Below are 219,922 nucleotides of genomic sequence, written 5' to 3'. Positions count from 1 at the left end.
CCGGGGTCGGCGGTGTGGTGGACGACGGCGGCCTTGATGGTGCTGGCGTAGGAGGCGGAGGACTTGCGCAGGGTCTCGTCGGCGCCCCAGGCCGCGCGGGAGCGGATCCCCGGCTGCGCCACCGCGCTGAGCGCCTCGGCCTCCAGCAGCTCCCGGGTCTCCAGCGACTGCGCGCCGACGGCGCTGCTCAGCCGCCGCGCCCCCGCCGCGGCCGCCGCGTCGCCCTCCCAGCGCCCCGGGTCCACGACCTCCAGCCGGGCGCCGGCCGCGTCGGCGGCGCGCAGGCGCACCTGCACCTGCGCGGCGTCCAGCTCTCCGGTCCACAGCGGTTCGGTGGCCACGACCGCGGCCTCGTCCGTGCCGGGGTCGGGAGCGCTGTCGACCAGCGTCAGCTCGTTCCACGCCCCCCACTCGCCGCCGGCGCGCCGCACCCGCACGGACACCGGCCCCTGCGCCCCGGCAGGCAGGACCACGCCGAGCAGGCTGCCGCCGCTGACGTCCAGCGTGACCTCGGCGGCCTCCGCGTCCAGCGCGCCGCCGCCGTCGGGCAGCGCCGTGGCCGCGCCCCCTCCGGGGGCCGTGCGCAGCAGCGGCGCCGGGGCGCGCAGCCCCGCGGCCAGCGGCAGCGAACGGGTGGAACCCGACGCCGGCAGCGGCAGCGCCGAGGCGCTCGTCAGACCCGAACCACCCGCCGCGGCCGGGGCGGCCTGCGCCCCGGGAGCCGTCAGCAGGGCCAGCAGGCCGGCACCGGTCCCGGCGAGCGCCGCCCGGCGGCTCACCGGCGCGGCTGCGCGGCGCGATGCGTGCGGGGTTCGTCGTCGCTGCGGGTCAGGGGTCATCGCCGGGGCGCTCCGTCCGTCGTCACCAGGGGCCGCCGGTCGGCGACGCTCCACCAGGGACGAAAGCTAGACGACCGTGGAGGCGATGTGAACGACGCGGGGGGAACCGGTGGGGCGCGCCGGTCGCCGTGCGCCGCCGCCGGGGCCGGCGGTGGCGGCGGCGGTCACGTTCCCGGCGCGGCCTCGAGCACGGCTCCCGGACCGTCCTGGGCGACGTACAGGCGCACCCCGAACGCCCGCAGGTGCCGCTCGTGCGCGAGGCGGTAGTCCTCCTGCAGCAGCCGCACCGTCTCGCGGTCCTGCTCGCCGGCGGTGACCAGCGGGCCGGCGCCGCCGACCACCCAGATCCGCCGGGTCCCCTCCAGGGCACCCGCCAGCTCACCCGTCGGCACCACCGTTCCGACCAGCGTCGCCGACTCCGCGGCCGGCTCGGCCAGGGCGAGGTCGCGCAGCCCCTCGAACGCGTCCGGGTACAGCTGGGTCAGCACCCGGTAGCGGTACTCGCCGTCCGGCACGAACAGCAGCCCGTCACCGGGGCGGGCGTGCTCGGCGATGTGCTCGGCGGTGCCGCGCAGGTCCTCGGCGTGGCCGAGCTCCGCGTCGCGGAACACCAGCTGCATCCGCAGCCCCGCCACCGCCGTCACGGCCACCAGCACCAGCGCCACCACCGCCGGCAGCACCGCCGGCAGCACCCGCGAGCGCGCCCGCCACCGCCGCGGCGCCGCCACGGTCACCGCCGCCGCCAGCAGCAGGCAGGTCCCCGGCGTCACCACCACGAGGTAGCGGGTCGTCCACAGCGGGTGCGCCTGCGACAGCAGCCACAGCGCCGGCACGGGCACCGCACCCCACAGCAGCCCCACCTCCAGCAGCGCGCGGGCCCTGGCCCACCGCACCGCCAGCACCACCGCGACCGCCGCCAGCGCCACGGTCACCGGCGAGCCCAGCGCGAACACCACGTGCTCGCCCAGCTGCCGCAGCGGCGGCGGGCGCAGGAACGCCACCTGACCCTGCTGGGTGCTCTGCGCCACCAGCAGCGGCAGCGCCAGCAGCACGCCCGCCCCGCCGGCCAGCGCGCCCCGGCGCCGAGCACCCGCGCCCCGCAGCAGCAGCCACCCGGCGTGCGCGGGCAGCACCATCAGCGCCAGCGTGTTCAGCGCCGCCAGCAGCGGCAGGCTCACCGCGTACCCCGCCCACCAGCCCCACCGGGCCGAGCCGCTGCCGCGCACCAGCAGGTACGCGGAGGCCGTCGCCACCAGCGTCGCGAGCGCGTACGGGCGGGCCTCCTGCGCGTAGCGGCTCACCAGCGGCGTCGCCACCCACAGCGCCGCCGCCGTCACGCCGGCCAGCCGCGCCGTGCGCGGGCCCACCGCCGGCAGCGCCAGCCGCCGGGCCAGGCCGTGCAGCAGCGGAGCCGTCGCGGCCGCCGCCAGCACGGACGGCCAGCGCGCCTGCACCACCGTCGTCGAGGGCCCGAACAGGGAGTGCACCAGGAAGTAGAACGGCGCGTGCACCAGGTCCACGTGCTGCACCAGGCGCCAGATCTCCTCGGCGCTGCGGCGCGCGACGGCCACCGTCACGGCCTCGTCGCGCCACGGGCTCGGCACGCCCACGCGCCAGCTGAACACCGCCAGCGCCACCAGCGCCGACACCGCACCGACCAGCGCGTCCGGCCACCACGGCCCGCCCCGCCCGTCGCGCCGCGTCGCGGCCGGCCGCTGCGGGAGCGCACCAGCCCGCTCACGCGCCAGCGGGACCCGCGGCCCCGCCCGCTCCGTGCGTGCCTGAGTGCTCAGATCGACCTCGCTCGTCACCGTCCGCGCTGCTGCCCCACCCGCGGCGCCGTCACAGCGGCAGCCTGCGGAACACCGGCGCCGGGACGTGGCGCAGGGCCGACATCACCCAGCGCATCGGCTCCGGAGCCCACACGGTCTCCTTGCCGGTGCGCACGGCGTCGACGGCCACCTCCGCCACCTGCTCCGCGGATACGGACAGCGGGGCCGCCTTCAGCCCCTCGGTCATCTTCGTGGTGACGAAGCCCGGGCGCACCACGACGACCCGCACACCCGCCGGGCGCAGCGCCTCGCGCAACCCGGTGAAGAACGCGTCGAAGCCCGCCTTGGAGGAGCCGTAGACGAAGTTGGAGCGGCGCGCCCGCTCGCCCGCCACCGACGACAGCGCCACCAGGACGCCGTGGCCCTGCGCGCGCAGCCGCTGCGACAGCAGGACCCCCAGGCGCACCGGGGCGGTGTAGTTCACCGTCGCGACCAGCTCGGCGGCGTCCGGGTCCTGCCAGGACTCCTCGTTGTCGCCCAGCACGCCGAAGGCCAGCACGGTCACGTCCACGTCCCCGGCGGCGAACGCCTCGGCGACGACCCGCTCGTGCGAGGCGGTGTCGGTGGCCTCGAAGTCGACGGTGCGGACCGCGTGACCGCGCCGGTGCAGGCGGTCGACGGCCGCGTCGCGGCGCTCGCCCGGACGGGCCGCCAGCGTGACCTCCAGCGAGCGCTGCGGGCTGAGCCGCTCCACGACGGCGAGGCCGATGTCCGAGGTGCCTCCGAGCAGCAGCACGGAGCGGGGGTTGCCGAGGGCGTCGATCACGGAGCGTCTCCAGGACGGTCGGGAGGGCGGGCGCGGCGGACCGGCCGACCTCGCCGGCCCGCCGGGGTCCGGGACACCCGGACGAGTCGTCCGACCCTAGCAACGCCACCGCTCGCCCCCGTCGCCGTGGACGCGCACCCGTCGCCCGTCGCGAGCCGCACCGGGGAGGGGGATGATCCGGGGGTGAGCGCAACCCTGCACGGGCGCGTCGTCGTCACCGGAGCCGGCCGGCGCGCCGCCATCGGCGCTGCCGTCGCCCGCCGCGTCGTCGCCGACGGCGCGGCGGTCCTGCTGCACTCCTGGTCGACCCACGACACCGAACAGCCCTGGGGAGCCGACCCCGGCGGCCCGGAGGCCCTGGTCGACGAGCTGCGGCGGGCGGGGGGTCGCGTCGAGCACCTCAGCGCCGACCTGGCCGTCCCCGACGCGCCCACGGCCGTGCTCGCCGCCGCCCACGACGTCTTCGGCCACGTCGACGCCCTCGTCGCCAACCACGCCCGCAGCAGCACGCAGGACCTCGAGCACCTGACCGCGGCTGAGCTGGACCTCAGCCACGCGGTCGACACCCGTGCCAGTCCGCTGCTCGTCCAGGCCTTCGCCGCCCAGCACGACGACATCCGCCCCGGGGGCGGGTGCTGCTGTTCACCTCCGGGCAGTACCACGGGGCCATGCCCGCCGAGCTGCCGTACACCGCCTCCAGGGCGGCTCTGCAAGGACTCACCCGCAGCCTCGCGGTCCACCTGATGCCGCGCGGCACCACGGTGAACTGCATCGACCCCGGACCCAACGACACCGGTTACGCCGACGAGCGGTCGCGTGCCGCGGTGGCCGAGGCGAATCCCGGAGCTCGGTGGAGCACCCCACCGACACCGCCCGCTTCGTCGCCTGGCTGCTCGGCGACGAAGCGGAGTGGGTCACGGGGCAGACCATCGCCTCCGACGGCGGCTGGTCCTCGCGGTGAGCGGCCACCGTCCCCGCCCCGACGATCTGCCGCTCACCGGCTGGAGCCTTCCTGCCGGCGGTCTCCTGCGGCACCGTGTTCGCGCCGGCAGCACCACCGTGATCACCTTCGGGTGCGCTCCAGGGGCTCAGGCGTGCTCAGCGGTGGGCGCGGCCGGACCCTGCGCCGTCGCCACCGGGGTTGCCGGTGCCACGGGTGCCGGGGCTGCCAGGGTCACCGAGGCCTCCGGCGCTGGTGCTCTCGCTGGTGGTGCTTCCGCTGGTGTCAGTGGCATCGGTCGCACGCTGCCCGCGCCCGGCGAGCAGCATGACCGCCACGCCGATGACGGCAGCCAGCAGCGAGCCGGTGAAGATGCCCACCTTGGCCGTGGCCACCAGCGCGGCGTCGGCGTAGGCCAGTTCGGCGATGAACAACGAGACGGTGAAGCCGATGCCGGCCACCGCCGCCACCCCCAGCACGTGCAGCGCGCGCACCCCCTCGGGCAGGCGGCCCGAGCCGGTGCGCACGCACAACCACACCGCCGCGCTGATGCCGACGACCTTGCCGACCACCAGGCCCAGCGCGATCGCCCAGGTCAGCGAGGCGCCCATCGCCTGCCCCAGGAGCCCGCCGCGGAAGTCCACCCCGGCGTTGGCCAGCGCGAACAGCGGCACGACGACGAAGGCGGTGACCGGGTGCAGGCGGTGCTCCAGGGTGTGCAGCACATCGCGCCCGCCGACCTGCCCGGTGGGGGTCAGCAGTCCCAGCGCCACCCCGGCGATGGTGGCGTGCACCCCGGACTCGAGGGTGCACACCCACACCACCACGCCGACCAGGACGTAGGGCCAGATGGCGTGCACGCCGAGGCGGCGCAGCAGCACCACCGCGACCAGCCCGGCCACCGCCCCGGCCAGCCACGCGAAGGAGACGCTGTCGGTGTAGAAGATCGCGATGACGGCGATGGCGATGATGTCGTCGACGATCGCGGCGGTCAGCAGCAGCAGCTTGGCCCCGGCAGGTACCCGCTTGCCCAGCAGGGCCAGCACGCCCACGGCGAAGGCGATGTCGGTGGCCATCGGGATGCCCCACCCGGCCCGCTCCGGGCCGCTGGCCAGCGCCAGGAAGATCAGCGCCGGCACGACGACGCCGCCGACCGCGCCGATCGCGGGCAGGGCGGCCGCGCGTGGATCGCGCAGCTCCCCGACGACCAGCTCGCGCTTGATCTCCAGGCCGACGACGAAGAAGAAGATCGCCATGAGCCCGTCGTTGACCCAGTGCTGCAGGTCCTCGGTGATCGCTGCCTGCCCCCACCCCAGGGTCAGCTCGTGGTGCCAGAAGGTGCCGTAGGCATCGGAGGAGGCGCTGTTGGCCCACACCACGGCCACCACCGCCGCAGCCACCAGGGCGATCCCGCCGGCGGCCTCGTCGTGCAGGAAGTCCTGCAACGGGCTGAGGATGCGACGGGGCGAGGACCGCTGCGCTCTGGTCATGCAGTTCCTCTACCCGCGATGGACCGCCCCTTACCCGGTGCAGGGACCGGGGGGTCACCGGCGTGCTCCGCAGCTCGGAGGACCAGGCTCAGCGGGCGGGCTCAGGAAACGCGATCAGATGACGGCCGCCTGCACGGCGTCGCCGGTCAGGCGGGCGTCGTCCAGGCCCATCAGGTAGTGCTCGGCGTCCAGGGCCGCGGCGCAGCCGGTCCCGGCGGCGGTGATGGCCTGCCGGTAGCGCGAATCGACCAGGTCACCGCAGGCGAAGACACCGGGCAGGTCGGTGTGCGTGGTGGGTGAGTCCACCAGCACGTAGCCCTCGGAGTCGGTGCGCACCTGGCCCGTCAGCAGTTCGCTGCGCGGGTCGTGGCCGATGGCGATGAACACCCCGGCGGTCTCCACGCGGCGCTGCTCGCCGGTGACGGTGTCGGCCAGCGTCACGGCCTCGACCTTGTCCTCGCCGAGGACCTCCACGACCCGGCTGTTCCAGGCGGAGGTGATCCTCGGGTCCGCCGCCGCCCGCTCGGCCATGATCTTCGAGGCGCGCAGAGTGTCGCGGCGGTGCACCAGCGTCACGGAGTCCGCGAAGCGGGTCAGGAAGGTGGCCTCCTCCACCGCGGAGTCCCCGCCGACGACGACGACGTCCTTGCCGCGGAAGGAGAACCCGTCGCAGGTGGCGCACCAGGACACCCCGTGCCCGGTCAGGCGCTCCTCGCCGGGCACGTCCAGGCGCCGGTAGCCCGAGCCGGTGGCCAGGACCACCGCGCGGGAGCGGTAGGTGCGCCCGGTGCGGTCGCGCACGACCTTCACGGGTCCGGTCAGGTCGAGCTCGACGGCGTCGTCGAAGACGAGCTCGGCGCCGAAGCGCTCGGCCTGGCGCTGCATGGAGTCCATCAGGTCCGGGCCCATGACGCCGTCGGCGAAGCCGGGGAAGTTCTCCACCTCGGTGGTGCCCACCAGCGCACCGCCGGCGCTGACCGCACCGGCGATGACGACGGGCTTGAGGGCGGCGCGGGCGGTGTAGATCGCCGCGGTGCAGCCGGAGGGGCCGGAGCCGACGATGACGACCTCGCGCACCGCGTCCTCACCGCCGTCCTGCTCGTCGGCGCCGGCGAAGGCCTGCGCCTCCAGCTCCTCGGTGCTCGCGCCCAGCGTCTGACCCAGGGTGATGAGCCCGGCGGTGGGGATCACGCCCGACCCGCCCGGGTCGCAGTGCCCGACGGCAGCAGGTCGGCCAGCAGGGCCTGCACCCGGCCGCGGATCTCGTCGCGCACCGCCCGGACGGTCTCGAGGCCCTGCCCGGCGGGGTCGGTCAGCTCCCAGTCCTCGTAGCGCTTGCCCGGGTAGAAGGGGCAGGTGTCCCCGCAGCCCATGGTGATGACGGCGTCGGAGGCCTGCACCGCCTCGGGGGTGAGGATCTTCGGCTGCTCGCCGGTGATGTCGATGCCGACCTCGGCCATCGCCTCCACGGCGACGGGGTTGATCTGATCAGCGGGCACGGAGCCGGCCGAGCGGACCTCGACGGCACCGCCCGAGAGGGCGGTCATGAACCCGGCGGCCATCTGCGAACGCCCGGCGTTGTGCACGCAGACGAAGATCGCACTGGGCTTGTCACTCACGAGGATCTCCTTGATCGGTTACTGGTCGCTCACTGGTCGGGCAGTGGTCAGTGGCTGGCGGGTTGCGACTGCTGCGGGATGGAGCGGTGGGCGCCGTGGGTCTTGGTCCACGTCTGCGCCGCCATCTGCACCGCGTCCCAGGGCGAGCCCAGCGGCGGGGTGCAGGCCAGGTCCAGATCGGCCAGGCCCTCGACGGTCATGGCGTGGAAGAGGGCGGTGGCGTAGGTGTCGACCCGCTTGGCCACCTCGCTGCCGTAGCGGCCCACCAGCTGAGCACCCAGCAGGCGACCGGTGTCGGCATCGCCGGTCAGGTGGATGGGGGTCGCCTGCGCCCCCGGGTAGTACGCCTTGTGATCGTCCGGGGACGTCTGGCTCGTCAACGGGGTGAACCCTGCAGCGATCGCTTCGTGCTCGCGCAGGCAACGTCCTGCTCCTGCGCTAGGCGGGCTGCTCCCGCCGCCACCGCCCCGCGCACCCCGCCGGCGCGTCACACTGTTCGCCATGGCGAGGCAACCCTGGTGGCGGGCGACGAAGACGCTGGAGCAGTCCAAGCGGGCGGGGATGCTCTACGCGGCCCTCGCGGCGTTGTCGTGGACCCTGTGGCACGACGACAGCAGCCCCCTCATGTGGCTCGTCAAGATCACCTTCACGGTCGTGGGGCTCTACTTCCTCGCCGCCTGGTACGTCAGGCGCTCCCGCGAGGAGGAGGCCGGCTAGTCACGCCGCCGCTGCCGGCCCGGCGGTGACGTGCGGCGCCAGCCGCGCTCGCGACGGCGACGCACCGCGGACCAGCCCCCGGTGGTGGTCCGGGACGTGCCCGGCACGCCCTAACCTCGGGGCGTGCCGCCACCCCCGCCCGTCCCCGCCGGCCGGCGAGCGTGAGCGGTGTCCTGACCGGCTTCGTCGTCGTGGCGAGCGTCGTGGCCGTCGGCTACCTGCTGGGCCGCACCGGCGCGCTCGGGCCGGGCGCGCAGGCGGTGATCTCACGGCTGGTGTTCTTCGTGGGCACCCCCGCGCTGCTGGTGCGCACGCTCGCCGGCACCGACCCGCGCGAGCTGCTGTCCGAGCAGGTGGTCCTCACCGGCGCGGGGGTCACCGTCTGCGCGGTGCTGTGGTGGGTCCTGGCCCGCCGGCGCCTGCACCTGGGCGTGCGCGAGACCGTGATCGGCGCCCTGTCCTCCTGCTACGTCAACGCCGTCAACATCGGGCTGCCGGTGGCCGCGTACGTGCTGGGCGACCTGACGGCCGTGCTGCCGGCGCTGCTGCTGCAGATGGTGGTGCTCTCCCCGGTGGCGCTGGCGGTGCTGGACGTCACCGGGGAGCGCGCACGGCCACCGGGACGCGCCGCCCGCGCGCGCCGCCTCGTGGCGCCCCTGCTGAACCCCGTCCTGCTGGCCGGGGCCGCCGGGCTCGCCCTGAGCGCCACCGGGGCGTCCCTGCCCACCGCGCTGGACCGCCCCCTGGAGCTGCTGGGCGGGCTCGCGGTGCCCGGGGCGCTGCTGGCGTTCGGCATGTCCCTGCACGGGCGGGTCTCGTCGAGCTGGCGGCGCACCGACGTCCTGCTGGCCACCACGCTGAAGGCGGTCGTGCAGCCCGCGGTGACGTACGCGGCGGCCCGGTGGGGGCTGGGGGTCGGCCCCGCGGGCACGTACGCCGCGACCGTGGTCGCCGCCCTGCCCACGGCGCAGAACGTCTTCACCTTCGCGGTCCGCTACGGCGCCGGGGTCGAGCTGGCCCGCGACACGGTGCTGCTGACCACGGTGCTGTGCGTGCCCGTGCTGCTGCTCGTCAGCGTCGCGGTGCCCGGCGGCTGAGCGGGCCCGTGCCCGCCCGGCTCAGCGGGCCGCCCGCCACGCCTCCCACGCCGAGGCGACGGTGTCGCGCAGGTCCTTCGAGGCCGTCCAGCCGAGCTCCCCGCGGATGCGCGAGACGTCCGCGACCAGCTGCGGCGGGTCACCGGCGCGGCGCGCGCGCACCTCCGGCTCCACGTCGACCCCCGTGACCTCCCGCACCACGCGCAGCACCTCGAACACCGAGGCCCCCGCACCGGTGCCGACGTTGAAGACGTCGTGGCCCTCCTCGGCGGTGTCGCCCGCGAGGTGGTCCAGGGCGGCCAGGTGCGCCTCCGCCAGGTCCAGCACGTGCACGTAGTCGCGCACGCAGCTGCCGTCGGGGGTGGGGTAGTCGTCGCCGAAGACGACCGGGGCCCGGCCGGCGTCCAGCGCGGTGAACACGATGGGGATCAGGTTCATGACGACCGAGTCGCCCAGGTCGGGCCAGCCGGCCCCGGCCACGTTGAAGTAGCGCAGGTTCGCCGAGCGGAGCCCCCACGCCACCCCCGCGGCGCGGTTCATCCACTCGCCCACGAGCTTGGTCTGCCCGTACGGGTTGATGGGCTCGGCGGGGCCGTCCTCGCGCACCACGGCCACCGGCGGGGCGCCGTACGTGGCGGCGGACGAGGAGAACACCAGCCGGCCCACGCCCGCGTCCTGCATGGCCTGCAGCAGGTTCGCCTGGCCGCCGACGTTCTGCTGCCAGTACCAGGCGGGCCTCTCGACGGACTCGCCGACCTGCTTGCGGGCGGCGAAGTGGACCACGGCGTCCACGGAGTGCTCCGCGAAGGCGCCCCGCAGCACGTCCTGGGCGCCCTCGGCGGCCAGGTCCACCTGCAGCAGGGGGGAGTCGCCCACGCGCTCGGCGCGCCCGTTGGACAGGTCGTCGACCACCACGACGTCGTCGCCGCGCTCCTGCAGCAACCGCACCACGTGGGAGCCGATGAAGCCGGCACCGCCCGTCACCAGAACGCTCATGCCCGTGATCGTAGTCACGGGCGGTGGCCCCCGGGGCGTCCCTGGACGCTCGTTCACCCCCACGGGCGCGTTCCGTTCCCTAAGGTGCCGGAGGTGTTCGTCCTCGAGAACCGCGTCCAGCCCTACGCCTGGGGTTCCGCGCACGCGATCCCCGACCTGCTGGGCACCGAACCCGACGGCCGGCCGCAGGCGGAGCTGTGGATCGGCGCCCACCCCGCGGCCCCGTCCACGGCCGTGCCCGCCGGCGGCGAGCCGCGGCCGCTGGACGAGGTCGTCGCCGCCGACCCGGCGGGCGTGCTGGGCCCGCAGCGGCACCGCGACCGGCTCGGGTTCCTGCTGAAGGTCCTGTCGGCCGCCGCGCCCCTGTCCCTGCAGGCGCACCCCGACCGGGCCACCGCGCAGCGCCGCTTCGCGCAGGAGGAGGCCGCCGGCGTCCCGCTGGACGCCGCGCACCGGCTCTACCGCGACGACGAGCACAAGCCGGAGCTGCTGTACGCGCTGGAGCCGTTCGCGGCGATGGCCGGGTTCCGCCCGCCCGCCGCGGCCCGCGAGCTGCTCGCCGGCCTCGAGCTGCCCGAGCTGCCGGGTCCCGCCGCGGAGCTGCTGGACGGGCTGATCGCCGACCTCGCCGGCGCGGACGAGGGCGCCGCGCTGCGCGCCGCCACCGCCCGGCTGCTGGGCGCCGGCGAGGAGGCCGCCGCCCCGCTGGCCGGCGCCGTCGCCACCGCCTGCCGCGACGTCGACGACGACTCCGCCCGCTGCGTGGTGCTGCTGGCCGCCCACCACCCCGGCGACGCGGGCGTGCTGGTGTCCACGCTGCTGAACCAGGTGCGCCTGGCGCCGGGGGAGGCGTTGTACCTGCCCGCGGGCAACGTGCACGCCTACCTGTCGGGCACCGGCGTGGAGCTCATGGCCAGCTCCGACAACGTCCTGCGCGGCGGGCTGACCCCCAAGCACGTGGACGTGCCCGAGCTGCTGCGGGTGCTGGACTTCCGGGTCCTGCCGCCGCCGCTGCTGCCGCCGCGGCGCGTCGCCGAGCACGAGGTGGTCTTCGCCCCCGGCGACGTCGACGACTTCGCCCTGACCGTCCTGGACGCCCGCCCCGGCGCCGCGACCCGCTGGGAGCGTGCCGTGCCCCGCGCGCTGCTGTGCCTGGAGGGCGAGGTGCGGGTGGCGTCCACGACGGGGGAGGTGGACCTGGTGCGCGGGCGCTCCGCCTTCGCCACGGCCGCCGAGCACCCGCTGACCGTCACGGGGTCGGGCCGGCTGGTGGCGGCGTCCCCCGGCGGCGCCTGAGCAACCCGCCGGCCAGGGCGCGCGCCAGCACCGGCGCCGCCAGCAGCATCACCAGCAGCCGCAGCACCTGCACGCTGAGCACGAACGTGGCGTCCGCGCCGGAGCCGACCGCCGCGGCCAGCACCGCGTACAGCCCGCCCGGCGTGGTGGCCAGGTAGGTGTCCAGCAGCGGCAGCCCGGTCGCCGCCGACAGCAGCGCGGCCAGGCCGGCGCTGCCGGCGATACCGGTGACGATCAGCGCCAGCGCCGCCGGCAGCACCCGGGCCACGCTCGCCAGGCTCGCCCGGGTGAACCCCAGCCCCACCTGGAGGCCGATCAGGGCGTACGCCAGCGTCTCCAGCGCCGCCGGCACCCGCACCCCGTCGGCCGCGCCGCCCAGCGACAGCGCCGCCGCCAGCAGCATGGGGCCCAGGAGCGAGGCCGCCGGCAGGTGCGCGACCCGGCCCAGCCAGCGGCCCGCGAGCCCGCAGCCGGCCGCCAGCACGAGCCCCGCCCACGGGGACCCGTCCACGCCGGCCACCGCGGTGCCGTCCGAACGCACCCCGAACGCCACCCGCAGCACCACCGGCAGCGACAGCACCACCACCAGCACCCGCAGGTACTGCACCACCGCCACCACGCGCTCGTCCGCACCCAGCTGGCGGGCCATGACGACCAGCCCGGCGGCTCCGCCCGCGACCAGGGCGAACGCGCCGGTGACGGGGTCCACGTCCCGGTGGCGGCCCAGCAGGGCCCCGGTGCCCAGGCTCAGCGCCAGCGTGCCCAGCGTCACCAGCAGCACCGGCAGCCAGTGCTCGCCGAGGGCGGCCAGGGTCGACAGCTGCACCAGCGTGCCGATCGTCACCCCGACGACGGCCTGCCCGGCGGTGCCGGCACCGCGGGGCAGCGCCAGCGGGCGCGGCACCAGCAGCGCGTCGAGCAGTCCCGCGAGCAGCCCGGCGAACAGCGCCGGGGACGGCAGGCCCAGTGCGCCCAGCCCCGCGGTGACCGCCGCCACGGCCGCGACCAGCGCCAGGGCGTGCAGCGCGGTGCGCGCGGCGGGCGGGCGGGGGAGCGACGGCACCTCAGCCGCGCGGCAGGCGCGCGTCCACCCGCTCCTGGGCGGGCACCGCGTCGGGCAGCGCCGCCAGGTCGGGGGTGAGCACCACCGAGCCGCCGCGGCACCACGCCGCCAGCGGCCCGCGCACGGCCTCGGCGGGCCCGACGTCGGTGAGCAGGCGCACCCCCACCGGCCACGCGGCGCCCGCGCCGGCGGCCTCGCCGAGCAGCGAGCCGTGCGCGAGGGCGTCCAGGGCGCCGTCCCCCGGCGCGGGCTCGGCGACCGGCGCGTGCACGTCGCCGTAGCCGGTGACCACGCGCGCGTAGTCCAGGACGCCGCCGGGCAGCTCGGCGCCGAAGGACGTCGCCAGCGGTGCCAGGGACACCGCGACCCGGTCCGCCGGGCCCTCGCCGCCCAGCGCGGCGGCGTCGGCGGAGACCAGCACGTCGGCGTCGGGGTGCGCGCCGGTCAGGGCGTGGGCGCCGGTGGACAGGACCGCCAGCTGCCACACGAGCGTGCGCCAGTGCGTGGGCAGGTCCAGCGCGACGCGGGTGCCGGGGGCGGCGTCGAACTCCTCCTCCAGCAGGTTCGCCGTCTTGGCGACCCAGTTGGCCAGCACCCGCGCGGACAGCTCCACCCGCTCGCCGGTGGCGGCGTACCGCTCCCCGTAGAAGGTCAGGCGCGGTGCGGTGGGGTCGCCGGCGGTGAGGGTCTGCAGCAGCGCGGGCACCGAGCGGGGGGCGGGGGGCGGCACGGCCCCACGCTACGGCCCCGGGCCCCCGCCCCGCGCCTCCAGCGGTCCCGGCCGCCCCGCCCCGCGGCGACCGGGGGCGCGGCGCGTCCCCGGTCGCCGCGGAGCGGGGCGTGGCGGGTGGCGGGCGGCGTCGGCGGGAGCCGCTAGCGTCCCGGCGTGCCCGCAGCCCCCCGCGCCGACGCCGCTCCCGCCGACCGCGCCGTGCGCCCCGGCCCCGCCTGGGCCGGCGCGCTGCTGACGCGGGTGCCGGTGGCGCTGGCCGCGGCCGTGGCGGCGGTCACCGCCGTCGCCGTGCCGCTGGTCCTGCTGGACCTGTGGGCCCCGTGGACCGCCGTGCCGGTGTGCCTGGTCGTCGCCGTTCTGGCCGGGCGCCTGGCCTGGGCCGTGCCGGCCGTGCCGGCGCCGGCGTGGGCGGCGCTGACCGGCGCCGCCGTCGCCGTCGGCGGGGGGCTGTGGGCCGCGCTGACCCGCGCCGAGCACGTCGTGCTGCGCCGCGACGCCGGTTCGCAGGCCCTGTACGCGCACCACCTCGCCACCCGCCACGGCCTGCCCGTGGACCCCTCCCTCGCCGCGCTGGGCGGCGCGGAGGCGCTGGCCGACCCCAACGTGACGATCGCCAGCCCCGCCTTCTACGAGGTCGGCACCGACGTCGTGCCGCAGTTCCTGCTCGGCGCGCCGGCGCTGTACTCGCTGGGGGAGTGGGCAGCCGGCTGGCAGGGCCTGCTGCTGGCGCCGGCGCTGGTGGGCGCGTCCGCGCTGCTGGCCGTGGCCGGCCTGGCCGCGCGCCTGGTGGGGCCGCGCTGGGCGCCCCTGGCGGCGGGGGCGTTCGCCCTGGCCCAGCCGGTGCTGCACGTGAACCGCTCCACGTACTCGGAGGTCCCGGCCCTGCTCGTGCTGGCGGCGGCCGCCTCGGTGCTGGTGGCGGCCACCGCCGCCGCGGCCACCCCCACGCTCGCCGCGCGCCTGGGCGGCGGGGCGGGGCTCCTGCTGGGCGCCTGCGGCTTCGTGCGCATCGACTACCTGCGCGAGGTCGCGCTGCTGCTGCCGGTGGTGGCGGTGCTGGCGGCGCTGCGCCACCCGGCCGCCCGGGCCCTGCTGGCCGGCACCGCGGTCACCTCGGTCCTGGCGGCGGCCGCGGCGGTGGCGTACTCGCGGCCCTACCTGGGCACGATCGCCGGTTCCCTCCTGCCGCTGGTGGCGGCCCTGGTGGGCCTCGCCGTGCTCTCCGGGGCCGGCCTGCGGCTGGCCCGCACCGGACGGCTCGCGCGCCTGCGGTGGTCGACGAGCCCGCGGCTGGGCCCGGTGCTCGCCGCGGTGCTGGCGCTGGTCCTGGTGGGCCTGGCGAGCCGGCCGCTGTGGCTGGTGGTGCGCCAGGACCCCGAGGACCCCGGCAGCAGGCTGGTCGCCGGGCTGCAGCTGTCCCAGGGCCTGCCGGTGGACGGCGGGCGCACCTACGCCGAGCACTCGGTGGACTGGCTCGCCTGGTACCTGGGCTGGCCCGCGGTGGCCGCCGCGGGAGCCGCCGCGGTCGTGCTGCTGGCGCGCCTGGTGCCGGCGCTGCAGGGCCGCGCGCCGCTGCCGGTGTGGGCGGCGCCGTACGTGGTGGCCGTCGGCTCGACGCTGCTGACGCTGTACCGCCCCGGCATCACCCCCGACCACCCGTGGGCCGACCGGCGGTTCGTGCCGCTGGTGCTGCCCGCGGTCGTCCTGCTGGCCACCGCGGCGCTGGCGTGGGCGGTGCGGACCCTGCCCGCCCACGTGGCGCGCGTGCTGCCGGGCGGCGGGGCGGGCGCCGTCCTGGGGGCCGTGGGGGCGGTGCTGCTGGTGGTGCCGGCGGCGCTGGCCACGGCCCCCCTGGCCGGGCAGCGCACCGAACGCGGGCAGCTGGCCGCCGTCGCCGCGGCGTGCGCCTCCTTCGAGGAGGGCGACGTGGCGCTCGCCGTGGACCCGCGCTCGCGCAACGAGTGGCCGCAGGTGCTGCGCGGCACCTGCGGGGTGCCCGCCGCCTCGATCGTGGTGCCCACCGCGCAGGGTCGTCCCGGCACCGAGGAGTACCTGGACACCCTGCGCGCGGCGGTGCAGCGGCAGGCGGAGCGGGTGCGCGCGGCCGGCGGCCGGCCCGTGCTGGTCGCCGCCGGCGGCGACCTCGCGGCGGTGGACACGCTGCGCGCGCTCGGCGTCGAGGAGCCCGTCACGGTCGCGCGGGTGCGCACCAGCGAGGACGAGCGCGTCCTCACCGAGCGCCCCGACGGCGGCCAGGCCATCACCGTGGAGCTGGTCACCGGCGTCGCCCCCGAGCCCGCCGCCGAGCCCGCCGCCTGAGCCCCCCGCCTGAGCCCGCCGCCCGGGCGCGCCTCAGGGCAGCTTCGCCCGCGAGCAGCGCGTGACGTACGGCATCTCGAGCGTGCCGGCGCCCGTCAGCCGCGCCTCGGCCTGGGCGCGCACGTCGTCCAGGACCTCGCGCCGGCCCTCCTCGTCGAGGGTGATGACCCAGCTGCGCGACAGCGTCAGCTCCAGCAGCCCCTCGAGGGTCATCGGCTGGCTCCAGCGCACGTCGTAGCGCTCCACCGGGCCGAACGGCGGGCCCACGCGCGGCGCGAGGCTGCCCAGCTGCTCCTCGCCCGCCCCGGGCAGGGTGCGGTCCAGCTGCGCCACCCAGTCCACCGAGGGGTCGCGCACGTTCCACAGCAGCCCCAGCCACCCGCCGGGGCGCAGCACCCGCGCCACCTCGGGCGCGGCCCGCTCGGGGTCCACCCAGTGCCACGCCTGCGCCATGACCACCGCGTCCACGCTGCCGTCGGGCAGCGGCACGTCCTCAGCGGTGCCGTCGAGGACCTCCACGTCCGGCAGCACCGCCGCGAACTGCTCGCGCATCCCCGGCGTGGGCTCCACCGCGACGACCTCCAGCCCGCGCGCCACGAGCAGGCGCGTGAGCTTGCCGGTGCCGGCGCCCAGGTCCAGGACCCGGCGGGCGCCCGGGGGCAGCACCCAGTCCAGGGCTCCGGCGGGGTAGCCGGGACGGGCGCGCTCGTACACGGCGGCGGCCGCGCCGAAGGAACGGGCCTGGGTGGCGCGCTGCGCCCTGCGCTGGTCGTGGTCCACGCCCACATGCTGCACGTCGCGCCGCGGCGCTCGGCGCCGGGATCCCCCCGCCGGCCTGGGTAAGCTCCCCTGCGCCATGGCTCCCGAACTCCCCGCAGACGCCGCCGCGTCCCCGCCCGTCCCGGTGGCTCCCGCCGGCGGCCCCGGCCCGCTGCCGCCCCCGGTGGGTGAGGACGCGCCGCCCGTCGCCACGATCGTGCTGCCCTGCTACAACGAGGAGGCGCACGTCCTGCTGGAGATCGAGCGGATCACCGCGGCGATGGACGCCGACGGCATGCCGTACGAGCTGCTGGCCGTGGACGACGCCTCCACCGACGACACCCTCGAGGTGCTGCGGCAGGCCGAGCAGCGCTACCCGCACCTGCGCGTGGTGGCGTTCCGCCGCAACGGCGGCTCCGGCACGGTGCGCCGCATCGGCACGCAGATGGCCCGCGGCGAGATCGTCGTGTGGACCGACGCGGACATGACGTACGAGAACGAGCGCATCCCCGAGCTGGTGCGGGTGCTGCTGGAGGACGACTCCTACGACCAGGTCGTGGGGGCGCGCACCACCGAGGAGGGCACCCACAAGGTCCTGCGGGTGCCGGCGAAGTTCGTCATCCGCAAGGTCGCCGAGGTGCTGGCCCGCCAGCGCATCCCGGACCTGAACTCGGGCCTGCGCGCCTTCCGCAGGTCGGTGTCGCTGCCGTACCTGCGGCTGCTGCCGCCCGGCTTCAGCTGCGTCACGACGATCACGCTGGCGTTCCTGTGCAACCAGCACGACGTCAAGTACGTGCCCACCTCGTACGCCAAGCGCGCGGGCACCTCGAAGTTCCACTTCGTCAAGGACGCCTACCGCTACATCCTGCAGGTGCTGCGGATGGTCATGTACTTCGAGCCGCTGCGCGTGCTCATGCCGCTGGCGCTGTTCCTGTTCGGCCTCGGGTTCGTCAAGGCCGTCACCGACATGTTCCGGCACGCGTTCTACTTCCCGGCGAACACGGTGCTGCTGCTCGTGTCCGGCCTGCTCATCGGGTCGGTGGCGCTGCTGGCCGACCTCGTGGTGCGCTCGCGGGACTCCTCGTGAGCGGCCAGCGGCGGCGCGCCGCCGTGGTGGGCCCTGCCCACCCCGCCAAGGGCGGCACGGCCCTGCACACCACTGAGCTGGCCCGCCGGCTGGCCGCCGGGCCCGGTGCGCAGGTGAGGCTCGTCTCGTGGGCGCGGCAGTACCCCGCCGTGCTCTACCCCGGCCGCCCGGAGGTGCCCGGCGGGGTGCCGGAGGTGCCGCGGTTCGAGCCCACGGTGCGCTCCCTGGCGTGGAACTCGCCCGCCTCGTGGGTGCGCACCGGCCGGCGCCTCGCACCCGCCGACCTGGTCGTGCTGACCCACGTGGTGCCCGTGCAGGTGCCGGCGCTGCTGGGCGTGCTGGCGGGGCTGCGCTCGGCGGGCTCGGCCGCGCGCACCGTCGTGGTGGCCCACAACGTCCTGCCGCACGAGTCGCGGCCCGGGGACGCGCTGCTGGTGCGCCGGCTGCTGTCGAGCGTGGACGGGGTCCTGGTGCACACCGACGCGCAGGCCGAGGTGGCCCGCGCGCACGGCGCGGTGCGCGTGGAGGTCGCCGACCTGCCCCCGCACCTGCCCGGTGGTGCACCGCTGCCCGGCCCGTCGGGTTCGCGGGTGGCGCGCGACGGCGGGGTGCGGCTGCTGAGCCTGGGCGTGGTGCGCGGCTACAAGGGCGTGGACCTGCTGCTGGAGGCGCTGCGCGCGGTGCCGGCGGCGCGGCTGACGATCGCCGGGGAGCTGTGGGGCGACGCGGGGCGCACGGTGCGCGAGCTGGCGGCGGCGCCGGACCTGCGCGAGCGGGTGGAGCTGCGCGAGGGGTACGTGCCCGCCGCGGACCTGCCCGCGCTGCTGGCCGCGCACGACGCGCTGGTGCTGCCGTACCGCTCGGCGACGGCCTCGCAGAACGCGCTGCTGGCGTTCGCGCACGGCCTGCCCGTGGTGGCCACCCGCACCGGCTCGTTCCCCGCGCAGGTGCGCGACGGCGTCGACGGCGTCCTCGTGGAGCCCGGCAGCGTCCCGGCGCTGGCCGAGGGGCTGCTGCGCCTGCTCGACGGCGGGTTGCAGCGGCTGCGCGAGGGCGTGCAGGCGCCCGACCTGGAGGAGCCGTGGTTCGCCTACCTGGCGGCGCTGCGCCGCGCCGCCGAGGGCTCCGCGGCCGCCGCCCCGCCCGGCGGGCGCGCCCTGGCCCTGGCCAAGCGCGGCGCGGAGCACGCGCTGTGGGCGCGGGTGGGGGTGCAGCGCCGCCTCGGCGAGCGGCTCGCCGACCGCGAGCTCGCCGCCCCGCCCGCGCGCCGGCCGGTGCCCAGCGGCGTGCCGCGCACCGGCGTGCTGCAGGACGCCGCCGAGGTCGCCGACGCCGTCGCCCAGGCGAAGCGGCTGCGGCTGCCCCCGCACCCGGACAGTCCGAAGAACTGGGACGCCCTCGGCGCGGTCGCGGCCGTGCTCACCCTCGCCGACGACGGCTCGCGCTCCGCGCGCGTGCTGGACGCCGGCAGCGCCCGCTACTCCCCGGTGCTGCCGTGGCTGCGGCTGTACGGCCTCGGCGCCGAGCGCGGCGCCCTGGCCGGCATCAACCTGGAGTTCGGCGCCCCCGTGCACCGCGACGGGGTGGAGTTCCGCCACGGCGACGTCACCGACACCGGCCTGCCGGACGGCTCGCTGGACGCCGTGACGTGCATGTCGGTGATCGAGCACGGCGTGCCGGTGGCGGCGTTCCTCGCCGAGACGGCGCGGGTGCTGCGCCCGGGCGGGGTGCTGTGCCTGTCCACCGACTACGACGCCGACCCGCCGGACACGACCGGGATCACCGCCTACGGCGCCCCTGTGCGCATCTTCTCCCCGGCCGACGTGCGAGAGCTGGTGGCGCAGGCGGACGCGGTGGGCCTGGGACTCGTGGGGGAGCTGACCGACGAGGTCCTGGCCCACCCGCAGCGCCCGGTGCACTGGGCGCGCACCGGCCTGGACTACACGTTCGTGCTGCTGACGTTCCGCCGGCGCTGACCCGCGTGCTGCGCCGGGTCCTCGCGCTGTTGCGCTCGCCGTGGGTGCGCGGGGGCTTCCTGCTGCTCGCCCTCGCGCTGGCGGTGGCGTACCTGGTGCGCGAGCGCACGGCGATCGCGGACGCGTGGGCCCGGCTGGACGCGGCCGCGGTGCTGACGGCGTTCGCGCTCTCGCTGGCGAACGTGGCGCTGTCGGGGGCGTCGTGGCGCGCGGTGCTGGCGGACCTGGGCTCGCCGCTGCCGTGGCGGGGTGCGGCGCGGGTCTTCTTCGTCGGCCAGCTGGGCCGGTACGTGCCGGGCACGGTGTTCCAGTTCGTCGCGCAGGCGGAGCTGGCCCGCGACCTGGGCGTCCCGCGGCGGCGCACCGGCTCGGCGCTGGCGGTGGCGCTGCTGGTGTCGATGACGACGGCGGGCCTGCTGGCCACGGGCGTGCTGCCCCTCGCGCTGCACGGGGCGGACCCCGCGGGGTCCGCCTGGGCGGGGCGGGTGCGCTGGCTGGCACCGCTGCTGCTCGTGCTGCTGGTGCCGGCCGTCCTGAACCGGCTGCTGGGCGCGCTGCTGCGGCTGGCGCGCCAGGAGCCGCTGGAGCACCCGGTGACGGCCCGGGGCCTGCTGGCCGCCGCGGGCTGGGCGCTGGCGTCCTGGCTGGCGGTGGGTCTGCAGGTCTTCGTGCTGGCGCACGCGCTGGGGAGCGGCTGGCCGGCGGGGCGGCTGCTGGCGCTGGCGGTCGGCGGGTACGCGCTGGCGTGGGTCGTGGGCTTCCTCGTCGTGCTGGCGCCGGCGGGGGCGGGGGCCCGCGAGCTGGCCCTGGCGGCGGTGGTGGCCCTGGCGCTGGGCGGCGGGGGAGCTGCGGTGGTGGTGCTCGGCTCGCGGGTGCTGCTGACGGCCGCGGACCTGCTGCTGGCGCTGTCCGCTCTGGCCACGACCGACCGCGCCGCCCTCGCCCGCGCTCGCCGCGCCGCCCCCGCCGACCGGCACGACTGACCTCCCCCTCCCCGCACCCCCCGGTGAGCAGGGGAGCGGCAACCCCCTCGATCACCGAGGGGTGGGGAGGAGCAGGTTGCGATCGTGTGAAGAATCGCGACTCGCCGTGGTCCTGGTTGGTGCATCCGGGTGGTTGCCGACATGGTGTGTCGGCCCGGCTCCGGGTGTCGCCCGGCGGCCGGAGCCGCTCAGACGCCGTCGACCGCGGAGAGGGAACCCCCATGCGCCGCCGCACCGTGCTCAGCTCGCTCGCCGTCACGCCGATCGTCGTGGCCGGTTGCAGCTCCGGGGAGGGCGTGGACACCGGCCAGGGCGGCGGGGAGGGTGGCGACGCGTTCGTCGCGGCCATCAGCGCCCAGCCCGACCAGTTCGACCCGCACAAGACCACCGCGTACGCCAGCTTCCAGGTGCTGGAGAACGTCTACGACACCCTCGTCGTCCCCGGCGCCGAGGATCAGGTGATGCAGCCGTCGCTGGCCACGGACTGGGAGACCAGCGAGGACGGCCTGACGTGGACGTTCACGCTGCGCGACGGGGTGACGTTCCACGACGGCTCCACCTTCGACGCCGACGACGTCGTCTTCTCCTACCGGCGCATCATCGACCAGCAGCTGTCCAACGCGTACCGCTTCGCCACCGTCACCGACGTGCGCGCGCAGGACCCCCGCACCGTCGTCATCACGGTCTCGGAGCCGACGCCGGCCCTGCTGGCCCAGATCGGCGGCTTCAAGGGCATGGCGATCCTGCCCTCCGGCGTGGACGAGTCGAGCCTGACGACGCAGGCGGTGGGCACCGGGCCGTTCCGGCTGGACAGCACCTCCGCGAGCGAGGTGTCGCTGAGCCGGTTCGACGACTACTGGGGCGAGGCGCCCACCCTCGACGGGATGACGTTCCGGTTCATCACCGAGCCGGCCGCCGCCATGACCGCCCTGACCAGCGGCCAGGTGCAGTGGACCGACAACGTGCCCACGCAGCAGGTCTCCGACCTCGCCGAGGACGAGCAGGTCGAGCTGGGCCAGGTCGCCAGCGTCGACTACTGGTACCTGGCGATGAACCACGCCAAGGCGCCGTTCGACGACCGGGACGTGCGCCGGGCGATCGCCACCGCGGTGGACCGCGGCGCCGTCACGGAGGCCGCGCGCTTCGACGCCGCCCGCCCGAACCAGACGGCGATCCCCGAGGACAGCTTCTGGTACCACGACTACGCCCCCTTCACCACGGACGTCGACGAGGCGAAGCGGCTGCTGGAGGGCGCAGGGGTCACCACCCCGCTGACCATGGGCCTGATGGTGACCTCGGAGTACCCCGAGACGGTCACGGCCGCGCAGGTCCTCGCCAGCCAGCTCGAGCCCCTCGGCATCACCGTGGAGATCCAGACCGAGGACTTCGCCACCTGGCTGGACCGGCAGGGCCGCGGTGACTTCGACGCGTTCATGCTCGGCTGGCTGGGCAACATCGACCCGTTCGACTACTACGACGGCCAGCACCGCACCGGCGGGTCGAACAACTTCCACGGCTACTCCAGCCCAGTCACCGACGACCTGCTGGACCGCGCCGCGGTGGCCACCGACCGGGACGAGCGCAAGGACCTGTACGACCAGGCCGCCCAGCAGATCGTCGACGACGTCTCCTACCTGTACCTGTACAACCCCGACGTGGTGCAGGCCTGGACGCCGGGGCTGACCGGCTACACGATCCGCCCGGACAAGGCCGTCAACTTCGAGGAGGTGGAACTGCCCTCGTGACGGGGATCGCGCTGCGGCGGGCCCTGCAGTCCGTCGTCGTCCTGCTCGGGGTGAGCGTGGTGGTGTTCGCCCTGATGCACCTCGTCGAGGGCGACCCGGTGCGCCTGGCGCTGGGCACGCGCTTCGACCAGGAGACGTACGAGGCGCTGCGCGAGCGCGCCGGGCTGGACCAGCCGCTGGTGGTGCAGTACCTGCAGTGGATCTCCAGCGCGGCCACCGGCGACCTGGGCGTGAGCTTCCGCTCCGGTGAGCCCGTGACCGCGCTGATCCTGGAGCGGCTGCCGGCGACGCTGTCGCTGGCGGGCGCCTCCATCCTCGTGGCGCTGCTCATCGCGGTGCCGCTCGGCACCGCCTCGGCGTTGCGGCCGCGTTCCGTGATCGACGGTGCCGGCACGGTCCTCAGCCAGATCGGCATCTCCGTGCCGGAGTTCTGGATGGGCATCATGCTGATCCTGCTGTTCGCCGGGACGCTCGGCTGGTTCCCCGCCGGCGGGTACGTGCCGCTGAGCGAGGACCCGCTGGGCTGGGTGCGCTCGCTGGTGCTGCCGGCGGTGACGACGGGCCTGGTCTCCGGCAGCGTCCTGACGCGGTTCACCCGCTCCAGCGTCCTGGAGGCGCTGGGCGCCGAGCACGTGCGCACGGCCCGCGCCAAGGGCCTGGGGCCGCGGGCAGTGCTGAACTGGCACGTGCTGCGCAACGCGCTGCTGCCGCTGGTGACGGTGACGGGCGTGCAGCTGGCGTACCTGCTGTCCGGGGTCGTCGTCGTGGAGATCGTGTTCGCCTGGCCGGGCCTGGGCCAGCTGGCGCTGCAGGCGGTGCAGGCGCGCGACTACCCCGTCCTGCAGGGCGCTGTGCTGCTGTTCGCCGCCGTGTTCCTCCTGGTGAACCTGGTGGTGGACCTGCTGTACTCCAAGCTCGACCCGAGGATCAGCGCGTGAGCGCCGCGCAGGACCCGGTGGCGGTCCCGGCCCGGCGCGTCTCGGTGCGCCCGCCGCGGGGCAGGTTCACCTCCTCGCTGCGGCTGCTGCTGACGTCCCCGACGGCGCTGTTCGCGCTCCTCGTGGTGACCGGGGTGGTGGTGCTGGCGCTGCTCGACGAGCGGATCGCGCCCACCGGGAACAACGAGGTCGACGTGCAGCAGCGGCTGCTGCCACCGGGGGCGGGGCACTGGTTCGGCACCGACGACCTGGGCCGCGACGTGCTCAGCCGGGTGGTGCTGGGCGCGAAGGTCTCGCTGCAGGTCGGTGCGGTGGCGGTGGGTTTCTCCCTGCTGGCCGGCGTCGCGGTGGGCCTGGTCGCGGGGTACTACGGCCGCTGGCTGGACACGGTGCTCATGCGGCTCATGGACGTCCTGTTCGCGTTCCCGGCGATCCTGCTGGCCATCGCCGTCATCGCGATCCTGGGGCCCGGCACCACCAACGCGATGATCGCCATCGGCATCACGTACACGCCGGTGTTCGCGCGGGTCACCCGCGCGGCCGTGCTGAGCGTGAAGGAGAGCGTGTTCGTGCGCGCCTCCCGCTCGGTGGGCGTCTCCGACGCCCGGATGCTGCTGCGGCACGTGCTGCCGAACGCCGCCCCGCCGATCATCGTGCAGACGTCGGTGAGCCTGGCGTTCGCGGTCCTGGCCGAGGCCGCGCTGTCGTTCGTGGGCCTGGGCACGCGGCCGCCCGCGCCGAGCTGGGGACGGATGCTGTCGGAGGGCCGCAGCTACCTGGAGGACGCGTGGTGGATGGCGGTGTTCCCGGGCCTGGCGATCGTGCTGCTGGTGCTGGCGTTCAACCTGCTCGGCGACGCCCTGCGCGACGTCCTGGACCCGCAGCAGCGCAGCGCGCTGGAAGCCGCGCGCGCCAGGCCGCGCCGGAGCCGCCGGGCGGGGGTGGGCGCGTGAGCGAACCGGTGCTGGCCGTGGAGGACCTGCGGGTGCGCATGGACACCGCCCGCGGGACCGCCGACATCGTCAACGGCCTGAGCTACTCCGTGGCGCCGGGCGAGACGGTCGCCGTCGTGGGGGAGTCCGGCAGCGGCAAGAGCGTGTCGGTGATGGCCCTGCTGGGGCTGCTGCCGAAGCGGGCCCGCGTCTCCGGCCGCGCGCTCTTCCGCGGCCGGGACCTGCTGGCGATGGGCGAGTCGCAGTTGCGCGCCGTGCGCGGCAACGGCGTGGGCATGGTGTTCCAGGACCCGATGACGTCGCTGAACCCGGTGCTGACGGTCGGGCGGCAGCTCACCGAGGGCCTGCTGGCCCACCGCAGGGTGTCGGGGAAGAAGGAGGCGCGCGAGCGGGCCGCGCAGCTGCTGGCGGACGTGGGCCTGCCCGACCCGCGCGGCGCGCTGGACCGCTTCCCGCACGAGCTGTCCGGCGGCATGCGCCAGCGCGTCGTCATCGCCATCGCCCTGTCCGGCGATCCCGCACTGCTCATCGCCGACGAGGCCACCACGGCCCTCGACGTCACCGTGCAGGCGCAGATCCTGGACCTGGTGGCGCGCCTGCAGGACGAGCACGACACCGGCGTGGTGTGGATCACCCACGACCTGGGTGTGGTCGCCGGGACCGCGGACCGGGTGCTGGTGATGTACGGCGGGCGCTGCGTGGAGGACGGAGCCGTCGACGACGTCTTCGAGCACCCCGCCCACCCCTACACGCAGGGGCTCCTGGGGTCGCTGCCGCGGTTGCACGACGACGAGCCGGGCGGTCGCCGGCGCGACCTGGTCGCCATCGGCGGCACCCCGCCGCCGCCCACCGACCTGCCCCCCGGCTGCGTGTTCTGGCCGCGCTGCCCCGTGCGCGGCGACGAGCGCTGCGCCGGCGAGCAGCCCCCGCTGGTGCCGGTGGCCCTGGGCTCCGGCGGCGTGCCGCACCGGGCGGCGACGTTCTACGACGCGGCGCGCGGCGCCGGGGAGGTCCGGTCGTGAGCGCCGACGGCGACGACGTCCTGGTGCGGGCCCGGGGCCTGCAGGTGCACTTCCCGGTGCGCTCGAAGGGCCTGCGGCGCAAGCGCACCGGTGAGGTGCGGGCCGTGGACGGGGTGGACCTGGACGTCCGCCGCGGCGAGACGCTGGGGCTGGTGGGGGAGTCCGGGTGCGGCAAGTCCACCCTCGGCAACGCGCTGCTGCGCCTGGTGGAACCCACGGCGGGCCGCGTGGAGTTCGACGGCACCGACGTCACCGCGATGGGCGCGCGCGAGCTGCGCGCGCTGCGCCGGCGCGCCGTGATGGTCTTCCAGGACCCGTACGCGTCCCTGGACCCGCGCACCACCGTGGGGCAGACCGTCGCCGAGCCGTTGCAGGTGCACGGCCTGCACCGCGGCGCCGAGGCGCGGGCGGCGCGGGTGGCCGAGCTGCTGGAGCTGGTCGGCATGGACCCGTCGTCGGCCTCGCGCTACCCCCACGAGTTCTCCGGCGGGCAGCGCCAGCGGGTCGGCATCGCCCGCGCGCTGGCGGGCGAACCGGACTTCGTGGTGTGCGACGAGGCCATCGCCTCCCTGGACGTCAGCGTGCAGGCGCAGGTGCTGAACCTGCTGCGCGACCTGCAGCAGCGCCTGGGCCTGACGTACCTGTTCGTCTCCCACGACCTGGCCGCGGTGCGGCACGTCAGCGACCGCATCGCGGTCATGTACCTGGGGCGCGTGGTGGAGGTCGGCGACGCCGACGACGTCAGCAGCCGCCCGCAGCACCCGTACGCGCAGGCGCTGCTGTCCGCGGTGCCGCTGCCCTCCCCGGCCGCCGAGCGCCGCCGCGAGCGGATCGTGCTGTCCGGCGACGTGCCCTCCGCGACGCGGGTGCCCTCGGGCTGCCGCTTCCGCACCCGCTGCCCGCGCGCGTTCGCCCCGTGCCCGGACGTGGACCCGGCGCTGCAGCGGGTCGAGCCGGGCCACGCGGCGGCCTGCCACCTGCACGGGGTGGTCGGGGTGCCCGTGGCCGGCCCGGAGCGCCGCCCGGCCTGAGCGCCCTCACCCGGGCGCACGGGGCCGCGTGCTCCGTTCGGGGCTCATCGGTCGCTCAGGGTCGGGTCGCCGGTGCGCCGTGCCGAGGAGCACCGGGTGAAGACAGTGCTGGAGATCGAGACCACCAAGCCGATCGGCACCCGTGAGCTGAACGGCTTCCTCGTCGGCATCGCCGCGACGATGCCGGGCTGCTTCGTGTCCCAGGGGCCCAGCACCCGCGGGCGGCTCACGGTGACCGTGCTGGCGCCCACGTCGCTGGCCCTGGAGGTGGCCGAGGAGGTCCTGGAGTCGCTGCCGCACCTGTGCGACTCCATCGCCTCGCTGTCCCTGCGCAAGCCGGTCAGCCGCCTCGAGGACTGACGGCCGCGAGCCGTCAGTCCTCGTCGCGCGGCACGCGGGTGGAGGTGCGCTGCACCACGTCGGAGTACTCCGGGTGGCGCTGGATCCAGCGCGAGACGAACGGGCACAGCGGCACCGCGGTCAGGCCGCGGGCGCGCACCTCGTCCAGCGCGTGGCGCACCACGGCCGAGGCGATGCCGCGGCTCTCGAAGCCCGGCAGGACCTCGGTGTGCGAGAAGACCAGGAAGCGCGGTGCGGGGGAGTAGACGGCCACGGCGGCCAGCTCCCCGCCCACCCGCCCCTCGAAGCGGGACAGCTCCGCGTTGTCGGCGACGACGAGCTCGTCGCCCGTGCCGGGCCGAGGTGCGTCCTGCGCGGGCGCGGGGGCGGTCTGGTGCGGGGTGGCGCTCACGGTGCCTCTCCTGTCGGTCGGGTCCCCGATCGGGGCGTCGGCCTCTCAGGTGCAGTGAACAGCCTCCGGCGCCGCGATGACACCCGGGTGTCCGCGGCGTGGCCCGGCCCGCGCCCCGGACGGCGCCCCGCGCCGCTCCCGCCGCGGTCCCCGCGCGTCTACCGTGTCCCGGTGACCGTCCCCGCCCAGCGCGTCCCCGCGGACGCCGGCGCCCCCCTCGTGCGGCGCTGGCGGCCGGGCTGGGAGCTGGACCTGGGCTGCACGGTCTCGGTGCTGCGCCGCGGCGCGCACGACCCGACGTTCCGCCGCGAGGCCGACGACAGCGTGCGCCGCGCCACACGCACCCCCGAGGGCCCCGCCCAGCTGCACCTGGTGGCGGTGCGGGGCGCCGGCGAGGTCGAGGCGCGCGCCTGGGGACCGGGCGCCCAGCTGGCGCTGGAGGGCGTCCCCGACCTGCTGGGCGCCGCCGACACCACCCACGCCGAGTTCGAGCCGCGCCGCGAGCACACCGCCCTGCGCGAGGCCTGGCGCGCCCACCCCTGCTGGCGCCAGCCCCGCACCGGGGCCGTCTTCGAGGCGCTCGCGGCCTCGGCCCTGGAGCAGGTCGTCACCACCCGCGAGGCGTTCGCCGGCTGGCGCCGCCTCGTGCTGCGCTTCGGCGAACCCGCCCCCGGCCCGGCGGGGCTGTGGGTGCCGCCGTCGCCCGCGGACTGGCTGGAGGTGCCCTCCTGGGAGTGGCTGGCCGCCGGCGTCGAGCTGCGCCGGCGCAGGGTGACGATCCTCGCCGCACCCCGCGCCGCCGCGCTGGAGCGCACCCTGGCGATGGACGCCGCGGCCGCCGACCGCGCCCTGCGCTCCCTGCCCGGGGTGGGGGTGTGGACGTCCGCGGAGGTGCGCGCCCGCGCCCACGGCCACCCGGACGCGTTCTCCTTCGGCGACCTGCACGTGGCCGCCGACGTCTCCTGGGCGCTGACCGGGGAGGTCCTCGACGACGCCGGCTGCGCCGAGGTCATCGAGTGCTACCGCGGGCACCGCTACCGCGTGCAGCGCCTGCTCGTCCTCGCCGGTGTGCACCGGCCACGCCGCGGCCCGCGCGCCGCCCCGCCCACCCACACGCCGAACCGCGCGCTGCGCGCGCACCGACCCCGCCGGGGCGGCTGAACCGGGCTGCTGGTGGGATGCACGGCGTGCGCGTGCTCCTCATCGGCTGGTCCAGCGTCCTGCACGGCGAGGCCACCGCGGGCGACCTCCTGAGCACCGAGGCCGTCGCGCAGCGGCTGCGCGCCGACGGCGCCGAGGTGGACCTCGCGTGGAGCCCGGCCGTGCTGCGCGCGCAGGGCCCCCGCGGCGGGGTGCTCTACGAGGACGCCGACGAGGTCCTGCGGGTGGACCCGGCCGCCTACACGCACGTCGTGTGGGCCTGCGGTCCGCTGACGGGCCGGCCCGTCGAACGCGTCCACGAGCGCTTCCCGCACGCCCGCCGCCTCGCCGTCGGCGTGTCCGTCCTGGACCCCGCCGAGGCGGCCGTCACCGGCTTCCACGCCGTCGTGCCGCGCGACGCGCCGGACCTCCCGGGCCGCCGCGACCTCGCCGCCCGCCCGGCCGTGGAGGGCGTGCCCGTCGTGGGCGTCTACCTCACCCGCGGGCAGGGCGAGTACGGCGCGCGCCGCCGCCACGACGAGGTCGCCGGCGCCCTCGCCGGCTGGCTCGGCGGCCTGGACGCGGCCCGCCTGGAGCTGGACACCCGGGTCGACCCGCGCGACTGGCGGCTGCCCGCCACCGCCGAGCAGGTCCTCGCCGTCGTGGCCCGCCTGGACGTCGTCGTCACCACCCGCCTGCACGGGCTGGTGCTCGCGCTGCGCTCCGGGGTGCCCGCGCTGGCCGTGGACCCCGTCGCCGGCGGCGGCAAGGTGAGCGCCCAGGCGCGCGCGTGGGGCTGGCCGGCGCTGCTGGGCGCCGAGGAGGTCCTCGCCCCCGACGGTGCCCTCGCGCTGGGCGAGCAGCTGGCCTGGTGCACCTCCGGCAGCGGCCGGGCCGCCGCCGCCCGCGCCCGGCGCGAGGCTCCCGCCGCCGGTGCCGAGCAGCTGCAGGCCCTGACCGCCGCCCTGCACGGCTGAGCGCCCCGTCGCGCCCCCCTCGCGCCCCCCGCGCGGCGCGTCAGCGCACCGGCGCCACCCGCACGACGGCCTCCCGCCCGCCGCTGCGCGTGAGCGTGCCCTCGAGGTCCTCCGTCCACAGCGCGGCCACCACCCGCTGCGCCAGCGCGCCCAGCTCGAAGGCGTCGTCGGCGGACAGGTGCAGCGCCGGCCCGGCGCCGTCGTCCTTGACCAGGCAGCGGCCCGTGCCGCCGGCCGTCGCGACGTCCGCGACGCGGGCCAGGCGCTCGGCCGGGGTGCCGGGCACCACCGGCGGCGCGTCGACCGCGGTGGCGCCGATCGCGGCGCGCACCGCCTCCACGTGCCCTAGGCGGAACCAGTCGGCCGCGGCCGCGCGCAGCAGCGAGCGCGCACCGGGGCCGTCGTCGGCGCCCACCCGTGCGGCCAGCCCGCGGATCAGGGCCGCGGGCACGCCGTCGGTCTTGCCCTTGACGAGGTCGGCGGTGGCGGCGACCTCGTCGGCGATGGCGCGGGCGGTGACGCTCATGGGCCGTCCGGAGGCGTCCAGCTCGCCGCGCAGGTCGTCCAGGACCGCCAGGCCCGCCACGCCCAGGGCGAAGTCCGTCTGGCCCTCGCGCCAGGCGCGACCGGCGGTGTCGGTGACGACCACGCCGACGTCCGCGCCGGTCAGCTCCCGCAGGCCCGCGCGCAGCGAGCGGGCCTCGGCGTCGGCGTCTGCGGGCAGCAGCAGCACGGTGCCGTCGGCGACGTTGGAGGCGTCCACGCCCGCCGCGGCCATCACCGGTCCGGCGGCGGACTGCACGACGCTGGCGAGCCCGGCGGGGGTGCGCCGCGCGGCGACGGTGCGCACCGACTGCGCGGCGATGACGGCCTCCCGCTCGGCCAGCGGGGCGGTCAGCCCGCGCGCCTTGGAGACCACCTTGCTGGACACGGCCAGGACGTCGCCGTCGACCAGGGAGGCGCGCTGGGCGTGCAGGGCGTCGACGAGCAGGCCGGCGAGGTCGTCGCCGGAGCGGACCTCGCCCACGCCGGTGATGCCCACGACCTGCAGGCTGGTGGCGGAGCGCATCACGCGGGCGCCACCTCCCCGGCGCGCTCCCCGGCCAGTTCCAGCGCCAGGTCCAGGGCGGCACCGGCCAGGGCGGCGGTCGCGGCCGGGCCGCTCATCAGCAGGGGGCGGCGGCGCACCGCCAGCGGGCGCGGCCCGGGTGCGGGCGCCTCGTCGCCCTCGGCGATGAGCCAGCCGTCGAGGAGGTCGGCGTACAGGCCGGCGACGGCGGCGGCGGTGGTGGGCACGCCGATCGCTGCCAGGCAGGCGTCGGCCATGCCGCGCACGGGTGCACCGCCGACGACGGGGGAGACGCCCACGACGGGGGCGGGGGTGTCGACCAGCGCCTGCCGGATCCCGGGCACGGCGAGGATCGAGCCGATGGACACGACGGGGTTGCTGGGCGGGAGCACCACGACGTCGGCCCCGCCCAGCGCCTCCAGGACGCCGGGCGCGGGCCGGGCGGCGGCGGCGCCCACGGGCTCGATGGCCAGCGCCGGCACCGCGGCGTGCAGGCGCACCCACCACTCCTGGAAGTGCACCCGTCGCCCGCCGGCCTCGCCGTCGTGGGCGGCGCGCTCGGCCTCGGGCACGGGGGCGAGGTCGACGTGGGTCTCCACGACGTCGTCCGTCATCGGCAGCAGCCGGGCGTCGGGGGCCCAGCGCCGGCACAGCTCCTCGGTGGCCCGCGACAGGGTGCGGCCCTCGGCGAGCGCCTGGGTGCGCACGAGGTGGGTGGCGATGTCCTTGTCGCCCAGGGTGAACCAGGTGGGGGTGCGCCCGTAGCGGGCCAGCTCGTCGGCGACCCCGGAGGTCTCCTCGCTGCGCCCCCAGCCGCGGGTCTCGTCGATGCCGCCGCCGAGGGTGTACATCACCGAGTCCAGGTCCGGGCTGATCCGCAGCCCGTGCAGGGTGACGTCGTCGGCGGTGTTGACGACGACCGTCAGTTCGGCCTCCCGGCGGGCCGGGTCGTCGCTGGAGCGCAGCGCGGCCAGCAGCCCGCGCAGGAAGCGGGCCCCGCCCACGCCGCCGGCCAGGGCCGTGATGCGCAGGGGTGGGGCGCCGGGAGCGCGCGCCGGGGTGCGGGCGGGAGTGGTGGAGCTCACGGCGCCATTGTCCCCGTCCCCGCCGCGGGAGGTCGGCGAGGGCGTCCGGGCGGGTGCCCGGGCGGGTGCCCGGGGTGGGCCGGACGGGTGGTCCGCCGGGTGCCCGCGGTGGGGTCCGTGAGGTCCCTGGGACGGTGGGGGCGCAGGTGATACCACGCCGGGCTTGACTAGTGCGGACGACACGCGTGTAATTCCACCAGTGGTGGTCTTGCGTGACCGTCGCGTCACCGGTAGTGACAGGCCGAGGCTGTGGGGGCTGCCCAGTGGAGATCGACGTCCAGCACATCGACGAGGACGGCGGCGTGCGTCGCCCGGAGCGGCCGGTCACGGCCGGCGGGCGGCCCGAGCTGCGGCTCGTCGCGCCCCTGCGCGAGGTGGCCCCCGCGGCCCCCTCGGCGCTCGACGCCCCGCCGACCGGCCTGTCCGGCCTGACGCCGGAGGACCCGGGCTGGCAGGAGCTGGCCCTGTGCGCGCAGACCGACCCCGAGGCGTTCTTCCCCGAGAAGGGCGGCTCCACCCGCGAGGCCAAGCGCGTCTGCCAGTCCTGCGAGGTGCGCCAGGAGTGCCTGGAGTACGCCCTGGGCAACGACGAGCGCTTCGGCATCTGGGGCGGGCTGTCCGAGCGGGAGCGCCGCCGCCTCAAGCGCCGCACGGGCTGAGGGCGCCCGGGGGGGGGCCGCGAGCCGGCCGGCCCGGCCCGCTCAGTCCTCGCCGTGGCGGGGGTCCACCTCCTCGGGGTCCAGCTCCAGCAGGTGCGCCACCTGCTCCACCACGACGTCGGCCACGAGGTCGTCGAGGTCCTCGCCGCTGGCGCGCGTCTCCATGGGCCGCCGGTAGAGCACCACCCGCGCGGGCCCGGCGCCGTCCGCGGGGAACAGCCGCCCCAGCGGGACCACCTCGTCCTCCCACGGGGCCGGGTCGGAGGGCGGGACGTCCTCGACCGCGAACTCGACGCCGGCGAGCTGCTCGGCCCAGCGCCGCTCCAGCAGCTCCACCGCGTCCAGCACCAGGTCGTCGAAGCGCTCGGCCCGCGTGCGGGAGGCCGGCAGGGACGCCGGCAGCAGCGGCCCGCGCAGGCCGCGCCCGTGGCGGTCGCGGCGCACGCGGCGACGCCGGCGGTGCGCGCGCGGGGTGGTCACCGGCGCAACGTACCAAGCCCGCCGCCTCCCCGCGTCGTGTCGCGACACGCTCGCGGGACGGTCGCGACACGGCACCCCGACCGCTGCGCTGCCCCCCGCCGCGCCCGATCGGCGGTAGCGTTCGCCGGGTGAACGCTCCCCGCACGAGTCCCGCCGGAGGCGGTGGCGGTCGTCACGGTGCAGCGGTGCGGCGGTGCTCGCGGACGGCGTGCGGCCGGACCGCGGTCGCGACCCTGACCTACGTGTACTCCGACTCCACGGCCGTCCTGGGCCCCCTCGCGGCCTACGCCGAGCCCCACTGCTACGACCTGTGCTCCGACCACGCCGAGCGGCTCACCGCCCCGCGCGGCTGGGAGGTCGTGCGCCTGGCGCCCGAGCTCGTCGAGGCCGCCGGCCGGCACGACGACCTGCTCGCGGTCGCCGAGGCCGTGCGCGACCGGCCCGGCACCCGCGCCGCGGTCGACCCCGACGCCCCGGCCGTGCGCCGCGGGCACCTGCGGGTGCTGCGCGAGGACCGCCTGCCCTGAGCCGCGGGAGGGTCCCCCGACCAGGTGCTCAAGCCGCGGCGGGAACCTGCCGATGACCGGGCTGTCGCCCCGCGTCGAGCTCTCCCGGAGGTCCCCGTGCCCGTCGGTCCCCGCACCACCCGCCGCTCCCGCGCCGCCCGCCCCGCCCCGCCGCTGGGGTCCCTGACGCAGTCCGTCCACCGCGACGGCTCCGCCTGCGGCTCCTGCGGCAGCGAGCGGGTCACCCAGCTGTCGATGTCGCTGACCGACGGCACGCCCGTGCGGTTCGTGTCCTGCCACGTGTGCGAGGAGCGCAGCTGGCTGTCCTCCGCCGGCCCGATGAGCGTGGACTCCGTCCTGGACCGCACCCGCAAGCAGTGAGGCCCCGCGGCGCCCCGTCGGGAGCGGCGGCCGGGTGCCCGCGACTCCCGCCGGGGCGCCGCCGGCGCTTGTAGGCTCCCCGCGTGACCCTCTCCCTGTCGTCCGTCGTCAAGGCCTACGACGTCCGGGGGGTCGTCCCCGACCAGCTCGACGCCGGGGTCGTGTGCGCCCTGGGGGCCGCCTTCGCCGAGGTGGTCGTGCTGCCCGAGGCGCCCGCCGGCGCCACCCCCCGCGCCGTCGTGGGCCACGACATGCGCCCCTCCTCCCCGGAGCTGTCGGCCGCCTTCGCCGACGGGCTGGCCTCCCGCGGCGTGGACGTCACGCTCGTCGGGCTGTGCTCCACCGACGGGCTGTACTTCGCCAGCGGCTCGCTGGACGTGCCCGGTGCGATGTTCACCGCCAGCCACAACCCCGCGCAGTACAACGGCGTCAAGCTGTGCCGGGCCGGTGCCCGGCCGGTGGGCCAGGAGACCGGCCTGGCCGCCGTGCGCGACCTCGCCCAGTCCTGGCTGGACGCCGGCGGCGTGCCCCCCGGCCCCGCCCGGCGCGGCCGGGTGTCCGAGCGGGACGTGCTCGCCGAGTACGCGGCGCACCTGCGCTCCCTCGTGGACCTGTCCGGCGCGCGGCCCCTGACGGTCGTCGTCGACGCCGGCAACGGCATGGCCGGGCACACCGTGCCCGCCGTGCTGGGTGCCGCGGCCGGGCTGCCGGCGCTGCCGCTGCGGGTCGAGGCGATGTACTTCGAGCTCGACGGCACCTTCCCCAACCACGAGGCCAACCCGCTGGACCCGCAGAACCTGCGCGACCTGCAGGCCGCGGTCCCGCGCGCCGGCGCCGACCTCGGCCTGGCCTTCGACGGCGACGCCGACCGCTGCTTCGTCGTCGACGAGAACGGCGACCCGGTCAGCCCCAGCGCCGTGACCGCGATGGTCGCCCGCCGCGAGATCGCCAAGGAGCGGGCCGCCGGCCGCGAGCCCCGCGTGATCCACAACCTCATCACCTCCCGGGCCGTGCCCGAGATCGTCGCCGAGGACGGCGGCGTGCCGGTGCGCACCCGCGTGGGCCACTCCTTCATCAAGCAGCGCATGGCCGAGGAGGGCGCGGTCTTCGGCGGTGAGCACTCCGCGCACTACTACTTCCGCGAGTTCTGGTCCGCCGACACCGGCATGCTGGCCGCCATGCACGTGCTGGCCGCGCTCGCCGAGTCCGACCGCCCGCTGTCGCGGCTGGCCGCCGAGTACGAGCGCTACGCCGCCAGCGGCGAGATCAACTCCACCGTCGCCGACGCCGCGGCCACCACCGCGCGGGTCCTGGCGGCCGAGCGGGAGCTGGCCGCGGCCGAGGGCCGGGAGCTGGAGGTGGACGACCTCGACGGGCTCACCGTCACCTCCCCGGGCACGGCCTCGGCGCCGATGTGGTGGTTCAACCTGCGCGCCTCGAACACCGAGCCGCTGCTGCGCCTGAACGCCGAGGGCGCCGACGCCGCCACGATGGCGCTCGTGCGCGACCGCGTCCTCGCCGTGGTGCGCGGGGACGCCCGGTGAGCGCCGCGACGCCCGGCCCCGCCGTCCCGCGGCTGGAGCCGTGGGTGCTGGAGCTGCTGCGCTGCCCGCTGAGCGGTGAGCCGCTGACGCCCGTGGAGGTGGACGGCGAGGTGTTCCTCGCCACCCCCGCCGGCATCCGCTACCCCGTCGCCGACGGCGTGCCGGTGCTGCTGGCCGACGAGGCGCTCGACGTGCCCGCGCACCTGCGGCCGCAGGAGCCCGGCGAGGGGGAGGAGCGCGCGTGAGCGCCCTGGACGAGACGCTGCTCGGCGACGGCGACGCCCTCACCGCTGCCGACCCCTCCGGCGTCCTGCGCTCCCTGGCGGGCGCCGGGGCGCAGGTGCGCGAGGCCGTGGAGCTGTCCGCCCGGGCCGGCGTGGGGCGCCTCGCCGGGGAGGGCCGGCCCCGCGCCGTCGTCGTCGCCGCCCTGGGCGGGGCCTCGGTGGTGACCGACGTCCTCACCGCCCTGGCCGGCCGGGGCTGCCCCGTGCCGCTGGTGGCACGCCGCGGCGGCCCGTTGCCCAGCTGGGTCGGCCCGCTGGACCTGGTGGTGGCCGTGTCGATGTCCGGGTACGCGCCCGGGCCGCTGGCGCTGGCGGGCGAGGCGGCCCGCCGCGGCGCCCGCGTGGTGACCGTGGGCGCGGAGGGCTCGCCGCTGGCGGCGGTCGGCACGGGCGGCGGCAACGTGCACGTGCCGCCGGCGCGCGGCGTGCGCGCCCTCGAGGCCGGCGCCCGCTCGTCCCGGGTCTCGCTGTGGTCGCTGCTGACGCCCGTGCTGCTCGCCGCCGACGCCCTCGACGTCGTGCGCACCTCGGCGGCCGAGCTCACCGCCGTCGCGGACCGGCTCGACGCCGAGGCGGAGGCGTGCCGGCCGTGGTCGGAGGCGTTCGTCAACCCCGCCAAGGTCCTGGCCGCGGAGCTCGCCGGCACCGTCCCGGTGGTCCTGGCCGACGGCGACCTGACCGCCGCGGCCGCCCGCCGCGCCGCGTCCATGCTGGCGCGCACCGCCCGGGTCCCGGCGGTCGCCGGGGCGCTGCCCGACGACGCCAGCGAGGTCGTGGCGACCTTCGGCGGCCCGTTCGCCGCGCGGCCCGAGGACGTGTTCGCCGACCCCTTCCTCGACGGTCCCGTCGGCCCGCGCCTGCAGCTGACGCTGCTGCGCGACGCCCCGGCCGCCGTGCCGGACGCCGAGCGGGTCGTGGCCGACGCGGTCGCCACCACCGCCGCCGACGCCGGCGTGCGGGTCAGCGAGGTCGTCGCCGAGCCGGGCGCCCCGCTGGTGCGGCTGGCGCAGCTCATCGCGCGCACGGACTTCGCAGCCGCCTACCTCGCGCTGGCCTCCGGCACGGACCCCGCCGCGTCCCCGCAGGTGGCGGACCTGCGCCGGCGCCTGGCGTGAACGCGCGGCGGGCACCCGCCGGGCCCGGGCGCCACGCGCGCCGCGCCCGGTGCCGGAACCGGCGCGTACCCTGGGAGGGCTCCGGCGTCCGGTGATGCCGAGTGGCCCAGAGGGGCCGCGCCGGGAGTCCACGCCACCGATCCCCCGGAGGGGTAGTCCCGCATGACGTTCGAGTTCGAGGTCCGCGACCTCTCCCTCGCCGAGGCCGGTCGCCACGAGCTGCGCCTGGCCGAGCACGAGATGCCGGGCCTGATGGCCCTGCGCGCCGAGTTCGGCGAGTCCCAGCCGCTGGCCGGCGCCCGCATCGCCGGCTCGCTGCACATGACCGTGCAGACCGCCGTGCTCATCGAGACCCTCACCGCGCTGGGCGCGCAGGTCCGCTGGGCCAGCTGCAACATCTTCTCCACCCAGGACCAGGCCGCCGCCGCCGTCGTGGTGGGCTCCGGCACCCCCGACGCGCCCGCCGGCTCGCCGGTGTTCGCCTGGAAGGGCGAGACCCTCGAGGAGTACTGGCGCCTGGCCGAGCGCATCTTCGACTGGGGCACCGACGCCGACGGCCACCGCATCGGCCCCAACATGATCCTCGACGACGGCGGCGACGCCACCATGCTCGTCCTGGAGGGCAAGCGCTTCGAGGCCGCCGGGGCGGTGCCCGAGCCCACCGAGGACGACTCCGAGGAGTACCGCGTCGTCCTGGAGCTGCTGCGCACCTCGCTCGCGCAGGACCCCCAGCGCTGGACGCGCGTGGCCGAGGGCGTCCAGGGCGTCAGCGAGGAGACCACCACCGGCGTGCACCGCCTGGCGGAGTACCACCGCAGCGGCGTGCTGCCCTTCCCGGCGATCAACGTCAACGACGCCGTCACCAAGTCGAAGTTCGACAACAAGTACGGCACCCGCCACTCCCTCATCGACGGCATCAACCGCGCCACCGACGTCCTCATCGGCGGCAAGGTCGCGGTCGTGTGCGGCTACGGCGACGTCGGCAAGGGCTGCGCGGAGTCGCTGTCCGGGCAGGGCGCCCGCGTCATCGTCACCGAGATCGACCCCATCAACGCCCTGCAGGCCGCGATGGACGGCTACCAGGTCGCGCGCCTGGAGGACGTCGTCGAGACCGCCGACATCGTCGTCACCGCCACCGGCAACCGCGACGTCGTCATGGCGCGCGACATCGTCCGCATGAAGCACCAGGCGATCCTGGGCAACATCGGCCACTTCGACAACGAGATCGACATGGCCGGCCTGGCCCGCGTGCCCGGCGTGGAGAAGGTCGAGATCAAGCCGCAGGTGCACGAGTGGCGGATCCCCGCCTCCGACGGCGTCCCCGCGCACAGCGTCATCGTGCTCTCCGAGGGCCGCCTGCTGAACCTCGGCAACGCCACCGGCCACCCGAGCTTCGTCATGTCGAACTCCTTCGCCAACCAGGTCCTGGCGCAGATCGAGCTGTTCACGAAGGCCGGGTCCTACCCGGTGGGCGTGCACGTCCTGCCCAAGCTGCTCGACGAGAAGGTCGCCCGCCTGCACCTGGACGCCCTCGGCGTGCGGCTGACGGAGCTGACCAAGACGCAGGCCGACTACCTCGGCGTCGACGTCGCCGGCCCGTACAAGACCGACGAGTACCGGTACTGAGGAACTGAGGCCCACAGACCGCCCGGCGCCCCCACGGGGGCGCCGGGCGGTCGGCGTCCCGCCGCACGCACGGCCGGGCGACACCCCCCACGAGGAGCACCATGCCGGACCTGAGCGACCTGCACCGGGCACTGTCCGCGGTCCTGATCGCCGACCGCCCCCTCGGCGACGTCCTGGCCGAGGTCGTCGGGATCGCCCGCCAGGCGCTGCCCGGGGCGGAGGCCGTCTCCACCACCCTGCTGCGCGGCGACAAGGCCTTCACCGCCGCCTACGACGGGCGGATGGCGGTGGACGCCGACGAGATGCAGTACGAGCGCGGCCACGGCCCCTGCATGGACGCCGGGCGCGCGGGGGAGGTCTTCGTCGTCGAGGACATGTCCACCGAGGACCGCTGGCCCGACTACGCCCGCGCCGCCGCCGCCGCCGGCGTCGGCAGCTCGATGTCCCTGCCGCTGCCCGTGCAGGGGCGCAGCCTCGGCGGGCTGAACTGCTACTCCTCCCGCCCCCGCGCCTTCGGCGAGCAGGAGCTGGCCGTCGGCCAGGAGGTCGCCGTCCTCATCGCCGTCGCCGTCGCCAACGCCGACGCCCACGCCCGGTCCACGGAGGACGCGGAGAACATGCGCCGCGCGATGGCCTCGCGCGCCGTCATCGAGCAGGCCAAGGGCGTCCTCGTCGAGCGCCACCGGATCACCCCAGAGCAGGCGTTCACCCTGCTGACGCACGCCTCGCAGAACACCAACGTCAAGCTGCGCGAGGTCGCCGAGGAGCTGGTGACCACCGGCGTGCTGCGCGGCGCCGTCCGCTGAGACCCACCCGCCCGGTGGCGGGGCCGGTGCCGTCCGATCCGTCCACGACGAACCGCCCGGTCGCCGCCAGGGTGGGCCCGTGGACACCCGACCCGCACCCCGCCTGGACCTGATCGGCCTCGTCGTCGCCGACGTGGCCGCCTCCCTCGCCTTCTACCGGCGCCTCGGCCTGGACCTCCCGGCCGAGGCCGACGGGCTCGCGCACGTCGAGACGACCCTGCCCGGCGGGCTGCGCCTGGCTTGGGACGCCGAGGACGTCGTGCGCTCCTTCGACCCGGGCTGGACGCGGCCCACCGGAGGGCACCGCACCGCCCTGGCCTTCGACTGCGGCACGCCCGCCGGAGTCGACGAGGTGTTCGCCGACCTCGTCGCGGCCGGGGCCGGACCGCACCTGCCGCCGTGGGACGCCGCCTGGGGCCAGCGCTACGCCGTCGTGCTCGACCCCGACGGCGGTGCGGTGGACCTCTTCGCCCCGCTCACCCGCGCAGCCGGCTGAGCGTCGTGCCGGTCAGCGCCCGCACCTCCCGCGCCAGGTGCTGCTGGTCGGCGTAGCCGGTCGCCGCCGCCACCAGCGCCGCCGGCTGCCCCGCCCGCGAGGCGGCCAGCGCCCGCTGCAGCCGCAGCACGCGCGCGAGCGTCTTCGGCCCGTACCCGAACGCCACCAGGCTGGTGCGGTGCAGGCGGCGCTCGCCGACCCCCAGGTCAGCGGCGACCCGGGCCACCGGCAGCCCCTGCGCCAGCAGGCGGGCGGCGTGCCGCACCAGCGGCTCCGGGGGCGGTGAGCGGCGCACCAGGGAGGCCGCGACGGCGTCGAGGGCCGCCGCGGGGTCGGCGGCGGTGGCGACGCGCTCGGTGAGCTCGCGCACCCGCGCCGCACCCCACACGTCGGCCAGCGGCACCCGCCGGTCGCGCAGGTGCACCGCCGGCACGCCCAGCACCGCCGGCGCCAGGCCCGGTGGCAGCCGCACCCCCGCCCACGGCCCGCCGGGCCCGCCGGCGTGCGCGCGGGTGTCCGGGCCCGCCACGACCAGCTCGCGACCGGACCACAGCAGGTCCGCGCAGCCGTCGGGCAGGACCAGCCCGGGGGTGTCGCCGGGCGCCGGCCGGTGCGTCCACCGCACCGCGCCCGGCACCGCCGACGCGCGCTCCTCGTACACCCCGCCCAGTGTGCTCGACGGGTGCGCCCGCCGGGTGTCCCCGCGGGTGCGCTCGACGGACGCACGTCCCGAAGCGCATTCCGCGCCTCCCGGCCCCGCGGTGGGTGCGGAGCCGCTCAGCGCCGCCCGATGGAGCGCTCCAGCTCCGCGGTGCGCCGGGCCCGCGCCTGCATCCGGGCCAGCTCGCGGTCGCGGCGCTCGACGAGGACGGCGGCGAGGAAGCGCTCGGGGTCGGTGCCCGCGGGCGGTGGCGGCGCGACGTGCGGCAGCAGGGACCCCGCCAGGGAGGCGCTCAGCGCACCGCGCGAACCGGCGTGCAGGGAGGCCGCCCGCGCCAGGAACTGCCGGGCGGCCACGACGGTGCCGTCGGGCAGCCGCCCGATGTCGGCCTGCCGCGCCCAGCCCGCCAGCTCCGGCGGCATCGGCGGCAGCGGCACGTGCCGCGCCGCGGTGCGCTCGCGCACCACGTAGGTGCCGGCCATCAGGTCGCCGATGCGCTTGCCGCGCCCGTTCAGCAGCGCGCAGATGATCGCCGGGCTGCCCACCAGCGACCACAGCTCGAAGAAGCCCGCCAGGGCCCGCACCAGGGCGTGCCGGAAACGCACCGGGCCGCCGTCGTCGCGCACGGCCCGCACGCCCGTGACGAGCTTGCCCAGCGACCGGCCGCGGGTGGCGGTCTCCACCGCCGTGGGGATGCCGACGAGGCACAGCACCGTCTCGGCGAGCACGACCGCCGCGGTGGCCGCCTCGTCGGTGCTGGACAGCAGGGCCTGCGAGGCGTACAGCAGCGCACCCAGGACCAGCAGCTGCGCCACCGCGTCGATCGCCGCGGACAGCGCCCGCGACGCGAACGACGCCGCCCGCAGCCCCAGCACGACGGCCTCGCCGGTGACGACGTCGCCCACGGGGTCGGCCAGCCGCGGGCCGGTGGTGCCCGGCGGGGGCCCGGCGGGGGCCACGGGCGCGGGAGGGACCGCGGGCCGCGGGGCGTCGGTCGGTGCCACCCGGGCACGGTACCGGCCGCCGCCCCGGCCCCACCGCTGCGTCGTCCCCGTGGCGTCCCCGTGGCGTCCCCGTGGCGTCCCCGTGGCACCCCGGCCGCGCAGCCCGCCGCCGTCACTACTGTGGCCGGGTGGACGTCGACGCCTTCCGGGCCGTGCACGAGCAGGAGTGGGCGCGGCTGCGCGAGCTGGTGGGCCGCCGGCACCCCAGCGGTGCGGAGGCCGACGAGCTGGTGCGCCTGTACCAGCGCACCGCCACCCACCTGTCGGTGCTGCGCTCGGCGCAGGCCGAGCCGGTCCTGCTGGACCAGCTCTCCACGCTCCTCGTGCGTGCGCGCTCCCGCCTGACCGGCTCGCGCTACACGGCCTGGAACCAGCTGGCGCACTTCGCCGGGCGGGGGCTGCCCGCGGCGCTGTGGCGGGTGCGCTGGTGGAGCCTGGCCGCCGCCGCGTACACGATCGTCCTGGCCACCGCGGCCGGGGCGTGGGTGACGGGCAACCCGCGCGTGCAGGCCAGCCTCTTCGGCTCCGACGAGGACATCCGCCGGCTGGTGGAGGAGGACTTCGCCGGCTACTACTCCGAGTACGCCAACGCCTCCTTCGCCGGGCGGGTCTGGACGAACAACGCCCTGGTCGCCGCCACCTGCGTCGTGCTCGGCATCACCGGGGTGTTCGTGCTGGTGGCCCTGACGCAGAACGCCCTCAACGTCGGCCTGCAGGGCGGGCTCCTCGTCGACAACGGCCGCGGCGAGGTGTTCTTCGGGCTCATCGCCCCGCACGGCATCCTCGAGCTGACGGCCGTGTTCGTCGCCGCCGGTGCCGGGCTGAAGCTGTTCTGGACGTGGGTGGCGCCCGGTCCGCGCACGCGCGCGCAGGCGCTGGCCGTCGAGGGGCGCGCGATGGTCGGCCTGGCCCTGGGCCTGGTGGTCGTGCTGTTCGTGTCAGGCCTCATCGAGGGGTTCGTCACGCCCTCGCAGCTGCCCACCGCGGCGCGCGTCGGCATCGGTGTCCTGGCCGAGGTGGCGTTCCTGCTGTACGTGGTGCTGCTGGGCCGCCCGGCCGCCGCGGCGGGGGAGACCGGCGACGTGGAGGCCCGCTTCGCCGGCGACGTCGCACCCGTGCGGGGCTGAGCCCGCGAGCCGGTGGGCGCGCGGGCCGCACGGCCCCTCAGAGCCGCCCGGCGGCCTTCAGGGCCAGGTAGCGGTCGGCCAGGGCCGGCGCCAGCTCGTCGGGTGCTGCGTGCACCACCTCCACGCCCAGCCTGCTCAGCAGCGCCGCGGTGGCCTCGCGCTCGGCGGCGGCCGTCTCCGCCGCGGCGGCCGTGTACACCTGCTCGGCGTCGCCGCGGCCGCGGGCCAGCCGCGCCAGCGACGGGTCGTCCACCGCGGCCAGCACCACCGTGTGCCGCGCGGCGAGCTGTTCCAGCGCCGCCACCAGCCCGGAGTCCAGCACCGAGGAGTCCAGGGCCGTCAGCAGCACCACCAGCGCCCGCTGCCGCGCCATCGAGCGCACCTGAGCGGTCACCGCGTCCCAGTCGGCCTCCACCAGGGACGGTTCCAGCCCGGCCAGCGCCTCCACGAGGCTCGGCAGCAGCGCGGTGCGCGAGCCGCCCCGCACCCGGGCCCGCACCCCGCGGTCGTGCGCGACCAGGTCGACGCGGTCGCCGGCGCGCGCGGCCAGCGCCGCCGTCAGCAGCGCCGCCTCGATCGCGGCGTCGAGGCGCACCTCCACACCGCCGGGGCCGCCGCCGATGCGCGCGGCGGCGGTGCGGGAGGCGTCCACCACCAGCACCACCCGCCGGTCGCGCTCGGGGCGCCAGGTGCGCACCACCACCGACTGCCGGCGCGCGGTGGCCCGCCAGTCGATGGAGCGCACGTCGTCGCCGTCGACGTAGTCGCGCAGCGAGTCGAACTCGGTGCCCCGGCCGCGGTGCTGCACGGCGCTGCGCCCGTCCAGCTCCCGCAGCCGCGCCAGCCGGGAGGGCAGGTGCCTGCGGGAGGTGAACGGCGGCAGCACCCGCAGCCGCCCCGGCAGGGCGCGCGAGCGCTGCCGGGCGGCCAGCCCCAGCGGCCCGGTGCAGCGCACGGTGACGCGGTCGGCGAGGCGGTCCCCGCGGCGGGTGGGCACCAGCACGGTGGTCAGCCGCCGCCGCTCCCCGGGCGGCAGGTCCAGGGCGTGCCGCTCCCCGCGCGCGCCCGCCGACGGCTGCCACGCGTCGCGCAGCACCCCCCGCACCCGCCGGTGCCCGGTGTTGACGACGAGCAGCTCGGCGGTGCACGGCTCGCCCAGCCGCACCGCCGGCAGCGGAGCGCGCCGCACGTCCAGCGCACGAGGGGACGCGGCCAGGGCGACGTCCACCGCCACCAGCGCGGCCGACAGGCCGAGCCACACCCAGAAGGCCGCCCAGCCCGGCCGCAGCGCCACCGCCGCGAGCCCGAGCAGCACCAGCAGCGGCGCCCGCCCCGTCAGCGCCACGAGGTGCCCCCCACCGCCGGGCTCACCGCGGCACGGGCACGGTGCTGAGCACCGAGTCCAGCACCGCGTCCACGCTCACCCCGTCCAGCTCCGCCTCCGGCCGCAGCTGCACCCGGTGCCGCAGCGTGGGCCGGGCCAGGTCCTTGACGTCGTCGGGGGAGACGTAGTCGCGCCCCGACAACCACGCCCAGGCGCGGGCCGTGGCCAGCAGCGCCGTCGCACCGCGGGGGGAGACGCCCAGCGCCAGGGACGGGGACGAGCGGGTCGCCCGGCACACGTCCACGACGTAGCCGAGCACCTCCCGCGAGACCTGCACGGCGCGCACCGCGCGGGTGGCCAGCTCCAGGTGCGCGGGGGTGGCCACCACCCGCACCCCGGCCGCGGCCAGGTCGCGCGGGTCGAAGCCGGCGGCGTGGCGGGCCAGCACCTCCACCTCGTCCTCCCGGGCGGGCAGCGGCAGCGTCAGCTTCAGCAGGAACCGGTCCAGCTGCGCCTCGGGCAGCGGGTAGGTGCCCTCGTACTCCACCGGGTTCTGGGTGGCGGCCACGATGAACGGCGACGGCAGCGGCCGCGGCACCCCGTCCACGGACACCTGCCGCTCCTCCATGGCCTCCAGCAGCGACGCCTGCGTCTTGGGGGGCGTGCGGTTGATCTCGTCGGCCAGCAGCAGGTTCGTGAAGACGGGCCCCTCCCGGAAGCTGAACCGGGAGGTCTGCGCGTCGTAGACCAGGGAGCCGGTGACGTCGCCGGGCATCAGGTCCGGCGTGAACTGCACCCGCTTGGTGTCCAGCTCCAGCGCCGCCGCGAGGGTGCGCACCAGGAGCGTCTTGGCCACGCCGGGCACGCCCTCCAGCAGGACGTGCCCGCGGCACAGCAGCGCGATGACCAGGCCGGTGACGGCCGGCTCCTGGCCGACGACGGCCTTGGCGACCTCCTGGCGCACCGCGCGCAGCGCCTCGCGCGCCTCGTCGACGCCGGGGCCGTCCACCGGGACGGCCGCACCTCGGCTCGGGCCGTCGGGCGTGCGGGCCGAGGCGTCGGGCGGTCCTGCGGGGGTGTGGCTCACGTGCTGCCCTTCCGTGCGGGGGTGCGGTTCCGGGGTGGTGGTGGGGCGGTCAGGTGCTGCGCGCACGCACCCGGCGCTCCAGGTCGTCCAGGTCGACGGCCAGGCGCACCAGCGCCGGGTCGTCGGCGGGAGCGGGCCCGTCGAGCAGCGCGAGCACCTGCGGCGCGGGGTGGCCGGTCAGCCGCGCCACCTGGTCGGCGACGTCGGCGGGCCCGGCGGAGGCGTCCACCCGCACCAGCGCGCGCAGCCGCCGCAGCGTCGCCGCCCGCAGCGAGGCCGCCGCGCGGTCGCCGGCACGGGCCGCGGCGTACAGCCGCCCGTGCCCCTCGACGGTCTCCGCGGCGCGCACCACCACCGGCAGCGGCTCGGGGACCAGCCGCCCCAGGCGCCGTCCGCGCCACAGCGCCGTGGTCAGCCCGGCCACCAGCAGCAGCGCACCGGCCGGCGCCACCCACCGAGGCGCCAGGGACGTCAGCGGCACGACGGGGGAGTCGGTGTCCAGCGGGTCCGGCAGGTACCAGACCACGGTCGGCGAGGCGCCCAGAGTGCGCAGGGACAGCGCGGCGTTGCCGTCCAGGGCGGCGTAGCGGTTGGTCAGCACGTCGCCCTGGCCCAGGACCACGAGCTCACCGCGGCCGGTGGCGGGGTCGGCGGGCACCCGCACGTACGAGCCGCCGTAGCAGGAGGTGCCCTCGGCGCCGGCGCGCAGTGCGTAGGTCCGCCCGCCCGCCCGAGCGTCGCCGGCCGCGGCGGGGGCGGGGGCCGCGCAGTCCGGGTCCAGCACCCGCTCGGCGGCCGTGCCGGTGGTGCGCACGTCGGGGGCCACGGCGTCCAGGGCGGTGGCCGTGGGCTCGACCAGCACCAGGCGCGCGCCGGCGGCGGCCAGCGCCTCCCAGCGCTCGGCCGACAGCAGGTCCGGGGCCGTGACGAGCACGGTGGTGCCCGGGCCGCCCTCGCGGACCGCCTCCAGGGCCGCGTCGAAGGAGCGCTCCTGGAGCACCCGCGGGCCCTGCGCCTGCAGCACCCGCGCCACGGCGCGGGCGCCCTCCGGGGCGGTGGAGTCCGCCGCCAGCGCCTCGCGCGAGGTGCGCGGGGACAGCAGGGTCAGCAGCAGCACCAGGCCCACCACCAGCGCGGCGACCAGCACCGGCCCGCGCAGGCGGCCGCGGGCGGCACCGGCCGGGGCGACGACGTCCAGCGGCCCGGCCCCGGTGGCCCCGGTGGCCCCGGCGGCGCCGCGGGGGGCGCTCGCGGGGGCGCCGACGCCGCTCACCGCCCGGTCCCCCCGTCGTCCGGGGCTGCCGGCACGAGCGGGCGCGCGGCGGCCACCTCCTCCAGCACGCGGCGCAGGGCGGCGTCGGTGGCGGCCGAGGCCGGCCGCCCGCCGTAGCGCACGTCGTCGAAGGACCGGGCCGCGCTGGTCAGGCCCGGCGCACAGCCGGGCAGCGCGAGCGCGGCCTCGACGGCGACCTCGTGCGCGGTGCGGCCCGGCCGGCGGTCCAGCAGGGCGCGTTCCTCCAGCGAGCGCACCAGGGCCCGGAACCGCTCGGCCACGGCCTCGTCCCAGCGGCCCCGGGCGGCGGCCTCGTCGGCGCGGCGCACGTGCTCCGAGGACGGTTCCGGACCGGCCTCGAACACCTCCTCGGCGCGCGGCGCCCCGCCGCTGCGCCGCAGCGGGCCGGCCACCAGCAGCACCACGACCACCACGGACACGAGCAGCACGGCCACGACGAGCGCCGCCGTCCAGCCGGACCCCAGACCCGGCACCTGCACGGCGCTGACCCGCTCCACCAGCCAGTCCCAGGCCCGCACCAGCCAGGAGGCGCGCTCCTGGCGGTACTCGCGCCCCGCCAGCTCCTCGGCGAGCAGGCGGCGGGCCTCCTCGCGCCCCGGCAGCACCGGTGCGCCCGCGGTGCGCAGCCGGCTCACCCGCCCGAGGCGGCGCGGTGCAGCTCCACGTCCAGTCCCTCGCGCCGCATCCGCAGGTCCACGTACACCAGCGCCGTCACCGAGGCCAGGAAGGGGTACCCGACGACGCTGCCGACGATGGACCCCAGGGTGCTGACGGCCTGGGAGAGGACCAGCGCCCACCCCGTCGAGCCGGTGCCCACCGCGGCCGCCAGGACGGTGCCCAGCAGGGTGAAGGGCGTGGCGACCGCCGTCACCAGGACGCCCACGACCACCGCCGTCAGCAGCAGGATGCCCAGGGTGCGCCAGAACGCCCCGCGCGTCAGCCGCCACGAGCGGCCCAGGGAGCGGCGCACGGACAGCCCCTCCAGCAGCAGCACCGGCGTGGCCATCGACCACTTCACCCACAGCCACACGGCGATCGCCGCCCAGCCGAGCACGCCCGCCAGCAGCAGCACGGTCCCGGTGGCCGCAGCGGCCGTCCCGTCGGCCAGGGCCAGCACGCCCGCGCCGGGCACCAGCGCCACCGCCCCGGCGGCGCTGGCGAGGGTGACGGTCACCGCCACCAGCAGCAGCCCGCCCAGCCGTCGCCGGCTGACGCGCCACAGCTCGCCGAGGGAGATGGTGCGGCCCAGCACGGCCCGGCTGACGCTGAGGATGAGCATGCCGTTGAGGACCTGCACGGCGACCACCTGCACCAGGCCGCTCACCACGACCAGCGGCACGGACGTCTGCAGCGCGTCCAGCACCTGCGCGGCGTCGCCGGTACCGGTCTCCACCTGCGTGGTGGCGCGCACGAGGTCGCGCGTGGCGACGATCGAGGCCACCAGCGTGACCAGCGAGGTGGCGACGACGACGAGCGCGGACAGGCCCACCATGACGCGGGGGTTCTGCCGGAAGGCGCGGAACGCGCCGTCCCAGATCTCGCCCAGCCCCAGCGGGCGCAGCGGCACGATCCCCGGCCGGGGCGGGTGGGCGGCGGGGGCCTCCTGCCAGCCCGCGCCCGCCCAGCCGGGCGCGGCGGGGGGCGGTCCGGCGTCCTCGGGGCCGCCGGGCGCACCCGGTCCGCTCCCGCCCGGTGCCCCGTCCGCGCCGGGGGAGGCCCACCCGCTCCCCGGCTCGCCCGGGCCCTGCCACTGGCTCATCGACCCCGTCCTCGATCGTCCTGCGCCCCATCGTGCCAGAGGCGCTCCGGCGCGGTCCCCGGCCCGAGGCGGCGGCCCGCCGGGGACCGCGCCGGCCCGTCCCCGGGCGTGGCCCGCGGCGCCCGGGCCGCGCGGCGGGCAGGATGGCCCCATGAGGGGACGCGTGCTGGTGGTCGACGACGACACCGCGCTCGCCGAGATGCTGGGCATCGTGCTGCGGGGCGAGGGCCTCGAGACGCGGTTCTGCGCCGACGGCGACGCGGCGCTGGAGGCGTTCCGCGCCACCCGCCCGGACCTGGTGCTGCTGGACCTGATGCTGCCCGGCACCGACGGCATGGAGGTGTGTCGGCTGATCCGGTCCGAGTCGGGGGTGCCGATCGTCATGCTGACCGCCAAGAGCGACACCGTCGACGTGGTGCTGGGCCTGGAGGCCGGCGCGGACGACTACGTCGTCAAGCCGTTCAAGCCCAAGGAGCTGGTCGCGCGGGTGCGGGCCCGGCTGCGCTCGGCGGGGGAGCGGCCGCCGGAGACGCTGCGCATCGGCGACCTGACGATCGACGTGGCCGGGCACTCGGTGCGCCGCGACGGCCGCTCGCTGCCGCTGACGCCGCTGGAGTTCGAGCTGCTGGTCACCCTGGCCCGCAAGCCCTGGCAGGCGTTCACCCGCGAGGTCCTGCTGGAGCAGGTGTGGGGGTACCGGCACGCGGCCGACACCCGGCTGGTCAACGTCCACGTCCAGCGGCTGCGCTCGAAGATCGAGCGCGACCCCGAGCACCCCGAGATCGTCGTGACCGTCCGCGGAGTGGGGTACCGCGCGGGGCCGCTGTGAGGGCCGGCGCGGGGGGCGTCGGGCGCGCGGCCCGGCGGCCGCGGGGCTCGCGGGCCGCGCGGGTGCGCGCGCTGCGCCGCGGCGCCGGGCGGGGCCTGCTGCGCCGCTGGCGCGGTTCGCTGCAGCTGCGCGTGGTGGCCACCACCACCGCGCTGGGCCTGCTCGTGGCCGTGGCGGTCGGCACCTACCTGCTGGACGCCGTCGCGGACGGGCTCGTGGAGGAGCGGCGGCGCGTGGCCCTGGCCGACGCCGCGCGCGCCGCCGCGACGGCCCAGGCCCAGTTCGACGCCTCCACCCCCGGCACCGCCGCCGACGTCGAGCAGCTGGCCGGCGACGTCGTCTCGGCGCTGGAGGGCCCCGGTCCCGACCGGCTGCGGGGCGTGCTCCTGCTGGCCCCGCCGGACGCCGCCGGCGACGAGGGCGCCGCCCCCGTGCGCGACCTCGCCTCCGACGGCCTGTCCCCGGCGGACGTCCCCGACCCGCTGCGCCGGGCCGTGCGCACCTCCGGCGTGCAGCAGGTGCAGCTGACCGACCTGTCCGGCGGCACCGGGGCGCCCAGCCTCGTCGTCGGCTCCACCGTGACGCTGCCGCGCGCGGGCGAGCGGGAGCTGTACTTCGTGTACCCGCTGACCAGCGAGCAGCGCACCACCGGGCTGGTGCGCACGACGCTGGCCGGCGGGGGCCTGGCGCTGGTGGTCCTCGTGGGCACGCTCACCTGGGTGGTGACCCGGCTGGTCGTGCAGCCGGTGCGCGAGGCGGCGGGGAAGGCCGAGCGCCTCGCCGGGGGCCACCTGGACGAGCGGATGCGCACGCGCGGCAGCGACGACTTCGCCCGGCTGGCGGCGGCCTTCAACGGGATGGCGGCGGGGATGCAGGAGCACATCGGCCGGCTGGAGGAGCTCTCGCGGCTGCAGCAGCGCTTCGTCTCCGACGTCAGCCACGAGCTGCGCACCCCCTTGACGACGATCCGGATGGCCGGGGAGGTGCTGCACGACGCCCGTTCCGGCTTCGACCCGGTCGCCGCGCGCTCGGCGGAGCTGCTGATGACGCAGCTGGAGCGCTTCGACACGCTCCTGTCGGACCTGCTGGAGATCAGCCGCTTCGACGCGGGTGCCGCGGCGCTGGAGCCGGACCCGCAGGACGTGCGCGCCCTGGTGCACCGCGTGGTGGACTTCACGGCCGCGCTCGCCGAGCGGCGCGGCAGCACCGTCCTGGTCTCCGCGCCGGCCTCGCCGTGCACGGCGGAGGTGGACGCCCGGCGCATCGAGCGGGTGCTGCGCAACCTGCTGGGCAACGCGGTGGAGCACGGCGAGTCGCGGCCCATCGAGGTGACGGTGGCGTGCGACGAGTGGGCGGTGGCCGTGGGGGTCCGCGACCACGGCGTCGGCCTGGCGCCCGCGCAGCTGCCCCGGGTGTTCGACCGCTTCTGGCGCGCGGACCCCGCGCGGGCGCGCACCACCGGCGGCAGCGGCCTCGGCCTGGCCATCGCCCTGGAGGACACCCGGTTGCACGACGGCCGGCTGGAGGTGTGGGGCAGCCCGGGCCACGGCTGCCACTTCGTGCTCACGGTGCCGCGCTCGGTGGGGCGCCCGCTGCGCTCCCGCCCGCTGCCGGTGGTGCCGCTGGGCTGGCGCGAGCCCGTGGCGGCGCTGCCGGCAGGGCGCTCCTGGCCGGGCCCGGGCGCGGGTGGTGGTGGCGGCGCCCGGCCCGCTCCCGTCACGGGTGCGGACGGCGCGCCGTGAGCGGCCCCGGCGCGGGCGGGGGGGCCCGGCCGCCGCGGCGGTCCGTGCTGGTGCTGGCGCTGGCCGCCGCGACCGGGTGCGCGGGGCTGCCCCGGTCGGGACCGGTGGTGGCGGGCTCGCGCGTGCAGGACGACCCGCGCCTGGGTCTGCTGCAGGTCGTGCCGGAGGGCCCGGCGGACGGCGCCGGACCGGTGGAGGCGGTGCGGGGCTTCCTGCTGGCCGCCGCGGCGGGGCCGGCGGGCGAGGCGGTGGCGCGCGAGTTCCTGTCGGTGGCCGCGCGCCGCACGTGGCGCCCCGGCGTGTCCACGACCGTGCTGGGCGAGACCCCCCGCGTGGAGCCGGCCGGCGGCCCCCAGCCGGACGGCACGACCTCGGTGCTGGTGTCCGCGCCGGCGGTGGCGGACGTCGACGCGGGCGGCCGCTACGTCCAGCGGCCCCCGGGCGGCTCGGTGCAGCGCACGCTGCGGCTCGTGCGCGAGGAGGGCCGCTGGTGCGTGGACGTGCCCGGCGACGGGCTGCTGATGACGCTCGTGGAGGCCTCCCGGTCGCTGCGCGCCTTCCCCGTCCACTTCGCCACGGCCGACGCCGCGCAGCTGGTGGGCGACGTGCGCTGGTTCCCCTACGACTCCTCCACCGCCACCCGCGTGGTCACCGAGCTGCTCGCCGGTCCCTCGGGCTGGCTGGCGCCGGCGGTGTTCAGCGGCGCTCCCCGGGGAACGCGGCTGCGCACCGGCACGGTGCCCCTCTCGGGCGCCGCCGCGGTCGTGGACCTCACCGCGCCGGCGCTGCGGACCACCCCGCGCCAGCGCGGCGTGCTGCTGGCGCAGCTGCGGGCCGGCCTGACGCGCCTGCCGGGCGTCGAGGAGGTGGTGGTGCGCGTGGACGGCGCCGACCTGACGCGGGAGCAGGGGCCGTCGCCGGCCGCGGACCCGCCGCTGGTGCTGCCCGTGCCCGACCCCCGGCTGGTGCTGGCGGGCCCCTCGGGGATCTCGCGGTGGGGCGCGGGAGCGGTGCAGCCGGTCGAGGGCCTGTCCGCCGGCGGGGAGCACCCCGCGGCCGCGGTGGACGGTTCGTGCTACGCGTGGCTGGCGCAGGGGGGGCGCGCGCTGCACGTGCAGCGGCCCGGGACGGCGAGCCCGGTCGCTCTGGACGCGGCAGCGGTGCCCGGGGGCGCGGCGGTGTTCGCCCCCCCGTCGGTCGACCGGCACGGGTGGGTGTGGGCGGCGCCCGCCGCGTCGGGGGCCTCCCCGGCGGTGCTGCCGGCGGCGGACCCCGGGGCGGCGCCCGCGCTCGTGCGGCAGCCGGACGCGGGGCTGGGGGGACGACCGGTGCGGGTGCGCGTCTCCCGGGACGGGGCGCGGCTGCTCGTGGTGACCGAGGACGTGGACGGGGGGACGCGGGTGCGGGTGCACGCCGTGGTCCGCGTGCCCGGCGGCCGCCCGGTGCGGCTGGGGGCGGCCTCACCGGAGCTCGCGCCCGGCAGCGGCCCGGTGCTGGACGCCTCCTGGCTGGGGGACGACCGCGTCGTGCTGCTGGTGCGGCCCGCCGCCGGGCGGGACCCGGTGGTGCTCCTCTCGCAGGTCTTCGGGCCGTTCCAGCAGCTGGCCCCCGTGGCGGGCGCGGAGTCGGTGGCCGCCGGCGCCGGCGACCGGGACGTCGTGGTCGGTACCGCCGACGGCCGCCTGCTGGTGCGCAGCGGGGCCGGCTGGGCACCGCTCGCGCCGGGGCGGCACCCCTCCTACCCGGGGTAGCCCGCTGCCCGCTGCCCGGGTCGGCCGGGCGCCGTCCCGGTCGCCGCGGGAGCAGCAGCCGGGCGCCCGCGCCGGAGCCGGTGCGTGCTGTGGACGGTGCCCTCGTGCGCCCCCGGTGCCGGGCAGCCTGGCGCCGTGCCGCCCCACCCGCCCCTCGATCCGCCCCTGGACCCGCTCGCCGCTCCCGCCCCGCTCGCCGCGCCGGGCCCGCCCGGGGTGCTGCGGGCCGCCGCGGACCTGCTGTGGCCCGCGACGTGCGGCGGGTGCGCTCGGCCGGGCACCTCCTGGTGCGGAGCGTGCGCCCGGGCCCTGGGCGCCCGTCCCGCGCGGCTGGAGCTGGCCGACGGGACCCCGGTGCGCGCCGCCGCCGCGCACGCCGGCCCCGCGCGCGAGCTCCTGCTGGAGGTCAAGGAGCGCCGGCGCGCCGAGCTGCGACCCGTCGCCGCCGCCGCGCTGGCCGGCGCGGTCGCGGCCCTGCCGGGGCCGGGTGGGCCCGTGCTGCTGGTGCCGGTGCCCTCGCGCCGGGCCAGCCGCCGCGCCCGCGGCGGCGACCTCGTCGCCGACCTCGCCGCGCGCGCCGCAGCCCGCGAGCGGGCCGCCGGCCGGCCCACCGCCGTGGTGCGGGCGTTGCGCGTGCGCCGCGCGGTGACCGACCAGACCCTGCTCGGCGCCCGGCAGCGCCGCGCCAACCTCGACGGCGCCCTCGCCGTGCGGGGCCCCGCTCCGCAGGCCCCGTGCGTCGTCGTCGACGACGTGGTGACCACGACGGCGACCGCTGCGGAGGCGGTGCGGGCGCTGCGCGCCGCGGGGGCCGTCGTGCTGGGCGTGGCGTGCCTGACCGCCTCGGTGCCCGGGCGCGGAGCCGCACCCGGCCCCGCGGCGCGGCACGCGTGGGCAGACGGGGGGTGAGGGGTCTAGCGTTGGTGCATGGCAGCCGGATCCGGCGTCAGGCCGGTCTCGCCCCCGGCGGTGCCCGACGACGGGCCCGCCCTCCGGGGCTCTCCCCCCTGTCGGTACCGGCTGCCTGTGCTGCGCCCGCTCCCCGAGGAGCCGGTGCACGGCACGAGGTGACGGTCCGAGGCGGGCCGGCCCCTCGGCCGGCGCCGCTCAGCGAGCGAGGGAGGCATCCCGTGGAAGTTGTGGTCACCGGACGGCACACCGAGGTCAAGGAGAGGTTCCGCCACCACGTCGAGGCGAAGATGGAGAAGGTGACGCAGCTGGCGCCGCGCGCCCAGCGGGTCGACGTGGAGGTCTCGCACGAGAAGAACCGCCGCCAGTTGGCCAGTTGCGAGCGCGTGGAGATCACCGTCCGCGACAAGGGGCCGGTCGTGCGCGCCGAGGCGTGCGCGGACGACCCGTACGCCGCGCTCGACCTCGCCACGACCAAGCTCATGGAGCGCCTGCGACGCTCCCGGGACCGCCGCAAGGTGCACCACGGCAGGCGCCGCCCCGAGAGCGTGCGCCAGCCGGTCTCGCCGGGGCTGAGCGACGAGGCGCTGGCGGGGGCCGCCGCCCGCCCCGCGACCGAGCCGGCCGCCGACCTCGACGTCCCGACCCCCGCGGCGATGGCGGACTCGCGACCGCCGCAGGACTCGGTGAGCCCGGTCGAGGAGGTGGCCGACGCCTCGCCGGTCGTCATCCGGGAGAAGACCCACGAGGCCCGGCCGATGACCCTGGACCAGGCGCTGTACGAGATGGAGCTCGTCGGTCACGACTTCTACCTGTTCGTCGACGCCACCACCCACCGCCCCAGCGTGGTGTACCGCCGTCGCGGCTGGGACTACGGCGTGATCCACCTGGACGTGCACGAGGACGGCCCGGGGGTCGCGTCCTCCGACGGCGCCGCCCGCGCCGGTTCCGACGCCGCTCTCGCGGCCGTGGTGGGCACCGGCCTGCGCTGAGCCGCACCGCCCGGGCGCGGTCGCGGCGGGCCGGCGGGACCCACCCGCCGGCCCGCCGTCGCGTCACGGGCGGTGGCCGGGGCGCGGCCGTGCCAGGATCCCCGCACAGCGGGCTCCCGGGGCCCGTCGCCGCGACGAGGAGGAACGGTGCCCATCAGCGAGCCGCAGGCGGGGACCGACGCCGTGCGCGTCGTCGTCGTCGACGACCACTCCCTGTTCCGCCGCGGGCTGCAGATGGTCCTGTCCACCGAGGACGACATCGACGTCGTCGGGGAGGCCGGCGACGGCGCCGAGGCGGTGCGGCGGGTGGAGGAGCTGCTGCCCGACGTGGTGCTCATGGACGTGTGGATGCCGCGGCGCTCGGGCATCGACGCCTGCGCCGAGATCAAGGCGGTGGCGCCGTCCACCCGCATCCTCATGCTCACCTCCTCGGAGGAGGAGGACGACCTGTTCGCCGCCGTCCGGGCCGGTGCCAACGGCTACCTGCTCAAGGACGTGCCCGCCGAGGAGGTCGCCGACGCCATCCGCGCGGTCGTGAAGGGGCAGTCGCTCATCACCCCGAAGATGGCCGGTCTGCTGCTGGGGGAGTTCGCCGCCATGCGCCGGCGCGACGAGGACCGCAGCCTGGGCGTGGTGGGTGCTCCCCGCCTGAGCCCGCGGGAGCTGGACGTGCTGCGCCTGCTCGCCCGCGGGATGGCCAACCGCGAGATCGCCGGCCAGCTCGGCATCAGCGAGAACACGGTCAAGAACCACGTGCGCAACCTCCTGGAGAAGCTGCAGCTGCACTCGCGCATGGAGGCGGTCGTCTACGCCGTGCGGGAGAAGATCGTGGAGCTGTCCTGAGCGCGTCGTCGGGCCCGGTCGCGGGCCCGGTGGAGGAGATCGGTGCGGACGAGGCGCGGCGCGCGGCGCTGGCGGCCCAGGGCTTCGCGCGCCGTCGGCCGGCCGCCCCGGGCGCGGCGCACGTGGCGCGCGTGGTCGAGCGCCTCGGCGTGGTGCAGATCGACTCGGTCAACGTGCTCTGCCGGGCGCACTACCTGCCCTTCTTCAGCAGGCTGGGCCCCTACCCGCGCGAGGTGCTGGACCGGGCGGCCGGCCGCGGTCCCCGGCGGCTGGTGGAGTACTGGGCGCACGAGGCGTCGTTCGTGGCGCCCGCGACGCACCGGCTGCTGCGCTGGCGGATGGCTCGCGCCGCGCACGACGCCTGGGGCAGCGTGCGCAGCGTGGCCGTGGAGCAGCCGGAGCTGGTCGAGGCGGTCCTGGCCCACGTCGCCGAGCACGGGCCGCTCACGGCGCGCCGGCTGGAGGCAGCGCTGGCGCCCGGTGGGCAGCGGCCGACGGAGCACTGGGGCTGGAACTGGTCGGCGGTCAAGCGGGCGCTGGAGCACCTGTTCTTCGCCGGGCTGGTGTCCTCGGCGGGCCGCACGCAGCAGTTCGAGCGGTGCTACGACCTCACCCGCCGCGTCCTGCCCCCGGAGGTGGCTGCGGCGCCGGACCCCGACCCGGACGAGGCGGTGCGCGGCCTGGTCTCGATCGCCGCGCGGGCCCTGGGCGTGGCGTCGGAGCCGAGCCTGCGCGACTACTTCCGGCTGCGCCCGGAGCAGTCGCGGCGGGCGGTGGCGCAGCTGGTGGAGGCCGGGGAGCTGGTGCCGGTGCGGGTGCGCGGGTGGGACGCCTCGCAGCGGCGGCCGGTGTACCGGCACGTCTCCGCGCGGGCCCCGCGGGTGCGCGCGCGGGCGCTGCTGACGCCCTTCGACCCGCTGGTGTGGCACCGCCCGCGCACCGAGGAGCTGTTCGGGGTGGCGCTGCGGCTGGAGTTCTACGTGCCCCGCGAGCAGCGCGTGCACGGCTACTGCGTGCTGCCCTTCCTGCTGGGGGACCGGATCGTGGCCCGGGTGGACCTCAAGGCCGACCGGGCCGTCCCGGGGGGTGTGCTGCGGGTGCCGGCCGCGTGGGCCGAGCCGGCCGCTCCGCCGGGCACGGCGCAGGAGCTGGCCGCGGAGCTGGAGCTGATGGCCGGCTGGCTGGGCCTGGCGGCGGTGGAGGTCGCCGACCGCGGGGACCTGGCCGCGGCGCTGTCAAGGGCCGTGCGGCGTTCGGGTCACGCGGGGGCGCCCCGCTCAACGTGAGCGCCGCGACGTCCGACACAGTCGCCGTGGACGTCTCCGAGGTGGTCGCAGGACGGCTCGAGCAGGCCGGTGACCTGCTCGAGCACGTGCTGGCGGAGCTGTCCGGAGCCGGCGGCGAGCGGGAGGTGCTCACGCGCGCGGCGGCCGTCGTCGCCGACCTCGTGGACGCCGACGTGGTGGCCGTCTGCGAGGGCGGGCACGTCCACGGCGGGGTGGGGCTCGGGCAGCGGTTCCTGCCCGAGCGGGGCCTGGCGCGCGTGGTGCGCGACGGCGGGGGAACCTTCGCCGTGCCCGGTCTGGGGCGGGTGCGCGCCGTGGTCGTGGAGGTGCCGGACCTGGCGGGGGTGCGCGTGGTCGTCGGCCGCGTGGACGACGTGCCGGTGGCCCCCGCGCACCTGCGCGCCGTGCAGCTGGTGGCCCGGCTGGTGGGGCTGGTGGTGCTGGCCCGGCACGGGAGCGAGCGGGAGCGCCGGCTGCGCCGGCAGGGTGCCCGCGGTGCCGCCGAGCGGGACCGCCTGCAGCAGGCGCTGGCCCAGCGCGAGCAGGTCCTCACCACCTCGGTGCGCTTCCAGCGGGCCGTAGCCGGTCGCCGGCCGCTGCCGGAGCTGCTCCTGCGGATCGCCACCAGCTCCTCGGACCTGCTCGGTGCGCGCCCGGTCTCGCTGGTGCTGGCCGACCCCCGCTCGCAGATGCGCATGCGCGTGGTCGCGGCCGTGGGCGATCCGCCGATCGCGCCGGACCGCGCGCTGGCCGCGGCGGGCGGCCTGGAGGGCTTCGGGGTCGTGGTCGGCGGGGACGGCGGCCCGGCCGCCGCGGCCGTGCACATCAACGGCCGTGTCGTGGGCGCTCTGGTGGTGGAGACGGACGGGGAGGTGCTGGACGCCGTGGGCGCGACCGTCCTGCGCGCCTTCGCCGAGCACGCCAGCACCGCGCTGAGCCACGCCGACACGGTGCGGGTGGTGGAGGCGGCCTCCACCGACCCCCTGACGAACCTGCCCAACCGGGCGACGCTGCTGCGGCACCTGGAGGTGGCGCTGCGCGCCTCGGCGGGGGACGGGATGGGCGCGGCCGTGCTGTTCGTCGACCTGGACGGCTTCAAGGCGGTCAACGACTCGCTGGGGCACGCCGCCGGTGACGAGGTGCTCGGCCGGGTGGCGCGGCGGCTGCGGCGCTGCCTGCGCGGCGACGACTTCGCCGCCCGCCTGGGCGGTGACGAGTTCGCCGTGGTGGTGCGCGGGCACGAGCCGGAGCGGGCCGCCCGGCGCCTGGCGGAGCGGGTGTGCGCGGAGCTGGCGTCCCCGGTGCAGGTGCACGGCCGCGCGGTGCGGGTGGGTGCCAGCATCGGCCTGGCGGTGGCCACCGCGGGCGTGGGCGCGGCCGAGCTGCTGCGCCGGGCGGACAGCGCGATGTACCGGGCGAAGGCGCAGGGCCGCGCCCCGGGAGCGGTGGGGGACGCGCCGCCGGGGGTCGTCGTGGTCTTCGAGCCGGACGTGCACGAGGCCGACGTGCTGCGCCGGCAGCTGGAGTCGGACCTGCAGCGCGCGGTCGCCGAGCAGGAGTTCGAGCTCGTCTACCAGCCCCTGGTGCGGCTGTCCGACGGTGCCGTGGTGGGCGTCGAGGCGCTGCTGCGCTGGCGGCACCGCACCCGGGGCCTGCTCGAGCCGGGCGCCTTCCTGGGTGGCGCGGAGCGGTCTCCCGCGGTGGACTCGCTGTGGCGGTGGGTGCTGCGCACGGCCTGCGCGCGGGCCGCGCAGTGGCGCCTGGAGGCGCCTCAGCTGTCGCTGACGGTGAACCTGTCGGTGCAGCACGCCCTGTCCCGCTCGGGCCCCCGCGACGTGCTGGGCGCGCTGACCGAGGCGGGCCTGGAGCCGGGGGCCCTGGTGCTGGACGTGCCCGCGCAGGTCCTGGCGGCCGACCCGGACGTGGTGGCGGCGCGCCTGGCGCAGCTGCGCGCGACGGGGGCGCGCCTCGTGCTGGACGACTTCGCGGCGGTGGGCCCGGCCGCGGGCGGGCTGGCGGGCCCGTCGCTGGCCGCGCTGCGGTGGCTGCCGGTGGACGGGCTGAAGCTGGACCGCTCGCTGGTGGCGGAGCTGGACGGCCCGGAGGGGGCGCGCGCCGCTGCGTCGGTGCGCACCCTGTGCGAGCTGGGTGCCGCGCTGGACCTGGGCGTGGTCGCGGAGGGCGTGGAGCGCACCGAGCAGGTGCGGCTGCTGCAGGAGGCGGGGTGCTCGCTGGCGCAGGGCCTGCTGCTGGGGTCGCCGCGGACGGCGACGGAGGTGCCCGCCGCGCTGCGCGAGGGTGCCGCGGGTCCGGTTCCGCAGCTGCCCGACCTGGCCGTGCCGGTCCCCGTGCAGGTGGTCCCGCCGCGGGACGTGCGGCGGTTGCTGGGGCGGTCCGGCTGATCCCTGACCGCCGGAACGTGAGCACGGAACGACGCAGCGCAACCGCTTCGGTCCGTCCGTGCACCCCGGCCGGGCGCGCCGTCGTTAGACTGCTCCCGTGCCAGCCATCGTCGAGAAGGTCCTCCGCGCCGGCGAGGGCCGCGTCGTCAAGCGTCTGCACCGCATCGCGGAGCAGGTCAACGCGCTCGAGGACGACTTCACCGCCATGTCCGACGCCGAGCTGCGCGGGGAGACGGACCGCTTCAAGGAGCGGCTGGCCGACGGGGCGACCCTCGACGAGCTGCTGCCGGAGGCGTTCGCGGTGGTGCGCGAGGCCGCGCGCCGCACCCTCGGGCAGCGGCACTTCGACGTCCAGCTCATGGGCGGCGCCGCACTGCACCAGGGCAACATCGCCGAGATGCGCACCGGCGAGGGCAAGACCCTCGTGGCGACCCTGCCGGCCTACCTCAACGCCCTCACGGGCCGGGGCGTGCACGTCATCACGGTCAACGACTTCCTCGCCGAGTACCAGAGCGAGCTGATGGGGCGGGTCTACCGCTTCCTGGGCGTGTCGAGCGCCTGCATCCTGTCCAGGATGCGCCCCGAGCAGCGCCGCGAGGCGTACGCCGCCGACATCACCTACGGCACGAACAACGAGTTCGGCTTCGACTACCTGCGCGACAACATGGCGTGGAACACCTCGGAGATGGTGCAGCGCGGGCACCACTTCGCGATCGTCGACGAGGTCGACTCCATCCTCATCGACGAGGCGCGCACGCCGCTGATCATCTCCGGACCGGCGGACCAGCCGACGAAGTGGTACGGCGAGTTCGCCAAGATCGCCCGGAAGCTGCAGGTCGACGTCGACTACGAGGTCGACGAGAAGAAGCGGACGATCGGCATCCTCGAGTCCGGCATCGAGAAGGTCGAGGACCTGCTCGGCATCGACAACCTCTACGAGAGCGTCAACACCCCGCTCATCGGCTTCCTGAACAACGCCGTCAAGGCCAAGGAGCTGTTCAAGCGGGACAAGGACTACGTCGTCTCGCCGAAGAACGAGGTCCTCATCGTCGACGAGCACACCGGCCGCATCCTGGCCGGGCGCCGCTACAACGAGGGCATGCACCAGGCCATCGAGGCCAAGGAGGGCGTGCCCATCCAGAACGAGAACCAGACGCTCGCGACGATCACCCTGCAGAACTTCTTCCGCATGTACGACAAGCTCTCGGGCATGACGGGCACGGCCATGACCGAGGCCGCGGAGTTCCACCAGATCTACAAGCTGGGCGTGGTCTCGATCCCGACCAACCGCCCGGCGGTGCGCGTGGACCAGCCCGACCTGGTCTACAAGAACGAGCAGGCCAAGTTCGCCGCGGTGGTCGAGGACATCGCCGAGCACCACGCGACGGGCCAGCCGGTCCTCGTCGGCACGACGAGCGTGGAGAAGAGCGAGTACCTCTCCAGCCTGCTGACGAAGGCCGGCGTGGCGCACACCGTCCTGAACGCCAAGCAGCACGACCGCGAGGCCTCGATCGTCGCCCAGGCCGGGCGCAAGGGCGCGGTCACCGTGGCCACGAACATGGCCGGCCGCGGCACCGACATCATGCTCGGTGGCAACGCGGAGTTCCTCGCCGTGGCGGCCATGAAGGAGCGCGGCCTGGACCCGGACGAGGCTCCGGAGGAGTACGAGGCGGCCTGGCCGGACGTGCTCAAGCAGGCGCAGGAGTCGGTGAAGGCCGAGCACGACGAGGTCCGCGACCTGGGTGGCCTGTACGTGCTGGGCACCGAGCGCCACGAGTCCCGCCGCATCGACAACCAGCTGCGCGGGCGCTCGGGCCGCCAGGGCGACCCGGGCGAGTCCCGCTTCTACCTGTCGCTGACCGACGACCTGATGCGCCTGTTCAACGCCGCCCTGGTGGAGTCGTTCCTGACCCGCACGGGCATCCCGGAGGACGTGCCCATCGAGTCCAAGATGGTCTCCCGCGCGATCCAGAGCGCCCAGGGGCAGGTCGAGGGCCGCAACTTCGAGATCCGCAAGAACGTCCTGAAGTACGACGACGTCCTCAACCGCCAGCGCGAGGTCATCTACGCCGAGCGCCGCAAGGTGCTGGAGGGCGAGGACCTGCACGAGCAGATCCGCCACTTCATCGACGACACGGTCACCGCCTACGTCGTGCAGTCCACCGCCAAGGGGTTCGGCGAGGACTGGGACCTCGAGGCCCTGTGGGAGGCGCTGCGCGGCCTGTACCCGGTGTCGGTGACCCCCGAGGAGGTCGTGGAGGCCGCCGGCGGCCGCGGCAACCTGACGGTCGAGCGGCTGCTGGAGGAGATGCGATCGGACGCGCAGTCCTGCTACGACGCCCGCGAGGAGCAGCTGGGAGCGTCCGTGCTGCGCGACCTGGAGCGCCGCGTGGTGCTGTCGGTGCTGGACCGCAAGTGGCGCGAGCACCTGTACGAGATGGACTACCTGCAGGAGGGCATCGGCCTGCGGGCGATGGCCCAGCGCGACCCCCTGGTGGAGTACCAGCGCGAGGGCTACCAGCTGTTCCTGGCCATGACCGACGCCATCAAGGAGGAGTCGGTCGGGTACCTCTTCTCGCTGCAGGTGCAGCCGACGCCGCAGGCGGGTGCCCCGGCGGTGGCGCCGGGCTTCGAGCAGCCCGAGCGCCGGCAGCTGCAGTACACCGCGCCCACGGCGGAGGGCGACGTCGAGGTGCACGCCGGTGACGCCTCCAGCACGGACGCCCCCTCGGGCAACCGGGCCCAGCGCCGCGCCGCGGAGCGTGAGCGCGGCGCGGACTGAACCCTCCGCTGCTGCGACCACGCCGACGGCCCGCCCCCTCCACCGGGGGGCGGGCCGTCGTCGTGCGTGGCCGGTCGCCCGCCTCCCGACCGGCTCAGCCCACCTCGAGGGCGGTCACCCGCCACCGCTCGTGCCGGCGCTCCACCCGCAGCGCCAGCGCCCGCACCCGGTCACCCGCTCGCACGACCGCGCTGACCTCCACGGTCCCGTCGTCGAGGGCGCAGGGCAGCACCCGCAGCACCCGCGGGCGGGGACCGGGGCCGGCGGCGGCGCCGCGCAGGCGGGCGCTGAGGACCGCCCGGCGCTGCACGTCGGTGTAGACGTCGGCCGAGGACCAGCGCAGCAGCTGCTGCGGGGGCCGGTGACCGCTGAGGACCTCCAGCAGCACGACGAGGTAGCCACGGGTCCACCCGCCGACCTCGGGCAGGTCCGGCGCGGCGGCCGCTGCACGGGGCCGCTGGGGCAGTTCCAGCTCCAGCACCCCCTGGTCGGGGCTGAGGTGGGTCAGCACCGACACCACCGCCCCGGGTTCGCCCACCAGGGGCGGCGCGGCCACGGGCACGGGGTAGCGGCGCAGCCGGGGCGCCGCGGGGCGCACGGGGGCGGCGGTGGGTTCGTCGACGAGCAGGGCCGCGGTCGCGGGCACGGGGACCTCCTGGCGGGGTCGGGCGGGGTCGGGCGGGACGGTGGTCGTGGGGAGGGGAGCCGGCCGGGCCAGCTCACGGCAGCCGCAGCACCTGGCCCGGCAGCAGCAGGTCGGGGTCGGCGCCGATGACGTCGGCGTTGGCCGCGTACAGCCGCTGCTGCTCCTGAAGGACGTCACCGGCGTCGGCGTCGGGACCGCTCAGCGCCCGCGCGAGCGACCACAGGCTGTCGCCGCGCTGGACGACGACCTCGGCGCCGGTGCCGGCGACGACGGGGCGGGTACCCCCGGGCAGGTCGGCGGACGGCAGAGCCGGCGCCGTGCGCGGCTCGGGCAGCGGTGCCCATGCCGGGTCGGGCGTCGTGACGGGCAGGTCCGTGGGCAGGTCCCCGCTCGTGGACGTCCCGGGCTCCAGGGGTGCGCTCGCGGCCCAGCCCGCCTCCGGCGCCCGCGGGGCGGCCGAGGCGGCGGAGGCGGCGCCGGTGCCCACGGCGAGGCCCACGACGAGAGCGACGACGCGTCGCACGGGCGCGGGCACGCCCCGGGCGGGGAGCTCCCCGGCTGCCGGGCGCCGCCGACCGGGCTGCTCGCGGGCTTCGGCGAGGCCCGCGAGCAGCACGCTGCCGGCCAGTGCGAGGAGCAGGAGGCTCGCGACCGTGCCGCACAGGGCGGTGAGCAGGTCCGCGAGGGCGGCGTTCCCCGCCAGCGCCGCACGGGCGGCGGGTGCGCTCAGCGCGGCCACGACCGCGGCCGCCGCTGCCGGCAGTGCTGCCAGTGCGGCGCCGACGGCCAGAGCGACCACGGTGCGCACCCGGGCGGCGCGACGGGGACCAGGCACCGGACCTCCTCGGTGGTTGAACGCTGCACTTCGGTGTCGGTTGACCCGTCCGGGTGGCGTTTGATGTCGTTTGATGTGGCTTGTCTAGCGAATGGAGGACCCTCAGGGCCAGCACAGCTGCCGCACACCCCTCGTTCGGCGGGGTGCTCCTGACGGGCTGTGACCACCCGTAGCTTGAGGGGGTGCGCTGGGACGACCTCTTCGCGGACCTCGACGCCCGGCTGGCTCACGCCCGGCGCATGGAGCAGGAGAGCGAGGTCGCCGACCGGTGGGCCGCCGACGTCGCCTCCGTGGACCTGCTGGGCAGGCTCCTGGCCACCGACGGCGAACTGTCCGTCCAGCTGTCCGACGGCAGCTGGGTGAGCGGGCGGACGCGGGCGGCCGGGCCGGGGTGGGTGCTGCTGGTGGCGGGCTCGCCGGTGCGCCGTCAGGTGCTGGTGCCGACGGCGGCCGTCTGCGCGCTGCGGGGGTTGGCCCGCAACAGCGTCCCGCCCGGCGCGGTCACGGCGCGCCGCACGCTGGCGCTCGCGCTGCGCGCGTTGTCCTCAGCGGGCGTGGGGGTGCTCGTGCGCACCCGTGCGGGGGAGGTGCGCGGGCGGCTGGACCGGGTGGGGGCGGACCACGTCGACGTGGTGGTCCCGGCGGAGGGGCACCGGGCTGTGCTCACGGTGCCGTTCGCGTCGCTGCTGAACGTCACCGAACTCGGGTGAGGGAGCCGGGGCCTGCGGGGTGGCGTCAGGCGCCGGCGGCTTCGTGCCCCTGCGGGGACTGCACGCTCTCGCGCGTCTGCGCGTACATCCGCTGGATGTAGGCCTCGAGCTGGGACTCCTCCACCCGCCACTGCCCGCGGCCACCGACCTTGATGGCAGGCAGGTCGCCGCTGCGCACCAGTGCGTAGGCCTGGGCCGAGGAGATCGCCAGGGTCTCGGCGACGTCCGCGAGCGGGAGGAAACGGCTGGGCACGGTGCCTCCTGTCCGGTGCCGGGCGGCTGCCGCCGGTCCACCGGCGGCGAGGCGCATCCTCCCACGTCCACCTCCGGCCGCAGGACCGTTCGGGTGACCTGTGGACGACGACGGCGGCACTCTCCCCGGCGCGGTCACCATGGGCCGGCGCGGCCGGGCGGTCCGGTGCGCAGGGGAGGGTGTGCAGGTGCGGACGTCGACGGTTCCACCGACGGTTCGGCAGCGCGGGGACGGTGCTGCCCGGGCCCGCCGGCTGCGGGCGCCGTCCTGGCGCGATCCCCGGCTCGTGCTGGGGGTGGTCCTGGTGCTCGGCTCGGTGGTGGTGGGGGCCCGCACCGTCCAGGCGGCCGGGGCCACCACCGGCGTGTGGGCCCTGGCGACCCCCGTGGGGGCCGGCACCGCGCTGACCGGGGCCCAGCTGCGCGTGGTGCAGGTCTCCGTCGACGAGGCGACGGCCTCCGCCTACCTGCCAGCGGACGAGCCGCCCGCCGCCGGCTGGGTCGTGCTGCGCGGCCTGGCGGCCGGGGAGCTGCTGCCGCGCTCGGCCGTCGCCGGCGCCGGCGACCTCGCCGAGCGAGCGGTCAGCCTGCCGCTGGAGGGGGCCCTGCCCGACGGGGTGCGCGCCGGTGCGCTGGCGGACGTGTGGGTCGCCTGGCCCGAGGCCACCTCCGCGGCCACCTCCACGGCCGGCGCTGCGGCCGGCAGGACCTCGGCCCGGCAGCTGCCCGAGCAGCTCGCCGACGCCGTGGAGGTGGTCGCCGTGCGGCAGCGCTCGGCCGCCCTCGCCGGCGCGGCGGGCGCCGACGTGGAGGTCCTGGTGCCGTCGGGCGTCCTGCCCTCCGTGCTGCAGGCGCTCGCCGTCGAGGCGGACGTGGTGCTCGTCCCGGTACCGGCAGCCGCGGGGAGCCGTCGGTGAGCCTGCCGGTGCTCGTGGCGGTCCCCGGCCCCGACGAGGCCCGTCTGGTGGTGGGTTGGGAGCCCCTGCGCCGCGAGCTGGTCGTGGTGCGCCGGTGCGCGGACCTGCCCGAGGTGCTGGCGGCGGCCCGTGCGGGTCTGGGGCGTGCCGTCGTCCTCGGGGCGGACCTGCCCGGAGCCGACGCGGAGGCGGTCGACGCCCTGCGCCGTCAGGAGGTGGGGCTGCTCGTCCTGCTGCCGACCGGCCCGGGCGCCACCGCCCTGGAGCACCGGTGGCGCGCGATGGGTGCTCACCGCTTCGCCTCGGCGGCCGACGACCCCGCAGCCGTGGCCCGTGCGCTCGCGGTGGTCGCCGAGGCCACGGTCGGGCCGGGGCGTGCGCACGGCGGGACGGCCGCCGCACCCGGTCCCGCGGACCCCGCGACGGACGACGGGGACGGCGAGCAGGAACCGCTCGAGGTCGGGGCCGGCCGCACCGTGGCGGTGTGGGGCCCGCACGGATCGGCGGGCCGCTCGACGGTGGCCGTGAACCTGGCTGCCGAACTGGCCGGGACGGGAGCGCCGACGGTGCTCGTGGACCTGGACACCCGCGGTGCCTGCGTCGCCCAGCTGCTGGGGCTGCTGGACGAGGCGCCGGGCCTGCTGGCCGCCGTGCGGGCGGCCACGGAGGGAAGGCTGGACGCTCACGCGCTGCACCGGCACACCAGCCTGGTGCTGCCGGACCTCGCCGTGCTCACGGGCTCCCCGGACCCCCGTCGCTGGTCGGAGGTGCGGCCCGTGGGCCTGCGGCGGGTGCTCGAGGTCGCGGCGGGCAGCGCGGAGTGGGTCGTCCTCGACCTGCCCGGGGGCCTCGAGGAGGAGGACGGGGCCGACCGGGACGCCGCCACGGCGGTCGCGCTGGAGTCCGCCGACGTCGTGCTCGTGGTGGGAGCCGCCGACCCGGTCGGCCTGCAGCGCTGGATCCGGACCTGGCAGCGGCTGGGTGAGGTCGCGCCGGGGGCACCCGCGGTCGCGGTCCTGACCCGTGTCCGCGCCTCCGCCGCGGGGTCCCCCGCCCCGCGCCGGGTGGCCGCGGCCGTCCACCGCTTCGCGGGGGTCGACGACGCGGTGCTCCTGCCCGAGGACGCGGCCGCCGATGACGCCGCGCTCGCCGGGCGGACCTTGGGGGAGGTGGCGGCCAGGAGCCCGCTGCGGCGCGCCGTGGCCGGGCTCGCCCAGCGCCTGGAGGACTCGGTGGCGGTGCCGGTCCTGTCGGAGGTGCCGGCCGACCTGGCTGCGATTTGACCGGGTGGTGGGGTGTCGTTAACGTGGTGGTCACACCGCGCGGCGGGGAGGAACGGACGGGTGACCGGCCGGTCCCTTGCTGGTGGGTGTCGGGGCGTTGGTCTCCACTTCCATGGTTTTTCTGCTGGGTGCTTCAGTGCGTCTGGTGGGGGGTCGATGGTGTGGGGGTTGCCCGCTTCGGCTGGTCGGGGTCTTCCCGGTGGCTGGGGTAGAGTGGTGAAGCCGAAAAGCGCAGGGATCGGGTCGCTTCCGTGAGGGGGTGGCTGGCTCTGGTGCGTCCGGTTCTTGAGAACTCAACAGTGTGCCAAGTGTTGATGCCAAATCAATCAACCCCGTGGCATTCCTTCGTGTGAAGGGGTGTTGGGGATTCCTTTGGTGTTGTTCCTCCGTCCCCCTCGCCAGGGGGGTGGGGGTTTCGAGATCAGAGGTCAAACTAGGCAAGTCAATTGGCCTGATGGTCTGCCGGGTTTTCCTGGTGGGGTGTCTATGGTTTTTTCGACGGAGAGTTTGATCCTGGCTCAGGACGAACGCTGGCGGCGTGCTTAACACATGCAAGTCGAACGGTGAACCCCTTCGGGGGGGATCAGTGGCGAACGGGTGAGTAACACGTGAGCAACCTGCCCCTGGCTCTGGGACAACCACTGGAAACGGTGGCTAATACCGGATACGACCTATCACCGCATGGTGTGTGGGTGGAAAGTTTTTCGGCTGGGGATGGGCTCGCGGCCTATCAGCTTGTTGGTGGGGTGATGGCCCACCAAGGCGACGACGGGTAGCCGGCCTGAGAGGGCGACCGGCCACACTGGGACTGAGACACGGCCCAGACTCCTACGGGAGGCAGCAGTGGGGAATATTGCACAATGGGCGCAAGCCTGATGCAGCGACGCCGCGTGAGGGATGACGGCCTTCGGGTTGTAAACCTCTTTCAGCAGGGAAGAAGCCGCATCTTGGTGTGGTGACGGTACTTGCAGAAGAAGCACCGGCTAACTACGTGCCAGCAGCCGCGGTAATACGTAGGGTGCAAGCGTTGTCCGGAATTATTGGGCGTAAAGAGCTCGTAGGCGGTGTGTCGCGTCTGCTGTGAAAACTCAGGGCTCAACTCTGAGCTTGCAGTGGGTACGGGCACACTTGAGTGCGGTAGGGGAGACTGGAATTCCTGGTGTAGCGGTGAAATGCGCAGATATCAGGAGGAACACCGGTGGCGAAGGCGGGTCTCTGGGCCGTAACTGACGCTGAGGAGCGAAAGCATGGGGAGCGAACAGGATTAGATACCCTGGTAGTCCATGCCGTAAACGTTGGGCGCTAGGTGTGGGGTCCATTCCACGGATTCCGTGCCGCAGCTAACGCATTAAGCGCCCCGCCTGGGGAGTACGGCCGCAAGGCTAAAACTCAAAGGAATTGACGGGGGCCCGCACAAGCGGCGGAGCATGCGGATTAATTCGATGCAACGCGAAGAACCTTACCAAGGCTTGACATGCGCGGTGGACCGTCAGAGATGGCGGGTCATTTAGTTGGTCGTGCACAGGTGGTGCATGGTTGTCGTCAGCTCGTGTCGTGAGATGTTGGGTTAAGTCCCGCAACGAGCGCAACCCTCGTTCCATGTTGCCAGCAATTCGGTTGGGGACTCATGGGAGACTGCCGGGGTCAACTCGGAGGAAGGTGGGGATGACGTCAAATCATCATGCCCCTTATGTCTTGGGCTTCACGCATGCTACAATGGCCAGTACAGAGGGCTGCGATACCGTGAGGTGGAGCGAATCCCAAAAAGCTGGTCTCAGTTCGGATCGGGGTCTGCAACTCGACCCCGTGAAGTCGGAGTCGCTAGTAATCGCAGATCAGCAACGCTGCGGTGAATACGTTCCCGGGCCTTGTACACACCGCCCGTCACGTCATGAAAGTCGGTAACACCCGAAGCCGGTGGCCCAACCCGTAAGGGGGGGAGCTGTCGAAGGTGGGACTGGCGATTGGGACGAAGTCGTAACAAGGTAGCCGTACCGGAAGGTGCGGCTGGATCACCTCCTTTCTAAGGAGCATCTTCTGCTCACTTCCTGCGGGGAGTCGGGTGGTAAGGGCCGTCTACTCCAGCGCATGTCTGGAGGTCGGTGCTCGAGGGTGGAACATCAACACGGCACTTGTCTGCTCGCTGTGGCGCTAGTACGGCCGAGGTGTTCTTCGGAACGCCGTTGATGGTCTGGAACGTGGTTGTGGTGGGTGGGGCGGGTGCCTGGCGCACTGTTGGGTCCTGAGGGACCGGGCACCACGGCCGGCGTTCGTCGCTGGTGGTGGGGTCTGTGATCTCGTCAGGCTGTCTCGTGCAGGTCATACCGTTCGGGTGTGCTCCTTGGGGGGTGTGCTCGGGGTCTGGTGCTTGCGGTGTGCGAGGTGGTGTCTGGTTGTTGTTTGAGAACTGCACAGTGGACGCGAGCATTGCAAGGATCTTCTTCGTGAAGGTTTCTTTGTTGTGGTGCTTCGTCGAGTAGATTTTTTCTGTGTCTTTGTGGTTTGGGTTCTTTGCTTGGCTCTGCCGCGCTGCTTCTTCCTGCTGGTCGCTCCGGGTGTTCTGCCGTCGTGGTGGGTGCCGGGTGTGGTGGTGGGTGGTGGTGTGTGGTGGTGGCAAGTGTTTAAGGGCGCATGGTGGATGCCTTGGCATCAGGAGCCGATGAAGGACGTGGGAGCCTGCGATAAGCCTCGGGGAGTTGGCAACCGAACGTTGATCCGAGGGTGTCCGAATGGGGAAACCCGGCCGTCGTCATGGGCGGTCACCCGCACCTGAATGTATAGGGTGTGTGGAGGGAACGTGGGGAAGTGAAACATCTCAGTACCCACAGGAAGAGAAAACAAACAGTGATTCCGTGAGTAGTGGCGAGCGAAAGCGGATGAGGCTAAACCGGTCCGTGTGTGATACCTGGTAGGGGTTGCACGGTCGGGGTTGTGGGAGTGTCTTGGAGGCGGCTACCGACGCTTCGGGCAGTGAGAAAGTCGTGGCATAGCCGAAGGATCTGGGAAGGTCCGGCGTAGTGGGTGAGACCCCCGTAGGCGAAATGTTGCGGCCTGTCTGGAGACATCTTCCCGAGTAGCACGGGGCTCGTGGAATCTCGTGTGAATCTGCCAGGACCACCTGGTAAGCCTAAATACTTCCTGATGACCGATAGCGGACAAGTACCGTGAGGGAAGGGTGAAAAGCACCCCGGGAGGGGAGTGAAATAGTACCTGAAACCGTGTGCCTACAATCCGTCGGAGCCGGCTCGTTCCGGTGACGGCGTGCCTTTTGAAGAATGAGCCTGCGAGTTAGTGGTGCGTGGCGAGGTTAACCCGGGTGGGGAAGCCGTAGCGAAAGCGAGTCCGAACAGGGCGTTTCAGTCGCGTGCTCTAGACCCGAAGCGGAGTGATCTACCCATGGCCAGGTTGAAGCGCGGGTAAGACCGCGTGGAGGACCGAACCCACCAGGGTTGAAAACCTGGGGGATGAGCTGTGGGTAGGGGTGAAAGGCCAATCAAACTCCGTGATAGCTGGTTCTCCCCGAAATGCATTTAGGTGCAGCGTCGCGTGTTTCTTGCCGGAGGTAGAGCTACTGGATGGCCGATGGGCCCCACCGGGTTACTGACGTCAGCCAAACTCCGAATGCCGGTAAGTCAGAGCGTGGCAGTGAGACTGCGGGGGATAAGCTTCGTAGTCGAGAGGGAAACAGCCCAGATCATCAGCTAAGGCCCCTAAGCGTGTGCTAAGTGGGAAAGGATGTGGAGTCGCGCAGACAACCAGGAGGTTGGCTTAGAAGCAGCCACCCTTGAAAGAGTGCGTAATAGCTCACTGGTCAAGTGATTCCGCGCCGACAATGTAGCGGGGCTCAAGCACACCGCCGAAGCTGTGGCATTCACGCGTGTACTTCGCCTGCAGGAGTGATTCTGTGGGTGCAGGTGTGTGGATGGGTAGGGGAGCGTCGTGTGTGGGGTGAAGCGGCCGAGTGATCGTGTCGTGGACTGCACACGAGTGAGAATGCAGGCATGAGTAGCGAATGACGGGTGAGAAACCCGTCCGCCGATTGACCAAGGGTTCCAGGGCCAGGTTCATCCGCCCTGGGTAAGTCGGGACCTAAGGCGAGGCCGACAGGCGTAGTCGATGGACAACGGGTTGATATTCCCGTACCGGCGTAGAACCGTCCATGTCGAATCCGGTGATGCTAAGCACCCAAAGCCCTTCGTTGCCTTCGGGCGCGAGGTGGTGGAGCGTGTGGCCCGATCCGGTAGTAGGCAAGCGTAGTAACAGGGGTGACGCAGGAGGGTAGCTTCCGCGTGGCGATGGTTGTCCACGTCCAAGGGTGTAGGGCGAGGTGTAGGCAAATCCGCACCTCTGACTTTGATGTCGAGCTTGAGACCTGATGGTGACCCCGTATGGGGGAAGCAGGGTGATCCCATGCTGTCTAGAAAAGCCTCGGCGCGAGGTTCGAGCCGCCCGTACCCTAAACCGACTCAGGTGGTCAGGTAGAGAATACCGAGGCGATCGAGTGAATCGTGGTTAAGGAACTCGGCAAAATGCCCCCGTAACTTCGGGAGAAGGGGGGCCTGAGACGTGAAGCCGCTTGCCGGCTAGCGTTTGAGGGCCGCAGAGACCAGGGGGAAGCGACTGTTTACTAAAAACACAGGTCCGTGCGAAGTCGCAAGACGATGTATACGGACTGACGCCTGCCCGGTGCTGGAACGTTAAGGGGACCGGTTACCGCACCTCGTGTGCGGGACGCTGAGAACTTAAGCGCCAGTAAACGGCGGTGGTAACTATAACCATCCTAAGGTAGCGAAATTCCTTGTCGGGTAAGTTCCGACCTGCACGAATGGCGTAACGACTTCCCCGCTGTCTCAACCGCGAACTCGGCGAAATTGCACTACGAGTAAAGATGCTCGTTACGCGCAGCAGGACGGAAAGACCCCGGGACCTTCACTATAGCTTGGTATTGGTGTTCGGGACGGCTTGTGTAGGATAGGTGGGAGACGGTGAAGCGGTCACGCTAGTGGTCGTGGAGTCAACGTTGAAATACCACTCTGGTCGTTCTGGATGTCTAACTTCGGTCCGTGATCCGGATCAGGGACAGTGCCTGGTGGGTAGTTTAACTGGGGCGGTTGCCTCCTAAAGAGTAACGGAGGCGCCCAAAGGTTCCCTCAGCCTGGTTGGCAATCAGGTGTTGAGTGTAAGTGCACAAGGGAGCTTGACTGTGAGACAGACATGTCGAGCAGGGACGAAAGTCGGGACTAGTGATCCGGCCGTGGAGTGTGGAATCGCGGTCGCTCAACGGATAAAAGGTACCCCGGGGATAACAGGCTGATCTTGCCCAAGAGTCCATATCGACGGCATGGTTTGGCACCTCGATGTCGGCTCGTCGCATCCTGGGGCTGGAGTAGGTCCCAAGGGTTGGGCTGTTCGCCCATTAAAGCGGTACGCGAGCTGGGTTTAGAACGTCGTGAGACAGTTCGGTCCCTATCCGCTGCGCGCGCAGGAAACTTGAGAAGGGCTGTCCCTAGTACGAGAGGACCGGGACGGACGAACCTCTGGTGTGCCAGTTGTTCCGCCAGGAGCATGGCTGGTTGGCTACGTTCGGAAGGGATAACCGCTGAAGGCATCTAAGCGGGAAGCCTGCTTCGAGATGAGGTTTCCGTACCTTTCGGGGTGAGAGGCTCCCAGTAGACCACTGGGTTGATAGGCCGGGTGTGGAAGCAACGACTAGCGAGTTGTGGAGCTGACCGGTACTAATAAGCCGATCACTTGTTACCAGCGCACACCACTTCCCATCGGGGGTGGTGGGTGCGGGTCGGGTGAAGAACGTCAACGAGCGAAGTGTTGCAGGAAGAATCTTCGGGCACGACGGCGAAGAAGCAGCGCGGAAGAAGTTGCAAGTGTGTAGGTAGCGTCCACTGTGTGGTTCTCAGGCCACAACCGTTCCCTTTTCTTGCTGGTGTCTGTCCCTGGGTGTTCGGGGAGGGGTGCTGGTGGGTGGGGGTTGTGGGGTCCTGGCCCTTGTGGTCCGGTGGTCATAGCGGTGGGGAAACGCCCGGTTACATTCCGAACCCGGAAGCTAAGCCCGCCAGCGCCGATGGTACTGCCTGGGAGACTGGGTGGGAGAGTAGGACACCGCCGGCCACTCACACGTTGAGTGAACTGGTACGACATGAAGAGGCTCGTGGGGTGTGTGATGCACCCCACGAGCCTTTTCGTGCGTTCAGCACTCTTCGTGCGTTGATGCGGGCTCTGCCGGCCTTGATGCCTTCAGCCACAACGGGGCGGTGCGTGGTCATCTCAACCGGAGCACAGCGCCTGCGACCGGTTTGGGGTTGAACGAGGTCGCTTTGCGGCCCAGCAGTCCGCCTTCCGACGTCACGGTAACGACGTGCTCGAAGTTTGGTGCGGGAAGCAGGACGGCCGTCGATCCATCGACCCTGCGGGCGAGTGCTGCACGCGGATCCCTCACGTAGTCCACCACCTGATCCGGAACCCCTCCGAGCATCAGGATCTCGTCGACCCAGGCAGCAACACCCACGGCCGTAGCGGTGCGGCCCGCGGTCCGCAGGTGTGTGACGGCCGAGTCCTCCACGACGAGGCAATCGGGCTCGGAAAGTGACGCCAGGTCGGCGAGGGCGGCTTCCGACGTGCCGCCGTTCCAGCGCTGCCGGTTCCCAGCGTCCAGCAGGTACCTGCCGGCTCCCGGTGGGACGACCCGGTGGAGGGCCGACAGTTCGAGCGCTGCGTCTCCAGGCAAGCTCATGGCGGTCAGCACACCTGTGGCTCCCGGTGATTGCCGCGCGAGTCGCCGAGCGGCCTCGTGGCGGTGGTGGCCGTCACCGATGATCCACCGGCGGCCGCCCACCGCCCAGCTCAGGCGAGCGATGGCGTCGCCCTCGGTGACCCGCCACAGGTCGATGTCGGTGCCGCCCGGTCCTGGCGTCGAGATGACGTGAGCCGCCGACTGGACAGCTGCGCGCACCAACCGGGTGAGAAGGCTGGTGCCGTTGAGATCCTCGGCGACCACGGGGCCCGCGTCGACGAGGAGGACCGGTTCCGAGTCGACGGCCGTCGCCTCGAGCCGCCGGATCCGCGTCCGGACGGCGTGCTCCATCGTGGCCTCGTGAGCACGTACCCGGTCGTCCGCTGCACCGGTGACCCGCAGCTCGCCGACGAGGAACCGGTGTGAGAGGCCCCCGGTGCGCTGCTGCAGCACGTACAGGGCGGGAGGGTCCTGCAGGAGGACGCCGCTGTGCAGCCACGTGAGGACCGTGGGTCCTCCGTCTTCGCCCTGGGGGGCGTACTCGGGGCGCTCGAGGTGGGTCACCAGGTGGGGTGCTGAGCGCATCGCCGCTTCCCGCGCCGTCCGCCCCGTTTCGGTGTGCGGGGGTGCCAGGACGTTCCGCAGGGGACCGACGACCTCCTGCCTGTACCGAAGCCCGGGGAACGGGCGCAGGAGATCGCCAGGGCCGGGCACTCGCGCCGTCGACGTGGACACCGCCTCCTGGGCGCGCGCCCCCGTGCGTGCTGGCTCCACTCGGCGCATCCTACGGTCGAGCCGTGCGCCGACGCGGCGCATCCGTGACCGTGCGAGGAGGTCCTGTCGTGCCCGACGATCCCGAGGCCGCCGTTGCGCGAGGGGGGGCTCCGCGAGAGCCGGGTCGACCTCGGGGGGGACCGTACGAGTGGCTGCAGCGGGGCCTGGCGCTGCTCGCTGATGGGGAGGCCGCGGCGGCGGCGACGTTGCTGGCACGAGCCCACGCCCACGAGCCGAGGTCGACGGGCGTCCTCGAGGCGCTCGCGCGGGCACAGTACGACGCGGGTGACGTCACGGCAGCTGCGGAATCGTTCCGCCGTCTCGCCCATGCCCGCCCCGCTGACGACTACGCTCACTTCGGTCTGGGGCTCAGCCTCAGCCGCCTCGGGCATCTCGGACCGGCAGTCGAGCACCTCGCCATGGCGCACGCCATGCGTCCGGACCGACCCGAGTACGCCGACCGTCTGCGACAGGTCCGCGCCACCCTGGCGGCGCGGCAGAGCCCGGGGAGTCCTTGAGCACCACTGGAAGCACCACCCAGACCGTTCACGGGAACAGCGCGGCGCCCACCACGTTGCGCGGGTCGTCCGGACGTCCCCTGCTTCAGGGGCACGACGCCGTCCTGCTGGACCTCGACGGTGTCGTCTACGTCGGTCCGGACGCCGTGCCCCATGCCGCCGACGCCCTCACCCGTGCGGCCCGTGCGGGGTCCCGCCTGGCCTACATCACCAACAACGCCTCGCGTCCACCGGCCACCGTTTCCGCGCACCTGCGCGATCTGGGGGTCCCGGCGCAGGACGCGGACGTGGTGACGGCTGCGCAGGCCGCCGCTCGGCACCTGGCAGACCGTCTGCCTCCTGCCGCCCGCGTGCTCCTCATCGGCGGTGACGGGCTGCGCGAAGCGCTCGGCGAGGTCGGCTTGACGGCTGTGGGGTCCCTCGCCGACGACCCCGTCGCCGTCGTCCAGGGTTTCTCCCCGGACACGTCCTGGGCGCGCCTGGCCGAGGCGACCCACGCCGTCCGGGCGGGGCTGTGGTGGGTCGCGACCAACCTCGACGCCACCGTCCCCACCCCGGGAGGCCCAGCGCCCGGCAACGGGTTGCTCGTGCAGCTCGTGGCCCGGGCCGCGGGCCGTGACCCCGACGCGGTGTGCGGCAAGCCGGAGCGGGCGCTGTTCGACGAGGCGGTCGCACGGCTCGGGGCCCACGAAGCCGTCGTGGTCGGCGACCGGCTGGACACGGACCTGCGAGGGGCGCGAACGGCCGGCCTGACCGGCCTGCTGGTGCTGACCGGCGTCACCGGGGTTCCGGAGCTGCTGGCCGCTGCCCCGCACGAACGCCCGCACCACCTGGGGCGGGACCTGCGGTCGCTGCACGACGCGCACCCGGAGGTGCAGGTCGCACAGGACGGGGCGGGGCTCACCGTCCGCTGCCGTGAGGCTGTGGTCACCGCAGGTCCCGAAGAGGTCGTCGTGCGCTCGGCCGTGGGCGGGGCGGACGGCCTGGACGTGCTGCGGGCCGCGGCGGAGGCCGTGTGGGCTGCGCGGGACGCGGGCGCGCACCAGGGTCGGGGCGTGGACCTCACAGGGCTCGCGCGGCAGGTCGTCCACAGCCTTGCCCCACGCACCACCGGTCCTGGGGACGATCCAGTCGGGGACGTCGGGACCGGCTTGTAGCCTCACCCGCGTGAGCGAGCACCCCACGCCCAGGCCCGCGCCGCCCGCCCACCGGGCGGACGACCCGCCCGCGCCCCGGGACCCCGCCGCGGAGCAGCGGCTGGACGCTGCCCTCGCACGCCTGGACGGGATCGGTGCGCTCGGCGTGCACGAGCACGTCGAGGTCTACACCTGCATCGACCAGGCGTTGCGTGAACGCCTGGTCGGTACGGAAGGCTGACGTGGCGCGCCGCCTGCGTCTCGACGCGGAGCTCGTGCGACGCGGACTGGCCCGCTCGCGCGAGCACGCCGGCGAGCTGGTCGCCACGGGCAGGGTGAAAGTGGGGGGCGCCACCGCGGGCAAGCCCGCCACCCAGGTGGACCCGGCTTCCGCGATCCTCGTGGAAGCCGGCGAGGACGAAGTCACCTACGTCAGCCGCGGGGCCCACAAGCTCGTGGGGGCGCTGAACGCCTTCGACGTCCCCGTCGCCGATCGCCGCTGCCTGGACGCCGGTGCCAGCACCGGGGGCTTCACCGACGTGCTGCTGCGGCGCGGCGCAGCCGAGGTCGTCGCGGTCGACGTCGGCTACGGCCAGCTCGCCTGGTCGCTGCGCCAGGACCCCCGCGTGACGGTCCTGGAGCGCACGAACGTGCGCACGCTGGAGCCGGAACAGGTGGCGCCCGCGCCGTCGCTGGTCGTGGCCGACCTGTCGTTCATCTCCCTCACCCTCGTCCTGCCCGCACTGGTGCGGTGCGTCACCCCGGAGGCTGAGCACGTGCTCATGGTCAAACCGCAGTTCGAGGTGGGTCGCGAGGCCCTGGGCGCCGGCGGCGTCGTGCGCAGCGCGGCGTTGCGCGCCGACGCCGTGCGCTCGGTAGCCGCCGCCGCCGCCGGGTGCGGGCTGGGGGTGCGCGGCGTGGCCGCCAGCCCTCTGCCGGGCCCCAGCGGGAACGTCGAGTACTTCCTGCACCTCACGGCGGGCGCCCCGCCGCTGCAAGAGGACGCGCTGCAGCGCGCACTCGCCGAGGGCCCCCAGGCGGGGCTGTCGTGAGCGCGCAGGTCGGTGGGCCGACCGGCGGCCCGGCGCCGGGGGCCCGCACGGTGCTGGTCCTCGCGCACACCGGCCGTGCCGAAGCGGTGACTGCGCTGACGGACGCCGTGCGCCGGCTCCACGACGCGGGGGTGCGCACCCTGATGACTCCCGACGAGGCCGAGGCGCTCAGCGTCGCGGACAGGCGCCTGGTGGAGGAGTGCCACCTCGAGGGGGCCGTCCGGGGCGCCGAGATGGTCATCGTCCTCGGCGGCGACGGCACCATCCTGCGGGCCGCCGAGCTGGTCCGGGGGACCGACACCACGTTGCTGGGCGTCAACCTCGGTCACGTCGGTTTCCTCGCCGAGGCCGAGCGCGAAGAGGTCGTCGAATCGGTCTCACGCCTGGTGGCCGGCGACTACCGCGTCGAGGAGCGCATGACGCTGGACGTGGACGTGGTCCTGGACGGGCAGGTGATCGCGCGCTCCTGGGCGGTCAACGAGGTCTCGGTGGAGAAGGGGAACCGCGAACGGATGATCGAGATGGTCGTCGACGTCGACGGCAGGCCCTTGAGCACCTTCGGGGGAGACGGCCTCATCGCCGCCACCCCGACCGGGTCCACCGCGTACGCGTTCTCCGCCGGCGGACCCGTCGTGTGGCCGGAGGTCGAGGCGCTGCTCGTCGTGCCGATCAGCGCGCACGCGCTCTTCGCCCGGCCCCTGGTCATCGCCCCGACCTCCTGCGTCGGGGTGGAGGTCCTGCCCAGCCTCGACGACGGCGGCGTCGTGTGGTGCGACGGGCGGCGCACCTTCGCCGCGCCGGTCGGTGCCCGCGTCGAGGTTCGCCGGTCGCCGCACCGGGTTCGCCTGGCGCGCCTGAGCACGGGCATCTTCACCGACCGCCTCGTCGCGAAGTTCGGCCTGCCCGTGCACGGCTGGCGCGGACCGCGGGCCACCGCGGACGGGGGTTGAACGCGGTGATCGAGGAGATGCGGATCCGGGAGCTCGGCGTCATCCGCGACGCACGGCTCCCGCTGGGCCCCGGCCTGACCGTCATCACGGGCGAGACCGGTGCGGGCAAGACGATGGTCGTCACGGGGCTGGGCCTGCTGATGGGCAACCGCGCCGACGCCTCGGCGGTGCGTTCCGGAGCGGAGTCCGCCTCGGTCGAGGGCAGGCTCTCCGTCGACCCGGCCGGACCGGCCGCGCAGCGCGCCCAGGACGCAGGCGGGGAGCTCGAGGACGGCGAGCTGCTCCTGGCGCGGACCCTGTCGGCCGGCGGCCGCAGCCGCGCCCACGTCGGGGGCCGCGGCGCCCCCGTCGGCGTCCTCGCCGAGCTGTCCGAGCACCTCCTCGCCGTGCACGGACAGACGGAGCAGCTGCGGCTGCGGTCGGCGGCGCAGCAGCTGCTGGTCCTGGATGCCTTCGCCGGTGCGGCGCTGGACGCCGACCGTACGGCCTACGCGCAGCACTGGGGGCGCTGGCGTCGTCTGGTGGCCGAGCACGAGCACCTCGCCGCGCACGCCTCCGAGCGGGCCAGGGAGGCAGAGCTGCTCCGGCTCGGGCTGGAGGACGTCGAGCGAGTCGCCCCGCAGCCCGGGGAGGACGCGGCGCTGCGTGAGGAGGCCGGACGGCTGGCGCACGTGGAGGTGCTGCGCACGGCCGCCGCCGCCGCGCACGAGGCGCTGACCGGGGAGGGGGCCGGCGGTGAGGAGGGCCCGGGCTCCGACGCGGGCGCCGACAGCCTCCTGCAGGCCGCTCGTCGTGCCCTGGTCCAGGCCGGTGAGCACGATCCCGTGCTGGCCGCGCTGGCCGGCCGGGTCGGGGAGCTGTCCTACCTGCTGGCCGACCTGTCCACGGAGCTCGCCGACCACGCCGCCGGCCTGGAGGCCGACCCCGCCCGGCTGGCCGTCGTCGAGGACCGCCGAGCGCAGCTGACCGCGCTGGTGCGCCGCTACGCCGCCGTGCCGGGCGAGGACGGCGTCGTGGGCGTCGATGCCGTCCTCGCCTGGGCCGAACGCGCTGCCGCTCGTCTCCTGGAGCTGGACGACGACGGCCGGCTGGAGCAGCTGGCCGCTGAACGGGACGCCGTCCAGGGGCAGCTGCAGGAGATCGCGGGTCGGCTCAGCGCCGCCCGCACCCGCGCTGCCCGTGAGCTGGAGGAGCGGGTGGCGGCTGAGCTGGCCGCCCTGGCCATGCCCAGCGCCCGCGTCCGGGTGGAGGTGCGCACCGGCACCGAGCTGGGGCCGCACGGGCGTGACGCCGTCGAGCTGCAGCTGGCCGCGCACTCCGGTGCCGGGTTCCGGCCACTGGCCCGGGGCGCCTCGGGCGGTGAGCTCTCGCGCGTCATGCTCGCCCTGGAGGTCGTGCTCGCCGGTGCCGACCCGGTGCCGACGATGGTCTTCGACGAGGTCGACGCGGGCGTCGGTGGCCGCGCCGCCGTCGAGATCGGCAGGCGGCTGGCGGCCCTGGCGCGCAGCACCCAGGTCATCGTCGTCACGCACCTCGCCCAGGTCGCCGCGTTCGCCGACACCCACCTGACGGTGGTCAAGACCGACGACGGCAGCGTCACCGAATCCGGGGTGGTGCGGCTCGACGACGAGGGCCGGGTGGAGGAACTGGCGCGGATGCTGTCCGGTCGGGGGTCGGGCACCGCCCGGGCGCACGCCGAGGAGCTGCTGCGCTCCTCGCGCGCCGAGGCCCGCCAGGTCACCGCGCCGCGCGGGGGACCGTCGCGACGGGCACGGCAGCCGCGCGTGCGACGATCGACGCGGGCCGCCGACCGCTCCGGCGGCTGACGGCGCGGGTCGCGGCGACCGACGCCGCCCGGCGTGAGCGAGGACGGGACGACCCGTCGGAGGAGGAGTGGCCAGGTGATCAGGCGCCGGTGGGGACGCGAGCCCGCGCGGGCGGAGGCTCCCGGTGGCGTGCCGCAGGTGCCGCGGGCCGACGCGCAGGGCACCGCCCGTGTCGACCGGCGCACGAAAACCCTGACCAAGCGGCTTCGGCCCGGTGAGATCGCTGTCATCGACCACCTCGACCTCGACCGCGTCTCCGCCGAGGCGCTCGTCGCCTGCGGCCCGGCGGCCGTCGTCAACGCCTCGGCCAGCACCTCCGGGCGCTACCCGAACCTCGGCCCGGAGATCCTCGTCGAGGCAGGGGTCCCCGTGCTGGACGCGGTGGGGCCGGAGGTGATGACGGCCGTGGCGGAGGGTGTGCGGCTGCAGCTGGCCGGTGACGAGCTGCGCAGCGGTGCGGAGGTCGTGGCCCGTGGCCGGCGGCTGACCCCGCAGCTCGTGGCGGCCGACATGGAGGCGGCCCGTGCGGGGCTCTCGCTGCAGCTGGAAGCCTTCGCCGCCAACACCATGGAGTACCTGCGGCGCGAGCGCGACCTCCTGCTCGACGGCGTGGGCGTCCCGGACGTCCGCACCCCGCTGGAAGGTCGCCACGTGCTGATCGTGGTGCGGGGCTACCACTACAAGGAGGACCTCGTCACCCTCCGCTCGTACGTGCGCGAGTACAAGCCCGTGCTCATCGGCGTCGACGGCGGTGCCGATGCCGTCCTGGAGGCCGGCTGGAAGCCGGACATGATCGTCGGCGACATGGACTCCGTCTCCGACGCCGCACTGCGGTGCGGCGCCGAGGTGGTCGTGCACGCCTACCGGGACGGGCGGGCCCCCGGTCTGGAGCGGGTCCGGGCCCTGGGCATCGACGCCGTGGTGTTCCCCGCCACCGGCACCAGCGAGGACGTCGCGATGCTCTTGGCCGATGACAAGGGCGCCACCCTCATCGCGGCGGTCGGCACCCACGTCACCCTCGTGGAGTTCCTCGACAAGGGGCGCGCCGGCATGGCCAGCACGTTCCTGACCCGGCTGCGGGTGGGGGGGAAGCTCGTCGACGCCAAGGGCGTGTCGCGGCTGTACCGGTCGAGGGTGTCCGACCGGCAGGTGCTGCTCCTGGTCCTGGCGGGTGTGCTCGCCCTCGTCGCCGCGCTCGCGGTGACCCCCACCGGTCAGGCGATCCTCGCCGTGACCGGTGCCCGGGTCGAGGACGCCTGGGCGCTCTTCACCGGGCTCGTGCCGGGCGCCGGGCCGTGAGCCGCGGAGCCCGCCCCGGTACCACGCCCACCCCACGACGACAGGACGCGCAGTGATCGACTTCCGGTACCACGTGGTCTCGCTGGTGTCGGTGTTCCTGGCTCTGGCCGTCGGCATCGTCCTCGGTGCCGGCCCCCTCAACGAGGGCATCTCCACGGGGATCACCGACCAGGTGCGCCAGCTGACCGAGGAGAAGGAGCAGTTGCGCGCCGAGCGGGACGAGGCGCTGGCCGCCGGCGAGGCGCAGGACGCCTGGGCCGAGGTCGTCGCCCCCGCCGTCGTGGAGCGCCAGCTCGGTGGACGGGCCGTCGTGGTCGTGGAGCTCCCCGGCGCCGACTCCAGCCAGACCGACGCGGTCGTGGACGTGCTGCGGAGCGCGGGAGCCACCGTGCCCGCGCGCGTGACCGTGCAGGACGACTGGACCGCCGAGGCGCAGCAGGCCGAGCGCAAGGCCCTCGCGGCCGAGCTCGCTCCCCAGCTCGCCGGTGGTGCCGCGGTCGCGGACGCCACCCCGCACGTGGTCCTGGCCACCGCCCTGGCCAGCGGCCTGGTGACCGGCGACCTGGCCCAGACCGTCGTCGCCGACCCGGCGCGGGCCGACCTGCTGACCGCACTGACGGACGCCGGCCTGGTCGAGGTCGAGGGGCAGGTCGAGCAGCGCGCCACCCTGGCCCTGCTCGTCACCGGTGCGGCCGACCCGGACGCCAGCGACGACCGTGCCGAGCTCGACGCGGCGGCCTGGGAGGCGCTGGCGGACCAGCTCGACGACCTGTCGGCCGGTGCCGTGGTGGCCGGTCCCACGGAGTCGGCGGAGGCCCGGGCGGCCGTCGCCGTGGTGCGTTCCGGCGACGAGGTCGCCGAGCAGGTCAGCACCGTGGACGACCTGGACACCGCCATGGGACGCGTCAACGTGGTGCTCGCGCTGCGCGAGCAGCTCGCGGGCCGCTCCGGGCACTACGGCACCGCACCCTCCGCGACGTCGGTCAGCCCGCCGTTGCCGGCGGCGGCGCCGTGAGCGCGGGCGACGCTGCGCGGGTGACCGCAGCAGCCGCGATCGCCGTCCGCGCCGGCCGCTCCCTGACCCGGTGGCTCCCCGAGCACCCCCCGGGCGGTGCCGGGCGCTGGGAGAGGAACAACCACCGAGGTGACGTCGTCACGATGCTGGAGGGTCCGGCGGCCGCGCTCGCGGCCGGCGCTGCGGCAGCGTTCGGCACCCCGCCGTGGGGGCGGGCCGCAGTCGTGGCGACCCTCGGTGCCGGGGCGTTCGGGGCCGTCGACGACCTCGCCGAGCGCCGGGGCGAGCGGGAAGCGGGGGCCCGGGGGCTGGCCGGTCACCTCGCTGCGCTGCGCCGCGGCCAGCTGACCACCGGTGCGCTGAAGGTTCTGGGCCTGGCAGCCACGGGCGCGGCCTGTGCTGTGCTGGTGGCACCGCGCCCTCCGCGCCGGGCGTCGGAACTGGCCGATGCGGCGCTCGCCGCCGCGCTGGTGGCCGGCAGCGCCAACCTGCTGAACCTGTTCGACCTGCGACCGGGCCGGGCCGCCAAGCTGACCGTCGTCCTCGCCGCGGGGCTGGCCACCGGGGCCCCCGGCAGCTCCGGGGCCCGGCGGGCGCGCCCGGCGGCGGCCGCCGCCGCCGGTGCGGCCTTCGCGGTGCTGCCCGGTGACCTGGCGGGGCGCAGCATGCTCGGTGACACGGGCGCCAACGCCCTGGGTGCGCTGCTCGGCACGGCCGGCCTGGCCCGCTGGGGACGCCCGGGACGCTCCGTGGCGCTCGGCGTGGTCACGGCCCTGACCCTGGCCTCGGAGAAGGTGAGCTTCAGCCGGGTCATCGAGGCGTCCCCGCTGCTGCGGGAGCTGGACCGGCTCGGGCGGCCGTGAGGGGCGCGCGGTCGATCGCCGCCGCCGCCGCCTCGGTCGCCGTGCTCACCGTCGCCGCGCGCCTGGCCGGCTTCGGCCGGCTCCTGGCCTTCTCCCAGACCGTCGGCGACACGTGCCTGGGGACCGTCTACACCACGGCCAACCAGGTGCCCAACGTGCTGTTCGAGGTCGTCGCCGGCGGTGCCCTGGCCGGTGTGCTCGTGCCGCTGCTGTCGGCGCGGCTGGCGTCGGACGATCCGGCGGACCGGGCTGCGGCTTCGCGGACGGCCTCGGCCGCCCTGACGTGGAGCGTGCTGCTGCTAACCGTCCTCGCCGCGGCGACGGCCCTGCTGGCCCGACCGTTGATGGACCTGTTGCTGCGGGACACCTCGGCCGGGCAGTGCGGGGGCGATCCGCTCGGCACGGGGGTCCTCATGCTGTGGGTGTTCCTGCCGCAGGTTCCCCTGTACGCGGTGGCGGTCGTGCTGGCGGGTGCGCTGCAGGCCCAGCAACGCTTCACCGCTCCCGCCGCTGCGCCGCTGGTCTCGAGCCTGGTGGTGGGTCTGGCCTACCTGCTGGTGGGGGCGCTGGTGCCCGCCGCCGTGGTGCGCGAAGGGCTGCGGGACGTGCCGGCGGTGGCGGTGGCGGTGCTCGCCGGTGGCACGACCCTGGGGGTCGTCGCGCTGGTAGCCGCCCACGCCCCGGCGCTGCGCTCGGGGGTGCGGTGGCGCCCGGCGCTGCGCCCCGCGCCGGGGGACTGGCCCAGGCTGCGCTCGCTGGCCCTGGCGGGGCTGGCGGTGCTGCTGGCGCAGCAGGTGGTGTCGGTGGCCGTGATCCTGCTGAGCAACGGTGCCGCCCCGGGTGCGGTGAACCGCTGGACCTACGCCTGGGCGCTGTTCCTGCTCCCGTACGCGGTGCTGGCGGTGCCGGTGGCCACGGCGGTGTTCCCCCGGCTGGCCCGCGCGGCCGAGGAGGGGGCGAGGGAGGCGTTCGCCTCCCTGCTGGCGCGGTCGGTGCGCACGGTCCTGCTGGTCAGCTCGCTGGGGGCCGCGGTCCTGGCGGCCACCGCGGTGCCCGTCGCGACCGTCTTCGTGGTCGGCCGGGTGGGCTCGGGGCGCACCGAGGACCTGTCCCTGGCTCTGGTGGTGTTCGCGCCGGCTCTGCTCGGGTACGGCCTGACGGCTCTGCTCACCCGGTCCCTGTACGCGCTGGGGGCCGGCCGCGCGGCGGCGGGCGGAACGGTGGCGGGGTGGGCGGTGGTGCTAGCGGGGATGCTCGGGGGAGCGGCCCTGCTGCCGGCGGACCGCGTGGTGACGGCGCTCGCCGCCGCGCACGCCGTCGGGCTCACCGTCGCGGGTGGGCTGCTGTTGCGCGCCGCCCACCGCGCCGCGGGCGACGGCGCCTTGACCGGCGTGCCCCGCGTGCTCGGGGCGGCGGTGCTGGCCGCGGCGGCCGGAGCCGCGGCGGGCGCGGTGGTGCCCGGGGTGCTGGACGCCGGGGGGCTGGTGGGCGCGGTCGTCGCCGGGGCCCTGGCCGCGGTGGTGGCGGGCGTGGTGTGGGGGCTCAGCGCCCGGGTCCTGGTGCCGGCCGACCTGCGGCTGCTGACCGGGTTCGCGGAGCGGGTGCGGCACCGCTCCTGAGCGGGGTGGTGCGGTCGGGGCCAGGGCCGGGCTGGACGAGGCGGGAGGGACGGCGTGGTGGCGAGGGGCGGCGTGGTGGACGGGCTCGATGTGGCGAGCGGCGCTGCGGACCGTGGTGCGGTGGTGTTCGTGCTCGCCACGAGCGCGGGCGGTGTCGGGCGGCACGTCGCGGAGCTGTGCGCGGGGCTGGCCTCCGAGGGGGTGCGGGTGCACGTGGCGGCGCCCCGCGACACGCTCGACAGGTTCGCCTTCGCCGCCGCCACGACCGCTGTGCCGATCGGCGCCTCGCTGGACCCGGTGCGCGACCTGGGTGCGGCCCGGGCGCTGCGGCGGGCGCTGCGCGCGCCCTCGGCGCGGGGCGCGGTGGTGCACGCGCACGGCGTGCGGGCAGGTCTGGTCGCGGCGCTGGCGGTGCGCTCGCTGCGCCCGCGCCCCGGGCTGGTGGTGACGCTGCACAACGCCGTCCTGGGCGGCGGGGCACGGGCCCGGCTGGGGCGGGCCGTGCAGGACGCGGTCTGCCGGGCCGCCGACGCCGTCCTCGCGGTCTCGCAGGACCTGGTCGGGCAGGCCCGAGCGGCGGGCGCCCGGCGGGTGGAGCGGGCGCTGGTGCCGGCGCCGGTCCTGCGGCCGGGGGAGCCGGTGCTGCCGCCGGGGGAGCCGGTGGTGCTGGCCGTGGCCCGGCTGGCGCCGCAGAAGGGGCTGGACGTGCTCCTGGAGGCGGCCGGGCTGCTGCGGCAGCCCGCTCGCGTCCTGGTGGCCGGTGACGGGCCGCTGCGCCCCGCGCTGGCCGGGCGCATCGCGGCGCGCGCGTTGCCCGTGCGGCTGCTCGGGTCCCGCGACGACGTCCCGGACCTGCTGGCCTCCGCCGACGTGGCCGTCAGCGCCAGCACCTGGGAGGGGCAGCCGGTGTTCCTGCAGGAGGCGCTGCGGGCCGGCGTGCCCGTGGTGGCCACCGACGCCGGGGGCACCGCGGAGGTCACCGGGCCGGCCGCCGACCTGGTGCCGGTGGGTGACGCGGCCGCGCTGGCGGCGGCCCTCGACGCCCTCCTGGCCGATCCCGGGCTGCGCCGCGAGCGCGCCGGACGCGCCCGCGAGCGCGCCGCGGAGCTGCCCCGCGCCGCCGACGCCCTGGCGCAGGTGGCCGCGGTGCACGCCTCGGCGCGGAGGCTGGCCCGAGGTGCTCCCGACGTCGGGTAACCTCGAAGTCCGTGGCGAACCGCAGCAACCCCGAGTCCCCCACCCAGCACGTCTTCGTCACCGGGGGGGTGGCCTCCTCCCTGGGGAAGGGCCTGACGGCCTCCAGCCTCGGTCGCCTGCTCCGTGCGCGCGGCCTGCGCGTGGCGATGCAGAAGCTCGACCCGTACCTCAACGTGGACCCGGGCACCATGAACCCGTTCCAGCACGGTGAGGTGTTCGTCACCGACGACGGTGCCGAGACGGACCTGGACATCGGCCACTACGAGCGCTTCCTCGACGTGCGCTTCGACGCGTCGGCGAACGTGACGACCGGCCAGGTGTACTCCTCGGTGATCGCCAAGGAGCGGCGCGGGGAGTACCTGGGCGACACGGTCCAGGTCATCCCGCACATCACCAACGAGATCGTCGACCGCATGCGCGCGCAGGCGCGCGACGACATCGACGTGATCATCACCGAGGTCGGCGGCACGGTCGGCGACATCGAGTCCCAGCCGTTCCTCGAGGCGGCCCGTCAGGTGCGCCAGCGCCTGGGCCGCGACAACGTCTTCTTCGTGCACGTCTCGCTGGTGCCCTACATCGGGCCCAGCGGCGAGCTGAAGACCAAGCCCACGCAGCACTCGGTCGCGGCGCTGCGCAGCATCGGCATCCAGCCCGACGCGATCGTGTGCCGTTCCGACCGGGAGATCCCCGAGGGCGTCAAGCGCAAGATCGCCTCGATGTGCGACGTGGACGCCGAGGCCGTCGTGGCCTGTGTGGACGCCCCGTCGATCTACGACATCCCCAAGGTGCTGCACCGCGAGGGGCTGGACGCCTACCTCGTGCGCAAGCTGAACCTGTCGTTCCGGGACGTGGACTGGACGACGTGGGACGAGCTGCTGCGCCGGGTGCACTCCCCGCGCCGGCGCGTCGAGGTCGCCCTCGTGGGCAAGTACATCGACCTGCCCGACGCGTACCTGTCGGTCACCGAGGCGCTGCGCGCCGGCGGCTTCGCCGAGGACGCCAAGGTGGACATCCGCTGGGTCGCGGCGGACGACTGCGAGACCCAGGAGGGCGCGCGCCGCCAGTTGCGCGACGTGGACGCGATCTGCGTGCCGGGCGGCTTCGGCGTGCGCGGCATCGAGGGCAAGCTCGGTGCGCTGCGCTGGGCGCGGGAGAACGGCGTCCCGACCCTGGGCCTGTGCCTGGGCCTGCAGTGCATGGTGATCGAGTACGCCCGCGACGTGGCGGGCCTGGCCGGTGCCAGCTCCACGGAGTTCGAACCGGACGCCGAGCACCCGGTCATCGCCACGATGGACGAGCAGAAGCACATCGTGGCCGGCGCCGGGGACATGGGCGGCACCATGCGGCTCGGTTCCTACGAGGCGGTGCTGCAGCCGGGGTCCGTCGTGGCCTCCACCTACGGCAGCGAGCGGATCTCCGAGCGCCACCGGCACCGCTACGAGGTGAACAACGCCTACCGCGAGCAGCTGGAGCGCGCCGGCATGGTGTTCTCGGGCTTGTCCCCGGACCGGGAGCTGGTCGAGTTCGTGGAGCTGCCGGCGGACGTGCACCCGTACTACGTCGCCACCCAGGCGCACCCGGAGTTCAAGTCGCGCCCGACCCGCTCCCACCCGCTGTTCTCCGGCCTGGTGGCGGCGGCCCTGAAGCGCCAGCGCGAGGAGCAGCTGCTGGACGTGGACCCGGAACCGGCGGAGGAGCACGCCGCGGAGCGCACCGCGCCGGCGGGCGAGGGCGTGGAGCTGTCGGACGTGACGGCGTGAACGGGTTCCCCGAGGAGCTGGGCGTGCCGGTGGTGGCCGGCGGGCAGCTCGCCGACACCCCGGTGCAGCGTGCCCTGCGCTCCAGCGAGGTGGTCTTCACCGGTCACGTGTGGGACGTGGTGCGCGAGGAGGTGGAACTGCCGGACGCCGACGGCGGCGCCTCCGCGGTGACGCGCGACGTGCAGCGGCACCCGGGTGCGGTGACGATCCTCGCGCTGGACGACGACGGGAACGTGCTGCTGCTCAAGCAGTACCGCCACCCCGTGCGTCGGGAGCTGTGGGAGCTGCCGGCGGGACTGCTGGACGTCGGCGGGGAGCCCCCGCTCCGGGCCGCGCAGCGCGAGCTGGCCGAGGAGGCCGACCTGGTGGCGGCCGACTGGGCGGTCGTCGTCGACTGGTTCAACTCCCCGGGCGGCTCCAGCGAGGCCAACCGCATCTACCTGGCGCGCGGCCTGTCGGCGGTGCCCGAGGCCGAGCGGCACGACCGCGAGGACGAGGAGCGCGACCTCGTGCCGGTGCGGGTGCCGCTGGAGGAGGCGGTGCGCGCGGTGCTCGAGGGCCGGCTGCACAACCCGGGCACCGTCATCGGCGTGCTGGCGCTGCAGGCCGCGCAGGCGGCCGGCTTCGCGACGCTGCGTCCGGCGGACGAGCCGTGGCCGGGGGACCTGCTGCGCCGGTGAGCACCTCGCGCGGCGCGGTCGGTGAGCTTCGCCGCCGCGCCGCGCCGTGCCGTTGCCCACTGCGCGCGGGTCGCTGCCCTAGTGTCGCGAGGGTGCCGCCCGTGACCCCCGCGACGCCCGCCGACGTGCGGGAACCGGCCGGGCGGCTCATCGGTGAGCTTCGGGACTACCTCGGCCACCTGCAGGTCGAGCGGGGCTTGTCGGAGAACACGCTGGGGGCCTACCGGCGCGACCTGCAGCGCTACCTGCGCTTCCTGGCGGCGCGCGGGGTGGAGGATCCGGCGGCCGTGGACGAGGCGACGGTCAGCGCCTTCGTGGTGGCGTTGCGCACCGGCGCCGACGGCGGGGCCGCCCTGACGGCGAGCTCGGCGGCCCGTGCCGCCTCGGCCGTGCGCGGCTGGCACCGCTTCCTGCACGCGGAGGGGCGCAGCGGCGCCGACCCGGCCTCGCTGGTGCGCCCCCCGGCGCCGCCGCGACGGCTGCCCGCGGCGCTGACGGTGGAGGAGGTCGCCCGGCTGCTGGACGTGGCGGGTGCCGGGGACGGTCCCGTGGCGCTGCGGGACCGGGCACTGCTGGAAGTGCTGTACGGCAGCGGGGCGCGCATCAGCGAGGCCGTCGGGCTCGACGTCGACGACGCGTCCCCGCAGGTGCTCGGTGAGAGCGGCGTGGTGCGCCTGCGCGGCAAGGGCGCCAAGGAGCGCGTGGTCCCGCTGGGCTCCTACGCCCGCCGGGCGCTGGAGCAGTACCTGGTCCGCGCCCGCCCCGAGCTCGCCGCGCACGGGCGGGGAACGGCGGCGCTCTTCCTCAACACCCGTGGTGCACGCCTGTCGCGGCAGAGCGCGTGGGCGGTGCTGCAGGCCACGGCCGGCCGGGCCGGCATCGCGCGCGCCGTCTCCCCGCACACCCTGCGGCACTCCTTCGCCACCCACCTGCTGCGCGGTGGCGCCGACGTGCGGGTGGTCCAGGAGCTGCTGGGCCACGCCTCGGTGGCCACGACGCAGGTCTACACGCTGGTGACGGCGGACTCGCTGCGGGAGGTGCACGCCGAGACCCACCCCCGTGCGCACCGGCCACCGCCCGCGGCGGACTAAGGTCGTCGCGCCAGCGCACCTGCGCGACCGCTCTGCGGGGCGCGGAGCACCGCCCGAGACGAGGAAGTGCCACGCCAGTGACCAGCGAGTTCCCGACGCCCGCCCCCTCGATCCCGCCGGTGCCCGGTGCGGCGGGTGCGCCGGCGGGGGCGCCGCTGCCCGGTGGGGTCGTGCCGGGGAGCGAGGCCCCGGTGCAGGCTCCGGCGGGCGCGCCGGCCGGATCCCCGGTCCCCGGCACTGCGCCGGCCGACGGGCGCGACGTGCAGGGCGAGATCGAACTGGGTCCGCAGGCGGGCCCGACGGGCCGGCCGACGCCGGCCTTCCCGGTGCCCGCCCCGCTGCAGCAGCACGGTCCCGCGCGGGTCATCTCGATGTGCAACCAGAAGGGCGGGGTGGGCAAGACCACCACGACGATCAACCTGGGCGCCGCCCTGGCCGAGTACGGCCGCCGGGTGCTGCTGGTGGACTTCGACCCGCAGGGCGCCTTGTCGGCGGGCCTGGGCGTGAACTCGCACGAGCTGGAGCGCACCGTCTACCAGCTGCTGATGGAGCCGGGCACCGACGTGCGCGAGGTGATCCGCGAGACGGCCGTGGAGGGGCTGGACCTGCTGCCGGCGAACATCGACCTGTCGGCGGCGGAGGTGCAGCTGGTCGGGGAGGTGGCCCGCGAGAGCGTGCTGGCGCGGGCGCTGCGCCCGGTGCTGGGCGACTACGACGTGGTGCTCATCGACTGCCAGCCCTCGCTGGGACTGCTGACGGTCAACGCCCTGACCGCCTCGCACGGGGTGCTGATCCCCCTGGAGTGCGAGTTCTTCGCGCTGCGCGGGGTGGCGCTGCTGGTGGAGACGATCGAGAAGGTCCAGGAGCGGTTGAACCCGGTCCTGGAGATCGACGGGATCCTCGCGACGATGTACGACGGCCGCACCCTGCACAGCCGCGAGGTCGTCGCGCGCGTGGTCGACGCCTTCGGCGACGACGTGTTCCACACGGTGATCGGGCGCACGGTGAAGTTCCCGGACGCGACGGTCGCCGCGGAGCCCATCACGGTGTACGCCGGCAACCACCCGGGTGCGGAGGCGTACCGGCAGCTGGCGCGCGAGCTCGTCGCCCGCGGGGACGCGGTCTGAGCGGTGCACGACCCGGCATCGGCGGCGGGGAGCCGTTGCGGGGCGCGGTGAACGGTTCTCCCGCCACCGGGGAGGGGGACGGACCGGCGGTCGGGCCGCGGGAGCGCGGTTCCGGGGGCGGGGTGGGACGGCGCTGACGGGTCGGCGGGGCGTCACCCGATGCGCTCACCGTTGAGCGGGTGCTGTGAGCAGCACGGGTGACGGCCCTGCTCCGGTCGGCGGAACGGGTGGCTCGCCGTGACCGGTGGAGGCGTCCGGTCGTGCGAGCGTCGAGGCATGCCCCCCACCGCAGCCCGGTCCCGCTCCGGCGCGCCCGCTCCGGCCCCGGACCCCGGTGCCCGGCGCGTGCCCGCCCCCACGCGCGAACGCCGCCCCGCGCTCCTGGCCCTCGGCCTGGTCCTGGTCGTCGGTGGTGCGCTCGGCAGCGCCCTGGTGGTGCACCGCAGCGGGGACCGCGTGGACGTGCTCGTCGCTCGCCACGACATCGACCCCGGCGCGCGGATCGAGGCGGAGGACCTGCGGGTGGCGCGCGTCGCCGCCGACGGCGCCGCTGTCGTTCCGGCCGAGGCGATCGGGAACTTCGTCGGGACCCACGCCACCGGCCGCATCCCCGCCGACACGCTGCTGAACCGGACCATGTTCCTGGGCGGCGGTGTCGTGCCCACCGACGCGGCCGTCGTGGGCGTGGTCCTCGGCCCGCAGCAGCGGCCCAGCGAGGCGCTGCGCCCGGGTGACGTGGTGCGCGCCTTCGTCGTCGCCGAGGACGGCGGCGCCACGATCACGGGTGATCCCGCGGGTGCGGTCCTGCTGACGGCGGCCCGTGTGGTCGCTGCGGGTGCAGACGGCGCCTCGGGCTCGGACGCGATCTCGCTGCTGGTGCCGGCGGAGCGCTCGGCGGCCGTGGTGGCCGCCGCCGCGGCCGGGCAGGTGGCCGTCGCCCGGGTGGCGGAGGGGACCCGTCCGGACGTCGACCTCGTGGCGGGCTGAGCGGTGGCGATCGTGTCCTTCCTGTCCGCGAAGGGGTCGCCGGGGGCGACCACGGCCGCGCTGCTGGTGGCGGCCCTGTGGCCTCGGGACGTCCTCGTGCTGGACGCGGACCCCGCCGGCGGGGACGTCGCCGCCCGCCTGCCCGGCGCTGCCGGCGGTGTCCTGGACGCCGAGCGGGGTCTGCTGCCGCTGCTGACGTCGGCGCGCCGGGGCCTGGGTCCGCAGCAGCTGCTCGACGGGGCCCAGCCGGCGGCCGGTGGGACGGCCGTGGTGTGCGGGCTGACGCGTCCCGAGCAGGCGGGTGCCGCCGCCGGCAGCTGGCCGGCGCTGGCCTCGGCGGCCGCGGGCCTGGGCGCGACCGGCACGGACGTCGTCGTCGACGCCGGGCGCGTGACCACCGAGCCCGTCCACCTGTCGCTGCTGCGCGCCTCGGACGTGGTGGTCCTCGTCCTGCGCGACGACGTGGCCTCCGTGCTGCACGCCCGCGAGCGGCTGGCCGCGCTGGGGACGGTGCTGCGCCGTGCCGACGGCCTCCTGCCGCGCACGGGCGTGCTCGTCGTCGGCGACCCCCGCCGCGGCGACGGCGACCAGGCCGCCGAGGTCGTGCGTGCGGCCGGTGACCGGGTGGAGGACTTCGGCCGCCTGCCGATGGACACCGCCGGGGCCCGCGTCTTCGACGGTGCGCGCACCGCCCGTCCCGAGCGCACCGCGCTGGTGCGGGCCGGGCGGGGTGTGGTGGCGGCGCTGGCGGCTGCGGCCGCCGGGTACCACCGGGAGGCCGCGTGAGCGTGCAGGCCCGGGGAGTGCCCCTGCCGCGAGCCGGCGCGCCCGGGGTGGACCACGACCTCGTGCGGCGGCTGCGCGGCCAGGTGGCCGAGCGGCTGTCCGCGCAGCGCCGCCGCGACGACGCCGCGGGGCGCGCGCCGATGTCCGGCGCCGACGAGCGCCAGTTCGCGCGTTCCCTCGTGGTCCAGGTGCTGGAGGACCACGCCCGCGGCGAGGTCGAGACCGGCCGTCCACCGCTGTCGCCGGCGGCGGAGGAGGCCGTCGCCGCGGCGATCGGTGCGGCGCTGTTCGGTGTCGGCCGCCTGCAGCCGCTGCTGGAGGACCCGGACGTCGAGAACGTCGACGTCAACGGGTTCGACCGCGTCTTCGTGAGTTACGCGGACGGCCGCGAGGAGCTGCACGAGCCGGTCGCGGAGTCCGACGAGGACCTCGTGGAACTGGTGCAGGTCCTCGCCGCGAACGTCGGCCTGACGAGCCGGCCCTTCGACGCGGCGAACCCGCAGCTGGACCTGCGGCTGCCGGACGGTTCGCGCCTGTCGGCCGTGATGGGCGTGTGCCAGCGGCCTGCGCTGAGCATCCGCCGTGCGCGTCTGGCACGGGCCAGGCTGGCGGACCTCGTGGCGGCCGGGTCGATGGACGAGGACCTGGCGGGTTTCCTGCGGGCAGCGGTGCGCGCCCGGAAGAACATCATGATCTCGGGTTCGACGAACTCCGGGAAGACGACGCTGCTGCGCGCGCTGGCGGCCGAGATCGGTCCGCACGAGCGGATCATCACCGTCGAGCGCGCGCTGGAGCTGGGGCTCGACCAGGACGCCGAGGCGCATCCGAACGCCGTCGCGTTCGAGGAGCGGCTGCCGAACTCCGAGGGAGTGGGCGGGGTCGGCATGGCCGAGCTCGTGCGCCGCTCGCTGCGCATGAACCCCGGTCGAGTCATCGTCGGGGAGGTCCTCGGCGACGAGATCGTCACGATGCTCAACGCGATGAGCCAGGGCAACGACGGATCCCTGTCGACGATCCACGCGAACTCCTCCGCGGAGGTCTTCAACCGCATCGCCACGTACGCGCTGCAGGCCCAGGAACACCTGCCGGTGGAGGCCAGCCACATGCTCATCGCGGGCGCGGTGGACTTCGTGGTGTTCCTCGACAAGCAGAACACGTACCACGCCGGCGGTGGCCTGCGACGCGTCGTTGCCAGCGTGCGGGAGGTGACCGGGGTGGACGGCAGGGTGCTGTCCTCGGAGGTCTTCCTGACGGGCCCGGACGGCGTCGCGCGCGCGCACGCCCCCGTGCAGTGCGCGGCGGACCTGGAGGCGGCCGGCTGGTCGGCGCCCGTGGTGGACCGGTGGGAGGCCTGATGGGCACGGGGGGTTCCCCGGTCCTGGCGGTGCTGCCGCCCGAGGTGCTCGCCGCGCTGGCCGCCGGGGCGGCCGGTGCCGGGGTCCTGGCGCTCGTCGTCGGTGCGGTGGGCGGGGTTCCCGGCCCCTCCGGCCGGCCGTCCCCGCGGTGGTGGGCGCCGCACGTCAGCCGCCGCGTGCTGCTCGGCGCGGGGGCCGGTGTGCTGACCCTCGTGCTCACCCGCTGGCTGGTGGCGGCGGCGGGGATCGGCCTGCTCGTGGTCTGCTGGGACCGGCTCTTCGGGGCCGGCGCGGAGGCGGACCGGGGCGTCGCGCGGCTGGAGGCGCTGGCGACGTGGACGGAGTCGTTGCGCGACACCATCGCCGGTGCGATCGGACTGGAACAGGCCATCCCTGCCACGGCGGGCACGTCCGCGCCGGTGCTGCGTCCCTCCCTGAACCTGCTGGTGGACCGGCTGCGCGTCCGCGAGCCGCTCGCGGAGGCTCTGGTGCGCTTCGCCGGCGACGTCGACGACCCCAGCGCCGACGTGGTGTGCGCGGCCCTGGTGCTCAACGCGCGCTTGCGCGGCCCGGGACTGCGCGACGTGCTGACCGCCCTGGCGGCCTCCACGCGCGAGGAGCTGGACGTGCGGCGGCGCATCGAGGCCGGCCGGCGGAGCATCCGCCGCAGCGTGCAGATCGTGCTGCTCATCGTGCTGGGCGTCATGGGTTCGCTGGCGGTGTTCAACCGCCCGTACGTGGCCCCGTACTCCACGGTGACCGGGCAGTTCGCGCTGCTCGTCGTGGGAGCGGTCCTGCTGGTCAGCCTGCTGTGGCTGCGCCGGCTGGCCCACGTCGAGACCCACGAGAGGTTCCTCGTGGCACCGGGGACGGCGAGGGCGGTGGCGCGGTGACGCTCGCGCTGCTCACGGGGGCCGCCTGCGGCGCCGGGCTGCTGCTGGTGCTCGCGGTGCTGCTGCGCCCGCACCCGTCGCTGGCCGTCCAGGTCGCCCGCCACGACGGCCTGCGCCGTTCCGCGCGCCGGCGGCTGCTCAGCGCGGCCGAGGCGGCGGCGTCGGCCGCACCGGACCGCGGGCTGCTGGGGTCGTCCAGCGCGGTCGGCCGTCTCGTGCGCGCGCTCGGCGACCGGCTCGAGGTGCTCAGCGCCGAGCGGGGCTGGCGGCTGCGCCGCACCCGCGCCGACCTGGCCGTCCTGGGGCGCGGCACCGGGGAGTTCCTGGCCGCGAAGGTGATCGCAGGCCTGCTCCTGCTGCTGCTGGCGCCGGTGTGCTGGGCCGTCCTGCGGGTGTCCGGGGTTCCGCTGCCGTCGGGGGTTCCGCTGTCGCTGGCGCTCGTGCTCGGCGGCCTGGGCTTCACGGTCCCCGATCTGGCGCTGCGCTCGGACGCGGAGAGGCGTCGCCGCGACTTCCGCCGCGTCGTCGGCGTGTTCTGCGACCTGGTGGCGATGAACCTCGCCGGTGGTCGTGGTCTGCCGGAGGCGCTGCTGAGTTCCGCCTCGGTCAGCGACTACTGGGCGCTGGTGCGCATCCGCCAGGCGCTGGCGAACGCGCGGCTGCTGGGGGAGAACCCGTGGGACGCCCTCGGTGGCCTCGGCGAGGAGCTGGCGGTGGCCGAGCTCACCGACCTCGCGGGAGCCCTGGTGCTGGCCGCCGACGACGGTGCGAAGATCCGCGCCTCGCTCGCGGCTCGCGCGGCGACGGTGCGCCGGCGCGACATGGCGGACGTGGAGGGCGAGGCGGGCGAGAAGTCCCAGTCGATGCTCGTCGCCCAGTTGCTGCTCTGCACGGCGTTCATGGTGTTCCTCGCCTTCCCCGCCGTGTCGAACCTGCTCGGCAGTTCCTGACGGACCCACGCGTCCGCCCGGCCGGGTACCCCCGACCACCGAAGACCTCTGACAAGGAGAAAACTGTGTTCCTCGACGCCTCGTCCCTCGTTCGGCTGCCTGCCCTGGTCCGCGCACGCGCACGCGCCCGGCGCGCCGCCGCGTCCGGCCGTGACGCCGGGGCCTCGGCCCTGGAGTGGGCGATCATCGCCGCGGTCGTCGTCGTGGCCGCTTCCGTCATCGGCGGCGTGGTCTTCAACATCGTGCAGCAGAAGGGGGCCGACCTGGCGGAGTGCGCGAACGTCGCCGTGGGTTCTGCGTGCGCCGGTGGGGGCGCCGCTGTCGGCGCCGACCGGTGAAACGCCGCGACGAGGGGTCCGCCGCGCTGGAGGTGGCGTTCATCGCGCCGGTGTTCCTCCTGCTGGTGTTCTTCGCCGTCCAGGTGGGGTTGTGGGCCTACGGGCGCTCTGTGGCGCTGGAGGCGGCCCGAGAGGGCGTCGCCCAGTTGCGCGTCCTGCCCGACCAGCAGTCCGCCCACGCGGCCCAGGCCGAGGTCGAGGAGCACGTGCGCCGGTTCGCCGGGACCCTCGGGCGCGAGTCGCTGCTCCACCCGCAGGTCCGCACCTCGTGGCAGCCGGAGGCCCGCCGGGTGGGTGTGGAGGTCTCCGGCCGGGTGATCAGCCTGGTGCCCGGCCTGGACCTGACCACGACGCAGCGGGCTGTCGGCACGGTGGAACGCTTCGAGGGGGTGCGGTGAGGGGCCGTCCGAGGCGGGACGACTCCGGCAGCGTGGCGCTGGAGTTCACGCTCGTGGCGCCGGTGCTCCTGCTGCTCGTGGCGCTGCTGCTGGCGTACGCACGCGTCGCCCAGGTGTCGGCGACGCTCGACGCGGGCGTGCGCGACGCGGCCCGCACGGCCACGCAGTCCCGTTCCGCCGACGATGCCCGACGGCGCTCCGGGGAGGTGGTCCGGACCGCCGTCGGGCCCGGGGACTGCGCGGACTCGGTGGTCGTGGACCCCGTCGAGCGCTTCGTCCCCGGCGTCGCGGTGACCGTCAGCGCCCGCTGCACGTACTCGCTCGCCGACCTGGGACTGCCGGGGTTCCCCGGCAGCGTCACCGTCCGCTCCACCTTCTCCAGCCCCCTCGACCCGAACCGGGAGGTGTCGTGACCGCCCTCCCGGCGTCTGCGCCGCTCCGCCGCGACGACGGCTCCATCGCCCCGGCCGTGCCGGTGCTGGCCCTGGTCCTGCTGCTGCTGGCCGGGCTCGTCGTCGACGCCTCCCGGCAGCTGACCGCCCGTTCCCGGGCCATCGCCTACGCCGAGGAGGCGGCGCGCGCCGGTGCGGCCGCCATCGAGCTCGACGCGCCCGACCTGCGGCTCCTGCCGGAGCAGCAGGTCGCCGACCGGGTCAACGCCTACTGCCGCTCCGCCGCGCGCTCGGGCGGCCCGGTGGTCGCGGACGGGGAGTGCTTCCGCGGAACCACCGCCCAGGGGGACCCGCGGGGCAGGCGCATCGTCGTCGAGGCCCACGTGGACGTCGTCGTCCCCGCGACGCTGCTGGGCATCGTCGGTATCCGTGAACTGCGCGCCGGCGGCGACGGCCGCGCCCGCCCCTTCGAGGGCACCGACGAGGAGGACGCTGAGTGAGCCACGCACGAGGAAGGGCAGCGGCCGCGCTGCTGCCGGCCGCTGCCCTGGGGGTCTCGCTGGCCGCCTGCACCGGCCCCGCGTCCACGGTGGCGCCGCCCAGCGCGGCCCCCGGAGCGCGCACTCCCGCCGTCCCCGCCCCGGAGGGTGACCCGTTCCCCCCGCAGGCCCGCGGCACGGACCCACCTGAGGACCCCCGGGGCGCCGATCCCGCCGTCGTGGCGTTGCGCGAGTACCTGCTCCAGCAGGCCATCGCCGTCAACGCCCGGCAGAGCGACCCCGCCGCGCTGCCGGCCTTCACGGCCACCCTCACAGCGTCGGCGCGCACGTGGGCACTGCCGCTGCTGGAGGCGAACCTCGGCGACGAGATGCCCGGCCCCTACCCGGTCGGGGTGCTCGGCAGCACCCGCACCGCCGGGGACCGCGTCGAGCTGCTGCTGTGCCTCCAGGACCGGGGCTGGCAGGTGGACCGGGCCACCGGCCTGCCGCTGAACGCGGCGCGCTACGGGCGGGCCACGGCCGTGGTGGTGCGCGCCGGTGAGCGCTGGCTCGTGGACGACGTGGCCGCCACGGGTGAGACGTGCGCGGCGGACCAGGTGCGGGAGGAACGGTTCTGATGGTCCTCACCCACCGGGCGCGCCGGCGACGGGCCGCCCTCGAGGTGGCCGCGTCGGCGCTCCTCGTCCTGCCGCTCCTCGTCCTGCCCCTGCCCGCCGACGCCGCCGACGCCGCGGAGGCCGGTGCGGCCCGGTTGCTGGCCGCGCCCGCCCCGGGCAGCGTGGAGGGCACCGCCGGGTCCTGCCTGACGCGGGCCACGTCGTCGGGCACGTACTCCGTGCGATGCGCCGGCAGCGCGCGGCGGGCCACCGGTTTCCTCGACCTGCTGCGGGGCGCGCCGCCGCCCACCTGCTGGCTGCAGGACCCCGGCGCCCCGGACGCCTCCGCCCCCACCCGGCCGGCCACCGCGCCCGGTGCCGACCCCGCGGTGCGCCTGCTCGCCGTGCCGGTGCCGGAGCCGACCACGCCCACCGCGCAACCCACCGCGCAACCCACCGCGCAACCCACCGCCCAGCCCACCGCCGCGCCCACGGCCCCCACCACCGCACCCGCGCCCGCGCCGTCCCCCGAACCGGCTCCGCCGCAGGAGTTCCAGCAGGTGACCCTCGTGCCGGCGCCGAACCCTCGCACCGGGGTCCCCTCGTGGAACCTGCGGTTCTCGCCGTCCACCGTCGTCACCTCCCCGGACGACCCCGCGCGCTGCCCCTTCTGGGACGAGCTCACGCCCGGTCAGCAGGCGTACGTGGAACTCGCCCAGGAACGGCACGGGCGGATCCAGACCCGGGGCGTGGTGACCTCCCCGTCCACCACGCCGCGCGTCGGGCAGACCGTCGCGTTCTCCCGCGGGGCCCCGCAGGACCCGCGGCCCCTCGGGGCCGGGCGCGTGCGGATGCGCGCCGTCGTGCAGGAGCTCGAGGTGGACCCCGGCGAACCCGGCAGCCGGCCCGTGCGCTGCGAGGGCGCGGGCGACCGGATCGCAGCCGGAGCCCGCGTGCGCAGCGGCCCCCGCACCTGTTCGCACGCCTACCGGCACACCTCCGCGGGCAGCGGCTTCGGCGCTGCCCCGGACAACTTCACCGTGCACGCCACCGAGACCTGGCGCATCGAGGTGAGCGAGGACGCCGGCGCCACCTGGCGCCCCTTCCACGTCGTCGAGCTGCCGACGGAGACGGGTCTGCGCGTCACCGAGGTGCAGACCCTCGTGGTGCCGCTGGCCCCCTGACCGGCCACCCCGCCCCGCGGGAGTGCCGGCGGGTCACCGTCCGAGAACGCCCGGAACACCCAGAACACGAGGAACCATGGCCACCTCCACCCTCCCGGGTCCCCGCCCCGCCCCGGCGCGACTGCCGCGGCGCGCGCTGTCGGCGAGAGCGCGGCGCCTGGAGCTGCTGCGCGCCGCGGCGGCGGCCGCCGTCCTGCTCGCCGTGCTCGTCGGCGTGCCCGCGGCCCTCGTGGCGCTGGTGGGGAACCCGCTCCCGGCCACCGGCCCGGCGCGGTCGTGGCTCGACGCCGAGCTGACGGCGTCCGCCGTCGTGGACGTCCTCGCGGTCGTCCTGTGGCTGGCGTGGGCTCACTTCGCCCTGTGCGTGCTCGCGGAGCTCACCGCGTGGGCGCGCGGCGGCGGCGGACGCCCACGCCTCGGCGGCGCGAACCGCCTGCTCGCCCAGCGGCTCGTGGCCACGGCGCTCCTGCTCACGGCGGGCGCCGCCTGGGTGCCGCCGGCGTCCGCCGCCACCGCTCCCGGGACCGTCGCGCTCACGCCCGCCACCGGGGGCGCGACCGGCACGGGTTCCACGGCAGGTCCCACGGCGGTTCCGACGGCGACGGGCGAGGCGGGAGCGGCCCGCGCCGCCGACCCCGTCGCCGACCCCGTCGCCGGGACCGCGCCCGGGCTCGCCGCGGGGTGGGTGCCGACCCCGCACCCCGCGGCCGCCGAGCCGACCACCGTCGCGGCTGCGGGCGCCCCGCTCACCCACGTCGTGCAGCCGCCCGAGGGGCGCCACCACGACTGCCTGTGGGACATCGCCGAGCGGACCCTGGGCGACCCGCTGCGCTACCGCGAGATCTTCGAGCTGAACGCCGACCGGCTCCAGCCCGACGGCGCGCGCCTCGTCGACGCCGACCTCGTCAGACCCGGCTGGGTGCTGCTCCTGCCGGCGGACGCGGTCGGCGCGGTGCCCGCCCCGCGGACCGCCCACCCGGCCGGCGACCCCGCTGGGGGCGTCGTCGCCGGCCCGGCCGCCGACCCGGCGTGGACCCCCGCGACGGGTGCCGACGGCGCCGCTCCCGGGCACCGGTGACCTCCTGCCGCCCCGAGGACCCCTGGACCGCGGCGTCCCCGCGCTGCGCGGCCGGGCCCGCGCGCCCGAGTCGGTACCGTGGGGCCGTGCCGGCCAGCGTCCCCGAGAACGTCCCCGGGCCCGTGGTCCCCGGCGCGCCCGAGCGCGGTGCCCACGGTGGTGGCTTCGAGGTCCGCCTGGACAACTTCTCCGGTCCCTTCGACCTGCTGCTGGGGCTCATCACCAAGCACCGGCTCGACGTCACCGAGGTCTCGCTGGCGAGGGTGACCGACGACTTCATCGCGCACCTGCGCGCGGCCTCGGCGGGCGGGGGCGACTGGGACCTGGACGAGGCCAGCGAGTTCCTCGTCGTGGCCGCGACCCTGCTGGACCTCAAGGCCGCCCGGTTGCTGCCGGCCGCCGACGTGGAGGACCCCGAGGACCTGGCGCTGCTGGAGGCCCGGGACCTTCTGTTCGCCCGGCTGCTGCAGTACCGCGCCTACAAGCAGGTCGCCGCCGTGCTGGCCGAGCGGTTCGCACTGGCCTCGCGCCGGGTGCCGCGGGCGGTGGCGGTGGAACCCCACTTCGAGCGGCTGCTGCCCGAGCTGGTGCTGACCGTCAGCCCCGAGCAGTTCGCGGCGGTCGCCGCGCGCGCCCTCACGCCCAGGCCGGTGCCCGTGGTGGGCCTGGACCACCTGCACGCCAGCGCGGTCAGCGTGCGCGAGCAGGCCGCCCTCGTGGTGGAGCGCCTGCGCCGCAGCGGGAGCATGACGTTCGCCGAGATCGCCGCCGACGCCGGGGAGGGGGACCTGGGCACCCTCGTGGTGGTCGCCCGGTTCCTCGCCGTCCTGGAGCTGTTCCGGGAGCGGCGGGTGCGCCTGGAGCAGCCGGAGGCGCTGGGCACGCTCACGGTGCGCTGGGACGCGGACGCCTCCGACGGCGCCGCGGCCGCGACGCCGGTGCCCGCGGGCGTCGACGAGTTCGAGGGCGCGGACGCCGCGCCGGGGGGAGAGCGGTGAGCGAGCACACGGACGAGCACACGGACGAGGGGCGCCGGGTCCGCGCCGCGGTCGAGGCGGTGCTCATGGTCGCCGACGAGCCCGTCACGGCCGCGGCCCTGGCCCGCGCCACCGGCGAGTCGACCGACGAGGTCGACCTGCTGCTGCGCGAGCTCGCCGGGGAGTACGAGGAGGCCGGCCGCGGGTTCGAGCTGCGCGAGGGCGGCGGCGGGTGGCGCGTGTACTCGCGCGCCGAGCACGCCGACGTCGTGGAGGCATTCCTGCTGGACGGGCAGACCGCCAAGCTGACCCAGGCCGCGCTGGAGACCCTCGCGATCGTCGCGTACCGCCAGCCCGTCAGCCGGGCGCGCGTCTCCGCCGTGCGCGGGGTGTCCGTCGACGGCGTCATGCGCACCCTGCTGACCCGCGGACTGGTCACCGAGGCGGGGGTGGAGGCCACCAGCGGTGCCACCCTCTACCGCACGACGGACGAGTTCCTGCAGCGGATGGGGCTGGAACGGCTGGAGGACCTGCCGCCGCTGGCGCCGTTCCTGCCCGAGGACGTCGACCCGGAGGACCTGGAGCCGCGCGAGGTCCTCGCCGCCGAGCCGGGCGCGCCGGTCGGCTCGGTCGGCTCGGCCGGCTCGGCCGGCTCGGCCGGCTCGGCCGGCTCGGTCGGCTCGGCCGGCTCGGTCGGCTCGGTCGGCTCGGTCGGCGAGCCTGCCGTCGTGGGGGATGATGGTGCCGTGCGCGCGAGCGCCGCCGACGAGGCGGTGCCGGCGGCCGCAGCGGCGGCCCCCGCGGCGCCCGACGACCAGCAGGAGGAACCACGATGAGCCCCACCGCGCCCCGAGGGGGCGGCAACCGCCGCCAGGGCGGCACAGGCGGCCGTCCCGCCCAGGGCCGCGGCGGCCGTCCCGGCTCGGGCGGTGCCGGAACGGGCGGCAGGAGCGGAGCCGGCGGGAAGTCCGGCGGCAAGTTCGGCAAGCGCCCCGGCGACCAGCCCGGCAAGCGCTCGGCCGGCCGCGGCGCCGCCCGCCGCATGACCGACGACATCAAGCCGGCGCCCACGCCGCCGCGCCGCGGTCCCGGGCCCGTCGCGCCGGGCCGGGGCGGCGACGTGCACGACCCCGAGGGCGTGCGCCTGCAGAAGTTCCTCGCCCAGGCCGGTGCCGGGTCGCGCCGCGCCTGCGAGGAGATGATCACCGCCGGTCGCGTCACCGTCGACGACCAGGTCGTCACCGAGCTGGGTGTGCGCATCGACCCCGCCCGCCAGGTCGTGCACGTCGACGGCCTGCGCTTCTCCGTGGACGACCAGCTCGTCTACATCGCGGTGAACAAGCCCAAGGGCGTGGTCTCCACGATGTTCGACGAGCAGGACCGGCTGAACCTGGCCGACATGGTCGGCCCGCGCGAGGAGCGCCTCTTCCACGTGGGCCGCCTGGACCTGGACACCGAGGGCCTGATCCTGCTGACCAACGACGGGGCGCTCGCGCACCGCCTGCAGCACCCCTCCTTCGGCGTGCAGAAGACGTACCTCGCCGAGGTGCGCGGGCCCGTCAAGCGAGACCTGGGCAAGAACCTGCGCGCCGGCGTGGAGCTCGAGGACGGTCCCGTGACGGTGGACTCCTTCCGCCTGGTGGACTCCAAGCCCGGCTACGCGCTGGTCGAGGTGGTCCTGCACGAGGGGCGCAAGCACGTCGTGCGCCGCCTGCTGGACGCCGAGGGGTACCCGGTGCTCAAGCTCGTGCGCACCCAGATGGGCCCGCTGGTCCTCGGCGACCTCAAACCCGGCAAGAACCGGCGCCTGACCCGCGGCGAGGTCCAGCAGCTCATGGCCGCAGTGGGGCTGTGACGGGCGGGCCGGGTGACCTCGGTACCGTGAGCGCCGTGTCGGTGCGGGCGGTGCGGGGTGCGGTGCAGGTGGACGTCGACGAGCGCGAGGTCGTGCTGGCCGCGACGCGTGAGCTCGTCTCGGAGGTGGTCCGCCTGAACGAGCTGTCCCTGGACGACTTCATCAGCGTCCTGTTCACCTGCACCTCGGACCTCACCAGCGAGTTCCCCGCCGTGGCCGCGCGCGAGCTCGGCATGGGCGACGTGCCGCTGATGTGCGCGCGGGAGCTGGAGATCCACGGTTCGATGCCGCGCGTGATCCGCCTCATGGCGCACGTGGAGACCCCCCGTCCGCGCGCGGAGGTTCGCCACGTCTACCTGCGCGGTGCCCAGGCCCTGCGCCGCGACATCGCCCAGTAGGTCGCGGTGACCCTCGACGCGGCCGCACCGGCCCGCACGGGCGGGACGGTGCGCGTGGTCGGCACGGGCCTGCTCGGCGCCTCCGCCGGGCTGGCGCTGTCCCTGCGCGGCGTGGACGTCGTGCTCAGCGACGTCTCGCCCACCGCCGTCGCGCTGGCCCGCGACCTGGGCGCGGGCCGGCTGCCCGCGCCGGACGACGAGCCCCGCCTGGTGCTCGTGGCGGCGCCGCCCGACGTGGTCGCCGACGTGGTCGCCGCCGAGCTGGCCGCGCACCCGGGCGCCGTGGTGACCGACGTCGCCAGCGTCAAGGGCGGCCCCCTGGCTGCGCTGCGCGCCGCCGGCGCCGACCTGAGCCGCTACGTCGGCGGGCACCCGATGGCCGGCCGCGAGCGCGGCGGTGCGGTGTCGGCGCGCGCGGACCTGTTCGCGGGCCGGCCGTGGGTGATCGCCGCCACCGCCGCGGCCGACCGGCGGGCCGTGGCGCTCGTGCACGACCTGGCCGTGGACTGCGGCGGGGTGCCGGTGGCAATGCCCGCCGCCGAGCACGACGAGGCCGTGGCGCTGGTCTCGCACGCCCCCCAGGTCGCCGCCAGCCTGGTGGCGGCGCGGCTGCGCGAGGCGCCCGAGCCGGCCGTGCAGCTGGCGGGGCAGGGACTGCGCGACGTCACCCGCATCGCCGGCAGCGACCCGGCGCTGTGGGCGCAGATCCTGGCCGCCAACGCCGGCCCCGTCGCCGACGTGCTGGAGGCGCTGCGCGACGACCTCGACGCGGTGATCGCCGCGTTGCGCGCCCTGCAGGCCGACCCCGCCGCCCCGGGGGCGCGCGGCGCGCTGGCCCGGGTGGTCGCCGCCGGCGGGGCGGGGCGCGACCGCATCCCCGGCAAGCACGGCGGGGCGCCGGCGCTGTACGCGACCGTCGTCGTGGTGGTGCCGGACAGGCCCGGCGAGCTCGCCCGGCTCCTGGCCGACGTGGGTGCCGCCGGGGTGAACCTGGAGGACCTGCGCCTGGAGCACTCCCCGGGGCAGGCGGTGGCGCTGGCGTCGGTGGACGTGCTGCCCGCGGCCGCGCAGGCCCTGGCCGAGGCGCTGCGCTCGCGCGGCTGGACCGTGCCGGCGTCCTGAGGCTGCCGCGCGGGGGCCGGAGCGCGCGGGGAGGCCCACGGGTCGGTGCGCACGGGTCGGTGAGCGCGGGTCGGTGCGCGGGCGGGCGGTCGACTAACCTCGTCCGGTGCCCACTGAGTCCCGCGGTCCCGTCGTGCCCGCCGACACGTCCTCCGCCGCGACCGTCCCCGGTGCCGCCGAGCTGCCGCCGGGTGTCGTCGTCGCCGTCGACGGCCCCTCCGGGTCCGGCAAGTCCAGCGTGAGCCGTGCCGCGGCCCGCGCCCTGGGCGTGGCCTTCCTGGACACCGGTGCGATGTACCGCGCCGTCACGTGGTCGGCGCTGCGCGCCGGCGTGGACCTGGCCGACCCGGTCGCCGTGGCGGCCCACGTGCGCAGCGCGGCGCTGTCGGTGGGCACGGACCCGCAGGGCCCCACGATCGCCGTGGTGGGCGCCGACGGCACCGAGACCGACGTGACGCGCCAGGTGCGCGAGGCCGAGGTGACCGCCGCGGTCAGCGCCGTCGCGGCCGTGCCCGCCGTGCGCTCGGACCTGGTGCTGCGCCAGCGCGCCCTCATCGAGGCCGCCTGCGCCGCGCCGGCCCCCGGCGCCCGCCCCGGGGTCGTCGCCGAGGGCCGTGACATCACGACCGTGGTGGCTCCCGAAGCGCACGTCCGGGTGCTGCTGACCGCCGACGAGCAGGTGCGCCTGGCCCGGCGGGCGCAGCAGGACCTCGGCGCCGCCGACGCCGCGTCGGTGGAGGCCGTGCGCCGCTCGGTGTCCGAGCGCGACCGCGTCGACGCGCGTACCACCGCCTTCAGCACCGCCGCCGACGGCGTGGTCACCCTGGACTCCACCCACCTGGACTTCGAGGGCACGGTGGCGGCGCTGCTGGAGCTGGTGCGCGCCGGTGCGGGGGAGCGGGCGTGAGCGCCGCCTCCCCGGCCGGCGCCGTCGCGGTCCCGCGCGCGGGGAAGCCGCAGGCCTGGACGAAGGGCATCGGCCGCTTCCTGGCGCACGTGGTGTGGAACGCCACCGTCCACGGCGCCGAGAACGTCCCGGCCACCGGGCCGGTGCTGCTGGCCTCCAACCACGCCTCCCTCACCGACGGCCCCCTCCTGTACGGGGTGGCGCCGCGCGACGTGGCGTTCCTCGTCAAGAAGGAGATGTTCAGCGGCGTCGTCGGCTGGGCGCTGCTGCGCGCCGGTCAGATCCCCATCGACCGCAGCCACGGCGACCGGGACGCGCTGCAGACGGTACTGCGGGTGCTGGCCGAGGGCGGTGCCGCCGGGGTGTTCCCGGAGGGCACGCGGGGCCGCGGGGACGCGGCGTCGGTGCGCTCGGGCATCGCCTGGATCGCCCTGCAGTCCGGTGCCCCCGTGGTGCCGGTGGCGTGCCTCGGTGCGCACCGCCCCGGCGAGCGCAACCGCACCGCCCCGCCGCCGCGGCGCGAGCTGCACTACTGCTTCGGTGAGCCGTTCACCGTGGTGAAGGAACCCGGCGTGCCGGGTCGCGCCGCGCTGGCGGCGGCCGTGGAGCAGGTCCGCGACAAGCTGTCGGCGCACGTGCTGGAGAGCATGCGCCGCACCGGAACCCCCCTGCCCGAAGACCTGGACGCCGCCGACGAGCTGGGGCTCGGCGACATGGCGTCCGACGACGTACCCGGAGGCCCCCGGTGAGCACCCCTGAAACCCCTGACGAGCACGAGGACCAGCACGGCGCGAGCGGTGGCGACGCCGACGCCGGCGTCGAGAACGCCCTGCGCGTCGGGCTGGAGGACTACGACCTCTCCCCGGAGGACGTGGCGCTGCTGGAGTCCGGCGGGCCCGGCGGCCCGGAGGACGCCCCCTCCGGCCCGCTGCCGGTGCTGGCCGTCGTCGGCCGCCCCAACGTGGGCAAGTCCACCCTGGTCAACCGCATCATCGGCCGCCGCGAGGCGGTCGTGGAGGACGTGCCGGGCGTGACCCGCGACCGGGTGTCCTACCCGGCGAACTGGGCCGGCCGCGACTTCACCCTCGTCGACACCGGCGGCTGGGAGGCCAAGGCCGAGGGCCTGAACCTCGCCGTCGCCGAGCAGGCCGAGATCGCGATCGACCTGGCCGACGCCGTCGTGTTCGTCGTGGACGCCACCGTGGGGGCCACGGCCTCGGACGAGCGGGTCGTGCGGCTGCTGCGCCGCTCCGGCAAGCCCGTGGTGCTGGTGGCCAACAAGGTGGACGGCCCGCGCCAGGAGGCCGACGCCACCGAGCTGTGGCGCCTGGGCCTGGGGGAGCCGTACCCAGTCTCGGCGCTGCACGGGCGCGGCACGGGCGACGCGCTGGACGCCGCCGTGCGCCTGCTGCCGGAGGTCTCCGCCGTCGGCGGCGGGATCACGCCCGCCGGCGGGCCGCGCCGCGTGGCGCTGCTGGGCCGGCCGAACGTCGGCAAGTCGAGCATGCTCAACAAGCTCGCCGGCTCCGAGCGGGTCGTCGTGCACCCCACGGCGGGCACGACGCGCGACCCGGTGGACGAGCTGATCGAGCTGGGCGGGCGCACGTGGCGATTCGTGGACACCGCGGGCATCCGCCGCCGCGTCCACCTGACCCGCGGTGCGGACTTCTACGCCTCCCTGCGCACCCAGGCGGCGCTGGAGAAGGCCGAGGTGGCCGTCGTGCTGCTGGACGCCAGCGAGCCGCTGACGGAGCAGGACATCCGCATCGTCTCCACCGTCGTGGAGACGGGCCGGGCGCTGGTGCTCGCGTACAACAAGTGGGACCTGACCGACGAGGAGCGCCGCCACTACCTCGAGCGGGAGATCGACAAGGAGCTCGTGCAGATGCCGTGGGCGCTGCGCGTCAACGTCTCCGCGCAGACCGGCAGGCACCTGGAGAAGCTCGTGCCGGCCCTGGACACCGCTCTGCAGTCCTGGGACACCCGCGTGCCCACGGGGCGCCTGAACAGCTTCCTGGGCCAGGTCGTGGCCGCTCAGCCGCACCCGGTGCGCGGCGGCAAGCAGCCGCGCATCCTGTTCGGCACCCAGGCCTCCACGCGCCCGCCGCGCTTCGTGGTGTTCGCGAGCGGCTTCCTGGAGGCGGGGTACCGCCGGTTCCTGGAGCGCCGCCTGCGCGAGGAGTTCGGCTTCGCCGGCACCCCGATCGAGCTGAGCGTGCGGGTGCGGGAGAAGCGCCGGAAGTGATGTAGGGTTTACCCCGGTTCGCCACCCGGAAACGGGGAGCGGGCCATCGGGCTGTGGCGCAGCTTGGTAGCGCACTTGACTGGGGGTCAAGGGGTCGCAGGTTCAAATCCTGTCAGCCCGACCGGCGTTCGCGCAGGTCATCGACGGAGGGGCTGGTCCCGTGAGGGACCAGCCCCTCCGTCGTTCCCCGCACTCCCGCCCGCCCGGGTGGTGTCCGTCGCCGCAGTGCCTACCCTGGGAGGGCCAGGAGCACGACGACGAGCCCCGGGACGCACCGTGACCACGACCCCGCGATCGGCACCACCCACCGACGGCCGCGCGCGCGGCGCCGCCCTGGCCTCCGTGGTCCTGGCCGTGGCGGGTGCCCTGGTCGCGTTCGTGCCGCGGCTGCACGTGCTCGCCCTGGTCCTGGCGGTGCTGGGCCTCCTCGTCGCCGCCGCTGCCCTGCGGCGCGCGCGCACCTCCCGGGCGGCCCGTGCGGGGCTGGTGCTGTCCGCGGGCGCCGTCGCCGCGGTGGTGGCCGTCACGGTCGAGGCACGCGGGGACGTGGTCCAGCAGGCGCAGGAGCCCCCCGGGGGGACGGCGGGGCCGGTCGCCGGGGGAGCGGCGGGCACGCGCCCCTCCGGGTCCCCCGAGGGCGTCGAGGTGCTCTCCTGCGGCGAGGCGGGCGCGTCCGGGACGGCCACCGCGACCGTGTCGGTCACCGGCACCGCGGAACGCACGCGCAGCCTGTCGGTCGCGGTGGAGTGGGTGGACGCCGCCGACGCCACCCTCGGGGAGGGGCGCACCGACGTGGCGGGCCTCGCCCCGGGGCAGACCGTCACGGTCGCGGTGCGGGGCAGCGGGGTCACCGGGGCGGTGGCCTGCCGGGTCCTCGAGGTGACGCAGGACGTGAGCGCCGCCGGTTGAGCACCGCGGGAGCGGCGGGTCGCTCCGCCGGGTCGGAGCACGAGGAGGTTGACAGCGTGCCTGCGCAACGGGCACGGTGTGGCCCACGACCATCCAGAGCGGCCGAGAGACCTGGCTCGACGACGCCGCAGCAACCCCCCTCCCGCAGGGCGTGGGTGCTTCCGCCAGGACCGATGGAGGGCACGGCATGACTCAGGACCGCACCACCGAACTGCACTCCCGCCGGCACATCGACCTGTGCCGGCGCGGTTCCGCGGCCTGTCGCTGACCGCTGCGGAACCCGGCCGGACCGCGGGGGGGGGCGGGGGGGCGGCGGCGGGGGCCCCCCCCCCCCCGGGCCCGGCCCGCCGCGCGCCCCCCCGCCGCCCGGCCGCGGGGCCCCCCCCCCCCCCCCCCCCCCCCCCCGCCCGCCGGTGCCCCGGCCGACGGCCTCCACGAGGCCGCTCCGGCGGGAGCACCCCCACCCGCCCGGCCGCTGCACGGCGGCCGGAAGCCCCACGTCACGCCCTGGAGAGAGAACGCATGTCGACCCCCACGTCCACCGCGGTGCCCGCCGACACCACCGACGAGAAGTTCGCCGGTTACGCCCACCCGGAGAAGCTGGTGAGCACCGCCTGGCTCGCCGAGAACCTGGGCCGGGAGGGCCTGGTCGTCGTCGAGAGCGACGAGGACGTCCTGCTGTACGAGACCGGTCACGTTCCCGGCGCGGTGAAGGTGGACTGGCACACCGAGCTCAACGACCCGGTGACCCGCGACTACCTGGACGGCGCGGCGTTCGCGGAACTGCTCTCCGCCAAGGGGATCAGCCGCGACGACACCATCGTGCTGTACGGCGACAAGAGCAACTGGTGGGCCGCGTACGCGCTGTGGGTGTTCACCCTGTTCGGCCACGAGGACGTGCGGCTGCTGGACGGCGGTCGCGCCAAGTGGGCCGCCGAGGGACGTGAGCTGACCACCGAGGTGCCGCAGCGCCAGCGCACCGAGTACCCCGTGGTGGAGCGCGACGACAGTCGCGTGCGGGCGTTCGCGCCCGACGTGCGCGAGCACCGTGGCGGCCTCGTGGACGTGCGCTCGGCGCCGGAGTACACGGGCGAGCGCACCCACATGCCCGACTACCCGCAGGAGGGCACGCTGCGCGGCGGTCACATCGCCGGCGCGGCGAGCGTTCCGTGGGCGAAGGCGGCCGCCGAGGACGGCACCTTCAAGGACCGCGCGGCGCTGGAGGAGATCTACTTCGCCGGTGCGGGCCTGACCCCCACCACGCAGACCATCACCTACTGCCGCATCGGTGAGCGGTCCAGCCACACGTGGTTCGTGCTGACGCACCTGCTGGGGCTGGAGGACGTCCGCAACTACGACGGCAGTTGGACGGAGTGGGGCAACGCGGTGCGCGCGCCCATCGTCGTGGGTCCCGAGCCCGGCGAGCGCTGAGCCCTCCGGGAACCCCGCGACGGCCCCTGCGGGTCCCGCGGCCTCGTGCCGCCGGACCCCGCAGGGGCCGTCCTCCCGCGTCCGGGGCGGCTCGGGAACGCTCAGGGCCCGGTGGGTCCCAGCGCCGTGACGACCTCGCCGACGACGACGACGGCCGGTGCCCGCACGCCGGCCTCGCGGGCCACCCGGGCGATGTCGGCCAGCGGTGCGGTGGTGGTGCGCTGGTGGGGGCTCCAGCCGTCCTGCACGACGGCGACCGGGGTCGCCGGGTCGCGGCCGGCGGCCAGCAGGTCGGCGGCGAGCCGGTCCAGCGCCGCGACGCCCATGAGGACCACGAGGGTCCCGGCGAGGCGGGCGAGCGCGCCCAGGTCGTCGCCGTCGAGGTCCTCGTGGCCGGACAGGACCGTGACGCAGCGCGCAGCCCCGCGGTGCGTCACGGGGATCCCCGCCGCGGCGGGCACCGCGAAGGCGCTGGTGACGCCTGGCACCACCTCGACGTCGACGCCGGCGGCGCGGCAGGCCAGCACCTCCTCGCCGCCGCGGCCCAGCACGTAGGGGTCGCCGCCCTTCAGGCGCACGACGGTGCGCCCGGCCAGGGCGGCGTCCACCAGGACCCGGTTGATCTCCTCCTGCGGCACCGGGTGGTTCCCGGAGGTCTTGCCCACGTCGACGACCTCGACGTCCGGGTCGAGCTCGGCGAGGACGGCGGTGGGGGCGAGGCGGTCCACCACCACCACGTCGGCCTCCGCCAGGCGGCGCCGTCCCCGCAGGGTGAGCAGCTCCGGCTCGCCGGGGCCGCCGCCGACGAGCACGACGCGTCCGCGGGTGCGGCGGTGCCGGCGCAGCGGTGCCGCGCCCGAGTCGATCCGCTGCCCGAGGTGGACGGCCAGCGCCCTGGCCCGTCCGGTGTCCGCGCCCGCGCTCACCGAGACCACGACGTCGTCGCGGCGCACGACGGCCGGTTCGGCGGCGGTACCCGCGCCGGGGGTCCCCGCCTGCACGCACCACAGCCGCCGCGCCTCGGCCAGCGAGGCGGCGGCGGCGTCCTCGCGCGGGTCGCCGGTGGCGGCGTGCACGAGCCAGGCCCCGTCCAGGTCACCGGCGCGCAGGGTGCCCTCGCGCCAGCGCACCCGTCCGCTGCCGTGCTCCTCGCGCAGCTCCTCGCACAGGAGCGCGGCGACGACGAGGACGTCGGCGCCCGCCGCGGCCAGTTCGCGGCTGCAGCGGGCGGCGGGCGGACCGCCGCCGGCGACGACGACCGTCCGCCCGCGCAGGTCCAGGTGCAGCGGCTGCATCAGCCGCGCTCCGCCTCCCCGACGAGGGCCGCCCGTGCGCGGCGGACCGCGGCGGGCACCTCCTCGCCCGGTTCCAGCACGAGCACGTGCGCGGCGGGACCACCTCCGCTGACGGTGCCGGCCAGGACCCGTGCGTCCTGCTCGCCGGCAGCGGTGCCGAGCGCCACCACCCCGGCGTCGGCGAGGAGCCGGGCCGCGTGCCCGGTGCGGCGCAACGACTCGGCGCGTTCGGCGGGCGAGTCGCCGAGGTCGGCGACCAGTCCGGCGCGCAGGTTCTGCCCGTCCAGCGCGTAGGCCGGCCGGCCCTCGGCGAGCAGGACCGCCTCCAGCGCCCGGCCCACCTCGTGCGCGTCCGGCGCGCCGGCTGCGGGCACCAGCCACAGCGCCGCGCCGGGGTGCGGCCGCGTGGCCGTCGAGGAGCGCCACACGGCACCGTCGTCGGCGCGGGCGGCGCCGCGGCGGTCGACGGCCTCGCGCACGACGCCCGCGGCCACGGTGTCGTGGGTGTGCTCGTCCACGAGGACGAACGCCCCCATGTCGCGGTTGCGCGCGTACGGCTCCACGACGAGGTCGACGGCGGTGCGCAGCGTCACCGCGCCGATGTCGTTGAGCTGCAGCGCTCGCGGCGTGGGCAGCTCCTCCAGGGTGCGCGGGTCCATCCGGTCGTGCAGGGCGCAGACCTCCGCGCGCACGGTGCGGGTGGTGTGCTTCAGCAGCAGCCGCCGCCCGACGGTGAGCGGTTCACCGTGCATCCAGCACACCTGCGCGCGCACCTCGCGGGTGACGGTGGGCTCGGCGTCCGGGGCCACGAGGACGTCCCCGCGGCCCACGTCCAGCTCGTCGGCCAGTTCCACCGCCACCGACAGCGGCGGCACCGCGACGTCCCGGTCGGCGTCGAGGGTGTCCAGCGCGGTGACGCGGGTGCGGGCACCCGAGGGAAGCACGACGACCTCGTCGCCCGCACGCAGCGTCCCGGCCGCCACCCGGCCGGTGTAGCTGCGCCGCCGCCCCGCCACCGGGCGCGAGACCCACTGCACCGGCAGCCGCAGCCGGCCGACGCCGAAGTCCGGCGGCAGCACCTCCACGCCGTCCAGGTGCTCCAGCAGCGTGGGCCCGTCGTACCAGGGGGTGTGCGCCGAGCGGCGTGCGACGTTGTCGCCGTGCTTGGCGGCCACCGGGACGACGAGCATGCGCACCCCGAGGCGGTCGGCGACCTCCCGCAGCTCCTCGCGCACCGCCGAGAACCGGGCCCGGTCGAACTCGACGAGGTCCATCTTGTTCACGACCGCCACCAGGTGCGGAACGCCCAGCAGCGTGGCGATGCGGGCGTGCCGGCGCGTCTGGTCCAGGACCCCGGCGCGCACGTCCACCAGCAGCATCGCCAGGTGGGCGTTGGAGGTTCCCGTCACCATGTTCCTGGTGTACCGCTCGTGCCCGGGGGTGTCGGCCAGGACGTAGTTGCGCTTGGCCGTCGAGAAGAACCGGTACGCCACGTCGATGGTGATGCCCTGCTCGCGCTCGGCGCGCAGGCCGTCGGACAGCGCCGCCAGGTCCGGTCCGTCGGGGCCGTCCACGGCCGCCAGGTGGTCCGTCGGCAGGCTCCCGGTGTCCAGCAGCAACCGCCCGATGAGGGTGGACTTGCCGTCGTCCACGGAGCCGGCGGTGGACATGCGCAGCAGTTCCCGCATCAGAAGTACCCCTCGCGCTTGCGGTCCTCCATCGCGGCGGCGGAGGTCCGGTCGTCGGCCCGGGTGGCCCCGCGCTCGGACACGGTCGCGGTGCCGATCTCCGCGATGACGGCCTCGACGTCGGTGGCGTCGGAACGGACCGCACCGGTGATCGTCAGGTCCCCGACGGTGCGGTAACGCACCCGCAGCCGTTGCACGCGCTCTCCGGGGCGGGCCGGGGTGAGGTCGGAGACGGCCAGCAGCATGCCGTCGCGCTCGACGACGTCGCGCTCGTGCGCGTAGTAGATGCCCGGCAGGTCCAGGCCCTCGGCGGCGATGTAGCGCCACACGTCCAGCTCGGTCCAGTTGCTCAGCGGGAACACCCGGACCTGCTCGCCGCGGCGGATCCGCCCGTTGTACAGCGACCACGGCTCGGGACGCTGGTTGCGGGGGTCCCACTGGCCGGCGGAGTCACGCACGCTGAAGACGCGCTCCTTGGCGCGGGCTCGCTCCTCGTCTCGGCGCGCCCCGCCGAACGCCGCGTCGAAACCTCCCTCGGCGAGGGCGTCCAGCAGCGTGCGGGTCTGCAGGCGGTTGCGGGAGGAACCCGGACCGTCCTCGCGGACGCGTCCGGCGTCGATGCTCGCCTGCACCGAGGCGACCACGAGGCGGTGCCCGCCCTGTGCCAGGCGGCGGTCGCGGAACTCGATCACCTCGGGGAAGTTGTGCCCGGTGTCGACGTGCATCACCGGGAACGGCACGGGCGAGGGGCGGAACGCCTTCTCCGCCAGCCGCAGCAGCACGATGGAGTCCTTGCCGGCGGAGAACAGAAGCACGGGGTTCTCGAACTCGGCGGCCACCTCGCGGATGATGTGCACCGCCTCGGCCTCCAGCGCCCGCAGGTCGTCGACCAGGCCGGGGCCGGAACCGCCGCCACCAGTGCGCGCCGCCGGCACGGCGGTCGTCGTCGGGGCGCTCACAGGTGGATCCCGCACTCGGTCTTGCCGGTGCCCGCCCAGCGCCCGGAGCGGGGGTCCTCGCCCGGTGCGACCGCGCGGGTGCACGGCTTGCACCCGATGGAGGGGTAGCCGCTGGTCAGCAGCGGGTTGACCGGGACGGCGTGGTCGGTGGCGTAGTCGACGAGCTCGTCGAACGTCCAGGCCGCCAGCGGGTTGAGCTTCACCAGCCCGTGCCGCTCGTCGAACTGGACCAGGGGCGTGCCGGCCCGGGTAGGCGCCTCCTCGCGGCGCACGCCCGTCACCCACGCCTCGTACCCGGCCAGGGCGGCGGCGAGGGGTTCCACCTTGCGCAGCCGGCAGCACGTGCCGGGGTCGCGCTCGTGCAGCCGGGGCCCGAACTCGGCGTCCTGCTCGGCGACGGTCTGGCGGGGCAGGACGTCCACGACGCGCACCGGCAGCGCGAACTCCACCTCGTCGCGCGTGCCGCGGGTCTCGGCGAAGTGGTAGCCGGTGTCCAGGAAGAGGACGTCGACGCCGGGCGCGTGCTGCGCGACGAGGTGGGGCAGGACGGCGTCGGCCATGCTGCACGCCACCGCCAGGGTCCCGGGGAAGGTGGCGGCGGCCCAGGCGGCGACCTCACCGGCGTCCGCGCCGGCCAGTTCGGCGGCGCCGCGCTCGGCCAGGTCGCGCAGCTCGTCGCGCCCGCGCCGGACACGGGGCGCGGGGACCGCGGTCGTCGTGTTCTCGCTCATCGCAGAGCCTCCTCGTCGCTGCGGTGGGCCCAGGCCGCGAACGTCTCGCGCGGCTCACGGGTGTCGAGGTAGCGCCGCACGACGCGCTCGACGTAGTCGGGCAGGCCGGTGGCGGTCACCTTCAGACCGCGCACGGTGCGCCCGAGGCCGGGCTCGGCGCGGTCGGCGGAGGCGAGCCCGCCGCCCAGGTGCACCTGGAAACCGGCCACCTGCTCGCCGTGCTCGTCCTGCACGAGCTGCCCCTTCAGGCCGATGTCGGCGGTCTGGATGCGGGCGCAGGAGTTCGGGCACCCGTTGACGTGCAGCGTGATCGGGGTGTCGACGTCCACGCCGGCCAGCCGGCGCTCCAGCTCCTCGATCGTGCGCGCCGCGGTGTCCTTGGTCTCGACGATGGCGAGCTTGCAGAACTCGATGCCGGTGCAGGCGATGGTGGTGCGGCGGAAGGGCGAGGGGGCGGCGGGCAGCCCCAGCTCCCCGGCGCGGGCGACGAGCTCGTCCACGTGCGCGGGGTCGACGTCGAGCACGACCACCTTCTGGTGCGGGGTGAGGCGCACGCGCCGGGAGCCCGCCGCCTCGGCGACGTCGGCCAGCCGGCTCAGCAGGGTGCCGCTGACCCGGCCCACGGTGGGGGAGAGCCCCACGTAGCGTCGCCCGTCCTTCTGCTCGTGGACGCCGACGTGGTCGCCGCGCCCGGCGGGGGCCGGCGGCGGCGGGCCGTCCGGCAGCGCCCGGTGCAGGTACTCCTCCTCCAGCACCCGGCGGAAGCGCTCCGGCCCCCAGTCGGCCACCAGGTACTTGAGGCGGGCCTTGTTGCGCAGCCGGCGGTAGCCGTAGTCGCGGAAGATGCTGACGACGCCGTGCCACACCTCCGCCGCCTCGTCCGGGGCGACGAAGGCCCCCAGGCGCTGGGCGAGGTGCGCGCTGGTGGACAGGCCGCCGCCGACCCACAGGTCGTAGCCGGCGCCGAGCTCGGGGTGGACCACCCCCACGAGGGAGATGTCGTTGATCTCGTGGACGACGTCCTGGCTGGGGTGGCCGGTCACGGCGGTCTTGAACTTGCGGGGCAGGTTCGCCAGTTCCGGGTCGCCGATGAACCGGTCCACGATCTCGGTGATGACGGGGGTGGGGTCGATGACCTCGTCGCGGGCGATGCCGGCGACCGGGCTGCCCAGCACCACGCGGGGGGTGTCGCCGCACGCCTCGGTGGTCTGCAGCCCCACCGCCTCCAGCCGCCGCCAGATCTCCGGGACGTCCTCGACGCGGACCCAGTGCAGCTGGACGTTCTGCCGGTCGGTGATGTCGGCGGTGTCCCGCGCGAACAGCGTGGAGATCTCGCCCACCACCCGCAGCTGCTCGGTCGTCAGGGAACCCCCGTCGATCCGCACGCGCAGCATGAAGAACTCGTCGGACAGCTCCTGGGCGGACAACTGCGCGGTGCGCCCGCCGTCGATGCCGGGGCGCCGCTGCGTGTACAGGCCCCACCAGCGGAACCGGCCGTTGAGGTCGTCTGAGGCGATGGAGGAGAAACCCTCCCTCGCGTACACCTGCTCGATGCGCTCGCGGACGTTCAGCCCGCTGTCGGCCGCCTTGAACTCCTCGTTGTGGTTCAGCGGTGCCGTGCCGTCCACGCGCCACTGCCCGTTCCCGCCGGGGCGGGGGGCTCGCGGTGCACGGCGGGGTGGCGGCGGGACGGTCTGCGGGGTGGCGGTGGGACTGGCTTCGGGTGTCATGGAACCTCACGGGGGAGACGGGTGCTCCTCGTGAGGAGACCCTCAGCTGGTGGGCTGCAGCGAGCGACCGGAGCGGCAGGCGTAGGCGCTCTGCAGCCGCATGAGGTCGACGTACCGGCGCGAGATCAGGCGCACGGCAGAGGGCTGGACCACGTGACCACGTTAGGGCACGAGCGCGGGAACTCCAACACGTCCGCCGGCCCGCGCGCCGCGCGCACCACCGGGGTGTTGACCGGCGGTCGAGGGTCCTCTACCGTCAGCAGCGGTCACGAGTGCCAGCGCGAAGCCCCGGCTCGCTGGTCGGCAACCCTCCTTTCGCGGCGGGGTGCTCCGGGTGAGGACCTGGCCGTTCGCCGCTCGGCGTCCGGCAAGCGCGGACCCTCGGGTCCACGGACGACGGATGGACCGCTCGTGCACAAGTTCGCCCTGCTCGCTGTCGTCGGCCTGCTGGCCCAGCTGGTCGACGGATCCCTCGGCATGGCCTACGGGGTCACCTCCACGACGCTGCTGCTCGTCGTCGGCGCCAGTCCCGCGGCCGCGTCCGCGACGGTGCACCTGGCCGAGATCGGCACGACCCTGGCCTCCGGTGCGGCGCACTGGCGCTTCGGCAACGTCGACTGGCGCGTCGTGGTGCGCGTCGGCGTCCCCGGGGCGGTGGGCGCGTTCGCGGGCGCGACGGTCCTGTCGTCGCTGCCGATGGAGGTGGCCGCCCCGGTGATCAGCACCCTGCTGCTGCTGCTGGGCGTCTACGTGCTGCTGCGATCGGCCGTCGCCCGCTTCGACGAGCGTTCCCTGCACCGGCCGCTGCGACGCCGGTTCCTCGCCCCGCTGGGGCTGGTGGCCGGCTTCGTCGACGCGACCGGGGGCGGCGGCTGGGGGCCGGTGGGCACCCCGGCACTGCTCGCCTCCGGCCGGCTGGAACCCCGCAAGGTGATCGGCTCGGTGGACACCAGCGAGTTCCTGGTCGCCGTCGCCGCCAGCGCGGGGTTCCTCGTGGGCCTCGGTTCGCAGGGCATCGCCTGGACGTGGGTCCTGGCGCTGTTGGCCGGTGGGCTGATCGCCGCGCCGATCGCGGCCTGGCTGGTGCGGCACGCACCGCCGCAGGTGCTGGGTGCCGCCGTCGGCGCCGTCATCGTGCTCACCAACGCCCGGACGCTGCTGCGCAGCGACGCCGTCGCCGCCCCCGACGCGGTCCGCTGGGTCGTGTACGCGCTCGTCCTGACCGCCGGCGCCGTCGGCGTCGCCCACTCGGTGCGCCGCCACCGTCGGCGCATCACCAGCCCCACCCCCGAGAGCGAGAGGAGCGGCGCGCAGTGACGTACGTCATCGCCCAGCCCTGCGTGGACGTGAAGGACAAGGCCTGCATCGAGGAGTGCCCTGTCGACTGCATCTACGAGGGCGAGCGTTCGCTGTACATCCACCCCGACGAGTGCGTCGACTGCGGGGCGTGCGAGCCGGTGTGCCCGGTGGAGGCGATCTACTACGAGGACGACGTGCCCGAGCAGTGGTCGGCGTTCACCGCGGCCAACGTGGAGTTCTTCGACACCGTCGGCTCGCCCGGTGGTGCGGCGAAGATGGGCCTGATCGCCGCTGACCACCCGGTGGTCAGCGCGCTGCCGCCGCAGGGCGAGGGGCACTGAGCGCCCCGGCACCAGGCGAACACCGGCACCACCAGCACCACGGCACCACCAGCACCGCCACCCCATCCAGAGCGGCCGAGAGTCCTGGCTCGACGACGCCGCAGCAACCCCCCGGTCCCCGGGAGCGGGTGCTTCCGCCAGGTCGATGGAGTCGACGATGTCCACCCACCGCCCCACCTCCCGCCCCGCCGAGCACCGCGCGCGCCGGTGACCGTCGGCGCACTGGTCGCCGGCGCCGCCGGGCGGCCGACCCTGAGCTTCGAGTTGTTCCCGCCGCGCTCACCGGCGGCCCGTGACGCCCTGCACGGCACCGTCTCCCGCCTGGCCGCCACGGGCCCGGACTTCTTCTCGGTCACCCACGGCGCGGGTGGCGGCACCCGCGACGCCGGCTGCGAGCTGCTGCGCCACCTGCGCCGGGAGACCCGGGCGGTGGCCGTGGCGCACCTGACCTGCGTCGGGGCCACCCGCCGGCAGGTCGTGGACCTGGCCGAGGAGTTCTTCGCCGCGGGTGTGCGCGACGTGCTCGCCGTGCGCGGGGACCCGCCCTCCGGGCGGATCACCGAGCCGGTCCCCGACGACGCCGTGCGGCGCGCCTGCGACCTGGTGGAGCTGGTGCACGTCGCCGACCGGCACCACCGCGTCCGGGCCGGCGCCGCCGTCCTCCCGCTGAGCGTCGCGGTGGCCGCCTTCCCCTCCTCGCGGCGCGCCGGCGACCTGCAGGCGCTGCGCGCCAAGCAGGACGCGGGAGCCTCCTTCGCCATCACCCAGGTCTGCTACTCCGCCCGCGAGTACGCCGACTTCACCGGCCGGGCCCGCGCCGCGGGCATCACCCTGCCGCTGCTGCCGGGGATCATCCCCACCACCGACCCGGCGCGGTTGCTGCGGCTGCAGCAGCTCACGGGGGTCGCCCCGCCCCGGGAGCTGCTGGCGCTGCTGGAGTCGGCCGCTGAGCACGGGGACACCGCGCGCGAGCGCGCCGGCACCCGCTTCGGGCGGGCGCTGGCTCGCGACCTGCTGCACGCCGGCGCCCCCGGCCTGCACCTCTACACGTTCAACGCAGCGCCCGCGGCGCTGGACCTGCTCGAGGGTGTGCACCTCGGCGCCGGGACCCCGACGGTCCCGAGCTCGGCCGGACGGCCGCAGGCATCCGCGGTTCCCCACGACGCCGCCCTCGCGGCTGGAGGATCCCGATGAGCACCGAACCCCGCACCGCAGTTCCCGGCACCGACGTGCCCGCCTGGTCGGCCACCGTCCTCGGCTACCCCCGCATCGGCCCGCGCCGGGAGTCGAAGAAGGCGCTGGAGGCGCTGTGGGCCGGGCGCGCCGACGTCACCGCCACCGAGCGCGCGCTGGCCGCGGTGCGGGCGCGCACCGTGCGCCGCCTGAACGACCTGGGCCTGCACGCCCACGACGCCTCCATCCCGTCGGCGTTCTCCGCCTACGACCAGGTGCTGGACGCGGCGATCGCCGTGGGAGCGGTGCCGCCGCGCTTCGCCGACGTCGTGGGCGCCGACGGGCGGGTCGACCTGGCCGGCCTCTCCACGATCGCCCGCGGCCGCGGGGCGGACGCACCGCTGGAGATGACGAAGTGGTTCGACACGAACTACCACTACCTCGTCCCCGAGATCGGGCCGGACACGGAGTTCCGCTTCGCCGACGACCGGGGCGTGCGGGAGTTCTCCGAGGCGCTGGCCGACGGCTTCCTCACCCGGCCCGTCCTCGTGGGCCCGGTCACGTTCCTGCTGCTGGCCAAGCCCGCCGACGGCAGTCCCGAGGGGTTCGCGCCGATCGACCGCCTGGGCGACCTGCTGCCGGTGTACGCGGAGCTGCTGGCCGCCCACGCCGCCGCCGGGGCCGCGTGGGTGCAGCTGGACGAGCCCGCCCTCGTCAGCGACTCCGCCACCGAGGGCGTCGACGACCTCGCGGACCTCGTGCGCACCGCCTACGACACCCTGCTCACCGCCCCGTCGGCGGCACCCGCGCGCCCGCGCCTGCTGGTGGCCGCCCCCTACGGCGACCTGGGCGAGCACCTGGGGACGCTGGCCGCCACGGCGGTGGACGGGCTCGCGCTGGACCTGGTGCGCGGGTCCGCCCCCGCCGGGCCGGTCCCCGGCCTGGACGGCAAGACCGTCGTCGCCGGGGTCGTCGACGGCCACAACGTCTGGCGCGCCGACCTGGAGCCCGCCCTGGCGCAGCTGCAGGCGCTGGTCCCGCTGGCGGGCACGGTCGTCGCCGGAACGTCCACCTCCCTGCTGCACGTCCCGCACGACGTCACCGACGAGCCCGACCTGGACGAGCGGCTGCGCGGCTGGCTCGCGTTCGCGGACCAGAAGGTCGCCGAGGTCGTGCTGCTGGGGGAGGCGCTGCACCACCCGGGCGCTGGCCCGGGCACCTTCGCGGCCAGCTCGGCGGCGCGCGCCGACCGTCTCGCCGCCCCCGGTGTGGTGCGCCCCGAGGTGCGCGAACGCCTCGACGGCATGGACGAGGACGCGCTGCACCGCAGCGACTACGCGGTGCGGCGTGCCGCGCAGGACGAGGCGCTCGCCCTGCCGCAGCTGCCCACCACCACCATCGGCTCGTTCCCGCAGACCGGGGAGATCCGCGCCGCGCGCGCTGCCCGCACCGCGGGGCGGCTCACCCAGGAGCAGTACGAGGAGTTCCTGCGTGCCGAGATCGACCGCGTGGTGGCGCTCCAGGAGGAGCTGGGTCTGGACGTCGTCGTGCACGGCGAGCCCGAGCGCAACGACATGGTGCAGTACTTCGCCGAGAACCTCGAGGGCTTCGCGGTGACCCGCAACGGCTGGGTCCAGTCGTACGGTTCGCGGTGCGTGCGCCCGCCGATCCTGTGGGGCGACGTGACCCGGCCCGCGCCGATCACCGTCCCGTGGAGCGCGCACGCCGCTTCCCGCACGGCCAAGCCGGTCAAGGGGATGCTCACCGGCCCGGTGACGATCCTGGCCTGGTCGTTCGTGCGCGACGACCAGCCCCTGGCCGACACCGCCCGCCAGGTGGCGCTCGCCCTGCGCGACGAGGTCGCCGACCTGGAGGCCGCGGGCATCGGCGTCGTGCAGGTGGACGAGCCTGCGCTGCGCGAGCTGCTGCCGCTGCGCCGCGCGGACCAGCCCGCCTACCTGGACTGGTCGGTGGCCGCGTTCCGCCTGGCGACCGCCGGCGCCGCGGACGCCACGCAGATCCACACCCACCTGTGCTACTCGGAGTTCGGCGAGGTCATCGACGCCATCGACCGCCTCGACGCCGACGTGACGAGCATCGAGGCGGCCCGCTCGCGCATGGAGGTCCTGCCGGACGTCGCCCGCGCCGGGTTCGCCCGCGGCATCGGCCCGGGCGTCTACGACATCCACTCCCCGCGCGTGCCCAGCAGCGAGGAGGTCGCCGAGCTGCTGCGCCTGGCCGTGGCGTCGCTGCCCGCGCGGCAGGTGTGGGTGAACCCGGACTGCGGGCTGAAGACCCGCGGGTACGCCGAGACGGTCCCCGCGCTGCGGAACCTCGTCGCGGCGGCCGTGGCGGTGCGCGCCGAACTGGGCGCCGCCGTCCCGGCCGGCTGACGGTCCCGGCCGGCCGACGCGCCGGGCGACGGGCCGTCGCCGCTCCCGGAGCGGGACGGCGGGGGCCCGTCGCGAGCGGCGTCAGCGGAGGGGGGACAGGAGCTCCGCGCGCACCGACGTCACGAGCTCACGCACCCGTCGCAGGAACTCCGCCGTCGCCGGGCGCGCCTCGTGCGCGGCGTGCGCGTCCCGGTCGGTGTACTCCTCGTAGAACAGCCGGGCCAGCGGTTCGCCCTCGACCCGGTGCGGGACGTAGGTGAGGGTCCCCGGTTCCTCGGCGAGGATCCCCGGGACGGTCCGGGCGACGAGGTCGTCGAACGCGGCAGCGGCCCCCTCGTCGGGCAGGTCGAAGCGGACTGCGATGGCGAACACGGGGACCTCCGTCGTCGGTTTCCTCAGCGGTGCCGGGCCGGCCGGCGCAACGCATCCTGCCGTGCGCCCCGCCCACCACGTCGACCCCGGCCACCCGGCTCCTCCCCCCCGCTGCGACCGGTGCCCTAGCCTGCCCCACCGTGAGCACCCCGCCGGCACCCGCCTCAGCGTCCCGGACGCGCTGGGGCGCGCGCGGCGCGGTCGCGGCCGGCGGCGTCCTGGGTGCGCTGGCCCGGTACGCCCTCACGTCCGCGCTGCCCACCCCGGCGCGCGGCTGGCCGGTCGGGACCACCGTGGTGAACCTGCTCGGCTGCTTCGCCCTCGGCCTGCTGCTGGAGGCGCTGGCCCGGCGCGGCCCCGACACCGGCCGCCGGCACCTGGTGCGGCTGGGCGCGGGCACGGGCCTGCTGGGCAGCTTCACCACCTGCAGCACGCTCGCGGTGGAGACGGACCTGCTCGCCCGAGAGGGGTCGACGGCCCTGGCGGTGGCGTACCCGCTGGTGTCCGTGGTGACCGGGGTGGCGCTGTGCGGGCTCGGCGTGGTGCTGGCCGCCCGGCTGGTGCCGCGGCCGGGGGAGGGCGCGTGACGCTGCTCGCGCTCGCCGTGGCGGCCGCCGCCGGGGCGCTGGCCCGCTACGGCGTGGACGGGGCGCTCAAACGCCGCTGGCCGCACCGCCCCACCCGGGCGATCCTGGTCGTCAACGTCACCGGCAGCCTGCTGCTGGGCCTGCTCACCGGCCTCGTCCTCGCGCACGGCGCACCGGGCCCGCTGGGCACGGTGCTCGGCACCGGGTTCTGCGGCAGCTACACCACCTTCAGCACGGCCTGCTTCGAGACGCTCGGCCTGCTGCGGCAGGGACGCCCCGCGGCCGCCGTCGCCCACGCCGGCGCGACGATCGTGGCGAGCACCCTCGCGGCGGCCGCCGGGCTCGCCGTGACACTGGCCTGAACCCCGGCCTGGACCCCGGCTCGGACCCCGGTGCGGCGGGGGAGTCAGGACCCGTCGGTGAACCACTCCCGGGCGGGGTGGGAGACCTCGGGCACGCGGCGCTCGCCGTCCTCCGGCGCGGCCCAGCGCACGCCGTTGGCCAGGACCTGCTGGACGTGCGGGTGGTGGTAGACGGGGTACTCCTGGTCGCCGGGGCTGAAGTAGAAGATGCGCCCGCGCCCGCGGGTGAACGTCACGCCCGAGCGGAACACCTCCCCGCCGGCGAAGGAGCTGATGAACAGCAGGTCGTCGGGGTCGGGGATGTCGAACAGCTCCCCGTACGTCTCCTGCCGGTCGATGACGATGGGGCTGGGGACGCCGCGGGCGATGGGGTGCGAGGGTTTGACGTTCCAGACGAGCTCGCGCTCGCCCTCGTTGCGCCAGGCCAGTGAGCACGTCGTCCCCAGCAGCCGGGTGAAGATCTTCGAGAAGTGCCCGGAGTGCAGGACCAGCAGCCCCATCCCGCCCAGGACGTGCTGCCGGACCCGCTCGACGACGTCGTCGGCGACCTCACCGTGGGCGGCGTGACCCCACCACAGCAGCACGTCGGTGCGCGCGAGCACCTCGGCGCTCAGCCCGTGCTCGGGCTCGGCCAGGGTCGCGGTGGACACCTGCGCGTGCGGCAGCAGGCGCCGCAACCCGGCCGCGATCGCGCCGTGGATGCCGTCGGGGTAGTACTCGCCGATGTCCGGCGGGTTGCGGTTCGCCTCGTGGACACCCTCGTTCCACACGAGCACCCGCAGCGCCCGTTCGGTGCCGTTCACAGCGCCTCCCCCCGTTCCACGTCCTCCACCCGGCCGGACCGCACCGAACGCGCAGCCGCCTCGGCCACGGCGAGGCTGCCCAGGTTCGAGCGGCCCGTCACGTCCGGCGCCGGTCCGCCCTGCACGGCCCGGTGGAACTGCTGCAGGCCCGCCGAACGCCCCCACAGGTCCATCGTCGGCAGTTCGACCTCCTGCGGCTCGGCGCCGCCCCGGCTGATCATCACGACGTCGTCCGCCGGGCCCTGCCCGGACCGGCCGGTGAAGGTGATGCGCCCGTGCTCGCCCTCCAGGGCCCACTCGCCGTCCCACGCGGTCTGCGGGCCGCGGCTGACCCAGCTGCCGCGGTAGCTGGCCACCAGACCGCCGGCCATCTCGATCGTCAGGACGGCCGAGGCCTCCTCGGCGAACCTGCTCCACGGCGGGTCGGTGACCCTCGCGTACACGCGCACGGCTTCGCGGCCCGTGACCATCCGCAGCAGGTCGAAGTGGTGGATGGCCATGTCGAACAGCAGCGGGTGCGGGAACGAGTAGTGCCGGTTCGTCCCGACCGGGGCGTCGTTCGCCCAGCGGCGGAAGTCGACGTGCACGACCGACAGGTCGCCGATCGCGCCGTCCGCGACCAGTTCCCGCACCGCGCGCGGGGCCGGGTAGAACCGGTAGTTCTGGCTCACCTGCAGCACGAGCCCGAGGTCCTCGGCGCGCTCGACGGCCGTGCGGGCCTCGGCGAGCGTGCCGGCGAAGGGCTTCTCGACCAGGACGTGCAGACCGGCCTCCAGCGCCTCCAGCGCGATCGGCACGTGCAGCGCCACCGGTGCGGTCACCAGGACGCCGTCGGCGGCCACGGCCTCGAGGGCCCGGCTCAGCGAAGTGAAGCACGCCCGGTCCGGCAGGCCGAGCACCCGCTGCGCGCCCCGCAGGGTCGGCTCGTGCGCGTCGACGACACCGACGCGCTCCACCTCGCCCACCGGGGGGATCGCGTTGCGTTCCCAGTCCAGGCCCCAGCCCCCCAGGCCCACGTGGAGCAGGCGGGTGCGCGGGGAGCTCGTCGTGTCGGCGTCGACCACGGTCGCGAAGCTACACCAGCGCCCCCGCCCCCGCGACGGGCCGCGACCGGGGGCCTGCCCGCGGGGTCAGCCGCGGGTCAGGTCGTCCTCCACGGCGCGGGCGCACGTGCGCAGCCGCGGCAGCAGGTCCCGGCGCATCTGCGCGGTGCTGAACCGGCTCGCCGGCACCGACACGTTCACCGCGGCGACCACGGCCCCCCGGCGGTGCAGCGGCACCGCCAGCGAGCGCACCCCGTCCTCCAGTTCCCGGTCCACCAGGGCGAAACCCTGGTCACGCACGCGCACCAGCTCCGCCAGGAGCGCCTCCGGTTCGTGCAGCGTGCGCTGGGTCAGCGCTCGCGGGCGCGCGTCCCGCAGGCGCGCGGCGGCCTCGGCGGGCTCCAGGGCGGCCAGCAGCACCCGGCCCATCGAGGTGGCGTGCGCCGGGAAGCGGGTGCCCACCGTGATGGTGGCGGCCATGATCCGCCGCGTGGCGACCCGGGCCACGTAGACGATGTCGCCGCCGTCGAGCACCGACACCGAGCAGGACTCACGCACCTGGGCCGACAGCCGCTCCAGGTGCGGCTGCGCCAGTTCCGGCAGCGACAGGCTGGAGAGGTAGCTGTAGCCCAGGTCCAGCACGCGGGGCGTCAGCCGGAACGTGTGCCCGTCGGTGCTGACGTACCCCAGGTCCAGCAGCGTCAGCAGGAACCGGCGCGCCGCCGCCCGCGCCATCCCGGTGCGCCGGGCCACGTCCGCCAGCCCCAGCTCGGGGTGCTCGGCGTCGAAGCAGCGGATGACCGCCAGGCCGCGCGCGAACGCCTGCACCCGCTCGCTGCGCGGTTCGGCGCCGGTGCCTCCCGCGGGGCCCTCCACGGGCCCGTGCGTGCTCAGGAGTCCTCCAGCCGGCGCAGCGCCACCGGCAGCCGGTCGCGCAACCCCCGCACCGTCGTGCCCCACGTCTCGCGGACCACGACGCCCGCCGGTCCCACGTCGAACACCCCCAGGTCCGTGAACACGCGCCGCACGCACGCCAGGCCCGTCAGCGGGTACGTGCACTCCGGCACCAGTTTCGCCGAGCCGTCGCGGGCGAACAGCGTCATCACCACGAAGACCTGCTTCGCGCCGGTGGCCAGGTCCATCGCGCCACCGACGGCGGGGATCGCGCCGGGTGCCCCGGTGTGCCAGTTCGCGAGGTCGCCGTGCTGGGAGACCTGGAACGCGCCCAGCACGCACACGTCCAGGTGGCCGCCGCGCATCATCGCGAAGGAGTCGGCGTGGTGGAAGTACGCCGCCCCGGGCAGTTCCGTCACGGGGACCTTCCCCGCGTTGACGAGGTCGGGGTCGACCTCGTCGCCCACGGCGGCCGGGCCCATGCCGAGCATGCCGTTCTCGGTGTGCAGGGTCACCCCCTGGTCGGGTGCCAGGTGGTCGGCGACGAGCGTGGGCTGCCCGATGCCGAGGTTCACGTAGGAACCGCGGGGGATGTCGCGTGCCACGACCGCGGCCAGCTCGTCGCGGCCCAGGGGGGCGCTGCCGGGGTTCTCGACGGTGCGGAGCGGACCGCTCGCGGTGCTGCCGGTGCTGTTCACGCGCCCGCCTCCCGCACCCGTGCCGGGTTCCCGGTGACGACGACCCGGTCGACGAAGATGCCTGGTGTCACCACCGCCTCGGGGTCGATGGACCCGGTCGCCGCCAGTTCCGTGACCTGCACGACGGTCGTGGTGGCGGCGGTGGCCATGACCGGGCCGAAGTTCCGTGCGGTCCTGCGGTACACGAGGTTCCCGACGCCGTCCGCGCGGTGAGCGGCGATCAGGGCCACGTCCCCGCGGATCGGGAGCTCCAGGACGAACTCGCGGCCGTCGATGGTGCGCCGCTCCTTGCCCTCGGCCAGCGGCGTGCCCACCCCCGTGGGGGTGTAGAACGCCCCGATGCCGGCACCCGCGGCGCGCAACCGCTCGGCGAGGTTGCCCTGCGGGACCACCTCCAGCTCGACCTTCCCCGCCCGGTACAGCTCGTCGAAGACGAACGAGTCGCTCTGCCGGGGGAACGAGCAGACCACCTTGCGCACCTGCCCCGCCGCCAGCAGCGCGGCCAGTCCGGTCGTGCCGTTGCCGGCGTTGTTGTTGACGACCGTGAGGTCCTTCGCGCCGCGGCGCAGCAGGGCGTCGACGAGGGCGTAGGGCATCCCCGCGGTGCCGAAACCCCCGATGAGGACGGTGGAGCCGTCCTGGACGTCGGCGACGGCCTCGTCCGCCGAGGCGCACACGCGCATCACGCGGCGTTCCCGGAAGTGCGCGCGGTGGTGTCGAGGTTCTCCAGCACGACGGCCAGGCCCTGCCCGACACCGATGCAGATCGCCGCCACGCCCCAGCGTTCCCCGGTGGCGCGCAGCACCGCGGCCAGGGTGCCCAGCACCCGCCCGCCGGAGGCGCCCAGCGGGTGGCCCAGGGCGACGGCCCCGCCCCACCGGTTCACGACGGCCGGGTCGACGCCCCAGGCGTCGATGCACGCCAGGGACTGCACCGCGAACGCCTCGTTGAGCTCCACGGCGCCCACGTCGGACCAGCCGATGCCCGCGCGGCGCAGCGCGCGCTCGGCGGCTCCCACGGGCGCGTACCCGAACGACTGCGGCTCCAGCGCGGCCGTGCCGCGCCCGGCGATGCGGGCCAGCGGGTCGCGGCCGACCACGTCCGCGGCGTCCTCGGCGGCGATGAGCAGCGCCGAGGCGCCGTCGCTCAGCGGGGAGGCGTTGCCCGCCGTGATCGTGCCGCCGGGGCGGAACGCCGGGGTCAGGCCGGCCAGCTCCCGCACCGACGTGGTCGGGCGGATCCCCTCGTCGCGCGTCAGGTCGGTGCCGGGCACCTGCACCACCCAGGCGTCGTGGTGCCCGGCGTCCCAGGCGGCCGCGGCGCGGTGGTGCGATCCGGCGGCGAACTCGTCCTGGCGTTCGCGGCCGATGCCGAACCGCTCGGCGAGCTGCTCGTTGGACTCGCCGAGGGAGACGGTCCACTCCCGCGGCATGCGGGGGTTCACCAGGCGCCAGCCGAGCGTGGTGGACACCGCGGTGACGTCCCCGGCGGGGAACGGGCCGTCCGGCTTGGGCAGCACCCACGGGGCGCGGCTCATGGACTCCACGCCCCCGGCGACGACGACGCGGGCGTCGCCGGACTCGATCTCGCGGGAGGCGATCATCGCGGCGTCCAGGCTGGAACCGCACAGGCGGTTGACGGTGGTTCCGGGCACGGTGACGGGGAAGCCGGCCAGCAGCGGTGCCATGCGCCCGACGTTGCGGTTGTCCTCGCCGGCGCCGTTGGCGTTGCCGAGCACCACGTCGTCGACGGCCGCGGGGTCCAGGCCGGGGGAGCGGCGCAGCAGCTCGGACAGCGTGCCCGCCGCGAGGTCGTCGGGGCGCACGCCGGCGAGGGCCCCGCGGAACCTCCCGAACGGGGTGCGGACTGCGTCGTACAGGTGCGCGGCCGGCATCGGTCCTCCGTGTTCGCTGTGCGAACGCTCGTGCGTTCTGCGTACGGACCGAGGATACGTCCGCGCCTCGCGCCGCGGAACCCTCGGCGCCGCCCGCACCCGCGGGCGCGTCAGGCGTCCTCGGCGAGGACCTCGCGGTAGACGCGGAAAGCGGTGTTGGCGTCCGGGACGCCGCAGTAGACCGCCGACTGCAGCAGCACCTCGACGACCTCGGCGCGCGTCAGGCCGTTGCGCACCGCCGCGCGCAGGTGCATCGCCAGTTCCTCGTGGTGGCCGCGGGCGATGAGCGCGGTCAGCGTGACCATCGAGCGCTCCCGCCGCGACAGGCCCTCGCGGGTCCAGATGCCGCCCCAGGCGTACCGCGTGATCATCTCCTGGAAGTCGCGGGTGACGTCGTCCACGCCCGCGGTGGCGCGGTCCACGTGCGCGGCGCCGAGCACCTCGCGGCGCACGGCCATGCCCGCCGCGTACTGCTCGCCCAGCGTGCGCCGCTGCGCGGCGGGTGCCGCCAGCACGTGGTGGCGCAGCAGGTCCGCGACGGTGGCCGGGTCCTCCACCGGCAGCTGGTGCGCGGCGCCGGGCACGACCGTCGCCAGCGCTCCGGGGGCGCGGCCGAGCGAGAGGGTGTCCTCGACCGGCACGACGGCGTCGAGCTCGCCGGCCACCGCGAGCACGGGCACCCGCACCTCGCGCAGGCGGTCGGTGACGTCGAACCCGGCGAGCGCCTCGCAGGCCGCGGCGTACGAGCCGGCGTCGGTGCCCGCGAGGTCCTGCAGCAGCGCGTGCACCACCTGCGGGTGCTCGCGGGCGAACCTGGCCGGGAACCACCGCGCGGCCGAGGTCGGCACCAGCGGCGCGGTGCCGTGCTCGCGCACCTGCGCGGCGCGCTCGCGCCAGCCGTCCGGCGTGCCGATCCTGGCCGCGCTGCAGAACACGCCCACGGCCGAGACGGCGCCCGGGGAGTCCAGGGCCAGCTGCAGGCCGACCGCGCCGCCCAGGGAGTCCCCGGCGTAGGCGAACGGCTCCCCGGGCCGGCCCAGCTCGGCCTGCGCGGCGGCGCCGAACGCGGCGACGTCCGCGGCCAGCCCCGCGGCCGAGAGCGCGGTCGCCGGGTGGGACCCGCCGTGGCCGGGCGGGTCCCACCCGGCCACGACGGCCACCCCGGACAGCCGGCGCGCCACCTCCCCCCACAGCGTCCTGCTCGCGATCCCCAGCGACGGGCCGACCACGAGCAGCGGCAGCCCGTCGCGACCGGGGCGGCCGTCGTCCAGGCGGGTGGTGCTCAGCAGGCTCACGGGTCTCCTCAGGGGGTTCAGCGGACTTCGGGGTGCTTCGGGGCGGGGTGAGGGCGGGGCGGTGCCGGGTGCCGGGGCACTCGGGCGGTGGTCCGACCCGGGCCGCCGCCGGCTCAGCCGCGCGCCCGCGCCAGGACGGCGTCGACGACGAGGTCGGCGGTGCCCAGGTAACCGCGCGGATCGCCCAGGCGCGCCAGCAGGGCGTCCAGCTCGGCGCCCGGGGCGCTGGTGCGCTCGCCGAGCAGCGCTCGCAGCGCCGCCACGTCCCCGCACGCGGCGAGCGCCCCACGGGCGCCGTCGGTGCCCAGCGCCCCGCCCGCGGTGGGCAGCTGGGCCAGGGCGGGCACGAGGCGCTCGGCGAGCACCCCCGGCAGCGCCGCCCGCAGGGTGCGCCCCATCGCGCCGGTGTCGACCTCCAGCCCGACCAGCAGCTCGGTGGCCTGGCGGGCGGCGGCCAGCGACGTGCGGGCCAGCGCCGCCAGGGGAGCCCACTCGGCGTGCCAGGCGCCGGCGGGGCGCTCGTCGCCGGCCGCCGCTGCCGCGGTGTGCAGCTGAGCGGCCAGGGCCGGTGCGGTGTCCGCGGTGCGGCGCACCAGCACCGCCAGGGCGGGGTTGCGCTTCTGCGGCATGGTCGAGGAGGTGCCGCGACCGGGGGCCCCGGGTTCGCGCAGCTCCCCGATCTCGCTGCGCGACCCGGTGAGCACGTCGGCGGCCACGCGGCCGAGGGCGTCGGTCACCGCGGTGAACGCGTCGCCGAGCACCGTGACGGGCCGCCGCGCGGTGTGCCAGGGCGGTCGGTGCGCCAGGCCCAGCCGGCGCGCGGCGTCGGCGGCCACGGCGTCGGCGGCCGCGACCGGGTCGACCGCTCCGGCACCGGCCAGCCGGTCCACCAGGGAGGCGAGGGTCCCCACGGCGCCGCCGAACTGCGCCGGGGCCGGCGGCAGCGCCGTCAACGCGTCGCGGGCGTCCAGCAGGACCGTCAACCACGAGGCGACGCGTGCGGCGAACGTCGTCGGCAGGGCGTGCTGGGTCAGGGTGCGGGCCACGGTGAGGGTGCCGCGGTGGCGCACGGCCAGGTCCGCCAGGGCCGCCACCTGCGCGTCCAGCTCGGTCCTCAGCGCGGTGACGACGTCGCGGGCGCACAGCTGCAGCGCCGTGTCCACGACGTCCTGGCTGGTCAGCCCGCGGTGGACCGCGGCGGCCGCCTCCGCGCCGGCGGTGGCGGCGGCGTGCCGGCGCAGCCCGGCGACCAGCGGGATCACCGGGTTGCCCCCGGCCTCGGCGGCCTCGGCGAGCTCGGCCAACCGGGCTCCGTCGTACTCCTCCGCGGCGCCGGCCAGCGCGCGGCCGCCCGCCGGGCTCAGCCCCGCGGCGGCCAGGGCGTCCAGCCACGCGGCCTCCACCCGCACCAGCGCCGCCACGAGCGCGGTGTCGGTGAACGCCTCGCCGGCGCGGTGCAGGCCCGGCCAGAACAACGACGCGGCCGTCACCGGGCGGTGTGCCGGTGGGGCGCTGCGTGCTCCAGGAACACCGTCTCGCCCTCGCCCTGCAGGTGGACGTCGAAGCGCAGTGAACCGTCCGCCCCGCGCTCGCACACCAGGGTCCGCGCGCGGTCGGGCGCGAGGGTGGACAGCAGGGCGTCGGACGGCAGGTCGCCGCCGGGGGCGGGCAGGTAGGCGCGGGTGAGCAGCCGGTGCATGAGCCCGCGGGCGAACACCGTCACCGCGAAGAACGGCGCGCCGCCGTCGGCGCGGGCGGGCTCGCGCGTCCAGAACCGGTAGCCCCCCGCACGATCGGTGCCGCAGCGGCCGAAACCGGTGAACGTGGCGCCGTCGCGGTCGAACGTCCCCGTTGCGCGGGGCGCGGAACCGTCCTCGCCGGCCTGCCACACCTCCAGCAGCGCGTCGGGGACCGGTACGCCCAGGCCGTCGAAGACGGTGCCGTGCAAGCGCACCGCACCCGCCGCAGCGGGTGGTGCCAGGCGGTTGTCGCCGTCGAAGGGCAGCGCGAACCCGTAGAACGGACCCACCGTCTGCCCGGGGGTGGGGCGCAGCGCGCTCGTGCCCATCAGTGCTCCTCGCCGGGTTCGGGGTCGGGTTCGAGCCGGGTGCGGTGCGTGCCCGTCAGCACGATGTCCCAGCGGTACCCGGTGCACCACTCGTGCTGGGTCACGGAGTGGTCGTAGCGCGCCACCAGCAGTTCCCGGTCCACCGGGTCCGTGACCGACTGGTAGATCGGGTCCAGGTCGAACAGCGGGTCGGCGGGGAAGTACATCTGCGTGACGAGGCGCTGCGTGAACTCCGTGCCGAACAGCGAGAAGTGGATGTGCGCCGGCCGCCACGCGTTGCGGTGGTTCCTCCACGGGTAGGGGCCCGGTTTGATCGTCGTGAACCGGTACCACCCGTCGTCGTCGGTCAGGCACCGGCCCACGCCGAGGAAGTTCGGGTCCAGCGGCGCGGGGTGCTGGTCGCGCGCGTGCGCGTAGCGGCCCGCGGCGTTGGCCTGCCAGACCTCCACGAGCTGCCTGCGCACCGGGCGGCCCTCGCCGTCCACGACGCGGCCGGTGACGACCATCCGCTCGCCGACCGGTTCGCCGGTGGAGGCGATGGTCAGGTCGGCCTCCAGCGGGTCGATGTCGCGCTCGCCGAAGACGGGAGCGGACAGCTCCACGTCCTCGGGGTCGGCGCGCACGGGTTCCTTGGTGGGGTGCCGCAGCACGGAGCTGCGGTACGGCGCGAAGTCCAGGCGCGTGGTGGGCACCCGCTCGCCACGGGCGCGGGCGGCGGCATCGCCGGCGTGCTCCGCGGCGATCTCCGCGCTGATCCGCTCCTGCGTGAAGACCGCCGCGTCGGAGGAGGCGATCCGCTCCTCCGCCGCCACGGCGCCGGCGGGCCCCTCGCGGGTCGCGCGGTCGGTGTCGACGCTCATGCTCGTTCCCTCCCGGGCCGCCGCGGTGCGGCCCGGGGCGAGTGCACCACCGCCCCGTCCCCCTGGCACCCCTGCCTTCCGCGAGGCGGAAGGGCTCCGTTCAGCCCTGGCCGGGCAGGCACCGCTCGATGCCGGCGGCCGTGACCCGCAGAGCCGCCAGCAGCGACTGCTGCACCGGCGAGCCCACCTCGAACGGTGCCAGGACCACGCCGAGGGCCGCCACCACCCGGCCGGCGGCCTCGCGCACCGGCACCGCCAGCGAGGCCGCGCCCGGGGTCATCTCCTGGTCCGTCAGCGCCCAGCCCTGCTCGCGCACGCGGGCGAGCTGCCCGGCCAGCACGTCAGCGTCGGTCACCGCCCAGCGGGTCGGCGCCACCAGGTCGGCGCAGCAGCGCTCCACCACCTCCTCCGGGGCGTGCGCCAGCAGCACCTTGCCGACCCCGGTCGTGTGCAGCGGCAGCCGGCTGCCGACGTCGCTGACGATGGGCACCGACCAGCGGCCCGAGACGCGGTCCACGTACAGCGCCCGGGCGCCGTCGAGTACCGCCAGGTGGACGGTCGCCTTGGTCGCCGCGTGCAGGTCGTGCAGGAACGGCGCGGCGACCACCCCCAGCTCGCTCTGCACGGGGGCCAGCAGCCCCAGGTTCCACAACCGGCGCCCCACGACGTACGTGTCGTCCGGGCGGCGTTCCAGCGCCCCCCACGCCGTCAGCTCCGCGGCGATGCGGTGCGTCGTGGTCAGCGCCAGGCCCGCCCGCTCGGCCAGCCGGGTCAGGTTCAGGCGGCGGTGGGCGCCGTCGAAGGCGCCCAGCACCGCCAGCAGCTTGCCGGCCGCCGTCAGGGGCGGGTGCGCGAGGGGCGGCGGCGTGCTCACGCGACGAGTGTGCCGTCCCGCCGCTTCCGCGCGGCGGAAGGAGCGCGTGCCGCTGCCGCCCCGGGCCGCCTACGGTGCACCGGTGCGCGCGCAACGGAGCCAGGTCGCTGTCGTCGGTGCCGGACCGTCCGGTCTCCTGCTGTCCCACCTGCTGGCCGCCGCCGACGTGGAGTCGGTCGTGCTGGAGTCGCGCAGCGAGGAGCACGTCGCCGCGCGGGTGCGCGCCGGCATCCTGGAGCACTCCACCGTCCAGCTGCTCACCGACGCCGGGCTCGCCGGACGCCTGCGCGCCCAGGGCGACGAGCACCGCGGCATCCACCTGCAGTGGCCGCACGAGCGCCACCACGTCGACTTCGTCGACCTGACGGGGCGCAGCGTGTGGGTCTACGGGCAGACCGAGGTGCAGAAGGACCTCGTCGACGCCGCCCGCGCACGCGGCCAGGACGTGCGCCACGAGGTGGCCGACGTCGCCCTGCACGACCTGGCCGGCGACCACCCGCACGTGACGTTCACCGACGCCTCGGGGAATCCGCAGCGCCTCGACGTCGACGCCGTCGTCGGCTGCGACGGGGCGTTCGGCCCCGGCCGGGCGGCCGTGCCCGAGGCGGTGCGCAGCTCCTGGAGCCGCACCTACCCGTACTCCTGGCTGGGGATCCTCGCCGACGTGCCGCCCTCCACCGACGAGCTCATCTACGCCTGGCACCCCGACGGCTTCGCCATGCACTCCATGCGCTCGGCCACCGTCAGCCGCCTGTACCTGCAGGTGCCCAACGGCACCGACGTCGCCGACTGGCCCGACGACCGGGTCTGGGACGCGCTGGCCACCCGCCTGGGCCACGGCCAGGACGGCTGGGAACTCACCCCGGGCCCCGTCACGGGCAAGAGCGTGCTGCCCATGCGCAGCTACGTGCAGACCCCCATGCGCCACGGCCGGCTGTTCCTGGCGGGCGACGCCGCGCACACCGTGCCTCCCACCGGCGCCAAGGGGCTGAACCTCGCCGTCGCCGACGTCGCCCTCCTCGCGCCCGCCCTGGCCGCGCTGCTGCGCGAGGGGAACCCCGCCCTCGCGGACGCCTACTCGGACACGGCGCTGCGGCGGGTGTGGCGCTGCACCCACTTCTCCTGGTGGATGACGACGATGCTGCACACCTCCGGCGACCCGTTCGACGAGCAGCTGCAGCTGTCGCAGCTGCGCTGGGTCGCCACCAGCGAAGCCGGTGCCGCGGGCCTGGCGGAGAACTACGCCGGGCTGCCGATCGGGTTCTGACCCCCGGGCGTCAGAAGGGGTACGGGGCGATCCCCGGGCGCACCGTCAGCCACTGGGTCTCGGTGAACGCCTCGATGTTCGCCTCCGCGCCGCCGGCACGCCCTCCGGTCCCGGAGGCGCCGACACCGCCGAACGGGACGTTCGCCGCGTCGGAGACGGTCTGCTCGTTGACGTGCACGATCCCGCTGGGGACCGCGTCGGCCACGCGCATGGCGACGCCCACGTCGCCGAGGATCCCCAGCGACAGCCCGTACGGGGTCGCCCGGGCCAGTTCGACGGCCTCGTCCACGTCGGAGAACGGCAGGACGGGCGCGACGGGGCCGAACACCTCCTGCTCCCACGCCGGCATCGAGGTCTCCACCTCGGCCAGCACGGTGGGCGAGTAGAACAGCCCCTCGTGCGTGCCGCCCGCCGCCAGCGTCGCGCCGGCGGCCACGGTGTCGCGCACGATCCGGTCGACGTGCGCGAGCTGCCGCTCGTCGATGATCGGGCCCAGCGCCACCTCGCCGCGGGCCGGGTCGCCCACCGGCAGCTCCCGGGCCTTGTCGGCCAGCAGGTGCACGTACTCGTCGTGCAGGCTCTCGTGGACCAGGTGCCGGCCGGTGGCCATGCAGATCTGACCCTGGTGCAGGAACGAGCCGAAGGCCCCCGCCGAGGCCGCCAGGGCCGGGTCCGCACCCGGCAGGACGATCAGGGCGTTGTTGCCACCGAGCTCCAGGTGGGTGCGCTTGAGGTGCTCCGCGCCCAGCGCGCCCACCCGCCGGCCGGCGGCGGTGGAGCCGGTGAACGCGACCACCCTGACCTCCGGGGCCGTCACCGCGGCCTCCCCGACGTCCGCCCCGCCCGGCAGCACGTGCAGCAGCCCCTCCGGCAGCCCCGCCTCCTGGAACACCCGCGCCAGGACCACCCCGCCGCACACGGGGGTGCGCGGGTCGGGCTTGAGCAGCACCGCGTTGCCCAGCGCCAGGGCGGGGGCGACCGCCCGGATCGACAGGATGAGCGGGAAGTTGAACGGCGCGATGACGGAGACGACCCCCGCCGGGCGGCGGCGCGCGAACGACCAGCGCCCCTGCTCGCCGGCCAGCACGGAGCCCGCCGGGTGCGTGGGCAGCGCCGCCGCCTCGTAGCACTCCTGCGCCGCGGTGCTCGTCTCCGTGGCGGCCTTGACGCCGATCGCGCCGGACTCGCGCACGATCCAGCCCTGCACCTCCGCTGCGTGCTGCTCCCACAGCGCCCCGGCGCGGCGCAGCACAGCGGCCCGCTCCGTCGGGTCCGTCGCCGCCCACCCCCGCTGAGCCGCGGCCGCCCGCGTCGCCGCGGTGCGCACGTCCTCCGGCGTCGCCGCGCCGACCCGGCCCAGGACGGCGCCGGTGGCCGGTTCGGTCACCTCGATCGTCCCGCCCGAGCCGGCCCGCCAGCCGCCGTCGAAGATCCCGCCCCGCCAGTCGTCCCCGAGCAGCACGCCCACCGGTTCGCCCCCTCCAGTCAGCCGACGCGTGCGACCAGTGGACCACGGCGGCCCCGGCGGGCCACGGCCGCGTCGCCCGCGCGGGCGAACCGCGCGGGCCCGCCCGCGCCGCTTCAGTAGGGTCGGCGCCGTGGGGGACCAGCCGGGGGACGGCGCCGAGCAGCCGTTCGTCGCCGTCCGCGACGCCTGCAAGGTCTACGACGACGGCCCGCGGCCGGTGACCGCGCTGCACCACGTGGACCTGGAGGTGCCGCGAGGGCGGTTCGTCAGCGTCATCGGCCCCTCCGGCTGCGGCAAGTCCACGCTCCTGCGGCTGGTGGCGGGCCTGGAGCAGCCCGGCTCCGGGGAGGTCCGCATCTGCGGCGAGACCCCCGCGCGCGCCACCGAGCGCAAGATGATCGGCTTCGTGCCGCAGACCCCCGCCCTGCTGCCGTGGCTGGACGTGCTGGGCAACGTGCGGGTGCTGGAGAAGGTGAACCGCGCCGCGCGCCGCCGCTCCGCTGCCGCGGCGCCGCCCGGCGAGCAGGGGCGCTGCGACCTGGCCGGCGACCCCGTGGCGCTGCTGCGCCGCCTCGGCCTGGGCGACGTGCTGCACCGCCGGCCCGGGCAGCTGTCCGGCGGCATGCAGCAGCGCACCGCCATCGCGCGCGCCTTCGCGCTGCAGCCGCAGGTCCTGCTCATGGACGAGCCGTTCTCGGCGTTGGACGAGTTCACCCGCGAGGCCGCGCAGCTGCAGCTGCTGGACGTGTGGCAGGAGCTGCGCACCACCGTCGTGTTCGTCACCCACTCCATCACCGAGGCGGTGCTGCTGTCCGACACCGTGGTCGTCATGGCCGCCGGGCCGGGGCGCGTCGCCGGGACCGTCCAGGTGGGACTGGACCGGCCCCGGCACTCCGGGCTGCTGGACTCCGCCGTGCTGCACGAGCACGAGCACCGGGTGCGCGAGCTGCTGTCCGACGCCTGGCGGGCCGAGGCGCGGAGCGCCTCGTGAGCCCTCGCGGGGCCCGCGGGGTCCCCGGGGTGCGCAGGGCCCGGCGCGTCGCGCGCCTCGCGCTGCACCCCCGCCGGTGGCTGCCGACCGCCGTGGCGCTGCTGGTGGCCGCTCTCGCCTGGCGGCACGTCGCGCGGGGCAACCCCTACGTGCTGCCCGCCCTGGGCGCGGTCGGCGGGCAGCTGGTGGACGAGCCCCTCTTCTACCTGAGCAACGCCTGGGTGACGCTGTCCGAGGCGCTGCTGGGGCTGGGGCTCGGGGCGGTGGCGGCGTTCGCCGTGGCCGTCGTGGTGTCGGAGTCGCTGCTGCTGCGCCGCGCGCTGATGCCGCTGGCGGTGGTGCTCAACGTCACGCCGGTCGTGGCGATCGCGCCCGCCCTCACGGTGGCCTTCGGGTTCGGGGTGTTCCCGAAGGTCCTCGTGGCGGCCCTGACGACGTTCTTCCCGCTGCTCATGAACACCGCCACGGGCCTGCGCTCCGTGCGCCGCGAGGTGCTGCAGGTCTTCCGCACCGTGCACGCCTCGCGCTGGGACGTGCTGGTGCGCCTGCGCTTCCCCAGCGCGCTGCCCTTCGTGTTCGCCGCGCTGCGGGTGGTGTTCCCCCTGTCGCTGGTCGGCGCGATCGTCGCGGAGTTCACCGCCCCGGGCGCGGCGGCCGGGCTGGGCACCGTCATCAGCGTGGCGTCCCAGAACTCCCAGCTGGACCGCGTCTTCGCCTCCATCGCGTGCCTGGCGCTGATGGGGACGCTGCTGCTGGCGGTGGTCACCGCGGTGGAGCGGCGGGTGCTGTCGTGGCACTCCTCGCAGCAGCGCTGAGACCGGCGGTGGGATCCTCGCCGCGGCACCCCGAGCACGACACCCCGACCAGGAGGCTCGCTTGAGCACCAGCTGCACCCGTCCGCGCCGCACCGCCCCCGCGCTGGCCGCGGCCCTGCTGCTGACCGGCTGCTCCGGCGGCACGGGCGACGCCGACGGCGGGGGGCGAGCGGCGCCCGCTGCGGGCCGGGGCTCGGCCGTCTCCGCCGAGCGGTGCGCGCAGAACGAGGCCGCGGGAACCGTCACCTACGTCACCGGGTACCAGTTCCAGGCGTCGGCGAGCATCCTCGACCCGGTCGCCGCCGAGGCCCTGGGGTACTTCGACGCGCTGTGCCTGGACGTGGAGATCCAGCCCGGCAGCGGCGAGACCGCGCAGAACGCCCAGCTCGTGGCCGCCGGCACCGCGCAGCTGTCCTCCATCGCCGGGGCGTCCGACGTGCTGGTCAACGTCGCCAACGGCGTGGACGTCACCGCCGTCGCCCTGTTCGGGCACGTGCCCGTGGCCACCCTGATGACCGGCCCGGACGTCACCGACCTGCGCCAGCTGGAGGGCACCACCCTGGGCCACAAGGGCGCCCTGCCGGTGACGATCGAGGCCATGCTGCGCACCGCGGGCGTGGACCTGGACCGCGTCGAGCAGGTCTCCGTCGGCTACGACCCCACCGTCCTGGTGCGCGGGCAGGTGCAGTCCCTGACCGGCTACAAGTCCAACGAGCCGCTCACCCTGCGGGAGCTGGGGGAGGAGGTCACCGAGTGGAACCCCGAGGACCACGGCGTCCCCGGCTCGATGGCCACCACGATCGTCGACCCCGGCTTCCTGGCCGAGCACCCCACCGCGGTGCAGGACTTCCTGCGCGCCCAGCTGCACGCCTACGCGCACTGCGAGGAGCACGCCGCCGAGTGCGTCGGGTACGCGGCGCAGAGCTCCCGGGCCGGGTACGACACCGAGCACAACCAGCGGGTCTGGGAGACCGAGACGCAGCTGATCGACTCCTCCCAGCCGGCCGGGCAGCCGCTGGGCGCGATCGACGCCGCCACCGTGCGCGCCGAGGCGGAGTTCCTGGTGGGCATGGGCCAGATCGACGCGGTGCCGGACGTGGACGCCCTCGTGGCCGAGGACGTCGTGGCGGGCCTGTACGAGGGCGCGGAGCTGATCTGGCCCGCCCCCTGACACCGGTGCCTCGCCGGCGGGGCGGGACGCGGGCGACGCCGTAGCATGGCCGGGCCATGTCGAGCCCCTCCAGCCGGCCCGGACGTCCCGATCGCGGGCGTCGCCGTCCCCCCCGGCCCTCCCGGTCCGGCCAGCGCGGGAGTCAGCGCGCTGGCTCCCCGCGCGAGCTGCCCGACGACCCCCGCGCGGCCGAGCTGGCCACCCGCCTGGCCGCCGTCTCGCTGCGCGACGAGGACCGGCTGCGCCGGCGCCTGGCCGTGCTGGCCCGCTCCGGCGACGCCGAGGCCCTGCGCCGCGGCCTGGACGACGTGGCGGCCCAGACCGCCGCGGCCGAGGAGCGCACCCGGCGCCGCGCCGCGGCGGTGCCCGCCCTGCACTACCCGGCCGAGCTGCCGGTCAGCCAGGAGAAGGACCGCATCGCCCGGGCGCTGCGCGAGCACCAGGTCGTCGTGGTCGCGGGGGAGACGGGGTCCGGCAAGACCACCCAGCTGCCCAAGGTGTGCCTGGAGATCGGCCGCGGGGTGCGCGGGCGCATCGGCCACACCCAGCCGCGGCGCATCGCCGCGCGAGCGGTGGCCGAGCGGGTCGCCGAGGAGCTGGGCACCGACGTCGGTGGCCTGGTCGGCTACGCGGTCCGGTTCACCGACACCGTCGGCGAGGACAGCCTCGTGAAGGTCATGACCGACGGCATCCTGCTGGCGGAGATCCAGCGCGACCCGGACCTGCTGCAGTACGACACCCTGGTCGTCGACGAGGCCCACGAGCGCAGCCTGACGATCGACTTCCTGCTGGGCTACCTGGCGCAGCTGCTGCCCCGCCGGCCCGAGCTGAAGCTCGTCATCACCTCGGCGACCATCGAGACCGAGCGGTTCTCGCAGCACTTCGGCGGTGCGCCGGTGCTGGAGGTCTCGGGCCGCACCTACCCCGTGGAGGTGCGCTACCGGCCGCTGGGCGCCGAGGAGCTGGCCGAGGAGCTGGCCGGCGAGCTGGACGACGACGCCGGCGAGACGCTGGACGTCGACGAGCCCGCGCTGCGCGAGGACGACCGCGACCAGACCGAGGGCATCGTCGACGCGGTGCGCGAGCTGGCCGCCGAGGGCCCCGGCGACGTCCTGGTGTTCCTGCCCGGTGAGCGCGAGATCCGCGACACCGCCGACGCCCTCGGCGACCTGCTGCGGGAGCGGGAGTTCCGCGACACCGAGGTGCTGCCGCTGTTCGCGCGGCTGAGCGCCGAGGAGCAGCACCGCGTGTTCCGCCCGCACCGGGGGCGGCGGATCGTGCTGTCCACCAACGTCGCGGAGACGTCGCTGACCGTCCCGGGCATCCGCTACGTCGTCGACGCCGGCACCGCCCGGATCTCGCGCTACAGCCACCGCACGAAGGTGCAGCGGCTGCCGGTGGAGAAGGTCTCGCAGGCTTCCGCGAACCAGCGCGCGGGGCGCTGCGGCCGCGTCGCCGACGGCATCTGCATCCGGCTGTACTCCCAGGCCGACTTCGAGGCCCGCCCGAAGTACACCGACCCGGAGATCCTGCGCACCAACCTCGCCGCGGTCATCCTGCAGATGGCCTCCCTGGGGCTGGGCGACATCGCCGCGTTCCCGTTCGTCGAGCCGCCGGAGGCGCGGGCGATCGCCGACGGCCTGGCGCTGCTGGCCGAGCTGGGCGCGCTGGAACCGGCCCGGCCGTCCGACCGGGGCGTGCCGCGGCTGACCCGCACCGGCCGCGACCTGGCCCGCCTGCCCATCGACCCGCGGCTGGGCCGGATGGTCCTGGAGGGCCGGGCGAACTCCTGCCTGCACGACGTCCTGGTCGTGGTGGCGGCGCTGTCGGTGCAGGACCCCCGCGAACGGCCGCTGGAGCAGCGCGAGCGCGCCGCGCAGCTGCACGCCCGGTTCCGCCACGAGCGCTCGGACTTCCTCACCTACCTGAACCTGTGGAACTACCTGCAGCACCTGCAGCGCGACCTGTCGTCCTCGGCGTTCCGCCGCCGGGTCAAGGCGGAGATGCTGCACTTCCTGCGCATCCGCGAGTGGCAGGACACCTACCACCAGCTGCGCCGCGTCACCCGCGACCTCGGCTTCGAGGTGCAGGTGCCCGAGGTGGAGGACCCCGCCGAGGGCGAGGTGCTGCCCCCCGCCCGGTACGACGGCGACGCGGTGCACCGGTCGCTGCTGGCCGGGCTGCTGGGCAACATCGGCCTGAAGGACGTGCGCGAGGAGAAGCGCGACGCACGCCGGGGCCGCGGGGACGGCCCCCGCCAGCAGGAGTACCTCGGCGCCCGCGGCGCGAAGTTCGCGCTGTTCCCCGGCTCCGCCCTGGGCCGGCGCAACCCCGACTGGGTGGTGGCCGCCGAGCTGGTGGAGACCACGCGCCTGTGGGCCCGGGTCGCCGCGGCGATCGACCCGCGCTGGATCGAGCCGCTGGCCGAGCACGTCGTCAAGCGCCAGCACTCCGAGCCCCGGTGGTCCCGCAAGCGCGCCGCGGTCGTCGCCACCGAGCGCGTCACCCTCTACGGGGTGCCGGTCGTGACCGGTCGCACCGTCGCCTACGGCGGGATCGACCCGGAGCTGTCGCGGGAGCTGTTCATCCGGCACGCCCTCGTGGAGGGCGACTTCGAGACCCGCCACGAGTTCTTCGCCCGCAACCGGGAACTGCTGCAGGAGGCCGAGGAGCTGGAGCACCGGGCGCGGCGGCGCGACATCGTCGTCGACGACGAGGTCCTGTTCGCCTTCTACGACGCGCGGATCCCCGCCGACGTCGTCTCCGGCCGCCACTTCGACGGCTGGTGGAAGCAGGCGCGGCGCACCGACCCCGACCTGCTGACCTTCGACCCGGCCATGCTCGTGGCCGACGACGCCGCGGTCAGCGAGGAGGAGTTCCCCCGCACGTGGCGGCAGGGCGACCTGGAGCTGCCCCTGACGTACGTGTTCGAGCCCGGCTCCCCGCGCGACGGCGTGACGGTGGACGTCCCGCTGGAGGTCGTCAACCGCTTCGACGAGCGCGACCTGCTGTGGCAGGTCCCGGGTTTCCGGCACGAGCTCGTCACCGCGATGCTGCGCTCGCTGCCCAAGCAGCTGCGCAAGAACCTCGCCCCGGCCCCCGACAAGGCCGCCCGGTTCCTCGAGCGCGTCAGCCCCCGCCAGGAGGACTTCTGGGCGGCCTTCGAGGCCGAGCTGCCCCGCCTGGGCGACGGGACGGAGATCTACGCCGAGGACGTGGACTGGTCGCGGGTGCCCGCCCACCTGCGACCGACCGTCCGCATCACCGCCGCCGACGGCTCGGTGCTGGCCGAGGGCAAGGACTTCGCCCGGCTGCGCGAGGCCGTGTCGGTGCAGGTGCGCGAGACGATCGCCGAAGCCGCCGACGAGCTCGCGCGCACCGGTGCCACCGCCTGGCCGGCCGACCCCGGCCCCGCGGACCTGCCCGCGCTCATCCCCGGCACCCACACCACGGTGCGCCGCGGCAGCGAGGTCGTCTCCTTCCCGGCGCTGGTCGACGAGGGCGCGTCGGTGGGCCTGCGCACCTTCGCCACCGCCGCCGAGGCCGCGCACGCCCACCGGGCCGGCACGGTGAGGCTGCTGCTGCTCGTGCTGCCCTCCCCGTTGCGGGCGGTGCAGTCCGGCCTGCCCAACGACGCCAAGCTGCTGCTGGCGCGCGCCCCGCACGGCAACGCCGCCGCCGTGCTCGAGGACTGCCTGCGCGCCGCCGTCGAGAAGCGGCTGGACGCCGCCGGCGGCCCGGTGCGCAGCGCAGCGGACTTCGCCCGCCTCGCGCGGGAGGTCGGGAGCGGGCTGCTGTCCACGACCACCGAGGTCGTCGACCGCGCGCTGCGCGTGCTGCGCTCGGCCGCGGAGGTGGAGCGGGCGATCTCGCGCACCAGCAGCCTGGCGCTCGTGGCCTCGCTGGCGGACGTGCGCGAGCAGTTCACCGGGCTGGTCCACGCGGGGTTCGTCACCGACGCCGGTGCCGACCGGCTGCCGGACCTGCTGCGGTACCTGCAGGGGATCCTGCGGCGGCTGGCGACGATGCCCGAGAACCCCCAGCGCGACCGGGTGCGGATGGCGGAGTTCGCCCGGGTGCGCGACGAGCACGCCGCGCACCTGCGCCGGGCCGGTGCGACGGTGCCGCCTGAGCTGGTGCGGATCCGCTGGGCGCTGGAGGAGCTGCGGTTGCAGAAGTTCTCCCAGCCCGTGCCCACCGCCGGTCCGGTCAGCGACGAGCGGATCCTCAAGGCCCTCGCCGAGCTCGGCTGATCCGCTGCGGCGCAACAGATTCACCTCTTGCGCTCACCGTCCGCGAGTGCTAACACTGGTGGTGCGGGCGCGGGAAGGCCCCGGCCCGCGAGGGAAGCAGTCGCATCTGGTGTGGATCATCGGAGGTGGTTGTGGTGTTGATGCGGACCGACCCGTTCCGCGAGCTCGACCGGCTGACCCAGCAGGTGCTGGGGACCACGGCGCGGCCGGCTGCGATGCCGATGGACGCCTGGCGCAGCGGCGAGGAGTTCGTCGTGGAGTTCGATCTGCCCGGCGTGGACCCGTCCAGCGTGGAGCTGGACGTGGAGCGCAACGTGCTGACCGTCAAGGCGCAGCGTCCCGTCAACGAGAGCACCGAGGAGATGATCGCGGCCGAGCGCCCGCGCGGCGTGTTCAGCCGCCAGCTCATCCTCGGTGACAACCTCGACACCGAGCGGATCTCGGCGTCCTACCGCTCCGGCGTCCTGACGCTGCGCGTGCCGGTGGCCGAGCGCGCCAAGCCGCGGCGCATCGCCGTCGAGGTCGCCGACGACAGCGCTGACGCGGGTGCCCGCGAGCAGCAGGCCATCGGCGCCTGAGACGAGTCCGACGTGACCGGGACGACGGCCGGCGCGCCGCCGCACGAGGCGTTCTGCGAGCTGCTGGGTGCGGACCCGGACTGGGTCCGCGTCGAGTTCGAGGCGCTCGTGGCGGCGGGCTGGCGGGGAGGAGGTGTGCGCAGGGCCGCGGGGAGCGTGGACGCGCCCCGTCCGGCGGGGCCGGTCGACCGGCTCGCGCCGCGCTCGCGGCGGCCCGCCCCGCTCAGGCGCGGGCGGGCCCCGGTGGAGCGACCGCCGCGCCGGGAGCGCTCGCCCCCGCGCGCGACCTGCGCACCGGCGGGCCCGGGCCGTGGCGCGGGGTCAGGCGACCGGCACCTCGAGCGGCCGCACGGCCACCGGCGCACCCGTCAGCAGCGACTCCTGCGCCGCGTCGGCGACGCGGGAGGCGGCGACGGCGTCCGCCGGGTGGCACAGGTCCCCCTCGACGCCGTTCACCAGGTCCACGAAGGCCGCGACCTCCGCGCGGTAGGCGTCGGAGAAGCGCTCGGCGAACGTCGCGTGCGGCGGTCCCGGCGGGAAGGCGACCCCCGTCTCCGCCGAGCGGGCCGCCATCCGGTCGTCCATCCCGACCACCACGGTGCCGAGCGACCCCTGCAGCTCCAGGCGCACGTCGTGCCCGGCGCCGTTGTACCGCGAGGCCGTCACGACCGCGAGCGTCCCGTCGTCGAGCGTGCACACCGCCAGCGCGGTGTCCACGTCGCCGACCCGGCCGATCTCCGGGTCGCCGTTGTTGGAGCCGCGCGCGTAGACCTCCACGACCTCCCGGCCAGTGATCCAGCGCAGCACGTCGAAGTCGTGCACGCTGCAGTCGCGGAACAGCCCGCCGGAGGTCGCCAGGAACGACACCGGCGGAGGGGCGGCGTCGCAGGTGACGGCGCGCACCGCGTGCAGCCAGCCCAGCTCCCCGGCGTCGAAGGCCCGCTTGGCCTCGCGGTAGCCCGCGTCGTGGCGGCGCTGGTGGCCGATGCGCACGACGCCCCCGCGGGCCGCGACGTGCTCGAGCACGGGCAGCGACAGGGCGACGTCGGGGGCGACGGGCTTCTCGCACAGCACCGGGACGCCCGCCTCGACGCCGGCGCGGATGAGCCCGGGGTGCGCAGCGGTCCCGGTGGCCACGACCAGGCCGTCGATCCCGCTGCGCAGCAGCGCCTCCACGCTCTCGGCCACCCGTGGCGCCGCGCCGTCGGCGGGCAGGGCGGCGGCGACCGCGCGAGCCCGTGCCGGGTCGGCGTCGGCGAGCGTGAGCGTCCCGACGCCGGGGGTGGTCGCGAGGTTCGCGGCGTGCATCGCGCCGATCCGGCCGACGCCGGCCAGGCCGAGGTGGAGATCGGGCACGAGGGGCCTCCAGTGCGGTGAGCAGGGCGTTGGACCGGTCCAACGAGCGATACCGTGGAGCCCGCGGGCAGCGGCTGTCAAGGGACCGCCCCGACGTCGTCGCGAGGGGGGCGCCGTGCAGGACCCGGTGGCGGGCGGTGGGCCGCGCCCCACGATCCGCAGCGTCGCCGAGCGCGCCGGCGTGTCCAAGTCCCTGGTGTCCCTCGTCCTGCAGGGCTCCCCACGGGTGGGCGACGCGCGCCGCCGCGCCGTGCTGGCGGCCGTGCAGGAGCTCGGCTACCGGCCCGACCCCGCCGCGCGCAGCCTCGCCGAACGGCGCACCCGCACCGTCGGCGTCCTCCTGGACGACCTGCGCAACCCGTGGTTCGTGGACCTCCTGGAGGGCCTGCGCCCCGTTCTGCGCGCCGCCGGCCTGCGCCCGGTGCTGGGGGACACCGGCGCCGAGCCCGAGGCGGCGCGCACGTTCACGCAGCTGCGGGTGGACGGGCTCGTCGTGGTCGGCACGCGCGAGGACCCCGGGGCCGTCGCGCAGGTCGCCGAGGCCGCCGCCGCCGTCCCCACCGTCCTGGCGGGCACCCGCGACGCGGTCCACGCCGACGTCGTCGCCGACGACGGCCGGGCCGGGGTGCGCCTCGTCGTGGAGCACCTCCTCGCCCTCGGCCACCGGCGCCTGGCCCACGTCGCCGGCGCAGGAGCCGTCGGACGCGTGCGCCGGGCGGCGTTCGAGGAGGCCGCCGCCGCGGCCGGGGTCAGCGCCACCGTCGTCGAGGCCGACATGACCGAGGACGGCGGCCACCGCGCCGGGCTGCGCCTGCTCAGCGGTCCGCACCGTCCCACCGCCGTCCTGGCGGCCAACGACGTGTCCGCCCTCGGCCTGCTCGCCGCCGCCGGCGACCTCGGCCTGCGCGTGCCCCGCGACCTCTCCGTCGCCGGGTACGACGACACGTCGCTGGCCGCGCTGCGCAGCGTCTCCCTCACCAGCGTCGACAACCGCAGCCACGACGTCGGCCGCCGCGCCGGTGAACTGCTCCTGGCGCGGATCGCCGACCCCGCGGCGCCTCCGCGCACCGAGCTGCTGGCGCCGCGCCTGGCGCAGCGGCGCACCACGGCACCGCCTCCGGTGGAGGGTGCCTGACCCCGTCGGGGCCCCGGCCCGGTGCGGCCGTGGAGGCGGTGCTGCAACCCGCCCCCGCCGGCGGGGGCGGTCACGCGGTGCGGTGCAGGTCGGCCTCGTGGACCTCGTGGGCCAGCTCGCCAGTGCGTACGAACCGCTCGACCTCCTCGACCGCGCAGGTCCCCAGGCGCCGCAGCTCGTTGCCGAGCGACCCGGCCACGTGCGGTGTCAGGAGCACCCCGGGCGCGTCGAACAGCGGGTGGTCCGGCGGCAGCGGCTCGGGGTCGGTGACGTCCAGCACCGCGTCCAGGCGGCCGCTGAGGACCTCCGGCACCAGGGCCCGGGTGTCGATCAGCGAACCGCGCGCCGTGTTGACGATCGTCGTGCCGTCGCGCATCAGGGCGAGTTCCGGCGCGCCGATCAGGTGGTGCGTCTCCGGCAGCGCCGGGGCGTGGAGGCTGACCACGTCGGCGCGCGCGAGCAGGTCGTGCAGCCCGGTCGCCTCGGCGCCCAGGTCGCGGGCCTCCTGCGGCGTCACCCAGGGGTCGTGCAGGAGCGGCTCGACGTCGAAGGGGCGCAGCAGCTCCAGCAGCCGCCGCCCGGTGCGCGAGGCGCCGACGACCCCGACGACGAGGCCGTTGTTGCCGAACGGGGCCCGCGCCGACCACGCCGTCAGGGACCGGTGCTGCGCGTAGGCGCGCGAGGACTCCAGGACCCGCTTGCCGGCCAGCAGCACCACGGCCAGCGCGTACTCGGCGACCGGGCGGGCGTTCACCGAGGCGCTGCTGGAGACCCGGACGCCCCGCTCCCACACCGCGGCCGGCGCGAGCCGCTTGACGCTGCCCCCGGTGTGGACGACCACGCGCAGCCGGCGCGCGGACGCCAGCACCCCGGCGTCCAGGACGGGTGCGCCCCAGCCGGTCAGGAGGACCTCCGCGGCTCCCAGGGCCCGGCGCGAGCGGGGGTCGTCCACGGCGCTCACCACCCCCGGTGCCAGGTCGACGCAGGCGTGCAGGCGCCGCAGGGCCGCCGCGTCGAAGAGGTCGCCCACCAGGCCGGGGTCCCCCAGCGCGATGGCGCCGCACAGCCGGTTCACCGGGCCGCCTCGCGACCGCGCGGGACGACGTCGACGTGACCGTCGCGCCAGCGCACCCGCACCGGTCCGGAGCCCCCGGCCTCCACCGCCGCCACGGCGTCCAGGTCGCGGTCCTCGCCGGCAGCCGAGAGCACCACCAGCGTCGCCATCACGCGGTGCGCGGCGACGTGGCCGCGGCTGCGCAGCCACGGGGTCGCGGAGGCGGGCCCGAAGGGGTCCGCCCCCGTGCGCCGACCGGCACCGGTCAGCACCGGTCCGGTCAGGGCCCGCACCAGCGACGTGGTCCCGTCACCGCGCCGCACGCGCACCCAGTCCTCGCCCTCCTCCACGACGAGGCCGGCCGCCGAGCCCGCGGCCAGGGGCCACCCGCCGACGTGGACGGCGAACGGCCCGGTGCAGCGCGGCCACAGGGCCTCCTCGTCGGTCCCGGCGAGCTCCGGCGGTGCGTCCGGGGACGCCCCCGGCGCACCGGGGAGCTCGTCCCACCACGCCAGGCGCACCTCGAAGCGGCCCCGGGCCACCGAGGCGGTCGTCAGGCGGGGACCGCGGCGCAACCGCGCCCACACCGCGGCGCCCCCGCTCTCGCCCTCACCGTCGTCCCCACCCGCTGCGGGCAGGTCCAGCCAGTGCACGTGCGAGCGCGAGACCGCCACGCCGCCGGACAGGTGCAGCGGCTCGGCGTCGCCCCGGTGGGAGGGGGCGCCGCGCTCGTCCAGCAGGGCGACGTGGGAGTCGGTGGGGGCGGCGATCGCACCGGGGGACAGTTGCGGTGAGGTCCTGTTCGAGTAGCCCTGCCGGTCGTAGAACGGGTCGTCCGCCCGTGCCGCGGGCACCGGTTCCAGGGACCGCTGGGACCCGTGGTTGAGCACGCGGACGGTGCCGTCGCCCGGCGTGCACAGCACGAGCCAGCCGGGCACCGGCAGGAGCGTCACGCGCTCGCGCCGCCACGCCGGCGGGGTGGCCGGCTCGGCGCACCAGACGGGGTGCTGCGCGCCCAGCAGCAGCCCCAGGAAACCCTTGCTCGCCCAGTACGGCGAACCGGCTCCCGTGTACAGCTGCCGCAGGCGCGGGAACGGGCGGTGCCACCCCACGCTGAGCAGGCCGCGCCCGTCGAGCGCACCGCAGGAGGTGAAGTGCTCCAGCACGGCGGAGGCCAGCGCCCGGGTCTGCCCCGCCTCCAGCGGGGTGGCCCCGGCGATCGCACCGGCCCAGAACGGGGCCAGCACCGCGAACCGGTACGTCGCCGAGCGGCCGTGCAGCACCGGGGCACCGGTGGCCCCGACCAGGTGCTGGGCCTGGCCGAGGTACTCGCGCAACCGCCCGGCGTGCAGCGGTTCCAGCGCGTGCCCCCGGATCCGCGCGCGCAGCAGCGGGTACAGGTGCCACGCCCAGCCCGTGTAGTTGTCGAACGTCCGCAGCCGCCCCCGGTGGTCGCAGCCGTCGGAGTACCAGCCGTCGCCGACGTACAGGGTCTCCTGCAGCTCCTCGTTGCGGTCCAGGTCCTCCTGCCGCCAAGGCCCGCCGACCTCGGCGAGGAACGCCTCCACGACGTTCTGGAACCACAGCCAGTTGTTGCGGTACCCCGACGTGCCGACGATCCCGGCGAGCCACTCGACCGTCCGCTGCCGGGTGCCCTCGTCGAGCCGGTCCCACAGCCACGGGCGTGTCTCGGACAGGGCGACGGCCACGGACGCGGCCTCGACGACGGCCTGGCGGCGCTCGCCGACCCGGGGCCAGCGCTCCGGGCCGGCGGGGTCCGTGCCGCTGCGCAGCCCGGCGGCGTACCGCTCGAGGTGGCCGTGCGGGTCGTCGCCGTCCTCGCCCCGCACGCGGAAGGCGGCCAGCAGGAACGTCCGCGCGTAGCCCTCCAGCCCGTCGCTCCAGGCCCCCGAGGCGCTCACCGGTCCCGGCAGCCGCAGCAGAGCGCCGCCGGGGGAGGCGTGGGGGCGGGTCGCCAGGAGCAGGTCGTCGGCCGTCGCGAGCCAGTGCCGGCGGTCCGTCGCCGGGACCGGGTGCTCGCGACCGCGCACCGGTGCGCTGAGGGAGGTCACCACCGCATCCTGGACCGCCAGGACAGCGACGCCGGACGAACGGACACTTCCCGACATGGCCGATCAGGACGGGCCCACCGCAGCCGGTGCACCCCGCAGCACCACCCCGCGCGCCGCCTCGGCGCACCTGCCACGGGCGCGCCACGAGCACCTCCTCCGGCAGGTCGAGCTGCACGGCAGCGTCCGCTCCGCCCGCGCGGCCGCTGAGCTGGGCGTCTCGGAGGTGACGGTCCGGTGCGACATCGTGGAGCTGGAGCGCGCCGGGCTGCTGGCGCGCGTGCACGGCGGGGCGATCGCCCTCGCCTCGGCCGGTGCCCCGCAGGCGGCTCGCCTGCTGGTGGGTGTGGTCGTGCCGGGCACCACCGTGCACTTCCCGGACGTGGTCCGCGGCATGGAGTCGATCTCGCACGCCCAGCACGCCCGCCTCGTGCTGGGGGTCTCCCACTACCGGCCGGACGTCGAGGAGAAGCAGGTCGCCCGGCTCCTGGCCCTGGGCGTGGACGGCCTGCTCCTGGCGCCCACCGCCCGCGGTCGCGGGGAGGAGGAGATCGCCTCCTGGATCACGTCCATCCCGGTGCCCACGCTGCTCCTGGAGCGCCGCTTCGGCTCCATGGCGCTGCGCGGCTTCGACTCGGTGCGCACCGACCACGCCCACGGCGCTGCCCTCGCGGTCGACCACTTCGCCGCGCTCGGGCACCGCCGCGTCGCGCTCGCGGTCTACGACAGGACGCCCACCGCGCCGTCCGTGCGCGACGGCCACCGGGAGGCCTCCCGCCGGCACGCCCTCGCCGCGGCACCGGACGTCCGGCTGCCCAAGGGCGAGGAGGACCCCGAGGCCCTCGAGGAGGCCCTCCACGCGCTCCTGGACGAGTGCGCCGCCACGGGCACCACCTCGGTCCTCGTGCACACCGACGACCACGCGACCCGGCTCGTGGAGGCTGCCCTGGACCGGGGCCTGGACGTGCCCCGCGACCTCGCGGTCGTGGCCTACGACGACGAGGTCGCCGGGTTCGCGCCGGTGCCCCTCACCGCGGTCACCCCGCCCCGCCGCGCCCTGGGCCGGGAGGCGCTGCGCACGCTCGTGGAGCGGGTGGGCGAGACGGGGCCGCGCGGCCCGGCCCGGCACGTCGAGCTGCTGCCGACCCTCACCGTGCGCCGCTCCTGCGGTCCGCCCACGCCCGCGAGCCCCCGGTGACCGCCCCCGGTGAGCACTTCTGTCCGTTTCGCCCGACGGCCCCCGCCGCCGCCCGCAGCATGGCGGGGTCAGCGCGCTGGACCCCCGGCGCGAGGTCGGCGAGCGAGGAGGCTCACGATGAGGTCACCCGGTGCGGCGAACGCGTCCGTCGGCAGTGCACCCGGTGGTGACGGGACCGCGCACGGGGCCGGCGCCGCCCGGGAGCGGGAGGTGCGCCGTCCGCGCGAGCTGCGCCGGCTCCTCGCCGCGGGCGTCGCCGCCGTCCTGCTGGCCGGCTGCGGCGGCGCGAGCGGAACACCGGGCGACGGCGGGGACGTCGTGCTCGACTTCGCCTGGTGGGGCGACAAGACCCGCGCCGAGAGGTACGAGCAGGCCGTCGCCCTGTTCGAGGAGGCGAACCCCGGCGTCGACGTGCGCACCCGCTACGCCTCGTGGGGCGACTACTGGACCGCCCGCAACACCGAGGCCGCCGGCGGCCAGCTGCCCGACGTGTTCCAGATGGACATCGCCTACCTCACCGACTACGCCGGCAGCGGCCGCATCGCCCCGCTCGACGAGCACGTCGGTGAGGGCATCGACCTGAGCGCGCTGCCCGAGTCCCTCCTGCCGTCCGCACGCGTCGACGGGCAGACCTACGCCGTCCCGACGAGCACCAACACCCTCACCACCGTCGTCAACACCGACCTGCTGGGCGAGCTCGGCGTCCCCCTCCCCGACGAGGACACCACCTGGGACGAGTACGACACGTTCCTCGCCGACGTGGCCGCCGCCGGGGCGTCGAGGACCCCTCCGGTGCACGGGTCCAACGACTACACGCACGTCGTGTGGCTGTTCCACATCTGGCTCGGGCAGCAGGGGAAGTCGATGTTCCAGGACGGTGAGCTGGGGTTCACCGAGGCCGACCTCGCCGAGTGGTGGGGGCGGGCGCGGGCCTTGCACGAGAACGGCGCCTTCCTGCCGCCCCAGCGGGTGGAGCAGATCGAGGGCGCCGACTCCATCGGGCTGGGGGAGACGGCCGCCGAGATCAGCTGGGACAACTTCCTCGTGCGCTTCAGCGAAGGCAGCGGGGGGGCGGCCATGACGCTGCTGCCTCCGCCGGCGGACGACCCGGACGAGCGGGGGATGTTCCTCAAGCCCTCGCTGATGCTCGCCATGGGGGCGGGCACGGAGCACCCGGAGGAGGCCGCCGCGCTCATCGACTTCATCACCAACGACCCGCAGGTCGGCGCCGTCTTCGGCATGTCCCGCGGGGTGCCCGCCTCCGCCACGGCCCTCGAGGGGTTCGAGCCGGCCGGCCTGGACCAGCAGATCCTCGCCTACGAGGAGTCGCTGGAGCCCTACCTGACCAGTTCACCGCCCCCGCCCGTGGCCGGTTTCGGTTCCCTGGAGACCGCGTTCACCCGGATCGGCCAGGACCTGGCGCACGGCTCGATCTCCGTGGACGAGGCCGTCGAGCAGTGGTTCACGGAGGCGGAGTCGGCGCTGCAGCAGTAGGCCGCTGCGCCGGGGTGTTCAGCCGTAGTGCCGCGAGGTGGAGGCGCGCTGCGCCTCCTCCAGCGCCGCGAAGCGCGCCTCGGCGTGCGGCGGCAGCACGCGGCGCTCGCGCACCAGCCACGGCACCCCGCGCACCGCGTCCAGGACCCCCAGGGCGCTGGTGCGGTCGCGCGGCACCGTGCGCAGCAGGAAACCGGTGCGCCGCAGCGCCGCCGGGACCGGTCGGCGCAGCCACGTGAACCACAGGGTGTTGCGCACCCCGTGCCGGCGGCGCAGCAGCGACTCGCGCAGCACCGACGCCTGGTGGTGCACCGTCAGGTCCTCCAGGTAGCACAGCTCCCAGCCCGCCGCGGCGAGGTCGGCCGCCAGCAGCTCCTCCTCCCCGCCCAGCCACAGGCGCCGGGAGAAACCCCCCACCTGCAGGAACGCGTCGCGGCGCACCACCGACGCCCCCGCCAGGAAGCTGCCCAGCGCAGGGCCCGGCAGGCCCGGTGCGCCCCGCACGGGGGAGTCGCGCAGCTCGGCGACGATCCCGTCCTCCACCGAGCCCGGTTCCACGACGATGCGGGCGGTGAGCACCGCCACGCGCGGGTCGGCGTCCAGGACGTCCGCCGCGCGCGCCAGTGACCCCGGGTCCCACCAGGTGTCGTCGTCGCAGAACGCCACGTACGGGGTGCTCGCGCTGGCCACCCCGGTGTTGCGGGCCACCGCGCCCTGGTTCTCCGGCAGCACCACCACGTCGAGGCGGTCCGCGCCGGCGCTGCCGCGCGGGTGGCGCTCCCGCAGCGCCTGCGCGGTGCCGTCGGTGGACCCGTTGTCCAGCACGATGACCCGCGGGCGTTCCGGCAGCCGCAGCAGCCGGCCCACGGCCCTGAGCGCTTCCTCGCGCCGCTGCCAGGTGATGACGACGACGGTCACCCGCTCGTCGGGCGCCCCGAGGGGGATCGGGTCCGCCGCGCTCACGCCCCGCGCTCCGCGAGCACGCGCAGCCGGCGCTCCACCTCCGGCGAGGGCCGCCGCCGTTCCCGCAGCGCCCGCGGCAGGCGCGGCAGCGCGTCCAGCGCCGAGCGGCGGTGCTCACCGCCGCCGGCCAGCCAGCGCGCGGTCGTCGCGGCCGCCACCGGCAGCGGCCGGCGCATCCACGCCGTCAGCAGCTCGTTGCGCCCCAGCAGCTCGCGCCGCACGTGCGCGGGGGACCGGCTGGTCGAGGGGTGGTGGTGGGCCACCACCTCGTCCACGTACGCCAGACCCCACCCGGCCGCCACCAGGTCGTAGGTGAGCCGCTCCTCCTCCCCGGCGAAGAACACCACGTCGTCGAAACCGCCCGCCGACAGGAACGCCTCGCGGCGCACCACCGCCGTGCAGGCCAGGAACCCCATGACGTCCGGGCCCGGCAGGTCCGGGCTGCGCCCCCACGGCGCGGAGGCCATGTCCGTGCAGATCGGGTCCAGGTCCTCGGCGGGCCCCACCAGGGTCCGCGCGGCCAGCAGCGCCATCCGCGGGTGCGCGGCGAACACCTCCGCTGCGCGCGCCAGCGCCCCCGGCGCCCACCACGAGTCGTCGTCGGCGAACGCCACCAGTTCCGTGCGCGCCGCCCGCACCCCCAGGTTGCGGGCCGTGGCCCCCAGGTTCCGGCCCGGCTGCAGCAGCCGCAGCGGCGGCAGCCCGGCGCCCTCGCGCCGCTGCGACTCCGCCCGCACCACCTCCACGCTGCCGTCGGTGGAGCCGTTGTCCACCACCACCACCGGCGCCTCGTGGCGCGGCAGGGTGGTGCGCAGGTCGTCGGCGCGGTCGCGGGTCGCGACGACGACCGTCACGTCCGGGGTCGTGGGGGAGGCGCTCACCCGCCGGACGGTAGCGGCGACACGCCGCGGCGGCTCGGCGGGGCGGACGGGCGTGTCGGTCGCGGGGGTGGTTGCATCACCCCCGTGACCGAGACCCCGCAGGACAGCCCCCCGGCGGTGGAGACCGCCGTCCCCTCCGGGACCCTGGACGTGCGGCGCTTCTCCCGGGCCGTCGTCACCGGTGGCGCCGGGTTCCTGGGCAGCCACCTGTGCGAGGCGCTGCTCGACGCCGGGGTCGAGGTCGTGTGCCTGGACAACTTCCTCACCGGCGGTCCGGTGAACGTCGAGCACCTCACCGACCGCGCGGGGTTCACCCTGCGGCGCTGCGACATCACCGAGTACGTGCACGTGCCCGGCCCGGTGGACCTCGTTCTGCACTTCGCCTCCCCGGCCTCGCCGGTGGACTACCTCAAGCTGCCGCTGGAGACGCTCAAGGTCGGTGCCACGGGCACCTGGCACGCCCTGGGCCTGGCCAAGGACAAGGGCGCGAGGTTCCTGCTGGCCTCCACCTCCGAGACGTACGGCGACCCGCAGGTGCACCCCCAGCCCGAGACGTACTGGGGGCACGTCAACCCCGTCGGCCCGCGCGGCGTGTACGACGAGGCCAAGCGCTACGCCGAGGCCCTGACCACCGCCTACCGCACCACCCACCGCGTCGACACCGCCATCGTGCGCATCTTCAACACCTACGGCCCGCGCATGCGCGCCGCCGACGGCCGGGCCATCCCCACCTTCATCCGCCAGGCCCTGGCCGGTGAGCCGGTCACCGTGGCCGGTGACGGGCAGCAGACCCGCTCCATCTGCTACGTCGACGACCTCGTCGCCGGCATCCTCGCGCTGGCGGCCAGCGGCCACCCCGGGCCGATGAACATCGGCAACCCCGAGGAGCTGACCGTCAGGGAGATCGCCGAGGACGTCGTCCGCGCCGCCGGGTCCACCTCGCCGATCGAGTTCGTCCCGCGGCCTCAGGACGACCCGCAGGTCCGCCGCCCCGACACGACCCTCGCCCGGACCGTCCTGGGCTGGAAGCCCGAGGTCGACTGGGCCGAGGGGCTGCGCCGGACCGTGGAGTGGTTCCGCGCCACGGGCGCCTGAGCGGTGCCGCGCGTAGTGTCGAGGGGGTGAGCGTCGCCCCCGTCCGCCCCGTCGTCCTCGGTGACCGCTTCGCCCGCGAGCTGCCGGAGATGGCGGTGCCCTGGCGGGCCGAGCAGGCCCCCGACCCCCGGCTGCTCGTCCTCGACGAGGAGCTGGCCGCCGAGCTGGGCCTGGACGCCTCCTGGCTGCGCAGCGCCGACGGCGTGCGGTTCCTGGTCGGCGCGGCCGTCCCCGACGGTGCCGCGCCGGTGGCGCAGGCCTACGCCGGGCACCAGTTCGGCGGGTTCGTCCCGCGCCTCGGCGACGGGCGCGCGCTCCTGCTCGGCGAGCTCACCGACAGCGCCGGCCACCTGCGCGACCTGCACCTGAAGGGCTCCGGGCGAACGCCCTTCGCCCGCGGCGGCGACGGCCTGGCCGCCGTCGGCCCGATGCTGCGCGAGCACCTCGTCAGCCGCGCGATGCACGCCCTGGGAGTGCCCACGACCCGGTCCCTCGCCGTGGTGGCCACCGGGCGCGCGGTGCGCCGCGAGGAGGTCCTGCCGGGGGCCGTGCTCGCGCGGGTGGCGAGCAGCCACCTGCGCGTCGGCAGCGTCCAGTACGCCCGCGCCACGGGCGACCCCGACCTGCTGCGCCGCCTCGCCGACCACGCGATCAGCCGCCACCACCCCGCCGCCGCGCAGGCCGAGAACCCGTACCTCGCGCTGTTCGAGGCCGTCGTCGCCGCCCAGGCCCCGCTGATCGCGCGGTGGATGCTCGTGGGGTTCGTCCACGGCGTGATGAACACCGACAACACGACGCTCTCCGGCGAGACGATCGACTACGGCCCGTGCGCCTTCCTCGACGCCTACGACCCGGCGGCGGTCTACAGCTCCATCGACCACGGCGGGCGGTACGCCTACGGCAACCAGCCGGCCGTGGCCGAGTGGAACCTCGCCCGCCTGGCCGAGGCGCTCCTGCCCCTCCTGCACGAGGACGAGGAGCGGGCGGTCGAGCTCGCGGTGGCCGCCCTCGGCGGGTTCCGCACGCGCTACGGGGCCGCCTGGGCGGCCGGTGCGCGGGCCAAGCTCGGTCTGCCCGCGAGCACCGGCCCGCAGGCCGGCGCCCTCGCCGAGGAGTTCCTCACCCTCCTGCAGGTCCCCCGCGCCGACCTCACCTCGTCCTTCCGCGCCCTCGCCGACGCCGCCCGCGGCGACGCCGGGCCCCTGCGCCGCCACGTCCTCGACGTCGACGCGCTCGACGACTGGGTGGGGCGCTGGCGCGCCCTCGACCCGGACCCCGCGGCGATGGACCGGACCAACCCCCTGTACGTCCCGCGCAACCACCTCGTCGAGGAGGCCCTCACGGCCGCCACCGACGGCGACCTCGCCCCGTTCAGGCAGCTGCTGGCGGTCGTGAGCGCCCCGTACGACGAGCGCCCGGGCCTGGAGCGCTACGCCGCGCCCGCCCCGCCGGACTTCGGCGCCTACCGCACCTTCTGCGGCACCTGAATCCCCGGCACCCGCCGCCGGCCGCCCTCCGGAGCGCGGGCAGCGGCTCCCGCGAGGAGCTCAGCCGACGAGGAACGCGGCGGAAGCGGCGAGGACCTCCCCCACGGTGATCCGCGCCAGCGTCGGGTCCACCTGCGCGCCGTGCGGATCGCCCACGTAGCCGGTGGCCGCCGGGTCGCCGTGCCACAGCACGACGTGGCGCTCCTCGTCGATCGCCGGGCCCCACCAGTGCGGCGGGGTGGGGCCGAACAGCAGCACGGACGGCACGCCCAGCGCGGTCGCCACGTGCGCGGTGCCGGTGTCGCCCGAGAGCACCAGGCGGGCGGAGCCCACCAGGCCGGCGAGGCCGTCCAGGTCCAGGTCGCCGCAGCGGTCCACCGCTCCCGCGCCCGCCAGCGCAGCGCCGAGGTCGGCCTCGTCGGCGGTGCCCGTGACGTGCACCTCGTGCCCGGCGGCGGTCAGCCCGCCCACCACGGCCGCCCACCGCTGCACCGGCCAGCGGCGGGAGGCGAACGCCGCCCCCGGGTGCACGACGACCGGCCCGTCCGCGGGCACCGGCCCGCGCGGTCGCAGCCGCAGGTCCTCCGGCCCGCAGGCCGCACCCCACGCCGCCACCAGCCGGCACCACCGCGCCACCTCGTGCTCGTCGCGCACCCACTCCGGGCCGTCGTGCCCGTCGGTGCGGAAACCCAGCAGGCCGTCGGGGCCCGTGGCCGCCAGCGGGTCGCGGCTGGCGGGCCCGTTGCCGTGCAGGTCCACCGCCAGGTGCCCGGACCCCTTCGCACGCAGCGGTTCCAGCCCCGCGGTCACGAGCACCTCGTCGACCACGCCGCGCCGCTGCAGGAAACCCCCGATGCCCGCGGGGGCCGCCAGCAGCAGGCGCCTGTCCGGGAAGGCGCGCCGCAGCCCCCGCAGCGCCGGCACCCCCGCCAGCAGGTCGCCCAGGCCCAGCGCCCGCAGCACCAGCAGGTCGGCCCCGGTCAGCTCCCGGACCGCGCCGGCGTCCGGCGCGCTCACGCCTGCCCGGCGCCGGCGGCCAGGATCGACGTCGTGGACCGGCCGTCCAGGTACGGCAGCAGCACCACGCGCCCGCCCCAGCTGCGCACCAGCTCCGCCTCCGGCAGCCCCGCACCGCCGTAGTCGCCGCCCTTGGCCCACACGTCCGGGCGCAGCTCCGCCAGCGCCGCCCGCGGGTCGTCCTCGGTGAAGACACCCACCGCGTCCACGCTGGCCAGGGCCCGCAGCACCCGCTCGCGGTCGGCCTGCCCCACGACGGGACGGCCCGGGCCCTTCAGCCGGCGCACCGAGTCGTCGGAGTTGACCAGGACCACCAGCGCGTCGCCCAGCCCGCGCGCCGCCTCCAGGCAGCCCACGTGCCCGGCGTGCAGGACGTCGAAGCAGCCGCCGGTGGCCACCAGCGTGCCGCCGGCCGCGCGCACCCGCGCCGCGACCTCCGCCGGGGTCGGCCCCGCAGGTCGCTCCCGCACCAGCGCAGGGGCGGGAGCGAAGAACCCGTTCGTGCCGCCCGCGGCCACCCACGCCGAGGCGTCGCGCACCGCCCGCGCCAGCGCCGGCGACAGCGTCCCCGTGCGGGCCACCTCCACCGCCGTGCTCGCCGCGAACCGGTCCCCGGCCCCGCACGGGTCGCCCGTCGCCGGCTGCGCCGGCAGGTGCAGCGCCTCGCTGCCCGCCGCCGAGCAGTACGCACCCCGCGAGCCCGCCGTCACGCACACCGCGGCCGCGTCCCACAGCACGCGCAGCTCGGCGGCCAGCTCGTCCGGCTGCAGGTCCGGCACCTGCAGGTGGTGCGCCGCCAGCGCCCCGCGAGCCTCCGCCAGGTTCGGCGTCACCACCGCGCAGCCCGGCACCGGCGCACCGCCGCGCGGGTGCGGGTCCCACACCACCGGCACCCGCCGGGCCGCCGCCGCGAGCAGCTCCCGCAGCCGCGGCTCACGCGTGGTGCCCGCGCCGTAGTCGGACACCAGCACCACGTCGGCCGCGGCCAGCGCCTCGCGCGCCGCCGCCAGGGCGGCGCCGTCCAGCTCACCCGGGGTGCCGGGCCCGCCGTCGTCCAGGCGCACCAGCACCTGCCCGTCGGCGCGCACCCGCGACTTGCGCCGCGTCGCGCCGTCGTGCGGCAGCGCGACCACGTCCACCCCGCGCAGCAGGGCGCGCAGCCGCGCGCCCGCCTCGTCGCCGGCCACCGGCGCCACCAGCGAGACCTCCACCGACGGGTCCAGCGCCGCCAGCAGCGCCGTCAGGCCCGCGCCGCCGGGGGACTCGCGCACCTCGGCCACGTCCACCACCGGCACCGGCGCGTCCGGGGCGACGCGGTGCACGCCGCCCAGCACCTCCCGGTCCAGCACGACGTCGCCGACCACGACGACGCGGCGCACCGACCGGCCCGCCACCGGGCTCACGCGCTGGCCTCCCGCCGCGCGTGCACGGCGGTCAGGTCCAACGCGCGCGTGCCGCGGGCGGCCGGCAGGTGCGCCTCCACCGCCACGCACAGCGTGTGCACCGCCATCAGGTGCCCCTCCTGGATCGCCGACGTCGACGGCCCGGGCATCACCACGGCGTCGTCGGCCAGGTCGGCCAGCGGGTTCGGTGCCGCCGTCGTCATCGCCCACACCGTCAGCCCGCACTCGCGGGCCCGCTCGGCCGCGCGCAGCAGGTTCGCGCTGCGCCCGCTCGCCGACAGCAGCAGCAGCACGTCACCGGGCCGGCCGTGGCCCTCCACCTGGCGGGCGAAGACCTCCTCGACGCCGTAGTCGTTGGCGATGGCCGTCACCGTCGAGGTCTCCGCGTGCAGCGAGATCGCCGACAGCGGCCGGCGCTCGCCCAGGAAGCGCCCCACCAGCTCGGCCGTCAGGTGCTGCGCCTCCGCGGCGCTGCCCCCGTTGCCAGCCACCAGCAGGCGACCCCCGCCGTCGACGACCTCCACCAGCCGGCGGCCCCAGCGGTCCAGGCGGTCGGCCTGGCGCTGCAGCGCGCCCAGCACGCCGTGCAGCTCGCCGACGTGCTCGCGCACGTACTCGTGCGTGACCGGCACCCGCGGGCCGTCCTCCAGCAGCAGCTCGTACGCCGACTCCGTGGACGCGGCCACCCGCGCCCAGTCGTAGCGCTCCACCGCGACCTCCCGGCCCGCCGCGCCCAGCCGGGCGGCGACCGCGGGGTCGTCGACCACCGAGCGCACCGCCGCGGCCAGGTCCGCGGGGTCCACGCGCCCGGCGGCGTCCACCGGCACCAGCCGGCCCGTCGCGCCGTCGCGCACGGTGTCGAGCATCCCGCCCACCGCCGAGGCCACCACCGGCACGCCCGCGGCCATCGCCTCCAGCACCGCGATGCCGAACGGCTCGTACCACGGCGTGGCCAGCAGCGCGTCGCTGGAGGCCAGCAGCGCCGGCAGCTCCTCCGGGTCCACCCGGCCCACCAGGCGCACCCGGTCGGCGATGCCCAGCTCCACGGCGACCTTCTGCAGGCGCACCGCCTCGTGGTCGCCGTCCAGGTCGTGCGCGGCCGGGCCGCCGGCCACCACCAGCTCCGCGTCCGGCAGCAGCTCCAGCGCGCGCACCGCCGCCTCCACGCCCTTGCGCGGCACCAGCCGGCCCACGCTCAGCAGCCGCGTGCGGCAGCCCGGACGGCGCGGCCCCACCGCCGGCACCGCGCCGGTGGGCTGCGCGAAGCGCGTGGTGTCCACGCCGCACGGGACGACCTGCACCCGCCGCGGCGGTGCGCCGGAGGCCCGCAGCTCGGCGACCTCGTCGCGGCACGTGGCGATCACCAGGTCCACGTCGCGGGCCAGCCGCCGCTCGGCCTCCAGCCGCTCCGGCGGGCTGGTGTCCGCGCCGCCCTGGTAGCGGCGCTTGACGCTGCCGAGGGCGTGGAAGGTCTGCACCACCGGCACGCCGTGCTCGCGCGCCGCCGGCAGCGCCGCCGTGCCGGACATCCAGAAGTGCGCGTGCACCACGTCCGGGCGCCGGCGCGCGAACTCCGCGCTCAGCACCCGCGCGAAGGCGGGCATGAACGGCGCGAGGTCGTCCTTGGCGACCGGCTCGGCGGGGCCGGCGTCCACGTGCACGACCTCCACGCCCGGGCGCAGCCGCGCGCGCTCGGGCAGGTCCGCCGCGTCGCGGCGCGTGTAGACCACGACGTCGTGACCGCGGTCGGCCAGCGCCGATGCCAGCGCCGCCACGTGCACGTTCTGCCCACCGGCGTCCACCCCGCCGAGCACCGCCAGGGGGCTCGCGTGCTCGGACACCATCGCGATGCGCCGCGCCGTGCGCGCGGCGCCGGTCCGTGCGGCGGCGCTCACGCCACCACCTCCTCGAGCAGTCGGTCCCAGTCCGCCAGGAAGCGTTCCACCCCGAACGCCGCCAGCGCGTGGCGGCGCGCCGCCTGCCCGCGCTCGCGCGCCTCGTCCGGGTCGGCCGTCCACCGCCGGGCGGTGGCGATCAGCACCTCCGGGTCGCTGGAGAGCACCCCCGCCGACGGCGGCACCGCCTCCGGCGCCGCCGTCGCCGGCAGCGCCAGGACGGGCATGCCGATCATCATGGCCTCGATCATCGACAGGCCCAGGCTGGTCCAGCGGTAGGGGTGCAGGTAGGCGCGGTGCGTGCCCAGCGCCTCGTGCAGCCGCGCCTGCGGCAGGTCCTCGTGCACCGTCAGGCCCTTCCCGGCCGCGGTGCCCTCCACCCGCTCGGCCAGCGCCCGCACGCCCATGCCGTGCAGCGCCACCGGCACCTCCTCCGCCACGCGCAGCAGGACGTCGGTGCCGGCCACCCGCCAGCGGCGCACCGGCTCGTTGACGCTGGCCGCCAGCGACGCGGACGCCCCCGTGTAGCGGTGCCCGGGGTCGATGACGCCGTGGTCCACCAGGGTGGTGCGAGCCCCGCCGCAGTCCCAGTACAGGCGGTTGAAGCTCGTCACGTGGGCGATCGGCACCGCCCGCTGGTCGGCCAGCGGGTGCCGGCTGTCGGCCGCCCCCGCACGCGGGGCGTCGTGCTCGACGTACACCGCCGGCACGTCCCGGCCGGGCCTGCGGCCCGTCCAGCGCTCCACCAGCTCCAGCTCCTCGGGGCGCTGCAGCACCACCACGTCGAACTGCGCGTCGCGCAGCTGCTCCACGGGCACCTCGACGGCGCTCGCGGGCCAGTCCCAGGTGCGGGCGCGCCCGCGCCCGTCCGGGCCGCGGTCGGGCACCAGCGGCAGCAGGTACTCGTGCGCACCGGAGACGAACGCGGTCATCCACGACCCGTGCACGTGCCAGACGAGGATCCTCACGACGTCCCTCCCGCGGGAGCGGTCTCCCGCTCCACTTCCTCCACGGCCGCCCCGGGGACGGCCGGTGCCAGGGCCTCCACGGCCGCGACGACCTCGCGGGCGCTCACGCCCGCCAGGCACGGGTGCCCCGGCACGGGGCACTCCCGCGCCCGCGTCCCGCGGCACGCGGCCCCCTGGTCGCCCAGCACGACGTGCGGCACCCCGTGCGGCGCCCACCGCGCGGCGGGCACCACGGGCGCGAACAGCGACACCACCGGCGTGCCCACCGCCGCGGCCAGGTGCGCCGGGCCGGTGTTGCCCACGACCACGGCCTCCGCCGCGGCCAGCACGGCCGCCAGCTCCGGCAGGCCGGTGCGCCCGCCCAGGTCCACGGCGCCCGCGACGGCCACCGCCGCGGTCAGCCCCCGCTCGCCGGGGCCGCCCGTGACCACGACCTCGCGCCCGGCGTGCCGCAGGCCCTCGACGATCCCGGCCGCCTGCTCCGGCAGCGGCGCGCGGGCGGGCACCGAGGCGCCCGGGTGCACCACGACGTACGAGGCCGGCAGGCCCTCCGGCACCCGCGCCGTGGTCAGCACCCGCAGCCTGCCGTCGTCGCCGTCGGGCAGCGGGAAACCGGCCGCGGCCGCCAGGTCCAGCGCGGCCACCGCTTCGGGCACGTCGGCGCGCGCCGTGCCCTCGCGGCGGTGCCGCACGTCCAGCAGCGCACCGGGGTAGTCCTCGCTGGTGGCGCTGATGCGCCGCACCCCGGCCAGGCGCAGCAGCAGCGCCAGCGGCAGCGGGCTCTGGTGGAACGAGGTGAACACCACCGCCTCGTCGTATCCGCGCTCGCGCACCCGCGCCACGAGGTCGTCCACGGCCGCGGCGTCCACGGCGGGCGGGGAGAACCCGCTCCACGGCGGGTCGAACACCAGCACCTCGTCCACGCCGGGCAGCAGACGGGCCGCCCCGGCCCCGGCGGGCGAGGCCAGCACGTCCACGTCCGCGCGCGCCGCCAGCGCCCGCACCGCGGGGCCGGTCAGCAGCACGTCGCCGTCGTTGTCCAGGCGCGCGGCGAGGACCCTCACGAGGCGGTCCCGCGGCCGGCGGCGGCCAGGGCCAGGTCCACGGCCCCGGCCAGGGTCGCGGCCACGACCGGTGCCGCCTCGACCTCCTCGGGCCGGGTGGCGGGAGCGGGCACCAGCACGGCCCGCGCGCCTGCCGACAGGGCCGCCTCGACGTCGGCGCCGATGTCGCCGACGAGCAGGCACTCCGCGGGCAGCACGCCCAGCTCCCGGGCGGCGTCCAGGACCATCCCGGGTTCCGGCTTGCGCCGCGCGGAGGGCGCGTCCGGGCCGTCGGGGCAGGACTGCACGGTGTCGAAACCCCCCAGGAGCCCGGCCACGCGGGAGTTCACCGCGTCGACCTGCTCCGGGGTCAGCAGCCCGCGCGCCACCCCCGACTGGTTGGTCACCAGCCCGGTGCGCAGGCCCGCGGCGCGCACCCGCGCCAGCGCCTGCGCGGCGCCGTCCACGGGCTCCACCAGGTCCGGGTCGCCGTTGTAGGGCACGTCGTGCACGAGGGTGCCGTCGCGGTCGAACAGCACCGCGCGCACCGGCGGCGGCCACGGCGCCGGCGGGTGGCGCCGCCAGCGCAGCTCCGCGCGCACCCGGTGCCACACCGCCGCGGGAGGGATCGCGACGCTCGTGACGAGCATGCGGCGCACCTCCGCGGCGTCGCGCGGGCCCGGGGCGATGCGGCGGTAGGAGAACTCCGCCGTCAGGCCCGCCCAGGTGAGCGCGGCGACGGCCGCGGTGCGCCGGCGACCGGCGAGCCCCGCCACCACCGCGGTCGCGGCGGCGGCGGTCGTGGCGACGTGCCCCGGCAGCCTGCCCACGGCCGAGCGGGCGCGCTCGCGCCAGGCCGCGCCGTGCAGCGCCGTCATGGTCGCGTCGTCGGCGTTGCCGCGCTGCTGGCGCAGGCTGGCCAGGTCGTCCGACGGCCGGACGGGGTGGACCGCGCCGTGCTCGCCGCGCACCAGTTCCCAGCCCGCGCCGAGCACCCGCAGCGCCAGGTCGGCGTCCTCGCGGAACGCGCGGGGGAACCGCTCGTCGAAACCGGCGACCTGTTCCAGCGCCGCCCGCCGGTACGCCATGTCCGCGGTGATCCAGGCGGCGTCGGCCAGCCCCGCGGTGCCGCGCTCCCAGTCCGTGGGGCGCCGCCCGGACGGCAGCGGCACGGTGATGCGGCCCTGCACGCCCCCCACGCGCTCGGCCGCGGCGGACAGGTCGGCCACGAGGAGCTCGGACCACTCCGGAGGCAGTTCCACGTCGTCGTCCACGAACGCGACCCACTCGCTCGCGGTGCGTCGCCAGCCGGCGTTGCGCGCCGCGGCCGGGCCGCGCCCGCCGGAACGCACGAGGCGCACCGGCAGGCCGGCCGCGCGGGCGCGTTCGCAGGCGAGCTCGCACGGGTCCTCGCCGGTGTCGCGGCCCCGGCGGTCGTCGACCACGACGACCAGTTCCGGAGCGGGGCCGCGCTGCGCGGCCAGCGTGGTCAGCAGGACGTCGAGGCTGGGCCGCCCCACCGTGGGGACGACGACGGAGAACCGCGGTGCAGCGGGACTCACGCGCCGCCGGCCCCGGACGCGCCCTGCTCCGCCGGTGCGGCGAAGGTGCTGCGGCGCACCAGGTGCGGTCCGAGGACCAGCAGGTCCACCGGGGCGGAGCCGAACAGCTCCAGCGCGTCGCGCGGGTCGTCCACCATCGGGCGCCCGGCCGTGTTCAGGCTGGTGTTCACCACGACGGGGAGGCCGGTGCGCTCCTCGAAGGCGCGCAGCAGCGCCGCCACCTTCGGGGTGCGCTCGTCGTCGATCGTCTGGATGCGCGCGGTGCCGTCCACGTGGGTGACGGCGGGGATCCGCTCGCGCCACTCGGGCGCCACGTCGTGCACGAAGAGCATGTACGGGCTGGGGAACGGCCCGTTCGAGAAGATCTCCCGCGCCCGCTCGCTCAGCACCATCGGCGCCACCGGGCGGAACTGCTCACGGCCCTTGACGTCGTTGAGCCGCTCCAGGTTCTCCTTCTTCCCCGGGTGCGCCATCAGCGAGCGGTGGCCGAGCGCGCGCGGGCCGAACTCCGCCCGGCCGTCGAACCACGCCACGACGCCGTCGGCGGCCAGCACGTCGGCGACCTCGGCGGCCAGGTCCTCGGGCGTGGTGAACGGCAGGCGCGCGGTGCGCAGCCACTGCGCCAGTTCCTCGTCGCTCCAGGAGCGGCCGAGGGCGGCGTCGTGCATCGGCGCGATCGTCTCGCCGGCGTCGGCGGCCAGTTGCAGAGCGGCGCCCAGCGCGGTGCCCGAGTCGCCCGCGGCGGGCTGCACGAACACCTCCTCGAAGGGCGACTCGCGCCAGATGCGCGAGTTCGCCACGCAGTTCAGGGCGGTGCCGCCGGCCATCGCCAGCACGCGGTCGCCGGTCCTGCCGTGCAGCCAGGTGGCGACGTCGACGAGGGTGCGCTCGAGCACCTCCTGCACGCTGGCCGCCAGGTCGGCGTGGTCGGTGTCGCGGCGCGGGTCCCACTGCTCGCCGTCGAGCAGCCGCGGCGCCCAGCGCGACCAGTCCGGGGCCTGGGCGACGAAACCGCCGTCGCCGGTGGCGTGCACGAACTCGGCCAGCTCGTCGGCGAAGCGGGGTTTGCCGTAGGAGGCCAGTGCCATGACCTTGTACTCGTCCGAGGAGTGCAGGAACCCCAGGTGCGCGGTCAGCGACTCGTACAGCAGGCCCAGCGAGTGCGGCAGCCGCTGGCTGGCCAGCACCTCCAGCGACCCGCCGCGGTAGCGACCGGCCAGCGAGGAGACCGCCTCCCCGCGCCCGTCGATCGTCAGCACGCTGCAGCCGCCCTCGCGCGCGGCCTCCGGGGAGGCCAGCGCCGCCGAGGCGGCGTGCGCGACGTGGTGGGGGACGTGGCGCACCTTCGCCGGGTCCAGCCCCGGCAGGGCGGTGGCCAGCGCCTCGGCGGCGCGCTCGGCGTAGCGGGTGCGGATCGCGTCGTCCGGGTCGCCCAGGTCCAGCTCGGAGCTCGGCAGCACCAGGGAGGGGTCGTACGAGTAGCCGACGAGGTCGAGGTCCTCCGGGCGCAGGCCACCGGCCGCCAGGGCGTGCTCGATCGCCAGCTCGGGCAGCTCCCACGTGGAGTACGGCACGGGCCGCTTGCCGTGCTTGCGGCGGCTGAAGCGCTCCTCCTCCGCGGCGAAGACCACCTCGCCGTCGACCACGAGGGCCGCGGCGGGGTCGTGGAAGACGGCGTTGACGCCGAGCACGCGCATGGGGTGTCGACCCTCTCGTTGCGAAGTGGTCCGCCCGGGGTTGGAGCGTCCCGCCACCGGCGCCCGGGGAGCCCGGACCGGCAGGGCCGTACGCTGCCAGAGCGAGTGGCCCGACGCCCGTCCAAGCGTCCGGCGCGCCGCGGCGGAGTCGAAGACAACCACAGGGGGTGCACGGTGGCTACGGCGGGTGGTCCGACGGTCAGCGACCGCGTCTGGACGCTGCCCAACGCGCTCAGCTTCCTGCGGTTGCTCCTGGTGCCCGTCTTCGCGGTCCTGATCGTGCGCGGCCACGACGGCTGGGCCCTGCTGGTGCTGGCCGTCAGCGGCGCCAGCGACTACCTCGACGGCCACCTGGCCCGCCGCTGGGACCAGGTCACCCGCCTGGGGCAGGTGCTCGACCCCTTCGCCGACCGGCTCTACATCTTCACCACGCTGCTGGGCCTGGCCTGGCGCGACCTGGTGCCGTGGTGGCTGGTCGTCGTGCTCGTGGCGCGCGACGTCGCGCTGGCCTGCACCGTGCCGCTGCTGGCCCGGGTCGGCCACGGCGTGCTGCAGGTGCACTTCCTCGGCAAGGCGGGGACCTTCTGCCTGCTGTACGCCTTCCCGCTGCTGCTGCTGGGCGAGGTCAGCCCCCTGCTGTCGGCGGTGGCCGGAGCGGTCGGCTGGGCCTTCGCCCTGTGGGGCACGGGGCTGTACTGGTGGGCGGGGGTGCTGTACCTGCAGCAGGTCGCCGGGCTGGTGCGGGCGGAACGGTCGGCGGGCGGGGCGTGAGCGGGCGCGCCCCGGGACCGCCCGCGGCGCAGCGGCGCCCGGACGCCAGCATGAGCCTGCTCGCCGAGGTGATGCAGCGCCCCCTCGACCCCGGCTACGCGGCCGCCGCCGAACGCCTCCGCGCCGCCGGCGACCCCCGGCCGGGGCGCCCCGGCGCGCTGACCGCCGCGGCGGCCCTCGTCTTGGGCGGCCTGCTGGCCGTGGCGGGCGTGCGCGCCTCGGCCGGCGCGCCCGAGACCGACCGCGGGCGCGCCGAGCTGCTGCAGCGGGTGGAGGCCGCCACGGCCCGCGCCGACGACCTGGCGGCCCGCGCGGCCGCCCTGCGCGAGGAGAACACCGCGCTCACCGAGCGGCTGGGCGGTGAGCAGGCCGCCACCGCGGGGGCCCTGGCCGACGCGCTGGCCGTCGCCGCGGCCGCGACCCCGGTGACCGGGCCCGGCGTCGAGGTGACGCTGGCCGACGCCGAGCGCGACGCGACGGGGCCGGACACGGCCCCCTCCGGGCGCGTGGTGGACCGCGACCTGCAGATCCTCGTCAACGGGCTGTGGCTGGCCGGTGCCGAGGCCGTCGCGGTCAACGGCACCCGGCTGTCCTCCCTGTCCTCGATCCGCGCCGCGGGCGAGGCGGTGCTGGTGGACTACCGCCCGCTCACCCCGCCCTACCGGGTCAGCGCCGTGGGGGACCCCGCCGCGCTGCAGACCGGCCTGGCCTCCTCGGTGGCCGGGCGCTACCTGCAGGTCCTGCAGGACAACTACGGCATCGGCGTGGACGTGCGGACCGTCGCCGGCGACGACGCGCTGACGCTGCCGGCGGCCGCCCGGCTGCAGCTGCGGGTGGCCCGGGCGCCCGGCGCGGGCGGCGCGGCGGCGGGTGCCCCGGCGGGTACGGTGCCCGGGGCCGGTGGGCAGGACGACGGGGGAGGGGCGCCGTGATCGCAGCCGTGGGGCTGCTGGTGGGGATCGTCGCCGGGGTGCTGCTGCACCCGGAGGTCCCGGTCGCCCTGCAGCCGTACCTGCCGATCGCCGTGGTCGCCGCCCTGGACGCCGTCTTCGGCGGGGTGCGCGCGGTGCTCGACGGCATCTTCGACGACCGGGTGTTCGTCGTCTCGTTCCTGTCCAACGCGGTGGTCGCGGCCCTCATCGTCTACCTGGGCGACCAGCTGGGCGTGGGCTCGCAGCTCTCCACGGGTGTCGTGGTCGTCCTGGGCGTGCGCATCTTCTCCAACGCCGCCGCGATCCGCCGGCACCTGTTCAAGGCGTGAGCACCGCCCCCGGCCCCCGGCCGCCCGGGCCCTCGCCGTGGCGGCGCCTGTGGCGCGCCGCCCGCCCCCGCGCCACCCGCGCCCAGCTGCTGGCCGGGGTCCTGTGCGCGGCGCTGGGCTTCGGCGTCGTGGTGCAGGTGCGCCAGACGGACGTGGCGGGCCTGGCCGACCTGCGCGAGAGCGACCTGGTGCGCATCCTCGACGACGCCGGCGAGCGCGGCGACCGGCTGGCGGAGGAGGTCCGCGAGCTGGAGCGCACCCGCTCGGAGCTGAGCGCCGGCAGCGACTCGGCCGAGGCGGCCGCGCGCGCCGCCGAGCAGCGCGCCCGGGAGCACGGCCTCCTGGCCGGCACCGTCGCCGCGGTCGGGCCCGGCATCACCGCGACGATCGCCGACCCCGCCGGGCAGGTGCGCGCCGCCACGCTCGTGAGCCTGGTGCAGGAGCTGCGCGACGCCGGTGCGGAGGCGATCCAGGTCGGGGACGTCAGGGTCGTGGCCAGCACCGCCTTCCAGGAGGCGCCCGCGGGCTCGGGGCCCGGGGTCGTCGCGGACGGCAGGCTGCTGACCCCGCCGTACGAGGTGCGGGTGGTCGCCGACCCGCAGACCGTCTCGACCGCCCTGGACATCCCCGGCGGGGTGCGCGAGTCGTTGCGGCAGCTGGGCGCGGAGCTGACCGTGCGCACCTCCGAGGAGGTGCGGGTGAGCGCCTTGCACGCCGTCTCGAGCCCTCAGTACGCTCGCCCGGCGTCGCCGGGAGCCACCGCCGGCAGCGAGTGACCGGCACTTCCCGACCGGCCCGGGCCCTCGCGCCGCGGGCCCTCCGACACCCCACGACGAGGAGCGAGACGCCCCATGGCCTCCAGCGTGCCCGAGGACCTGCGCTACACCGCCGAGCACGAGTGGGTGCGCGTCGAGGAGGGCGGCACGGTCCGCGTGGGCATCACCGACCACGCCCAGGACGCCCTCGGCGACGTGGTGTACGTCTCGCTGCCCGCGGTGGGCGAGAGCGTCGCCGCCGGCGCGGCGTGCGGCGAGGTGGAGTCCACCAAGAGCGTCAGCGAGATCACCGCCCCGCTCAGCGGGGTCGTCGCCGCGCAGAACCCCGGTCTGGAGACGCGGCCGGACCTGGTCAACTCCGACCCGTACGGCGAGGGCTGGATGTTCACCCTCACCGTCTCGGACCCCGCGGAGCTGGAGCGCCTCCTGGACGCGGGGGCGTACCGCTCGCACGCGGGCTGACGGCGTCGGGGCGCTGTCGGGGCGCTGTCGGGGTGTCGTCCGGGCGGGTGGTGCGCACGGGGAGTGTGGAGCCGCTACTCCGCCCCGGCTAGGGTGACGATCAGCGTCAGGAGCGGGGACCGTCCCGCTGCGGTGGGTCGCGCGGGCGGGTGCCCGCGGTGTTTGCGAGAGGTGGTGCGATGTCTCCGTCGGGCACGTCCCCGGACGAGGGGACGACACCCGGGCCGGGAGGGGACGAGCGTCCCGCCGACTCGACGATGTCGTTCGCGGGACTGACCGTCCCGGAGGTCCACGAGGCCGTCGAGGGCGGGCTCAGCGGGGACGACCTCGCCGCTGTGGAGGCCCTGCCTCGCGGCTCGGCCCTGCTGGTGGTGCGCCGCGGCCCGAACGCGGGGGCGCGCTTCCTCCTCGACGCGGAGCGGACCTCCGCCGGCCGGCACCAGGCCAGCGACATCTTCCTGGACGACGTGACCGTCTCGCGTCGCCACGCCGAGTTCCTGCGGGCACCCGACCCGGCGTCCGGGCCCGGGTTCCGCGTGCGCGACGTGGGCAGCCTGAACGGCACCTACGTCAACCGCGAGCGCATCGACGACGTGCTCCTGCGCCCCGGCGACGAGGTGCAGATCGGCAAGTACCGCATGGTCTACCACCCCAGCCCGCAGTCGCCCGGGACCGCGGCGGGTGGGGGCGGGCGGCCGGCGTGAGCGCGGCGGCCTCGCGGGCGGCCTTCGACCCGGACGCACCGCGCATGACGATCGGTGAGGTGATGGCGCTGCTGACGCCGGAGTTCCCCGACGTCACCATCTCCAAGATCCGCTTCCTGGAGGAGCAGGGCCTGGTGGAGCCGCGGCGCACGGCCGCCGGCTACCGCAAGTTCTCCTCCTCCGACGTGGACCGGCTGCGCTACGTGCTCTCGGCCCAGCGCGACCACTACCTGCCGCTGCGGGTCATCCGGGAGAACCTGCACGCCATCGACCGCGGCCTGCAGCCGCCCGAGCAGCCGGGCGCGGCGCCGCGGGTGCCGGACGCGGCCGGCGCCCCGCCCGCGGCGCGCTTCGAGGGCAGCGCCGCCCGGTTGCGGCTGACCCGCGCCGAGCTGCTGCGCGAGAGCGGCGTGGACGCGGAGCTGCTGGACGCCCTGGAGGGCTTCGGCGTGCTGGGCCCCGTGCCGGGCGGCCCCTGGTACGACGGCGAGGCGCTGGAGGTGCTGCGCGCGGCCGCCACGCTGGCCGGGCACGGCATCGAGGCCCGCCACCTGCGGGTCTTCCGCTCGGCCGCCGATCGCGAGGTGGCGCTGGCCGAGCAGGTGGCGGCACCCCTGCAGCGGCAGCGCTCGGCCGACTCCTCGGCCCGCGCCGAGCAGGTGGCGCGCGAGATCGCCGCGGCCTGCCTGCGTCTGCACACCGCGCTGGTGGCGGGGGCGCTGGGGCGCGTCACGGGCTGAGCGCGGGTCGGTGACGCACCGATCACGCGCGTGCGGCGCGGCGCGACGGGTGCCGGCCGCCGCGCCGGGCCCGGGAGGGGTACGGTGAGGGCGTGCGTGCGCTCGATGTCATCGGCGTCCGGGTCGAGATGCCCTCCAACAACCCCATCGTGCTGCTGCGTGAGCGCGACGGGGACCGCTACCTGCCGATCTGGATCGGCGCCCCGGAGGCCAGCGCCATCGCCTTCGCCCAGCAGGGCGTCGTCCCGCCCCGTCCCCTGACCCACGACCTGCTCAAGGACGTGATCACGGCCCTGGGGCGGCGCCTGGAGGAGGTGCGCATCGTGGAGGTGCGTGACAACGTCTACTTCGCGGAGCTCGCCTTCGACGGCGGTGCGACCGTGAGCTCGCGGACCTCCGACGCGATCGCCCTGGCGCTGCGGGTGGGCTGCCCGATCGTGGGGGCCGAGGAGGTCCTGGACTCCGGCGGTGTGCCGGTGCCCGACGAGGACGAGGACGAGGTGGAGAAGTTCCGCGAGTTCCTCGACCACATCACCCCGGAGGACTTCGAGTCGGAGGCGGGCCCGGACCGGTGAACAGTTCGACGGACGGCGCGCCGCGCGCCTCGTTGACGCTCCGCGGGTGCGACTCTACGGTCAGTTGACAGGACGCTCCCGGTCGGCACGGCACCGACGATCGGACCGGGGCGATGATGAGGAGGCCGGCGTGAGCAGAGGCGAGGCAGACTCGGGGTCGTTGCGCGGCAGGAAGCCGGTCCCCGCGCAGGGCCTCCTGTTCGCCGAGGACCTGCCCGACCTGGACGAGGAAGTCGGTTACCGCGGCCTGACGGCGTGCAAGGCGGCCGGCATCACCTACCGCCAGCTGGACTACTGGGCCCGCACCGGCCTGGTGGAACCCAGCGTGCGCAGCGCCTCGGGGTCGGGCTCGCAGCGGCTGTACGGCTTCCGCGACATCCTCGTGCTGAAGGTGGTCAAGCGGCTGCTGGACACCGGGGTGTCGCTGCACCAGATCCGCACGGCCGTGACGCACCTGCGCGAGCGGGGTGTGGACGACCTGGCGCAGATCACGCTGATGAGCGACGGCGCCAGCGTCTACGAGTGCACCTCGGCGGACGAGGTCATCGACCTCGTGCAGGGCGGTCAGGGCGTGTTCGGCATCGCTGTCGGGCGGGTCTGGCGGGAGGTGGAGGGCGAGCTGGCCTCGCTGCCCAGCGAGCGCCTCGCGGAGCGCACCGAGGTCGCCGCTCCCGCGGTGGTGCTGGCGGACGAGCTCAGCACGCGCCGCCGGGCCCGCGAGGCCGGCTGACTCGAGCCGACGACCCGCGACCACGACGACGCCCCGGCCGGTGGCCGGGGCGTCGTGGTGTCCGGGACCGCTGCTCGGCGGGCCGGGGCCCGCGCGGAGGGGTCAGTCCAGCAGGTGCGCGTTGGGCAGGGCCTGGCGCGCGAAGGGGTCCACGACCCAGTCGTGGCTGTCGGGCAGCCACAGCACCGCGGCGAGCAGCGCGTCGGCCCACGTGGACAGCAGCACCTCCAGGGGCACCCGCCAGGAGTGCTGGTACGCCTCGCCGTCGTCGTCGAGGACCACCTGCTCCACCTGGGTGCAGGACGGTCCCAGCCGCACGGCCAGCATCTCCTCGTCGCGCGCGAACACCGGCAGCAGCCCGGGGGGTGCGACCGGTCCCGGCCCCTGGCCGGTCGCCCGGCGCACGGCGTCCTCCAGGCCGAGCGGCACCCAGCCGCCCGGGCCGACGGTGGGGGCGCTGGTCCGGTAGCGGGTGCGCACGGGGTCCACGCCGTCCACGCTGCGCCACCAGGCGCGTGCACCGCGCGGTACGAGCAGGCCCAGCTGGTGCTCGACGGCGTCCAGGGCCGCGTCGTCCACCCCGGGCCGCAGGCGGGTGGCGATGTCCGCGCCGGCGCGGGCCCAGCGCGCGCGCAGCACGTCGACGAGCTGCAGGACCCGCGTGACCTCGGCGGTGTCCTCGTCGGCCGGCCGGCGCGGACCGGCCGTGCCCGCTGTGCGGTGCGGTGCGGGCACCAGGCGCGGTGGCGCGGGCTGGGGGGCCGGTGCGGTGCTCGCAGCGCCCAGGACCTGGCTGGTCCGGGCGGCGCGCACGAGGCGCGGGCGGTTGGCGGGGGCGTCGGTCGTCACGGAACCTCCTCGGACCCGCGGTGGCGCGGGGTGGTGCTCGGCGGTGCGGACGGAGGGGACCAGCACGCACCGTGAGGGCACGGTAGGCGGTACCGGTCTCCTGTGCACTTCGACGACGGGAAAACGATCAGATGCCTTTCGGTGTTCCCGCGCTCACGCGCTGTCACGCGACGTGCGGGGGGCGACCCCCTGGGCCAGGACCACGTCCAGGAGCCGGTCGAACTGCTCGGCCACCCGGCGGGCCGCGACGGGACGCAGCGCGTGCAGCGGCTTGCCGGCACCCTGCGACTGGGGCACGGCCACCCGGTCGGGCAGCGGTTCCAGCACCAGCGGTCCGAACAGGGAGCGCAGCTCCTCCAGGCGGAAGCGCTGCTCGCCCGAGCGCGGGGAGAAGCGGTTGACCAGCACCCCGGCGACGCGGGGCCCCGAGCGCAGCGCAGCCACCTCGTCCAGGGTGCGCCCCACCGCGGCCACCGAGAAGCGGCTGGCGTCGGAGACGACGAGCACGGCGTCGCTCGCCCGCCAGGCCGAGCGGGTCAGTCCGCCCAGCGACGGCGGGCAGTCGAGCAGCGCCAGTTCGTGGTCGTCCAGCTTGCGCAGCGCGCGGCGCAGCCCGTCGAGATCGGCCTGCTCGTGGTCGGGGGCGTCCAGCCGCGCCGAGGCCGCCGAGCCGGTGACGACGTCGAGCAGGCCCGGGTGGTCGTCCACCCACCCGCTGGGCGCCACCGAGGACTCCGCGACCCGGCGCTTCGGGGTGCGCAGCACCGCCGCCACGTCGTGCTCGCGCTGGGCGGTCACGTCCAGGCCCGAGGTCGCGTCGGCCTGGGGGTCGAGGTCGACGACGAGGGTGCTGACGGAACGGTGCAGGGCCGCGGAGGCGAGCCCCAGGACCACCGACGTCTTGCCCACGCCGCCCTTCGCGCTGCAGACGGCCATGGTGATCATCGCGAGAGGATACCGGGGTGCGCGGTGTCGAGCGGACCGCTGTCGCCGGGGCCGCGATCCGGGACCGCGCGGCGGGCGATGGCCTACAGTGGCAGCGGAAGCTGGCTGCGCATCCCGCGCGGGAGAGACCCCGGTCCGGCCGGGGCGCCGAAGGGGCAACATCCCCGGAACCTCTCAGGCGGAAGGACCGCGGGGGACAGGCCGCTCTGGAGGCCGCGACCGCCCGGGCCGACAGACGGGGGCGTCCCGACCGCCGTGAGCCCCCGGAGCACCCGTGACCACCACCGCCCCCGCCACCCCCGCCGGTACCCCCGCCGGTACCCCCGCCGCCACCTCCGGTGCGCCCGCCGAGGGTGCGCCCGCCCTCGGCGCCCCGGGCCCGCTGCCCTTCAGCGCCCGCCACGTCGGGCCGGACGCGGGCGAGGTCACCCGGATGCTGGCCGCGGTGGGCGTCGCCGACACCGAGGAACTCGTGCGGCGGGCCGTGCCCGCCGGGATCCTCGAGGGACCCGGCGCCCTGGACCTGCCGCCCGCGCTGGACGAGGCGTCCGTGAGCGCCGAGCTGCGCCGGCTCGCGGCGCGGAACCGCGTCGTGCCCTCGATGATCGGGCTGGGTTACCACGGCACCCGGACCCCGGCCGTGGTGCGCCGCAACGTGCTGGAGGACCCCGCCTGGTACACCGCGTACACCCCGTACCAGCCGGAGATCTCCCAGGGCCGACTGGAGGCCCTGCTGAACTTCCAGACCGCCGTGGCCGACCTCACCGGCCTGGACGTGGCGAACGCCTCGCTGCTCGACGAGGGGACCGCCGCCGCCGAGGCGATGACGCTGGCCCGCCGCGTCTCGAAGGCACCCGCCGGGGCGGTGTTCGCCGTGGACGCCGACGTGCTGCCGCAGACGCTGGCGGTGCTGCGCACCCGCGCGGTGCCCCTGGGCGTCGACCTGGTCACCGTCGACCTGGACGCGGCCGACCCGCTCGCCGTGCTGGGGGAGCGGGCGCCGTTCGGCCTGCTCGTGCAGTACCCCGGCACCTCCGGCCGCGTGCGCGACCTCGCGGGCGTCGCGGCCGCCGCCAAGGAGCGCGGTGCGGTGGTGGTGGCCGCCGCCGACCTGCTGGCCCTGGCCCTGCTGCGCGCGCCCGGCGAGTTCGGGGCCGACGTGGCCGTCGGCTCCTCCCAGCGCTTCGGGGTGCCGATGTTCGCCGGTGGCCCGCACGCGGCCTTCATGGCCGTGCGCGCCGGCCTGGAGCGCTCCCTGCCCGGCCGCCTGGTGGGCGTCTCGAAGGACGCCGACGGCGCCCGGGCGTACCGCCTGGCGCTGCAGACGCGCGAGCAGCACATCCGCCGCGACAGGGCCACCAGCAACATCTGCACCGCGCAGGTGCTGCTGGCGGTCGTGGCCGGCTGCTACGCCGTGCACCACGGCCCGGAGGGACTGCGCTCGATCGCCGCGCAGGTGGCGGGCACCGCCGCCCGCCTGGCGGCCTCGCTGCGCGCCGGCGGTGTGGAGGTCGTGCACGAGGAGTTCTTCGACACCGTCCTGGCCCGCGTGCCCGGCCGCGCCCGGGCGGTCGTGGCCGCCGCCCTGGACGCGGGGGTGAACCTGCGCCTGGTGGACGACGACCACGTCGGCCTGACGTGCGACGAGACGACCGCGCCCGAGCACGTGGCGGCGGCGCTGGCCGGTTTCGGCCTGCAGCCCGTCGAGGACGTCCCCGCCCACGCGCTGCCCGCCGGGCTGCTGCGCACCTCGGGGTTCCTGACCCACCCGGTGTTCTCGAAGCACCGCTCGGAGACGGCGCTGCTGCGGTACCTGCGCCGCCTCTCGGACGCCGACTACGCGCTGGACCGCGGCATGATCCCGCTGGGCTCGTGCACGATGAAGCTCAACGCCACCACCGAGCTGGAGCCGGTGTCGTGGCCGGAGTTCGCCGACCTGCACCCGTACGCACCGGCCGACCAGCTCGCCGGCACCGCGCAGCTCGTCGCGGACCTGGAGCGCTGGCTGGCGGAGGTCACCGGCTACGACGCGGTCTCCCTGCAGCCCAACGCCGGTTCCCAGGGCGAGTTCGCCGGGCTGCTCGCGATCCGCGCGCACCACCGCTCCCGCGGCGAGGCGCACCGCACGGTGTGCCTGATCCCCAGCTCCGCGCACGGCACGAACGCGGCAAGCGCCGTCATGGCGGGTCTGCGGGTCGTCGTCGTGGCCTGCGACGCCGACGGGAACGTCGACCTGGAGGACCTGCGCCGGAAGGTCTCCGAGCACGCCGACGACCTCGCCGCGATCATGGTCACGTACCCCTCGACGCACGGGGTGTACGAGGAGTCGATCCGCGAGGTGTGCGCCCTGGTGCACGACGCCGGCGGGCAGGTGTACGTCGACGGCGCGAACCTCAACGCCCTGGTCGGACTGGCCCGGCCCGGCCGGTTCGGCGCGGACGTCTCGCACCTGAACCTGCACAAGACGTTCTGCGTCCCGCACGGCGGCGGCGGCCCGGGCGTCGGCCCGGTCGCGGTGCGCGCCCACCTGGCGCGGTTCCTGCCCGCCACCTCCCCGGACGCCGACCCCGAGGCCGTCGGCATGGTGTCCGCCGCCCCGTTCGGCTCGGCGGGGATCCTGCCGATCTCCTGGGCGTACGTGCGCCTCATGGGCGCCGACGGGCTGCGCGCCGCCACGGTGCAGGCCGTGCTCAGCGCCAACCACGTCGCCGCCCGGCTGCGGGAGGCGTACCCGGTGCTCTACCGCGGACCCGGCGGGTTCGTGGCGCACGAGTGCGTCCTGGACCTGCGGCCGATGACGAGGGCCACCGGCGTGAGCGTGGAGGACGTCGCCAAGCGGCTCGTCGACTTCGGGTTCCACGCCCCGACGATGTCGTTCCCCGTCCCCGGCACCCTCATGGTCGAGCCCACCGAGAGCGAGGACCTCGCCGAGATCGACCGGTTCTGCGACGCCATGCTCGCCATCGCCGCCGAGGTGCGCGAGGTCGAGCGGGGCCGCTGGTCCGTGGCCGAGTCCCCGTTGCGCCAGGCCCCGCACACCGCCGCCTCGCTCGTGGGCGAGTGGGACCACCCCTACACCCGCGAGGAGGCCGTGTACCCGGCCGGGCTGGACCCGCGCACGAAGTACTGGCCGCCGGTGCGCCGCATCGACGGCGCCGCCGGCGACCGCAACCTCGTGTGCTCCTGCCCGCCGCTGGAGGAGCTCGCGGAGGGCTGAGCGGACCGGCAGCGAGTCCGTCCGGTCAGCGCCCGTCCGCCCCCGCCAGGGCGGGCGGGCCCTCGGGGCCGTCGCTGCCGGCGGCGTACTCCCGCAGCGGCGCGGCCCCGCGCTGCCACGCGGCCAGGATCGGCTCGACGATGCGCCAGCCCTCCTCGGCCTCCGCGGCGTGCGCCGACAACCGGGTGTCGCCGGCGAGCACCGCCAGCAGCAGCTGCCCGTAGGGGCCCGGTTCCTGCCGGGCCAGGTCGGCGCCCATCTCCACGGCCTCCAGCTCGAACGGGTCGCCGGCGCCGTTGAGGTCCAGGCGCAGCGAGACCCGGTCGGGGTCCAGCTGCAGGCGCAGCTCGTTGCGGTGCGGGCGGGGCCCCTCGAACACCGCGTGCGGCACCTCGGCGAAGCGGACGACGACCTCGCGCCGGTCCGCGGCCAGGGCCTTGCCGGTGCGCAGCCGGAACGGCACGCCCGCCCAGCGCCAGGTGTCCACGTGCAGCACGACCTCGGCGTACGTCTCGGTGCCGCGCTCGCCGTCGACGCCGCGCGCGTCGACGTAGTCGCCGACCTCCCGGCGGCCGTGGCGGCCGTCGACCGTGCCGGCGGTGTACCGCCCGCGCGCCGTGCAGCGGGCGACCTCGTCCTCCTCCAGCGCGCGCACCGCGCGCAGGACGTCGACCTTGCGGGCGCTGAGGTCCGCCGGGCGCATCGACTGGGGCGGTTCCATCGCCACGTACGCCAGCAGCTGCAGCAGGTGGTTCTGCACCATGTCGCGCAGCGCGCCGGAGCGGTCGTAGTAGCTGGCGCGGGACTGCGCGTCCACGGTCTCGTCGAAGACGATGTCGACGGACTCCACGTGGGTGCGGTTCCACACGGACTCGAAGAGGCGGTTGGCGAACCGCAGGCCCAGGACGTTCAGGACGGTCTGCTTGGCCAGGAAGTGGTCCACGCGGAACGTGCGGTCCTCGGGCACGACCCGCCCCAGCGCGGCGTTCAGGCGGCGGGCGCCCTCCAGGTCCTGCCCGAACGGCTTCTCCACCACGACGCGGGCGTGCTCGGGCAGGTCGCACTCGCCGAGCGCGGCGACGACCCGTTCGAACAGCACGTGGGGCAGGGCCAGGTACACCACGACGGGCTCGCCGTCGCCGGCGCGCTGCAGCGCGTCGCGCAGCACCCGCGGGTCGGTGACGTCGCCGTGGACGTACGCGGCGGTACCGGAGAGCTGCTCGCGCACCTCGTCCGGGGCGTCACCCGCGCCCTCGTCCAGGGCCCGGCGCACGTGGTCGCGGAAACCCCCTTCGTCGAGGTCGTCCTGGGCGACGCCGACCAGCCGCACGCCGTCGGGGTGCAGTGGGGCGATCTGCGCCAGGGCGGGCAGCAGGTAGCGGGCGGTCAGGTCCCCGGTGGCGCCGAGGACGACGAACTGGGCGGTCACGGATGCTCCTCACGATCGTTCGGCTGCGTCCGCGCACCAGCACACCAGCCGCGGGCCCCGACCGCGCGCCGGGACCCGGACCGACACGCCCGCCGTCGGCCCGCCGTCCCGCGGTGGCCCCCTAGGATCGGCAGGGGGGGTGGTCGTCGTGGGCTGGCTGGAGGACCTGCTGGACCACGCCTGGCTGCTGTGGATCGCCGCGGCCCTCGTCCTGGGGATCCTGGAGCTGACCGCCCTGGACCTGGTCTTCGCGATGCTCGCCGGCGGTGCGCTGGCCGGAGCCCTCGCCGACGCCGCCGGCCTCGGCTACGTCGGCCAGGTCCTCACCGCGGCGGCCGCCGCGGCGCTGCTCGTCGGCACGGTCCGCCCGGTGCTGCTGCGCCGGCTGCGGATGCCACCGGCCGGCACCACGAACGCGCCCGCGCTGCTGGGCCGCCCGGCCCTGGTGCTCACCGACGTCACCGTGCGCGGCGGCACCGTCAAGCTCGTGGGGGAGACGTGGTCGGCGCGCTCGGCGGCGCCCGGGCAGAGCTTCACCGCGGGTGAGGACGTCGTCGTGGTCGCCATCGACGGCGCCACGGCCGTCGTCGGCCCGTCCGCCCCCGCCGCACCGCCCGCCCCGCCGGAGGAGGAGCCCTGATGGACACCGTGACGGACACCGTCGTGACGATCGTCGTCCTCGCCCTGGTCCTGCTGTTCGTCGCGATCGTCATCGCGCGGACCATCCGCATCGTGCCGCAGGCCACGGCCGTCATCGTGGAGCGGCTGGGCCGCTACTCGCGCACGCTGGACGCGGGGCTGCACTTCCTCGTGCCGTTCATCGACAAGGTCCGCGCCACCGTGGACCTGCGCGAGCAGGTCGTCTCCTTCCCGCCGCAGACCGTCATCACCTCCGACAACCTCGTGGTGAGCATCGACACGGTCATCTACTACCAGCCCACCGACCCCAAGGCCGCGACCTACGAGATCGCCAACTACATCCAGGCGATCGAGCAGCTGACCGTCACCACGCTGCGCAACGTCGTCGGTTCCCTGGACCTGGAGCAGACCCTCACCAGCCGCGACCAGATCAACGGCCAGCTGCGCGGGGTGCTCGACGACGCGACGGGCCGCTGGGGGATCCGCGTGAACCGCGTGGAGCTGAAGGCCATCGACCCGCCGGCGAGCGTGCAGGACTCCATGGAGAAGCAGATGCGCGCCGAGCGCGACCGGCGCGCGGCGATCCTCAACGCCGAGGGTTTCAAGCAGTCGCAGATCCTCACCGCCGAGGGCGAGAAGCAGTCGCAGATCCTGCGCGCCGAGGGCTCGGCGCAGGCGGCGATCCTGCGGGCCCAGGGTGAGGCGCGCGCCATCACGCAGGTGTTCGACGCCATCCACCGCGGTGACCCGGACCCGAAGCTGCTGGCCTACCAGTACCTGCAGACGCTGCCGCAGATCGCCCGCGGCGACGCCAACAAGGTGTGGATCGTGCCCAGCGAGCTCAACGACGCGCTGAAGGGCTTCGGCTCGATGTTCGCCGCGCACGGCGAGACGGGGAACGGCGGGGGGGACGGCGCGCAGGGGGACCGCGCCCCCGCGCGGCGCCGCCGGCCGCGGGACGAGGCCCCGGCGCCGGGTTTCGAGGAACCCGTGCTGGAGGACCCCTCCGAGGCGCTGAACCGCGCCCGCGCCGAGGCCGCCGGTGCCACCGCGGCCGCCGAGGGGGCCACGCGCCGCGTCAGCGGACCGGGGAACGCCGAGCCGCCGGCGCCCTGACCTGCGCCTCCACCTCCGCAGGTGCCTCGACGGCGACCGGCGGCCGGGCCCGGCGGCGCGACCGGCGGCCCTCGCGGGCGTACCAGCCGCCGAACAGCGCGACGGCGCTGGCGACCTCCACCACCGTTCCGCCGTGGTACAGCACCTCCGCACCGGTGCGCACCTCGGCCGTGGCGCCGCCGTGCCCGGGCAGGCCCCGCGCCCACAGCACCTTGGCGAGCACGTCGTGGGCCGCCGCGGCCAGCAGCAGCAGCACCGCGCGGGCCGGCACCCCGGGGCGGCGGGGCAGCGGGTCGGCGCCCACGACGACGGCGCTCAGCAGGTAGCCGGCGGCGGCCATGTGCACGTGCGCGGCCACCCCCACCCACGGGTGCGTGTGCGACAGGTGGAACAGCGGCGTCAGGTAGAACGCCCACAACCCCCCGGCCTCCAGCACGAGCACCACCGGCGCCCGGGTCACCGCACGGGCCCAGCGACTGCGCAGCACCCCCAGCAGCGCGGTGCGCCCCGCGCGCGGCAGGGTCCGCAGCGCGAGCGTCAGCGGTGCGGACAGGGCCAGCAGCAGGGGTGCCAGCATCGTGGCGAGCAGGTGCACCACCACGTGCGCGGGGAAGCCACCGGCGTGCCCGTGGCCGTGGCCGGGCAGCAGGGCCGGCACCAGCGCCGCGGCCAGGACCGCGAGGGCGGCGCCGACGGCCGCGGCGGTGCGCCGCGCCGGCCAGCGGTCCCCGCGCCGGTGCAACCGCCGCTCACCGGCCAGGTACGCGCCCGGCACCGCGACGGCCACGAGCAGGAGCGCGCCGCTCACGCGCGCTCGCGGCGCCGGGCCCGGGCGAGGACGGCGGCCCCGGCGAGGACGCCCAGCAGCCCGGCACCGTTCCACGCCAGGTCGTACGGCAGCAGTTCGACGCCGTAGCGGATCTGGTGCAGGTCCAGGACCTTGTGGTGGACCACGCCGTCGTAGACCTGGAACGCCCCCCAGCCCAGCAGGACGCCGCCCACCACGCGCGCCCGGGAGGTGGCGCGCCGGCGCTGCAGGTCGGCGAACAGGAACAGCCCCGCGACGGTCGCGATCCAGCCGCCGGCGTGCAGGAGCCCGTCGGAGACCAGCCCCACCTCGAGGGTCGAACGGTCGTAGAAGTGGTGCCAGTGCAGCAGCTGGTGGAAGACGACCTCGTCGACGAACGCGGCCAGGCCCACGCCCATCAGCAGCCCGGCCCCCAGGGACCGCCGCGCCACGCCGCTGCCCTCAGCCGGCCTGCGGGGGCACGGCGGAGGGCCCCTCGCGGTGGCCCGAGCCCAGGGCCTCGGCCACGGCGCTGCGCCGCACCGCCTCCAGCTCGGCCGACTGCCGGGCGGCGCGCTCGACGAGTTCCTCCAGCTCGTCGGCGTCCAGCCGGTCGTCGTCCAGCGCCAGCTCCCGCAGCGACCGCCACAGCGCCCCCTTGCCCTGCACGCCCAGGGACAGCATCTCCAGCTCCACCACGGAGCTGAGCGGGGACCGGCGCAGCAGACGCCCGTTGGTCTTCAGCGTCCCCAGCGCCTCCCCGGCGCGGCCCAGGACCTGCAGCCGGCGGTCGGACCCGACGCCGAGCGCACCCATGAGGCGGACCAGCGTGCGGCGGTCCTCGGCGACCTCCCGGGTCAGGCGCTCCAGCACGCGCCCCGCGTCGGTGCCGCGGTGGCTGCGCGCGGCGCGCGCGAAGCGGGCCTCACCCGCCGTGGCGCCGGCGAGGTGGTCGTTGAGGTAGATGGCCAGCAGGTGGTGCCGGTCGGCGGGAGGGGTTCGTTCGTCCACGCAGGTGCACTACCCGCGACGGCGGCACGGCAACCCTCCGGTGGTTCCACCAGCCTGCGCCGGGGTAGGGGGGTGGGTGTGGACCCCAGCGACCGGCAGCTGTCCCTCACCTTCGTCGGCACCGCCACCACGCTGGTGCGCTACGGCGGGCTGACGCTGCTGACCGACCCGAACTTCCTGCACCGCGGCCAGTACGCCTGGCTGGGCAAGGGGCTGGTGGCCAAGCGGCGCACCGAGCCGGCGATGGGCGTGGCGGACCTGCCGCCGCTGGACGGGGTCGTCCTGTCCCACCTGCACGGCGACCACTTCGACCGCGTCGCGCGCCGCGGCCTGCCGCACGACGTGCCCCTGCTGACGACGCCGCACGCCCGGCGCCGGCTGGCCGGGGTGCACGGGTTCACCGATGTGACGGGGCTGTCGACGTGGGAGTCCCGGACGCTGCGGCGGGGGGACGTCGAGGTCCGGGTGACCGCCGCGCCCGGGCGGCACGCGCCCGAGCCCTGGCAGCGGCTGCTGCCACCGGTGATGGGCAGCGTCTGGGAGTTCGGGCCGGTGGGCGGCCGGGCCGAGTTCACCGTGTACGTCTCCGGTGACACCCTGAACGTCCCCGAGCTGCGCGAGGTGCCGCTGCGCTACCCGGAGGTGGACCTGGCGGTGCTGCACCTGGGCGGCACCACCCTGCCGGGCGGGCTGGTCGTGACGATGGACGGGGTGCAGGGCGCGGACCTGCTGCAGGTGCTGGAGCCGGCGCACGCCGTCCCCGTGCACGTGGACGACTACCGCCTCTTCCGCTCGCCGCTGTCCCGCTTCCGCGACGAGGTGGAGCGCCGGGGGCTGGCGCACGTGGTCCACTATCTCGCGCGCGGGCAGACGGGCGTCTTCAGCCCCCGCTGAGCGGGCCCGGGCGGGCCCGCTCAGCGGACGGCGTCAGCGGGTGGGGATGCGCAGGAACGTGACCGAGTGGGCGGGGAACTCGCGGGTGAACACCCGCTCGATCCCGTGGACCGTGCTGGTCTCCGGTGCCACCGGCTGCGACTCGCGGGTGTTCTCCGCCTGCGGGTCCCCGGCGATGACGGTCATCCGCGCCGTGGGGCGGGCCGGCTCGGCGCCCAGGTCCACGCGCGTGCGGGCCGGCTCGTCGCCGTTGTTGACGACCTTCACGATCAGCTCGCCGGTGTCGTCGTCGCGGGTGACGACCTGCGAGAACTCCTGCGTGGCGGCGTCGTCGGTGATCGTGCCCCACAGTTCGCCGTCGACGTACATCGCGGCGCTCGTGCCGCGCACCTCGACGCGCAGGTCGTAGGTGCGGCCGGTCTCGATCGTGCCGGGTCGGACGAGCAGCACCTCCTTCGCGCCGTCGGTGGTCTTCTCGACGGCGTCCTGGGTGCCGTTCCAGCCGCCGAGGTTCCACCAGTAGTAGTCGTCGCCGTCGACGCCGAAGCCGACGAGGAAGCCCTCGTCGCCGGCGGTCTTCGTCGCCGTCAGGGACACGTCGTAGTCGGTGACGCCGAGGTCCGGGGTGCGCACCAACGTGTTCTCCGCGGTGGTGTCGCTCTGCACGTAGGCGCCTCCGGTCACGGACCACTCCCCGGTTCCGGTCACCGGGGACCACTTCCCGTCACCGTCGGAGAAGTCGTCGGAGAACAGGACCTCGCCGCCGGGGGTGGTCACGCGCACGTCGTCGTAGCGGGCGGCGGTGCGCCAGGTCGACAGCCCGACCCCGCCGGCGATGGGCTCCGCGGGCACCTCGCCGCCGGTGGCGGTGCTCGGGACGACGCGGTCGCCCACGTTGGTCATGAAGAGCTTCTGCACCTCGTAGCTGGCAGAGCCCCACGACTCGTCACCGTCGAACCAGATCATGTCGGGGCGCCACTGGTTCTCGGCCACGTCCGCCAGCAGCGGGGCGTAGGACGCCATCCGCACCACGTCGGCGTTGCGCTCCAGGCCCGTCATGTACGACGCCTCGGCGAGGGCGTTGGCGAGCTTGCCGTCCAGCGACGCGTACTCGCCGAGGAACACGTCCGGCCCGCTGCGGTCGTAGGAGTCGTAGCGGTCGTTGTTCCGCAGGAACCAGGCCGGGCTGTTGTAGTAGTGCTCGTCGACCACCTCGGCGCCCAGTTCGCGGGCGTTGGCCCAGTGGGCGTCGAACACCGCGCCGGTGTCGTCCGGCCCGGAGTTGTAGATCAGGGTGATCTCCGGGTGGGCGGCCGTGATCGCGTCGCGGAAGAGCGCGAAGTTCTCCGCGTACTCCTCGGGCAGGTTCTCCTCGTTGCCGATGCCCAGGTGGGTCAGGCCGAACGGCTCGGGGTGCCCCATCCCGGCGCGGACCCGGCCCCAGGTGGAGGTGGCCGGGCCGTTGGCGAACTCGATGAGGTCCAGGGTGTCCTGGACGTGCCGCTGCAGCAGTTCGGGGTCGTCGGTGGCCTCGTTCTGCCCGCAGCCGGTGAGCAGGGCGGGCACGACGGGAAGCGGCATCGCCCCGATGTCCTCGGCGAACTGGAAGTACTCGTAGTAGCCCAGGCCGTAGGACTGGTTGTAGCCCCAGAAGTTGGCGTTGGTGGCGCGCTGCTCGACGGGCCCGACGGTGTCCTTCCACTGGTAGGAGCGCTGCCGCTCCCACCCGGAGGCGGCGTCGTAGCCCTCGTGGCTGCCGGTGTTGACGATGCAGCCTCCGGGGAAGCGCACGAACCCGGGCTCCAGGGCGGCGATCTTCTCGGCGAGGTCCGCGCGCAGGCCGTTGGGCCGGCCCATGAACGTCTCGCGGGGGAACGCCGAGACCATGTCCAGGCGCAGCGTCCCGGACCCGGCGGCCTGCACCGACAGCCGTGCCGCGTCGGTGGTGCTGCGGGCGCGAACGGTGCCGCGGTACTGCCGCCACCCGTCGCCGCGCACCTGCACGCGGAACTGCCCGGACAGGGCCCGCCCGTCGGCTCCGGTGAGCGCCACGGTCAGCGGGGTGCCGCCGGGCGCATCGCTGCGTGCCCACACGGACACGTCGTACAGCTCGCCCGCCTCCACCGCCAGGCCCTGGTCGTACCCGGAGTTCGTCACGCCGTAGGTGCCGCGGGTGCCGCTGGACAGGTCCAGGCGCAGGTAGGTGCGGTTGCGCTCGTTCAGGCGCCCGGAGTCGTCGACCGTCGTGGCCGTGCCGCGCCCGCCGCCGACCGCGGTGGGCGTCCAGGCGGTCAGCCCGTCCCAGCCGGCGCGGTCGGCCCCGGAGAACTCGAAGGAGCGGTTGCGCACCAGCTCGGCGTACAGGCCGCCGTCGGCGGCGTTGTTGATGTCCTCGTAGAACACCCCGTACATGTGCTCGCCGATCTCCGGGCCGGTGGCCGCCGGGTCGACGGTGAGGGTGTGGGTGGGGGTGGCGCCGCGACCGGGGGCTGCGGCGGCGGGCCCGGCGGCGCACAGCGGGACGGTGAGCGCCGCCGCGGCCACGAGGGCCAGCGCGGCGCGCGAGGGGGATCGGGACACGGGGGAGTCCTTCCGGGACCGGTGCCGCCCGGGGATCCGGGACGTGCTGCACCGCAACGGGTGGGTGACGCCCGGCGGACCGCGCGCAGCAGTGCGCGCCCAGAGCCGCCGGTGGCGTGCCGATCAACCTAGGTAGCGCACAGCTACGGGTCAAGTACTCCGGGGCGGACTTGTACAACGTTGTGAAGTGGGGGCATGCTGCGCGGAGCACCCCACCGGGTGCGCTCGACGAGGAGCAGGAGGAAACCCGTGCCCCGATCCACCACCGGCGGCGAGACGGCGCCCGCGCGCCGGCGCCGCACCCCCCTCGCCGCGGCCGCCGCGGTCCTGTGCCTGCTGGCCGGCGGTGCCACGGCGAACGCCGCCGGGCACTCCGGGCCCCCGCCCAGCGGGAAGCTGCCCATGACCGGCGACGTCGGCGACTACGTGCCCGGCGTCGTCGACGACCCCGTGCACGACCCGACGCTGTTCAGCGACCGCGGCACCTACTACGTCTTCTCCACCGGGGTGGCGAACGCCGACGACCCCGGCGGCATCTTCGTGCGGAAGTCCACCGAGCTCGCCGGGCCCTGGGAGTCGGTCGGGGCCATCGAGCTGCCGGAGTGGACGAAGGCGTACGGCGTGGGCCACCTGTGGGCCCCGCACGTCGTGCAGCGCGGCGGCACGTTCTACCTCTACTACGCGGCGTCCTCGTTCGGGACGAACAACTCCGCGATCGGCGTGGCCACCACCCGCACCCCCGGCGACCTGGACAGCTGGGTCGACCACGGCCCGGTGCTGCGCTCGGACACCGACGACGACTTCAACGCCATCGACCCGCAGGTCTTCTCCGACGGCGGGCAGTGGTACATCGCCTTCGGCTCGTTCTGGACCGGCGTGAAGATCCAGCGCCTCGAGGACATGACCCGACCGGTGGGCCCGGTCATCGACCTGGCCGACGACCCCGTCGACCCGCCCAACGCCATCGAGAACCCGCAGGTGTTCAAGCGCGGGGGGTACTGGTACCTGACGGTCTCGCGCGGGTTCTGCTGCCGCGGGGTGGACAGCACCTACGCCACGTACGTGGGCCGCTCCACCAGTCCCACGGGGCCCTTCGTCGACAGCGAGGGCGTGCCCATGACCGAGGGGGGTGGCGACCTGCTCCTCGACCGGCGCGGCGACCAGGTCGGCACCGGCGCCCTCGACGTGCTCAACGACCGCGGCCGCACCTACGCCGTGCACCACTACTACGACGCGGACACCGGCGGCACGATCCGCATGCAGATCCGCGAGGTCGAGTGGCGCGGCGGCTGGCCCCACTTCAGCTACGGCCCCGGCGACGGCACCCCGCCGGCGTGAGGGAGCGCGGGGCGGCACCGGGCCCGGCCCGGGGCCGCCCCGCGGTCGCGCCGCACCCGGGGTCGCGCACGACGAGCGCCCGCCGCGGGGCGGGTGTACGTTCGCACGCGTGGGAGTGCGCACCTGGATCGAGGGCTGGCCGGTCTACCGCCAGCTCACCGGTGACGACCCGCTGGGACGCGGGGCGGCGTCGCAGTCGGGGCGATCGAAGGCGCTGACGCCTCGCACCGCCACGGCCGACCGGGTCGCCAGATCGGTGTGCCCGTACTGCGCGGTGGGCTGCGGTCAGCGCGTCTACGTCCAGGACGAGCGGGTGACCGCGATCGAGGGCGACCCCGACAGCCCGCACTCGCGCGGTCGGCTCTGCCCCAAGGGTGCCGCCAGCGAGCAGCTCGTCAACGGCGACTCCCGCCAGACCAAGGTCCGCTACCGGGCGCCGTTCGCCACGGACTGGACCGACCTCGACCTCGACACCGCGATGGACATGATCACCGACCGGGTGATCGACGCCCGCCGTCGCGGGTGGCAGGACGCCGACGACCACGGCAACAAGCTCAACCGCACGATGGGGATCGCCAGCCTGGGTGGCGCCACGCTGGACAACGAGGAGAACTACCTCATCAAGAAGCTCTTCACCGCGATGGGCGCCATCCAGGTGGAGAACCAGGCGCGCATTTGACACTCCGCCACGGTGCCCGGTCTGGGTGCCTCGTTCGGTCGCGGTGGGGCCACCGGTGACCTGCAGGACCTGAGCAACGCCGACGTCATCGTCATCCAGGGCTCGAACATGGCCGAGTGCCACCCGGTCGGGTTCCAGTGGGTGATGGAGGCCAAGGCGCGCGGGGCCAAGGTCATCCACATCGACCCCCGCTTCACGCGCACCAGCGCGCTCGCGGACACGTACGTGCCGATCCGCAGCGGCACGGACATCGTGCTGCTCGGGGCGATCATCAACCGCGTCCTGACCCAGGAGCGGGACTTCCGCGAGTACGTCCTGAACTACACGAACGCCTCGTGGATCGTCAGCGACGACTTCCAGGACACCGAGGAGCTCGACGGGCTGTTCTCGGGGTTCGACCCCGAGACCCGCTCGTACGACACCGACTCCTGGCAGTACGCCGGCTCCGAGGAGCACGGCCAGGAGGAGGAGGAGACCAACCGCTCCTCCGACAGCGAGACCGGTCAGTCCATGGGCTCCGGCGGTGCTCCCGTCGACCACCAGCAGATCCAGCGCGACGAGACCCTGCAGAACCCGCGCACGGTCTGGCAGATCCTCAAGCGCCACTTCGCGCGGTACACCCCCGAGATGGTCGCCGAGGTCTGCGGCGTGCCCACCGACGTCTTCGACGACGTCGCCGAGGCGTGGATCTCCAACTCGGGCCGCGAGAGGACCGGCGCACTGGTCTACAGCGTCGGCTGGACCCAGCGCGGCACGGGCGTGCAGTACATCCGCACCGGCGCGATCCTGCAGCTCCTGCTGGGGAACATGGGTCGTCCCGGCGGCGGGATCATGGCGCTGCGCGGCCACGCCAGCATCCAGGGCTCCACCGACATCCCCACGCTGTACAACCTGCTGCCCGGGTACCTGCAGATGCCGCACGCCGAGCGCCACCCGGACCTGCAGACCTACGTGGACAGCATCAAGGGCACGAACCAGAAGGGCTTCTGGGGCAACGCCGACGCCTACACCGTCAGCCTGCTCAAGGCGTACTTCGGCGACAGCGCCACCGCGGAGAACGACTACCACTTCGACGACCTGCCCCGCATCAACGGTGACCACGGCACTTACGGCCAGGTCATGGACATGATCGCCGGCGGGAAGATCTTCGGGTACTTCCTGCTGGGCCAGAACCCGGCGGTCGGCTCGGCCAACGGCCGCGCGCAGCGCCTGGGCATGGCGAACCTGGACTGGGTGGTCGTGCGCGACCTCGTGATGATCGAGAGCGCCACCTTCTGGAAGGACTCCCCGGAGGTCGGCACCGGCGAGATCGTCCCGGAGGAGTGCCGCACGGAGGTGTTCTTCCTCCCCGCCGCCACCCACGTGGAGAAGGAGGGCACCTTCACGCAGACGCAGCGGCTGCTGCAGTGGCGCGAGAAGGCGGTGGAGTCCCCGGACGACGCCCGCAGCGAGCTGTGGTTCTTCTACCACCTGGGCCGGCGCATGCGGGAGAAGCTGGCCGGCTCCACCGACCCGCGCGACCGCCTCCTGTTCGACATGACCTGGGACTACCCGGTGCACGGCGAGCGCGCCGAGCCCGACGCCCGCGCGGTGCTGAAGGAGATCAACGGCTACGACGTCACCACCGGCGAACTGCTGCCCGGGTACACCTCCCTCAAGGCCGACGGCAGCACCTCCAGCGGGTGCTGGATCTACTCCGGCGTGTACGCCGAGGGCGTCAACCAGGCCGCCCGGCGCAAGCCCGGGCGCGAGCAGAGCCTGCACGCGCACGAGTGGGGCTGGGCGTGGCCGATGAACCGCCGCGTCCTGTACAACCGCGCCTCGGCCGACCCCGACGGCAAGCCGTGGAGCGAGCGCAAGGCGCTGGTCTGGTGGGACGAGGACGCCGGGAAGTGGACCGGCGACGACGTGCCGGACTTCGAGGCCACCAAGGCGCCCTCGTACCGGCCGCCGGAGGGCGCCACGGGCGTGGAGGCCCTCGCCGGCGACGACCCCTTCGTCATGCAGTCCGACGGCAAGGGCTGGCTGTACGCGCCCAAGGGCGTCGTCGACGGCCCGCTGCCGGCGCACTACGAACCCGCCGAGTCGCCGTTCCGCAACACCGTCTACACCCAGCAGCAGAACCCGGCACGGGTCATCTACACCAACCACCTCAACGAGGTGCACCCGAGCCCGCCGGAGCCGGGCGACGACGTGTTCCCGTACGTGTGGACGACCTCGCGCCTCACCGAGCACCACACGGCCGGCGGCATGAGCCGGTTCCTGCCGTACCTGGCGGAGCTGCAGCCGGCGCTGTTCATGGAGGTCTCCCCGGAGCTGGCGGCCGAGCGCGGCCTGCAGCACCTGGGGTGGGCTCACGTCATCACCGCGCGGGCCGTGGTGGAAGCACGTGTCATGGTGACCGACCGCCTCGCCCCGCTGAAGGTGCAGGACCGCGTGGTGCACCAGGTGTGGTTGCCGTACCACTGGGGCTCCGGGGGGCTGACGACCGGTGACGTCGTCAACGACCTGGCGCACATGACGGTCGACCCGAACGTCCACATCCAGGAGTTCAAGGCCGGCACGTGCGACGTGCGCCCGGGCCGACGGCCCCAGGGGCGCGGCGCGCTCGAGCTCGTGGACGAGTACCGCCTGCGAGGCGGGGTCACGATGGCCACCGGCAGCGTCGCGGTCACCCAGCAGTACCTGGACGGGCGGATGGACCGCGGGGAGCGCGCCGTGGCCGGCGGCACTCCCGCGGGCACGGGGGGGCACCCCGAGCTCATCGAGAAGGTGCTGTCGGTGCGGCACGAGATCCGCTCCCGGCCGGGCCGGCCGCAGCAGGAAGGCGTCGACGGCCGCGCCCTGGTGCTGGGGGACGGCCCGCGCGCGGCCGCCCGCAGCGCCGGCGAGGACCGTGCCGACCGGGCTGACCGTGCGGAGGGGGACGGCGCCGGCGACGGCGGGGAACAGGGGAGGGAGAGCTAGTGGTCTCGGCGAACAGCCTGTCCGGGCGACTGGAGGACCCCGCCCGCGACGCGGGGTACGTCGACCCGCCACCGCGCAAGGGCTTCTTCACCGACACCTCGGTGTGCATCGGCTGCAAGGCCTGCGAGGTGGCGTGCAAGGAGTGGAACGCGGTGCCCGAGGACGGCATCGACCTGCTCGGCATGTCCTACGACAACACCGGTGGGCTCGGGGCGGACTCCTGGCGCGCGGTGGCGTTCATCGAGCAGTCCCGCCCGGTGGGCAACCAGACGGCCCCGTTCGCCTCCGCGGCCACCGGCCGCAGCGCGGAGCAGCTGCAGCAGGACACCGTCGCCGCCGGCATCGACGTGTTCGACGAGGCGTCGCGCCTCGGGACGGGCGTCCCCGGCGGGCAGCCGCTGGCGGACGCCGCCGCGGACGCCTCCGGCGGCTGCGGGTCCGGCGGCGGCTGCGGCTGCGGAGCTCAGGCGTCCGCCACCACCCGGGCCTCCGGGACGGCGGAGCAGGGCGAGCAGTTCCTCGGCATGCCGGGGATGCTGGCGCCCGCCGCGCTGCCCGACCGCGACGGCCGGCAGTCCATGCGCTGGCTCATGATGTCCAACGTCTGCAAGCACTGCACCCACGCCGCCTGCCTGGACGTCTGCCCCACGGGGTCGCTGTTCCGCACGGAGTTCGGCACGGTGGTGGTGCAGGAGGACATCTGCAACGGCTGCGGGTACTGCGTCTCCGCCTGCCCCTACGGCGTCATCGACAAGCGCGAGGTCGACGGCCGGGCCTGGAAGTGCACCCTGTGCTACGACCGCCTGGGCGAGGGGGACACCCCGGCCTGCGCGAAGGCGTGCCCGACGGAGTCCATCCAGTACGGCGACCTGGACGAACTCCGCGAGCGCGCCGAGCGGCGCCGGCAGCAGTTGCACGACGTGGGCGTCACCGAGGCCCGCCTGTACGGGCACGACCCCGACGACGGCGTCGGCGGCGACGGGGCGTTCTTCCTGCTGCTGGACGAGCCGGAGGTGTACGGGCTCCCGCCGGACCCCGTGGTCACCACCCGCGACCTGCCCTCGATGTACAAGCACATGGTGGTCGCGGCCGGGGCGATGGTCCTGGGCGTCGTCGCGGCGGCGGTGGGACGGCGATGAGCGAGCAACCCCAGATGAAGGGCCTGCAGCCGGAGCCGCGCCCCTCCCAGGCGACCCCGCACCAGGCCGGCCAGCCCGACCGGCCGGGCACCGACCCCGTGGGCGGGCAGGCGGCGCGCATGTGGAGCGCCGGCATGGGGCGCCGGCGCAAGGAGGGCGGCAAGCGCCGCCGGGGTGACGTCAACGCCGTCGTCCCCGAGGCGGAGTTCCGCTCGTACTACGGCCGCGCGGTGCTCAAGCCGCCGGTGTGGGAGCACGACATCGCCTACTACCTGTTCACCGGCGGGCTCGCCGCGGGCAGCTCGATGCTCGGCGCGGTGGCGAACCTGCGCGGGGACGCCGGCGCGCGCCGCGGCCTGCGGCTGACCGCCCTCGGGGCGGTCGGCGCCAGCGCCTACTTCCTCATCGCCGACCTGGGTCGGCCCGAGCGCTTCTACCAGATGCTGCGCGTCGCCAAACCCACCTCGCCGATGTCCGTGGGCACGTGGATCCTCTCCGCGTACGGCCCGCTGGCGGGGGCCGCCGCCGTCTCGGAGGTCGCTCCGCTGCTGCCCCGGCACGGCGTCCTCGGCCTGGCGCGCAAGGTCGCCGGGCCCGTGGGCGCCCTCGCCGGAGCCGGGGCCGCGCTGACCGCCCCGCTGCTGGCCACCTACACCGCGGTGCTGTTCGCCGACACCGCCGTGCCGTCCTGGCACGAGCCGTACCGGGAACTGCCGTTCGTCTTCGCCGGCAGCGCCCTGGCCAGCGGTGCCGGCGCCGGGATGCTGCTGGCGCCCCTGGCGCAGGCCGGCACCGCCCGCACCGCCGCCGTGATCGGCGCCGGGCTGGAGCTGACCGCGGCGCGCCGGATGGAGAGCGAGCACGGCATCGTCAGCGAGCCGTTCCACCAGGGCCGGCCCGGGAGGTTCCTGAAGACCGCCCGCGCGCTGACCCTCGCCGGTGCCGCCGGCGCGGTCCTGGGCCGCCGCTCCCGGCTGGTGTCCGCCGCCGCCGGTGCGAGCCTGCTGGCCGGGTCGCTGCTGACGCGCGTGGCCGTCTTCGAGGCCGGTGTGGCCTCCACGAAGGACCCCAAGTACGTCGTCGTCCCCCAGCGCCAGCGCCTGCGGGACCGCGGCGCGCTCGGGCAGGAGGACCACCGCGCCGAGGACGGGGGCGTGCAGCAGGACAGCGCCCCGGAGATCCGCACCTAGCAACACCCTGGAGGGACCGTGGCGTTCAAGTCACCCGACCAGATCGCCGTCGCCGCCGTGGCGGCGGGGGAGAAGAAAGCGCACCTGAGCGTCGGCAAGCTCCTCGTGGGCGGGTTCCTCGCCGGTGCCTACATCGGCATCGCCGGCCTGCTGGCCGTCGACGTCAGCGCCGGCATGGACCGGGCCATCTGGGGCGGTGCCGTCACCCTGGTGACCGGCGCCGTGTTCAGCCTGGGCCTGATCCTCGTCCTCATCGCGGGCTCCGAACTGCTCACCGGGAACATGGCGCTGGTGCCGATGGCGCTCATGCGGCGCAAGGCCACCTGGGGGCGCCTGGCCCGCAACTGGGGCCTGGTGCTGGCCGGGAACCTGGTGGGCTCGCTGTTCGTGGCCTACTTCCTCGCGGTGCAGACCGGGGTGATCGGCGGTCCGGGCGCCGAGGACGGCACCACGGCCGCCGCGACGTTCGAGCGGTTGTCGTCCATCGCCACCGGCAAGGCCCTGGCCGAGAGCCACTCCGAGGTGTTCCTGCGCGCCATCGGCTGCAACTGGCTGGTCTGCCTGGCCGTGTGGATGTCCCTGGCGGCGGAGGACATCGCCGGGAAGATCCTCGCGATCTTCTTCCCCATCACCGCGTTCGTGGCCCTCGGGTTCGACCACGTCGTCGCCAACATGTTCTTCCTGCCCGCCGCGTACTGGGCCGGGACCCCGGGCCTGGGCTGGGGCGACATCCTCACCAACTGGCTGTTCGCCGGGCTCGGCAACGCCATCGGCGGGGCCGTGCTGGTCGGCGTCGCCTACTGGTTCCTGTACCTGCGCGGCACGCCGCAGGACGCGCCGCGCACCGCCTCCAGCTCCGACGAGTCCGCCACCGCCGGAGCCCCCCGCGGCAGCGGCCGCGACGCCCCCTGACCCCGCACCCCGCGGTGCCCGCACCCGCGGTGATCGAGGGGGTCGCAACTCCCTCGATCACCGCGGGAGGCGGGGCGGGTCAGCGGACGGCGACCGTCACACCGGCGCGGGCCGGGACGAACTCGCCCACGACCGGGTACCCGGGCACCTCGCCCGCCACGAGCAGACCCCCGGAGGTCTGCGCGTCCGCCAGCAGCACCAGCTCGTCCTCGCCCGCGCCGCCCGCGTCCAGCGTCGGGCGCACCCAGTCCAGGTTCCGGCGGCTGCCGCCGGGGACGAACCCGGCCTCCAGCGACTCGCGGGCCCCGTCCACGTACGGGACCGCCGCGGCGTCCACGACCGCGGTGACGCCGCTGGCCCGGGCTACCTCGTGCAGGTGCCCGAGCAGCCCGAACCCCGTCACGTCGGTGGCGCAGCGGGCGCCCGACGCCAGCGCCGCCGCCGACGCCGCCGCGTTGAGCGTCGTCATGACCGCGATCGCCTCCTCGAACACCTCCCCGGTGCTCTTGTGCCGGTTGTTCAGCACACCCAGGCCCAGCGGCTTCGTCAGCGTGATCGGCACGCCCGCCACCGCCGCGTCGTTGCGCAGCAGGCGGTCCGGATCGCCCGTGCCGGTCACGGCCATCCCGTACTTCGGTTCCGGGTCGTCGATGCTGTGCCCACCGCCCAGGTGGCAACCGGCCGCCGCGGCCGCGTCGGCGCCGCCGCGCAGCACCTCCCGCGCCAGCTCGGGCGGCAGCACGTCGCGCGGCCAGCCCAGCAGGTTCACCGCCACCAGCGGTGCGCCGCCCATCGCGTACACGTCCGAGAGGGCGTTGGTCGCCGCGATGCGGCCGAAGGTGTAGGCGTCGTCCACCACGGGGGTGAAGAAGTCCGCCGTCGCGATCACCGCGAGCCCGCCGCGCACCCGCACGACCGCCGCGTCGTCACCCACCCCCACCAGCAGGTCCTCGCCCGGCGGCGGCGCCAGGCCCGCGACCATCTCCTCCAGCTCCCCCGGGGGGATCTTGCAGGCGCAGCCGCCGCCGTGGGCGTACTGCGTCAGGCGCACCGCGTCGAGGACCGTCACGGCGCTCACCGTAGGCCAGCGCCCGCCGCGTGCCGCGCGGCGGGCTGCGCTGCGGGCTGTGGCAGGCTGGCCCCCGCACGCGCAGCACGGAGGCGTACGGGTGCCTGGTGGCCCCCGCGGTCTTCAACACCGACGTGACCGAGCACCTCGGTCAGGTGGGTTCGATTCCCATCCGCCTCCGCCAGCGCGTGCCCGGGTGCTCGTCCGGCCCCCGGGGTAGGTTCGGCGACCGTGCCCGACGCCCCGCCCGACCCCCGCCGCGCGGTGCCCCGCACCGACGCCGTCCTCGCCGCCCCCGAGCTGACCGGTGCCCTGGCCCGGCACGGCCGCGACACCGTCAAGGCGCTCGTGCGCGAGGTGCAGGACGCGGTGCGCGCCGGGCGGGTCGCGCCCGGCGACGTCGTGCCCGCCGTCCTGGCCGCGCTGCCCGCGCCCTCGACGGTGCGCCGCGTCCTGAACTGCACCGGGACCGTCCTGCACACCAACCTCGGCCGCGCCCAGCTGGCCCGCGGGGCCGTCGACGCCGTCGTCGGCGCCTGCGGCGCGACCGACGTGGAGATGGACCTCGCCACGGGCCGGCGCGCCCGCCGCGGCCGGGGGGCGCTGGCGGCGCTGCGCGCGGCCGTCCCCGACGCCGGCGACGTCCACGTCGTCAACAACGGCGCCGCCGCCCTCGTGCTGGCCGCCACCGCGCTGGCCGCCGGTCGCGAGGTCGTCGTCAGCCGCGGCGAGATGGTCGAGATCGGCGACGGGTTCCGCCTGCCGGACCTGCTGGAGTCCACCGGCGCACGGCTGCGGGAGGTCGGCACCACCAACCGCACCACCGTCGCCGACTACGCCGCCGCCGTCGGCCCGGACACCGGCATGGTGCTGAAGGTCCACCCCTCCAACTTCGTCGTCACCGGTTTCACCTCCGGTGTCGAGGCGGGTGAGCTGACCGGCCTGGGCGTGCCCGTCGTGGTCGACACCGGCTCCGGCCTGCTGCGCCCCGAGCCGCTGCTGCCGCACGAACCCGACGCCGCCACCGCGCTGCGCGCCGGCGCCGACCTCGTCACCGCCAGCGGCGACAAGCTCCTCGGCGGACCGCAGGCCGGCCTGCTGCTGGGTCGCGCCGACCTCGTGGACCGGCTGCGCCGGCACCCCCTGGCCCGGGCGCTGCGGGTGGACAAGCTCACCCTCGCCGCCCTGGAGGCCACCCTGCGCACCGCCGCCACCCCCACCCGCGACGCCCTGCACGCCGACGTCACCGCGCTGCGCGAGCGGTGCGCGCAGCTGGCGCGGCAGGTCGGCGCGGCCGGCGTGGCGGCCGGGGTCGTGGACGCCGCGGCCGTCGTCGGCGGCGGCGGCGCGCCCGGGGTCCAGCTGCCCTCGGCCGCCGTGGCGCTGGACGAGGCGCTCGCCGCCCCGCTGCGGCTCGGGGAGCCGCCCGTGGTGGGCCGGGTCGAGCGCGGCCGGCTGCTGCTGGACCTGCGGTGCGTGCCCGCGGCCCGCGACGGCGAGGTCGCCGCCGCCGTGGTCCGCGCGGCGCGCGGGGCGGGGGCGTAGCCGTGCACGTCGTCGCCACCGCCGGTCACGTCGACCACGGCAAGTCCAGCCTCGTGCGCTCGCTCACCGGCACCGACCCCGACCGGCTCGCGGAGGAGAAGCGCCGCGGCCTGACGATCGACCTGGGGTTCGCGTGGGCCGAGCTGCCCGGTGCGGGCAGCGTCGCGTTCGTCGACGTGCCCGGCCACTCCTCCTTCGTGCCGACGATGCTGGCGGGCGTCGGTCCCGTCCCGGTGGCGCTGCTCGTGGTCGCCGCCGACGGCGGGTGGATGCCGCAGTCCGCCGAGCACCTGGCGGCGCTGGACGCCCTGGGCGTGCGGCACGGGCTGCTGGTCGTCACCCGTGCCGACCTGGCGGACCCGGCGCCCGCGCTGGCGGCCGCGCGCGCCGAGCTGGCCGGCACGTCCCTGGCCGGGGTGCCCGCGGTGGCGTGCAGCGCCGTCACCGGCGCCGGCCTGGACGAGGTGCGCCGCGTGCTGGCGGAGGTCCTGGCCGCCGTGCCGGCCCCGCGGGCGGCGGGTCCGGTGCGGTTGTGGGTGGACCGGGCGTTCACGATCCGCGGCGCCGGCACCGTCGTCACCGGCACCCTGGGCGCCGGGACGCTGCGCACCGGCGACGAGCTGGACCTCGCCACCGCCTCCGGGGTGCGCCGGGCGCGGGTGCGGGGGCTGCAGAGCCTGGAGCAGGACGTGGCGAGCGCGAGCGGCGTGGCCCGCGTGGCGGTGAACCTGCGCGGCGTGGAGCGCGGTGAGGTCGGGCGCGGGGACGCGCTGGTGACCCCCGGCTGGTCGGTGCGCACCGACGTGCTGGACGTGCGCTGCCCCGGTGCGGGCGAGGGGCCCGGCGAGCTGCCCGGCCGCCTCGTGGTGCACGCCGGGTCCGCCGCCGTGCCCGCCCGGAGCCGCCCGCTGGGCCGCGACGGGGCCGACCTGCTGGTGCGCCTGCGGCTGGAGGCCCCGCTGCCCCTGGTCCTCGGGGACCGCCTGCTGCTGCGCGACCCCGCCCGCCACCTCGTCCTGGGCGCCGGCGTCGTGCTCGACGTGCGCCCGCCCGCGCTGCGCCGGCGCGGCGCCGCCGCCGCCCGCGTCGCCGACCTGCAGGGGCTGGGCGGCGAGCCGGACGAGGCCTCCGAGCTGCGCCGCCGCCGGGTGGTGCGCGGGGCGGACCTGCGGGCGATGGGCGTGCGGGTGCGCACCTCCCCGGTGGCGGGGGACTGGCACGTGGCACCCGGCCTGCTGGAACGGGCCGGCGAGCGGCTGGCCGGCCTCGTCGCCGAGCACGCCGCCGCCGACCCGCTGCGGCCCGGCCTGCCGCTGGAGGAGGCCCGCCGCGCCCTCGGCCTGCCGGACCGGGCCCTGGTGCAGGCCGCCGTGCGCCCGCCGCTGCAGCTGGTGGACGGGCGAGTGGTCGCCGGGGCCGCGGCGGCGCAGCTGCCGCCGCGGGTCGAGCGCGCCGTGGCCGCCGTGCTCGCCGACCTCGCCGGGCGGCCGTTCGCCGCGCCGGACGCCGAGCGGCTGCGTGAGCTGGGCCTGGGGCGCAGCGAGCTCGCCGCCGCCGTGCGCGCCGGGCGCCTGGAGCGCGTCGCCGAGGGCGTCGTGCTGGCCCCGGGGGCGCTGCGCCGGGCCGCGCGCGCGCTGGCCGGGCTGCCCCAGCCGTTCACGGCGAGCGAGGCGCGCCGGGCGCTGGGCACCTCCCGCCGGGTGGCGCTGCCGCTGCTGGAGGCGCTGGACGCGGCCCGCCTGACCTCCCGGGGTGCCGACGACCGCCGCCGGGTGCTCGGGGACGGTGGGCGCCCGGCGCCCGTGGGCCGTCCGGGGGGTGCTGAGCCGCCACGAGAGTGATCGTGCGTTCACGTACCGCGATCAGGGGGGTGCACTGCCCACACTGGCGGGGACGTCCCCGCGCCGGGCGACGCCCCGCACGCCCGACGACCCCAGGACGGTCCCCCGTGAGCACTGAACCCCAGCCCCAGCCGGGGACCGGCACCCACCCGTCCGGACCGCGCGTCGTGCGCCTGCAGCCGGTGCTGGCCACCGCGGTGCCCGCCGCCGGGCTGCTCGCCTCCCTCGCGGCGTTCGCGCACGCCGGCCCCGGCACCGCCGCGCTGGTGGCGACCGGCGCGCTGGCGGCCGGCGCGGGCCTGCGCTGGGCCCACCGCACCGCGGCCCTGGCCCGCAGCCTGCGGGAGGTCGCCGAGGGCCCGTCCGGGGTGGGCCGCGCCACCGCGCCGTCGGCCGCCGTCCCGGCGCCCCGCAGCGCACCGGCGGCACCGGCGGCACCGGCGGCGCCGGCGCGATCGCGCAGCGACGCCGCCTGACGCGCACCGTCCAGCGCTACGCCCCTCCGGGGCGCTGAGCCGCCCGGGCCCGGGCGGACAGGGCCGATCGGGTGACGCCTGGGGCTGCTGAGGTGCGGCGTTCACACCAGCGTGGTCCTCTTGTCACCGAGCGGAGTGAGGCGCGAGGCTTCACCGAGCCTGCCAGCGAGCACCGGTGCGACGATCGGTGCGGCTGCCGGCGAGAGGGGAGGGCACGGCATGCTGCGGTGGCCGTGGTCGGTGCGCCACCGGGCCGGTGACGACGTCCGCACCCGCGTGGTGCCGTGGGCCGTCGCCTCGCCCCTCGTCGTCGTGGGTGTCGTGGCGCTCCTGCATCGACTGGTGGGCGGGCCCCCGAGCCTGCAGACCCTCCTGGCGGCGCTGTGCGGCGGCATCGTCAGCGCCCTGCTGCTGCTCCTGCTGGCCGTGCAGTCCGCCGAGCGCGTCGACGAGGAGGGCCGCGAGCGCCAGGAGCGCCTCGACGCGGCCCTGCGCCAGGCCCTGCACGACCCCCTCACCGACCTGGGCAACCGGCAGCTGTTCACCGACCGCCTGCAGCACGCCCTGGCGCGGCGCGGCTCGCGCGGTTGCGCGGTGCTCTACCTGGACCTGGACGGGTTCAAGTCCGTCAACGACACCCACGGCCACGCCGCGGGGGACGCCGTGCTCATCGAGGTCGCCCAGCGGCTGCGCGCCGCCGTGCGCCCCGAGGACACCGTCGCCCGCTTCGGCGGGGACGAGTTCGCCGTCCTCTGCGAGGACCTGTCCGACGACCTGACCGCCAGCCGCATCGCCGAGCGCGTCGTGTCCTCCATCGCCGACCGGCCCGTCACCGTCGGGCCCGACCGCGCACTGGGCATCACCCCCAGCGTCGGCATCGCCCTGGCCCGCGACGAGGGCGACGCCTCCAAGCTGCTGCGCCGCGCCGACGCCGCCCTGTACCGCGCCAAGGAGGGCGGCAAGGCCCGCTCGGAGCTGTTCGACGAGCGCATGCAGGCCCAGGCCGTGGACGCCTCCCAGACCGAGGTGGACCTCGCCCTGGCCGTGGAGCAGGGCCAGCTGCGGCTGCACTACCAGCCGATCGTGGACCTCACCGACGGGCACGTGCAAGGGGTGGAGGCGCTGCTGCGCTGGCAGCACCCCCGCCGCGGCCTGCTGCACCCCGGCGACTTCGTGCCGCTGGCCGAGCGCACCGGCCTCATCGTGCCCATCGGCCAGTGGGTCCTGCGCGAGGCGTGGCGCACCCTGTCGGAGTGGTACGCCCGCGAGGGCGACGACTGCGGCTTCACCGTCTCGGTCAACGTCTCCCCGCGCCAGCTGGCGGGTGGGCAGCTGCTGGACGCCGTGTCGGCCGAGCAGCCGCCCGGAGCCGCCGGTGACGCGCTGCTGGTGGAGGTCAGCGAGGAGCTGCTCGTCGCCGACGCCAACGCCGGGTTCAGCACCCTGCACGCGCTGCGCATGATGGGCGTGCGCGTCGGCATCGACGACTTCGGCCGCGGCGTGTCGTCCCTGTCGCACCTGCAGACCATGCCCGTCGACCACGTGAAGGTGGACCGGCACTTCATCGCCGGCCTCGGCCAGCGCCGCCAGGACGAGGCGGTCGTCGCCGGCATCATCGGCATGGCCCGCAGCATGGGCGTCGGCGTCATCGCCGAGGGCGTGGAGACGCCCGAGCAGCTGGGCGCCCTGCGCCGGATGGGCTGCGACGCCGCGCAGGGTTTCCTGCTGGCCCACCCCGGCCCCGTCCTGGACCTGGACCGGGCCCTGCCGGAGGCGACGACGGGGATGCTGCACGAGGTCCTGGACCTCGCCCGCGTCGACCGCGCCGCCCAGGAACCCGTGCTCGCCCGCGACAGCGCCGGGAACTGATCCAGGGCTCAAGCGCCGCCCCGCGCTGCCGATGGGGAGGGTGGAGGGCGCCGCCGCGCTCCCCGCGGCGCCCCGAGGAGAAGCACACGGCATGAGCGAGCAGCGCACCCCCCGCACCGCGTCCCTGACCACGCGCATCGTCGGCTCGGCCGGTTGCATGGCCCTGGTGGCCGTCGCCCTCGGCGCCACCGGTGCCGTCAGCAGCTACCGGCAGGCCGAGGACCTGAAGGTCCTGCAGGACCAGGTGCTGGCCCTGCAGACGACCACCCAGGACGTCGCCCTCACCAACGCCCAGGTCACCGCGCTGGCCATCGCCGTGCAGTACATGCCCGGCGGGGAACGCGACGCCGGGCGGCTCGAGGCCACGACCGAGGCCCGCAGCGCCGCCGTCGAGCGTCTCGTCGAGATCGCCACCGGCGCCGACGCCGAGGTCGCCGCCGAGCTGGCCGATCAGCTCGCCGTCATGAGCGAGGAGGGCACGGTCGCGCTCACCGCGACCGACGCCACCGAGCGGCAGGCCGCCCTGGCCGCTTACCAGGCCGCCTCGGCCGAGTTCGACACCGACCTCGCGCAGCTCCAGGAGAGCGCCGCGGCCGCCGTCGCCGCGGCCGTCGCCGCCGGCACCGGCCGCGCCGACAGCACCGTGCTGACCGTCCTCGGGCTGCTGCTGGGCGGCCTGGCCGTCAGCACCGCCGTCACCGCCGTCGTGGTGCGCCGCATCCGCGACGACGCCGGGCGCATCGCCGCGGTCGCCGAGGCGCTCGACGCCGGCGACCTGACCGCCTCCTCCGGCATCACCCGCGGTGACGAGCTGGGCCGCACCGCCGCGGCACTGGACCGCGCCGTGGCGCGCCTGCGCACGGAGATCGCCTCGGTCGCCACGGGCGCCGAGACCCTCGGCCGCAGCTCCGCCGAGCTCGCCTCCGCCTCGGCGCAGTCCGCCACCGCCTCCGAGCGCGCCGCGACCGAGGTCCGCGCCGTCAGCGCCGACATCAGCGCCGTCACCACGAACCTGCAGGCCGTCGCCGCCGGCTCGGACGAGATGGGCTCGGCGATCCGCGAGATCTCCGCCTCGGCTGCGGAGGCGACCGGGGTGGCCGCGCAGGCCGTCCAGGCGGCCGAGGCGACCACCGCCACCGTGGCCCGGCTGGGGGAGTCGTCCGCGGAGATCGGCGACGTCGTCAAGGTCATCACCGCGATCGCCGAGCAGACGAACCTGCTGGCGCTGAACGCCACGATCGAGGCCGCCCGCGCCGGGGAGATGGGCAAGGGCTTCGCGGTCGTGGCCGGGGAGGTCAAGGAGCTGGCGCAGCAGACCGCGCGCGCCACCGAGGACATCGGGCGGCGGGTGGCGACCATCCAGGCCGACACCTCCGGTGCGGTGACGGCGATCTCCTCGATCAGCGAGGTCATCGCCCGCATCAACGACCTGCAGACCACCATCGCCTCGGCGGTGGAGGAGCAGACGGCGACGACCTCGGAGATGTCGCGTTCCATCGGTGACGCCGCGCAGGGTGCCGAGCGCATCACCTCCGGCATCGACGGGGTCTCCGCGGCCACCGACGCCACCGACCGCTCGGTGGTCTCCACCCGCGACGCCGCCGACGAGGTCTCCGGCGTCACCGAGCAGCTGCGCACCCTGGTCGGCCGCTTCCGCCTGTGAGGCCCCTCGAGACCCGTCCTCCCGTCCCCACCGCGGCTCCGCCGCCGCACGGGCGGGGGGACGGGGTCGGGTAGCGTCCCGCGGGTGCCGCGGATCGAGCTCGACGACCTGACCGACGAGCGCTGCGCGGACCACCTGCGCGACTACACCTCCTTGAAGGACGTGCAGCTGCGGGCCCGGCGCGAGCCCGTCGAGGGGCTGTTCCTCGCCGAGGGCGTCGAGGTGGTCCGGCGCGCCCTGGCCGCCGGCCACCGGCCCCGCTCGTTCCTGCTGAGCCCGGCCCGCGCCGACGAGCTCGCCGACCTGCTCGCCGCCGTGGTGCCCGCCGACGTGCCCGTGTACGTCGCGCCCGTCGAGGCGTTCGCCCGCCTGACCGGCGTGGACCTGCACCGCGGTGCCATCGCCTCGATGCACCGCCCGCCGCAGCGCGCCACCGCCGACCTGCTGGGCTCCCTGGAGCCCGGCCCGCGCCGGCTCGTCGTCCTCGAGGACGTCGTGGACCACACCAACGTCGGCGCGCTGTTCCGCTCCGCCGCCGCGTTCGGCGTCGACGGGGTGCTCGTCAGCCCCCGCTGCGCCGACCCGCTCTACCGGCGCAGCGTGCGGGTGTCGATGGGCACCGTCCTGCACCTGCCGTGGGCGCGTGCCACCGCCTGGCCCGGCGACCTGGACCTGCTGCGCGGCAGCGGTTTCACCGTCGCGGCGCTGGCGCTGACCGACGACGCCGTGGACCTGGGGGAGTTCCGCGCCCCGGAGCGCCTGGCGCTGCTGCTGGGCACCGAGGGCGACGGGCTCAGCCACCGGGCGCTGGCGGGCGCCGACGTCGCGGTGCGCATCCCCATGGACGAGCGGGTGGACAGCCTCAACGTCGCCGCGGCCAGCGCGGTGGCGCTGTGGCAGACGCGTCCCCGCTGACCAGGCGGCGCAGGGCGATCCACGCCAGCGGTGCGTACGGCGCCCCCAGCAGCGCGGGGGACAGGCGCAGTTCCGTCAGGCTCCCGCCGGGCACCGCGAGCACGCGGTGCTCCAGCTCGCCGGTCAGCGGGCCGGCACCGACCCGCCAGCGCCAGGTGCGCGAGGACTCGTCGACGGCGGTGACGCGGAACGGCAGCCGCACGCCCAGCGGCGCGTGCACGGTCCCGGTGACGCCCGCGGCGATGCGCGCTGCGGAGCAGTCAACGCCGGTGATCTGCGGCGACCACGACGGCCAGCGCGCCGGTACCGCGTAGTCCTCCCAGGCGGCGCCGGCGTCGCGCCGGCCGCGAGCCACCAGCAGCAGCACCCCTCAGCCCCGCAGGGCGATGTCGGCCACCTCGGCACCGGGCAGCACGGCGACGTCCGCGCCGCGCACCACGAGCTTGGAGCGGCGCACGCCGGAGCCGACGAGCACCCACGCCGACTCCGCGACGGCGCGGTCCACCAGCAGGCGCCAGCCGTCCGGCAGCCCCACGGGCGTGATGCCGCCGAACTCCATGCCGGACTCGGCCACGGCCCGCTCGGTCGGCAGGAACGACGCCTTGCGCACGTCCAGGGCCTTCTTCACGGCGCCGTTGACGTCGGCGCGGGTGGTGGCCAGCACCACGCACGCCGTGACGCGCTCCTCACCGGCGCGCTTGCCGGAGACGACCACGCAGTTCGCCGACCCGTCCAGCGGCACCCCGGCCGCCTCCACGAGGGCGGCGGTGTCGGCGACGCCGGGGTCGATGGCGCACACCCACGCCTCCGCGGGCAGCGCCGCCGCGACCTGCGGCGGCAGCAGCTCGGGGTGCTCGGCCGCGGGCGCCAGCTCCAGCGTCCCGGCGACGGCCTGCGCCTCGGCGGGAGCGGTGCTCACCGGGAGTAGACGGGCGTGAGCGTGGCGCGCGCCAGCACGTGACCGAGGGACGTGAACGCGGCGACGGTCGGGGTGGCGCCCTCGGGCAGCTCCAGCGAGTCCACGTCCAGCGCGTGCACGGCGAAGACGTAGCGGTGCGGGCGGTCGCCGGGCGGGGGAGCGGCGCCGGTGTAGTCGGCGGTGCCCGTGTCGTTGCGCAGCGCGGTGGCGCCCTCGGGGGCCGGCTGCGAGCCGGCGCCCGTCGGCAGGCTCGTCACGGTGACCGGCAGGTCCACGACCGTCCAGTGCCAGAACCCGGCCGGGGTGGGGGCGTCGGGGTCGAAGACGTTGAGCAGGAACGACTTCGTGCCCTCCGGGAAGCCGGACCAGGACAGTTGCGGGGACGTGTTGCCGCTCGCGTGCGCCTCGGCCATGGGCTCGCCCTCGGCGACGTCCGTGGACGTCAGCGTGAAGGACGGCACCTTCGGCAGCAGCGAGTAAGGATCGGGGGCGACGGGGCGCTCGAGGTCCATGCCCCGACCCTACGAGCCCCGCCCACCCCGCGCAGCCCGCCTCCCCCCGCGGTGGTCGAGGAAGCCGCGACCCCCTCGAGCGCCGCGGGTGGAAGGGGCGGGGAACGCGACGGGCCCCCGCCGCGGGGAGCGGCGGGGGCCCGTCGGGACCGGGTGCGGGGGCCCGGGGTGGACCTCAGACGGCGGGCCGCAGCGGCGCCCGCAGCGGCAGGTCGGTGCCCGAGAGCACCGTCTGCGCCGCCTGCATCGTGCGGTGGTTGATGACCACCGGCGCGAGCAGGTTGACCGTCGCGGTGGCCGGGTCGTTCCCGATGTTCACCACGCACAGCACCGCCGCCTCCGTGGCGTCGCGCAGGTCGAGGGCGGCGACGGTCTCGTCGTCGATCTCGGGCGCGTAGCCGGGGAAGAAGCGGCCCGGTGCCACGACGACCAGGCGCAGGCCCTCCTCGTCCACGCTGCGCAGCGAGAACAGCGTGCCGTCCTCGTCGAGGGAGACGAGGTGGAAGCGCACGTGCTGCGGCAGGCCCGCGATGGGAGCCACGAAGTCGATCGTGGGCGCGGACACGGGGGCGTCGGTCATGAGGGTCACTCTAGGAACTCCTGGGCTTCAGGGGGATCAGCGGAGGAAGTCGAGCAGGGTGGGCTGGATGACCTTGGCGGTGGACTGCAGGGCCGCCTGGTAGGCGGTGCTCTGCAGGTTGTACTCGACGAACGTCTTGGCGAGGTCCACGCCCTCGACCTCGTCGAGCTGCTGACCGAGGAAGTCGGCGCGCGCGTCGACGGCCTCCTGGGCCGCGTCGAGCTGGTTCACCCGGGCGCCGACGGTGGCCAGCGCGTTGGTGACGGCGCCGAGGCGCGCGTCCAGGCCCTCGAGCTTGGCGCTGATGGCCGCGCCGTCGGTGCCCTTGACGGCGGCGATCAGCTCGTCGATCTCGGCGAAGACGCTCGTCGCGGTCCCGTCCGCGGAACCGCCGAAGACGTCCGCGCCGGAGATGTCCACCCGCAGCTCCCGGCCCGGGCCGACGGTGCGCGTGAGCGGTGCGCCGTTGTCCCTGGAGGTGTAGACCGGCTCGCCGTCGGCGTCGGTCCCGACCACGTAGGCCTCGGGCTGGTCGCTGGTGCCGGCGAAGACCGGGCGGCCCTGGTGGGTGGTGTTCGCGGCGCTCAGCAGCTGGTTCTTGATCTCACCGAGCTCGATCGCGATGGCGGCGCGCGCCTTGCCGTCGTTGCTGCCGGTGCTGGCCGCCTGGACGGTGAGCTGGCGGGCCTTCTGCAGCGCGGCGAGGGCGCTGTCCAGCGCGTTCTCCTGCGTGGTCTGCACGGCCTGCGCGTCGGTGATGTTGCGGCCGTGCTCGGTGTTGACGGCGACCTGGTCGTGCAGGCGCAGCGCGTTGCCGGCGGCGACTGGGTTGTCGGAGGGCTTGGCGTACGCCTTGCCGCTGGTGAGCTGCTCCTGCAGCTTGCTGCTGCGGGCCTGCGAGGCCTGCAGGTTGGTCAGGGAGTTCAGTGCGATGCTGCGCTGGGTCACTCGGCCGAGCACGGGGTACCTCCTGGGGTCAGGTCGTCGGTGCGGGGGGTCAGCGGCCGACGACGCCGGTGCCGCGGATCAGGGTGTCCAGCGCCTCGTCGATCGCCGTCAGGACGCGGGCGGCGGCGGAGTAGGCGTGCTGGTAGGAGACGAGGTTGGTCATCTCCTCGTCGAGGTTCACGCCGGAGACGGCCTCGCGGGCGGCGTCGGACTTCAGCGACACCTGCTCGGCCAGGGCGGCGCGGTTCTCCGCCGACTGCGCCGAGGAGGCGATGCCGGTGACCTCCTTGCGCCAGGCGGTGGTGACGGTGCGCAGCTCGGTGACGGCGGCCTTGGCGGCGGCGCGGTCGACCGTGCCGGCCGCGCTGTCCTGGAAGGCGTTCCCGGTCAGGGCGAGGTTGCGCGCGGCGTCGACCGCGTTGCCCGCGGAGTCGGTGGTGCTCAGGAGGTCCCCGTTGCCGGCCACCGTCTTGACTGCGGTGTTGATCCGGTCGGCGAGGGTCGTGGCGAAGGCGTCGAGGGCTTCCTTCTGCTTCGGCAGCGTGGTGTTCGCGCCGTCCAGGACGCCCTTGAGGGCGCCGGAGGCGGGCGCGGCCGGCGCGCCGCCGACGTTCACGGTCAGCTCCGCGCCGAGGCGCGCACCGGCCGGCACGACGATCGACAGCGTGGCGGACTGGCCGCCGGAGACGAGGGCGGCGTTGCCGACGTAGACGTCGACGACCCCGCTGTCGCGCTGCACGGTGCGGGCGCCGGTGGCGCCGGCCAGCGTGCTCAGGAGCTGCTCGCGCTGGTCCAGCAGCTCGTTGGCGGTGCCGCCGGCGGCGAGGGTGCCGCGGATGGCGTCGTTGAGCTCGGCGACGCTCGCCGCGGCCCGGTTGACGTCGGCGGCGAGGAGCTGCGCCTGGTCCGTCAGGCCCGTGTACTGGCCCTCGAGCTGGTCGTTCATGCCGGTGACCGTCGACACGACCGCCTGCGTGCGGGTGGCGACGAGCGAGCGGGCCGCGTCGGCGCCGTCGGCGCCGGCCTTGGCGAGGTCGTTCCACGCCGAGGACAGGTCCGCGAGGTCCTTGCTGAGGCCGGAGGTGCCGGTGTCGGCGAGGGCGCTCTCGATGCCAGCCCACACCTGGCCGGCGGCCTTCTGCTCGGCGGCGGTCGCGGCGTCCTGCCGGGCGGTGGCGGTGGCCAGGGCGTCGGCGACGCGGCTGATGCCGGTGACCTGCACGCCGTCGCCGGCCACGTTGCGCTGCACGTGCTGGCCGGTCTGGGTCAGCACGCCGGAGGTCTGGTCGACGCGCTGGCGGGAGTAGCCCGGCGTGTTGACGTTGGCGATGTTCTGCCCGGTGGTCTCCATGCCGCGCTGGGCGGCGCTGAGGGCTCGGCTGGCCTGGTTGATGCCGGAGAAGGTGCTCATCGTCAGGGGTCCTTTCAGAGGGCTTCGTCGACGAAGTGGGCGCGGGATCCACCGGCCGACGTGGCCGTGTTCTTGCCCCGGGCGGTGTACGTGTCGAGGGGGGTGTCCAGGCCGAGCAGCGTCTCGCGCAGGGCGCGGGCGCCGGAGCTCAGCAGGTCGCGGTTGGCGTCGGCCAGGGCCTGGATCTCCGCGGTGAGGGTGAGGAACGCGTCGCGGTGGCCGCGCAGCAGCTCCCCCCACGGCTCGGGCGCGGCGGCCGCGAGCGCGTTGAGGCTGGGGCCGGGCTCGATCTCCAGCTCGGTGGCGACCGCGTCGACCTCGGCGGCGCGCAGCACCTCCGTGGAGCGGATCTGGTCCATGACGAACTCGACCTCGCGGGTGGCGTGCGCCAGCCAGCGCGTGCGGCCGCTGGCCAGCACGAGCTGCTCCTCCTCCAGCTTGAACAGGAGCAGCTCCAGCAGCTCCCGCTCCTTCCAGAGGATGCCGGAGACCTCGGCGAGTCCCATGCGTGTCCTTCCGTCGTCGGCACCGTCGCCGGCGCGTTCCCGCGCCTGCGTGACGCTCCTCGTCCTTGCCGCACCCATCGGCAGCCGGGCGGTGGATCTGAGGTCCCGGCCCGGGGCGCTGCCGGCGGGCGCGGGTGGCGTGCGGCGACGCGTCAGTCGTTCGGCTTCCTGACGAAGAACGCGTTCTTGCCGGGCTTGCGCAGCGCGTAGGGCCGGCCGTCGTCGCGGGCCTTGCGCAGCTCGCGGTGCATCTCGCGGGCGTTGTCCTCCATCGCCGAGGCGACCACGACGGCGTTGACGCCGCGCTGGCGCTCCGCGGGGTCGCGCAGCACGTGGTCGTTGCGGCCGTCCTCGTGGGCGATCGTGAGGAAGTTCTTCGCCGCCAGGGCGTAGAGGGCGCTGACGCGCTCGCCGTACTTGTCGGCGTACTCGTCGATGAACGAGGGGGTCAGCCGGCCCCGGCGCGAGGCGTGCTCGAGGTCCTGCAGCACCCGGTACAACGGCTTCACGGCGTCCACTCCTGTCTCTCCTTCGACTGCCGCACCGGTCGGGGCCGGTGCGTCCTGCGGGGAGAGCATCGGCGGCGAGTGCTTCGACGCTGAACCGCACCACGCCGTTACGGGGAGGTTTCACCCGGTCGCCGAGGGGTCCTCACCGAGCGTGGGCACCGCCCGGGCGGCGGGGCCCGCAGGCAGCGTCCGCGGTCCACCCGTCGGGCGCTCAAGGTGACGCACGGCGGGCCCGAGACAACGGGTGTGACCGCAGACGCCGCCAGCACCCCCGTGGAGCTCACCGATGCGCAGCGCGCCGAGCTCGTCGAGAAGCACCTGCCGATCGTCGGCTACATCACCAGCGAGTTCATCGGCCGGTTGCCCTCGCACGTGAGCCGGGACGACCTGACGTCGGCGGGGCTCATGGCGCTGTTCCAGGCCTCGCGCGGCTACGACCCCACCACCGGGGTGCCGTTCGCCCGCTACGCGAACACCCGCATCCGCGGCGCCATCCTGGACGACCTGCGCGGCGCCGACTGGGCCTCCCGCGGGGTGCGCTCGCGGGCCCGCAAGCTCAGCGCCACCGAGGACCAGCTCACCACCCAGCTGGGCCGCACCCCCACCCCGGTGGAGCTGGCCGGTGTCCTGGGCGTGTCGGTGCGCGAGCTGACCGAGACCCGCGACGAGTCGCAGCGTGCGATGGTCCTGTCGATGCAGGGCTTCACCGCCGACGGCGGCTCCATCGACGACCACCTGCCCACCCACACCCCCGGCCCCGAGCAGGAGCTGCTGCACCGCGAGCGCCTGGGCTACCTGCGCGCCGCGATCGCCGCGCTGCCCGAGCGGCTGCGCATCGTGGTGGAGGGCTACTTCCTGCACGAGCGGCCCATGGCGGAACTCGCCGAGGAGCTGGGCGTCACGGAGTCCCGCATCTCGCAGATGCGGGCCGAGGCGCTCGCGCTGCTGCGCGACGGCATGAACACGCACCTGTCGCCGGAGATGGTGGCGCCGGCCACCGGCTCGGCGCCCGCCGTGAAGCGCAAGGAGGCGTACTACGCGGCCGTCGGCACCCAGTCCGACTTCAAGGCGCGCCTGGCGTTGTCCGCGTTCGGTGCGTTCGCGGCACCGGCACCCTTCTCGGCCCGCACCGCCTGAACCGTGCGGCGCGGACGACCGCTCACCCGAGCCTCGTGAACCCTGTCGGCACTTCGCCCGGACGGCCCGCTGCGGCGATGACCCGCTGAGCGGTGCGCAGGGGTTCGCCGTCGGTCGGGGGGTTCCTCGCCGACGTGCGGGCGCACCGACGGGTCGCGGGTGCGGTCGGCCCCGAACAGGGCGCCGAACGCTTCGACCACCGCTGTCCTGCGGACGGAGCCTGCCGCCTCGACGAGGGGCGCGGCAGCCCCGGGGTGCCGGCGAGACCGACCGCGGGGGTGCGGGCGCTGGCGGAGGGGTGTGGCGCCCGTGCGACGGGCTGGGGCGCAGCCGGCCCGCGGACGGGGCGGGACGTGCGACCGGTGCAGCGACGTCGTCGTCGACGTCGTCGAGGTCGTCGGTGCCCCGTCCCGACACCGTCAGGGCCGGTGTGTCCCGACCGTGGCCGTCTGGTGCTCCAGCGCCCGCAGGAGTTCGTCGCACACGAGATCGACCTGCTGGCCGGTGATGCCCGGGAACAGCGGCAGGCTGAGCAGGTGGGGACTGCTGCCTTCCGTCACCTGGAGGTCCTGGTGGGGGAACTGCAGGTACCCCGCTTGCCGATGGCACGGGACGGGGTAGTGGATCCCCGTCTCGATGCCTGCGGCGAGCAGGGCAGCGCGCACCTCGTCCCGCCCCGGGACCCGCACGACCTCCAGGTGGTGGACGGACTCGCTCCCGGGTGACTGCTCGGTGAGCCGGACACCGGAGAACCCGGACAGCCGCTCGGCGTACTGCCGCGACGCGCTGCGGCGCTGCTCGTTCCAGGACCCGAGGTGCGGGAGCTTGACCGACAGGACAGCAGCCTGCACGGCGTCCAGACGGCTGTTGCGCCCCACCAGCGGGTGCTCGTACTTGGAGTCGAGCGCGCGACCGTGGTCGGCGAGCTGGCGGACGCGTCGCGCCAGCGCCGCATCGTCTGTGACGAGTGCCCCGCCGTCACCGAAGGCCCCCAGATTCTTGCCCGGGTAGAAGCTGGTGCAGCCGGCGACGCCGAAGGAGCCCACCGGCCGACCGTTCCAGCGCGCGCCCTGGGCCTGCGCGCAGTCCTCGACCACGGCGATGCCGGTCCTGCGCGCCACGTCCGCGATCGCGGTCATGTCGGCGGCCTGACCGTACAGGTGGACCACGATGACAGCGGCCGTGCGCGGCGTGGTGCCGGCCTCCACGGCCTCCGGGGTCACCAGCATCGTGGCGGGGTCGACGTCGATGAACCGGGGGACGGCCCCCACGGCGACGACGGCCTCGGCGGTCGCGATGAAGGTGTTGGCCGGGACGAGCACCTCGTCACCGGGACCGAGGCCGAGACCCCGGAGCGCGAGCTCGATGGCGTCCGTGCCGTTGCCGACGCCGACGGCGTGCCCGACGCCCGACGCGCCGGCCCACGCGTCCTCGAACTCCTCCACCACCGGGCCGCCGACGTACCGGGCGCTGCGGGTGACACGTTGCCAGGCCTCGTCGAGCTCCGCGGTCAGCGGGGCCTGGCTGGCCGCCAGGTCGAGGAAGGGGACGCGGATCACCGCAGCACCCGCGCGGTGTCGCCGACCTCGGCGAGGCTCACTGCGCGGCCCTCCCGCAAGGACGTCGAGGCCGCCTCGAGCGTCCGGACGACCTCGAGCCCCGCCTCGCCGTCCGTCAGCGGCCTGGTCCCGTCGCGGACGCTGTCCACGAAGTGCTGGTCCTCCAGCCGCAGCGGCTCGCTGAACGGGATGTACGGGGAGTGGATGTCCCCGTAGCGGTAGGTCATGGGCGTGCTCGGCGAGAAGTCCTCGCCGGGCACGACGCCCTTGTCGTAGATCCGGATCCGCTCGTCGTCGGCCAGGTCGTCGTACACGGCCATCCGCTGGGAGCCGACCACGGTCAGTCGCCGCACCTTGTGGGGGTCGAGCCAGCTCACGTGCACGACCGCCTGCACGTCCAGACCGGCGTACTCGAGCATCACGTAGGCGTTGTCGGCGATCGAGCGGTTGAGGTGGCCGCGCCCCCAGGCGCGGACCACGGTGGGGGCCGTCCCGACGAGGGTGTTGATGATGCTGACGTCGTGGGGTGCGAGGTCCCACACGACGTCGCAGTCCGACTGGTACAGGCCGAGGTTGAGGCGCTGGCTGTCGATGTGCCAGACGTCGCCGAGGTCACCGCGCTGGACGAGGTCGCGCAGCGCCCGGACCGCGGGGTTGTAGGCGAAGGTGTGCCCGACCATCAGGGTCAGGCCCCTCGCGGCCGCGAGGTCGACGAGGTCCGCGCCCTCTCGGGAGGTCAGCGCCAGCGGCTTCTCGACGAGGACGTGCACGCCGGCCTCGAGCGCCGCCTCCGCCAGCGCGGCGTGCGTCGACGGGTGGGTCGCGAGCACGACCGCGTCCACGACGTCGAGCAGGTCCGCGAGGCTGGGGGCGACGGCGGCGGCCGGGAAGGCCGCGGCGATGACGTCCTGCCGCTGGCGGTCGAGGTCGAAGCACACCACCCGGTCGACGTCCGACAGCGAACTCAGCACGCGGACGTGCTTGGACCCCCAGTAGCCGAGGCCGACAACTCCTACCTGCATGTCCCGTCCTGGTCCGCAGCCGTCGGTGCCCCTGTCACGCGAACGCCGGTCACCCTTTGTCGAGCAAGCGTAACGCAGTGTGCCTCATCTGGCAGGTCGCTTCACCACGAGCCGCAGGACGGGCCCCCAGCGCCCGCGACAGGACGGGCCCCCAGGGCCCACGACACGACGATCCGCTCACCCGGCAGCGTCATCGACCGCACCGGCAGCGCCGCTGCCGGGTCGCGGCCGCGCAGGACGACGGGCACGTCCTCCGCCTTGGCGGCGACCTCCAGGCGCGTCCACGCCCGCGCGAACGCGAACCGCCCGTCCGGCAGCCCCCACGCGCGCACGACGTGCTCGCGGGGCCGCCGGTCGAACCGCTCCGCGTCGCACACCCAGCGGCGCCCCGCCGCGGGTGGGCCGCCGGGGAACGTGCACACCACCTGCCGACCGTCGTCCAGGTAGCTGACCGCCTGGTCGCCCCGCGGGCGGACGTGCTCGCCCCGCGGGCGCACGGCCACCTCCGGCCGCGCTGGCGGGCTCACGCGGACGCTCCTCCGTCGACCGTGATCACCGACCCGTTGACGTTCGTGTCCGCGGTGAGGAGCCAGGTGACGACCTCCGACACCTGCTCGGGGGTCGTCAAGGACCCCGTCGGGGTGCGGCGGAGGATCGACCCGAGCTGTTCGCCCGCCAGCGCCGACGACATCTCCGACTCGAAGAAGCCGGGCGCGACCACGTTGACGAGCAGGCGGCCCTTCATCTCGGCGGCCAGTGCCCGCGCGAACGACTCGAGCGCCCCCTTCGTCGCCGCGTAGACGGTCAGCCCCGGGTAGCCCTGCCGGGCGCCGATGGAGCCGACCACGACGACCCGGCCGCCACCGCCCTGGCGGAGGACCTGCCGCCCGAAGGACCGCGTCAGCACGATCGGCGCGCGGACGTTGACGTCCAGCAGCCGGGCGATCTGCGCGGGGGAGGTGTGCGCCAGCAGGGAGTCCTGGCCGACCGCCGCGTTGAGCACGAGCGCGTCCACGCGGCCCCAGTCGCGCACCAGGTCGGTGAGGAACGCGGACGCGGCCTCGTCGTCGGTGGCGTCGAGGACCCGGTGGGAGAAGCGGTCCCCGTGCAGGGCCTCCAGCTCCGCCACCTCCCGGGTCGTCGTGCGGGAGAAGGTGCCCACCCGGTGACCACGTTCGAGGAGGTCGCGGCACAGGACGAGGCCGAGGCCCCGGGAACCGCCGGTGACGAGGACGTTCACAGTGCCGCCTTCAGCGCAGGGGTCAGGGGGATGTCGTCGTGCAGCGTCACCAGCCGGGGCACCGCCACCTCGGGCAGCCGACCGGCCACGTGCGCCCGGAGGTCGTCCGCGGTCGCGCTCGCGCCCCTGCGGAGCACGACGTCGGCCACGGGGACCTGCCCCAGCACGGGGGCCCGCCGGCCCCGCACGCGCGCCCACGCCACCTCGGGGTGCGACAGGAAGGCCGCCTGGACCGCCACGGCGTCCACCTTGGCGCCACCGACGTTGATGAACTGCACGGCCTCGCGGCCCACCACGTGGACCCTCCCGTCCCGCACCACGGCGCGGTCGCCGGTGCTCACCCACTCCGAGGTCGCGGTCCGGTGGACCCAGGGCGAGGCCACCTCCAGCTGGTCGCCGCGCAGGCGCACCCGCACCCCGCCGGCCCGCGGTGCGTCCAGCCACTCCACGGGGAAGCCGGCCCGGCCGTCGCTCACGGCGAGGACCGCGCCGGTCTCGCTGGTCGCGTAGACGTGCGTCAGCCGCGCGTCGGGGAACAGCCGGCCGAGCTCGTCGAGGAGGTCCTGCTCGACCGGCTCACCGCCCAGCGTGAGCTGCCGCAGGGGGAGCGGGCGCAGCTCGTCGTCCCGGTGCGTCAGGAGGGTGCTGCGCCAGAAGGACGGTGTCGCCGAGACGGCGGTGACCCCGGAGGCCAGCGCCACCGCGACCCACGTGTCGAGGTCCCGGGGAGCGACCGGCACCACGGACTGCCCCGGGACGAACAGCCCCGTCGTGGCGAGCTGGTACCAGGCGTAGGTCCCCGCCGAGTACGGGCACAGCCAGCGCCGGGCCGGCTCGTCGGCCGGCGCGCGCCGGGTCACCAGCGACCCCAGGTCGTGCTCGACCAGCTTGGGTGCGCCGGTGGTCCCGGAGGTGAGCACCGTGACCCGGCCTGCGCGCGCGGGAGCCGTCGCGGTCGGCCGCAGGCGCCGTGGCCCGTCGACCACCAGGTAGCCGACGTCGCGCAGCCGGTCCAGCAGCGACTCGTCGGCGCGGTCGCCGTCGACGACGAGCAGGTCGCCGCCGGCGCGCACGGCGGCCGCCAGCGCTGCCCAGGGCGTTCGGGTGTCACGGGCCACCAGGGCCACCGCCCGGGAGCCGTCGACGACGTCGGCGAGGTCGTCCGCCAGTTCCGCCCACGAGGTCGCTCCCCCGTCGAGGACCACGAGCGCGTCCCACTGCGGCCTCACCCCGCCGACCTCCTCGCGGGCCGGGGAACGGCTCGCGCCGCCACCGCGAGGTGCGCCTGGAGCTCCGCGAGAGCGCTCGCGGCCTCGGCGGGGTAGGCGTCGGAGAAGTGGCGGGGGTAGGGGTGGCGGGTGCCGGTCGGCAGGTCCAGCAGGGCGGTCACGGGGCCCGCCACCGAGCCGTCGGCGAGGACCAGCGCCGCGTCCGGCACGTCGCCGGACACGGTGGCGCCCGCGGCGATGAACGCCCCCTCCCCGACCACCGCGCCCGGGAGCACGGTGACGCCGACGCACAGCACCGCGCCCCTGCCCACCGTCACCGGGCGGAAGAGGTGCGACGGCGGGAGGGGGTCGTTCGTCAGCGTCACCTGCGAGTAGATCCACACCAGGGACGCGACCTTCGACCCCTTCCCGATCTGGGCGTAGCCGTGCACGCGCACGTGGTCGCCCAGCTCCGCATCACCCTCGACGGAGCTGTAGGAGCCGATGCGGAGGTCGCGCCCGGCCACGACCCCGGCCCGCAGGAGGGCGTGGTGGCCCGTCTGCAGGCCCGGCCCGAAGCGCGAGCCGCCGTGGACGACGCTGTGCGAGCGGATGCGACTCCCCGCCCCGATCTCGAGCGCACCGGCGCCGGGAGCCTCCGGCGCGGACCCCAGCAGGCAGAACTCCTCCACGACGGTGCCGGCGGCCAGGCCGACCCCCGCGTGCACCACGGAGCAGTGCCCGACCACCACGTCGTCCGCCAGGCGGGCGCCGGGGTGCACGAGGGCCGTCGGCGCGATCACCGGTTCAGCCATGGCGTTCGAAGAACGCGGTGACGTCCGCGACGGTGTGCAGCCCGCGCAGCTCGTCCGCCTCGAAGTTGAGCTCGCGGCCGACCTCGTCCTCCACCCGCAGCGCCAGCTCCGAGAAGTCCAGGCTCCGGAAGCCGATCTCGCGCAGGCTGGCCCCCGGCGAGCCCGTCGGTGCCTTGCCCTGGCGCTGCAGGATCTCGTCCATCATCGCCCGGGTCACGTCCTGGTCCACGTCGCCTCCTCCACGTCGCCGGACCAACCTAGCGGTTGCTCTGACGAGCGGCTCCGCCACAGTGAGTGACATGAGGTGTGATCGTGAGCTTCGGGGCGTCCGGTGCCCCGTCGACCGGGGAGGTGACCGCCAGTGGCTGCGGTGGAGCCGTTGATCCTCGTCGGGTCCGGCGGGTTCGCCCGCGAGGCGGCGGAGGTGGTGCACGCCGTCAACGCCGTGCAGCCGCGGTGGGACCTGCTGGGCTTCACCGACGACGACCCCGCCCTCGAAGGCGCTCGCGTGAAGGGTCTCCCGGTCCTCGGGCCCACCGCGGAGGTGGTGAGCGCCCACCCCGGCGCGCGCCTGGTGCTGTGCACCGTGAGCCCTCAGCGCTACTTCACCAAGCGGGTCCTGGAACGGCGGCTGGCCCTCCCGCCCGAGCGGTACGCCTCCCTCGTCCACCCCCGTGCCGCGCTGGCGCCCAGCGTGGCCGTGGGGGCGGGGGCGGTCGTCCTGGCAGGGGTCGTCGCCACGGGCGACGCGACGATCGGCCCGCACGTCGGCGTCATGCCCGCCGCGGTGATCACCCACGACGACCACCTCGGGGCGTTCGCCAGCGTCGCCTCGGGAGCCCTCCTCGCCGGCGGCGTGGTCCTGGAGGAGGAGGCGTACGTGGGCGCGGGCGCCATGCTCGACGCCGGGGTCGTGGTGGGGCGCGGCAGCCTCGTCGGCATGGGCTCGGTGGTCCGGCACGACGTCCCGCCGATGCAGGTCTGGGTGGGCAGCCCCGCTCGCCGGCTGCGGGACGTGGTGCGACCGGGTGACGCTCAAGTTCCGTCAGGAAGAGCCGATGGGAGACCTGGATAGGCCGGACGAGTGAGGGAGTGGCATGAGCGACAGGGTCCTGCTGACCGGAGGCGCCGGTCTGATCGGCTCCACGATCACCGATCTCCTCCTGGAGGATCCCGGCGTCGAGGCGATCACCGTCTTCGACGACTTCAGCCGCGGCACCCTCGCCAACCTGGCCCGGGCCGTGCGCTCCCCCCACGTCCGCGTCGTGCGCGGAGACGTGCGCGACGTGGCGGCCGTGGAGCGGGTCGTGCGCGAGGCCGACGTCGTCTTCCACCTGCCGGCCATCCGGATCACCCGCTGCGCCAGCGAACCGAGGCTCGCCAACGACATCATCGTCAACGGCACGTTCAACGTGCTGGAGGCGGCTGCCGCGCACGGCGTCCGCAAGGTCGTCGCCTCGTCGACGGCGTCGGTGTACGGCATGGCCGAGGTCTTCCCCACGACCGAGCGCCACCACAGCTACAACAACGACACCATCTACGGCGCCGCGAAGGCCTACAACGAGGGGCTGCTCCGCAGCTTCAAGGCGATGCACGACCTCGACTACGTGGCGCTGCGGTACTTCAACGTCTACGGCCCGCGGATGGACACGGAGGGCAAGTACACCGAGGTCCTGATCCGCTGGATGCAGGCGATCGAGTCCGGGCAGCCCCCGGTCGTCCACGGCGACGGGTCGGCGACCATGGACTTCGTCAACGTGCGCGACGTCGCGCGGGCGAACCTGGCGGCGATGCGCGCCGACGTCACGGACGAGGTCTTCAACGTCGCCCGCGGCGAGGAGACGTCCTTGCTGCAGCTCGCGCAGGCGCTCCTGCGCGTGATGGGGTCCGAGCTCACCGTGCAGCACACCGACGTCCGCGCCGTCAACAGCGTGCCCCGGCGGCTGGCGGACACGTCCAAGGCGGAGCGGGTGCTCGGCTTCCGCGCGGAGACGGGCCTCGAGGAGGGGCTCGCGGAACTGGTGGCCTGGTGGCGCGGCCTGGGTGCCGAGGAGGCCGAGAGCAGGGACCTGGCGGTGCCCCGCCCCTCCGCGGCCCGCCGCGACGCGCTGGCCGCCCTGTGACCGCCGTGAGCCCCGTGGACCCGGTGACGAGCCCGGCGCAGCACGTGCCCATCGCGCGGCCGTTCTTCGGCGAGGAGGAGGAGCGCGCGGTCGTCGAGGTCCTCCGCAGCGGCTGGGTCACCCAGGGGCCCGTCGTGGCGCGCTTCGAGGAGGTCGTCGCCGAGCGCGTGGGGGCCGCCCACGCCGTCGCGGTCACCTCCGCGACCACCGCCCTGCAAGCCACCCTCGTGGCGCTCGGCATCGGCCCGGGGGACGAGGTCGTCTGCCCCAGCTACACCTACATCGCGACCCCGAACAGCATCGTCAACGCCGGCGCCACGCCGGTCTTCGCCGACCTGGACGCCGAGACGTGGTCCGTCGACCCCGCGGCGGTCGAGGCGGCCATCACGCCGAGGACGGCGGCCATCATGCCCGTCCACATGGGGTACGCCGCCGACTCCGCCGCGCTGCACGACATCGCCCGCCGGCACGGCCTCGCCGTGGTCGAGGACGCGGCCCCCGCGCTCGGTGCGCACACGGCCGACGACTTCGGCAACCGGGCCGTCGGCGACAGCGAGGGAGCGGTGGTGTTCAGCTTCCACCCGCGCAAGATCGTCACCTGCGGCGAGGGCGGCGTCATCACGACGCCGGACGGGCGCGTGGCCGAGCAGCTGCGGCTGCTCCGCCACCACCACATGAGCGTCTCGGACGTCGCCCGCCACCGCGCAGGGGGACTGGTCTTCGAGTCGTACGAGGACGTCGGCCACAACTGGCGCATGACGGACCTGCAGGCCGCCGTGGGCGTGGCGCAGATGGGCAAGCTCGACCGGATCCTCGCCGAGCGCGCCGACATCGCCCGACGGTACGACGAGGTGTTCCTGGGCCACCCCCACCTGCGGCGTCGGCGGCTCCTGCCCGGCAGCAGCGATGCGCACCAGGCCTACTCGGTGGAGGTGCTGGCGGGAGCTCCGCTGTCGCGCGACGACCTCATGGCCGCGCTGCAGCGCGCCGGCATCGCCACCCGCAGGGGAGTGATGAGCAGCCACCTGGAGCCGGCGTACGTCCAGCGCTTCGGACGGCTCGCCCTCCCGCACACGGAGCGGGTCAGCGGCAACACGCTGATGCTGCCCGTCTTCGCGGGGATGCGCGCGGACGAGGTCGACCACGTCCGCGCATCGGTGCTCTCGGCCCTCGCCGGCCCCCGCGGCTGAGGGTTTCCCGCGCTGCCGACCTCAAGCGGAGGGCGGCCGATGCCGAGCACTACTGCAGACGGGTGAACGCCACGGCGAGCACCCGTCGCCCGCCGCGACAGGAGGACCCATGACTCTGCTGGTGCTCGGAGACGGAGCCGAGGGCGTCCGCGACGAACTCGGCCGCCTGGTGGCACGGCTGGTGACCGCCGGGCACGACGTCGTCGGACTGGACGTGCACGCCGCGGAGGTCACCAGCCGGCAGGACCGGGCTCCGGACGTCCTCACGTGGGTCCTCACCTCGCTGGGACCGCGGCTGGTCGTCTGGGTCGACGCGCCGCAGCCGCTCCCCGCCGTCGGTGCCGACACCACCGTCCTCGCCGCCGACCGGGCCGCGGTCCTGCCTGCGCTGCGTTCCCTCTGCGGTGTCGCGACCCTGCCGGCGGACGCCCCGAGCGAGGCCGTCCACCTGGCGGAGGCGCTGTCGGCGTGGCGCTCGGCGGTGCAGACCGGTCCCCGGCGGTTGGCGGTGCGGGAGCGGGCGCCTCGCGTCAGCGTCCTCATGGCGTTCTACAACCTCTCCGACTACACGCACGAGGCCATGCGCTCGGCGCTCGACCAGACCTACGACGACCACGAGGTCGTCGCCCTGGACGACGGTTCGACCGACGAGACCCCGGACATCCTCGCGAGCTACGCGGGGAACCCCAGGGTGCGCATCGTGAGGCAGGACAACCTGGGCGGCACCGGCCGGATGGACCTGGTGTGCAACCAGCTGGTCCGCGCGGCACGCGGGGAACTCATCGCGTGGGCCGGCGGTGACGACCGGAACCTCCCCGACCGGCTGCAGACGCAGGTGGGCGCGTTCGACGACGACCCCGGTCTGGACGTCTGCCACGGTGCGGCGATCCTCATGGACGCCGCGGGAACGCCGCTGTCGCGGGGGTGGGCGCTGCCGAGGCCCTACGACGACCACTGCCTCCTGCGTGAACTCGTCCGGCAGAACCTCCTGGGCCACCCGTCGGTGATGATGCGCCGCGACGCCTTTCAGCGGTCGGGCCTCTTCGAGCAGGGGGTGTCCGCGGACTACCACTTCTGGTTGAAGACGGCAGGCACCCTCCGGTACCGGTACCTCCCGCAACCCGTCGTCGCCTACCGGTTCCACGAGAAGAGCCTGTCCACGAGCGAGGCCGGCGCGGCACACACGTACCGCGAGGGCCTGCGGCTGCGGGAACTGGTCCTCCGGCAGCGTCCGCTCGAGGACTTCTTCCCCGAGCTCGTCGGGGTCGACGACCGCGGGATCCGTGCGGACGCCTCGCTGGTGCTGGGGAACTGGTTGCTGGACGTCTCGCCCGAACTCGCGCTGCTCGCGTGGGAGGGGGCGCTCGCGCTGGGCTCTGCCGGCGCCCACCACAACGCGGCCGTCGTGCACTGGCTGACCGGCGACACCGCGGCGGCGATCTCGTCGGCGCGCGCCGGCGTGCGGATCGACCCCTCCGTCGAGACGCTCCTCGACCGCTTCTCCGCCGGCGGCGAGGAGCAGTTCACGCTGCGCGGCCCGGGCCTGGCGCTGGACGAGCAGCTGCAGCGGGCGCGCCGGGCCAACGGCGCGACGATCCACCGGTGGGACGGGACGACCCTCGACGTCGACAGCGCCTACCTGGCGCTGCACCCGGACCACGACGAGCTGTCGCGAGAGGCCATCGCGGCCTGGTGCGCCACCACCCGGGCCGGTGACCCCGTCCGCTGGGTCATCCCCTCCCTCGGCACCGCGCCCGAGGAGCTGTTCGAGCGCCTCGCGCGGCTGACGGCGGGGTCCGACCTGGCCGCCGCGGCGGACGTGACCCTCGAGCTGATCGACGACCTCCGCATGCTGCCGCCCAGCTTCGACGAGGCCCGGATGCTCCCCTCCGGGGCGGGGCACCGCCTGCAAGGTGTCGTCTCGTCCCCCAGCGCCGTGGGCGCGCTGGCCTCCTGGGCGCTCACGCGCGCGAGCGGGTACCAGACCACCTCCTAGGTGTACCCGGCAGCCGCGTCGGTGACGGCCGCCCTCCGCCGGCGGTCCGTCGGAGGGCTGCGACGCCGTCGAGCGCCGTAGTGCTCGGTCGACCGCGCGAGGGCCGCGGCGCGTCCGGCGCCGCCGGTGGGCACCTGCCGGTAGGCCCGGGCGCCGTCGGTCGTGATGCCGCCGGTGCCGGTGGCGCTGCGGTCCCTGAAGCAGGCTGCGGCCGGGTCGGGAGCCGGTGCAGGCCGGTCCTCCCGCGGCCCGGAGCGCACCGACCGCCGGCCGGCGCCCGCAGCGGGCAGCCGTGGTGCCGGACGATCCCGCCACCCGGCCCGGCGCCTGCCGGCCGTCGCCGTCGACGTCGGTCAGGGCGACGACGGCGGTCCGCTGCCTGAGCACCTCCTGGTCGTCCGGGCGTGGCCCGTCGACACGTGTCGACG

195 protein-coding genes, 2 tRNA genes, 3 rRNA genes, 6 pseudogenes and 4 riboswitches are annotated in these 219,922 nt (G+C 75.9%); of the genes and pseudogenes, 127 read left to right on the top strand and 79 right to left on the bottom strand.

Annotated features, from left to right (window positions below):
• From ACRYR8_RS01030 to ACRYR8_RS01020, 3 genes and pseudogenes are all read right to left on the bottom strand, one after another.
• Nucleotides 1-779: pseudogene (locus tag ACRYR8_RS01030) on the bottom strand (hypothetical protein); the annotation flags it as partial.
• A 224-nt stretch (nt 780-1,003) separates the two neighbouring features.
• On the bottom strand, nt 1,004-2,650 hold the full coding sequence (locus ACRYR8_RS01025; protein ID WP_432482201.1) for a glycosyltransferase family protein: 1,647 nt from the start codon (nt 2,648-2,650) through the stop codon (nt 1,004-1,006).
• A 31-nt stretch (nt 2,651-2,681) separates the two neighbouring features.
• Nucleotides 2,682-3,437, bottom strand: a complete 756-nt coding sequence (locus ACRYR8_RS01020; protein WP_432482200.1) for a decaprenylphospho-beta-D-erythro-pentofuranosid-2-ulose 2-reductase — start codon at nt 3,435-3,437, stop codon at nt 2,682-2,684.
• Between the two features lie 126 nt (nt 3,438-3,563).
• On the opposite strand from ACRYR8_RS01020, the pseudogene ACRYR8_RS01015 reads away from it, so the two are divergent.
• Together ACRYR8_RS01015 and ACRYR8_RS01010 are read left to right on the top strand one after the other, a co-directional pair.
• Nucleotides 3,564-3,983, top strand: a pseudogene (locus ACRYR8_RS01015) (SDR family NAD(P)-dependent oxidoreductase); the annotation flags it as partial.
• A gap of 122 nt (nt 3,984-4,105) precedes the next feature.
• A pseudogene (locus ACRYR8_RS01010) lies at nt 4,106-4,195 on the top strand (SDR family oxidoreductase); the annotation flags it as partial.
• A gap of 340 nt (nt 4,196-4,535) precedes the next feature.
• On the opposite strand, the gene nhaA reads toward ACRYR8_RS01010, so the two are convergent.
• From nhaA to ACRYR8_RS00990, 4 genes and pseudogenes are all read right to left on the bottom strand, one after another.
• The gene (nhaA, locus tag ACRYR8_RS01005) at nt 4,536-5,867 is read right to left on the bottom strand and encodes a Na+/H+ antiporter NhaA (protein WP_432482199.1); all 1,332 of its coding nucleotides are present in this window, start codon (nt 5,865-5,867) and stop codon (nt 4,536-4,538) included.
• A 114-nt stretch (nt 5,868-5,981) separates the two neighbouring features.
• Nucleotides 5,982-7,037: a thioredoxin-disulfide reductase gene (trxB, locus tag ACRYR8_RS01000; RefSeq protein ID WP_432482220.1), complete on the bottom strand. Its 1,056-nt coding sequence runs from the start codon at nt 7,035-7,037 to the stop codon at nt 5,982-5,984.
• Between the two features lie 17 nt (nt 7,038-7,054).
• Complete coding sequence (locus tag ACRYR8_RS00995) at nt 7,055-7,486, bottom strand: arsenate reductase ArsC (protein WP_432482198.1); 432 nt, start codon at nt 7,484-7,486, stop codon at nt 7,055-7,057.
• A gap of 47 nt (nt 7,487-7,533) precedes the next feature.
• Nucleotides 7,534-7,905, bottom strand: a pseudogene (locus ACRYR8_RS00990) (CoA-disulfide reductase); the annotation flags it as partial.
• 82 nt (nt 7,906-7,987) lie between these two features.
• Between ACRYR8_RS00990 and ACRYR8_RS00985 the strand changes: the two are divergent.
• Entirely contained in the window at nt 7,988-8,203 is a 216-nt protein-coding gene (locus ACRYR8_RS00985) for a hypothetical protein (protein WP_432482197.1), read from the top strand.
• 161 nt (nt 8,204-8,364) lie between these two features.
• Entirely contained in the window at nt 8,365-9,300 is a 936-nt protein-coding gene (locus tag ACRYR8_RS00980; protein ID WP_432482196.1) for an AEC family transporter, read from the top strand.
• Nucleotides 9,301-9,321: 21 nt separating this feature from the next.
• Here ACRYR8_RS00980 and galE read toward each other — a convergent pair whose 3' ends face one another.
• Entirely contained in the window at nt 9,322-10,296 is a 975-nt protein-coding gene (gene galE / locus ACRYR8_RS00975; RefSeq protein WP_432482195.1) for a UDP-glucose 4-epimerase GalE, read from the bottom strand.
• 93 nt (nt 10,297-10,389) lie between these two features.
• Here galE and manA point away from each other — a divergent pair, with 93 nt between their 5' ends.
• Entirely contained in the window at nt 10,390-11,592 is a 1,203-nt protein-coding gene (gene manA, locus ACRYR8_RS00970) for a mannose-6-phosphate isomerase, class I (RefSeq protein WP_432482194.1), read from the top strand.
• Here the strand turns inward: manA and ACRYR8_RS00965 are convergent.
• Nucleotides 11,546-12,655, bottom strand: a complete 1,110-nt coding sequence (locus ACRYR8_RS00965; protein ID WP_432482193.1) for an AbrB family protein — start codon at nt 12,653-12,655, stop codon at nt 11,546-11,548. The genes manA and ACRYR8_RS00965 overlap by 47 nt on opposite strands.
• Before the next feature lies 1 nt (nt 12,656).
• Entirely contained in the window at nt 12,657-13,385 is a 729-nt protein-coding gene (locus ACRYR8_RS00960; RefSeq protein ID WP_432482192.1) for a TIGR03089 family protein, read from the bottom strand.
• Nucleotides 13,386-13,541: 156 nt separating this feature from the next.
• Here ACRYR8_RS00960 and ACRYR8_RS00955 point away from each other — a divergent pair, with 156 nt between their 5' ends.
• The gene (locus tag ACRYR8_RS00955) at nt 13,542-15,707 is read left to right on the top strand and encodes a hypothetical protein (RefSeq protein WP_432482191.1); all 2,166 of its coding nucleotides are present in this window, start codon (nt 13,542-13,544) and stop codon (nt 15,705-15,707) included.
• 33 nt (nt 15,708-15,740) lie between these two features.
• On the opposite strand, the gene ACRYR8_RS00950 is transcribed toward ACRYR8_RS00955, so the two are convergent.
• On the bottom strand, nt 15,741-16,487 hold the full coding sequence (locus tag ACRYR8_RS00950; protein WP_432482190.1) for a class I SAM-dependent methyltransferase: 747 nt from the start codon (nt 16,485-16,487) through the stop codon (nt 15,741-15,743).
• 76 nt (nt 16,488-16,563) lie between these two features.
• Here ACRYR8_RS00950 and ACRYR8_RS00945 point away from each other — a divergent pair, with 76 nt between their 5' ends.
• From ACRYR8_RS00945 to ACRYR8_RS00905, 9 genes are all read left to right on the top strand, one after another.
• Nucleotides 16,564-17,553, top strand: coding sequence for a glycosyltransferase family 2 protein (locus tag ACRYR8_RS00945; RefSeq protein ID WP_432482189.1), 990 nt, complete (start codon nt 16,564-16,566; stop codon nt 17,551-17,553).
• On the top strand, nt 17,550-19,529 hold the full coding sequence (locus ACRYR8_RS00940; protein ID WP_432482188.1) for a glycosyltransferase: 1,980 nt from the start codon (nt 17,550-17,552) through the stop codon (nt 19,527-19,529). The genes ACRYR8_RS00945 and ACRYR8_RS00940 overlap by 4 nt, the downstream gene beginning before the upstream one ends.
• Before the next feature lie 5 nt (nt 19,530-19,534).
• On the top strand, nt 19,535-20,512 hold the full coding sequence (locus ACRYR8_RS00935; RefSeq protein ID WP_432482187.1) for a lysylphosphatidylglycerol synthase domain-containing protein: 978 nt from the start codon (nt 19,535-19,537) through the stop codon (nt 20,510-20,512).
• A 221-nt stretch (nt 20,513-20,733) separates the two neighbouring features.
• Nucleotides 20,734-22,257 carry an ABC transporter substrate-binding protein gene (locus ACRYR8_RS00930; RefSeq protein ID WP_432482186.1) on the top strand — a complete coding sequence of 508 codons (1,524 nt, stop codon included), beginning with the start codon at nt 20,734-20,736 and terminating at the stop codon, nt 22,255-22,257.
• Nucleotides 22,254-23,195, top strand: a complete 942-nt coding sequence (locus tag ACRYR8_RS00925) for an ABC transporter permease (protein WP_432482185.1) — start codon at nt 22,254-22,256, stop codon at nt 23,193-23,195. The genes ACRYR8_RS00930 and ACRYR8_RS00925 overlap by 4 nt, the downstream gene beginning before the upstream one ends.
• Nucleotides 23,196-23,272: 77 nt before the next feature.
• A complete protein-coding gene (locus ACRYR8_RS00920) occupies nt 23,273-24,148 on the top strand; it encodes an ABC transporter permease (RefSeq protein ID WP_432482219.1) in 876 nt (291 codons plus the stop codon).
• A gap of 38 nt (nt 24,149-24,186) precedes the next feature.
• Nucleotides 24,187-25,170, top strand: coding sequence for an ABC transporter ATP-binding protein (locus ACRYR8_RS00915; protein WP_432482218.1), 984 nt, complete (start codon nt 24,187-24,189; stop codon nt 25,168-25,170).
• Nucleotides 25,167-26,201 carry an ABC transporter ATP-binding protein gene (locus tag ACRYR8_RS00910; RefSeq protein ID WP_432482184.1) on the top strand — a complete coding sequence of 345 codons (1,035 nt, stop codon included), beginning with the start codon at nt 25,167-25,169 and terminating at the stop codon, nt 26,199-26,201. Before ACRYR8_RS00915 ends, ACRYR8_RS00910 begins: the two co-directional genes overlap by 4 nt.
• 96 nt (nt 26,202-26,297) lie before the next feature.
• Nucleotides 26,298-26,561 (top strand): hypothetical protein, encoded by a 264-nt coding sequence (locus ACRYR8_RS00905; RefSeq protein ID WP_432482183.1) that lies wholly within the window; start codon nt 26,298-26,300, stop codon nt 26,559-26,561.
• Between the two features lie 13 nt (nt 26,562-26,574).
• Here ACRYR8_RS00905 and ACRYR8_RS00900 read toward each other — a convergent pair whose 3' ends face one another.
• On the bottom strand, nt 26,575-26,952 hold the full coding sequence (locus tag ACRYR8_RS00900; protein WP_432482182.1) for a GNAT family N-acetyltransferase: 378 nt from the start codon (nt 26,950-26,952) through the stop codon (nt 26,575-26,577).
• 171 nt (nt 26,953-27,123) lie between these two features.
• Here ACRYR8_RS00900 and ACRYR8_RS00895 point away from each other — a divergent pair, with 171 nt between their 5' ends.
• Together ACRYR8_RS00895 and ACRYR8_RS00890 are read left to right on the top strand one after the other, a co-directional pair.
• Nucleotides 27,124-28,113: a DNA-3-methyladenine glycosylase family protein gene (locus tag ACRYR8_RS00895; protein ID WP_432482181.1), complete on the top strand. Its 990-nt coding sequence runs from the start codon at nt 27,124-27,126 to the stop codon at nt 28,111-28,113.
• Between the two features lie 17 nt (nt 28,114-28,130).
• On the top strand, nt 28,131-29,069 hold the full coding sequence (locus tag ACRYR8_RS00890) for a polysaccharide pyruvyl transferase family protein (protein ID WP_432482180.1): 939 nt from the start codon (nt 28,131-28,133) through the stop codon (nt 29,067-29,069).
• 40 nt (nt 29,070-29,109) lie between these two features.
• Here ACRYR8_RS00890 and cofE read toward each other — a convergent pair whose 3' ends face one another.
• Together cofE and cofD are read right to left on the bottom strand one after the other, a co-directional pair.
• Nucleotides 29,110-30,138 (bottom strand): coenzyme F420-0:L-glutamate ligase, encoded by a 1,029-nt coding sequence (gene cofE / locus ACRYR8_RS00885; RefSeq protein ID WP_432482217.1) that lies wholly within the window; start codon nt 30,136-30,138, stop codon nt 29,110-29,112.
• On the bottom strand, nt 30,138-31,169 hold the full coding sequence (cofD, locus tag ACRYR8_RS00880; RefSeq protein WP_432482216.1) for a 2-phospho-L-lactate transferase: 1,032 nt from the start codon (nt 31,167-31,169) through the stop codon (nt 30,138-30,140). The genes cofE and cofD overlap by 1 nt, the downstream gene beginning before the upstream one ends.
• A gap of 473 nt (nt 31,170-31,642) precedes the next feature.
• Between cofD and ACRYR8_RS00875 the strand changes: the two genes are divergently transcribed.
• Nucleotides 31,643-31,882 carry a WhiB family transcriptional regulator gene (locus ACRYR8_RS00875; RefSeq protein ID WP_432482215.1) on the top strand — a complete coding sequence of 80 codons (240 nt, stop codon included), beginning with the start codon at nt 31,643-31,645 and terminating at the stop codon, nt 31,880-31,882.
• 42 nt (nt 31,883-31,924) lie between these two features.
• Here ACRYR8_RS00875 and ACRYR8_RS00870 read toward each other — a convergent pair whose 3' ends face one another.
• The gene (locus ACRYR8_RS00870) at nt 31,925-32,362 is read right to left on the bottom strand and encodes a metallopeptidase family protein (RefSeq protein ID WP_432482179.1); all 438 of its coding nucleotides are present in this window, start codon (nt 32,360-32,362) and stop codon (nt 31,925-31,927) included.
• A 128-nt stretch (nt 32,363-32,490) separates the two neighbouring features.
• Here ACRYR8_RS00870 and ACRYR8_RS00865 point away from each other — a divergent pair, with 128 nt between their 5' ends.
• The 8 genes from ACRYR8_RS00865 to ACRYR8_RS00830 all read left to right on the top strand — a co-directional run bounded on the left by ACRYR8_RS00865 (nt 32,491) and on the right by ACRYR8_RS00830 (nt 39,120).
• Complete coding sequence (locus ACRYR8_RS00865; protein WP_432482178.1) at nt 32,491-32,889, top strand: DUF3499 domain-containing protein; 399 nt, start codon at nt 32,491-32,493, stop codon at nt 32,887-32,889.
• A 96-nt stretch (nt 32,890-32,985) separates the two neighbouring features.
• Entirely contained in the window at nt 32,986-33,249 is a 264-nt protein-coding gene (locus ACRYR8_RS00860) for a hypothetical protein (RefSeq protein ID WP_432482177.1), read from the top strand.
• Nucleotides 33,250-33,332: 83 nt separating this feature from the next.
• On the top strand, nt 33,333-34,793 hold the full coding sequence (locus ACRYR8_RS00855; protein WP_432482176.1) for a phosphomannomutase/phosphoglucomutase: 1,461 nt from the start codon (nt 33,333-33,335) through the stop codon (nt 34,791-34,793).
• Nucleotides 34,790-35,038 (top strand): Trm112 family protein, encoded by a 249-nt coding sequence (locus tag ACRYR8_RS00850; RefSeq protein WP_432482175.1) that lies wholly within the window; start codon nt 34,790-34,792, stop codon nt 35,036-35,038. The genes ACRYR8_RS00855 and ACRYR8_RS00850 overlap by 4 nt, the downstream gene beginning before the upstream one ends.
• Entirely contained in the window at nt 35,035-36,192 is a 1,158-nt protein-coding gene (locus ACRYR8_RS00845) for an SIS domain-containing protein (protein WP_432482174.1), read from the top strand. The genes ACRYR8_RS00850 and ACRYR8_RS00845 overlap by 4 nt, the downstream gene beginning before the upstream one ends.
• A gap of 162 nt (nt 36,193-36,354) precedes the next feature.
• The gene (gene ahcY / locus ACRYR8_RS00840; protein WP_432482173.1) at nt 36,355-37,818 is read left to right on the top strand and encodes an adenosylhomocysteinase; all 1,464 of its coding nucleotides are present in this window, start codon (nt 36,355-36,357) and stop codon (nt 37,816-37,818) included.
• A 101-nt stretch (nt 37,819-37,919) separates the two neighbouring features.
• Nucleotides 37,920-38,624: a GAF and ANTAR domain-containing protein gene (locus tag ACRYR8_RS00835; protein WP_432482172.1), complete on the top strand. Its 705-nt coding sequence runs from the start codon at nt 37,920-37,922 to the stop codon at nt 38,622-38,624.
• Nucleotides 38,625-38,703: 79 nt separating this feature from the next.
• On the top strand, nt 38,704-39,120 hold the full coding sequence (locus ACRYR8_RS00830) for a VOC family protein (protein WP_432482171.1): 417 nt from the start codon (nt 38,704-38,706) through the stop codon (nt 39,118-39,120).
• On the opposite strand, the gene ACRYR8_RS00825 is transcribed toward ACRYR8_RS00830, so the two are convergent.
• Together ACRYR8_RS00825 and ACRYR8_RS00820 are read right to left on the bottom strand one after the other, a co-directional pair.
• Nucleotides 39,101-39,781 (bottom strand): helix-turn-helix transcriptional regulator, encoded by a 681-nt coding sequence (locus ACRYR8_RS00825; RefSeq protein ID WP_432482170.1) that lies wholly within the window; start codon nt 39,779-39,781, stop codon nt 39,101-39,103. The genes ACRYR8_RS00830 and ACRYR8_RS00825 overlap by 20 nt on opposite strands.
• Nucleotides 39,782-39,897: 116 nt before the next feature.
• Nucleotides 39,898-40,785 carry an RDD family protein gene (locus ACRYR8_RS00820; protein ID WP_432482169.1) on the bottom strand — a complete coding sequence of 296 codons (888 nt, stop codon included), beginning with the start codon at nt 40,783-40,785 and terminating at the stop codon, nt 39,898-39,900.
• A 128-nt stretch (nt 40,786-40,913) separates the two neighbouring features.
• Between ACRYR8_RS00820 and ACRYR8_RS00815 the strand changes: the two genes are divergently transcribed.
• On the top strand, nt 40,914-41,912 hold the full coding sequence (locus ACRYR8_RS00815; protein WP_432482168.1) for a stage II sporulation protein M: 999 nt from the start codon (nt 40,914-40,916) through the stop codon (nt 41,910-41,912).
• A gap of 37 nt (nt 41,913-41,949) precedes the next feature.
• Here ACRYR8_RS00815 and ACRYR8_RS00810 read toward each other — a convergent pair whose 3' ends face one another.
• The 5 genes from ACRYR8_RS00810 to ACRYR8_RS00790 form a co-directional block, all read right to left on the bottom strand.
• Nucleotides 41,950-43,257 (bottom strand): DUF58 domain-containing protein, encoded by a 1,308-nt coding sequence (locus ACRYR8_RS00810; RefSeq protein ID WP_432482167.1) that lies wholly within the window; start codon nt 43,255-43,257, stop codon nt 41,950-41,952.
• Between the two features lie 22 nt (nt 43,258-43,279).
• A complete protein-coding gene (locus tag ACRYR8_RS00805; protein WP_432482214.1) occupies nt 43,280-44,245 on the bottom strand; it encodes an AAA family ATPase in 966 nt (321 codons plus the stop codon).
• Nucleotides 44,246-44,372: 127 nt separating this feature from the next.
• Complete coding sequence (locus ACRYR8_RS00800; protein ID WP_432482166.1) at nt 44,373-45,596, bottom strand: DUF4350 domain-containing protein; 1,224 nt, start codon at nt 45,594-45,596, stop codon at nt 44,373-44,375.
• On the bottom strand, nt 45,593-46,252 hold the full coding sequence (locus ACRYR8_RS00795; protein ID WP_432482165.1) for a DUF4129 domain-containing protein: 660 nt from the start codon (nt 46,250-46,252) through the stop codon (nt 45,593-45,595). Before ACRYR8_RS00795 ends, ACRYR8_RS00800 begins: the two co-directional genes overlap by 4 nt.
• Nucleotides 46,249-47,376: a glycerophosphoryl diester phosphodiesterase membrane domain-containing protein gene (locus ACRYR8_RS00790; protein ID WP_432482164.1), complete on the bottom strand. Its 1,128-nt coding sequence runs from the start codon at nt 47,374-47,376 to the stop codon at nt 46,249-46,251. Before ACRYR8_RS00790 ends, ACRYR8_RS00795 begins: the two co-directional genes overlap by 4 nt.
• 151 nt (nt 47,377-47,527) lie before the next feature.
• On the opposite strand from ACRYR8_RS00790, the gene mtrA reads away from it, so the two are divergent.
• The 9 genes from mtrA to secA all read left to right on the top strand — a co-directional run bounded on the left by mtrA (nt 47,528) and on the right by secA (nt 60,912).
• On the top strand, nt 47,528-48,205 hold the full coding sequence (mtrA, locus tag ACRYR8_RS00785; RefSeq protein WP_432482163.1) for an MtrAB system response regulator MtrA: 678 nt from the start codon (nt 47,528-47,530) through the stop codon (nt 48,203-48,205).
• Nucleotides 48,202-49,947: an MtrAB system histidine kinase MtrB gene (gene mtrB / locus ACRYR8_RS00780; protein WP_432482162.1), complete on the top strand. Its 1,746-nt coding sequence runs from the start codon at nt 48,202-48,204 to the stop codon at nt 49,945-49,947. The genes mtrA and mtrB overlap by 4 nt, the downstream gene beginning before the upstream one ends.
• The gene (locus ACRYR8_RS00775; RefSeq protein ID WP_432482161.1) at nt 49,944-51,698 is read left to right on the top strand and encodes an LpqB family beta-propeller domain-containing protein; all 1,755 of its coding nucleotides are present in this window, start codon (nt 49,944-49,946) and stop codon (nt 51,696-51,698) included. Before mtrB ends, ACRYR8_RS00775 begins: the two co-directional genes overlap by 4 nt.
• Nucleotides 51,699-51,833: 135 nt before the next feature.
• Complete coding sequence (locus tag ACRYR8_RS00770; RefSeq protein WP_432482160.1) at nt 51,834-52,607, top strand: ComF family protein; 774 nt, start codon at nt 51,834-51,836, stop codon at nt 52,605-52,607.
• Nucleotides 52,608-52,828: 221 nt separating this feature from the next.
• Nucleotides 52,829-53,599: a ribosome hibernation-promoting factor, HPF/YfiA family gene (gene hpf, locus ACRYR8_RS00765; RefSeq protein ID WP_432482159.1), complete on the top strand. Its 771-nt coding sequence runs from the start codon at nt 52,829-52,831 to the stop codon at nt 53,597-53,599.
• Nucleotides 53,600-53,746: 147 nt separating this feature from the next.
• A complete protein-coding gene (locus ACRYR8_RS00760) occupies nt 53,747-54,442 on the top strand; it encodes a response regulator (protein WP_432482158.1) in 696 nt (231 codons plus the stop codon).
• 29 nt (nt 54,443-54,471) lie between these two features.
• On the top strand, nt 54,472-55,728 hold the full coding sequence (locus ACRYR8_RS00755) for a winged helix-turn-helix domain-containing protein (RefSeq protein ID WP_432482157.1): 1,257 nt from the start codon (nt 54,472-54,474) through the stop codon (nt 55,726-55,728).
• A 26-nt stretch (nt 55,729-55,754) separates the two neighbouring features.
• Nucleotides 55,755-58,130 carry a putative bifunctional diguanylate cyclase/phosphodiesterase gene (locus tag ACRYR8_RS00750; RefSeq protein WP_432482156.1) on the top strand — a complete coding sequence of 792 codons (2,376 nt, stop codon included), beginning with the start codon at nt 55,755-55,757 and terminating at the stop codon, nt 58,128-58,130.
• A 97-nt stretch (nt 58,131-58,227) separates the two neighbouring features.
• Complete coding sequence (secA, locus tag ACRYR8_RS00745) at nt 58,228-60,912, top strand: preprotein translocase subunit SecA (protein ID WP_432482155.1); 2,685 nt, start codon at nt 58,228-58,230, stop codon at nt 60,910-60,912.
• A 94-nt stretch (nt 60,913-61,006) separates the two neighbouring features.
• Here secA and ACRYR8_RS00740 read toward each other — a convergent pair whose 3' ends face one another.
• Together ACRYR8_RS00740 and ACRYR8_RS00735 are read right to left on the bottom strand one after the other, a co-directional pair.
• The gene (locus tag ACRYR8_RS00740; RefSeq protein WP_432482154.1) at nt 61,007-61,558 is read right to left on the bottom strand and encodes an Rv3235 family protein; all 552 of its coding nucleotides are present in this window, start codon (nt 61,556-61,558) and stop codon (nt 61,007-61,009) included.
• A 73-nt stretch (nt 61,559-61,631) separates the two neighbouring features.
• Nucleotides 61,632-62,393, bottom strand: a complete 762-nt coding sequence (locus ACRYR8_RS00735; protein ID WP_432482153.1) for a LysM peptidoglycan-binding domain-containing protein — start codon at nt 62,391-62,393, stop codon at nt 61,632-61,634.
• Between the two features lie 182 nt (nt 62,394-62,575).
• On the opposite strand from ACRYR8_RS00735, the gene ACRYR8_RS00730 reads away from it, so the two are divergent.
• Complete coding sequence (locus ACRYR8_RS00730; protein WP_432482152.1) at nt 62,576-63,103, top strand: hypothetical protein; 528 nt, start codon at nt 62,576-62,578, stop codon at nt 63,101-63,103.
• Between the two features lie 25 nt (nt 63,104-63,128).
• On the opposite strand, the gene ACRYR8_RS00725 is transcribed toward ACRYR8_RS00730, so the two are convergent.
• Nucleotides 63,129-63,356, bottom strand: a complete 228-nt coding sequence (locus tag ACRYR8_RS00725) for a helix-turn-helix transcriptional regulator (RefSeq protein ID WP_432482151.1) — start codon at nt 63,354-63,356, stop codon at nt 63,129-63,131.
• A gap of 286 nt (nt 63,357-63,642) precedes the next feature.
• On the opposite strand from ACRYR8_RS00725, the gene ACRYR8_RS00720 reads away from it, so the two are divergent.
• The 5 genes from ACRYR8_RS00720 to rrf all read left to right on the top strand — a co-directional run bounded on the left by ACRYR8_RS00720 (nt 63,643) and on the right by rrf (nt 71,681).
• Entirely contained in the window at nt 63,643-64,272 is a 630-nt protein-coding gene (locus ACRYR8_RS00720; protein WP_432482150.1) for a hypothetical protein, read from the top strand.
• On the top strand, nt 64,269-65,555 hold the full coding sequence (locus ACRYR8_RS00715; protein ID WP_432482149.1) for a CpaE/TadZ family protein: 1,287 nt from the start codon (nt 64,269-64,271) through the stop codon (nt 65,553-65,555). Before ACRYR8_RS00720 ends, ACRYR8_RS00715 begins: the two co-directional genes overlap by 4 nt.
• A gap of 495 nt (nt 65,556-66,050) precedes the next feature.
• Nucleotides 66,051-67,578: ribosomal RNA gene (locus tag ACRYR8_RS00710) — 16S ribosomal RNA — on the top strand.
• A gap of 588 nt (nt 67,579-68,166) precedes the next feature.
• Nucleotides 68,167-71,314, top strand: a 23S ribosomal RNA gene (locus tag ACRYR8_RS00705).
• Nucleotides 71,315-71,564: 250 nt separating this feature from the next.
• Nucleotides 71,565-71,681 (top strand): 5S ribosomal RNA (gene rrf, locus ACRYR8_RS00700).
• The 16S, 23S and 5S rRNA genes sit together here, the layout of an rRNA operon.
• 151 nt (nt 71,682-71,832) lie before the next feature.
• Here the strand turns inward: rrf and ACRYR8_RS00695 are convergent.
• Nucleotides 71,833-73,086 carry a DUF1015 family protein gene (locus tag ACRYR8_RS00695; protein ID WP_432482148.1) on the bottom strand — a complete coding sequence of 418 codons (1,254 nt, stop codon included), beginning with the start codon at nt 73,084-73,086 and terminating at the stop codon, nt 71,833-71,835.
• Here ACRYR8_RS00695 and ACRYR8_RS00690 point away from each other — a divergent pair.
• From ACRYR8_RS00690 to ACRYR8_RS00505, 38 genes are all read left to right on the top strand, one after another.
• Complete coding sequence (locus ACRYR8_RS00690) at nt 73,065-73,595, top strand: tetratricopeptide repeat protein (RefSeq protein ID WP_432482147.1); 531 nt, start codon at nt 73,065-73,067, stop codon at nt 73,593-73,595. The two genes, ACRYR8_RS00695 and ACRYR8_RS00690, sit on opposite strands and share 22 nt — an antisense overlap.
• Nucleotides 73,592-74,752 carry an HAD-IIA family hydrolase gene (locus tag ACRYR8_RS00685; protein WP_432482146.1) on the top strand — a complete coding sequence of 387 codons (1,161 nt, stop codon included), beginning with the start codon at nt 73,592-73,594 and terminating at the stop codon, nt 74,750-74,752. Before ACRYR8_RS00690 ends, ACRYR8_RS00685 begins: the two co-directional genes overlap by 4 nt.
• Before the next feature lie 10 nt (nt 74,753-74,762).
• Complete coding sequence (locus tag ACRYR8_RS00680; RefSeq protein ID WP_432482145.1) at nt 74,763-74,972, top strand: hypothetical protein; 210 nt, start codon at nt 74,763-74,765, stop codon at nt 74,970-74,972.
• 1 nt (nt 74,973) lies between these two features.
• On the top strand, nt 74,974-75,783 hold the full coding sequence (locus tag ACRYR8_RS00675; protein ID WP_432482144.1) for a TlyA family RNA methyltransferase: 810 nt from the start codon (nt 74,974-74,976) through the stop codon (nt 75,781-75,783).
• On the top strand, nt 75,780-76,733 hold the full coding sequence (locus tag ACRYR8_RS00670) for an NAD kinase (RefSeq protein ID WP_432482143.1): 954 nt from the start codon (nt 75,780-75,782) through the stop codon (nt 76,731-76,733). The genes ACRYR8_RS00675 and ACRYR8_RS00670 overlap by 4 nt, the downstream gene beginning before the upstream one ends.
• Nucleotides 76,734-76,750: 17 nt before the next feature.
• A complete protein-coding gene (recN, locus tag ACRYR8_RS00665; protein WP_432482213.1) occupies nt 76,751-78,559 on the top strand; it encodes a DNA repair protein RecN in 1,809 nt (602 codons plus the stop codon).
• A gap of 75 nt (nt 78,560-78,634) precedes the next feature.
• Complete coding sequence (gene steA, locus ACRYR8_RS00660) at nt 78,635-79,858, top strand: putative cytokinetic ring protein SteA (RefSeq protein WP_432482142.1); 1,224 nt, start codon at nt 78,635-78,637, stop codon at nt 79,856-79,858.
• 52 nt (nt 79,859-79,910) lie between these two features.
• Complete coding sequence (locus tag ACRYR8_RS00655; RefSeq protein ID WP_432482141.1) at nt 79,911-80,873, top strand: copper transporter; 963 nt, start codon at nt 79,911-79,913, stop codon at nt 80,871-80,873.
• A 20-nt stretch (nt 80,874-80,893) separates the two neighbouring features.
• A complete protein-coding gene (locus tag ACRYR8_RS00650; protein ID WP_432482140.1) occupies nt 80,894-81,736 on the top strand; it encodes a hypothetical protein in 843 nt (280 codons plus the stop codon).
• A complete protein-coding gene (gene murJ / locus ACRYR8_RS00645; RefSeq protein ID WP_432482139.1) occupies nt 81,733-83,355 on the top strand; it encodes a murein biosynthesis integral membrane protein MurJ in 1,623 nt (540 codons plus the stop codon). Before ACRYR8_RS00650 ends, murJ begins: the two co-directional genes overlap by 4 nt.
• 120 nt (nt 83,356-83,475) lie before the next feature.
• On the top strand, nt 83,476-84,552 hold the full coding sequence (locus tag ACRYR8_RS00640) for a glycosyltransferase family 4 protein (RefSeq protein ID WP_432482138.1): 1,077 nt from the start codon (nt 83,476-83,478) through the stop codon (nt 84,550-84,552).
• Between the two features lie 11 nt (nt 84,553-84,563).
• Nucleotides 84,564-86,312 carry a CTP synthase gene (locus ACRYR8_RS00635; RefSeq protein ID WP_432482137.1) on the top strand — a complete coding sequence of 583 codons (1,749 nt, stop codon included), beginning with the start codon at nt 84,564-84,566 and terminating at the stop codon, nt 86,310-86,312.
• A complete protein-coding gene (locus ACRYR8_RS00630; protein ID WP_432482136.1) occupies nt 86,309-86,992 on the top strand; it encodes an NUDIX domain-containing protein in 684 nt (227 codons plus the stop codon). The genes ACRYR8_RS00635 and ACRYR8_RS00630 overlap by 4 nt, the downstream gene beginning before the upstream one ends.
• A gap of 92 nt (nt 86,993-87,084) precedes the next feature.
• Complete coding sequence (gene xerD, locus ACRYR8_RS00625; protein WP_432482135.1) at nt 87,085-88,083, top strand: site-specific tyrosine recombinase XerD; 999 nt, start codon at nt 87,085-87,087, stop codon at nt 88,081-88,083.
• 260 nt (nt 88,084-88,343) lie between these two features.
• On the top strand, nt 88,344-89,210 hold the full coding sequence (locus tag ACRYR8_RS00620) for a ParA family protein (protein ID WP_432482212.1): 867 nt from the start codon (nt 88,344-88,346) through the stop codon (nt 89,208-89,210).
• Nucleotides 89,211-89,486: 276 nt separating this feature from the next.
• Nucleotides 89,487-90,197 (top strand): SAF domain-containing protein, encoded by a 711-nt coding sequence (locus tag ACRYR8_RS00615; RefSeq protein WP_432482134.1) that lies wholly within the window; start codon nt 89,487-89,489, stop codon nt 90,195-90,197.
• Nucleotides 90,198-90,209: 12 nt separating this feature from the next.
• Nucleotides 90,210-90,983, top strand: coding sequence for a hypothetical protein (locus ACRYR8_RS00610; RefSeq protein WP_432482133.1), 774 nt, complete (start codon nt 90,210-90,212; stop codon nt 90,981-90,983).
• 47 nt (nt 90,984-91,030) lie between these two features.
• A complete protein-coding gene (locus tag ACRYR8_RS00605; protein ID WP_432482211.1) occupies nt 91,031-92,338 on the top strand; it encodes a TadA family conjugal transfer-associated ATPase in 1,308 nt (435 codons plus the stop codon).
• Nucleotides 92,326-93,231, top strand: a complete 906-nt coding sequence (locus tag ACRYR8_RS00600) for a type II secretion system F family protein (RefSeq protein ID WP_432482132.1) — start codon at nt 92,326-92,328, stop codon at nt 93,229-93,231. The genes ACRYR8_RS00605 and ACRYR8_RS00600 overlap by 13 nt, the downstream gene beginning before the upstream one ends.
• The gene (locus tag ACRYR8_RS00595; protein ID WP_432482131.1) at nt 93,228-94,181 is read left to right on the top strand and encodes a type II secretion system F family protein; all 954 of its coding nucleotides are present in this window, start codon (nt 93,228-93,230) and stop codon (nt 94,179-94,181) included. Before ACRYR8_RS00600 ends, ACRYR8_RS00595 begins: the two co-directional genes overlap by 4 nt.
• 65 nt (nt 94,182-94,246) lie before the next feature.
• On the top strand, nt 94,247-94,519 hold the full coding sequence (locus ACRYR8_RS00590; protein WP_432482130.1) for a hypothetical protein: 273 nt from the start codon (nt 94,247-94,249) through the stop codon (nt 94,517-94,519).
• Nucleotides 94,516-94,917: a TadE family protein gene (locus tag ACRYR8_RS00585; RefSeq protein ID WP_432482129.1), complete on the top strand. Its 402-nt coding sequence runs from the start codon at nt 94,516-94,518 to the stop codon at nt 94,915-94,917. Before ACRYR8_RS00590 ends, ACRYR8_RS00585 begins: the two co-directional genes overlap by 4 nt.
• On the top strand, nt 94,914-95,330 hold the full coding sequence (locus ACRYR8_RS00580) for a TadE/TadG family type IV pilus assembly protein (RefSeq protein WP_432482128.1): 417 nt from the start codon (nt 94,914-94,916) through the stop codon (nt 95,328-95,330). The genes ACRYR8_RS00585 and ACRYR8_RS00580 overlap by 4 nt, the downstream gene beginning before the upstream one ends.
• Nucleotides 95,327-95,809: a pilus assembly protein TadG-related protein gene (locus ACRYR8_RS00575; protein WP_432482127.1), complete on the top strand. Its 483-nt coding sequence runs from the start codon at nt 95,327-95,329 to the stop codon at nt 95,807-95,809. Before ACRYR8_RS00580 ends, ACRYR8_RS00575 begins: the two co-directional genes overlap by 4 nt.
• On the top strand, nt 95,806-96,426 hold the full coding sequence (locus ACRYR8_RS00570; protein WP_432482126.1) for a hypothetical protein: 621 nt from the start codon (nt 95,806-95,808) through the stop codon (nt 96,424-96,426). Before ACRYR8_RS00575 ends, ACRYR8_RS00570 begins: the two co-directional genes overlap by 4 nt.
• A complete protein-coding gene (locus tag ACRYR8_RS00565; protein ID WP_432482125.1) occupies nt 96,426-97,589 on the top strand; it encodes a hypothetical protein in 1,164 nt (387 codons plus the stop codon). The genes ACRYR8_RS00570 and ACRYR8_RS00565 overlap by 1 nt, the downstream gene beginning before the upstream one ends.
• A 76-nt stretch (nt 97,590-97,665) precedes the next feature.
• The gene (locus tag ACRYR8_RS00560) at nt 97,666-98,667 is read left to right on the top strand and encodes a LysM peptidoglycan-binding domain-containing protein (protein WP_432482124.1); all 1,002 of its coding nucleotides are present in this window, start codon (nt 97,666-97,668) and stop codon (nt 98,665-98,667) included.
• A gap of 86 nt (nt 98,668-98,753) precedes the next feature.
• On the top strand, nt 98,754-99,665 hold the full coding sequence (locus ACRYR8_RS00555) for a segregation and condensation protein A (protein WP_432482123.1): 912 nt from the start codon (nt 98,754-98,756) through the stop codon (nt 99,663-99,665).
• The gene (gene scpB, locus ACRYR8_RS00550) at nt 99,662-100,480 is read left to right on the top strand and encodes an SMC-Scp complex subunit ScpB (RefSeq protein ID WP_432482122.1); all 819 of its coding nucleotides are present in this window, start codon (nt 99,662-99,664) and stop codon (nt 100,478-100,480) included. The genes ACRYR8_RS00555 and scpB overlap by 4 nt, the downstream gene beginning before the upstream one ends.
• Nucleotides 100,477-101,499 (top strand): pseudouridine synthase, encoded by a 1,023-nt coding sequence (locus ACRYR8_RS00545; RefSeq protein ID WP_432482121.1) that lies wholly within the window; start codon nt 100,477-100,479, stop codon nt 101,497-101,499. The genes scpB and ACRYR8_RS00545 overlap by 4 nt, the downstream gene beginning before the upstream one ends.
• A gap of 35 nt (nt 101,500-101,534) precedes the next feature.
• The gene (aroH, locus tag ACRYR8_RS00540; protein ID WP_432482210.1) at nt 101,535-101,897 is read left to right on the top strand and encodes a chorismate mutase; all 363 of its coding nucleotides are present in this window, start codon (nt 101,535-101,537) and stop codon (nt 101,895-101,897) included.
• A 6-nt stretch (nt 101,898-101,903) separates the two neighbouring features.
• Complete coding sequence (locus tag ACRYR8_RS00535; RefSeq protein WP_432482120.1) at nt 101,904-103,019, top strand: prephenate dehydrogenase; 1,116 nt, start codon at nt 101,904-101,906, stop codon at nt 103,017-103,019.
• Between the two features lie 106 nt (nt 103,020-103,125).
• Nucleotides 103,126-103,926, top strand: coding sequence for a (d)CMP kinase (gene cmk / locus ACRYR8_RS00530; RefSeq protein ID WP_432482119.1), 801 nt, complete (start codon nt 103,126-103,128; stop codon nt 103,924-103,926).
• Complete coding sequence (locus tag ACRYR8_RS00525) at nt 103,923-104,675, top strand: lysophospholipid acyltransferase family protein (RefSeq protein WP_432482118.1); 753 nt, start codon at nt 103,923-103,925, stop codon at nt 104,673-104,675. Before cmk ends, ACRYR8_RS00525 begins: the two co-directional genes overlap by 4 nt.
• Complete coding sequence (gene der, locus ACRYR8_RS00520; RefSeq protein ID WP_432482117.1) at nt 104,672-106,171, top strand: ribosome biogenesis GTPase Der; 1,500 nt, start codon at nt 104,672-104,674, stop codon at nt 106,169-106,171. The genes ACRYR8_RS00525 and der overlap by 4 nt, the downstream gene beginning before the upstream one ends.
• Before the next feature lie 47 nt (nt 106,172-106,218).
• Nucleotides 106,219-106,292 (top strand) — tRNA-Pro (locus ACRYR8_RS00515).
• A gap of 155 nt (nt 106,293-106,447) precedes the next feature.
• Nucleotides 106,448-107,080: an FxLYD domain-containing protein gene (locus tag ACRYR8_RS00510; RefSeq protein WP_432482116.1), complete on the top strand. Its 633-nt coding sequence runs from the start codon at nt 106,448-106,450 to the stop codon at nt 107,078-107,080.
• An 86-nt stretch (nt 107,081-107,166) separates the two neighbouring features.
• Nucleotides 107,167-107,260: riboswitch (SAM riboswitch) on the top strand.
• 342 nt (nt 107,261-107,602) lie between these two features.
• Nucleotides 107,603-108,511 (top strand): sulfurtransferase, encoded by a 909-nt coding sequence (locus tag ACRYR8_RS00505; RefSeq protein WP_432482115.1) that lies wholly within the window; start codon nt 107,603-107,605, stop codon nt 108,509-108,511.
• Nucleotides 108,512-108,612: 101 nt separating this feature from the next.
• Here the strand turns inward: ACRYR8_RS00505 and cobA are convergent, their stop codons facing one another.
• The 5 genes and pseudogenes from cobA to ACRYR8_RS00480 form a co-directional block, all read right to left on the bottom strand.
• Entirely contained in the window at nt 108,613-109,806 is a 1,194-nt protein-coding gene (cobA, locus tag ACRYR8_RS00500; RefSeq protein ID WP_432482114.1) for a uroporphyrinogen-III C-methyltransferase, read from the bottom strand.
• A 152-nt stretch (nt 109,807-109,958) separates the two neighbouring features.
• Nucleotides 109,959-111,494, bottom strand: a pseudogene (locus ACRYR8_RS00495) (GTP-binding protein); the annotation flags it as partial.
• Nucleotides 111,494-112,429, bottom strand: a complete 936-nt coding sequence (cysD, locus tag ACRYR8_RS00490) for a sulfate adenylyltransferase subunit CysD (RefSeq protein ID WP_432482209.1) — start codon at nt 112,427-112,429, stop codon at nt 111,494-111,496. The gene cysD and the pseudogene ACRYR8_RS00495, both read right to left, overlap by 1 nt.
• Nucleotides 112,430-112,449: 20 nt before the next feature.
• Complete coding sequence (locus ACRYR8_RS00485) at nt 112,450-113,184, bottom strand: phosphoadenylyl-sulfate reductase (RefSeq protein ID WP_432482113.1); 735 nt, start codon at nt 113,182-113,184, stop codon at nt 112,450-112,452.
• On the bottom strand, nt 113,181-114,914 hold the full coding sequence (locus ACRYR8_RS00480) for a nitrite/sulfite reductase (protein ID WP_432482112.1): 1,734 nt from the start codon (nt 114,912-114,914) through the stop codon (nt 113,181-113,183). Before ACRYR8_RS00480 ends, ACRYR8_RS00485 begins: the two co-directional genes overlap by 4 nt.
• A 264-nt stretch (nt 114,915-115,178) precedes the next feature.
• Nucleotides 115,179-115,294: riboswitch (SAM riboswitch) on the top strand.
• A 31-nt stretch (nt 115,295-115,325) separates the two neighbouring features.
• Here ACRYR8_RS00480 and ACRYR8_RS00475 point away from each other — a divergent pair.
• From ACRYR8_RS00475 to metE, 4 genes are all read left to right on the top strand, one after another.
• Complete coding sequence (locus ACRYR8_RS00475) at nt 115,326-116,231, top strand: sulfite exporter TauE/SafE family protein (protein ID WP_432482111.1); 906 nt, start codon at nt 115,326-115,328, stop codon at nt 116,229-116,231.
• On the top strand, nt 116,228-116,554 hold the full coding sequence (gene fdxA, locus ACRYR8_RS00470; protein ID WP_432482110.1) for a ferredoxin: 327 nt from the start codon (nt 116,228-116,230) through the stop codon (nt 116,552-116,554). Before ACRYR8_RS00475 ends, fdxA begins: the two co-directional genes overlap by 4 nt.
• A 59-nt stretch (nt 116,555-116,613) precedes the next feature.
• A riboswitch (SAM riboswitch) is annotated at nt 116,614-116,706 on the top strand.
• Nucleotides 116,707-116,761: 55 nt separating this feature from the next.
• Nucleotides 116,762-117,748: a methylenetetrahydrofolate reductase gene (locus tag ACRYR8_RS00465; RefSeq protein ID WP_432482109.1), complete on the top strand. Its 987-nt coding sequence runs from the start codon at nt 116,762-116,764 to the stop codon at nt 117,746-117,748.
• Entirely contained in the window at nt 117,745-120,120 is a 2,376-nt protein-coding gene (gene metE, locus ACRYR8_RS00460; RefSeq protein WP_432482108.1) for a 5-methyltetrahydropteroyltriglutamate--homocysteine S-methyltransferase, read from the top strand. The genes ACRYR8_RS00465 and metE overlap by 4 nt, the downstream gene beginning before the upstream one ends.
• 81 nt (nt 120,121-120,201) lie before the next feature.
• Here the strand turns inward: metE and ACRYR8_RS00455 are convergent, their stop codons facing one another.
• Nucleotides 120,202-120,492 (bottom strand): putative quinol monooxygenase, encoded by a 291-nt coding sequence (locus tag ACRYR8_RS00455; RefSeq protein WP_432482107.1) that lies wholly within the window; start codon nt 120,490-120,492, stop codon nt 120,202-120,204.
• A 140-nt stretch (nt 120,493-120,632) separates the two neighbouring features.
• Here ACRYR8_RS00455 and ACRYR8_RS00450 point away from each other — a divergent pair, with 140 nt between their 5' ends.
• Both ACRYR8_RS00450 and ACRYR8_RS00445 read left to right on the top strand, forming a co-directional pair.
• A complete protein-coding gene (locus ACRYR8_RS00450; protein WP_432482106.1) occupies nt 120,633-121,079 on the top strand; it encodes a fluoride efflux transporter FluC in 447 nt (148 codons plus the stop codon).
• Nucleotides 121,076-121,441, top strand: a complete 366-nt coding sequence (locus tag ACRYR8_RS00445) for a fluoride efflux transporter FluC (RefSeq protein WP_432482105.1) — start codon at nt 121,076-121,078, stop codon at nt 121,439-121,441. Before ACRYR8_RS00450 ends, ACRYR8_RS00445 begins: the two co-directional genes overlap by 4 nt.
• A gap of 44 nt (nt 121,442-121,485) precedes the next feature.
• Here ACRYR8_RS00445 and ACRYR8_RS00440 read toward each other — a convergent pair whose 3' ends face one another.
• The 11 genes from ACRYR8_RS00440 to ACRYR8_RS00390 all read right to left on the bottom strand — a co-directional run bounded on the left by ACRYR8_RS00440 (nt 121,486) and on the right by ACRYR8_RS00390 (nt 131,870).
• Nucleotides 121,486-122,244 carry a ThuA domain-containing protein gene (locus ACRYR8_RS00440; protein ID WP_432482104.1) on the bottom strand — a complete coding sequence of 253 codons (759 nt, stop codon included), beginning with the start codon at nt 122,242-122,244 and terminating at the stop codon, nt 121,486-121,488.
• Nucleotides 122,241-123,308 (bottom strand): Gfo/Idh/MocA family protein, encoded by a 1,068-nt coding sequence (locus tag ACRYR8_RS00435; protein WP_432482103.1) that lies wholly within the window; start codon nt 123,306-123,308, stop codon nt 122,241-122,243. Before ACRYR8_RS00435 ends, ACRYR8_RS00440 begins: the two co-directional genes overlap by 4 nt.
• Nucleotides 123,309-123,374: 66 nt before the next feature.
• Nucleotides 123,375-124,163 (bottom strand): IclR family transcriptional regulator domain-containing protein, encoded by a 789-nt coding sequence (locus ACRYR8_RS00430; protein WP_432482102.1) that lies wholly within the window; start codon nt 124,161-124,163, stop codon nt 123,375-123,377.
• 14 nt (nt 124,164-124,177) lie between these two features.
• Nucleotides 124,178-124,813, bottom strand: coding sequence for a 3-oxoacid CoA-transferase subunit B (locus ACRYR8_RS00425; RefSeq protein ID WP_432482208.1), 636 nt, complete (start codon nt 124,811-124,813; stop codon nt 124,178-124,180).
• Between the two features lie 62 nt (nt 124,814-124,875).
• On the bottom strand, nt 124,876-125,562 hold the full coding sequence (locus tag ACRYR8_RS00420) for a 3-oxoacid CoA-transferase subunit A (protein WP_432482207.1): 687 nt from the start codon (nt 125,560-125,562) through the stop codon (nt 124,876-124,878).
• The gene (locus ACRYR8_RS00415; protein ID WP_432482101.1) at nt 125,562-126,773 is read right to left on the bottom strand and encodes a thiolase family protein; all 1,212 of its coding nucleotides are present in this window, start codon (nt 126,771-126,773) and stop codon (nt 125,562-125,564) included. Before ACRYR8_RS00415 ends, ACRYR8_RS00420 begins: the two co-directional genes overlap by 1 nt.
• Before the next feature lie 110 nt (nt 126,774-126,883).
• Nucleotides 126,884-128,059: a bifunctional 3-oxoadipate enol-lactonase/4-carboxymuconolactone decarboxylase PcaDC gene (pcaDC, locus tag ACRYR8_RS00410; RefSeq protein WP_432482206.1), complete on the bottom strand. Its 1,176-nt coding sequence runs from the start codon at nt 128,057-128,059 to the stop codon at nt 126,884-126,886.
• A gap of 122 nt (nt 128,060-128,181) precedes the next feature.
• Complete coding sequence (locus ACRYR8_RS00405) at nt 128,182-129,558, bottom strand: lyase family protein (protein WP_432482100.1); 1,377 nt, start codon at nt 129,556-129,558, stop codon at nt 128,182-128,184.
• Nucleotides 129,555-130,136, bottom strand: coding sequence for a protocatechuate 3,4-dioxygenase subunit alpha (pcaG, locus tag ACRYR8_RS00400; RefSeq protein ID WP_432482099.1), 582 nt, complete (start codon nt 130,134-130,136; stop codon nt 129,555-129,557). Before pcaG ends, ACRYR8_RS00405 begins: the two co-directional genes overlap by 4 nt.
• Nucleotides 130,136-130,996 carry a protocatechuate 3,4-dioxygenase subunit beta gene (gene pcaH / locus ACRYR8_RS00395; RefSeq protein WP_432482098.1) on the bottom strand — a complete coding sequence of 287 codons (861 nt, stop codon included), beginning with the start codon at nt 130,994-130,996 and terminating at the stop codon, nt 130,136-130,138. The genes pcaG and pcaH overlap by 1 nt, the downstream gene beginning before the upstream one ends.
• Before the next feature lie 100 nt (nt 130,997-131,096).
• A complete protein-coding gene (locus tag ACRYR8_RS00390; RefSeq protein ID WP_432482097.1) occupies nt 131,097-131,870 on the bottom strand; it encodes an IclR family transcriptional regulator in 774 nt (257 codons plus the stop codon).
• Nucleotides 131,871-131,952: 82 nt separating this feature from the next.
• On the opposite strand from ACRYR8_RS00390, the gene ACRYR8_RS00385 reads away from it, so the two are divergent.
• A complete protein-coding gene (locus ACRYR8_RS00385; RefSeq protein WP_432482096.1) occupies nt 131,953-133,137 on the top strand; it encodes a 4-hydroxybenzoate 3-monooxygenase in 1,185 nt (394 codons plus the stop codon).
• 10 nt (nt 133,138-133,147) lie between these two features.
• Here the strand turns inward: ACRYR8_RS00385 and ACRYR8_RS00380 are convergent, their stop codons facing one another.
• On the bottom strand, nt 133,148-134,605 hold the full coding sequence (locus ACRYR8_RS00380) for an aldehyde dehydrogenase family protein (protein ID WP_432482095.1): 1,458 nt from the start codon (nt 134,603-134,605) through the stop codon (nt 133,148-133,150).
• 130 nt (nt 134,606-134,735) lie between these two features.
• Here ACRYR8_RS00380 and ACRYR8_RS00375 point away from each other — a divergent pair, with 130 nt between their 5' ends.
• The 5 genes from ACRYR8_RS00375 (at nt 134,736) to ACRYR8_RS00355 (ending at nt 142,413) form a co-directional block, all read left to right on the top strand.
• Entirely contained in the window at nt 134,736-135,596 is an 861-nt protein-coding gene (locus ACRYR8_RS00375; RefSeq protein WP_432482094.1) for an ABC transporter ATP-binding protein, read from the top strand.
• On the top strand, nt 135,593-136,411 hold the full coding sequence (locus ACRYR8_RS00370; protein ID WP_432482093.1) for an ABC transporter permease: 819 nt from the start codon (nt 135,593-135,595) through the stop codon (nt 136,409-136,411). Before ACRYR8_RS00375 ends, ACRYR8_RS00370 begins: the two co-directional genes overlap by 4 nt.
• 61 nt (nt 136,412-136,472) lie before the next feature.
• Nucleotides 136,473-137,582, top strand: a complete 1,110-nt coding sequence (locus ACRYR8_RS00365; RefSeq protein ID WP_432482092.1) for an ABC transporter substrate-binding protein — start codon at nt 136,473-136,475, stop codon at nt 137,580-137,582.
• Nucleotides 137,583-137,638: 56 nt separating this feature from the next.
• Complete coding sequence (gene hrpA / locus ACRYR8_RS00360) at nt 137,639-141,835, top strand: ATP-dependent RNA helicase HrpA (RefSeq protein WP_432482091.1); 4,197 nt, start codon at nt 137,639-137,641, stop codon at nt 141,833-141,835.
• A gap of 134 nt (nt 141,836-141,969) precedes the next feature.
• Complete coding sequence (locus ACRYR8_RS00355; protein WP_432482090.1) at nt 141,970-142,413, top strand: Hsp20/alpha crystallin family protein; 444 nt, start codon at nt 141,970-141,972, stop codon at nt 142,411-142,413.
• Between the two features lie 321 nt (nt 142,414-142,734).
• Here ACRYR8_RS00355 and ACRYR8_RS00350 read toward each other — a convergent pair whose 3' ends face one another.
• Complete coding sequence (locus tag ACRYR8_RS00350) at nt 142,735-143,769, bottom strand: Gfo/Idh/MocA family protein (RefSeq protein WP_432482089.1); 1,035 nt, start codon at nt 143,767-143,769, stop codon at nt 142,735-142,737.
• A gap of 115 nt (nt 143,770-143,884) precedes the next feature.
• On the opposite strand from ACRYR8_RS00350, the gene ACRYR8_RS00345 reads away from it, so the two are divergent.
• Nucleotides 143,885-144,904, top strand: coding sequence for a LacI family DNA-binding transcriptional regulator (locus ACRYR8_RS00345; protein ID WP_432482088.1), 1,020 nt, complete (start codon nt 143,885-143,887; stop codon nt 144,902-144,904).
• Nucleotides 144,905-144,974: 70 nt separating this feature from the next.
• Here the strand turns inward: ACRYR8_RS00345 and ACRYR8_RS00340 are convergent, their stop codons facing one another.
• Together ACRYR8_RS00340 and ACRYR8_RS00335 are read right to left on the bottom strand one after the other, a co-directional pair.
• Nucleotides 144,975-145,979, bottom strand: coding sequence for a hydroxyacid dehydrogenase (locus tag ACRYR8_RS00340; RefSeq protein WP_432482087.1), 1,005 nt, complete (start codon nt 145,977-145,979; stop codon nt 144,975-144,977).
• Nucleotides 145,976-148,030: a DUF2264 domain-containing protein gene (locus tag ACRYR8_RS00335; RefSeq protein ID WP_432482086.1), complete on the bottom strand. Its 2,055-nt coding sequence runs from the start codon at nt 148,028-148,030 to the stop codon at nt 145,976-145,978. Before ACRYR8_RS00335 ends, ACRYR8_RS00340 begins: the two co-directional genes overlap by 4 nt.
• A 55-nt stretch (nt 148,031-148,085) precedes the next feature.
• Between ACRYR8_RS00335 and ACRYR8_RS00330 the strand changes: the two genes are divergently transcribed.
• Both ACRYR8_RS00330 and ACRYR8_RS00325 read left to right on the top strand, forming a co-directional pair.
• A complete protein-coding gene (locus tag ACRYR8_RS00330; protein WP_432482085.1) occupies nt 148,086-149,225 on the top strand; it encodes a LacI family DNA-binding transcriptional regulator in 1,140 nt (379 codons plus the stop codon).
• A gap of 117 nt (nt 149,226-149,342) precedes the next feature.
• Entirely contained in the window at nt 149,343-150,719 is a 1,377-nt protein-coding gene (locus ACRYR8_RS00325) for an ABC transporter substrate-binding protein (protein WP_432482084.1), read from the top strand.
• An 18-nt stretch (nt 150,720-150,737) separates the two neighbouring features.
• Here ACRYR8_RS00325 and ACRYR8_RS00320 read toward each other — a convergent pair whose 3' ends face one another.
• Both ACRYR8_RS00320 and ACRYR8_RS00315 read right to left on the bottom strand, forming a co-directional pair.
• Nucleotides 150,738-151,682, bottom strand: coding sequence for a glycosyltransferase family 2 protein (locus tag ACRYR8_RS00320; RefSeq protein ID WP_432482083.1), 945 nt, complete (start codon nt 151,680-151,682; stop codon nt 150,738-150,740).
• Nucleotides 151,679-152,563: a glycosyltransferase family 2 protein gene (locus ACRYR8_RS00315; RefSeq protein ID WP_432482082.1), complete on the bottom strand. Its 885-nt coding sequence runs from the start codon at nt 152,561-152,563 to the stop codon at nt 151,679-151,681. The genes ACRYR8_RS00320 and ACRYR8_RS00315 overlap by 4 nt, the downstream gene beginning before the upstream one ends.
• A gap of 144 nt (nt 152,564-152,707) precedes the next feature.
• Here ACRYR8_RS00315 and ACRYR8_RS00310 point away from each other — a divergent pair, with 144 nt between their 5' ends.
• A complete protein-coding gene (locus tag ACRYR8_RS00310; RefSeq protein WP_432482205.1) occupies nt 152,708-153,658 on the top strand; it encodes a UDP-glucuronic acid decarboxylase family protein in 951 nt (316 codons plus the stop codon).
• 26 nt (nt 153,659-153,684) lie between these two features.
• Nucleotides 153,685-155,145, top strand: coding sequence for a protein adenylyltransferase SelO (locus ACRYR8_RS00305; protein WP_432482081.1), 1,461 nt, complete (start codon nt 153,685-153,687; stop codon nt 155,143-155,145).
• Nucleotides 155,146-155,205: 60 nt separating this feature from the next.
• On the opposite strand, the gene ACRYR8_RS00300 is transcribed toward ACRYR8_RS00305, so the two are convergent.
• From ACRYR8_RS00300 to ACRYR8_RS00270, 7 genes are read right to left on the bottom strand one after another with little or no spacing between them, the layout of a single operon-like run.
• Nucleotides 155,206-156,162 carry a glycosyltransferase family 9 protein gene (locus ACRYR8_RS00300; RefSeq protein ID WP_432482080.1) on the bottom strand — a complete coding sequence of 319 codons (957 nt, stop codon included), beginning with the start codon at nt 156,160-156,162 and terminating at the stop codon, nt 155,206-155,208.
• On the bottom strand, nt 156,159-157,565 hold the full coding sequence (locus tag ACRYR8_RS00295) for a PfkB family carbohydrate kinase (protein WP_432482079.1): 1,407 nt from the start codon (nt 157,563-157,565) through the stop codon (nt 156,159-156,161). Before ACRYR8_RS00295 ends, ACRYR8_RS00300 begins: the two co-directional genes overlap by 4 nt.
• Nucleotides 157,562-159,460: a glycosyltransferase gene (locus ACRYR8_RS00290; protein ID WP_432482078.1), complete on the bottom strand. Its 1,899-nt coding sequence runs from the start codon at nt 159,458-159,460 to the stop codon at nt 157,562-157,564. The genes ACRYR8_RS00295 and ACRYR8_RS00290 overlap by 4 nt, the downstream gene beginning before the upstream one ends.
• On the bottom strand, nt 159,457-160,428 hold the full coding sequence (locus tag ACRYR8_RS00285; protein ID WP_432482077.1) for a glycosyltransferase: 972 nt from the start codon (nt 160,426-160,428) through the stop codon (nt 159,457-159,459). Before ACRYR8_RS00285 ends, ACRYR8_RS00290 begins: the two co-directional genes overlap by 4 nt.
• Nucleotides 160,425-161,492, bottom strand: a complete 1,068-nt coding sequence (locus ACRYR8_RS00280; RefSeq protein ID WP_432482076.1) for a glycosyltransferase family 9 protein — start codon at nt 161,490-161,492, stop codon at nt 160,425-160,427. The genes ACRYR8_RS00285 and ACRYR8_RS00280 overlap by 4 nt, the downstream gene beginning before the upstream one ends.
• Complete coding sequence (locus ACRYR8_RS00275) at nt 161,489-163,033, bottom strand: HAD-IIIA family hydrolase (RefSeq protein ID WP_432482075.1); 1,545 nt, start codon at nt 163,031-163,033, stop codon at nt 161,489-161,491. The genes ACRYR8_RS00280 and ACRYR8_RS00275 overlap by 4 nt, the downstream gene beginning before the upstream one ends.
• Nucleotides 163,030-164,730, bottom strand: coding sequence for a carbamoyltransferase family protein (locus ACRYR8_RS00270; RefSeq protein ID WP_432482074.1), 1,701 nt, complete (start codon nt 164,728-164,730; stop codon nt 163,030-163,032). The genes ACRYR8_RS00275 and ACRYR8_RS00270 overlap by 4 nt, the downstream gene beginning before the upstream one ends.
• Nucleotides 164,731-164,904: 174 nt before the next feature.
• Here ACRYR8_RS00270 and ACRYR8_RS00265 point away from each other — a divergent pair, with 174 nt between their 5' ends.
• The 9 genes from ACRYR8_RS00265 (at nt 164,905) to ACRYR8_RS00225 (ending at nt 170,749) form a co-directional block, all read left to right on the top strand.
• The gene (locus ACRYR8_RS00265; RefSeq protein WP_432482073.1) at nt 164,905-165,501 is read left to right on the top strand and encodes a cardiolipin synthase ClsA; all 597 of its coding nucleotides are present in this window, start codon (nt 164,905-164,907) and stop codon (nt 165,499-165,501) included.
• A gap of 50 nt (nt 165,502-165,551) precedes the next feature.
• Nucleotides 165,552-166,433 carry a DUF881 domain-containing protein gene (locus ACRYR8_RS00260; RefSeq protein ID WP_432482072.1) on the top strand — a complete coding sequence of 294 codons (882 nt, stop codon included), beginning with the start codon at nt 165,552-165,554 and terminating at the stop codon, nt 166,431-166,433.
• Complete coding sequence (locus ACRYR8_RS00255) at nt 166,430-166,762, top strand: small basic family protein (protein ID WP_432482071.1); 333 nt, start codon at nt 166,430-166,432, stop codon at nt 166,760-166,762. The genes ACRYR8_RS00260 and ACRYR8_RS00255 overlap by 4 nt, the downstream gene beginning before the upstream one ends.
• Complete coding sequence (locus ACRYR8_RS00250) at nt 166,759-167,538, top strand: DUF881 domain-containing protein (protein WP_432482070.1); 780 nt, start codon at nt 166,759-166,761, stop codon at nt 167,536-167,538. Before ACRYR8_RS00255 ends, ACRYR8_RS00250 begins: the two co-directional genes overlap by 4 nt.
• 75 nt (nt 167,539-167,613) lie before the next feature.
• Nucleotides 167,614-168,000 carry a glycine cleavage system protein GcvH gene (gcvH, locus tag ACRYR8_RS00245; RefSeq protein ID WP_432482069.1) on the top strand — a complete coding sequence of 129 codons (387 nt, stop codon included), beginning with the start codon at nt 167,614-167,616 and terminating at the stop codon, nt 167,998-168,000.
• A 179-nt stretch (nt 168,001-168,179) separates the two neighbouring features.
• Nucleotides 168,180-168,704 carry an FHA domain-containing protein gene (locus ACRYR8_RS00240; protein WP_432482068.1) on the top strand — a complete coding sequence of 175 codons (525 nt, stop codon included), beginning with the start codon at nt 168,180-168,182 and terminating at the stop codon, nt 168,702-168,704.
• A 44-nt stretch (nt 168,705-168,748) separates the two neighbouring features.
• On the top strand, nt 168,749-169,444 hold the full coding sequence (gene ftsR, locus ACRYR8_RS00235) for a transcriptional regulator FtsR (protein ID WP_432482204.1): 696 nt from the start codon (nt 168,749-168,751) through the stop codon (nt 169,442-169,444).
• Nucleotides 169,445-169,536: 92 nt separating this feature from the next.
• A complete protein-coding gene (locus tag ACRYR8_RS00230; RefSeq protein WP_432482067.1) occupies nt 169,537-170,019 on the top strand; it encodes a bifunctional nuclease family protein in 483 nt (160 codons plus the stop codon).
• Between the two features lie 130 nt (nt 170,020-170,149).
• Entirely contained in the window at nt 170,150-170,749 is a 600-nt protein-coding gene (locus ACRYR8_RS00225) for a MerR family transcriptional regulator (protein ID WP_432482066.1), read from the top strand.
• Nucleotides 170,750-170,851: 102 nt separating this feature from the next.
• Here ACRYR8_RS00225 and ACRYR8_RS00220 read toward each other — a convergent pair whose 3' ends face one another.
• Entirely contained in the window at nt 170,852-171,598 is a 747-nt protein-coding gene (locus ACRYR8_RS00220; RefSeq protein WP_432482065.1) for a hypothetical protein, read from the bottom strand.
• Nucleotides 171,599-171,751: 153 nt separating this feature from the next.
• Nucleotides 171,752-172,543: a ParA family protein gene (locus tag ACRYR8_RS00215; protein WP_432482064.1), complete on the bottom strand. Its 792-nt coding sequence runs from the start codon at nt 172,541-172,543 to the stop codon at nt 171,752-171,754.
• A 109-nt stretch (nt 172,544-172,652) separates the two neighbouring features.
• Nucleotides 172,653-172,743, top strand: a riboswitch (glycine riboswitch).
• A gap of 182 nt (nt 172,744-172,925) precedes the next feature.
• On the opposite strand from ACRYR8_RS00215, the gene gcvP reads away from it, so the two are divergent.
• Nucleotides 172,926-175,760, top strand: coding sequence for an aminomethyl-transferring glycine dehydrogenase (gene gcvP, locus ACRYR8_RS00210; protein WP_432482203.1), 2,835 nt, complete (start codon nt 172,926-172,928; stop codon nt 175,758-175,760).
• Nucleotides 175,761-175,785: 25 nt separating this feature from the next.
• On the opposite strand, the gene ACRYR8_RS00205 is transcribed toward gcvP, so the two are convergent.
• The gene (locus tag ACRYR8_RS00205; protein WP_432482063.1) at nt 175,786-177,189 is read right to left on the bottom strand and encodes a glucose-6-phosphate dehydrogenase; all 1,404 of its coding nucleotides are present in this window, start codon (nt 177,187-177,189) and stop codon (nt 175,786-175,788) included.
• Between the two features lie 139 nt (nt 177,190-177,328).
• Between ACRYR8_RS00205 and ACRYR8_RS00200 the strand changes: the two genes are divergently transcribed.
• Together ACRYR8_RS00200 and ACRYR8_RS00195 are read left to right on the top strand one after the other, a co-directional pair.
• Nucleotides 177,329-177,829 (top strand): NfeD family protein, encoded by a 501-nt coding sequence (locus tag ACRYR8_RS00200; protein ID WP_432482062.1) that lies wholly within the window; start codon nt 177,329-177,331, stop codon nt 177,827-177,829.
• A complete protein-coding gene (locus ACRYR8_RS00195) occupies nt 177,829-178,944 on the top strand; it encodes an SPFH domain-containing protein (protein ID WP_432482061.1) in 1,116 nt (371 codons plus the stop codon). The genes ACRYR8_RS00200 and ACRYR8_RS00195 overlap by 1 nt, the downstream gene beginning before the upstream one ends.
• On the opposite strand, the gene ACRYR8_RS00190 is transcribed toward ACRYR8_RS00195, so the two are convergent.
• From ACRYR8_RS00190 to ACRYR8_RS00180, 3 genes are read right to left on the bottom strand one after another with little or no spacing between them, the layout of a single operon-like run.
• Entirely contained in the window at nt 178,907-179,752 is an 846-nt protein-coding gene (locus tag ACRYR8_RS00190) for a cytochrome c oxidase assembly protein (RefSeq protein ID WP_432482060.1), read from the bottom strand. The genes ACRYR8_RS00195 and ACRYR8_RS00190 overlap by 38 nt on opposite strands.
• Entirely contained in the window at nt 179,749-180,150 is a 402-nt protein-coding gene (locus ACRYR8_RS00185; RefSeq protein WP_432482202.1) for a DUF2243 domain-containing protein, read from the bottom strand. Before ACRYR8_RS00185 ends, ACRYR8_RS00190 begins: the two co-directional genes overlap by 4 nt.
• Before the next feature lie 43 nt (nt 180,151-180,193).
• The gene (locus ACRYR8_RS00180) at nt 180,194-180,742 is read right to left on the bottom strand and encodes a hypothetical protein (RefSeq protein WP_432482059.1); all 549 of its coding nucleotides are present in this window, start codon (nt 180,740-180,742) and stop codon (nt 180,194-180,196) included.
• Nucleotides 180,743-180,820: 78 nt separating this feature from the next.
• On the opposite strand from ACRYR8_RS00180, the gene ACRYR8_RS00175 reads away from it, so the two are divergent.
• A complete protein-coding gene (locus ACRYR8_RS00175; RefSeq protein ID WP_432482058.1) occupies nt 180,821-181,636 on the top strand; it encodes an MBL fold metallo-hydrolase in 816 nt (271 codons plus the stop codon).
• Between the two features lie 33 nt (nt 181,637-181,669).
• On the opposite strand, the gene ACRYR8_RS00170 is transcribed toward ACRYR8_RS00175, so the two are convergent.
• Nucleotides 181,670-184,216, bottom strand: a complete 2,547-nt coding sequence (locus ACRYR8_RS00170; protein ID WP_432482057.1) for an alpha-L-arabinofuranosidase family protein — start codon at nt 184,214-184,216, stop codon at nt 181,670-181,672.
• Between the two features lie 249 nt (nt 184,217-184,465).
• On the opposite strand from ACRYR8_RS00170, the gene ACRYR8_RS00165 reads away from it, so the two are divergent.
• The 5 genes and pseudogenes from ACRYR8_RS00165 (at nt 184,466) to ACRYR8_RS00145 (ending at nt 192,441) form a co-directional block, all read left to right on the top strand.
• A complete protein-coding gene (locus tag ACRYR8_RS00165; RefSeq protein ID WP_432482056.1) occupies nt 184,466-185,554 on the top strand; it encodes an arabinan endo-1,5-alpha-L-arabinosidase in 1,089 nt (362 codons plus the stop codon).
• 109 nt (nt 185,555-185,663) lie between these two features.
• Nucleotides 185,664-188,909, top strand: a pseudogene (fdh, locus tag ACRYR8_RS00160) (formate dehydrogenase); the annotation flags it as partial.
• A gap of 290 nt (nt 188,910-189,199) precedes the next feature.
• Complete coding sequence (locus ACRYR8_RS00155) at nt 189,200-190,339, top strand: 4Fe-4S dicluster domain-containing protein (protein ID WP_432482055.1); 1,140 nt, start codon at nt 189,200-189,202, stop codon at nt 190,337-190,339.
• A complete protein-coding gene (gene nrfD / locus ACRYR8_RS00150; RefSeq protein WP_432482054.1) occupies nt 190,336-191,529 on the top strand; it encodes an NrfD/PsrC family molybdoenzyme membrane anchor subunit in 1,194 nt (397 codons plus the stop codon). Before ACRYR8_RS00155 ends, nrfD begins: the two co-directional genes overlap by 4 nt.
• A gap of 18 nt (nt 191,530-191,547) precedes the next feature.
• Nucleotides 191,548-192,441: a formate/nitrite transporter family protein gene (locus tag ACRYR8_RS00145; protein ID WP_432482053.1), complete on the top strand. Its 894-nt coding sequence runs from the start codon at nt 191,548-191,550 to the stop codon at nt 192,439-192,441.
• Nucleotides 192,442-192,520: 79 nt separating this feature from the next.
• Here the strand turns inward: ACRYR8_RS00145 and selD are convergent, their stop codons facing one another.
• Nucleotides 192,521-193,510 (bottom strand): selenide, water dikinase SelD, encoded by a 990-nt coding sequence (gene selD / locus ACRYR8_RS00140; protein WP_432482052.1) that lies wholly within the window; start codon nt 193,508-193,510, stop codon nt 192,521-192,523.
• An 88-nt stretch (nt 193,511-193,598) separates the two neighbouring features.
• Between selD and ACRYR8_RS00135 the strand changes: the two genes are divergently transcribed.
• The 7 genes from ACRYR8_RS00135 (at nt 193,599) to ACRYR8_RS00105 (ending at nt 201,819) form a co-directional block, all read left to right on the top strand.
• Nucleotides 193,599-193,694: transfer RNA gene (locus ACRYR8_RS00135), tRNA-Sec, on the top strand.
• Between the two features lie 47 nt (nt 193,695-193,741).
• Complete coding sequence (gene selA / locus ACRYR8_RS00130) at nt 193,742-195,055, top strand: L-seryl-tRNA(Sec) selenium transferase (protein WP_432482051.1); 1,314 nt, start codon at nt 193,742-193,744, stop codon at nt 195,053-195,055.
• Nucleotides 195,056-195,057: 2 nt separating this feature from the next.
• Nucleotides 195,058-196,896 carry a SelB domain-containing protein gene (locus tag ACRYR8_RS00125; protein WP_432482050.1) on the top strand — a complete coding sequence of 613 codons (1,839 nt, stop codon included), beginning with the start codon at nt 195,058-195,060 and terminating at the stop codon, nt 196,894-196,896.
• Nucleotides 196,897-197,003: 107 nt separating this feature from the next.
• The gene (locus ACRYR8_RS00120; RefSeq protein WP_432482049.1) at nt 197,004-197,372 is read left to right on the top strand and encodes a hypothetical protein; all 369 of its coding nucleotides are present in this window, start codon (nt 197,004-197,006) and stop codon (nt 197,370-197,372) included.
• A 219-nt stretch (nt 197,373-197,591) separates the two neighbouring features.
• Nucleotides 197,592-199,241: a putative bifunctional diguanylate cyclase/phosphodiesterase gene (locus ACRYR8_RS00115; protein ID WP_432482048.1), complete on the top strand. Its 1,650-nt coding sequence runs from the start codon at nt 197,592-197,594 to the stop codon at nt 199,239-199,241.
• A 91-nt stretch (nt 199,242-199,332) separates the two neighbouring features.
• Nucleotides 199,333-200,904, top strand: coding sequence for a methyl-accepting chemotaxis protein (locus ACRYR8_RS00110; RefSeq protein WP_432482047.1), 1,572 nt, complete (start codon nt 199,333-199,335; stop codon nt 200,902-200,904).
• Nucleotides 200,905-200,988: 84 nt separating this feature from the next.
• A complete protein-coding gene (locus ACRYR8_RS00105) occupies nt 200,989-201,819 on the top strand; it encodes a TrmH family RNA methyltransferase (protein WP_432482046.1) in 831 nt (276 codons plus the stop codon).
• Here ACRYR8_RS00105 and ACRYR8_RS00100 read toward each other — a convergent pair.
• The 8 genes from ACRYR8_RS00100 to ACRYR8_RS00065 all read right to left on the bottom strand — a co-directional run bounded on the left by ACRYR8_RS00100 (nt 201,767) and on the right by ACRYR8_RS00065 (nt 207,213).
• Entirely contained in the window at nt 201,767-202,186 is a 420-nt protein-coding gene (locus tag ACRYR8_RS00100) for an SRPBCC family protein (protein WP_432482045.1), read from the bottom strand. The two genes, ACRYR8_RS00105 and ACRYR8_RS00100, sit on opposite strands and share 53 nt — an antisense overlap.
• A 3-nt stretch (nt 202,187-202,189) precedes the next feature.
• The gene (locus tag ACRYR8_RS00095) at nt 202,190-202,738 is read right to left on the bottom strand and encodes a YbaK/EbsC family protein (protein ID WP_432482044.1); all 549 of its coding nucleotides are present in this window, start codon (nt 202,736-202,738) and stop codon (nt 202,190-202,192) included.
• Entirely contained in the window at nt 202,735-203,250 is a 516-nt protein-coding gene (locus ACRYR8_RS00090) for a YbhB/YbcL family Raf kinase inhibitor-like protein (protein WP_432482043.1), read from the bottom strand. Before ACRYR8_RS00090 ends, ACRYR8_RS00095 begins: the two co-directional genes overlap by 4 nt.
• Before the next feature lie 175 nt (nt 203,251-203,425).
• On the bottom strand, nt 203,426-203,830 hold the full coding sequence (gene fliW / locus ACRYR8_RS00085) for a flagellar assembly protein FliW (RefSeq protein WP_432482042.1): 405 nt from the start codon (nt 203,828-203,830) through the stop codon (nt 203,426-203,428).
• A 36-nt stretch (nt 203,831-203,866) separates the two neighbouring features.
• A complete protein-coding gene (flgL, locus tag ACRYR8_RS00080; protein WP_432482041.1) occupies nt 203,867-204,790 on the bottom strand; it encodes a flagellar hook-associated protein FlgL in 924 nt (307 codons plus the stop codon).
• A gap of 37 nt (nt 204,791-204,827) precedes the next feature.
• Complete coding sequence (gene flgK / locus ACRYR8_RS00075; RefSeq protein WP_432482040.1) at nt 204,828-206,189, bottom strand: flagellar hook-associated protein FlgK; 1,362 nt, start codon at nt 206,187-206,189, stop codon at nt 204,828-204,830.
• Nucleotides 206,190-206,203: 14 nt separating this feature from the next.
• Nucleotides 206,204-206,695 (bottom strand): flagellar export chaperone FlgN, encoded by a 492-nt coding sequence (gene flgN, locus ACRYR8_RS00070; protein WP_432482039.1) that lies wholly within the window; start codon nt 206,693-206,695, stop codon nt 206,204-206,206.
• 152 nt (nt 206,696-206,847) lie between these two features.
• On the bottom strand, nt 206,848-207,213 hold the full coding sequence (locus ACRYR8_RS00065) for a hypothetical protein (RefSeq protein ID WP_432482038.1): 366 nt from the start codon (nt 207,211-207,213) through the stop codon (nt 206,848-206,850).
• A 237-nt stretch (nt 207,214-207,450) separates the two neighbouring features.
• Between ACRYR8_RS00065 and ACRYR8_RS00060 the strand changes: the two genes are divergently transcribed.
• Nucleotides 207,451-208,341 (top strand): sigma-70 family RNA polymerase sigma factor, encoded by an 891-nt coding sequence (locus ACRYR8_RS00060; protein ID WP_432482037.1) that lies wholly within the window; start codon nt 207,451-207,453, stop codon nt 208,339-208,341.
• Between the two features lie 419 nt (nt 208,342-208,760).
• Here the strand turns inward: ACRYR8_RS00060 and ACRYR8_RS00055 are convergent, their stop codons facing one another.
• The 7 genes from ACRYR8_RS00055 to ACRYR8_RS00025 all read right to left on the bottom strand — a co-directional run bounded on the left by ACRYR8_RS00055 (nt 208,761) and on the right by ACRYR8_RS00025 (nt 214,414).
• Nucleotides 208,761-209,900, bottom strand: coding sequence for a DegT/DnrJ/EryC1/StrS family aminotransferase (locus ACRYR8_RS00055; RefSeq protein ID WP_432482036.1), 1,140 nt, complete (start codon nt 209,898-209,900; stop codon nt 208,761-208,763).
• The gene (locus ACRYR8_RS00050; protein ID WP_432482035.1) at nt 209,897-210,922 is read right to left on the bottom strand and encodes a Gfo/Idh/MocA family protein; all 1,026 of its coding nucleotides are present in this window, start codon (nt 210,920-210,922) and stop codon (nt 209,897-209,899) included. Before ACRYR8_RS00050 ends, ACRYR8_RS00055 begins: the two co-directional genes overlap by 4 nt.
• A gap of 101 nt (nt 210,923-211,023) precedes the next feature.
• Nucleotides 211,024-211,449, bottom strand: a complete 426-nt coding sequence (locus tag ACRYR8_RS00045) for a hypothetical protein (RefSeq protein WP_432482034.1) — start codon at nt 211,447-211,449, stop codon at nt 211,024-211,026.
• Nucleotides 211,446-212,162, bottom strand: a complete 717-nt coding sequence (locus ACRYR8_RS00040) for an SDR family NAD(P)-dependent oxidoreductase (RefSeq protein WP_432482033.1) — start codon at nt 212,160-212,162, stop codon at nt 211,446-211,448. Before ACRYR8_RS00040 ends, ACRYR8_RS00045 begins: the two co-directional genes overlap by 4 nt.
• Nucleotides 212,159-213,391, bottom strand: a complete 1,233-nt coding sequence (locus ACRYR8_RS00035) for an AMP-binding protein (protein WP_432482032.1) — start codon at nt 213,389-213,391, stop codon at nt 212,159-212,161. Before ACRYR8_RS00035 ends, ACRYR8_RS00040 begins: the two co-directional genes overlap by 4 nt.
• The gene (locus ACRYR8_RS00030) at nt 213,388-214,185 is read right to left on the bottom strand and encodes a hypothetical protein (RefSeq protein WP_432482031.1); all 798 of its coding nucleotides are present in this window, start codon (nt 214,183-214,185) and stop codon (nt 213,388-213,390) included. The genes ACRYR8_RS00035 and ACRYR8_RS00030 overlap by 4 nt, the downstream gene beginning before the upstream one ends.
• Nucleotides 214,178-214,414, bottom strand: coding sequence for an acyl carrier protein (locus tag ACRYR8_RS00025; RefSeq protein ID WP_432482030.1), 237 nt, complete (start codon nt 214,412-214,414; stop codon nt 214,178-214,180). Before ACRYR8_RS00025 ends, ACRYR8_RS00030 begins: the two co-directional genes overlap by 8 nt.
• 132 nt (nt 214,415-214,546) lie before the next feature.
• Between ACRYR8_RS00025 and ACRYR8_RS00020 the strand changes: the two genes are divergently transcribed.
• From ACRYR8_RS00020 to ACRYR8_RS00005, 4 genes are all read left to right on the top strand, one after another.
• Nucleotides 214,547-215,260, top strand: coding sequence for a NeuD/PglB/VioB family sugar acetyltransferase (locus ACRYR8_RS00020; RefSeq protein ID WP_432482029.1), 714 nt, complete (start codon nt 214,547-214,549; stop codon nt 215,258-215,260).
• A gap of 22 nt (nt 215,261-215,282) precedes the next feature.
• The gene (locus tag ACRYR8_RS00015; protein ID WP_432482028.1) at nt 215,283-216,308 is read left to right on the top strand and encodes an NAD-dependent epimerase/dehydratase family protein; all 1,026 of its coding nucleotides are present in this window, start codon (nt 215,283-215,285) and stop codon (nt 216,306-216,308) included.
• A gap of 5 nt (nt 216,309-216,313) precedes the next feature.
• The gene (locus tag ACRYR8_RS00010) at nt 216,314-217,498 is read left to right on the top strand and encodes a DegT/DnrJ/EryC1/StrS family aminotransferase (protein ID WP_432482027.1); all 1,185 of its coding nucleotides are present in this window, start codon (nt 216,314-216,316) and stop codon (nt 217,496-217,498) included.
• A 109-nt stretch (nt 217,499-217,607) separates the two neighbouring features.
• A complete protein-coding gene (locus ACRYR8_RS00005) occupies nt 217,608-219,494 on the top strand; it encodes a glycosyltransferase (RefSeq protein ID WP_432482026.1) in 1,887 nt (628 codons plus the stop codon).
• The last annotated feature ends 428 nt before the right edge of the window (nt 219,495-219,922 follow it).

It is taken from the genome of Kineococcus esterisolvens (assembly GCF_050871405.1).
Taxonomy (GTDB): Bacteria; Actinomycetota; Actinomycetes; order Actinomycetales; family Kineococcaceae; genus Kineococcus.
This window is presented reverse-complemented; position numbering and strand designations above follow the sequence as displayed.

Bases quoted from the DNA above. Each gene is read 5' to 3' on its own strand.
- nhaA (WP_432482199.1), bottom strand. From the start codon at position 5,867: ATGACCAGAGCGCAGCGGTCCTCGCCCCGTCGCATCCTCAGCCCGTTG.
- ACRYR8_RS00985 (WP_432482197.1), top strand. From the start codon at position 7,988: ATGGCGAGGCAACCCTGGTGGCGGGCGACGAAGACGCTGGAGCAGTCC.
- galE (WP_432482195.1), bottom strand. From the start codon at position 10,296: ATGAGCGTTCTGGTGACGGGCGGTGCCGGCTTCATCGGCTCCCACGTG.
- ACRYR8_RS00945 (WP_432482189.1), top strand. From the start codon at position 16,564: ATGGCTCCCGAACTCCCCGCAGACGCCGCCGCGTCCCCGCCCGTCCCG.
- ACRYR8_RS00930 (WP_432482186.1), top strand. From the start codon at position 20,734: ATGCGCCGCCGCACCGTGCTCAGCTCGCTCGCCGTCACGCCGATCGTC.
- ACRYR8_RS00915 (WP_432482218.1), top strand. From the start codon at position 24,187: ATGGACACCGCCCGCGGGACCGCCGACATCGTCAACGGCCTGAGCTAC.
- ACRYR8_RS00890 (WP_432482180.1), top strand. From the start codon at position 28,131: ATGCACGGCGTGCGCGTGCTCCTCATCGGCTGGTCCAGCGTCCTGCAC.
- cofE (WP_432482217.1), bottom strand. From the start codon at position 30,138: ATGCGCTCCGCCACCAGCCTGCAGGTCGTGGGCATCACCGGCGTGGGC.
- ahcY (WP_432482173.1), top strand. From the start codon at position 36,355: ATGACGTTCGAGTTCGAGGTCCGCGACCTCTCCCTCGCCGAGGCCGGT.
- ACRYR8_RS00835 (WP_432482172.1), top strand. From the start codon at position 37,920: ATGCCGGACCTGAGCGACCTGCACCGGGCACTGTCCGCGGTCCTGATC.
- ACRYR8_RS00790 (WP_432482164.1), bottom strand. From the start codon at position 47,376: ATGAGCCAGTGGCAGGGCCCGGGCGAGCCGGGGAGCGGGTGGGCCTCC.
- mtrA (WP_432482163.1), top strand. From the start codon at position 47,528: ATGAGGGGACGCGTGCTGGTGGTCGACGACGACACCGCGCTCGCCGAG.
- ACRYR8_RS00695 (WP_432482148.1), bottom strand. From the start codon at position 73,086: ATGCGCCGAGTGGAGCCAGCACGCACGGGGGCGCGCGCCCAGGAGGCG.
- recN (WP_432482213.1), top strand. From the start codon at position 76,751: ATGCGGATCCGGGAGCTCGGCGTCATCCGCGACGCACGGCTCCCGCTG.
- ACRYR8_RS00615 (WP_432482134.1), top strand. From the start codon at position 89,487: ATGCCCCCCACCGCAGCCCGGTCCCGCTCCGGCGCGCCCGCTCCGGCC.
- ACRYR8_RS00565 (WP_432482125.1), top strand. From the start codon at position 96,426: ATGGTCCTCACCCACCGGGCGCGCCGGCGACGGGCCGCCCTCGAGGTG.
- ACRYR8_RS00560 (WP_432482124.1), top strand. From the start codon at position 97,666: ATGGCCACCTCCACCCTCCCGGGTCCCCGCCCCGCCCCGGCGCGACTG.
- ACRYR8_RS00545 (WP_432482121.1), top strand. From the start codon at position 100,477: ATGAGCCCCACCGCGCCCCGAGGGGGCGGCAACCGCCGCCAGGGCGGC.
- ACRYR8_RS00505 (WP_432482115.1), top strand. From the start codon at position 107,603: ATGTCGACCCCCACGTCCACCGCGGTGCCCGCCGACACCACCGACGAG.
- cobA (WP_432482114.1), bottom strand. From the start codon at position 109,806: ATGCAGCCGCTGCACCTGGACCTGCGCGGGCGGACGGTCGTCGTCGCC.
- ACRYR8_RS00485 (WP_432482113.1), bottom strand. From the start codon at position 113,184: ATGAGCGAGAACACGACGACCGCGGTCCCCGCGCCCCGTGTCCGGCGC.
- ACRYR8_RS00480 (WP_432482112.1), bottom strand. From the start codon at position 114,914: ATGACACCCGAAGCCAGTCCCACCGCCACCCCGCAGACCGTCCCGCCG.
- metE (WP_432482108.1), top strand. From the start codon at position 117,745: ATGAGCACCGAACCCCGCACCGCAGTTCCCGGCACCGACGTGCCCGCC.
- ACRYR8_RS00420 (WP_432482207.1), bottom strand. From the start codon at position 125,562: ATGCGCGTGTGCGCCTCGGCGGACGAGGCCGTCGCCGACGTCCAGGAC.
- ACRYR8_RS00415 (WP_432482101.1), bottom strand. From the start codon at position 126,773: ATGCCGGCCGCGCACCTGTACGACGCAGTCCGCACCCCGTTCGGGAGG.
- pcaG (WP_432482099.1), bottom strand. From the start codon at position 130,136: ATGGGCACGAGCGCGCTGCGCCCCACCCCCGGGCAGACGGTGGGTCCG.
- pcaH (WP_432482098.1), bottom strand. From the start codon at position 130,996: ATGAGCGTCGACACCGACCGCGCGACCCGCGAGGGGCCCGCCGGCGCC.
- hrpA (WP_432482091.1), top strand. From the start codon at position 137,639: ATGTCGAGCCCCTCCAGCCGGCCCGGACGTCCCGATCGCGGGCGTCGC.
- ACRYR8_RS00330 (WP_432482085.1), top strand. From the start codon at position 148,086: ATGGCCGATCAGGACGGGCCCACCGCAGCCGGTGCACCCCGCAGCACC.
- ACRYR8_RS00325 (WP_432482084.1), top strand. From the start codon at position 149,343: ATGAGGTCACCCGGTGCGGCGAACGCGTCCGTCGGCAGTGCACCCGGT.
- ACRYR8_RS00270 (WP_432482074.1), bottom strand. From the start codon at position 164,730: ATGCGCGTGCTCGGCGTCAACGCCGTCTTCCACGACCCCGCCGCGGCC.
- ACRYR8_RS00260 (WP_432482072.1), top strand. From the start codon at position 165,552: ATGAGCCTGCTCGCCGAGGTGATGCAGCGCCCCCTCGACCCCGGCTAC.
- gcvH (WP_432482069.1), top strand. From the start codon at position 167,614: ATGGCCTCCAGCGTGCCCGAGGACCTGCGCTACACCGCCGAGCACGAG.
- ACRYR8_RS00240 (WP_432482068.1), top strand. From the start codon at position 168,180: ATGTCTCCGTCGGGCACGTCCCCGGACGAGGGGACGACACCCGGGCCG.
- ftsR (WP_432482204.1), top strand. From the start codon at position 168,749: ATGACGATCGGTGAGGTGATGGCGCTGCTGACGCCGGAGTTCCCCGAC.
- ACRYR8_RS00215 (WP_432482064.1), bottom strand. From the start codon at position 172,543: ATGATCACCATGGCCGTCTGCAGCGCGAAGGGCGGCGTGGGCAAGACG.
- ACRYR8_RS00195 (WP_432482061.1), top strand. From the start codon at position 177,829: ATGGACACCGTGACGGACACCGTCGTGACGATCGTCGTCCTCGCCCTG.
- ACRYR8_RS00185 (WP_432482202.1), bottom strand. From the start codon at position 180,150: ATGGGCGTGGGCCTGGCCGCGTTCGTCGACGAGGTCGTCTTCCACCAG.
- nrfD (WP_432482054.1), top strand. From the start codon at position 190,336: ATGAGCGAGCAACCCCAGATGAAGGGCCTGCAGCCGGAGCCGCGCCCC.
- ACRYR8_RS00115 (WP_432482048.1), top strand. From the start codon at position 197,592: ATGCTGCGGTGGCCGTGGTCGGTGCGCCACCGGGCCGGTGACGACGTC.
- ACRYR8_RS00110 (WP_432482047.1), top strand. From the start codon at position 199,333: ATGAGCGAGCAGCGCACCCCCCGCACCGCGTCCCTGACCACGCGCATC.
- ACRYR8_RS00090 (WP_432482043.1), bottom strand. From the start codon at position 203,250: ATGGACCTCGAGCGCCCCGTCGCCCCCGATCCTTACTCGCTGCTGCCG.
- fliW (WP_432482042.1), bottom strand. From the start codon at position 203,830: ATGACCGACGCCCCCGTGTCCGCGCCCACGATCGACTTCGTGGCTCCC.
- flgK (WP_432482040.1), bottom strand. From the start codon at position 206,189: ATGAGCACCTTCTCCGGCATCAACCAGGCCAGCCGAGCCCTCAGCGCC.
- flgN (WP_432482039.1), bottom strand. From the start codon at position 206,695: ATGGGACTCGCCGAGGTCTCCGGCATCCTCTGGAAGGAGCGGGAGCTG.
- ACRYR8_RS00050 (WP_432482035.1), bottom strand. From the start codon at position 210,922: ATGCAGGTAGGAGTTGTCGGCCTCGGCTACTGGGGGTCCAAGCACGTC.
- ACRYR8_RS00030 (WP_432482031.1), bottom strand. From the start codon at position 214,185: ATGGCTGAACCGGTGATCGCGCCGACGGCCCTCGTGCACCCCGGCGCC.
- ACRYR8_RS00015 (WP_432482028.1), top strand. From the start codon at position 215,283: ATGAGCGACAGGGTCCTGCTGACCGGAGGCGCCGGTCTGATCGGCTCC.
- ACRYR8_RS00005 (WP_432482026.1), top strand. From the start codon at position 217,608: ATGACTCTGCTGGTGCTCGGAGACGGAGCCGAGGGCGTCCGCGACGAA.